The sequence below is a fragment of the Streptomyces venezuelae genome (assembly GCF_008642275.1).
In the GTDB taxonomy this organism is placed as follows: domain Bacteria; phylum Actinomycetota; class Actinomycetes; order Streptomycetales; family Streptomycetaceae; genus Streptomyces; species Streptomyces venezuelae_E.
In genome coordinates, this window is record NZ_CP029189.1 from 6075863 (window position 1) to 6306548 (window position 230686).

Here is a 230686-nt window from a genome sequence, read left to right on the forward strand (position 1 = left end):
CTACGGCCAGGTCCGGGAGGTCTCCCGGCTCGACCTCGCCACCCGCTCGGTCCGGCCCTGGACGACGCTGAGCGCACAGCAGATCGTCCCGTCCTTCGACGGACGGCACCTGATCACGGCCGACGCCGACGGCATCACGGTGCTGGACACCCTCGCGCCCCGGCCCACCGTGGTCTGGCGCGAACTCGGCGGCGGCGAGCGGCTCATCGGACGGCTCGCCCGAACGCCCGCCGGATGCACGGGCGTCGTGGCGTCGCCGCTCCCCGACGGCACCTCGGTCATCGAGCTCTGGCGCTGGGACCTGCCCGGCTGGGAGCTGCGCTCCCGCACCCGGCAGGAGGCCTTCCACCCCGGCCGCTTCGCCGTGCTCGCCTCCGGCAGCCTGCTCGCCGTCGACCCGCAACCGGCGGACGGGCCGGAAGACGGGCCCGGGGCCGGGCGCCCGGGCCGGACCGATCTGCACTGGATCACCGAGCGCCCGATCGCCCGGACCGGTGCTGCTCCGAGCGTCGAGGGTCTCGCGCCGGCGGGGCCGATCGCCGACGGCGACCACTGGGCGCTCGCGGTGCCCGGCCCGGACGGCACGGGAGTCCTCCTCCACACCGGCGCGGGCGCGGCCTCCGCGCCCACCGCCACCGTGTTCCACCCGCAGGCCGACGCACACCCCCCGGGCATCCGCCGGCACGCCGGCGCGGTCACCCACTGGCACCGCTCAGGCCGGATCCTGGCCACCACCCCCGACGGCGCCACCCTGCTGGCCAACCTGCGCGTCACGGTCGACTGAGGCCGGGGACACGGCGTTCCGTACGCCCGGGGCGCGTCACCCCGGGCGTACGGAACGCCGTGTCACGGCCCCGGCGTGGCCCGCAGGGCGGAAGGGCTGGCCAGGGCCTTCGCGGCCGCCAGGCTCGCGGGCCGGCCCAGCACCGCACGGGAGGTCTCCCGAAGGAGCACGGCCGCCCGGAACGCGGCGGTCGCCGCCGCCCCGTGCCGGCGCCCGTAGAGCCGGACCCGGTTGAGCGTCAGCAGGGTCCACAGCCGGGGCGACACCTGCGAGTCCCCGCCGAGATGGGTGGCCGTGGCCGCGGGCTCCAGGCGGGTGACGAAGCCGAGGTCCCGGGCCCGCAGGCAGTACTCGGTCTCCTCCGAGTACAGGAAGAAGGACTCGTCCCAGTCCCCGCACGCCTCCAGGCACTCCCCGGACAGGGCCATCAGCGCGCCCGTCGCCCAGTCCGCGACCGTGGCCCGCCCGTACGCGGACGGGTCGGTCACCAGTTCGCTCCAGCGCGGGAACCGCCCCGCCCGGCGGTTGCCCAGCACCGCCTCGCCGAGTGCCCGGGTCACCTGCGACTCCCGGCGCAGCGAGAGCAGCAGCGTACGGCCGTCCTCCTCGTACAGCAGCGGGACGCTGATCCCGACCCGGCCGCCGCCGGGCGCTGCGCTGCCCAGCGCGTCGACGAGCACCTTGGCGCAGCCCCGGCGCATCCGGACGTCCGGATTGCAGACCAGGGCCGCCCGGAAGCCGCCCTCCCCTGCGGCGGCGGCCGCCAGCGCGGCGTTCACCCCGGCCGCGTATCCGGCGTTGCGGCCGGTCTGGACGACCGTCGCGTCCGGCGCCAGGGACCGGACCAGCTCCACGGTGCCGTCGGCCGAGTCGTTGTCGGCGACGACCAGGCGCCAGTCGAGCCCCGCCATGCCCTCGGGCAGCGAGGCCAGGAACTCCGGGAGCACCCCGGCACTGTTCCAGGTGACGACGAGGACCGCTACAGGGCCGGCACCCGGCTCCGGTCGGCGGGCTGCGGGCTGGATGGACTGCATGGGGACTCCACGGTTGCGGGCTCCGGCGCCGTACGCCGGATGAACCCGAGGTAGCTGCCTCCGGCGGCGATCGTCAGGAAGAACACCCCGGCGAACATCGGGAAGCTGAGGGCGTCGAAGGTGGCGGCGATGACCAGGGAGACCAGCGCGGAGGCGAAGAAGGCCTGCCCCAGCTCCCGGTCGGACTCGGTACGGGCCAGCCGGCGGATGGCACCGCCCTGGTGGATCCCGGTGAAGAGCAGGACCAGCAGGGCGAGCAGCCCCACGAGGCCCATCTCCGCCAGGGTGAGCATGTACTGGTTGTCGGTGAAGAAGAACAGTTCGGGCAGGAAGGTTCCGAAGCCCCTTCCGAACAGGGGCCGTTCGCTGAGGTAGGGGACGATCGCGCTGTACTTGACAGTGCGGGCCTGGGTGCTGCTGTCGGAGTTCGACACGAAGGAGGCGAAGAGCGCCGTGATGGTGCCGATCAACCCCGGGATGACCACCTTGAAGCAGGCCACCGAGCCCATCAGCAGACCGATCGCGGCCCACCGGCGCTCCGGCTTCCAGCGCAGCACCATCACCAGGATCACGATGAGCGCCCCGATGATGGAGGTGCGCGACACCGTCAGCGGCAGCGCCCCGCCCATCAGCACCACCGGCCCCCAGCGGCGCCACGCGCGCAGGTGCCGGCGTACCGGATCGAAGGCCTGCTGCACGGCGAAGGGCAGCATGATGGCGAGCATTCCGCCGAACTCCAGTGGCTGCGCCGTCGTGGACCGCGGCCGGGTGAAGGAACCCCGGTCCAGGGTGGTGATCTGGGCGACGCTGGACTGCAGGCCGGGGATGGTGATGCTGTCGGCGACGTTCGTCGCGGTGAAGAAGTCGTAGAAGCCGATGGCGGCCACCACCGACCCCATCACCACGGCCCGGCGCAGCAGCACGTCCAGGCGCTCACGGTCCTGGATCCCCGCGGACACCAGCACCACGAGGGACACCCAGACGAGCAGCCCGATCAGCCCGCGGTCCGCCGCCAGCACCTCCTTGTGCGAGCTGCCGCGCATCGCGTTCGCGAGGTACGAGGCCAGCACCGAGAAGGCCAGCAGGCACATCACCACCCGCGGCAGCCGGGTGCCCGGGGCGGGCCGGATCCGCCCGGTGATCCACGCGGCCAGGTACCAGAACAGGCACAGCAGCGCGAACACGTTGGCCGGCGTGCCCACCCCGCCCATCCCCGGCAGGGTCAGGTTCGAGGGGATGAAGAAGGCCAGCGCCAGATAGCCGCTCAGCAGGGCGGTCGCGTCCAGCTGTCGCCCCCACGGCTTGCGGCGCCCGCGCCCCCGGGCCGGCGCGGCCCCGGCCGCGCGCCTGCGGCGGAGCGCCGCCAGCAGGCTGTCCGTCAGGAAGGACAGCACGAACGCGGAGGTGGTGCCCACGATGACGACGCCCAGCACCTGCTGGTAGCGGCTCTTCATCTGCGGCACCGGGGTCTGCGGCAGCACCACGGGAGCCGTCTGCACCATGTACGCGGGCTTCACCTTGGCCGCCGCCTGGAGCGCGTTGAGCGTCTCCCCGGCGAAGGCGGTCAGCTTGTTGGTCTCCTCCAGCACGTTCGCCCGGTCGGTCCCCGTGACGGTCAGCGTCAGCATCGGGCCCGAGGTGTTCGCGGCGAACCCGACCGTGTAGGGATCGGTCACCCCGATGCCCTGCAGGTCCCGCGCCGCGTCCGTCCCCGACAGCGTCCTGATCAGCACGTCCGCGGTGACCACCAGCGAACCGCCGGCGTTCGAGATGGGATTGCCGAAGGCCGGCGCCAGTTCCGCCACCGCCGTCGAGTCGAGCAGCGCCACCGAGCTCTGCGACTGGTAGGCCACCGGCACCGAACGGTACAGGTGCGCCCCCGCGAGCAGACTGATCAGCGTCAGCGGCACCATCACGTACCAGCGGCGCCGGAGCACCGCGAGGATCTCACCGATACTCACGAACACCCCCCGAGCAAGCGGCAATTGATGGCGGACCTACCCGTGTCCTGGAAAGATCGGTCACAACGGAAGGAATCCCTGTGTCGCCTGGTGAGTTGATCCGTGCGCTGCGTCGGCGCTGGTACGTCCTGATCGTGGCCGCGGTGCTCGCGGCCGCCGGAGCCGTGCAGGTGCTGCACCCCACGCAGACGTACCTGAGCACGGCGATCGTCGTGCTCAAGCCGCCGGTGACGGACAACCAGCCCAACCAGCTGGCCAATCTGCAGCCGCCGCTCGCCGCCGTCTCCTACGCCGCCGTGCAGCAGCTGGCCTCGCCCGAGGGGGCCGGGGAACTGCGCGCCGCGGGGGTGCGAGGCACCTACCGGCTGATCCCGCGGAACAGCGGCACCAGCGTCACCCCCCGCTTCCTGATCCCCTCGCTCCAGATCCAGGCGGAGCAGGCCGAACCGGGTGCCGCCGACGCGGCGGTCCGCAAGATCATCGAGATCTACACGAAGCACCTGACGGACATGCAGACACAGCAGGGCGTCCCGGACTCCGCGCGGATGAGCGTGACGCTCCTGGTGCCGCCCACCTCGGCGGTGCAGACCGGCAACAAGAGCCGGGGCCTCGCCGGGGCGGCCCTGCTGGGCGGGGTCGGCGGCGTGGTGGCGGCGCTGTGGACCGACCGGATCCTGACACGCCGGAGCCGGCGCCGGCAGCGGCACGAGGCCGCCCCCGGCGCCGGTCCGGTGGTCCGGGCCGAGGAGCCCGAGCGGGCCGCCCTCGCCGGGGCGACCCGCTGAACACGGCGTTCGCGCCATCAGATCCCTCGACGCTTCCAGGACCGCCACCACAGCCACTCGCGCCCCCGGTCGGCCACGGCCGAGAGCACGAGCGGCTGGAGGTACGGCATGGCGCGCGCCCCGATGCGGCGGCGCCGCATCAGCGCCCGGTACTCGCCCAGCCTCGTGTAGTCCCCGGGCAGGCACTCGGCCGCGAACTCCACGAGCTCGTCGACCGGTACCACCGCGGTGCGTCCCCGGTCGTACGCCCGGTAGGCGCGCCGCAGCGCGTACCGGGCGAGCCGGGTGCGCGCCGCCAGCGCCAGCCGGTCGGCCCCGGGCAGCAGCCCGGAGCACTTGTCGAGCACCGAGTCGAAGGCGACGAGGCGCTGGCGCAGGTCGTCGAGCTGGCCGCCGAAGTCCGTGGTGGACATGTTGTCGCCGTGGACCCGGTAGAAGGCCTGGTCGGCCCCCTGGACGTAGCCCACGTCGGCGTGCGCCGCGAGCCGCATCCACATCTCGATGTCGCCGGCGTGCGGCAGCTGCGGATCGTAGCCCCCGACCTTGCGCTGGAGGCTGGTGCGGACCACCACCTCGGGTGAGGTGATGCATCCGGTGCCCTCCCGGAACCGCCGGTCCAGCCACCACCGTCCGGGGTAGACGACCGACCCCGTGCTGTGGGTGCGGGCCGCGGGAAGCGGCCCGCCGTGCCGGAAGCGCAACGGCCTGCCGTAGGCGAAACCCGCCTCCGGATGCGCGTCGAGCAGGGCCGCCGCCCGCACCAGGGCCCCGGGCACCAGCCGGTCGTCGGCCGACAGCAGGGCCACGTAGTCCCCGTCGGCCCACTCCAGCAGGCCCTCGTTGTAGGTGGCGATGTGCCCCTTGTTGGTCTCGTGGACCCGTACCTCGATCCGCGGGTCGGCGGCCGCCAGCGCGCGGGCGACGTCCGCGGAGTCGTCGGGCGAGGCGTCGTCGATGATCAGTACCCGTACGTCGACGCCCTCCTGCTCGTCCAGCACGCTCTTGACGCAGTCCGCCAGGAAGTGGCCGTACTTGTAGCAGGGGATCACCACGCTGACCGTGCTCACTGCCCGCTCACCTCCGTGGACAGCCCCTCCTGCAGGGCGGGCGGCGCGGTGGTGGTGAAGATCGGCCCGACCCAGTAGTTCACCGAGCCGAAGGTGTTCGCCGGGAAGGCGGTGGCCGCCCCGTACTTGTAGAGCCCGTTGGCGCTGCCCGCCGTGTCGGCCGGGGCCACCAGCGGATACGAGCGGTGCGCGCCGGTGAAGTACCCGCCGTCCACCGAGTAGTTGCCGTTCGGCGCGTGGTAGGACGCCACGTACGTGGTGCCCGCCGTGATCGGCACCGGCGTGGCGAACTGCAGCTGCTGCCAGCCCGTCACCGTCTCGCTGCCGAAGGTGCCGGTGGCCAGCAGGGTGCCGGAGGCGGACCACAGGCTGCCGGTGTGCGTACCGGTGTTGCCGGGGCCCTTGTAGAAGGTGACACCGGTGATGTAGCCGTTCACCGCGGACTGGAAACGGGTGCCCAGCTCGACGGAGTTGGCGTCGTCACCCACGTTGGCGGTGCTCGGTGTCGTGGTGCCGTTCCACAGCGTGCACGGGCAGTTGACGGTCGGCGGGCTCGCGCTGGTGGTGAAGTTCCACGTGACCGGCGCGGCCATGGTGTTGCCCCACAGGTCGGAGGCCTGGACGGATGCCGTGTAGGTCGAGTTCAGGGCCAGTTCGGAGGACGGGGTGAAGGTCGCGCTGTTCGACGCGCTCAGCACCTTGGTGCCCGGGACGGTGGCGCCGCCGGAGTCCTTCACGGAGAACACCAGGGTGTCCGCGTCGACGGCGTTGCTGAAGGTGGCCGACACGGCGGCCGTGATCTGGGTGCCGGTCGCCGCGGACTGCGGCGAGGTCGCGGTGACGGTGGGCGGGGTCGTGCTCGCGGTGGAGGTGTCCAGGACCGCGTCCACCCAGTAGTTGCTGCCGGACGAGGCGGTGGACGGGAACCCGCCCGTGGCGCTGTAGCGGTAGACGCCGTTGCCGCCGTCGGTGCCGCTCTTGAGCGCGGTGAGCGGAGCCAGGCCCGCCTCGCCGGAGGCGAAGGTGGTGTCGAAGGAGTAGCCGCCGTGCGGGGCGAAGTAGGAGGCGACGTAGGTGGTGTTCGCCTTCACCGGGACCGGGGTGGCGAAGTTCAGCTGCTGCCAGCCCGAGGCCGTCTCGTTGGTGAAGGTGCCGGTGGCCAGACGCTGGCCGGTGCTGCTCCAGAGGCTGCCGGTGTGGGTGCCGGTGTTGGCGGGGGACTTGTAGAACCGGACACCGGTGATCGAACCGGCCGCCGAGGAGCGGATCTTCACACCGAGTTCGACGGCGCTGCCGTCACCGGCGTTGACGGTGCCCGGCACGGCCGCGGCGGGCCAGACGGTGCAGGGGCACTGCTGGGGCCCCACCGTCAGCGCCACCGTGGTGGTCGCGCCGATGTTGACGCTGTCGTCCACCGCGCGCACCTTGATCTGCGCGGCGCCCGGAGCGGTCGGGGTCCACTTGTAGCTCCAGGAGCCGAGGCCGGTGGTGGCCTTCCAGGTCGTACCGCCGTCGGTGGAGACCTCCGTACGGGCGACCACGCCGCCGCCGGTGTCGGTGGCCGTGCCCGTGATGGTCACGGGCCGCAGGGCCGGCACGGTGGCGTTGGCCGCCGGGCTGGTCACCGTCACGCCCGGGCCCACGGTGTCCGTGGAGGCGCTGGCGGCGACCAGGTCGCTCTGCAGGGACTTGGGCTGGACGCCCATGTCGGCGAAGACGTTCACCGTGGCCTGCTGCATCCGCTTGTCCGCGGTGACCACGGCGTCGTCCGGGTTGCCCGTGGGCATGTTGGTCAGGCCCCAGGACCACTGCACGGTGCCCGCGCCGAAGACCAGCGCGTGCGAGGTCTGGTCGCGGAAGGCCACCAGGCTGTGGGTCGCGGTGCCGTTCCCGTAGGTGTTGCCGTAGTCCTTGAGGAGCTTGCCGTCCTCGATGTCCACCGTGGTGGAGGACATGGTGATCTGCCCGGCCGGCCGGCTGGCGTTCTCCACGTCGCTGTCCCACTCGTAGCCGAGCGTGCCCTGCGGGAAGGTGGCCGTCTGCGAGGGGGTGAGGTTCGCGACCGAGGTGCCCCGCCACAGCCGCTGCTTGGCGAAGGTGCCGGGCACCGTGATCGCGTCGCTGCGGTAGCCGTTGACGCTGAACATCGAGCCCGTCAGCTGGTTCTGCGGCTGGAAGGGCCGTCCGTTCGTGGCGCTGGCCGGGTCCATGAAGGTGCCCGTCCAGATCCCGCTCGGGTCGGGGATGCCGTTCGGCTGGGGGAAGGACAGCTTGGTCTCCTTGTACGAGACCAGGGTCCGGTTGGCGGTGTTGGCGCCGTCGATGCTCGGCGCCAGCCGGGTCTTCCAGAAGACCTCGTTGCCGCTGAAGTACGTCTGGTGGACCCCGGCCCGGCGCGCGTTCAGCGCGTTGGTGAACTGGTCCTGGGTCCAGTACTCGTCGTGCCCGGAGGACATGAACACCTTGTGGTTCTGCAGCAGCGTCCCGCCGCGGAGCGACATGTCGATGCCGGACATGTAGCTCACGTCGTAGCCGTTGCGCTCCAGCCAGGAGACCATCTGGAACTCGGAACCGTAGATCCCGTTGTCCCCGCCGATGTCCATGGGCCGGTTGTAGCTGACCTCGTACGCCCGCCCGTCCGGGGCGGGGCCGCCGCCGTCGTACAGGTCCTGGCCGCCGTAGTTGTTGTACGCCTGCCAGGTCTGGTCACTGGTCTGCACGACGATGTCGGAGTGACTGGCGTCGTTGCGGACGACGAAGGGGTACGGCATCACACCGTTGCCGTCCGCCTGGTCGAAGTTGACCACGTAGAGCCCGGACACGGCGTCGGCCGGTACCGTCCAGGTCGCGGTGACGGGCCAGTTCCCGCAGTCGACCAGCCCGGTGGCGGCCTTCTTGGCGCAGGTCTGCGGGTTGCCGCCCGGCGCGAAGTTCGCCGGGTAGGTCTGGGCCGCCTGGGCCGCGGTCGACAGCAGGCGGGCCCCGGTGCCGCCGTAGTGGCCGAGGCGGTAGACCGAGACCTTGTACGGGGTCGGCGACTGGATCTTGAACTGCACGGTTTCGCCGGGCTGGACACTCGTCTGGGCCGGGAAGCCCTTGATGTCGCCGTACGCGCTGGGTGCGAACCAGTCCTCCATCGGCGTACCGGGCTTGGAGTTCTCGCACACGATGGCGTTCGTGGTGGGACCGCAGGGATCGGCCGCACCGGCCACCGTCGCCGGCGGCAGGACCGTGGCCGTCAAGGCCGCGATCACGGTGAAGAGACCGTAACGGAGCAACCTTGTCCGTCTGTTCATCTGGACCTCATTGTTTGCGTGAGCGCGGGGTCAGCGCAGGGCGTTGCGGAGCGTTTCCACGACCCGCTGCTGCTGGTCGGCGGTGATCTGCGGGAAGAGGGGCAGCGAAAGCATCCGGTCCGCGGCCCGTTCGGCGTGCGGGAAGTCGCCGCGGCCGTGGCCGAGATGACCGAAGGCCGGGGTCAGGTGGACCGGCGCCGGGTAGTGCACACCCGCGCCGATGCCCTCCGCGTTGAGCTTGCCGACGACGGCGTCGCGGTCGGCTCCGGCGACCCGCACGACGTACAGGTGCCAGACGTGGACGTCGCCCTCGGCGGTGACCGGCAGGGTGACCTGCCCGGCGGCGGCGAGGTCGCCCAGCAGCTCGTCGTAGCGGGCGGCGGCGGTCCGGCGGGCCGCGTTGCCCTCGGCCAGCCGGGCCAGCTTCGCCCGCAGCACCACGGCCTGCAGGCCGTCGAGCCGGCTGTTGAACCCGGCCACGTCGTGACGGTACTTGGCGATCCCGCCGTGGTTGGCCAGGGCCCGGACCAGCTCCGCGCGCTCCTCGTCGTCGGTCACCACCGCGCCCGCGTCGCCGTAGGCGCCCAGGTTCTTGCCCGGGTAGAAGCTGGTCGCGGCGATGCCCCCGCTGCCGGGGGAGCGGCCGTCCCGGGTCGCGCCCTGGCTCTGCGCGGCGTCCTCGACGATCTTCACGTGCGCCGGGAGCCCGGCCGCCAGCGCCGCGGTGTCCGCGCACTGCCCGTAGAGGTGTACGGGGACCACCGCGCGGGTGGCCCCGCCCACGGCCTCCAGGGCGGCCCGCGGATCCATCAGCAGCGTGTCGGGGAGGCAGTCGACCAGCACCGGCCGGGCGCCGATCCGGGCGACCGCGCCGGCCGTGGCGATGAAGGTGTTCGCGGGCAGCACCACCTCGTCGCCGACACCCACCCCGCTGGCCCGCAACGCGAGTTCGAGGGCGTCGGTGCCGTTGGCGACACCCACGCAGTGCTCCACTCCCGCGAAGTCGGCGTACTCACGCTCGAACGCGCTGACCTCCGCACCGCCGATGAAAGCGGTGTCGGCGAGCACACGGTCGAAGCCTGCCCGTAATTCCTCGGCGACCTCGGCGTGCGCCGCCTTCAGGTCGACGAGCGGTATCTGGTTCATACGACTGTGCTCCCCATCCGTGTCTCCGGCCAACGGCCGGCCGTCTCCTCGCCATCGGCCCGCAGCTCGTCGAGCGCCGGGCCCCCCGCCGCGCGCAGCCGGCGGGCGGGGCTCCCGGCCCACACCTCACCGGGCGGCACGTCGGCCAGGACCGTGCTTCCCATACCGGTCAGCGACCAGGCGCCGACCGACGTGCCCTCGCGCACCAGCGCTCCCGCGCCCACGTACGCGCCGCGCCCCAGCCGCACCCCGCCGCCGAGGCGGACGCCCGAGGCCAGCGTGGCGAAGTCCCCGACCCGGTCGTCGTGAGTGAGGACCACGTGCGGCATCACCGCCACGTGGGACCCGAGCCGGACCGCGGCCGTCAGCACGCAGTGCGCGAGCAGGACCGAGCCCGCGCCGAGCAGCGAGGACCCCGAGACCACCGCCGTGGGGTGGACCACCGTGGCGTAGCGGCTCCCGGGCAGCCCCAGGCGCCGCACCAGCCGGGCCCGTACGGCGTAGTCGCGCGGGCTGCCCACGCAGACCACCACCCGGGCCGCCGGCAGCTCGTGCACGAGGTGGCTGCCGCCCAGTACCGGGACCCCGTCGACCTCCCGGCCGTGCAGGCCCGGATCGTCGTCGAGGTGCCCGAGCAGCCGCCACCGCGGCGCGCGGCCGTACGCGGCCGCCGCGGCGGCCGCGTCCCGTACCGCCTGCGCGGTCTCGCGGGCGAACCCGCCCGCGCCGACGATCAGCAGGTCCTCGGTCCGTGGCGGCGGGCCGCTCATCCGCCGGCCTGTTCGCGCAGCACCGCCACCACCCGGTCCTGCTGCTCCCGCGTCATCGTGTGGAACAGCGGCAGGATCAGGGAGTCGCGGCTGATCCGCTCGGTCACGGGCAGCGGAGCCGCGCCGTGGTCCGCGTACGCGGGCTCCAGGTGCGAGGCCATGATCCCGCGCCGGGCCGAGATCCCGGCGTCGGAGAGCGCCGCGAGCAGTTCGTCCCGGCTCACGGGGAAGTCCTGCGCCGGCAGCACCCAGTACGACTGGAAGTTGCCCTGGCCGTGACCGGGGTCCCGGAGCGGCCGCAGGCCCGGGATCCCGCCCAGCAGCTCCGTGTACCGGGCCGCCAGCGAGCGCCTCCGGGCCACGATCTCGTCCAGCTTGCCGAGCTGCACCAGACCGACCGCGGCCTGGATGTCGGTCATCCGGTAGTTGTAGCCGACCTCCAGGTAGCTCTCGACGACCGGCTTGCTGCTCGCGTGGCGCTGCGCGGCGGACACGTTCATGCCGTGCTCGCGCAGCCGGCGCAGCCGCTCCGCCCACTGTGCCTCGTCCGTGGTGAGCATGCCGCCCTCACCGGTGGTGATCACCTTGCGGGGGTGGAAGGACCAGGCGGCGAGCAGGGCGCCGTGGCCCACCGACTTGCCGCCCACCGTCGCGCCGATGCCGCAGGCGGCGTCCTCCACCAGGGCCACGTCCCAGTCGGCGCACACCGCGCGCAGTGCGTGCACGTCCGCGGGAACCCCGCCCTGGTGGACGGCGATCACGGCCTTGGTCCTCGGTGTGCGGACGGCGTCCACGGTGGCCGGGGTGAGGTTGCCGGTGGCCTCCTCGACGTCCGCGAACACCGGCCGGGCGCCCACGTAGCGCACCGCGTTGGCCGTGGCGATGAAGGACAGCGAGGGGACGATCACCTCGTCGCCAGGACCGAGGTCCAGCGCGATCAGGGCCAGGTGCAGGGCGGTGGTGCAGGAGCTCACCGCGATGCCGTGCTCGGCGCCCACCCGCTCGGCGAAGGCCCGTTCGAACGCGGCGACCCGGGGCCCCTGGGCCACCCAGCCCGAAAGCACCGCGTCCGCGGCGGCCTTCGCCTCCTCCTCACCCAGCCAGGGCACCATCACGGGGATCCGGGCGGGAGCGGGGGCGGCGTCCGGGGCGGTGACCGCAGCGGCGTCCGGGGCGCTCATCGGCCCGCCTCCGCGGCCGCCGCGTCGGCGGCGCGCTCGGCCCGCCACCACTGCACCAGGTCCCGGAGGCCGGTGCGCAGGTCGATCCCGGCCGTGAAGCCGAGCCGCTCCGCGGCCTGCGAGGTGTCGGCGAGCCGGCGGGTGACGCCGTTCACGGCACGGGCCGGGCCGTGTTCGGGCACCAGGCCCTCGGCGCCCATCGCCTCCAGCAGGCCGTGCGCGAGCTGGAGCAGGCTGGTCTCCGTACCGCTCGCGACGTTGAACACCTCGTCGGTCAGGTCCGATTCGGCGGCCAGCAGGTTGGCGCGCGCGATGTCCCGGACGTCGACGAAGTCCATGGTCTGCAGGCCGTCTCCGAGGATCAGCGGCGGCTCGCCCGAGGCGATCCGCTCCATCCAGCGGATGAGCACCTCCGTGTAGAGGCCGTGGATGTCCATCCGGGGCCCGTACACGTTGAAGTAGCGCAGGGCCACGTAGTCCAGCCCGTACATGGCGTGGAAGCTGCGCAGCACCCCCTCGTTGAAGGCCTTCGCCGCACCGTAGAAGGTGTCGTTGTTGTACGCGTGGTGGCGCTCGGTGGTCGGGAACTGCTCGGCCAGGCCGTAGACCGAGGCCGAGGACGAGGCGATCACCTTGCCCACGCCGGCGGCCACGGCCGCCTCCAGCACGTTGAAGGTGCCGTCCACCATGACCTCGTTCGCCAGCCGCGGCTCCTCCGCGCACTGGGTGATCCGGATGGCCGCGAGATGGAACACCAGCTCGGCCCCCTCGGTCGCCTTGCGCACCGCGGCCACGTCGCGGATGTCGCCGTCGACGACCTCCACCACCCCGCTCGGCAGGGCGCGGGCCAGGTTGGCGGTGCGCCCCCGCACGAAGTTGTCGAGCACCACGACCTCGCGTGCCCCGTTGTCCACCAGCAGGTCCACCACGTGCGAGCCGATCGTGCCCGCCCCTCCGGTGACCAGAATCCTCTTGCCTCGTACGCTGCTCAACGCCCCTGCCCCCACTGAATGTTCGGTCGTGGTCTTGCGTGTGATCGGACTGCGGACGGTCAACGCCCGGTGCGCAGTCCGACGACCGCTCCGCGGAACTCCAGGCTCCGGGAGGCGGCTTCCAGGATGTCCAGCACCTTCAGTCCCGCCCGGCCGTCCGTCAGCGGCGGCCGTCCCGTGCTGATGGACGCGGCGAACTCCTCGACCATGCTGCGCAGGGCCTCCTTCTCACCGATCGCGGGCGCCACCATGTCGCCGGTCCGGTAGGAGACGAGCATGTCCCGGCGCTCGTCCGCGCCGATCTCCTGCGGGGCGCTCAGGTCCACCCCGCGGTCGAAGACCGCCACGCGCTGGGTGGGGTTGAGGTCGTCCCACACCAGGGTGCGCTTGGACCCGCCGACCATGGTGGTGCGCACCTTGGTCGGGGAGAGCCAGTTGACGTGCACGTGGGCGATGGCGCCGGTGTTCAGCTGGAGCGTCAGGTAGGCCACGCAGGACTGGCCGGCGCCGATGGGATCGGCCCCGTGCGCGGCGACGGCGACCGGCTTCACGTGGTCCGGGAGGATGAACTCCAGGACGGACAGGTCGTGGGGGGCCAGGTCCCACAGGACGTCGACGTCCTTCTGGACGAGCCCCAGGTTGATCCGTACCGAGTCCACGTAGTGGATCTCGCCGAGTTCGCCGGAGCGGACCAGCTCGCGGATCCGCGCCACCGCGGGCGTGTAGCAGTAGGTGTGGTCGCACATCAGCGTGAGACCGCGCTCCTCGGCCTCGTTCACCAGCCGCAGCCCGTCCTCGTACGTGGCGGCGAGGGGCTTCTCCACGAGGACGTGCTTGCCGGCGCGCAGCGCGGCCAGCGCGACGTCGAGATGCGTGCCTGCCGGGGTGGCCACCGCGACCGCGTGGACCTCCGGGTCGGCGAGGACCGCCTCGTAGTCGCCGGTCGCCTGGACCGTGGAGTACGCGCCGAGCACCTGCCGGGCCCGGTCCACGTTCAGATCGCAGAGCCAGCGCAACCGGAACCGGTCACTGGACTGGAAGTTGCGGACGAGATTGGGGCCCCAGTAGCCCGCACCGACCACGGCGACACCTAAGGGGGCGGTCCCCTTGCCGGTGGCCCCCGCGCCCTGTTCCGCGTCCTTCGCGGTGTCCTTCACGGCGTTTCCCTTCCTTCCGCGCACGCCGGACGGCGTGTCGCCAACTCATGGCCGGGACGCGTGTGATGGAGGGAAATGCCGTCGACGGCAGCACGGACGCCCACGCGTCCCGTGCGTGACCTGCTCAACGGTGATGGCCCCCCACAACCGATGCCCTACGTGATCCGCGTGCTTCGCCCCCCGGCCCGGCCGCCTGTTCCCCACAAGCAGCCGAACCCGTACCGCTCTACCCCTTTGCCCGGTGCCGGACACCGGCGTTCGCCGAAGCGTGCCGAATCCGGTCGGCGCCGCTCAATCTAGTCCACCGGGCGTACCCCCGGGCAGAGTTGACGTAATCGCCTGGTGCGGGTGTTCGACCGTGCATACTGCCCGGGTGACCAGCATCGTGATACCGGCCCACAACGAGAGCAGGGTCATCGGCCGGCTCCTCGACGCGCTCCTGGCCGACACCACCCCGGTGTCCGGGCCCGACATCGTCGTGGTGTGCAACGGCTGTACCGACGACACGGCCCGGGTGGCGGCCGGGCGCGGCGACCGCGTACGCGTGATCGAGATCCCGACGCCCTCCAAACACCTGGCGCTGCGGGCCGGAGACGAGCACGCGCGGGGCTTCCCCCGGCTGTACGTGGACGCCGACGTCGTCGTCGGGGCCGCCGACGTACGGGCCCTGGCGGGCGCCCTCGAACGGAGCCCGGAGCTGCTCGCCGCCGCTCCCGGCCGGGACATCCCGCTGGGCGGCTGCGCCTGGCCGGTGCGGGCCTACTACCGGGTGTGGCAGCGGCTGCCCGCCGTCCGAGAGGGGCTGTTCGGCCGGGGGGTCATCGCCGTCACCGAGACCGGGCACGCGCGGCTCGCCGCGCTGCCCCCGCTGATGGCCGACGACCTGGCCGCGTCGCTCGCCTTCGGGCCGGGGGAGCGGCGCGTGGTCGAGGAGGCCCGGGTGGTCGTCCGTCCGCCGCGCACCTGGTCCGATCTGATCAGGCGGCGGGTCCGCGCGGCCACCTCCTCCGCCGAGTACGAGCGCTTCCGGGCGGCACGGAAGGCCGAGGGGCCGCAGGAGGCACCGGCCGGGGCGCAGGAGCAGGTGCCGGAGCAGAGCGCGCGCACCGGCACGGCCGATCTGCGGGCCCTGCTGCGAGCCCAACCGGCGCTGCTGCCAGGGGTGGTGGTGTTCGTGGTGGCGGCGCTCGCCGCGCGCCGGGGCTCCCGGAAGGCCATTCGTGACCAGGACTTCTCCACCTGGCTGCGGGACGAGAGCAGCCGGCAGGGCTGATCGCCCGGCCGACGCCGGCCGAACCCGGCCGATCCCGGCCGAACAGGCGGCTTACGCCACATCTGTTCATACGCCGCACTGTTGGCCCGTACACCCATTAGGGTTCCACTCGCACGTTCGAGTGCGCTCACGTCCGTCGGCATCGGGAGCTCCAGAGCATGTACCTCGCGGACCGTTCCGCGCCCGCGTCCGGGGGTGCGAAGACCGCTCCGGACCGGGGACCCGTCCGGGCTCCCGCGGTCGCCTCTACCGTCCTCGCCCTGGGCACGGTCAGCATGATCACCGACATCTCCTCGGAGATGGTCACCGCCGTCCTGCCCCTGTACCTGATCGCCGGCCTGGGCCTGAGCCCCCTCGGCTTCGGGGCGCTGGACGGCGTCTACAACGGGGTCAGCGCCCTCGTGCAGCTGACCGGCGGCCACCTGGCCGACCGGGTCCGCAACCACAAGCTGATCGCCGGCATCGGATACGGCCTGTCGGCCGCGTGCAAACCGCTGCTGCTGCTGGCCCACAGCCTGGGTCCGATCAGCGTGATCCTCACGCTGGAACGCACCGGCAAGGGACTGCGCACCGCCCCGCGCGACGCGCTGATCTCGCTGTCCACACCGCCCGAGTTACAAGGGCGCGCCTTCGGCGTGCACCGGGCGATGGACACCACCGGGGCCCTGCTCGGCCCGCTCGCCGCCTTCCTCATCCTGAGCCTGACGGTCGACGGCTACGACGCCGTCTTCGGCGTCAGCGCCTGCGTCGCCGCACTCGGCGTCGTGGTGCTCATGCTGTTCGTCCCGTCCGGCGGAAGGACGGCGCAGGCCCCGCCGCAGGCGAAGGCCACGGCCACCGACGCCGCCACCACCGCCGCCGACGCCACGGCCACCGACGCCACCGCCGTGCCCGACGCGGGCCGGCCGGCCCCCGTACGGCTGCGCGACGCGCTCGGCCTGCTGCGCCTGCCCCGGCTGCGCAATCTGGCCGTCTGCGCCGTCCTGCTGGGCCTGACCACCGTCAGCGACGCCTTCGTCTACCTGCTCCTGCAACGCCGTACCGGCATCGGCGACCAGTGGTTCCCGCTCCTGCCGCTCGGCACCGCCGCCGTGTTCCTGCTGCTCGCGGTGCCCGCCGGAGCCCTCGCCGACCGGATCGGCCGGCGCACCGTCTTCCTCACCGGCCACGCCCTCCTGCTGGCCGGCTACGGGCTGCTGCTGTGGGCTCCCGACTGGCCCGCCCTGCCCTTCCTCGTCCTCGCCCTGCACGGCATGTTCTACGCCGCCACCGACGGCGTGCTGCCCGCGGCGGTCGCCGCCACCGTCCCCGGCGAACTCCGCGCCACCGGCATGGCCCTCGTCGGCACCGGCCAGGCGCTGGCCCGCTTCGGCTGCTCGCTGGCCTTCGGCGGGGCCTGGACGCTCTGGGGCACCGGCCCGGCCCTGGCCGGCGCCGCGGCCGGGCTGCTGTGCTGCGCCGCCGTCGCCGGGTTCGTCCTGCGCCCGTCAGCACCCCAGGACACCCGAACCACTGCCCCGAACCCGAAGCCCGTGAGGCCCCCCAGATGACGCTGTCGAAGTCACGCCGCCTGCTCGTCCTCGCGGTGGCGGTACTGCTGCTCGGCGGCCTCGCCGCCGCGCTGGTGCTGCGCTCCGCCTCCCGCGGCGAAAAGCCCCAGGCGGGCAGCCCCGCGGTCGCCGCCGGAACCGTCACCCTCACCCGGCCCGGCTCCCTGGCCTTCCTCAACGGCGGGCAGGGCCCGCACCGCGGGGCCCTCGCCTCCGTCCCCGCCGACGCACCCGAGTCCGAGCGCACCGCCTCAGAACTCACCTGCCAGCGCTTCCACGCCGCCGCGGGCACCGGCGTCTGCCTGCGCTCCACACCCGGCGCGCTCGCCCAGGACAACAAGGCCCTGATCGTCGACTCCGAGCTGCGGACCCTGCGCAGCTTCCCCCTCGCGGGCACCCCGAGCCGGGCCCGGGTCTCGCCCAGCGGCCGGTTCGCCGCCTGGACCGTCTTCGTCTCCGGCGAGTCCTACGGGGCCGCGTTCTTCTCCACCCGTACCGCGATCGTGGACACCCGCACCTGGAAACTGGAGGCGAACCTGGAGGAGTTCGCCATCGACATGGACGGCCGGCAGCACCGCGCCCAGGACGTCAACTTCTGGGGGGTCACCTTCTCGAAGGACGACGACACCTTCTACGCGACCGTCTCCACCGGCGGCGAGACCCACCTGGTCAAGGGCTCCATCTCGGGGCGCAGCGTCAAAACCCTGGCCAAGAACGTCGAATGCCCGTCCCTGTCCCCGGACGAGACGCGCATCGCGTACAAGAAGCGGGTCCGGGCCGGGGCGTCGCTGTGGCGCGAGCACGTGATGGACCTCGGCACGCTGCGCGAGCACGCGCTCGCCGAGAAGCGCAGCGTGGACGACCAGGCCGCCTGGCTCGACGACCGTACGCTCGCCTACGGCCTGCCCACCGACGGCGCCGCCGACAGTACCGACCTGTGGACCGTGCCCGCCGACGGCAGCGGCACACCGCGGCTGCTGGCCCCCGGAGCCTCCTCCCCGGCCCGCCTCGGCTGACGTCCGCGAGGGGTGGGTGTCAGACGCGGTCCACGAAGGCCCGTACCCGCTCGACGAGTGCGGCGTTGTCACGGATCCAGCGGTAGTGCGGGCCGCCGACCGTGCCCTCGCCGAGGGCGAGCTCCCAGTACGTCACCCGGGCGCTCGTGAGCTTGCCGCAGAGCCCCCGCACCCCGCCGGGCGGTGCCATGGGGTCGCCCTCGATGGCCACCGCCAGCACCGGGAGGTCCAGTCCGGCCAGCCACGGCTCGAAGTCCACCGGCGAGGAGGGCACGTCGTAGCGGCCCGTCCGGACCTGCGCGGCCATGTCCCGCAGCAGCTGCGCGGAGTCGTTCCCCAGCACCCCCAGGCGGCGGCCGGGGAAGTACCCGTACACCGAGGCGAGGGCGGCGGCGAACTGGAACCCCGCGAGCAGGCCCAGGCCTTGCGGGAAGGGCCAGCCGCGCCAGTGGCAGGAGGGGGCGCCGACCAGGATCGCGCCGGCGGCCATGTGCGGCTCCTGACTGAGGTAAAGCGCACCGAGCTGCCCGCCGAGGCTGTGTCCGAGCAGGTGGCGCGGCGCCAGCGGGAACGCGGCCGCGACCTCCCGGAACAGTGCGGGGTAGTCGTACGTCACCATCTCGTGGTAGCCGTAGCGCACTCCACGGCGCACCTGGACCGAGCTCGTGCCCTGCCCCCGCAACTCCCCGAGGACCACCTGGAACCCGGCCTGTACGAGGGACTCCGCCAGGGGCGTGTAGGACACGGCCCTGGTCCCCATGGCGGGCATGCACACCAGCACCGGGGCGGACGGGTCGTCGGGCCTGCGGTGGAACCGGACGTGGACCGTGGCCCCGTCCTCGGCACGCACCGTCTGCGTGGACACTTCGGCGGACTGCATGACGGACCTCCCTCGCTCGTGGCCATCCTGCGCATGCCGCGGACCATCTTCAACGGTTTCCGGCGGCGGCCTGTCGGCCGCCGGACCACGGCGTGCGACGTTGTCGGGAGAACGGAACGTGTGATGATCCATCCGTGAGGAGGAACGGGGCGGTCCGGGGCGGTATCCGGAAGCCCGGCCGGGTCGGGCGCGTTCCACCTCCTCGCGTGCGTGAACCGAGGAGAAATGACGCGGACGTTCAAGTACCGGTTCAGGAGCCCGCTCGGCGGACTGGCGGCGGACCTCTCGGCCCGGACCGTGCCACCGGGCGAAGCGGCGGGGCCCTCCGTGGGGATCTACCGAGGAGTCCGCCTGCTGCTCCCCGGCACCGGCATGTACTGGGAGGACCTGGCCTGGCTCTCCTTCACCGTCGCGCTCCGTGCCGAGGACCTGTGCACCAGGTATCCGGACGGCGTATGCATCGAGATCGTCTCCTTCGACTTTCCGCTGGCCGACTACCGGCCGGAGGTCGCCGCCCTCGCCATGGACGGATGGCTGAGAGAGGAACTCGGCCTGCCCGACACCGGAATCACCTGTGCGTACTCGGGCGGCGCGGACCCCTATGCCTTCGCATGGGGTGGCGCGGAGCCCCCGCTACGGAGCCCGCGGCTCTAGGCCGTGGCCGCAGGGCCGCAAGCCCCGGTCGACCCATGGGAGAACCGGCCGTGACCGGCATCGAATTGCTCGCCTCGTTCATCCGGACCGGCCGTCTGCACGGGATCGGCATCGGCTCCACCCTCGGCGCGGTCGACCGGGCCCGCCAGGAACTCGGGCGCATCTCCGGAGCACCGGAACTCACGGTCGGCGACCAGGGCGGCTTCCTGGAGTACCGGGCGGCGGCCTCCGGCGTCTCGGTGATCGTCGTGGACGACGAGGAGGAGGAACGGGGCTACCGCGTGGGGCACGGGGACGTGTGGAGCGTCAGTCTGTGGGCGCCCGTCCGGGCAAGGTGACCGTCCGGGGCCGGTAGGCGCCCCCGGCCCTGGGCCGCCCGGGTGCTTGACCGGCCCGGAGGGGATGGGGTGCGGCCCCACCGGGCACGTGCAGACCATGGCCCTCGAACATCCCGCGAAGAAGAACGGCCAGGGGCGACTCGGACGCTTCGAGAGGCTGGCCGAGCTGGCCTCGAACTTCACCAGCTCGCCCGCCTTCTCCCTGTTCTGCGTCCTGCTGGTGGCCGGTTTCCTCGTGGTCCACTTCGCCCACCTGGACACGAGCTGGCAGCACCTGTTCGGCGACGCGATGGGCGCGGTCGCCCTGCTGCTCCTGGCCCTGCTGAAGAACTCCGAACGCCGGGCCGAACACGCGATCCAGCGCAAGCTCGACGCCATCGCCGCCGCCCTCCTGGAGCAGTACGAGGGCGAGCCGGGCCGCGCGCACCGGGAACTGGCCAACGCCATCGCGATCGAGGAGGGTGACCAGGGCCGGGAGGGCGACGAGGACCGGGAGGGCGAGAAGGGCCGGGAGGGCGAGTAGCGCGGGCTCCTCGGGGCCCTGTCGCCTTGGGCCGAGCGGACCCCGGAACGGGCGCTTTCGGGTGACCCTCCGCGCGGGCCTCGGGCATGGCCGCCCGGATCTCCCCGACCATCTCAGGCGGCCGGTCATCTTCCGGCCACGGGCCGCCGACCAGGCCGGGCACCGCGCGCACGCGGCTCCGGGCCGCCGCTGGGAGACCACTTGTACGTCCTGCTCGTGGCGAGCGCGTTCAACAGCCTCACGCAGCGAGTCCACGCCGAACTGCGCGACCACGGCCACCGCGTCGCGGTCGAACTCGCCCTGCCCGGCGTCTCCCTGGCCGACGCCGTCCGCGGCCACCGCCCCGACCTCGTGCTCGCCCCGATGCTGCGCACCGCCCTCCCCGAGGAGGTCTGGGCCGCCCACACCTGCCTGGTCGTCCACCCGGGGCCGGTCGGCGACCGCGGTCCCTCCTCGCTGGACCGGGCCGTCCAGGACGGCGAGGTCCGGTGGGGGGTGACGGTCCTCCAGGCCAACGCGGAGATGGACGCCGGCGACGTCTGGGCGAGCGCCGAATGCCCCCTGCCGCCGCTCGGCAAGAGCGACCTCTACCGCGGTGAGATCGCCGACGCCGCGCTGGAGGCCGTCCTGCTCGCGGTGGAACGGTTCGCCTCCGGTACGTACGTCCCGCGGCCCCAGGAGAGCGGCCACGCCCGGCCGCTCCTGCGTCAGGAGGACCGCCGGATCGACTGGCAGCGCGACACCACCGACGACGTCCTGCGTACGCTGCGCGCCGCCGACTCGCAGCCCGGCGTGCGCGACGACCTGCTCGGCGGCGAGTGGTACCTGCACGGCGGGCACCGCGAGGAGCAGCTGCGCGGGCGTCCCGGCGAGCTGCTGGCCACCCGGGACGGGGCGCTCTGCCGGGCCACCGCCGACGGGGCCGTCTGGATCCCGGAGCTGCGCGCCCGCCGGCTGCCGGGCGGCCCGGCCGCTCCCAAGCTGCCCGCCACGCTCGCGCTCGCGGACCGGCTGCCGCCGCTTCCCGAGGTCCCCGCGCCGCCGCACAGCGGCCCGGACGGCGCCCACCACCGCACCTGGTCCGAGATCGGCTACCACGAGGAGGGCCAGGCCGGATTCCTGTCGTTCTCCTTCCCCGGCGGTGCGATGAGCACCGCCCACTGCCGCCGCCTGCTGGACGCCTACCGGACCGCACTCACCCGTCCCACCACCGTCCTGGTCCTGGGCGGCGGCCGCGACTTCTTCTCCAACGGCATCCACCTCGGCGTCATCGAGGCCGCGGCCGACCCGGCCGAGGAGTCCTGGGCCAACATCAACGCCATGAACGACCTGGCCGAGGCGGTGCTGACCACCACCGACCGGCTCGTGGTCAGTGCGCTGGGCGGCAACGCCGCCGCCGGAGGGGCCATGCTCGCCCTCGCCGCCGACGAGGTGTGGTGCCGCTCGGGCGTGGTCCTGAACCCGTCCTACCGTCTGATGGGCCTGCACGGCTCCGAGTACTGGACGTACACGCTGCCCCGCCGCGTCGGCCCCGCACTCGCGGACCGCCTCACCACCGAGGCCCTCCCGCTGAGTGCCACCGCCGCCCACGGACTCGGACTGGTCGACCGTACGGTCTCCTGCGCGCCCGGGGACTTCAGCCGCGAGACGCAGCGCCTCGCGGCCCGGCTCGCCGCCCTGCCGGCCACCGCCTCCCGCATCGCCGGAAAGAAGGCCGCGCGCGAGCGGGACGAGGCCGTCCGGCCGCTCGCCGCCCACCGCGAGGCCGAGCTCGCCCCGATGCGGCGGACCTTCTTCGACCCCGACGCCCCCTACCACGCGCTGCGCCGCGCCTTCGTCCGCAAGGAACGCCCGGTGGCCACCCCGCTCCACCTTCGCGCCTCGTCCGCCAGGCCGCCCGCCGTCACTGGACTGGCCGCATCAGACGCGGCGCCCGGCCCGGACTGCTGTTAGCAAGAAAGGTGTGGGTGAGGCCGGCCGCCTCCCCCCGCCCCTTCCCGATCACCTCCCCGAGGAGCCGTCCCATGGCCACTGCGACTAAGGATCCGGTCGAGGACCCGCTGATCCACATCCTCTGGATCAACGCGGGTCTGAGCTGCGACGGCGACTCCGTTTCCCTGACGGCGGCGATGCAGCCGAGCATCGAGGAGATCGTGACCGGCGTGCTGCCCGGTCTGCCGAAGATCGCCGTGCACTGGCCGCTGATCGACTTCGAGTGCGGCCCGGTCGGCGGCGCCGACACGTTCATCGAGTGGTTCTTCAAGGGCGAGCGGGGCGAGATCGATCCGTTCGTCCTGGTGGTCGAGGGATCGATCCCGAACGAGAAGATCAAGCCCGAGGGCTACTGGTGCGGTTTCGGCGACGACCCCGCGACCGGTCAGCCCATCACCACCAGCGAGTGGATCGACCGGCTGGCCCCCAAGGCCCTCGCCGTCGTCGCCATCGGCACCTGCGCCACCTACGGCGGCATCCACGCCATGGAGGGCAACCCGACGGGCGCCATGGGCGTGCCCGACTACCTGGGCTGGGACTGGACCTCGAAGGCCGGCATCCCGATCGTGTGCGTCCCGGGCTGTCCGATCCAGCCGGACAACTTCTCGGAGACCCTGACCTACCTGCTCTACCAGGCCGCCGGCTCCGCCCCGATGATCCCCCTCGACGACAAGCTCCGCCCGACCTGGCTCTTCGGGGCCACCGTCCACGAGGGCTGCGACCGGGCCGGCTACTACGAGCAGGGCCAGTTCGCCGAGACGTACGACTCCCCGCAGTGCCTGGTCAAACTCGGCTGCTGGGGCCCCGTCGTCAAGTGCAACGTGCCCAAGCGCGGCTGGATGAACGGCATCGGCGGCTGCCCGAACGTAGGCGGCATCTGCATCGCCTGCACGATGCCCGGCTTCCCCGACAAGTTCATGCCCTTCATGGACGAACCCCCCGGCGCCAAGGTCTCGACCAAGGCGAGCGGCGCGTACGGCGCACTGATCCGCCGGCTCCGGTCGGTCACCGCCCACACCGTGGACGAGGAACCGAGGTGGAGGCAGACCGGCCGCGCCCTGACCACGGGCTACCGCCCGCCCTGGTGACGGTCCCCGGGATCCCACGGAAGCACCCCCCCCAAACTCCAGCCCCGCACCGAAGAAGGGTCACGGCAGAAACGATGACACCGCAGACGAAGGCAGCCGCGGACGGCAGCGGCCTGGTGGAGATGGCCTGGGATCCGATCACCCGGATCGTGGGCAGCCTCGGCATCCACACGAAGATCGACTTCAAGCAGAAGCGGGTCGCGGAGTGCTACAGCACCTCGTCGGTCTTCCGCGGGTACAGCGTCTTCATGCGCGGCAAGGACCCCCGCGACGCGCACTTCATCACCAGCCGCATCTGCGGCATCTGCGGTGACAACCACGCCACCTGCTCGGTGTACGCGCAGAACATGGCCTACGGGGTGAAGCCGCCCCACCTGGCCGAGTGGATCATCAACCTGGGCGAGTCCGCGGAGTACATGTTCGACCACAACATCTTCCAGGAGAACCTGGTCGGGGTCGACTACTGCGAGAAGATGGTCCGCGAGACCAACCCGGGCGTCCTGGAGCTCGCCGAGCGCACCCCCGCCCCGCACGCCGGCGAGCACGGCTACAAGACCATCGCCGACATCATGCGCTCCCTCAACCCCATCGAGGGCGAGTTCTACCGCGAGGCGCTCCAGGTCTCCCGCTACACGCGCGAGATGTTCTGCCTGATGGAGGGCCGCCACGTGCACCCCTCCACCCTCTACCCGGGCGGCGTCGGCACCATCGCCTCGGTCCAGCTCTTCACGGACTACATGAGCCGCCTCATGCGGTACTGCGAGTTCATGAAGAAGGTCGTCCCGCTCCACGACGACCTGTTCGACTTCTTCTACGAGGCCCTGCCCGGCTACGAGGAGGTCGGCCGCCGGCGCGTCCTCCTCGGCTGCTGGGGCGCCCTCAACGACCCCGAGTACTGCGACTTCACGTACGCCAACATGACCGACTGGGGACGGAAGATGTTCGTCACCCCGGGCGTGGTGGTGGACGGCAAGCTGGTCACCAACGACCTCACCGAGATCAACCTCGGCATCCGCATCCTGCTCGGCAGTTCGTACTACGACGACTGGCAGGGCCAGGAGCAGTTCGTCACCCACGACCCGCTCGGCAACCCGGTCGACCCGCGCCACCCGTGGAACCAGCACACCATCCCGGCCCCGCAGAAGCGCAACTTCGACGACAAGTACAGCTGGGTCATGTCCCCGCGCTGGTTCGACGGCAAGGACCACCTGGCCCTGGACACCGGCGGCGGCCCCATCGCCCGCCTGTGGTCCACCGCCCTGTCGGGCCTGGTCCACACCGACTACGTGCAGGCCACCGGCAACAGCGTCGTGATCACCCTGCCGCGCACCATGACCAAGCCCGAGACCCGCTTCGAGTGGAAGATCCCGAAGTGGAGCAACGCGCTCGAACGCAACCGCGCGCGCACCTACTTCCAGGCCTACGCGGCCGCCATCGCCCTGCACTGCGCCGAGAAGGGCCTCGCCGAGGTCCGTGCCGGGCGCACCCAGACCTGGGAGAAGTTCGAGGTCCCGGACGAGGGCCTCGGGGTCGGCTTCACCGAGGCCGTGCGCGGCGTGCTCTCGCACCACATGGTGATCCGCGACGGGAAGATCGCCAACTACCACCCGTACCCGCCGACCCCGTGGAACGCCAGCACCCGCGACACCTTCGGCACCCCCGGCCCCTACGAGGACGCGGTGCAGAACACCCCGATCTTCGAGGAGAACACCCCGGAGAACTTCAAGGGCATCGACATCATGCGCGCGGTCCGCAGCTTCGACCCGTGTCTGCCCTGCGGCGTCCACATGTACGTCGGTGGCGGCAAGACGGTCAAGACCATGCACGTGCCCACCGGTCTGAGCGGACTGGGCGGATGAGGGCCGCGATCGACGGGCCCCAGGCGGGGCGCCGCGTCGAGGAGGTCCTCGACCGGCTCGCCGCCACCGGCGACCGGGCGGCGTGCGAGGCGGCGGAGGAACTGGTGCGCGTCCTCATGGACTTCTACGGCGCCGGGCTCGCCCGGATCGTCGAGAAGGTCGGGGACGGCCCGCTCGCGCCGGTCTACGGCGACGAACTCGTGGCGAGCCTGCTCTCCCTGCACGGCCTGCACCCCGAGGACGTGCCCACCCGCATCGCCCGCGCCCTGGCCGCCCACGGCGAACCGATGGAGGTACTCGGCTTCGACGCCGGCACCGGCGTCCTGCGGCTGCGCCCGGCCGCCGCCTCCACCGGCTGCGGCTGCGGGTCGGGTTCCGGCGGCCGCGCCGACGCCGGACGGACGCTGGAGGACACCCTGACCTGCTTCGCCCCCGAGGTGACGAGCGTGGAGCGGGAGCCGGCCGCGGCCCCCGCCCCCGCCCTGCTGCAGATCGGCACCCGGCCCCCGAGCCCGGCGCGGGTGCCGTGAGCGGGCCCGGTCTCCTCCACGACGGCCCGCGCGCCCCGCGCGGGCTGCGCCGGTTCGCGGGCCCGCGCCCGCCCCGCCCCGAGACCTGCGAGTTGTGCGGGGCCGCCGTGCGCCCCGACGGCCACCGCCACCTGGTGCAGACCGAACAGCGCGCCCTGCTCTGCGCCTGCACCGCCTGCGCCCTGCTGTTCGACCGGCCGGGCGCGGCCACCGGCCGGCTGCGGGCCGTACCGGACCGCTACCTCACCGACCCCGCCCACCGCCTCGACGACGGTGCCTGGGAACACCTCCAGATCCCGGTCGGCGTCGCGTTCTTCTTCCGCAACGCCGCCCTCGACCGGCTGGTCGCCCTCTACCCGAGCCCGGCCGGAGCCACCGAGAGCGAACTCGACCCCGAGACCTGGCAGACCGTACTCGGCGGCGGCCGGCTGGCCGCGCTCCTGGAACCCGACGTCGAAGCGCTGCTGCTGCGCCGCTCGGAGGGCCGAACCGACTGCCACCTGGTGCCGATCGACATCTGCTACGAACTGGTGGGGCGGATGCGGCTGCTGTGGCAGGGCTTCGACGGCGGTGCGGAGGCCCGGGCCGCCCTGGACGCCTTCTTCGCGCAGGTGGAACGACGGGCCAGGGCCCTGCCCGGCACGGCCGACGAGGACGGGATCCGATGACGGAATTCGCCTTCACCTGCACCGGGGTCCGCGCCGACCCGTACGCCGCCGGCCCCACCCTCGTCTTCCGGCTGCGGATCACCGCGGCCGGGGACGCCCGGGTGCACGCCATCGCCCTGCGCTGCCAGATCCGCATCGAACCGGCGCGGCGCGGCTACGGCCCCGCCGAGGCCGAGGGGCTCGTGGACCTGTTCGGCGAGCGCTCCCGCTGGGGCAACACCCTCCAGCCCGTGCAGTTCGCCCAGGTCTCCGTCATGATCCCGAGCTTCACCGGGGAAACCGAGACCGACCTCGTCGTGCCCTGCACCTACGACATGGACATCGCCGCCACCCGGTACTTCGAAGCCCTGGCGGAGGGCGAGGTGCCGCTGCTGATGCTGTTCTCCGGCACCGCCTTCACCGGTGACGCCGGCTTCCGCGTCGAACCGGTGCCCTGGGACCGCGAAGCCGCGTACCGGATGCCCGTGGCCGTGTGGCGCGAGATGATCGAGCAGCACTTCCCCGGCTGCGGCTGGCTGCGGCTGCCCCGCGACACCATGGACGAGCTGCTCGCCTTCCGCTCCCGCCACGCCCTCGCCTCGTGGGAGGCGACCGTACGGGCCCTGCTCGACGCCGCCGGCCCGCCGCGCCCGCAGGACCCCCCGGGTCCCGTCCGGCTGGGCGCGATCCTGCCGCGCCTCACCGAGGGGGCGGCCCCGTGACCACGACGACCACCACCCACTCCCGCTTCGAGACCGCCCGGCAGGTGGCCGACGCGGTCCTGCTGGAGGGGTACGTGCTCTACCCCTACCGGGCCTCCGCCGCGAAGAACCGGCTGCGCTGGCAGTTCGGCGTCCTCGTGCCCCCGGCCTGGGGCGCCGCCCACGAGGAGCACGTCTTCCAGCAGACCGAGATCCTGATGGAACCGCGGGGCACGGCGACCCTCGCCCTGGAACTGCGGTTCCTGCACGCACAGCGGCGCACGGTCCAACAGGCCTCGGACGACGGCGGTTTCACCGAGGTCCCGGAACTGCACCTGGCCGACCGGGTCCTCGTGCCCTGGGACGAGGGTGCCGAGGAACGGGTCGAGGTGACCGTCCCCGTCGCCGACCTGCTGGGCGAAGGCGGCGTCACCTTCCCCTTCCGGCGTCCAGCCCGCGTCGACCCCGAGCCCGTCCTCGACACGGACGGGCGTACGGTGGGCCGCCTGGTCCGCCGGACCGGGGAGATCGAGGGGGTGCTGCGGCTGCACGCCACCGAACTGCCCGGCGCCTACCGCGTGTTCAGGCTCCGGGCAGTGGTGGAGAACACCAGCCCGTGGACACCGCCGCCCGGGACCGGACCCGCCGGCCGCGAGGCCGCCCTGCCCCACTCGCTGGTCGCCGCCCACCTGCTGCTGGGCCTGGACAGCGGATCGTTCCTGTCCATGACCGACCCGCCCGAATGGGCCAGGCAGGCGGTGGCCGCCTGCGAGAACCGCCACACCTGGCCGGTGCTCGCGGGCGAACCCGGCCGCGCCGACGTCGTCCTGTCCTCCCCGATCATCCTGGAGGACCACCCGGCCATCGCCCCCGAGAGCGCGGGCGCCATGTACGACGCCCTGGAGATCGACGAGATCCTCGCCCTGCGCACGGCCGCCCTGACCGAACAGGAGAAGCGGGAGGCGCGCGGCACGGACCCCCGGGCCGCCGCCGTGATCGACCTCGCCGACTCCATGCCCCCCGAGGTGCTCGAACGGCTGCACGGCGCGGTACGCGCCCTGCGCGAGGTCACCGGCCCCGAGCAGCCGCCGCTCCTCGCCGAACTCCCTTCCGAGGAGGCGGTGTTCCGGCCCGACACTCCCTGGTGGGACCCGGCCCGCGCGGACACCGCCGACCCGGCCCGCGACCGGATCACCGTCGACGGCGCCCCGGTGGGCCCCGGCAGCCGCGTCCGGCTGCGCCCGGGACTGCGCCGCACCGACGCCCAGGACCTGTTCCTCCAGGGCCGCACCGCGCTGGTCGAGGCGGTGCTGCACGACGTCGACGGGGGAGTGCACCTCGCCGTCACCGTGGAGGACGACCCGGGCGCGGACATCCGGCGGGAACAGGGCAGGTTCCTCTACTTCCAGCCCGACGAGGTCACCCCCCTGGAGGACGCGTGAACGGCCGGGTCCTGGTCGCGGGCATCGGCAACGTCTTCCTCGGTGACGACGGCTTCGGCGTCGAGACCGTGCGGGCACTGGCCGAGCACCCCCTGCCCGACGGGGTCGAGGTGGTGGACTTCGGCGTACGCGGCGTCCACCTGGCCTACCAGCTGCTCGACGGCTACGACACGCTCGTGCTGGTCGACGCCACCGCACGCGGCGGCGCGCCGGGCACGCTGTACCTCATCGAGGTCGACGGCGGCGCGGGCACGGGCACGGGCGCGGGCCCGGCCGGCGCCGGGGAACCGCCGCCGCCCGCCCTCGACGGCCACCAGATGTCCCCCGACACCGTCCTCGCCCTGCTGGACACCCTGTGCGCCGGGACGGGTGCCACCCCGCCCCGGCGCACCCTCGTCCTCGGCTGCGAACCGGCCGCCGTCGAGGAGGGCATCGGACTGAGCGCACCCGTGACCGCCGCAGTACCCGAGGCCGTACGCACGGCCCTGGACCTGATCCACGGCCGGCCGCACGACGCAACCGACCGGCCTCGCCCGGAACCGTCCGGCCTCGCCGCGAACTGAGGAGAACCCCATGAAGAAGGCCGTCATCGGCGGGGCCGCGATCGCCGCCATCACCGCCGTCCTGCTGCAGTTCGTCCCCGACATCCGCCGCTACCTGCGCATGCGCCGGATGTGACACCGGCGCGGGCGCCGCCGTGGACGCGGGTGCGGACACGGGCGCCCGAATGGCGTACGGGGCGCGGCGCGCACCGGCGTGCCCGCCCGCACGGACCCCGTCCCGCCGGTTCAATGAGCCCCGGCAGGACGGAGTCCGATGCACGAGATGTCGATCGCCATGGCCGTCGTGGGCCAGGTGGAAGAGGCGGCCCGGGCGGGCGGCGCACAAGCCGTCACCTCCGTACGGCTGCGGGTCGGTGAGCTGGCCGGGGTGGTCCCCGACGCGCTGGCCTTCTGTTTCGGACTGGCCTGCGCCGGAACGGTCCTCGAAGGCGCGGAACTCGTCACGGAGTCCGTGCCGGGCCGCGCCCGCTGCGGCTCCTGCCCCGGCAGCTGGGCGGTGGGCATGCCCCCCGAACTGTGCTGCCCCGGATGCGGCAGGGCCACCGGAGTGGAACTGCTGTCGGGCCGTGAGCTGGAGATCCTCAGCGTGCGCTGGGAGGACGGCCCCGCCGGTGCCCGTACCCGCGAACCGATTCCCGAGGAGGCCTGAACCCATGTGCCGAGTGGTCGATCTGCGGCAGGCGGTGCTCGCCAAGAACGACGAAGCCGCCCAGGTCCTGCGCACCGAACTCACCGCCCGCGGAACGACCGTGGTCAACCTGCTCTCCAGCCCCGGCAGTGGCAAGACGGCGCTGCTGGAGCGCGAACTGCTCCTCGCGCGGCAGCGCGGCGTGCCCGTGGCCGCGCTGACGGCCGACCTGGCCACCGAGAACGACGCGCTGCGGCTGGCCCGTTCGGGCGTACCGGTCAAACAGGTCCTCACCGACGGGCTGTGCCACCTGGAGGCCGCGATGCTCGGCCGGCACCTGGACGGCTGGCTGCCCGGGGACACCCGGCTGCTCTTCGTGGAGAACGTGGGCAACCTGGTCTGCCCGGCCGGCTACGACCTGGGGGAGTCGCTGAGGGTGGTGCTCGCCTCCGTGACCGAGGGCGAGGACAAGCCGCTGAAGTACCCGACCGCCTTCGGGCTGGCCCAGCTGGTGGTGGTCACCAAGACCGACATCGCGGAAGCCGTCGAGTTCGACGAGGCCGCCTTCCGCGCCAACGTCGAGCAGGTCAATCCGGGTGTGGAGGTGGTGCTCACCTCGGCACGCGCGGGCGAGGGCCTGGGCGTCCTGCTCGACCGGGCGCTGGCCGCCGGGTCGGGGGAGGGCACGCACACACCGGTGATGGCCGGCCGGCAGCACGCGCACGGCCACGGCCACAGTCACGGTCATGACCACGACCACGACCACGACCACGAGCACGACCACGAGCACGAGCACGAGCACGCTCACGACCACGACCACGACCACGACGAGGACCACGACCACCAGCACCCGCACCTCCACACGGTCGCGCAGACCCGCTGATGGAAGCGGTGCAACGGCGCCGGGTCACCGTCCGGGGCGTGGTCCAGGGCGTCGGCTTCCGGCCCTACGTCTACACCCGCGCGACGGGGCTGGGCCTCGCCGGGCACGTCACCAACACCCCCGAGGGCGTCGTCGCGGAGGTCGAGGGCGCCCCGTCGGCGGTGTCGCGGTTCTGCGAACGGCTCGCGGCGGACGCACCCCCGCTGGCCGTCGTCGACGCCGTCGACCACTGGGAGGTCCCCGTCGCGGGCGGCACCGGATTCACCATCGTCGCCTCCCGGACCGGCGGCCCCGCCCGCACGCTCGTCTCCCCGGACGTGGCCACCTGCGCCGACTGCCTTGCCGAGCTGGCCGACCCGGCCGACCGGCGCCACCGGCACCCCTTCATCACCTGCACCCACTGCGGGCCGCGCTTCACCATCGTCACCGGGCTGCCGTACGACCGCGCCCACACCACCATGGCCGCCTTCCCCCTGTGCCCCGACTGCGCCCGGGAGTACGGCGACCCGGCCGACCGCCGCTTCCACGCCCAGCCGGTCGCCTGCCCGGCCTGTGGCCCCCGCCTCCGGCTGCTCACCGGACGGCCGCCCCGCGAGAGCACCGGCCCGGACCCGGTCGCCGAGGCCCGCCGGCTCCTGGCGGACGGCGCGATCCTCGCCGTCAAGGGCCTGGGCGGCTACCACCTGGCCTGCGACGCCACCCACCCGGGCGCCGTCGCCGAGCTGCGCCGGCGCAAGGCCCGCGGGGACAAGCCCTTCGCCCTGATGGCCCGGGACCTCGCCGAAGCCGAGCGGTTCGCGCACATCGGCCCCGAGGAACGGCGGCTGCTCACGGGCGGCGTGCGGCCCATCGTGCTGCTCCGCCGCCGACCGGGCGCGGACGGCCCGGACGGGGTCGCGCCCGGCTGTCCCGACCTCGGCGTGATGCTCCCGTACACCCCCGTCCACCACCTGCTGCTCGGCCTGCCCGGGGACCCGCCCGGACCCCGGCTGCTCGTCATGACCAGCGGGAACCTCGCGGGAGAGCCCATCGTCACCGACGACGCCGAGGCCCTGGACCGGCTCGCCGGCCTCGCCGACGCCTGGCTCACGCACGACCGCCCCATCCACGTGCCGTGCGACGACTCCGTGGTGCGGGTGTGCGACGGCGAGACACTGACCGTACGCCGCTCGCGCGGGTACGCCCCGCTCCCGCTGGCCCTGCCGGTGCCCGTGCCCGCGACCCTCGCCGCGGGCGGGGACCTGAAGAACACCTTCTGCCTCGGTGCAGGGCGCCAGGCCTGGCTGTCCGCGCACATCGGCGACATGGACGACCTCGCCACCCAGTACGCCCTCGAAGGCGCCGAGCGGCAGCTGGAGTCCATCACCGGCGTGACCCCCGTGCTGCTCGCCGCCGACCGGCACCCCGGCTACCGCTCCACCCGGTGGGCGGAGCGCGCCGCGGGCGCCCGGCCGCTCGTCCGCGTCCAGCACCACCACGCGCACATCGCCTCCACCCTGGCGGAGCACGGCCGGGGCGCCGGCCGCCCGGTGATCGGGGTCGCCTTCGACGGCACCGGCTACGGCGACGACGGCGCCGTGTGGGGCGGTGAGGTCCTCCTGGCCGACTACGCCGGGTTCACCCGCTTCGCCCACCTCGCCTACGTCCCGCTGCCGGGCGGCGACGCGGCCGTGCACCGCCCGTACCGCATGGCGCTGTCCCATCTGCGGGCCGCCGGCATCGACCGGACCCCCGAGCTGCCCTGCACGGCCGCCTGCCCGCCGGGAGAACTCGCGCTGCTGGAGCGCCAGCTGGAACGGGGACTGAACTGCGTCCCGACCTCCAGCATGGGCCGCCTCTTCGACGCCGTCTCCTCCCTGGCCGGCATCTGCCACCTGGCGGGCTACGAGGCGCAGGCCGCCATCGAACTGGAGGGCGCCGCCCTGGGCACGCCCGAAGCCGATCCCGGACCCGGCTACGCCTTCGGCCTCCGAGCGAGCACCGACCCCGACGGCGGTCCGGTCACCGCCGATCCGGCGCCCGTCCTGGCCGCCGTGGTGGCGGACGTCCGCGCCGGCACGGACCCGGCGCTGATCGCCGCCCGCTTCCACACCGCCGTCGCCGACCTTGTCGCCGCGCTCTGCGCGCTCGCGCGCGAGCGCCACGGCCTGGACACGGTCGCCCTGACCGGCGGGGTCTTCGCCAACACCCTGCTCTCCTCGGCGTGCGCCCGGCGCCTCGGCGCCGCCGGATTCACCGTCCTGCGGCACAGCCGGGTCCCCCCGAACGACGGCGGGCTCTCCCTCGGCCAGCTCCTGGTGGCCGCTGCGCAGCACACCCCCTGACACACCCACAGCAAGGAGAAACCCATGTGCCTGGCGGTGCCCGGCAGAGTGCTCGACATCGGGGAGAAGGACGGCACCCGCATGGCCACCGTCGACTTCGGCGGTGTGCAGAAGGAAGTGTGCCTGGAGTATCTGCCCGACCTCCAGGTGGGCGAGTACGCCATCGTCCACGTGGGCTTCGCCCTCCAGCGCCTCGACGAGGAGTCGGCCAGGCAGACCCTCGAACTCTTCGAGCAACTAGGCATGCTCCAGGAGGAGTTCGGCGATCCCTGGGAGCAGGCCGCCGCGGCCGGCGGCGAACCGTGGCCCTTCGCCGACGATCCCGCACCCGTTCCGGGTCCCGGCCCGGAACCCGCGCCCGCCCTCGCCGCACCGCAGGAGGAAGTCCAGCCGTGAAGTACATCGAGGAGTTCCAGGACCCCGCCCTCGCCCGCCGGCTTCTGGACGACATCCACGCCACCGTGACCCGCCCGTGGGCCCTGATGGAGGTCTGCGGCGGCCAGACCCACACCATCATCCGGCACGGGATCGACCAACTCCTGCCGTCACAGGTGGAGTTGATCCACGGGCCGGGCTGTCCGGTGTGCGTCACCCCGCTGGAGGTCATCGACAAGGCGCTGGAGATCGCCTCCCGGCCCGATGTGATCTTCTGCTCCTTCGGGGACATGCTCCGGGTGCCCGGGACCGGTCGCGACCTGTTCCAGGTGCGCAGCGAGGGCGGCGACGTACGCGTCGTCTACTCCCCGCTCGACGCCCTGCGGATCGCCCAGGAGAATCCGAAGCGCCAGGTGGTGTTCTTCGGCATCGGCTTCGAGACCACGGCGCCGCCCAACGCCATGACGGTCCACCAGGCGAAGAAGCTGGGCATCCCCAACTTCAGCCTGCTGGTCTCCCACGTCCGGGTTCCCCCGGCGATCGAGGCGATCATGCAGTCGCCGAGCTGCCGGGTCCAGGGGTTCCTCGCCGCCGGGCACGTGTGCAGCGTGATGGGCGTGCGCGAGTACCCCGAACTGGCGGCCCGCCACCGGGTGCCGATCGTGGTGACGGGTTTCGAGCCGCTCGACATCCTGGAGGGCGTGCGCCGGGCCGTGCGGCAGCTGGAACGCGGCGAACACACGGTCGACAACGCCTACGCCCGAGCCGTGCGTCCCGAGGGCAACCCGGCCGCCCTCGCCATGCTGGAGGACGTCTTCGAGGTCACCGACCGGGCCTGGCGGGGCATCGGCGTCATCCCCGACAGCGGCTGGCGGCTGTCCGAGCGCTACCGCGACTTCGACGCCGAGCACCGCTTCTCGGTCACCGGCATCAACACCCGCGAACCGGCCGAGTGCCGCAGCGGCGAGGTGCTCCAGGGACTGCTCAAACCGCACGAGTGCGAGGCCTTCGGCACCCTGTGCACCCCGCGCAGCCCGCTCGGCGCCACCATGGTCTCCAGCGAGGGCGCCTGCGCCGCGTACTACCTCTACCGGAGGCTGGAACTGGGCGCGGTGCCCGCCGCCGCGACCGCCCCGACCGCTGCGAGCGCCCCGCTGGAGGCGAGCCCCGTTGTCTGACACCGCACTCGACATCACGGGCTGGACCTGCCCGGCCCCGCTGCGCGACCGCCCCCGTGTGGTCATGGGGCACGGCGGCGGGGGCGCCCTCTCCGCCGAGCTCGTCCAGCACCTCTTCGCCCCCGCCTTCGGCGGTGACGTGCTCGCCCAGCTCGGGGACTCCGCTGCCGTCTCCCTGGGCGGGGTCCGGCTGGCCTTCTCCACCGACTCCTACGTCGTGCGGCCGCTGTTCTTCCCCGGCGGCTCCATCGGCGACCTCGCGGTCAACGGCACGGTCAACGACCTGGCCATGAGCGGCGCCGAAGCGGCGTACCTCTCCTGCGGGTTCATCCTGGAGGAGGGCGTCGAGCTGCCGGTGGTGGCGCGCGTGGCCGAGGCCATGGGCGCGGCCGCCCGCGCCGCGGGCGTGGAGATCGCGACCGGCGACACCAAGGTCGTGGAGGCGGGCCACGGGGACGGCATCTACGTCAACACCGCGGGCATCGGGATCATCCCCGACGGGGTGGACCTGCGCCCGCAGCGCGTCGTACCCGGTGACGTCGTCATCGTCAGCGGTGAGATCGGGCTCCACGGCGTGGCGATCATGAGCGTCCGCGAGGGGCTCGAATTCGGGGTCGACATCCAGAGCGACTGCGCGGCCCTGGGCGGCCTCGTACGGACCATGCTCGCGGTCACCCCGGACCTCCATGTCCTGCGCGACCCCACCCGGGGCGGCCTGGCCGCCGCCCTGAACGAGATCGCGGCCGCCTCGGGCACCGGTGTCGTCGTCGACGAGGGCCGCGTCCCGGTCCCGGCGCCCGTCGCGAACGCCTGCGCGATCCTCGGGCTCGACCCGCTCTACGTGGCCAACGAGGGCAAGCTGGTCGCCTTCGTGCCCCGCGAGCACGCAGACGCCGTCCTCGACGCCATGCGCGCCCATCCGCTGGGCCGTCACGCGGCGGTGATCGGTGAGGCGGTCGACGCCCATCCGGGCCTGGTCGTGGCCCGCACCGCCCTCGGCGGCACCCGCGTGGTCGACCTGCCGATCGGGGAGCAGCTGCCGCGCATCTGCTGACCGGCGCCCGAGATGGGTGCCGGCCCCGATGCGCGGCGGCGGCGGGCCGCGGGAAGCTGGAGGCGTCCGCGAAGTCCCCTCCCGGCCCCCGCCGGGAGGCCCCCCGGGGGCCACGGCGCAGGGCGCACGGCGCGCCACGCACTCCGCGGCGCCGGTGCCCGGACACGCCCCGGACGATGAACACCACCTGCGCTCCGCCGGCGTTGACGCGGAGCTGTTCGGGCCCTCGGCGACGGCCGGCCCCTTCGCCCGCGCCCGGCCGACGGAAAGGAGCGGGGCCATGCCGCGATCCGACGACGCGAGGACCACCCGTCCCGGAGACCCGGCCGGGAACGAGGGCCCGGTACCGGGCGCGCGCCCCGGCGAAGGGCGCCCGCACGGCTACCGGCACCGGCACCCGCACGGCCACCGACACCGGCACGGCCACCGGCACCGGCACGGCCACCGGCACCGGCACGGTCACCGGTCCGGTGCGTACCGCCGGGCCGGCGCGTGGCTGGCCGTGGCCCTGGGGGTCTGGGCCGCGGTGGCCGGGGCCACCCTGCCCAACGGGCTCGTCCTGGCGGCGGGCCTCGTCGTGGCCGCTCTCGCGGTGAACAGGCTGGGGGCGGAGCCCCGTACGCCTCGCCGGGCCAAGCCCATGGCCCCTCCCTGACCGCTACGGCCGCCCGGCGGGATCCTGGTCGGGAGCCGGCTCCGCGGCGGCCTCCGGCGACCTCGCGGGGGAGGGGACGGCCGCGAGCAGCGGGGTGTCCACGGCGCGCCGCGCCCGGAACCGGGCGGCCAGCGGCTCCGTGTAGCGGGCGGTGAGCGGGCCGATCACCACGAGGATGAGCACGTAGGCGGTGGCCAGCGGCCCGAGAGCCGGTTCGATGCCCGCGGTGACGGCGAGACCGGCGATCACGATGGAGAACTCGCCGCGGGCGACGAGGGTCCCGCCGGCCCGCCAGCGGCCCTTGACCCCGACCCCGGCGCGCTTGGCGGCCCAGTACCCGGTGGCGATCTTCGTGCCGGCGGTGACCAGGGCCAGCGCGAGCGCCGGCAGCAGCACGGGCGGGATGCTCGCCGGGTCGGTGTGCAGGCCGAAGAAGACGAAGAACACCGCGGCGAACAGGTCCCGGAGCGGGCTGAGCAGGGTGTGCGTGCCCTCGGCCACCTCACCCGACAGGGCGATGCCGACCAGGAACGCGCCGACCGCGGCGGACACCTGCAACTGCTGGGCGATGCCCGCGACCAGCAGCGTCAGGCCGAGGACGACCAGGAGCAGCTTCTCCGGGTCGTCGCTGGACACGAACCGGGAGATGAGCCGGCCGTAGCGGACGGCGACGAACAGCACCGCGCCCGCCACCCCGAGGGCGATCGCCAGGGTCAGGCTGCCCGCCGCCAGACCGACCCCGGCCAGCAGCGCGGTGACGATGGGCAGATAGACCGCCATCGCCAGGTCCTCCAGGACCAGGACGCTGAGGATCACCGGGGTCTCACGGTTGCCGAGCCGCCCCAGGTCGCCCATCACCTTGGCGATGACACCGGAGGAGGAGATCCAGGTGACCCCCGCCAGGACCACCGCGGCCACCGGCCCCCAGCCCATCAGCAGCGCGGCGACCGCACCGGGTACGGCGTTCAGGGTGAAGTCGACCAGCCCGGCCGGGTACTGGGTACGCAGGTTGGAGACCAGGTCCGTGGCCGTGTACTCCAGCCCCAGCATCAGCAGCAGCAGGATGACGCCGATCTCGGCGCCGATCGCCACGAACTCCTCGCTCGCGCCCATCGGCAGCAGTCCGCCCGTGCCGAAGGCCAGACCGGCCAGCAGGTACAGGGGGATCGGGGAGAAGCGGAAACGTCCGGCGAGCCTGCCCAGCAGGCCCAGGCCCAGGATGATCGCACCGAACTCGATCAGGAAGACGGCGGAGTGCACAGGCGATCACTCCCGTCCGAGTATGGAGGCGGCCGCGTCGACGCCCTCGCGGGTGCCGATCACGATGAGGGTGTCCCCGCCGGCCAGGCGGAAGTCGGGTGCGGGGGAGGGGCGGGCCTCGGCCCGGCGCAGCACCGCCACGATCGAGACCCCGGTCTCCGTCCGCATCCGGGTCTCGCCCAGCAGCCGGCCGTTCCAGTACGAGTGCGCGGACAGCTCGATGCGTTCGGCGACCAGCCCGAGGTCGGTGGTGTGCAGCAGGTTGGGGCTGTGGTGGGCGGGCATCAGGGCGTCGATCAGCGAGGTGGTCTCCGCCGCGGTCAGGTGCAGGGACTGGGCACACGCGTCGGGATCGTCGGCGCGGTAGATGTTCACCGTACGGGTCCCGTCGCGGTGGGCGATCACCGACAGGTGGCGGTGCTCGCGGGTGGTGAGGTCGTACTGGACCCCGATGCCGGGCAGTGGCGTGGTGCTCATCCGTGGAGCAGGCACAGCTCTGTCCCCCCTTGCTTCGTGTTCGGCGGTGGTGCGGCGCGGCGGCGGAAGGCGGCTCCCGGCCCCCGCGCGGGCTCATGGTGCCATCTCGCGCAGGGCGCGGGATATGGGTGTCGGCACGGATGGACAAGCGCCCCCGGCGGCCGACAGGCTGAAGCGGGGACACAGCTCCCACCGCAGGTCACCACAGGTGTGGGAGCGTATCGGCGGGGATAGTGGAAGTGAGCGGTCCGCCGGAGCGGCGGATCCCGGAACGAGCGGAGGGACGCCCGTGTCGCTGTACTGGCGGATCTTCCTGCTCAACGCGGCCGTCCTCGTCACCGCCGTCCTGCTGCTGTTCGGCCCGGTCACCGTCTCCACCCCGGTCCTCTTCGGCGAGGCCGTGGTGCTGCTCGCCGGGCTGGCCGCCATGCTGATCGCCAACGCCGCCCTGCTCCGCATCGGTCTGGCACCGCTCGGCCGGCTGACCCGCGCGATGAGCGCCGTGGACCTGCTGCGGCCCGGCGGCCGGGCCCGGGTGGAAGGCCCCGCCGAAGTGGCCGAGCTGACCACCTCCTTCAACGCCATGCTGGGCCGGCTGGAGGCCGAGCGGGCCGGCAGCAGCGCCCGCGCCCTCTCCGCGCAGGAGGCCGAACGACGGCGCATCGCCCAGGAACTCCACGACGAGGTCGGCCAGACCCTCACCGCGGTCCTGCTCCAGCTCAAGCACGCCGCCGACCGCGCCCCGGCCCCCTTGCGGGAGGAACTCCGCCAGGTGCAGGAGACGACCCGCACCAGCCTGGACGAGATCCGCCGCATCGCCCGCAGGCTGCGCCCGGGGGTCCTGGAGGAGCTCGGGCTGCACAGCGCCGTGCGCGCGCTGACGGCCGAGTTCACCAGCGGGTCGCTGACCGTACGGCACGTCATCGGCCCCCAGGTACCCCCGCTGGACGAAGCGGCGGAACTCGTCGTCTACCGGGTCGCCCAGGAGGCCCTGACCAACGCCGCCCGGCACGCGGGCGCGAGCGAGGTCGAGGTACACCTGTCGGCCCGGCCCGGCGGGGCGGTCCGGCTGCTGGTACGGGACGACGGCCGGGGCATCGGCTCCGCGGCCGAGGGCGCGGGGATCCAGGGCATGCGGGAACGGGCCCTGCTGATCGGCGCGGACCTCACCCTCGGGAGCGGCCCGCAGGGCGGCACCGACGTACGGCTGGACGTACCGGCCCCGACCACCGCCGCCATCGCGACCACGGAGGGCACGAGTTGACCACACCGCAAAGGCCGCCGACCCGTGTCCTGCTCGCCGACGACCATGCCCTCGTACGGCGCGGGGTCCGGCTCATCCTCGACGCCGAACCGGACCTCACGGTGGTCGCCGAGGCCGGGGACGGGGCGGAGGCCGTCGCCCTGGCCCGGTCCGGGGAGGTGGACCTCGCCGTCCTCGACGTCGCCATGCCCCGGATGACCGGCCTGCAGGCCGCACGGGAACTCTCGCGGCTGCGGCCGGAGCTGCGCATCCTCATCCTGACCATGTACGACAACGAGCAGTACTTCTTCGAGGCGCTCAAGGCGGGGGCCGCCGGCTACGTCCCCAAGTCGGTCGCCGACCGCGACCTGGTCGAGGCGTGCCGGGCGGCGATCCGGGACGAGCCGTTCATCTACCCGGGCGCCGAGACCACCCTCATCCGCAACTACCTGGACCGGGCGCGCCAGGGCGATCCGCTGCCCGCCCGGGCGATCACCGAGCGCGAGGAGGAGATCCTCAAGCTCGTCGCGGAAGGCCACTCCTCGAAGGAGATCGGCGACCTCCTCGTCATCAGCGCCAAGACGGTGGAGCGCCACCGCGCCAACCTGCTCCAGAAGCTGGGGATGCGCGACCGGCTGGAGCTGACGCGGTACGCGATCCGGGTCGGGCTCATCGAGCCGTAGCAGGCCGTGGCAGGCCGCAGCCAATAGCTCCCACCCCACCCTCGTAGCCACGAGGTGGTGCCGCCCGGGCCCGGGCCCCAGCATGGCGCGCAGGACCGCCCGTCCGGGGGCCGTCCACAGGGGTCGGGAGGGGAAGACGTGCTGCGATATCCGAGAAGGCTGCGGGCGGTGGTGCTGACGTGTCTGGCGGGACTGGTGCTGGCGGGTGCGCCCACGCCTGCCTCCGGCTCCGGCTCCGCCTCCACCCCCGTGTCCGTACCCGCCCCGGTCCCGGCCGCGGCGAAGCCGCTGTTCCAGCTGCCGTTCCCGTGCGGGACCACCTGGCAGCTGAACACCTGGGGCCACGATCCGGCGCTGGACATGGTGGTGGAGGGCAACACCGGATCCGACGGACTGCCGGTCCTGCCGTCCGCCGCGGGCACGGTGTCCGCCACGTACTGGACGGGTGGTTCAGGCAACACCATCCAGATCAGCCACGGCAACGGCTGGTTCACGGCGTACTACCACCTGAAGGACGACCCGGCGGCCTACGTCAAGAAGGGCGACGCCGTCCAGCCGTCCACCCGCATCGGCCGGATCGGCACCTCGGGCGCCTCCACCTGGTCCCACCTGCACTACGAACAGCGCTACCTGGCGTCGGGCGACTTCACCGACGAGAGCCACCGGGTCCCGGCCCACTTCGACGGGGCCGAGTACTCGGGAACGGCGAAGGAGTGGCCGAGCGTCACCAGCCGCAACTGCGCCGGAACCCCGCCCCCCGCCTGGCAGGACTGCCCGGCCGGCCACGTCTGCTTCTACTCCGGGGCCGACGGCACGGGCACCGTCTGCCGCTCAGCCTCCGACGAGCCCCGGAGCACGTGCGGGCTGCGCAGGTCCTTCTTCAACAACGGCACGCCGCAGCCGGGTTACGACCACGTGCAGGTGTACTTCCGGGAGGGAGGCAGCGCCTGCCTGCACCGGGGCTGGGACGAGGGGCGCGGGAACCTGCCCGCAGGGGGCCGGACCATCGAACGCTTCCAGTGGCGAGGAGAGTGCTGAAGACGGGCCATTGTTGCGGGAACGATTGATTCCGCTGGCTAACCTTCCCCTGCACCTTCGGGGAAGGAAGCGACGTGAACAGCATCATCGTGGTTCCGGGGCCCACCATGTCCCCGGCCGCACAGATCCGCCTGGCACCGGGGCAGACCCTCCGGTTCGGCCGCGAACCCCTCGGCCACTCCGGCACCGGTGGTCGTGGCAACGGCCCGCACTCCCTCCACGGCCCTCACGCCCTCCACGTCCCGCACGCCGGCGTCTCGCGTGCGGCGGGGGAGATCACCGCCACGGCCACGTACTGGTCGCTCAGCAACTTCTCCCGCTCGGCGACCTACGTCGTCGAGAACCCGGAAGGCGCGGGCGAGCACATCAAGATCGGCCCCGGCCGGCTGGACGCACCCGTCCCGTTCGAATTCGCGCGGCTCGTCCTGCCGGCCGGCTCCGAACTGCTCACCCTGGACGTCTGGGCGCCGCGCCACGACTACGCCGACCGGGACGATCCCGGCGAGCCCGACGGCGAGCCGACCGCACTCCCCTTCCCGCTCGACCGCTCCAGCCGGTACTTCCTGGTCCTCACCGCGCTCTGCGAACCGAGGCTGCGCGGCGCACCGCACGCCCCGCTGCCCACGGTCGAGCAGGTGGTCGAACGGCTGAAGCCGTCCTGGCCCGCCGCCAACCGCGCCGCCGTGCAGTGGAACATCGACTACCTCGCGGTCAAACTGCGCCTCAAGCCCGGCCCCGACACGGTGGACCCGGGACCACGGCTGGTCGGCAAGAAGGAGACCCTGGTCTCGCTGGCCCTGCGCTTCGACCTCGTCCGCGAGGCGGACCTGGCGGCCCTGCCGGCCGCCCCGACCGGTACCGCCCGCTGAGCGGGCGAGCCGGACACTCCGGCGCCCTCGACGTCCCGCCCGGCTACCGCGTCGGGCCCTGGGTCGTCGGGCACCTGCTGGGGGCCGGTGCCTTCGGCAGCGTGTACGCGGCCCTGCGCGCCGCACCCGAGCCGCGCCTGCCCGGCCGGGCCGCGCTCAAGTTCCTGCCGACCGGCACCCGTACCCCGCGCCGGTTACGGCACCTGGCCGAGCTCGCCGAGCGCGAGACCGAGTTGCTGCGCCGGGTGCGCACACCCCGGCTGATCAGGCTGTACGAGGTGCTCACGGTCGACGACCCCGACCGGCCCGAACTCGACGGCGCCACCGTCCTCGTCCTGGAGGAGGCGCGGGGCTCCCTGGACGCCCTGCTCGCCGACGGAGTGCCACCACCGACCGGGCCCGCCCTGCTCGCCCAGGTCTGCGAGGGGCTCGACCAACTGCACCGCGCGGGCTGGGTCCACGGCGACCTCAAGCCGGGCAACGTCCTGCTGATGGCCGACGGCACGGCGCGGCTGGGCGACTTCAACATGGCCGCGGAACTGGAGGGCACCCACGCCTACTCCCCGGCCTTCGCCACCCCCGACTACACCCCGCCGGACCTGCTCTGGTCGGAAGTCGGCGAACGCGGTACGAAGATCCGCCCGACGGCCGACATCTGGGCCTTCGGCGTTCTGGCCCACGTCGTCCTGACCGGGGCACTCCCGCTGCCCGGCGGCACCCCCGCCGCCCGCCGGGACGCCGCCCTGCGCTACGCCCGGGGCGAGGAGGAGCTGCGGCTGTCACCGGAACTCCCGGAGCACTGGCGGGACGTCGTCCGCGACTGCCTGGCCCGAAGACACGAGGACCGGGCCGCGCACACAGCGGCGTCGCTGCTGCGCCGGGTGGAGGCGGCGGCCGCTCCCGCACCCTCCCGACCGGCCCGGCGTGTCCCCGGACCGGGCCGCCGGCGCCGCCGGCTGATCGCGGCCGGTACGGCGGCGCTCGCCGCCGGCCTGGGCGCCGTATGGGCTTCGGGTCTGTTCCACCTCGGGGACTCCGCCGGGGTGCTGGGGTACGACCGATGCTGGCGCGGGGCGGTCTGCTTCTTCTCCGAGGAGGACGGCCGGGGAGAGATGTGCTCCTGGGTCGACGGCGGATCGGACTGGATCGACGGCCCGGCCCCCTGCCCCTGGACGGCCCGCAGCGCGCCCCGCTCCGTCTTCAACAACGGCTTCGACCTCACCCAGGGGGCGACCAAGGTCGACGTCCTCTACTACGGCCGGGCCGACCAGCAGGAGCCGCTGGGCTGCGTGAAGGTGCGTACGAGGACCAACCTGAGCGGCGCCGTCCGCCCGCGCTCCCACGCATGGGTGCCGAACTGCTGACCCCGGCCGGCCCGCGCGAGCCGATCGGGCCCGCACCAGGTCCGCCGCCGTCCAGCCGCACGCGGTCAGCTCACGCTCATCCCCCGCTCCGGCCACTCACCCCGCTCCGTGTACAGGGCGTTGAGCTTCCGCGACGCCTTCAGGAAGGTGTAGTCGACCTGTGCGTCCTGGACCGTCGAGGTGCAGGACGCCTTGTCCATGGTCAGCCGTCGCTCGAAACGCTCGGGGTCGTCACCGAACTCGTACTCCACCAGATCCTCGGTCTCCGAGATCTTCCGGAAATACACGATCGCGGCCATTTACCATTCCCCTTCGATGTCTTCGCGCTTGTCCAGCGGTCCGGATTCCTGCCAGTTGTGCGTCTCGTTCGCCACCCGGTGCGCCTCCTGGTAGGTGGACCCCGGGTTCTCGCGCAGGTACGTGAGCTCGGCCAGCTCGTGCTCCAGGAGCAGCCGGTCCTCCGGCAGCCCGTTTCCGGAGCGCAACCGGATCCAGGCGTCCGCGATCTCCGCGTCCGCGTCGAACTTCCGCATCACGACACCTCCCGTTTCGTAGTCCACGATGGGATGTTCCGTGTCGAACACGTGCTTCTTCACCGCGGCGATCTCCTCCGGGGTGAATCCTGTGGAGCCGTTGTCCCGGGCCAGCCCCTGCGTGTGACCGCTGATCGAGTCGACGTCCCGGTCGCTCTTCATGAAGTCCGCGTACGCGTCCTCCGCCCACTTGGTCTGGGCCGGGTCGTCGAGGAGCTGCCGGGGCCTCCTCCTGCCACCGGTCAGCCACTCGTCGGCCTGCCGCAGGCCCGTACCGGCGGCTCCCTCCAGCCCTTCTCGCAGGGCGAGTCTCGTTCCCGCCCGGGCTCCGCCGAAGCCCTTGGTGCCGAGGAGTTCGGGTACGAGGCGGCCCAGGCCTTCGGAGGGGTCGTTCTTGAAGCTGTCGATGAGCGCGCCCGGGATCCGTTCGGGGTGGGCGGCGGTGGAGACCAGGCCGGCCAGCGTCATGTTGAGGTTCTGCTGGTACTCGGCGGGATGGGTGAGGTTGTACGGGTCCATCGGGTTCAGACCGCGGGCGAAGTTGACCAGCCCGGCCGTGCCCTTGACCACACCGCCGACGAAGTGGTTGAGCTCGACGGCCTGACCACCGTAGTAGTCGGCGATCCCGGCCAGGGCCCGGTCCGTCGCCGACGGCTCTTTCGGAGCATGCTCCAGCGCCGCGTCCAGCGCCTTGGCCACGTTCGCCGCGGCCTCGTCACGCTGCCTGCGGGCCTCGTTCAGGATCTCGTGGGCCCGCGTCCCGTCGGCCTTGCCCACATCGACCGGCTTCTGCGGCTCCGGCCCCGGATCCCGGCCCGCCTTCGCCGCCGCGTTGTACGTCTCGACCTTCGCGGCATACCCCTCATGGGCCTCCTTCGCCGCCCTGACCGCCGCCTTGTACAAATCGATGGCCTGCTGCGCCTGCTTCTGCGCCCACTCCACCGTCTCCGCGTACCGCGTCAGCGCACCCGCCGCCGCCTCACACGCATCCGAAGCATGCAGCCAGTCCACCGGATGCATCGCAAACTTCTTGCGGAACGCATCGGCGGCCTGCCCCTTCCAGTGCCCCGAATCCAGCGCCCGCATCCCCTGACCGACCCGGTCGAACGCCCCCTGGAAATCACTCAGGTGCTTCGCCGACTCCCGGATCTTCACCGGCTTGCCGTGCACCAGCTCATCCGCCTGCTCACTCTGGCCCAGCTGCTGCTCACCGACCGAAGCACCCAGACCCGAAGCGACGTCGTCGCCCCAGTCCTCGACCTTGTCCGCCCAGTCGTCCGCCCCGACGTACTCCAGCCCCGCACCGATCCCGTCGGTGGCCTTGTCGACGCCCTGCCCGACGACCTTCTTCGTCTCCTCCCAGCCGTCGTCCAGCTTCTGCAGACCCTTGTCCAGCAGACCGCCCCAGTCCGTCATCAGCGCCCACCACCCGACACCGGCGGCTGCTGCTGCGGTGCGGGTCCGACCCAGCCCTCGACCGCCGCATCCACCTCGTCCCGCATCCCCACCGCGTCGACGATCTGATTGCTGAGGAGGACATCCGAGCTGTTGACGTCCCGCACCGCGCCCTTCCAGGCCTCCTCGCTGTTCTCCCGCGCCCGCTCGAAGGACTCGGGACTGTAGTCCGCGTCCCGGACCTGCGTGTACACGTTGTCCGACAGGACCGCGCCCCAGTCCTTACCGGTGATCTCCTGCTCCGACGCGTACGGATTGCCCATCGCCGAGTTCGTCAGCACCTTGAAACTGCCCTGGATGTACTGGTCCTGCTCGTGCATCACACCCGCCGACAGACCCACGTCGAACGCGAACTGGTTCCCCTGCTGCACCAGCGCCCGCACGCCCCACTCCCAGCGCTCGCAGAACGTCTTCATCGACGCCGTCAGGCCCTCGTTCCCGCTCTCCATCCCCGACAGCGCCAGATCCGAGAACCCCCGCCCCATGCTGGCCGAACCCACCATCCCGAGCTCCTTCAGCTCGCCCAGCGTGTCCGTGATCCCCTTCGCTATCTGCCCCAGCGCCTGCTTCGAAACATCAAGATCCGCCCCGTCCCCGCTCACACCCGCCCCTCCCGTCCGTCCCCGTCGAGCGCGGCACCATCCGGCACCAGCCCCCGCACCGGCGGAAACACGATCCCGCCCGGCCCCGCCGCATCCAGCGCTTCCTGCCGACACCGAGCCGCACTTCACGGCCCGTTGCAGTCGAACGTGATTCTGCCCGAGGCGCTGATGTGCACCAACTTCGCGCTCCGGAAGGCTCCGGACGAGAGGGGACCTCACGACTCCCCTGCGGCAGAGGGGTTCTCCCGGAACGGCTCGCCTGCCTGCCTGCCCGCTCGTTCCGGTGCTCGCGGTGGGGTTCGCCGCCGCGATGCGGCGAAGGCGCGTCAGCCCTGGGCCGTGTCGTCGTCCGCCTGTGCGGCGGCCTCGGCTGCGGCTGCCTTCTCGCGCATCTTGCGCACCAGCTCCGCCTTCCGGTCGGCGGCGCCCTGGCGGTCGAGGTTGCGGTGCGGCCCGTTGTTCTGGCGCTCGGAGCGGGACAGCTTCTTGCGCTGGCCGCCGCCCTGGCCCACGGGGTTGTTGATGTTCTTGCTGTCGGTCACGGGTTCTCCCGGTGCTGGTGTGAAGTGATCTACGGATGCGTCGGCTGGGGACGGGCGCGGCGACATCGAACGACGTCAGCGGGGGCCCGTCACGCTCTCACTCCGGAATCGGCGTCTGGAAGAACATGACGAAGACGTTACCCGGTTCCGCCGGCCCGGCCCGCCAGGCCCTCCGCCGGGGGCAGCGGGTGGGAGCAGGTCGAGCGTGCCACGAACGCGATGCCGTCGTAGTCCTCGGCCGGGACGAGCGGGGCCGTGTTCAGACGGTAGAAGAACCGTTGGACGTTCGCGCCGAAGCTGCGCTGCGCGTGGGGGGCGTGCAGCCAGGGCGCGGCGCCGGCGGGTGATCCCGCGGCGCGCAGGTCCGCGTAGTAGTCGCCGGGTACGGCGTCCGCGAGCCTGGCCTCCAGGGAGCGGAAGCCGGTGCCGATGTGGTGGCGCACCGGCGGGCCCTGCAGATCGTCGCCGCGGCGGGCCAGGAAGGAGCCCTTGCCGAAGAGGAGCGCCAGCGCGTAGTAGGCGTCGCCGTACCGGTCGCGCAGTCCGCTGCCGAGGGCCGGTACCTGGTCCCCGTACGTGCCCTTCGCGATGTGCCCGTTGTGCGCCCAGACCATGACGCGCGCCCCGGGGTCGTCGTCCACGAGCCGTGCGACGGCCTCGGCCATGTAGCGGTCACGCGCGGCGTACACCCCCTCTTCGCCGTCCGGGGCCGTGAACGTCCGGGACACCAGGTCGGCGGCGCGGACCAGGATCCGCGCGTGTTCCAGGGCATCAGCGGCGGCGTCGCCGGGACCCGACCGCTCGACGTGGTCGGCGACGACGCGGGCGATCTCCTCGGCGCGCCGCATCAGGGTCTTGTCCGGGTCCGGGAGCGAGGCCGGGCGGGCCCGGGCCAGTACGTCCAGGGCGCCGAGGTGCCGGACCTGATCGGGTGCGGTCCGGCGCAGGAAGGCGGCGACGGCCTCGACCGAGTCCGCGCACAGCTGTGGGTCCGTTCCCACGAAACGGGTGCGGCGCTCCTCGGGCAGGTCGCGGTTGTGGGCGCGCAGCCATGCGACGAGGTCGACCATCTCGCGGGTGCGCCAGGTCCAGAAGCCCAGCCGGGCGACGAGACGTCCGGGGTCGCCCGTACCGAACCGGACGTACGCGTCGAGCGCGCGGGCGGCGGACTGGCTGGCCTCCATGGCGAGGGTGGTGAACCCCTCCTCGCGGACCAGGAACTCCACGATGCGGTGCTTGAGCCGGAAGAACTCGCCCGTGCCGTGGGTGGATTCACCGAGACCGACGATCCGGGTCCCCCGCAGGGCCTCGCCCAGGGGTTTCAGGTCCTCCACGGGTGCACCGGGGGTCAGGGTGCTCAAGGGGTTGGCGTGCTCCTTCAGCCATCGGGCCATGTCGTCGGGCACCGTCTCGTCTCTCCTCCCCGCGTGCGGCACGGTCGGTCATGATCGGAACACTCCCGCGACGGTGACGACAACCGTGTTTCCCCCGTGCGACCGTATTCGGCCGGTCGTGCGGGTGCCGAGCGGGGGAGATTGCCGACCCACTGCGCCTGACAGCAGTGAAGGCTGCGGAAGACCGCGGAAGGTTGCGGACCGAAGCTGTCCGCAAGGGACGCTAGCTTGCTGCCATGGCTTCCAGGACGACACACCCCGTACTCGGCACCCGCGCTCTGAACCGTGCCACGCTCGCCCGCCAGTTGCTGCTCAGCCGCGCCGAGATGTCCGCGGGGGACGCCGTCGCGCACCTGCTCGGGCTGCAGGCGCAGAACGTGAAGCCGCCCTACTTCCAGCTGTACGCCCGGCTCGCCGGCTTCCGGCCCGCCGAGCTGGCCGGGCTCATGGAGTCCCGCGAGGTCGTCCGGATGGTCACCATGCGGTCGACGATCCATACGCACACCGCTCACGACGCCCTGACCCTGAGGCCCCTCGTCCAGCCCGCCCGTGACCGCGAGGTCAGCTACTTCCGCAAGGGGCTCACGGGGGTGGATCTGGACCGGCTCGCGCAGCGCGCCCGCGCCTTCGTCGAGAGCGAGCCGCGGACCATGGGCGAGATCCGTGAGGAACTGCTCCGGGACTGGCCCGACGCCGACCCGCAGTCCCTCTCCGTCGCCGCCCGCTGCCGGCTGCCGCTGGTCCAGGTCACCCCGCGGGGGGTGTGGGGGCGCAGCGGTCAGGTCCGGCTCACCACCGTCGAGCACTGGCTCGGGCGGCCGGCCGGCGCTGCGCAGCCCCTGGACGAGGTCGTGCTGCGCTACCTCACCGCCTTCGGGCCCGCCTCCGTCAAGGACATGCAGACGTGGGCCGGACTGACCCGGCTGCGCGAGGCCTTCGAGCGGCTGCGCCCGGACCTCCTCGTCTTCCAGGACGAGAACGGGGTGGAGCTCTTCGACCTTCCCGACGCCCCGCGCCCCGACGCGGGCACCCCGGCGCCGCCCCGCTTCCTGCCGGAGTTCGACAACCTCCTGCTCTCGCACGCCGACCGCACCCGCGTGGTGGCCCCGGAGATCAAGGGGCGTACGTGGACCGGGAACCAGGCCCACTGCACCCTGCTCGTGGACGGGTTCCTCGCCGGACTGTGGAAGCTGGACGGGCGGACGGTCACCGTCGAGCTGTTCGGCCCGGTCCCGAAGACGGCGAAGGAGGAGATCGTCGCCGAAGCGGAGCTGATGGTGCGGGCAATGGCGGAAGGGAAGCCGGAAGGGAAGGCGCAGGCGAGGGATGGGTCCGGGGGCGCCGGTGGTGCGTCGGTGCGGTTCGCACCGATCAACCCCTGACGGCCTGTTCGGGCGGTTCGGGCGGTGGGGGAAGCCCGGGGCGGGTCCGGGCGGGTCCGGGCGGGTCCGGGCGGGTCCGGCGCCCCCGCTGGTCAACTCACGGCTGACGCCGCACTGGTGGTCCGTACACCGGAGGCGGCACGATGCCCGTCATGACGACCGAGAGCACGCAGGACGACGCCACCGCCCGGTTCCTGGCAGCGCGGGACTTCCTGCTGGAACGCCGCGGCGACTACGAGGCCGCCCACGCCGGGTTCACCTGGCCCCGCCCCCACCGCTTCAACTGGGCCCTGGACTGGTTCGACCACATCGCCGCCGGGAACGGCGCCGACGCCCTGCGCATCGTCGAGGAGGACGGCACCAGCCAGAGCCTCAGCTTCGCGGAGCTCTCCGCACGGTCCGGCGCCGCCGCCAACTGGCTCCGCGAGCAGGGCGTCTCGCCCGGCGACCAGATCCTGGTCATGCTCGGCAACCAGCGCGAGCTGTGGGAGGTGATGCTCGGCGCGATGAAACTGCGCGCCGTGGTCATCCCCGCCACCCCGCTGCTCGGCCCGGCCGACCTGCGCGACCGGGTCGAGCGCGGCCAGGTGCGCCATGTCGTCGCCCGCGCCCTTGACACGGCCAAGTTCGACGAGGTGCCGGGCGGTTACACCCGGATCGCCGCCGGTGAGCAGGTCCCCGACGGCTGGCTGAGGCTGGCGGACATGGCGGCCGCCGACGGCGATTTCAGGCCAGACGGCGAGACCCTCGCCACCGACCCGCTGATGCTGTACTTCACCTCCGGCACCACCGACCGCCCCAAGCTCGTCGAGCACACGCACGCCTCGTACCCCATCGGCCACCTTTCCACGATGTACTGGCTCGGGCTGCGCCCCGGGGACGTGCACCTCAACATCGCCTCGCCCGGCTGGGCCAAGCACGCCTGGTCCAACCTCTTCGCCCCGTGGAACGCCGGGGCGACCGTCTTCGTCCACAACTACACCCGCTTCGACGCCGAGCGCCTGATGGCCGAGATGGACCGGCACGGCGTGACCACCTTCTGCGCCCCGCCCACCGTGTGGCGGATGCTGATCCAGTCCGACCTCACCCAGCTGGCCCGGCCCCCGCGCGAGGCCGTCGCCGCCGGGGAGCCGCTCAACCCGGAGGTCATCGAGCGGGTCCGCGCGGCCTGGGGCGTCACCATCCGGGACGGCTTCGGCCAGACCGAGACCACCCTCCAGGTCGGGAACTTCCCCGGGGTCCCCGTCAAGCCGGGCTCCATGGGCCGCCCGGCGCCCGGCTACGAGATCGTCCTGCTGGACCCGGTCACCGGCAAGGAGTCCCCCGACGAGGGCGAGCTCTGCGTGGACCTGCGCACCCGGCCCGCCGGGGTCACGACCGGCTACCGCGACGATCCGCAGCGTACGGCCGAGGCCATGGCGGACGGGCTCTACCGCACCGGTGACATCGCCGCGCGGGACGCCGACGGGTACCTCACCTACGTCGGGCGCTCCGACGACGTGTTCAAGGCCTCGGACTACAAGATCAGCCCGTTCGAGCTGGAGAGCGCCCTGCTGGAGCACGAGGCGGTGGCCGAAGCCGCCGTCGTTCCGGCCCCCGACCCGCTGCGGCTGGCGGTCCCGAAGGCGTACGTCACCCTCGCGGGCGGCTGGGAGCCCGGGCCGGAGACGGCCCGGGTGCTGTTCGCGCACTCCCGCGCGGTGCTGTCCCCGTACAAGCGGATCCGCCGCATCGAGTTCGCCGAGCTCCCGAAGACGGTGTCCGGCAAGATCCGCCGGGTGGAGCTGAGGGAGCTCACCGCGGCCGGGTCGGCGGGGGAGTACCACGAGGCCGACCTGGACTGAGCGGAGCGCACGCGGGCTGCTCCGCGCGCGCAGCGGAGCAGCCGGTGGATCAGTGGCCCGGTACGGGGCGCTACGCGGGCAGGAGCGCCTCGATCGCGGCGATGACCTCGGGGGCCTCGGGCTCGGTGCGCGGGCGGAAGCGCGCCACGACCTCGCCGGCGGGGGAGATCAGGAACTTCTCGAAGTTCCACTGGATGTCCCCGGCCGCGCCGTCCGCGTCCGGGGTCTTCACCAGCTCCTGGTACAGCGGGTGCCGGTTCTCGCCGTTGACCTCGGACTTCTCCAGCATCGGGAAGGTGACGCCGAAACCGGCCGCGCAGAAGGTCTGGATGTCCTCGGCGTTGCCGGGCTCCTGCTCACCGAACTGGTTGCAGGGCACGCCGATGACAGTGAAGCCCTTCGCCTCGTACGTGAACTGCAGACGGGCCAGTCCCGAGTACTGCGGGGTGAGACCGCACTGGGAGGCGGTGTTCACCACGAGGATCGCCTTGCCCTTGTGGGCGGCGAGGCTGGTGGGCTCGTCGGACAGGGTGGTCAGCGGGATGTCGTACAGGCTCATCGGGCTCTCCTGGGCGGGAAGTAGGCAATGCCCACGAGCTTAGGGGGTAGCTCGCCGGTCATGCCGGACGCGCGGGCCTGGTCGCCGCGGCACCCCCCTACGCGTCCGGGCCGACCAGCGTGTCCGCCGGATCGTTGACCGGTTGCGGCATTCCCGTCAGGTCCATGACGAAGAGCGGTATTCCGAGATCGTCCGCGCGGGCCCGGGCCTCCTCCGTGTAGCCCGCGAGAGAGAAGTAGACGCTGGTCGCGGAGGCCGTCAGGCCGTTCAGCCAGACGCACTCCACCGCCCGCAGCCCGGCCGGCGCCGTGGTCGGGTCCACCTGGGCGACCAGGCCCGGAGCCCGCAGGTCCACGGTCGCCGCCGGGATCGGGCGCCCGTCGGGCTGCCGCACGTCCCGGAAGCCGAGCCAGCGCAGGTACAGCGCGGCCGTGGCCACTGCGTCGCGGGCCGTACGGATGGTCACCGGCCGGAACGCGGGCCGCGGCACCGGTGCGGCCGGCGGTGGCGGGATGTGCGCCGGGTGCGCACCCGGCGGCCCGCCCGTGGCCGCGCCGCCCGCGGGTCCGCCCGCCGGTCCCCCTCCGGCGCCGACCGGATCCGTCCGCGCGCCCGCCGCGGTCGTGCCCACCGGACCCGCCGCGCCTGCCGGGGTCGCCGTGCCCTCCAGCGGGTGCACCGGGATCAGGACCACCGTCCCGCACGCACCGCAGCCCAGCTCCGGATGCGGCCACTCGCTCTCCCGCCCACAGGTCGTGCAGCGCACCGTCACCCAGGTGTCCGACCAGGTCCGGTGGGTCAGCGGAACCGGCGGCGCCGCCAGGTCCAGCGGGGGATGGACCGGGCTTCCGCAGGCGCAGGGGAAGACCGGGGCGGTGTAGCCGTTCTCGCGCAGGCACGCCGGGCAGCGCACCGGTACTGCTTCCGCCATGAGACCTGGACCCCCTCCGTCGCTGTGCGTAGGTCCATGCTCCACCACCGGCGACCGCCGGGGGGAGGCCGCGCGCCTTTTCCGGGGGATTCCCGCCGGCGGATCGGTGATTTGTACAAGTCGCCGACCGGAATGCGGCTTATAGGCGGTTCCGGGGTCCCGTACCGCCTTGACGTCGCAGGAGTCGCCGCTTAGCTTGTTCCGTATAGCAGAACAAAACTTCCGGATTACGGAAAAGCCTGACCGCCAGACCCGCAGGAGAACTCGATGCCTCGTATGACAGCCGCCGCCGCTGCAGTGGAGATCCTCAAGCTCGAGGGTGTCGAACAAGCGTTCGGTGTCCCCGGTGCTGCGATCAACCCGTTCTACCGCGAGCTCAAGAACGTGGGCGGCATCGCGCACACCCTCGCCCGCCACGTCGAGGGCGCTTCGCACATGGCCGAGGGCTACACGCGGGCCAAGGCGGGCAACATCGGTGTCTGCATCGGTACGTCGGGCCCGGCCGGCACCGACATGATCACCGGCCTGTACTCCGCGATCGCGGACTCGATCCCGATCCTGTGCATCACCGGTCAGGCCCCGGTCTCGAAGCTCCACAAGGAGGACTTCCAGGCCGTCGACATCGCCTCGATCGTGGGGGCCGTCACCAAGAAGGCCACGACCGTCCTGGAGGCCGCGCAGGTCCCGGGCGTGTTCCAGGAGGCCTTCCACCTGATGCGCTCCGGCCGTCCGGGCCCGGTCCTGATCGACCTCCCGATCGACGTCCAGCTGACCGAGATCGAGTTCGACCCGGCCACCTACGCGCCGCTGCCGGTCTACAAGCCGCAGGCCACCCGCGCCCAGGCCGCCAAGGCCCTGCAGTTCCTGCTGGAGTCGGAGCGCCCGCTGATCGTCGCCGGCGGCGGCATCATCAACGCCGACGCGTCCGACCTGCTGGTCGAGTTCGCCGAGCTGACGGGCGTCCCCGTCATCTCCACCCTGATGGGCTGGGGCACCATCCCGGACGACCACGAGCTGGCCGCCGGCATGGTCGGTGTCCAGACCGCCCACCGCTACGGCAACGCGACGTTCCTGGAGTCGGACTTCGTCCTCGGCATCGGCAACCGCTGGGCCAACCGCCACACCGGTTACAACCTGGACGCCTACACCAAGGGCCGCAAGTTCGTCCACGTCGACATCGAGCCCACGCAGCTCGGCAGGATCTTCGCCCCGGACTTCGGCATCGCCTCCGACGCCAAGGCCGCGCTGGAGCTCTTCATCGAGATCGCCAAGGAGCTCAAGGCCGAGGGCAAGCTGCCCGACTTCTCCGCCTGGGCCGCCTCGGCGCAGGAGCGCAAGGCGACCCTGCAGCGCCGTACGCACTTCGACAACATCCCCCTGAAGCCGCAGCGCGTCTACGAGGAGATGAACAAGGCGTTCGGTCCCGAGACCCGCTACGTCACCACCATCGGCCTGTCCCAGATCGCGGCGGCGCAGTTCCTGCACGTCTACCGCCCGCGTCACTGGGTCAACTGCGGCCAGGCCGGCCCGCTCGGCTGGACCATCCCGGCCGCCATCGGTGCCGCCACCGCGGAGCCCGAGACCCCGGTCGTCGCGCTCTCCGGCGACTACGACTTCCAGTTCATGATCGAGGAGCTGGCGGTCGCCGCCCAGCACAAGGTCCCCTACGTCCACGTCCTCGTGAACAACGCCTACCTGGGCCTGATCCGTCAGGCGCAGGGCAACCTGGGCATCAACTTCGAGGTCAACCTCGAATTCGAGAACATCAACACCCCCGAGCTGGGCGTCTACGGCGTCGACCACGTCAAGGTCGCCGAGGGCCTGGGCGTCAAGGCCATCCGCGTCACCGACCCGGACAAGCTGGGCGAGGCCTTCGAGCAGGCCAAGAAGCTGGCTCAGGAGTTCCAGGTCCCGGTCGTCGTCGAGGCCATCCTGGAGCGCGTCACCAACATCGCGATGAGCAAGACGGTCGACATGAGCGACGTCACCGAGTTCGAGGAGCTCGCGACCGAGCCGGGCCACGCCCCGACCGCGATCAAGGCCCTCCAGGTCTGATCCGCCCTCCCCGCACCGCAGAGCGGCCCCCGTCCCTCCACCAGGAGGGACGGGGGCCGCTCGCGTGGTCCCCGCCGACCCCCCCGGCCGGCCCTACGGGGAACGCGGCTCGGGCAGGGGGACGGGGACGGCGCTCAGCGTCAGGGGGCCGTCCGCCGCGCCGACGGCGAACTCCACCGGTGCCTGCGGCTCCGGCGCGTGCGTCGCCACCCCGATGACCTCGTACGCCGTCGCGAAAGCCGTGTGCCGCAGCTCGTCGGAGGTGAGGAGGGCGCCGCCGCCGTCCAGGAGCGCGCCGCCGACGTCCTGGGCGAGCTCGGCGAGCAGGCCCGCGCGGACCACCGCCGGGTCGGGCACGTACACGTAGCGGCCCGGGGGGCGTACGGGCGGCTCGGGCAGGCCGCGTGCGGTGAGCGAGGCGCCGACGGGCAGCAGCGTGGCCCTGCGTACGGTGACGGGCGCGGGCTCCCCGTGCGGGCCGAACCACAGGACCAGCTCCTGGACCTCCCCGTCGTACGAGATCCACTCGGCCTCGGCGGCCCGCCCGAGATCCGGTACGGCACCGGGTGCGAGGCCGGGTGCGAGCCGGATCCAGCCGAGGCCGGTCGTGCGGACGCGCTCCAGCGCCCAGGAGAGCGGCGGACTCCACGACTCGGGGTCGTGTGCCCCGTCGGGCCCGGGACGCCGCATCAGGTCGACGAAGACCGCCTCGCCCTGGCTGTCGAACGAGGCGGCGTCCTGGCGCTGGGGGAAGAGCATCGCCGCGTCCACGACCGGCGCGTTGGCCCCGGCGATCTCGACGGCCAGCGGATCGGGGTCGACGGCCGTGGTGTGGTGCGACCAGCTGAGCAGGTGGGCGTCCAGGCCGTTGCCCAGACCTATCGCATCGATCAGCACCACACCGAACTCGGCCAGGACACGGTCCAGCTTGTAGTCGGCCACGGCCAGGTGGGAGGAGAGCTCGACGAGGTCGGGGGTGAGGTACAGCCGCGGGGCGAACTCCCCGAACTTCGCCGCGGCCTGCTCTCGCAGCCGCACCTGCTCCTCGGCCGCCGCCACCAGGGCCGCGGGCCGGCCGTGCCGCAGCGCCGGGTCCCCGGCCCGTTCCGCGTCCCCGAGGGCCGCCAGCAGGCTCTGCCCCTCGTCCGACAGCAGGGCGCGGAACACCTGAAGATCCATTCGGCCAGTCAACCAGGCCCCCACCGGCACCGGAAGGCCCGGCCCGGCCGCGGCACGACCGGGCGCGTCCGTTCGGGGCCTCGCCCTGTGCGTCGGCCGCCACCCGCCGGGGCGGTGCGGCCCGGCGCAGCACACTGGCCGGGTCTTCGCAGCGGCTGCGAAGGGCCGTGGAGAGCGAGGTGGCCGGGTGACGCGGGCTTCGGCGGGCGGACAGGGCGGACAGGGCGGGCAGGACGGCGGCGGTTTCGCCGGGGCCGATGCCGGGGCGGATGCCAGTGCCGATGTCGAGCGCGGGGGATACCGGCAGGAGCTGAAGCGCACGCTCGGCCCCTTCCAGGTGTTCGCGATCTCGTTCGCCTTCATCTCGGTGGCGGTCGGTGTCTTCGGGACCTACGACGAAGTGCTGCGAACCGCGGGACCGGTGGGGATCTGGCTCTGGCTCATCGCCGCGGTGGGACAGACCCTGGTGGCACTGGTCGTCGCCCAGTTCGCAGCCCGCATCCCGCTCAGCGGCTCCTCCTACCAGTGGGCCTCACGGCTGGCCAACACGAGAATCGGCTGGTGGTTCGGCTGGCTGACCTTCTGCTACCTGGCGATCGCCGTCGTGGCGATCGACAACGCGCTGGCCAGCCAGTCGTTCATGCCGCTCGTCGGCATCGCGGCGGACGAGGACACCGCCCGCGTGATCACGCTCGTGGTGCTGGCCGTCCAGGCCGTCGTCGCCATCGCCTCGACGCGCCTGGTCGGCTGGATCAACTCGGCGGCGGTGGGGCTGGAGGTGGCCCTCGTCGTGGTGGTGGCGATCGCGCTCGTCATCGCCGTGCTGGTCACGGGCGACGGCTCGGCGGCCAACCTCACCTCGCGCGGGGTCACGGCGCACGCGCCCGACTACTTCGCCGTCGGCGGCGGGCTGATGCTGGCGATGATCATGGGTCTCGCCACCCTCGTGGGCTTCGACTCCGCCGCGAACCTGGCCGAGGAGGCCAAGGACCCCCACCGCAGCGTCCCGCGCGCGATCGTGGGGTCGGTCGTCGCCGCGGGAATCCTCGGCATGCTCTTCCTGATCGCGCTGACCGTCGCGATCCAGGACGTCCCCCGGATCAGTGCCGACGGGTCGCCGGTCGCGGCGATCATGCGCGAGAACCTCGGTCCGGCCGCGGAGAAGGTGCTGCTCGTCGCGATCTCGTTCGCGTTCTTCGGCGCCGGGATCGTGGTGATGGTCTCCTGCTCGCGCCTGGTCTACGCGATGTCGCGCGACGCACGCTTCCCCGCGCACCGGGTGATGCGGCGGGTGAACCCCCGTACGCGGACGCCGGTCCCGGCGACCCTGCTGATCCTCGCGCTCGGGTTCGTCCTGATGGTGGCGCTGCCCGGCGCCGCACTGCTGGAGCTGATCACGGCGTCGACGATCCTCCCGGCCGTCATCTACGGCGCGACGATCGTCCTCTACCTGGCCGTGCGCGGCCGCCTGGGCCGCCAGGAGGGCGCCTTCGACCTCGGACGCCTGGAACTGCCGGTAGCGCTCTGCGCGCTGGCCTGGACCCTGCTCGCGCTGTTCGTCCTCGTGACGCCGCGCGAGGCGCTGGTCCCCGTCGTGGTCGTGGCCGGCCTGCTCCTCCTGGGAGGGCTGTTCTTCCTCGGCATGCTGATGTACGACCGCGCGGCGCTGGACACCGAACCCGGCGAGGACACCGTTGGGAAGGGCCCCTGAGCAACGCTCAGGCCCCGGGCCCGGCAGGTGTGCGGACACGACGAAGCGCCGGGTCACGGGAGTGTCCCTGACCCGGCGCTTCGCCCGGGTGCCACCGCAGGGTGCGACCGCGGTCGTCGGAGGAGGTCAGAGCTCCTGGGACCAGTACTGATCCTTGAAATTGCCGCAGGGGTACTGGAACGGCACCGCGCCGTTGTCGCCGCCCTGGACGACGAGACTATGCGGCCGATAGGTGTGTTGCATACCGGTATGCCAGGAACGGCAAAGCGCCGAGTCACGGGACCGTCCGTGACTCGGCGCTCTGGTTTGTTACCGCCCGACGGTGCGAGGCTGGCGCGACAGGACGTTCGCACCGCCGGGCGGAGTGTGTGGGGGAGGAGTTCTCCCGTTCCTGCAGGGGACTCTGTGCGTAGCCCCTGGAGGAAGAGGAGTGGCTGGGACCGTGGCGGGCGGGCGACGAGAACTCCGGCGTCGTCTCCCTCAGGTCAAGAGACGGGCCTCGGAACCCATTACCACCGCACTGGCTCGCACGCTCGCCACGGTCCTCGTCCTGCCCTCACCGTGTACCACCCCTCATCCGGGTCCACGGGTCGGGCTGAGCACCCGGGGCCTGACCTCCCGCCAGGCCCCCGGTACATCTGTGTGGCTCAGGCGTCGCGCAGGGCGCGCACGGCCTCCTCGACGCGACGGCCGTAGTCGGCGTCGGCGGCGTGGAAGTGAGCCAGGTTCTTCTCGATGACGTCTTCGAGGGTGACCTGGGAGAGGCCGCCGGCGATGTTCGCCACCAGGCGCTGCTTCTCGGCCTCCGACATCAGGCGGTAGAGCTCACCGGCCTGGAAGAAGTCGTCGTCCTTGGTGTGGGCCGGGGCCTCGTGGGTGCCCGTGTAGCCGGAGACGGCCTTCGGGGCGCCCAGCGCCAGACCGGTCTCGGCCGGACCCTGGTACGAGTTGGGCTCGTAGTTCTTGTCGTGGCGCGAGCCGTTGCGCAGCGCCATGACACCGTCGCGGCCGTAGTTGTCGGCCTTCGTCGCCTTCGGGGCGTTGACCGGCAGCAGGGTGTGGTTCACACCGAGGCGGTAGCGCTGGGCGTCGGCGTACGCGAACAGACGGCCCTGGAGCATCTTGTCCGGCGAGGCGGTGATGCCCGGGACGAAGTTGTTCGGGGAGAAGGCGGACTGCTCGACCTCGGCGAAGACGTTGTCCGGGTTGCGGTCGAGGACCAGACGGCCCACGCGCTGCAGCGGGTAGTCGGCGTGCGGCCACACCTTGGTGAGGTCGAACGGGTTGAAGCGGTAGTCCGCGGCCTCGGCGGCCGGCATGATCTGCACGTACAGGGTCCACGAGGGGTTCACACCGCGCTCGATGGCCTGCAGCAGGTCGGTCTGGTGCGAGTTCGCGTCCTTGCCGACCAGCTCGGCGGCCTGCTCGCCCGAGAGGCTGCGGATGCCCTGGTTCGTCTTGAAGTGGTACTTGACGAAGAAGGCCTCGCCCTGCTCGTTCGTCCACTGGTACGTGTGGGAGCCATAGCCGTTCATGTGACGGTACGACGCCGGGATGCCGCGGTCACCCATGAGCCAGGTGATCTGGTGCGTCGCCTCGGGGGCGTGCGCCCAGAAGTCCCAGACGTTGTCCGGCTCCTGCTTGCCCGTGAAGGGGTCGCGCTTCTGGGAGTGGATGAAGTCGGGGAACTTGATCGGGTCCTTGATGAAGAACACCGGGGTGTTGTTGCCGACGAGGTCGTAGTTGCCCTCTTCGGTGTAGAACTTGAGGGCGAAGCCGCGGGGGTCGCGGACCGCGTCCGCGCCGCCGAGCGAGTCGGCGACGGTGGAGAAGCGCAGGAAGGTCTCGGTCTTCTTGCCGACCGTGTTCAGGAACGCGGCGCTGGTGTAGGCGGTGACGTCGTCGGTCACCTCGAAGTAGCCGTACGCGGCCGAGCCGCGGGCGTGCACCACGCGCTCCGGGATGCGCTCGCGGTTGAAGCGGGCGAGCTTCTCCAGAAGCTGCTGGTCCTGGACCAGCAGCGGGCCACCGACGCCGGCGGTGGCGGAGTTCTGATTGTCGGCGACCGGGGCGCCGGACTCGGTCGTCAGCGTGCGCTTCGACATGGTGACCTTCCGTACGGGGTAACTGCTGACGGAAAGCGTCTTCCGTCATGCGGAACAGCCTAAATTCGGCGAGAACTAAACGTCAACAGTTTGTTGAACGAAGTTGAAGGGTGAGTGGTGATCCGGACGGCGCCGGCGCTTGGGCGCGACAGGACAGGTGTCAGCACCGGCGCCATCCGGAAACTCAGGTCCCCTTTAGGGGGGGGCGGGCTCAGATCTGAGCGCCGGAGAGGCGCTCGACGGCACGGAGCAGGGCCGAGTGGTCCAGGCCGCCGTCGCCCTGGGCGCGCAGCGAGGCGACCAGCTGGGCGACGACCGCGCCGACCGGGAGGGCCGCACCGACGTTGCGGGCGGCGTCGGTGACGATGCCCATGTCCTTGTGGTGCAGGTCGATCCGGAAACCGGGCTTGAAGTCGCGGTTCAGGAAGTTGTCCTTCTTGCGGGTCAGGACCGTGGAGCCGGCCAGACCGCCGTTGAGGACGTCCAGGGCGGCGGTGAGGTTCACGCCGGACTTCTCCAGGAAGACCACGGCCTCGGCGCACGCCTGGATGTTCACCGCGACGATGAGCTGGTTGGCGGCCTTCACCGTCTGGCCGGAGCCGTGCGGACCGCACAGGACGATGACCTTGCCGAGGGCCTCCAGGACCGGCAGGGCCTCGTCGAAGTCGGCCTGCTCGCCACCCACCATGATCGACAGGACGGCCTCGATGGCGCCGGCCTCGCCACCGGACACCGGGGCGTCGATGACGCGGATGCCCTTGGCGGCGGCGTTCTTCGCGAGGTCGATCGAGGTCTGCGGGGTGATCGACGACATGTCGATGATCAGCGCACCGGACTTCGCGTTCTCCAGGATGCCGTTCTCACCGTAGGAGATGGCCTCGACCTGCGGGGAGGCGGGCACCATCGTGATGACGACGTCGGCGTCCTTGACGGCCTCGGCGATCGAGCCGGCCGCGGTGCCGCCGGCGGCGGCCAGACGGTCCAGCTTGTCCTGCTCCAGGGTGAAGCCGGTGACCGAGTAGCCGGCCTTCAGGAGGTTCTCGGCCATGGGGGAGCCCATGATTCCGAGACCGATCCAGGCAATCTTGGGGAGGGTGCTCATGATGAGGGTCCTTCTCTTAATGCTTCGTACGAAAAGTGCGTGAGGTGCCTGGCTGATCGCCCGGACTTGGTCCGCCTACTTCGCGGCGCGGGCCCCGGCCGGCAGCCACGCGAAGGAGGCGGCGGCGTCGGCGGCCTTGTACTCCAGGCCTACGTAGCCCTCGTATCCGGCCTTCTTCAGCTGGTCGAGCAGCTCTTCGAGGGGCAGCTCACCGGTGCCGGGGGCACCGCGGCCCGGCTTGTCCGCGATCTGGACGTGCCCGGTCTTGGCGGCGTACTTTTCGATGATTTCGGAGAGGTCCTCATCGTTCATCGCCAGGTGGTACAGGTCGAGCAGGAACTTGGCGTTGCCGAGGCCGGTGGCCTCGTTCACCTTGTCCACGACCTCGATGCCGGCCGGCGCGCTCACCAGCGGGTAGAGCGGCGACTCGGGCTTGTTGAGGGTCTCGATCAGGAGGATCGCGCCGACGCGGTCCGCGGCCCGGGCCGCCACGACCAGGTTCTTCAGCGCGAGCTCGTCCTGAACGGCCGGCTCCACGCCTTCGACGCGGTTGCCGTACAGGGCGTTCAGCGCCTTGCAGCCCACCGAGGCCGCGAAGTCCGCGGCCACGTTGATGTTGGCGTTGAAGCGCTCCGACTCCTCACCGGGTACCGAGACCGCGCCGCGGTCCGGGCCCGGCAGCTGGCCGGCGTAGAAGTTCAGTCCCACCAGCTGGGTGCCGGCGTCCTCAAGAGCCTTCTTGAGGGCGTCGAGCTCCGACTGTGCGGGGGTGGGGGTCTCGATCCAGGGCCACCACAGCTCGACCGCCGTGAAGCCCGCCGCGGCGGCGGCCGCGGGGCGCTCCAGGAGCGGGAGTTCCGTGAAGAGGATCGACAGGTTCACATCGAAGCGCTGGTCCGTGTATCCCATGAGGGGTGTGCGCTCCTTCCGTATTGCGGAAGTTATTTTCTGCTTGATGGAAGACTGCATGGGGTTCCGCGTGGATGTCAAGTGCGGACTCCCGGAAAATCCTGACCGCGGGGTAGCTTGACGACGTGCGATTGAGAGTGGAGTTCACGACCGAGCCCTTCGATCTGGAAGAGGCTCCTGCCCATGCCGTGGCGGCCCGCGAGGTCATCCAGAAGGCCCAGCTGGACGCGGTGGACGTCGGTCCGTTCGGCAACACCGCCGAGGGTGAGGCCGACCGGGTGCTGGCCGCGGTGGGGGCGCTGCTGCGCGACTCCCTGGAGGCCGGCGCCACGCGTGTCTCGCTCCAGGTCAACGTGATCGGGGAGGAGGTGTCATGACCGAGCCCCGCGACCATCCCTTCGTCACCGCGGTCAAGCCGCTGGTGGACGCCATGGGCGGCGAGCTGATGGATCCCGCCCTGGCGCAGCCCGACGACGTCGTCCTCGCCTGGGAGGGTCAGGACGTGCTGGCCGTGCGCCTGCCGCAGCTCTCGGACTCGCTGGATCACATCCTGGCCGCCCTGGAGCGCCGGTACGGCGTACCGTTGGCCCAGCTCGACCGGAAGACCAAGCAGGACGTCGTGCGGATACTGGAGGCGCGGGGCGCCTTCTCCGTGCGGCACGGCGTGGAAACGGTCGCGGGCGCCCTGGGCGTCAGCCGCTTCACCGTCTACAACTACCTGAACCGGGATGCGGGCGCCCCCAAGCGGACGGGCAGGGGCAGCCAGGAGTGAAGGCAGCCTGACCCACGGTGACGAGCCGCCGCCCAATTCACCCGGGCGGCGGCTTTTGTGTACGGGAAGTTTCAACAAAGTGTTGACGCCGTGTTGTCGAGGGCGTTAGCTATGCGCAGCCCGTCAAAGCAACAACAGGCCACGGAGGCCTACCGTGACTTCGAGTCCGACCCCGGGTCTCACCCGGTTCAACACCTTGGACGACAGCGCGGCCACGGCCGAGCTGCACGAGGTCTGCGCCAGTTCGGCGTGGGGGAGCAAGATGCTCGCCCAGCGCCCCTTCGCCACCGCAGAGTCCCTGTTCGCCGCGAACGAAGCCGCCATGGCGGAGCTCACCGCGGAGGACCTGGGCGAAGCGATGGGAGGCCACGCGCCGATCGGCCGGCCGAAGCCGGGAGACCCGACCTCCGCCCGCGAGCAGCGTGGCATGGCCGGCGCCTCGGAGGAGCTCAAGAACGAGCTCCTCGAACTGAACCTGGCCTACCAGGACAAGTTCGGCCACGTCTTCCTCATCTGCGCCACCGGTGCGACCGGTGAGTTCATGCGTGACGCGGTCAAGGTCCGGATCGACAACTCGCCGGAGCAGGAGCGGGAGATCGCCCGCGGCGAGCTCGTCAAGATCAACAAGATCCGTCTCACCCGCCTCGTCGAACTCGCAGAAGGAGCGTGACCATGAGCACCGAGACCACGGCGTCGGTGTCCACGCACATCCTGGACACCAGCATCGGCAAGCCCGCCGAGGGCGTCGCCATCTCCCTGTCGGCCCGTACGGGCCTCGACGGGCAGTGGACGGCCCTGGGCGGCTCCGCCACGGATGCGGACGGGCGCTGCAAGGATCTGCCGGCGCTGCCGGAAGGCACCACACACGTGCGTCTCGACTTCGAGACCGAGACGTACTTCTCCAAGAAGCAAGCCGCCGAGGCACAGCAGGACGCCCCCCGCGTAAGGGACAGCGGTCCGTTCTTCCCCGAGGTCACCATCACCTTCGCGGTGAACCCGGGCGAGCACTACCACGTACCGCTGCTGCTCAACCCGTTCGGCTACTCCGTTTACCGAGGGAGCTAGCATGGCCACCATTCTGGGCCAGAACCAGTACGGCAAAGCAGAGAACCGCGTAGTCAAGATCACGCGGGACGGCGACACCCACCACATCAAGGACCTGAACGTCTCGGTCGCCCTCTCCGGCGACATGGACGACGTCCACTACAACGGCTCGAACGCCAACTGCCTTCCGACGGACACCACCAAGAACACGGTGTACGCGTTCGCCAAGGAGTACGGCATCGAGTCCGCCGAGCAGTTCGGCATCCACCTGGCGCGCTGGTTCGTCACCAGCCAGGAGCCGATCAAGCGCGCGCGCATCCGGATCGAGGAGTACGCCTGGGACCGGATCGCCAGCTCGGACGCCAACTCCAAGTTCATCGGCTCCGACGAGGTGAACCACTCCTTCGTCCGCCAGGGCATGGAGACCCGCGTCACCCAGATCACGTACGACGGCACGAACTGGGAGGTCGTCTCCGGCCTCAAGGACCTCGTCGTCATGAACTCCACGAACTCCGAGTTCTGGGGTTACGTGAAGGACAAGTACACGACGCTGAAGGAGGCCTACGACCGCATCCTGGCCACCCAGGTGTCGGCCCGCTGGCGCTTCAACTGGTCGGACGACGAGCAGCGGATGCCCAACTGGGAGAAGTCCTACGCCGAGGTCCGCAAGCACATGCTCCAGGCCTTCGCGGAGACCTACTCCCTGTCGCTGCAGCAGACCCTGTACCAGATGGGTTCGCGCATCATCAACCACCGTTCCGAGATCGACGAGGTCCGCTTCTCGCTCCCGAACAAGCACCACTTCCTCGTCGACCTGGAGCCCTTCGGCCTCAAGAACGACAACGAGGTGTACTTCGCCGCGGACCGTCCCTACGGTCTGATCGAGGCCACCGTGCTCCGGGACGGCGTCGACGCCCGTATCCCCGTGGACATGACCAACCTCTGACGCGGTGCGCGCGTCCCGGGGCCCCGCAGTGGCCCCGGGACCGTGCGACACGCCTCAGCTTCCTGAATCGGCACCCGGACGTATCACACGGGGCGGCAGTACTGTCAGCTGTCAAGGCCCCCGGCTCCGGCACTCAATCCTCCAGGGTCTTGCCGTGCCCGCACCGCCACTGAAAGCACGAGGAAGTCCCATGGCAGCAACGGCAGCCCATGACGGTGCCCCCCAGCGCATCGTCATCGAGAACTGTGCGATCGCGACCGTCGATGCGAACGACACCGAGTACGCCTCGGGTCACCTCGTCATCGCCGGTAACCGGATCGAGTCCATCGGCGCGGGCAACGCCCCCGAGAACCTCGACAACGTGGTCCGCCGGATCGACGGCACCGGGCACCTCGTGACCCCCGGCCTGGTCAACACCCACCACCACTTCTACCAGTGGATCACGCGTGGCCTGGCCACCGACCACAACCTCTTCAACTGGCTGGTCGCGCTGTACCCGACGTGGGCGCGCATCGACGAGCAGATGACGTACACGGCCGCGCAGGGCTCCCTCGCCGCGATGGCCAAGGGCGGTGTGACCACCGCGATGGACCACCACTACGTCTTCCCCAAGGGCTCCGGCGACCTGTCCGGCTCGATCATCCGCGCCGCGTCCGAGATGGGCGTCCGCTTCACCCTCGCCCGCGGCTCCATGGACCGCAGCGAGAAGGACGGCGGCCTGCCCCCGGACCACGCCGTCGAGACCCTCGAAGGCGCGCTCGCCGACACCGAGGCGACCGTCAAGAAGTTCCACGACGCCTCCTTCGACTCGATGACCCAGGTCGCCGTCGCCCCCTGCTCCCCCTTCTCGGTCTCCACCGAGCTGCTCAAGCAGGGCGCCGAGCTGGCCCGCCGCCTCGGTGTGCGCATGCACACGCACGGCAGCGAGACGGTCGAGGAGGAGAAGTTCTGCCACGAGCTCTTCGGCATGGGCCCGACCGACTACTTCGAGTCGACCGGCTGGCTCGGCGAGGACGTGTGGATGGCGCACAGCGTCCACATGAACGACTCCGACATCGCCGCGTTCGCCCGCACCAGGACCGGTGTCGCGCACTGCCCGTCCTCCAACGCCCGTCTGGCCGCCGGCATCGCCCGCGTCCCGGACATGCTCGCCGCCGGTGTCCCGGTCGGCCTCGGCGTGGACGGCACCGCCTCCAACGAGTCCGGTGAGCTGCACACCGAGCTGCGCAACGCGCTGCTGATCAACCGTCTGAACCCGGTCCACCGCGAGCGCGCCCTGACCGCGCGCCAGGCCCTGCGCCTCGGTACGTACGGTGGCGCCCAGGTCCTCGGCCGTGCCGACAACATCGGTTCGCTGGAGGCCGGCAAGTGCGCCGACCTGGTGCTGTGGAACGTGAGCACCTTCCTGCACTCCTCGATCGCCGACCCGGTCACCGCGCTGGTCTTCGGCGCGGCCGCCCCGGTCACCGCGTCGTTCGTCAACGGCAAGCAGATCGTCGAGAACAACCGCCTCCTCTTCGCCGACGAGGACGCCATCGCCGTGTCCACGCGGGAAGAGGCCCAGCGCCTCGCGCGGATCTCCGCGCAGGCCTGAACCCACGGAGTCCGGCCGGGGGGGACGGCCCCCGGCCGGCGGCCGCGGACCCGAGCGGGGTCCGTGGGCAGCCGTTCCCGGGGAGCGCCTGAGGAAGACCGAAGGCGCCCCGGGAGCGGTGACTCGTGCAACCATGCCCCGCTGCGCGCGCGTCGCGCCCCGGGGCGTGTCGTTCGGACCACGAACCGGTCCGGCTCGCTCCTGCCGGTCCGAAACCGCACCACAGCGCGGAACCGATGATCGGGCGAATCGTTTCCGCACCCCTTGGGACAAGTATTCGCACCACCCACAACCGCATACCGGCTCGACTCGCACCGCTTTCGCACCACCTCCAAGACACCACGTCCCTGCCGGCGTGTTCAACCGAACGGAGGAAGCCGTGGCCCAGGCGCCCAGGTTTCGCAAAGATGCAGTCGCAGTACCGGAGGCAAAGCATCCGGTCGATGAGACCCTGCCTCCGCTGAAGATGTTCACGAGCGGCCTGCAGCACGTGGCCGCCATGTACGCGGGTGTCGTCGCCCCGCCCATGATCGTCGGCCCCGCCGTCGGACTCTCTGCCACCGAGACCGCCTTCCTGATGGGCGCCTCGCTCTTCACCGCGGGGCTCGCCACCCTCCTGCAGACCCTCGGGTTCTGGAAGATCGGCGCCAAGCTCCCCTTCGTCAACGGCGTCTCCTTCGCCGGCGTGACCCCGATGATCGCGATAGGCAAGGGGGAGGGGGAGAACGCCATCCCCGTCATCTTCGGCGCGATCATCGTCGCCGGGATCGTCGGCTTCTTCGCCGCCCCCTACTTCGGCAAACTCGTCCGCTTCTTCCCGCCGGTCGTGACGGGCACGGTCATCACCCTCATCGGCGTCTCGCTCCTGCCCGTCGCCTTCAACTGGTCGCAGGGCGGCAACCGTACCGCCACCGACTACGGCTCCATGCGCAACATCGGCATGGCAGCCGCAACCCTGGTGATCGTCCTGCTGATGCGCAAGTTCCTGCGGGGCTTCCTCCAGCAGATATCCATCCTGCTCGGCCTGGTCGCCGGCACGCTCATCGCCCTCCCCCTCGGCATGACCAGCTTCGACGCCGTCAGGAACGCGTCCGTGGTCGGCTTCCCGACCCCCTTCCACTTCGGCGCTCCGCAGTTCCAGGTCGCGGCCGTCGTCTCGATGTGCATCGTCATGCTGGTCTGCATGACCGAGTCCACCGCCGACATCCTGGCGCTCGGCAAGATCGTCGGCCGTCCGGCGGACGCGAGGACCATCGAGGGCGGCCTGCGCGCCGACACCCTGGGCAGCGCGATCAGCCCGCTGTTCAACGGGTTCATGTGCAGCGCCTTCGCCCAGAACATCGGGCTGGTCGCCATGACCAAGGTGCGCAGCCGCTTCGTCGTCGCCGCGGGCGGCGGGATCCTCATCCTGCTCGGCCTGTGCCCGATGGCGGCCTCCGTCATCGGCGTGGTCCCCCTGCCGGTCCTCGGCGGAGCCGGCATCGTCCTCTTCGGCTCGGTCGCGGCCAGCGGTATCCAGACCCTGGCCGGGGCGGCCATGGAGAAGGGCGAGAACGCCCTGATCGTCGCCGCCTCCGTGGGCATCGGCCTGATCCCGATCGCCGCGCCGGACTTCTACCACGCCTTCCCGAAGGACCTGCTGGTCGTCCTCGACTCCGGCATCAGCACCGGGTGCGTGGTGGCCATCCTGCTGAACCTGGCCTTCAACCACCTCGGCGCCAGGAAGGGCGCGGCCTCGGGGGCCGCGGCGGATCCGGTACCGGTGCACTGAGGCTCGGCCCTGGCGGGTCCCGCCGGGTACGGGCCCGCCCGGTTCCGTCCGGGCGGCACGGCGGCGCGCACGCCACCCACTGCGGGTGTGGCGTGCGCGCCGCCGTGTCCGTGTCTTGGTCCGGGCCGTTCAGCAGGTCGAGTGGAACAGACCGCCGACCCGGCCGTCCCGCGCCAGCCGGTTGTAGATCTCCACGGCCTCGGCCGTCTCCGCCACGTGTGCCTCGACCCCGGCCGCCCGCAGGGCCTCCAGCGTCTGCGGTACGACCCCGAGGCGCCCCTCCATGCCCCGGCTGAGCACCACCGCGGTCACCCCGCGGTCGAGGAGCTCGCGCACCTCCTGCGGTCCGATGCCGGGATCGTGCCGCGTACCGTGCTCGGACCAGTCCCAGGGCCGGCCCCCGCCCGGGTAGAGCCGGAAGTCCTTGCCGGGGGCGAGCCCTTCGGCCTCGATCCGGCCCCACGAGAGGTGTGTGATGCGCGGAGACCGGTCGGCGTCCAGAGCCGGCGCCTGCGGCTGCCACAGCATCAAGTTGCTCATCAGCTCGGCCTGTTCGATCGCGTCGTCAAGGGCGTGGTGCGTGTGGCGCCGCCGCGACAGCAGTTCGCGTGGCATCCGCCCCTTCACGGCGGCGCGCAGCGGCACCCTTGCCTTCGCCGCGTAGAGGGTCTTCATGTCCAGGCAGCCGGAGTGGCCGAAGGGGCTGTCCCCGCCGAACCTGATCAGGTACCAGTACAGGAACGTCCAGTCGAAGGGAGCCGGGTAGCCGCACATCACCGGCTGCGCCCCCGCCGACACCTCCCGGACCCAGGCGCGGAACTCGTCCATCGCCGCCGCCGGATCGGCGCCCTCGCGCACCAGGCGGTCGCGGTCCAGCCCGCTCACCGCCAGCGCCTCGGGTACGAACTCCTCGCTGACGGGCCGCAACTCCCGGTAGAAGGTCTGCTGTTCCGGATCGGCGGGTGTATACGAGGCGCCGTCCTGGCGGCCCGCGACCGAAGCCCCGAAGCTGATCATCGAATACGGTCCGGGAATCGGGCCGTCGGCCTCGATGTCGACGGAGATGTAGAGACTGGGACGTGTGCCACGGGCTGCCATGCGCCCGAGCATGCCAGCCGGCCGCCCGCCGATCACCCCCTTTTCCGCCGGGCCCCGGAGCGCGGAATCGACGCACGGCCGTCCCGGAGGGACCATGGGAAGCGGGGTGCCTCGGACCGAAGGAACAGCGATGTTCGAAAACAGCAGGGCATTCAGCGGATTCGCGGTCGACGACCTGGACCGGGCCAAGGAGTTCTACGGCACGACCCTCGGGCTGAGCGTCTCCGAGGACGCGGCGATGGGCCTGCTCCGCCTCGACCTCGCGGGCGGCACCACGGTCATGGTCTACCCCAAGGAGGACTACCGGCCCGCCACCTACACGATCTTGAACTTCCCCGTGGACGACGTCGAACGGGCCGTCGACGAGCTCACCGCGCGCGGTGTCGCGTTCGAGCGCTACGAGGGCTTCGAGGCGGACGCCAAGGGCATCGTGCACGGCGAGGAGGGCATGCCCACCATCGCCTGGTTCAAGGACCCCGCGGGCAACATCCTGTCGGTGCTGACGGCCCCCGCATCGTGACGGCGGCCCCCGGCCGCCCCCGGTCGGCCGGTCCCCCCGGACGCCCCGTCGGCCGGTCACCGGCGGGCCGCACCCGGGGGTGCCTGCGCACCGGCGTGCTCGCGAACCGCGATCCGGGCGAGCTTGGTCAGCATCATGCCGTTGCGGATGGCGACGAGGTAGTCCACGGGGAACCCGTGCATCCGGGTGCCGGGTCCCCGCAGGGGGTGCCAGTCGAGGGTGAACAGGGTGTTCTCGCCCCAGGGGGCCAGGTGCATGGCGATGCGCGCCGCACCGAAGGGTTCCGCCCGCGCTTCCAGTTCCAGACGGCGCTCCGGTTCGCACCGGCGGACGACGCACGTGTCGTCGAGGGTGAGAGGGCCGGAGCCGACCCGCACCCGGAGGCAGGCCCCCACCTGCGGCCAGTGCGGATCCGCGGCGAGGACCGCTTGGGTCCCGGTGACCCACTCGCCGTAGCGGTGGCCGTCGGACAGCAGGCGCCAGACCTCGGACGGCGTGCTCAAGATCAGGCGGCGGTTGCGGGCCACACCGATCACGCTCCCTCCGGATGCGGCGCGCCGCGTCGGGCCCGCGGTCCGTCACCCCGTCCGTCACTCCAGACTCGCGCCGCGAGGCCGCTCGCGCAGTCCCACTGACCCGAACGGGCCCCCGGACGGGCATCCCGACGGCCGCCGGACGGGCATCCCGACGGGCCCCGGACGGGCATCCGGATGGGCTCCACCGGGCGCCGCCTCGCCCGGTGGAGCCCGTACAGGGGCCTCCTAGGAGGCCGGGGTGAGGAACATGCCCGTGTGGTCCCCGCCCGCGGTGTTCTTGCAGCCGAAGCCGAAGCCGGAGCTCGCGGGCTGCGCGACCACCAGGGCCAGGCAGCGTCCCGCGGCCAGCTGGCCGTAGTAGTTCGGGTGCATGGACTCCTGGATCAGCCCCTGCGACTCGTTGTTGTCGATCCAGCGCGCCCACTCGCTCGTCTTCGCCGAGGCCGGCACGGTGGAACTCACCAGCTTGCTCGCCTTCGCGCACACCTCGCGGCCCTGCATCATGTCCCGCAGGTCCAGGAACTGCACGCCCTTGGCGGCCGCGACGCCCTTGATCCGGTTGGCTATCTGCGGCACGAGCGAGTCCCGCGCCCAGTCGGAGTCCCGGTTCCAGAAGGGGCAGCCGCCGGTGTTGAGGCGGCTCCAGTCGCTCTGCGTGTACCGGTTCTCCGCGCCGCGCGGGATCGGCGACGGGTAGGACTGGAGCACGATCCGGTACGAGGAGTCGGAGTACCCGGCCGCGCGCATCACGGCCCGGATCTCGTCCACGGACTTGCCGACCTTGCCCATGACCGCGTCGATCTTCTGGTCGACGCCGTACTGCTGGTCGTCGTAGCAGTACGAGTTCCAGAGGACGAAGTCGAGCGCGCAGTCCGTGATGATGTCGGCGAAACCGAGGTCGTTGCCGCCGATGGACAGGGCGATGACCTTGACGTTGTGGCTCGCCGCGACCGCCGCGAGCTGATCGGCCTGCGGGGCCTCGCCCTTGTAGGAGACACCGCCGTTCGACGCGCGGAACACGTTGTCCGAGACCGCCCCGGAACAGGCGAGGTTGACGGCGACGTCGGCGATCGCCCCGGCGCTGCGCACCTCGGCGGAGTCGGAGCGGTGGCATCCGCCGACGGTGGTCCCGTAGACCCTGGCGGGGTCGTAGGTGCTGCCGCTGACCCAGCCCCGGTCGGTGCCGTTGCGGCTGCCGCTGTTGGTCAGGCTGTTGCCCTTCCAGCGCCCGGCCTCGCCGGAGATGTAGCTGTCACCCATGGACACCACGGCGGTGGGTCCGGTGCCCGGGCTGGCGGCGGAGGTTCCGGCGCCGCCGGCCAGCAGCGCGCTGACGGCGAGCGGCACGACCATCGTGGCCCCGGCCAGCCGTCGCGCCCGGTTGCGGTTCCGGTCCTTGTTGACGTTGCGGAATCCGATCACTGCGGAACTCCTGCGTTCGGCCACGCCGAAGTCGGCGACGACTGTGTCGCGTGGCTGGGAAGTGGGGGTACCGCCGGCCGGTGGCATCGGAAAGGTGACACGGGCCCACTTGTTACCGCTAGGTACAGTCACGTTACGAACGAGTAACGACCGACCGGTCGTTCGGGAGCCGGTTCCTCCTGTTGTGGTACGCAAACGGCTCCGCCCCCGCGCCGTGAGGCGGCGGGGGCGGAGCCGGCGGGCTTCGGCCGCTGTGCGTTCCGGCCGGAGCCGGGTCTCAGCCGACCAGCTGGTCGTAGGCGGGGAGGGTCAGGAAGTCCGCGTAGTCCGCGTCCAGGGAGACCTGGAGCAGGAGGTCGTGGGCCTGCTTCCACTTGCCGGACGTGAAGGCCTCCTCGCCGACCTCGGCGCGGATGGCGGCCAGTTCCTCGGCCGCGATCTTGCGGGTCAGTTCGGCCGTGGCCGTCTCGCCGTTCTCGAACACGACGCCCGCGTTGATCCACTGCCAGATCTGCGAGCGCGAGATCTCGGCGGTGGCCGCGTCCTCCATCAGACCGAAGATGGCGACGGCGCCGAGGCCGCGCAGCCACGCCTCGATGTAGCGGATGCCGACCTGGACCGCGTTGCGCAGGCCCTCGTAAGTCGGCCTGGCGTCCAGGGAGTCGATCGCGATGAGCTCGCCGGGGGCCACCGAGACGTCCTCGCGCAGCCGGTCCTTCTGGTTCGGCTTCTCGCCGAGCACCGCGTCGAAGGAGGCCATCGCGATCGGGACCAGGTCGGGGTGGGCGACCCAGGAGCCGTCGAAGCCGTCTCCCGCCTCGCGGTCCTTGTCGGCCTTGACCTTCTCGAAGGCGACCTTGTTGACCTCGGCGTCCTTGCGGGACGGGATGAAGGCCGCCATGCCGCCGATGGCGTGCGCGCCGCGCTTGTGGCAGGTGCGGACCAGCAGTTCGGTGTAGGCGCGCATGAACGGAGCGGTCATCGTCACCGCGTTGCGGTCCGGCAGGACGAACTTCTCGCCGCCGTCACGGAAGTTCTTGACGATGGAGAAGAGGTAGTCCCAGCGGCCCGCGTTCAGGCCGGCCGCGTGGTCGCGCAGCTCGTAGAGGATCTCCTCCATCTCGTACGCGGCGGTGATCGTCTCGATGAGGACGGTCGCGCGGACGGTGCCCTGGGGGATGCCGACGTAGTCCTGGGCGAAGACGAAGATCTCGTTCCAGAGGCGGGCCTCCAGGTGCGACTCGGTCTTCGGCAGGTAGAAGTACGGGCCCTTGCCGAGGCCGATCAGCCGCTTGGCGTTGTGGAAGAAGTACAGGCCGAAGTCGACGAGCGAGCCGGAGGCCGGACCGCCCTCGAACTGCAGGTGACGCTCCTCCAGGTGCCAGCCGCGCGGCCGCATGACGACCGTGGCGAGCTCGTCGGCGGCCTTCAGCGCGTACGCCTTGCCGGTGCGCGGGTCGGTGAAGTCGATGCGGCGCTCGTAGGCGTCGATGAGGTTGAGCTGGCCGAGGACGACGTTCTCCCAGGTGGGAGCGGAGGCGTCCTCGAAGTCGGCGAGCCAGACCTTGGCGCCCGAGTTCAGGGCGTTGATGGTCATCTTGCGGTCCGTCGGACCGGTGATCTCCACGCGCCGGTCGTTCAGCGCGGCCGGGGCCGGCGCCACCTTCCAGTCGCCCTCGCGGACCTGTGCGGTGTCCGGGAGGAAGTCGAGGGTGGAGGTCCGGGCGATCTCGGCACGGCGCTCGGCGCGGCGGGCGAGGAGCTCGGCGCGGCGGGGGGCGAACCGCCGGTGGAGCTCGGCCACGAAGGCGAGGGCCGCTTCGGTGAGGACCTCGTCCTGCCGGGGCAGGGGCTCGGCGTCGACGATGGCCAGCGGGGACGGCGCTGGTGCGGACATATCTGTCACTCCTTCAGCGGCGGTGCCTGGCGGCCGCGGGGGAATGCTCGCGCGAGACGGCACGCAGTGCCGTCGGGTGTGGAGAGTTCCGGGATACGGTCGCGGGCGCCGTCTGGGGGTTCAGGGCGCTTCTGACCAGTGGATAGTAATTTCCTCATGGTGGAAGTTCAATGGTTTGTTGACGTCGAGATTCTCTGAGTCGACAGATTCCGCTTGCCCGTGGCCCTCAGTGCCATCACCGTTACACCGTGCTCAGAGGAGTCGTACCAGGTCGGGCGGGGTGTCGATGTCGAAGGCCTCCGCGATGTCGGAGCACTCCACCAGCATGAGCTCTCCGGCATGTCGCGCAAGATGCACCCGCGCGCCCTTGTCGCCGGTCGCCGTCGCGGCGATGTCGGCCCAGCGGTCCGCACCGAACAGCACCGGATGGCCGCGCTCCCCGCCGTACGCCGCCGCCACCAGGCTCGCCGGGGAGCGGTACGCCGCCAGGACCCGGGCCACCGCCGCCGCGCCGATGCCCGGCTGGTCCACCAGCGAGACCAGGGCCGCGCCCGCGCCCGTACCGGCGAGGGAGGCCAGGCCGGCCCGCAGCGAGGAGCCCATCCCCTGCGCCCAGTCCGGGTTGTCCACGACCACGCAGCCGGCCAGGTCCGCGCGCTCACGGACCTCGGCCGCCGACGCGCCGAGCACCACGTGCACCGGGCCGCAGCCCGCCTCGCGCAGCACCCGCACGGCGTTCTCGACCAGCGGGCGCCCGCGATAGGGGAGCAGGGCCTTGGGCCGGCCGCCGAGCCGGCGGCCGCCGCCCGCGGCCAGGAGCAGCCCCGCGATCAGGGGTGGACCGGAGTGTGTGGGGTGGTTGGCTGGCATGCCACCGATTCTCGCTCCTGCGCGCGGTCCTGCGACCGCCGTCCCAGGATGCGCCGTACGGAGGCCAGCCCGTCCCGGATCCGCAGCGGACGGGCGATCCGGTTCTCGGCGGCGGCCAGCCGCGCACGTTCGTCACGATCGGTCAGCATCGCGGGGATCTCCTTGCCAATCAGGGGCCAATACAGCGAGTCTGGTCCTCGATTGGCCTGGCCGTCAGAGCCAATCGGGGGAGGTTGGCATGGCAACAGGGCGAGTGGTCCGGACTGCGGACAGAACCATCGGCAGCCGTCAGCTCGCGGCCCTGCTGCCCGCCGACGTCCTGGCCCGCCCCGGCTACCGGGCGCTCGCCGACGCCGTCCGCACGCTGATCCTCGACGGACGCGTCGCCCTGCACGTCCGGCTGCCCGCCGAACGCGAACTCGCCGAGGCCGTCGGCGCCAGCCGGGCCACCGTCACCGGCGCCTACGACCTGCTGCGCGAGAGCGGCTACGTCCGCAGCCGGCGCGGCTCCGGCACCTGGACCGAGCTCCCCGACGGCCACCGCCCCGTCGGCGCCCACGCCCTCCTCGGCGCCGGCGGCTACAGCGCCGACGGCGAGCCCGGGGTCGACCTCGCCATCGCCGCCATGGGCGCACCGCAGGGCTGCCTCGCCGACGCCTTCGCGTGGGCCGCGCCCCGGCTGCCCCGGCTCGCCCGGGATCCCGGCTACCACCCCTTCGGCCTGCCCGACCTCCGCAGCGCCGTCGCCGACCGGTTCACCCGGCGCGGGCTCCCCACGCGCCCCGAGCAGATCCTGGTCACGGCCGGGGCCCAGCAGGCCTTCTCGCTGGTGGTCGGTCTGCTCTGCGGCCCGGGGGACCGGGTCGTGACCGAGAACCCGACCTACGCCAACGCACTCGACGCGCTGCGCCACGCACGGCTGCGCACCGGATCCATCGCCGTGTCCGACGCGGGCTGGGACATGGAGATAGCCGAGTCCACGCTCCGCCAGACCGTGCCCAGGCTGGCGTACGTGATCCCCGACTTCCACAACCCGACGGGCGTGCTGATGCCGCCGGAGCAGCGGCTGCGGCTGCTCGCGGCGACCCGCGCCACCGGAACCTGGCTGGTCGTCGACGAGACGATCGCCGACATCGCGCTGGACGTGCCCGCGCCAGCACCGCTGGCCTCCCTCGCCCCGCGCGGGGGCGCGGACCACGTGATCACCATCGGCTCGCTGAGCAAGACGCACTGGGGCGGGCTGCGGGTGGGGTGGATCCGGGCCACCGCGAAGATGATCACCGAGCTGACGGCCGTACGGGTCTCCGCCGACATGACCGGCTCGGTGCTCGACCAGCTGGTCGCGCTCCCGCTGCTGGACGGCCTCGACCGGGAGCTGCCCGCACGGCTGGCGCAGCTGCGGATCCAGCGGGAGGCCCTGGTGCAGGCCCTCCGGCGGCACACCCCGGAATGGTCCTGGCAGGTCCCGCCGGGCGGCCTCTCGCTCTGGGTCGACCTGGGCGAGCCGGTCAGCTCCGCCCTGGCCGAGCGGGCCGCCGCGGCCGGGGTGCACATCGGCCGCGGCGCGCGCTTCGGGGTGGACCCGGGCACCTTCGAACACCGGCTGCGGATCCCGTACACGCTCCCCGCCGACCGGCTCGACGAGGGGATCCACCGCCTCGCGACCGCCTTCCACGACGGGATCCCGCTGCCGTCGTCGGTGGACCGGCCGTACTGGGTGGCGTGAGGGGCGCTCCTGCGGGGCCCTTACGCGGCCGCGCGGAAGTACCGGTTCGCCGCCGGGCGGAACATCAGCACCACCGCCGTCAGCACGGCCGCCAGATGGACCGTCCGGCTGACGAGGAAGACCCGCTCCAGGGCGTCCGCGCGGGCGAGCGCGTCGGCGAGGGACCCGCCGTCGAGGAGGTACCCGAGCGGTTCGACCACCAGCGAGGCGGTGCCGAGGACCCCGAGGCCGATCGCCAGGGTGATCCGGGCCCAGCCGGCGCCGCGGCGCATGCGTACGGCGACCAGCAGGGCGGTGGTGAACACCACCAGCCGCACCGCCAGGCCCACGCCGAAGCCTTCGGCCGGATCCCGGCCCACCATCAGCGCGGTCTCGAAGGCGCCCGCGGCCACGGCGGTGACCCAGAGCGCGAAGGCGGCCCGCACGGCGGCGGGCGGGGGGCCGGCGGCGGGGCGCCGTGCCGCCCGGCGCGCGGGGGTGGAGGTGACAGGCATCATGGGCTCGCTCTCGCTGCGGGAACCGGACGATCGGACACCCCGATGTTCCCGCCGCCCCGCACCCCGGCACCCGCCTGCTGCCCGGCCTCTCCGCCCTGGGGCAGACCCCCGCTAGGGGGTGCGGATCAGCCGGCGTACGGCGGCCGTCGCGACCGCCGAGGTGCGGGAGTCGACGCCGAGCTTGGCGTAGATGTGCACCAGGTGGGATTTGACGGTGGCCTGGCTGAGGAAGAGCTCCTTGGAGATCTGCTGGTTCGACAGGCCGTCCGCCACCAGCTGCAGCACCTCCAGCTCACGCTTCGTCAGCGCCTCCGCCGGGGTCCGCATCCGGTCCATCAGGCGCAGCGCCACCGCCGGGGCCAGTGCCGACTGGCCCGCCGAGGCCGTCCGTACGGCCGCCGCGAGCTCCTCCGGCGGGGCGTCCTTGAGCAGGTAGCCGGAGGCACCCGCCTCCACGGCCGCCAGGATGTCCGCGTCCGTGTCGTACGTGGTCAGCACCAGCACCCGGGGCGCGCCCGGCCGGGCGGTGATCAGGGCCGTCGCCTCGGAGCCGTGCATCCCGGGACCGGGACCGAACTGGAGGTCCATCAGCACCACGTCCACCGGCTCACGGGCGGCCAGCTCCACCGCCCGCTCGGCGGTCGCCGCCTCGGCCACCACCGCGAAGTCCGGTTCGGTGTCCAGCACGGCGCGCAGCCCGGCCCGGACCACCGGGTGGTCGTCGGCGAGCAGGAGACGGATGGTCACAGTGCCTCCACGGCGTCCGGGCGCTGCGCGTGCACCGTGTTCTCGACCTGTCCGACGTGTGCGACGTGTGCGCCGTGTGCGACGTGTCCGAGGGTTTCGGCGTTTTCGAGGTTTTCGAGGGGCAGCGGCAGGGTGACGGCCACGGCGGTGCCCTGGCCCGGGTCGGACTCCACGGTGAACAGCCCGCCCAGGGTCTCGGCGCGCGAGCGCATCGCCGGCAGCCCGAAGCCGCCGTCGCCGGAGCCCGCCGGACCCGGTGACGCGGACGCCGGGTCGAAGCCGTGCCCGTCGTCGACGATGTCCAGGGTGACCGAGGCGTCCATGAACGTCAGGGTGATCTCGGCGCGCCCGGCCCGCGCGTGCCGCACCACATTGGCCAGCGCCGACTGCGCGATCCGCAGCAGGGCCACCTCGTAGGGGGTCGGCAGCACCCGCGGGCTGCCCACCAGCGAGAACCGCACGCGCGGTCCCGGAACCCCCGTGCACAGCCGCTCCAGCGCGGCCGCCAGCGACCCGCGCTCCAGGTCCGGCGGGGTGAGGGCCCGTACGAAACGACGCGCCTCGGCGAGGTTCTCCTGGGCCGCCTCCCGGGCCTGCCCGATGTGCGCGAGCGCCGGGGCACCCTCCGGCAGTGCCCGCTCGGCCGCCCGCAGCAGCAGCTGGATGGAGGACAGCCCCTGGGCGAGGGTGTCGTGGATCTCCCGGGCGAGGCGCTCCCGCTCGGCCAGGATCCCCGCGCCCCGCTCGGCCGCGGCCAGCTCCGCCCGGGTGGTGATCAGCTCCTCGATCAGCTCCCGGCGGCGCTCGCTCTCGCGGTAGAGCGCCTGGTAGCCCAGTACGGTCGCCACCGCCACCGCTCCGCCCAGCAACGGCCCGAGGAAGGCCCCGGGGGTCACCGCGCTGCTGTGCGCGAGGAATCCGGCGATGGCCGCGCACGCGGTGGCCGCGACGGCCGTGACCCCCCAGCGCAGCCGCAGCAGGTGCAGCTCCAGGAAGTACAGCGGGAACGCGATCCACAGCCCGTCGGGGCAGACCACGAGCAGCGCCGCCCATGCCGCGCCGAGCCCCGCCAGCCACAGCGCCCCGGCGCGCGGCGAGCTGTGCACGGCGGGGGCCCGTACGCCGCCCGCGTAGACGGCGGCGAGCACCGCGCAGGCCGCGATCACCCAGCCGGCCCGGGGCGCGGAGTCGGTGACGGCCCGCGTGGCGGCGAGCGCGAGCAGGCCGAAGAGCAGCGCGTGCAGGCACAGCCGCAGCACCTTGGACACGGGCGTCAGGGCACGGGTGGCGGGACGGGCCGGGGGAGCGGTCGGAGCGGGGGGAGCGGAGGAAACGGGAGCAGTCATGTCCGGACCAGCGTAAGTGGGGACGGACCGGACCCGGTCAACCGAAAGTTTGATGTCCGGACGCACCCTTCGATACGAGGATCACTACTGTGGCGCGATGCCTTGTGTCCACGCGGAACACCAAGGTGGGGGACATGTTCGTCGCATGGAGAGATCTACGGTTCGCGAAGGGCCGCTTCGCCCTCATGGGTTCGGTCGTGCTGCTCATCACCCTGCTGGTGGGCCTGCTGTCCGGGCTCACCTCAGGCCTGGCCCGGGAGAACATCTCGGCCGTCACCGGTCTGCCCGCCACCCATCTGGCCTTCGCCGCGCCCGCCGGGGACCAGAAGGTGTCCTTCACCAACTCCCAGGTGGCCGAGCCCGCCTGGCTGGCCTGGCGCGAACAGCCCGGGGTGAAGGCGGCCGAGCCGCTCGGCATCCGCACCACCAACGCCGTCTCGGGTGAGCGCACCGCCGCGGTCTCGGCCTTCGGGGTGGCCTCCGCCGGGGGGCTCGCACCGCGGAACGCAGGCCTCACCCAGGGCCAGGCGGTCCTGACCGAGAAGGCCGCGAAGGAGCTCGGCGGCCTGACCGCCGGGGCCAAGCTCAAGATCGGCCCGCTGGAGCTGACCGTGGCGGGCGTCTCCGGGACCGCCGCCTACAGCCACACCCCGGTCGTCTGGATGGACCTGAACGACTGGCAGCGCGTCGGCAACCCCGGCACCTCCCTCGACACCCTCGCCACCGTCGTCGCCGTCTCCGCCGGCGACGGCGTGGACCTCGGCGCGGCGGACAGGGCGGCCGCCACCAGGGCGCAGACCGTCGACGAGGCGCTGGGCGCCATAGGCTCGTACCAGGCCGAGAACGGCTCGCTGCAGCTGATGCGCGGCTTCCTGTTCGCCATCTCCGCCCTGGTCATAGGCGCGTTCTTCACCGTGTGGACGATCCAGCGCAGCGGGGACATCGCCGTCCTGAAGGCACTGGGTGCCTCCACCCCGTACCTCCTGAAGGACGCCCTCGGCCAGGCCGTCGTGATGCTCGCCCTCGGCACCGGGCTGGGCACCGCGCTCGCCGCCGGCTTCGGCGCGCTGATCAGCGGCGGCCCCGTCCCGTTCGTCCTGGACGCCGCCACCGTGCTCGTTCCCGCCGCGGTCATGATCCTGCTCGGCGCTCTGGGCGCTGCCCTGTCCATCCGGCGGATCACCGCCGTCGACCCGCTGACCGCCCTCGGGAGCGCCCGATGACCCTGCTCGTCCACGACGTCACGCTGACCTACCCCGACGGCGAGCACCGGCTCACCGCCCTCGACGGGGTGAGCCTGGAGGTGCCCGCCGGCACGCTGACGGCGGTCATCGGCCCCTCCGGCTCCGGCAAGTCCAGCCTGCTCGCGGTCGCCGCCACCCTCGTCACCCCGGATTCCGGCCGGGTGGTGGTCGCGGGCCGGGACACCACGGAGCTCGGCCCCGCCGAGAAGTCGGCCCTGCGCCGGGAGAAGATCGGCATCGTCTTCCAGCAGCCCAACCTCCTGGCCTCGCTGACCGCCGCCGAACAGCTCCAGGTCATGGCGCACCTCTCCGGCCGCCCCGCGCGTGCCGTGCGCGGGCGGGCGCTGGAGCTGCTGGACGCGGTGGGCCTGGCCGAGAAGGCCGACAAGCGCCCCCACCAGCTCTCCGGCGGCCAGCGGCAGCGGATCAACATCGCCCGCGCCCTGATGAACGAGCCCGCCGTGCTGCTGGTCGACGAGCCGACCAGCGCGCTCGACCACGAGCGCGGGGCGGCCGTGCTCGACCTGCTGGTCACCCTGACCCGGGAGCGCTCCACGGCCACGGTGCTGGTCACGCACGACCACGCGCACCTGGAACGGATGGACCGTACGGCGACGATGACGGACGGCAGGCTGACGCCGAGCCCGGCCACGGCGGCGGACCCGGCCGCGGTGCCGAGGGCCTGAGCGACACTGCGGCGAGCGGCACCGCGGCGTCGCGGCGTACTGGTGCAGCGGCCCACTGGCGTACGGAAAGGCCCCGGCCGCCCCTCCGAAGCGGGGTCGGCCGGGGCCTTCGTACGTCTGCGCGGACCTACGAGGGGCTCTGGTTGGCCAGGGCGACCGAGAGCTCGGCGGCCACGCCCTGCAGGATCGGCACGAAGGACTCGGCGACGGCCTCCGTGACCCGGCCCGCCGGACCGGAGATGGAGATCGCGGCGGCGGTCGGCGAGTTCGGCACCGACACGGCGAGGCAGCGGACTCCTATCTCCTGCTCGTTGTCGTCGACCGCGTAGCCCACCTTGCGGACCTGCTCCAGCGCGTCGAGGAAGCCCTCGGGCGTGGTGATGGTCTTCTCGGTCGCCGCCGGCATCCCGGTGCGGGCCAGCAGGGCGCGTACCTCGTCGGCCGGGGTGTGGGCGAGGAGCGCCTTGCCCACACCGGTGGAGTGCGGCAGCACCCGGCGGCCGACCTCGGTGAACATGCGCATGGAGTGCTTGGACGGCACCTGGGCGACGTAGACGATCTCGTCGCCGTCGAGGAGGGCCATGTTCGCCGTCTCCCCGGTCTCCTCGACCAGGCGGGCGAGGTAGGGGCGGGCCCAGGTACCGAGCAGGCGCGACGCGGACTCGCCGAGGCGGATCAGACGGGGGCCGAGGGAGTACCGTCGGTTGGGCTGCTGGCGTACGTAGCCGCACGCCACCAGCGTGCGCATCAGGCGGTGGATCGTGGGCAGAGGCAGACCGCTGGCGGCGGAGAGCTCGCTGAGGCCGACCTCGCCCCCGGCATCGGCCATGCGTTCGAGCAGGTCGAAGGCGCGCTCAAGAGACTGGACGCCACCGCTGGCGGCAGGGGTCTTCGAGGAAGCGTCGGTGGTGCTGGCGCTGGACGTCGGCACGGCGCGGTCCTTTCGGTGCTGGCAGGCAAGGGAGCAGCCTACCCGGCGGTCGGCGTCGGCCCCAGTGCCGGGGCCAAGGTCGTCTCCGCCGGTCAGAGAGGGTTTGTCCTGGTGGCGGACGTCCTCCGGAAGTTATCCGCCCGGTTCCCGGTGGTGGTAGCTACATTCTGTATAGCGAAATCTTAATTCCATCCTGTGGAAACATCCAATTGCGGTCCTGGTGTGTCAGTGCTCCGTCCGGACGCTCTTGACTGGGTACGGATCGCCGGGAAGACTCCGTCAACAGAACGTTGAATTTCGCTCTGTGGAAGTGGATGGGGAGGTTCGGTGGCCGACGTGGCTGTGGAACTGGTACTGCGCTCGACGCGCGTCATCACCCCCGAGGGGACGCGCGCCGCCTCGGTGGCCGTCGCCGGCGGGAAGATCGCGGCCGTGCTGCCGTACGAGGCCGAGGTCCCGGCCGGAGCCCGGCTGGAGGACTTCGGAGACGACGTCCTGCTGCCCGGCCTGGTCGACACCCACGTCCACGTGAACGACCCCGGCCGCACCGAGTGGGAGGGCTTCTGGACGGCCACCCGCGCCGCCGCGGCCGGCGGCATCACCACCATCCTCGACATGCCGCTCAACTCCCTCCCGCCGACCACCACGGTCGACAACCTGCGCGTCAAGCAGGAGGTCGCCCGCGCCAAGGCGCACGTGGACGTCGGCTTCTGGGGCGGCGCCCTGCCGGACAACGTCAAGGACCTGGCCCCGCTGCACGACGCCGGCGTCTACGGCTTCAAGTGCTTCCTGTCGCCCTCGGGCGTGGACGAGTTCCCCGAGCTCGACCAGGAGCAGCTGGCCACCTCCCTCGCCGAGATCACCGGCTTCGGCGGCCTGCTGATCGTGCACGCCGAGGACCCGCACCACCTGGACGCCGCCCCCGTCGTCCCGGGCCCCAAGTACGCCGACTTCCTCGCCTCCCGGCCGCGCGACGCCGAGAACACCGCGATCGGCAACCTGATCGCCCAGGCCAAGCGGCTGAACGCCCGCGTGCACGTGCTGCACCTGTCGTCCTCCGACGCGCTGCCGCTGATCGCCGCCGCCAAGGCCGAGGGCGTGCAGATCACCGTCGAGTCCTGCCCGCACTACCTCACCCTCACGGCCGAGGAAGTGCCGGACGGGGCCAGCGAGTTCAAGTGCTGCCCGCCCATCCGCGAGGCCGCCAACCAGGACCTCCTGTGGGACGCGCTCGCCGACGGCACCATCGACTGCATCGTCTCCGACCACTCGCCCTCCACCGCGGACCTGAAGACCAGCGACTTCTCCACCGCGTGGGGCGGCATCTCCTCCCTCCAGCTGGGCCTTCCCGCCATCTGGACCGAGGCGCGCCGCCGCGGCCGGACCCTGGAGGACGTCGTCCGCTGGATGTCCGCCGCCCCGGCCGCCCTCGCCGGGCTGGCGCAGAAGGGCGCGATCGAGGCCGGCCGCGACGCCGACTTCGCCGTGCTCGCCCCCGAAGAAACGTTCACTGTGGACCCGGCCGAGCTCCACCACCGCAACCAGGTCACGGCGTACGCGGGCAAGACCCTGCACGGCGTCGTCAAGTCCACCTGGCTGCGCGGCACGCAGATCGCCGACCACGGCACCCCGACCGAGCCCACGGGCCTCCTCCTCGAAAGGCAGAACTGACAGTGGCGATTCCTTCCTTCACCGGCAACGCGAACCCGTACGGAGGCGGCGACCCGTACGCGGACTACCGCACCGCGGACTTCCCGTTCACCCAGTACGCGAACCTCGCCGCCCGTGAGCTGGGCGCCGGTGTCATCGCCGCCAACGACGAGTTCTTCGCCCAGCGCGAGAACCTCCTGATCTCCGAGGCCGCGCACTTCGACCCCGAGGACTTCGGGCACAAGGGCAAGGTCATGGACGGCTGGGAGACCCGCCGCCGCCGCGGCGTCTCCGCCACGCAGCCCTGGCCGACCGCCGAGGACCACGACTGGGCGCTCGTACGCCTGGGCGCCCCCGGCGTCATCCGCGGCATCGTCGTCGACACCGCCCACTTCCGCGGCAACATGCCGCAGGCCGTCTCCGTCGAGGCCACCAACTGGGCGGGCGCCCTCGCGCCGACCCCGGAGGAGCTCCAGGGCGACGACGTGAAGTGGACGACGATCGTCGCCCGCACCCCGGTCGGCGGCCACGCGGCCAACGGTTTCGAGGTGGACGTGGAGCAGCGCTTCACCCACCTGCGCGTCAACCAGCACCCCGACGGCGGCATCGCCCGCCTGCGCGTCTACGGCGAGGTCCTGCCCGACCCGAAGTGGCTCGACGCGCTCGGCTCCTTCGACGTGGCGGCCCTGGAGAACGGCGGCTCCGTCCAGGACGCCTCCAACCGCTTCTACTCCCCGCCCACCAACACCATCAACCCGGGCCGCTCCCGCAAGATGGACGACGGCTGGGAGACCGCGCGCCGCCGCGACAACGGCAACGACTGGATCCGCTACCAGCTCGTCGCCGAGTCCGAGATCCGCGCCGTCGAGATCGACACCGCGTACCTCAAGGGCAACTCGGCCGGCTGGGCCTCCCTGTCGGTCAAGACCGGGGAGGAGGGCGAGTGGACGGAGTTCCTGCCGCGCACCCGCCTGCAGCCCGACACGAACCACCGCTTCGTCCTGGACGCCCCGGCGGTCGGCACGCACGTCCGGATCGACATCTTCCCGGACGGCGGCTTCTCCCGCCTGCGCCTGTTCGGTTCCCTGACGGAGTCCGGCGCCGCGGCCCTGACCGCCCGCCACCAGGAACTCGGCGGCTGACCGGCCGCTGCGTACAGCCCGCCCCGGGGGCCGACACCCCCGGGGCGGGCTGCTGCCCGTTCCAGCCCCTGGTCCGGGCCGAATCCAGCCTCACCGGCGTTTGAGACGCGGGGTCCAGGCCAAATCCAGCCTCGCCGACGGGTCCGGCTCCGGGTGCTCTGTTTCAGCCTCGCCGGCGTTTGAGGCGCGGGGTCCGGGGCGGAGCCCCGTGCAGGCGGGCCGCACCCGCCCGTCGACGGGCCCGGCCCCGGAACCCGCCCGCACGCCCGGCGAGGGCCCCGCACGCCCGGCGAGGGCCCCGCACGCCCGAGGAGGGCTACGCGGCGTGCCCCCCGTCCACCGCGAACTCCGCCCCCGTCACGTACGACGCCTCCGGACCCGCGAGGAAGGCCACCACGGCCGCCACCTCCCGCGCCGCACCGAACCGCCCGAGTGCCGTCAGGGCCGCCTGCGAAGCCGCGTAGGGTCCGTCCGCCGGGTTCATGTCCGTGTCCACCGGCCCCGGGTGCACGAGGTTCACGGTGATCCCGCGCTCGCCCAGCTCCCGGGCGAGCGCCCTGTTGAACCCGATCAGCGCCGACTTGCTCATGGCGTAGAGCGTCCCGCCCGGACCGGGCACCCGCTGGGTCATGCAGCTGCCGATGGTGATGATCCGCCCGCCGGATCCGAGGTGGGCGGCGGCGGCCTGCGTCGTGTGGAACACCCCGCGCACGTTGACCGCGAGTACGCGCTCCACGTCGGCCGGGGTCAGCTCCGCGAGCGGCCCGAGCAGACCCACACCGGCGTTGTTCACCAGCACGTCGAGCCGCCCGAACCGCCGAACGGTCTCCCCGACGGCGTTCGCGACCTCGGCGGCGTTCCCCGCATCGGCCCGCAGCGCGACGGCCCGCCGCCCGAGCGCCTCGACCTTCCCCACGACCTCGGCCGCCGCCTCCGCGTCGCTGACGTAGGTGATCGCGACGTCGGCCCCGTCCTCGGCGAGCCGCAGAGCGACGGCCGCCCCGATGCCCCGGCTTCCACCGGTCACCAGAACCACGGTGCCGTTGTTGCTGTCCATGAGCTTCCTCCCGCATCAATTGGTTGCGGGTTCAATGAAATCCGCCTCCACCCCCCACCGCTGGCAGGAATCCGACCTGGCGTTTCCCACGGATCCGCAGGAAAAGACGGGCGCCCTGCCGGGAGTGGTCTCCCGGCAGGGCGCCCGCGGTCACCGCTGTTCGTCCTGACTACCCGATGGTCAGGAAGGAGTTCCAGCCGTCCTCGTCACGGCCCATGGGGGCGCCGACGGTGCTGGTTCCGCCCTGGAAGATCCACTGGTTCTCGTTGTTCCCGACGGCCCAGATGTCGGGGATGCCGTCACCGTTGGCGTCGGGGGTGCCGAGGACCTTCGGGTAGGCGGCCCTGCCCCAGCCGGTGGTGGCGTAGGTGTAGTCCTCGCCGCCCTCGGCGTTCGCCTTCGACTCCAGGGACGCGAGGTCGGCCCCGCCGTTGACGCCGGGCTTGCCCTTGCGCAGGGCGAGGCCCCGGTTGGCGTTGGTGTTGTCCCGGAAGATCAGGTCCGGGACCTTGTCACCGGAGACGTCCCGGACGCCGACGATGTCGCGGCCGGCCCAGCCGGTGGCCATCTTCTTGTACGAGGCGAAGCTGGAGCCGGTGTATCCGGAGAAGGCCCAGAAGCCGTCGGCGTCCAGGGCGAACATGTCGCCCAGGCCGTCGCCGTCGACGTCCTCGGTGACGACGATCTGCCGGAAGACCGACGGGTCCGGCGCACTGAGGGGGAGTTGCATCTGCATGCGGCGGCCGACGTCGAACTGGCCGGTGCCCGTGCCGGGGTAGATGTAGAGCTTGCCGTCGGGCATCCGCGCGATCAGGTCGGTGATGCCGTCGCCCGGGTACCAGTCGGTGGCGTGCCCGATGAGCGCGGACTGGCCGGTGGCCGGGTCCTTCCAGTAGCCGGGTGCCACTGGCTTGCCGTTCTCGACCGCGCCGGGGATGTAGGCGTCGGTGTCACCGACGCTGTCGCCCGCGTAGGTGCGCAGGTTGCCGTCCTTGTCGATGGCCAGGAGGTCGGGGTTGCCGTCTCCGGTGACGTCGCCGGGCTTGTCCTGGCCGGGCCTGGGCCTGACGAGGAACCCGTAGGTGCTCTGGGCGGAGACGTTGCCGGACTTGCCGACGGTGCGGACGTAGAGGACGTTCGGACCGGAGGTGTCCACCTGGAGCGGTACGGAGGCCGTATCGCTGCCGGCAGCGGGCACGGCCTTCTGGTCGAAGGAGGGCCGGTTCAGGCTCCACTGGAACTCGCGGATGTCCTCCGCCTTGGCGCCGTTGCCCTTGATGGTGAAGCTCTGGCCCGGTGTGCTGGCGGGCTCGGTGCTCCAGTCGTTGAAGTCGTCGCCCTGCGGCGGGAAGGCGGCGGAGGAGACGGCCGGGTTCGGCGGGACGGTGTGGCTGACGGTGAAGGTGCACCAGGCCCCGCTGCCGGATTCGTGCGGTCCGCTGCCGGACCACGCGCCGTCCTTGTCGGTGGCGCGGGAGAGCCAGTAGTAGGTCTGGCCGTCGGTGAAGGTGTTCCAGGGCACCTCGGCGGTGACGACGCCGTCGCTGTTGGGCGGGAACCACTGGTCGAAGACCGGCGGGCCGCCGGCGGCGCTCCACACCTCGACCTGGACCCTGTCGAGGTTGCCGTCGCGGTCGGTGCCCTTGACCTGGAAGGTCACGTTCGTCTTGCCGATACCGGTCCCGGGCCAGCTCGTCAGGCACGGACCGCCGGGGAAGGTCTGCATGTTCGCCGCGATCGGGGTGTCCGGGCGCGAGTTGTACACGACCTCGATGTACGGGGCGGTCTCGCCGTTGGCGATGAACTTCTTCCAGAAGTACGAGTCCGACTCGTTCGGGGCGGCGAAACCGAGGGACAGCGCCCCCCAGCCGGCGGTGGCGGCTTCGGAGACGAGCCCCTTGATATCGGGCGCGATCCAGTTGTCGGGGCAGGAGCTGTTGTAGCCGTACCCCGCGTATTCCGAGGCGACCACCCGTCCCCAGTACGCCGCGTTGTCCGTGTTCCTCCAGGTACTCGACGACGTGATGTACGGGGTCGAGAAAATGAGCATCTGCTTGCTGTCACACGACCACGAATAGGTCTGCAGCGCCCGGACCCTCGCCGAGATTATCTCGGAGCCCTGGAGCTGACTCCCGAAGTCGAAGTTGAAAATGGAACGAGAAGTGCCGCCGCTCGACGACTCATACCCGACGCGGGCCTCGTTCGTGCCGCTCGCGTTGTAGTTCTGCCCGTTGTAGAAGCTGGAATCCTTCTCCGTCTTGTAAAGGAGGGTCCAGGCGTGCTTGTGCCCCTTGAAAGACGGGTCGATGAAGACCGGATAGACCGTTTCGGGAGCGTTGAGCAGCGCATTGTCCGGGGTGAGGGACAGCGCGTCGTCGGCGAGCGCCGCCGCGACGGGCTTCAGTCGCGCGCCTTCCGCACCGGCCAGTCCGGACAGGGCCAGCGTCGGGTGCTGCTTCGCGACACCGCCGGGCTTCCAGGCCGGCCTGTCGTCGGTGGTGGCGACCTTGCCGCTGGAGTCCCACATCATCGGCGTCGGCGAGCCCGCGATCTCCTCGCCCTTGGCGTCCCGGACACTCAGTGCGTCCGACGCGTCGTCCAGGTGGAACGTCATGTCGGGACTCTTCAGCCGGTACCTGAGCTGCCCCAGCAGCGGATCGGCCGCGGCCTGCTTGTCCTTGACGACCAGCAGGTGCGAGTAGCCGCCGTCCTGGGCGGTCATCACCAGGTCGATCCCGGGACGGACGTCCTCGTACAGGGCGCGCGGACCGTCGACGACGGGCTCGGGAAGGACGCCGGGCCAGCTGACGCTCATGTCGTGGCCGCCGGTGTTCAACCGGACCAGCTCGGTCCACACTTCACCGGGCGCATCCTGCCGTAACGCCACCCGGTTCGCGCCACGTGCGGCCCGCTCTCCGCCGCCCGCCTGCTCCTGCGACCCCCCGCTGAAGAAGACACGGCCGTTGACGGCCCTGGCCGCGAAGCCGCCCTCCACCCGCTCCAGAGAGGTGTCGATCGGCTTCCACCCGCCGCCTACCTGGGCACGGAAGGCCGCACTGAAGATCTGCTTGCGGAACGACCCGTCAGGCTGCGCCCAGGTCGTGGTGTTGGCGCTGCGCGCGGCCGTGACCTCGACCTCCTTGCCGGACTCCTCGGCCATCCGCCGCGCCTGCGGCTCGGCGATCGGAGTGTCCTCGCCCGACCGGCTCTGCGGCTTCCCGTCGCCGGTCACGTGCACACCGACCGGCACCGCGACGGCGGCGGCCAGCAGCACGGCCAGACCCCCGAGGGCACGCCGGCGCCCGTACCACCGACGCGCGGGTGCGGGGACCTCCGCCGACCCGGCCCCTGTTGGCGGACTTTCGCCCGCGGAATCACTGACAGACACGACGTACTTCTCCCCCCTCGGGCGCCTGAAAAGGCAGCCCTCGGCACTCACCAAATGATTTAGGACATTGGCTTGAATAACGTGAACGGTTGGTTCCGCCACCGCCTTTCAGGCGAAGGACATGCCAGCCGAGCATGAACCATCCCTCTGACATCTTCACCCGTAAATCCGCCTGCCGAGAGGGTCGTTAGGGGGTGATTTGCGTCGATTACCCCACGGTATACACCCGGCAAGGTGACAAAGCCCACACTGATTCCCGGAACTATGGCTTTTCATCTCCGCCGACCACAGAATCAGTCGCTAATTGTCAGTTTCCTGCCTGCCATGTGCCTTTGCCGTGGCGGCAGAGCGTGGGGGGGGTCCACATGTCGCCGTTCTCGGCGAACAATTTCCGCCTGCCCGGAAACAGAAAGGCGCGCGCCTGGCGCGCGCGCCTCGCCGGGCGTATCGGCGTCACGCTGTCCGTGACGGGTCGCAACTCTTCTGCCTGCCGATGCCTGGGCGGCACCACCGGGCGACCGCAGTGGCGTCGAGCTGCCGGGGCTCCAGAAGGACCTCAAGGCCAAGCCCGACCAGGCGGCCATGGACGCGCTCGGCCGATGGGCCGGTGATCCGCCGAGGCCGCTGGAGGAGTACACGCCGACCGCCGTGGCGCCACCCGCGGAGGCCTCCGCCACCATCCCGCTGGCGCCTGTCCCCACCGCCGACTTCGTCCAGGTCGGCTCCCTGCCGGTCAGCATCGGCAAGGTCCCCGGGACGGGCACCGCACCGACGGGCACCTGGTCGGCGGCCGTCGAAGGCCGCGCGAAGACCGAAGCCGCCGGTGTGGACGGCGCGATGATCAAAATCACGCCGCCGGTCGACGCCGTGAACCCGGTCGACGTCGCTCTGGACTACTCGAAGTTCCAGGACCTGTACGGCACCGAGTGGGCCTCGCGCCTGAAGCTGCGGCAGTACCCCGCGTGCTTCCTCGATCACCCCGAACTGCCCGAATGCTCGGTGTCCGTGGACGTTCCGAGCTCGAACGATGCCGGTGGCAAGAAGGTCATCGCGACCCTCGACCCGGCGGCGACCCCCGTTCAGGGCATGCAGACCATGAGCACCGGCGGCGCCGCGGGCGCCATGGCCGTCGTCGCCTCCGACGGAGCGGCGGGCGCGGGTGGCTCGTACAAGGCCACCTCCCTCTCGCCGTCGGGCTCATGGACCGCTGGTGGCAGTGGGGGTGGCTTCTCCTGGACCTACCCGCTGACGGTGCCCCGGGCTCCGGCGGGCCCCACCCCGTCCATCGCGTTCTCGTACTCCTCGCAGGCGGTGGACGGCCGGACGTCCGTGACGAACGGTCAGGCGTCCTGGATCGGCGACGGCTGGGACTACAACCCCGGTTTCGTGGAACGCCGCTACCGGTCCTGCTCCGACGACCTGAAGGCCACGTCGAGCGGCAAGCCGAACAACGACAACGCCACGGACAAGAAGAAGGGCGACCTGTGCTGGGCCGGGGACAACGTCGTGCTGTCCCTCAACGGGTCGACGACCGAGCTCGTCCACGACGCCGTGAGCGGTGCCTGGGTCCCCGCCACGGACGACGGTTCCAAGGTCGAGTTGAAGACCGGCAGCGGCAACGGCGCGAAGGACGGCGAGTACTGGGTCGTCACCACGCGTGACGGCATGCGCTACCACTACGGGCGCCACAGCGTCGGCACCCACGGGGACGGCTCGTCGCCGAAGACCGTGACCGACTCCGTCTTCACCGTCCCCGTCTTCGGCAACCACCCCGGCGAGCCCTGCTACCAGTCGGCCTACGCGAACTCCTCCTGCGCCCAGGCCTGGCGCTGGAACCTCGACTACGTCGAGGACATCCACGGCAATGCCATGATCATCGACTGGGTGAAGGAAGAGAACCGCTACGCCAGGAACGAGAAGGTCAACGAGAAGGACCGCGCCAAGGTCGGATACATCCGCGGTGGTTACCCCACTCGTATCCTCTACGGCCTCCGCGCCGACAACCTTGCCGGTGCCCCTGCCGGCCGGGTCGAATTCGGGGTGGAGCAGCGGTGCTTCGAGGAGAGGAACGTCTCCTGTGCCGACTCCCTGTTCGGTTCCAAGAACGGAATCGGCTGGTACGACACCCCCGCCTCGCTGAACTGCAAGATGGACGCGGCGGTCTGCGAGTCGTTCTCCCCGACGTTCTGGTCGCGCGTGCGTCTGGACCGGGTCACCACCTACGGTCAGCGTACCGAGGGCTCGACCGCACTGACCAAGGTCGACCAGTGGGCCCTGAAGCAGTCGCTGCCCAAGCACCGTACGGACACCAGCCCCCCGCTGTGGCTCGAATCCGTCACCCGGACCGCCTACGGCTCCAAGGACAGCACCATCGGCGTCTCGCTGCCCCCGGTCTCCTTCAAGGCCAACGCGGTCGACATGCCCAACCGTGTTCTCAAGGCCGACGCCAACGGGAAGCCCGACGCCGCACCGGACTTCGACAGGCTCCGGGTGGAGACCATCCTCACCGAGACCGGTGGCGAGATCGTGGTCGACTACTCCGCCCCGTGCGCGAAGGGGACGAGCGTTCCCGATCTGGCGAAGAACACCACGCGCTGCTTCCCCGTGTACTGGTCCGCGGACACGGGACTGGACCCGGACAAGGTCCCGCCGGTCGAGCTGTTCAACAAGTACGTCGTGGACGGCGTGGTCGAGAAGGACCGGGTGGCGCAGCGTCCTGACGTCAAGACCAGCTACACGTACGAGGACGCCGCCTGGGCCAAGGAGGACGACGAGTTCACCAAGCCCGATCGGCGCACGTACAGCCAGTGGCGCGGCTACGCCAGCGTCACCACCACCACGGGCGAGACCGCGAACGCCGGCAAGGCCACCGCGACGGAGCAGGGACAGACCCGCAAGCGGTACTTCCGCGGTCTGTCCACTGATACCGCCAAGGTCACCGTCAAGGATTCCTCGGGAACGGACGACCTGGGCGAAGACCTGCGCCAGTACCAGGGGCAGGTCGCCGAGACCATCACCTACACCAAGGCCGGCGGCAGCGTCGAAAGCCGCGAGCTGACCTGGCCGCGAAGCATGGAGACGGCCAGGCGCAAGAGGACCGACACCAGCGATCTGATCGCCTACCAGACGGGGGTCGCCCGGACCGACGACATCCAGTCCGTCAGCGGCGGCAAAGCCCGTATGGAGAGGACCCTCAACACCTACGAGGGCAAGGAGGCATACGGTCTCCCCAAAACCACGCAGACGGACGTACTGGAGAACAAGGGCACCGGCTGGACCACCGTCAAGCAGTCCTGCACCAAGCCCAAGTACGTCCACAACCCGGCGAACAACCTGATCGGCCTGCAGTCCGAGGTCATCACGACGACCGGTGACTGCGCAGGCGGCGGCGTCGAGGCCGGAACCCGCCTCAGCGCCACCCGTACCTCCTTCGACGCGGTGAACGCCTTCGGCGCCGCACCGACCAAGGGTCTCCCGTACCAGGTCGACAGCACCGACGCGGCCGGTACGGGCTGGACGACGTCCGGCCGCACCGAGTACGACGCGCTCGGCCGCGCCGTCAAGACGTACGACGCGGCGGGCAACCCGTCCAGCGTCACCTACAGCCCCGCGACCGGGCCCGCGTTCTCCACCACGGCGACCAACGCCCTCGGGCACACGGTGACGACCAAGGTGGACCCGGCCCGCGGCAGCGTCCTGGAGGCGACCGACGCGAACGGCCGCAAGGTCACCACGGTCTACGACGAGCTCGGCCGGAGCATCGAGGTCCGGACCCCTTCGCAGAAGGCCACCGACCCGGCGGCCTACACATTCGAATACCAGATCGCCGAACTCAGGACGCCCGCCGTCATCTCCCGGGCGCGCAGGGACAACGGCACCTACAGCACATCCATCGCGATCTACGACGGGATGCTGCGTCCTCGCCAGTCGAAGACCGAGGGTCCGGGCGGCGCCGTCCTGATCACCGACACGCTGCACAGCGCGAACGGCACCGTCAGCCAGGTCAACAACGGCTACCTCGCAGAAGACAGGCTGGACACGAAGCTCTACGTCCCCAAGTCGGTCACCGAGATCCCCAACTCCACCCAGACCGCATACGACGGCCTCGGCCGCGCCGTGCGCGTCACCAGCCTGGAGAAGGGCGAGGCCCGGCAGTCCGCCCTCACGCAGTACGGCGGCGACTGGACCCTGACCCGCAGCGGGATGTCACCCACCGGGTCGGCGCCGCTGCCCGGCAGCCGAGCCGCCAAGACCTGGACCGATGCCCTGGGCCGCACCTCCGAGATCGAGCACTACACCGCCACCGATCTCAGCACGTCGAGCAGGACCGGCTACACCTACGACGTGCGCGGCAAGCTCGTCAAGGTCACCGACACGGCCGGCAACAACTGGACCTACACCCACGACGCCCGCGGCCGGATGACCTCGTCCGAAGACCCCGACACGGGCAAGTCGACGTTCACCTACAACAACCTCGACCAGCAGGTCTCGGCGACCAACGTCGACAACGTCACCCAGTACACCTCCTACGACGTACTCGGCCGCAAGACCGCGCTGCGCGACGACTCCGAGACCGCCGACCCCATCGCCACCTGGACCTACGACACCCTCCCGGGCGGCAAGGGCCAGCCCGTCGCCTCCACCCGCAAGTGGGGCGCCGGCTCGTACAAGACCGAGGTCACCGGCTACGACAGCGAGTACCGGCCGACCGGTTCGAGGATCACCGTCCCGGACCTGCCCACCACGAAGGGCCTGGCCGGCAGCTACGCGTACAGCACCACCTACACCCCCACGGGCAAGGTCCAGTCGACGACCCTCCCGGCCACGATCGGCGGTCTCGCCGCCGAGAAGCTGATCACCCGCTACAACGCCGACGGCATGGTGCAGACCATGTCCGGCCTGTCCTGGTACACCGCCGAGACCGTCTACAGCCCCTACGGCGAGATCCTGCGCACCGCCTCCGGCGATGCGCCCAACCGCGTGTGGACGACGAACACCTACGACCCCCACACCGGACGGGTCGCCTCGGCGACCAGCCACAAGGAGACCCGCGACGCCACCTCGGGTTCGAATCTCCTCTCTTCCCTCAGCTACACGTACGACTCGGTCGGCAACCCGACCGCCATCACCGACACCTACCCCGGCACCACCCCGCAGTCCCCGGCCCTCGTCGACCGTCAGTGCTACACCTACGACGCCATGGGACAGCTCGTCCGAGCCTGGACGGGCAAGACGGAAGGCTGCCCCACCGGTCCCGCGGGCCCGGCGCGCACGGAGGTGGGATCGGGTACGCCGGGTGACGCCTACTGGCAGGACTACCAGTTCGACGCCCTGGGCAACCGCACCAAGCTGACCGATCGCGACCCCACCAACAGCGCCCTCGACGACGAGACGACGTACACGTACGGCGTGGAGATCACGGGCGGCGCCCTGCCGAACCCGAAGAAGCAGCCCCACGCCCTGACCAAGGTCAACAAGACCACCAGGACGCCTGGTTCCTCGGTCGACTCCCTGTCCACCTACACCTACAGCGCGGCGGGCAACACCAAGACCCGCACCATCGACGGTGACACCCAGACCCTGAACTGGGACCGCCGCAGCAAGCTCCTTTCGGCCACCAGTCCCGGCATCGGTTCCGTCGCGGTCACGGGCCTTTCCGGCAAGTGCCTCGACGTCCAGGACGGCAACACCACCGACGGCACCCCCGTCCAGCTGCTCTCCTGCAACGAGAGCAAGCCGCAGCAGTGGCGCATCACCGGCGACACCGTCCAGGCTCTCGGCAAATGCCTCACCTCCGAAAACGGCAAGGCCGTCCTGAAGGCCTGCAAGCCGGGCGAGGCGAGTCAGAAGTTCACCTACCGGGAAACGGACAAGGCCCTCGTCACCGGCACCAACCAGTGCCTCACCGTCCCCAACGGCAGTGACGCCGAGGGCAACGACCTGCACACCACCACGTGTGCCGGCCCGGCCGTCACGGCGGCGCAGCAGTGGAGCTTCGGCAACCTCACCGGCTACCTCTACGACGCGTCCGGCAACCGGGTCGTCAAGGAAACCGGAAGCGCCCGTACCCTCTACCTGGGTGAAACCGAGATCACCGTCGACAAGGCCGGCAAGGCCATGGACGCCGTCCGCTACTACAGCAGCCCCGGTGCCCCGACGACGGTCCGCCGTACCAACGGCAAGTCCACCGGCCACACCCTGTCGCACCTGCTGAGCGACCACCACAACACCGCGACCATCAGCGTCGACCAAAAGGCCGGCCAGCCGGTCACCCGCCGCAAATCCGACCCGTACGGCAACCCCCGCGGAGCCCAGCCCTCCAGCTGGCCCGGCGACCGCACTTTCCTCGGCACCGGCACGGACGACAACACCACGGGCCTGACCCACATCGGCGCCCGCGAATACGAGGCCAGCACCGGCCGCTTCATCACGGTCGACCCGGTCATCGACATCACCGACCCGCTCCAGATGAACGGGTACACGTACGCCAACGGCAACCCCATCAGCAACCTGGACCCGGACGGCCTGAAGTACTTCGAGGGCGACAGCGACGGCGGCTTCCAGGCCGAGGCCAGCAAGGTGGTGGAGGTAGCTCAGAGGCGCATTGACCAGCGCGCCGCACGAGAATCCAACTACCGCCTCTGCTCACGCGATCGCGAATGCCGGGGGAGCAGTAACAGGGGTGGTGTCACCACGCTGACGGCGAAGAAGAAGCCGTCGACCTGGACCAACATCTGGACGGGCGCGGTCCGAGGCTACGCCGGCATGGCGGACATCGCGGGGCTGGGGCCGCTGGCCCCGGTTGCTTCGTTCTTCGGTGTCTCTGTGCGCGACCAGGCCAACCGGACGTTCAAGCAGTTCGGTGTTGAATCCGACGAAAACGCCATTGAGTCCATACTCGCAGAGATTTTTGCTCCCCTGCCGCCGATGGCAACGGGTGCCACGGCGGTGCGAGCGGTGGGGCCCGCGGTGGCGCGAAGGGCGGAAGGATTCCTTGCGAGGCTGTTCGCCAAGTGCGACAGCTTTGTGGCGGGCACGAAGGTGCAGCTCGCAGACGGAACCAGCAAGCCGATCGAGCAACTGGCAACCGGCGATGAAGTGCGAGCCACCGACCCGGAAACCGGTGAATCAGGGGAAAGGCCTGTCACTGCCACCATCTTCACCGAGGATGACAAGAAGTACACGGACGTCAGTATCCAGACCGACGGTGGTGTGCAGAGCATCACCACAACGGACCATCACCCGTTCTGGTCTGAATCCGACCAGGTCTGGAAGAACGCTGGAGACCTCAAGCCGGGCGAGAACCTCCGGACCGACGATGGCGCATCTGTTGCTGTAGGTGCGATTCACACGTACGAGGCGTCCAACGAGACGTACAACCTCACCGTTGCAGGCCTCCACACGTACTATGTGCTGGCAGGGGCCACGCCGGTACTCGTCCACAACTGCAATGGCTCGATGGATTTTGTGCACGGGACGAGCTCGACTCATGCCGATAACATCGAGGTCAACGGGTTGAGTAGTGAGGCGGCTCGAAGTAATTCCTCTGGCGGAAGAGGAGGACGAAAGGGAAGCCTATTCACATACCAGGTGAAAGACGTGGATGACACGGATGCTTTGAGTGCTGCAGCAACGTTTGGCGGGACCCGCACACTTACCGGCGATCGCCCAGCTATCCTCATCTTCCGTATATGTGCATGTGAATATAACCGGCTACTTGCGGAGGGACACATAAAGACCCAGGTCACTGACCAAGCGAGCGGAAGGGTTGAGCACGTCTTTGGTTCAGACGCAATGCCATTCTTGAAGCAAGTATATCGCAGAAATTTTTAACCCTTGAAGGCTGAAGTCGGTGATTGGTGGTGACGTTCGAATGGTTGATCCTGCCGAGTACGACCGGAACATGCCGATCGTTCGAGAGCACCTGGAAAAATTTGAACGAGCCTGTGCGAATGTGCGTCGATCGCACGAAGGTAGACCCATGGATGAAATTCGTCGCGCCCTCGTGAAGGAATTTGAGTCGGAGGGCCTGGTCGTCTGGAGCGGGGTGACCGATGAGGCGGCACGTGTTATCTCCACAGGAATAAGCGAGACTTAGCTCGCCCTTCTCGCAATCGGTTGCTTTATTGGCTCCCAGCAGTAAGCCTGAGGCCCCGCCAGATTTGACTGGCGGGGCCTCAGTTTGGCCGCAATCACGGACAATCCATCCTCGAGAAGAACGGCCAGTTCAAGTGGGTGGGACCGAAGGGGAACCAAAAGGGTGCAGGTTACTTCTACGGTAAGCTCATGGACGTTCCAGGGTGCTGAAGGGTGAGGGTGTGACGGTGGTGGACGCTGAGATCCTGGAGCGGGCAATGGAGGATTGTGGTCTCAGGTTTCTGGGATTCAGGCATGGAACGGGAATCCCTCCTTACGTTGCGGGGATGGTTACGTCCTGCAGTGCCGACGAAGGTCGCCGGGATCGGACTGCCGCACTTGAGGACCCTGATCGAGTTTCCCGGGCGAATGTCGACTGGTTCGAACTGGCAACAGAATTCGGACTGCTCTCCGTCGACCGTCAGTTCCTGCTCTCCATCAGCGTGCCGCACCCAGATTCGGTTGACGATTCGGATGTTGAGGGAGTCTGGGGGCTGGTCGAACTCATGGATGACTGGGACATCATGGGTGCAGGTTGTGCGGTCGGCATCACAGGTAGCCCGTATGGTTGTCCTGCGTTCGTCATGTCGGCTCTCGACGGATCTGTCTTCGTGCAAGGCACGGTATGGCAGGACACTATCGGGACCGCCGTCCTTCCCAATCCTCATCGTGTTCAGTCCCTCCGGGATGTTGCCCGCCTCAACGTCGGGAAGTCCTACCGGTCATCCGCTGAAAATGAGGACACGTTGGCTTGGCTCGCCAGGTAGGGCGAGGCCGAAGTCTCGAGCCGGCCCAATAGGGTGAGCAGTCCCTGTGCCGGCGTTGCGGAGGGCTCCGCCCCGCTCCTCTTACCTCTGGGGCTCGTGAGGGCCACGCAAGTGCAATGTGCAGCCCCGTCAGACCGCTTCTGGCGGGGCTGCTGCGCGTCGTGGCGGCAATAGCGGAGGCCAAGGCCGACTTGCCGGGCTCCCGCCAGCGCTTCACGTTCGTTAGCCCCGCAGCGGGGGGTGGACCGCTGCTACCCCTCTGTCTCATGACGAGGATGTAGCACCTCAACGTCCGCTGGCACCCGACTCTTTAAACCTCAGCGGTCGCGATCGAAGGCAGTGCGGTGGGCGCTCGCGTGTCGTCGCGATGAGTTTCGGTGGGTCCGGGAGGCTGCATGCGTGCAGGGACGGACCATCGAGCGAGGAGCGCAGAGCCATGGGGAAGCTGACACTGACCACCTTCGTGACGCTGGACGGCGTGATGCAGGCGCCCGGGGGGCCCGAGGAGGATCCGAGTGGGGGGTTCGCGTACGGGGGGTGGGTCGCGCCGTTCGCCGATGAGGGGATGGGGGAGTTCATCACCGAGGTGTTCGGCCGGGCCGGGGCGTTTCTGCTCGGGCGGCGGACGTACGAGATCTTCGCCGCGTACTGGCCGGCGCACGACGACCCAGCCGACCCCGTCGCGGGCAAGCTGAACCGGCTGCACAAGTACGTGGCCTCGACCACGCTGGACGAGGCGGCCTGGGGGCCGGCCACCGTGCTCGACGGGGAGCACCTGCAGGGCGAGATCGTACGGGTCAAGGACGCGCTGGACGGGGAGCTGCAGGTGCACGGCAGCGGGCAGCTCGCGCAGTGGCTGCTGGCCCGGGACCTCGTGGACGAGATCAACCTGCTGGTGTTCCCGGTGGTTCTCGGCGCGGGGCAGAGGCTGTTCCCGACGGGCGGGCTGCCGACCGCCTATGAGCTGGTGAACTCCCGTACGACGTCTGCCGGGACGGCTCTCCAGACCTACCGGCCGACCGGACGGGCGTCGTTCGGTACCGTCGGCGCCTGAGTCGGCGCCTGAGCCCGGCGCTGCGCCCGCGCCGCGGCGCCGTTCCTCAGCGGGCCGGATGCCACCGGAACCAGTAGTCGAGTCCGTCGGCCCGGTAGCGGTCACCGTCGTCGAATCCCAGCTCGCCGATCAGGCGCCGTGCGTCGGCGGGCGGTTGCCGGTGCGGGGCGAGCAGCGGGGTCAGCTCGTCGTAGCGGGCGTCGACGCCTCCGTGCCCCGGATGGCTCTCCGGGCCGGCCTCCCCGGCCTCGCTGCGCTGGTTCCACCTGACGAAGATCGCCCACTGCTCGCGCTCCAGCACCACCGCGGCCTCGCTCGCCGGCCACACGAGGTACTCGTCGCACTCGTCGGCGTGGTCGTAGTCGTGGCCCTGGAAGTAGTGCGGCCTGCCGTCGACGTCGGCGAGGCCCGCGCGCGGGCCGTCGTACCACTCGAACTCGGCGTACACGCGCCGGAAGCCGCCCGCGATCAGCCGCTCCGTGTCCCACACCTCGGCCATGCCCCTACCGCCGGTCCAGCGCCAGCTGGACCACGCGGCCCTCGCGCAGGACCAGCAGGTCCGGGGACTCGTGCTCGTAGAAGCGGAGCCGGCCGACCGGGCCCGGCGGGCGGATGTGGGGGGCCAGGAGCAGCAGAAGGTCTTCCATCTCCGGGAGCTGTTCCTCGTGGACCTCCTGGCGGGCGGTCAGCGCCCAGCCGCCGCGTACCGCCGGAGCGAACTCGCCGACGAGCATGCCGCCGACGCGCCACGCCGGGCCCCGGGCCGAGAGGAGGCCGTCCGGCGATGTCAGCTCGCGCCGCACCTGCGCGAGCACGTCGTCGGGCGTGCTGTCGAGCAGGTCGAACGCCAGGTCCAGGGCGTAGAGATCAGCCATGCGCCGATGCTACGGGGCGGGCGCCGGGGGCCCGGAAAGAGGTCGCCCGGCATGATCGGCTCCGGTACGGTGGCCCCGCACCGTGCGAGCCGCCGACGTCTCCACCCCCGATGAGCCGTTGGAGAACCGCGTTGACCGTGATCTCGCCGTCCGCCCTGGAAGCACCCCGCCGGGCCTGGCTCGCCGATCTGCCCGTGCTGGCCGTCGCCGTCGTCTGGGGCGGCAGTTATCTCGCCGCCAAGGGCATCACCACCGCGCACACCGTCATCGCCGTGCTCGTGCTGCGGTTCGCCCTGGTCCTGCCCGTGCTGGTCGTCGCCGGGTGGGCGCGGCTTCGCGCGCTGCGTCCCGCCCAGCTGCGCGGCGCCGGGCTGCTGGGCCTCGTACTCGGCGGGATCTTCCTGCTGGAGACCTACGGGGTCGTCCACACCTCCGCCACCAACGCCGGGCTGATCATCAGCCTGACCATGATCTTCACCCCGCTCGCCGAAGCCGCCGTCAGGAAGCAGGCGCCGTCCGCCGGCTTCCTCGGCGCCGCCGCCGTCTCCGTGGCCGGGGTCGTGCTGCTCACCCAGGGCGCCGGGTTCTCCGCGCCCAGCGCCGGTGACCTGCTCATCCTCGGCGCCGCCCTCGCCCGGACCCTGCACGTCCTGCTGATGGCCCGCATCGAGGCCGTCCAGGACGCCGACTCGCTGTCCTTGACCACCGTGCAGCTCGGCGCCGCCGTGCTCGTCTTCGCCCTGCTGGCCGCCGTACCCGGCACCGGCGCGACCCCCTGGGCCGCCGCCGCGGACTTCGGACCGGCCCAGTGGGCCGGGCTCGCCTTCCTCTCCGTCTTCTGTACCCTCTTCGCCTTCTTCGTGCAGATGTGGGCCGTGCGCCGCACCTCGCCCTCCCGGGTCAGCCTGCTGCTGGGCACCGAACCCCTGTGGGCCGCCGTCGCCGGTATCGCCGTAGGAGGGGAGGAGCTGGGCGCCCCCGGCTACGCCGGAGCGCTCCTGGTGCTCGTCGGCACCGCCTGGGGCCGCAGCGCCGTGACGACCGGCTGAGCGTGTCCGGAAAGCGTCGCGGCCACGGGTGATCACCCGCCGTACTGTGGCCCCGTGCCCCCCTTACAGAGCCGGCAGGTCCGGGAGCTCCTCCAGCCGCACGCGGCGCCGCTCCCTGCGCGAGAGTTCGCAGGCCTCCGCGATCCGGAACGCCGCCAGCGCCTCCAGGCCGTCGCACGGGTTGGCGCCCTCGCCCCGCACCAGCTGGACGAAGGCCGCGAGCTCCGCCTCGTAGGCCGGGGCGAACCGTTCCAGGAAGCCCGTCCACGGCTTGCTCGCGGGGGGCGGGCCGTGCGGTTCGGTGGACGCGATCGGCGTCCGGTCGTCCAGCCCCACGGAGACCTGGTCCCGCTCCCCGGCCAGCTCCATCCGCACGTCGTACCCGGCGCCGTTGCACCGGGTGCCGGTCGCCGTGACCAGGGTCCCGTCGTCCAGCGTCAGCACGGCCGCCGCCGTGTCGATGTCGCCCGTCTCCCGGAACAGCGCCGGACCGGCGTCCGACCCGGCCGCGTACACCTCGGCCACCTCGCGCCCGGTCACCCAGCGGACCATGTCGAAGTCGTGCACCAGGCAGTCCCGGTACAGCCCGCCCGAGGTCGCCAGGTACGCGGCCTCCGGCGGCGCCGGATCGGCCGTCATCGTCCGGACGGTGTGCAGCCGCCCCAGGGTGCCCGAACGCACCAGCTCCCGGGCCGTGCCGTAGCCCGCGTCGAAGCGGCGCATGAAGCCCACCTGGAGCAGCCCGCCCGCGGCCCTGACCTCGCGCAGTGCCGCGAGGGTCCGGTTCAGGTCCGGGGCCAGCGGCTTCTCGCAGAACACCGGGAGCCCGCCGCGGACCGCCCGTACGACGAGGTCCGCGTGCGCCTCGGTCGCCGACGCGACCACCACCGCGTCCACGCCCCAGGTGAAGACCTGCTCCACGGACGGCGCGGCGGTGGCCCCGAGCCGGTCGGCGAGGCGTGCCGCCCGTGCGGGGTCGGCGTCCGCGAGCAGGAGCGAGCCCGCCGCCGGGTGGCGTGCCAGTACCGCCGCGTGGAAGGACCCGATCCGGCCCGTTCCGATCAGCCCGATGCGCATGCACTCAACCTGACCCTGTCGGCGGAACCTGTCAATCCGCCCGCGCATGTCAACCTGCGCGTGCGTGCCCCGATGACCCTTCATGGTCGACTGTGGCGGATACTGGGCGGCTGGATCGGAATGGAGCCGGAATGACCGGATTGGTGACCGGCTCGACGACGGACCGAATTGGTGACGAGGGAAGGGCGCGGCGACGTGGCTAGGGTTCGGACAGGAGTACGCGTCGTGGGCGCCGTGCTCGCGGCGGTACTGGGGGCCTCGCTCGCGGGCTGCAGCAGTACGGGCGGCAAGCGCGCCGAGGAGCGCGCGAAGGCCGCCGAGGCGGGCCGGCCGGCCGTCTCCACGCCGCGCTGGACCTTCGCGATGGTCACGCACGCGGGCGACGGCGACACCTTTTGGGACATCGTCCAGAAGGGCGCCAAGGAGGCCGCGGCGAAGGACAACATCAACTTCGTCTACGCCCACGACGACCAGGCCCAGCAGCAGGCGCAGTTCGTGCAGAACGCCATCGACCAGAAGGTCGACGGGATCGTCGTCAGCCTGGCCAAGCCCGAGGCCCTCAAGGACGTCCTCGCCAAGGCGGTCAAGGCCGGCATCCCGGTGATCACGGTCAACTCCGGATCGGCCCAGTCCGCCGAGTACGGGGCGCTGACCCACATCGGCCAGGACGAGGTGATCGCGGGCGAGGCCGTCGGCACCGAGCTGGACAAGCGCGGGAAGAAGCGGGCCGTCTGCGTCCTCCACGAGCAGGGCAACGTCGGGCACGAGCAGCGCTGCGCCGGCGCGAAGAAGACCTTCTCCGGAACCATGGAGAACCTGTACGTCGAGGGCACCAACATGCCCTCCGTGCAGGCGGCGATCCAGGCCCAGCTGCAGGCCGACCCCTCGATCGACGCGATCGTCACCCTCGGTGCGCCCTTCGCGCCCACCGCCGTCAAGGCGAAGGACGCGGCGGGCAGCAAGGCCGAGGTCGACACCTTCGACCTCAACGCCTCGGTCGCCCGCGACCTGAAGTCCGGCGCCCTCGGCTTCGCCGTCGACCAGCAGCCCTACCTGCAGGGCTACGAGGCCATCGACCTGCTCTGGCTCTACCGCTACAACGCGAACGTGCTCGGCGGCGGCCGCCCCGTGCTCACCGGACCGCAGATCGTCACCGCCGCCGAGGCGGCGAAGCTGGAGGAGTACATCAAGCGGGGCAGCCGATGAGCGCGGTCGCACCCGTCGGCGGGCGCGACGAGCGGCTCGCCCCCACGTCCACGCTGCGCAAGCTGCTCGCACGCCCGGAGCTGGGCTCGGTGGTCGGTGCCGTCGCCGTCTTCGTCTTCTTCTCGATCGCCGCCCCCAGCTTCCTGCAGGCCTCCAGCCTCAGCACGGTCCTGTACTCGGCCTCCACCATCGGGATCATGGCCGCCCCGGTCGCCCTGCTGATGATCGGCGGCGAGTTCGACCTCTCCGCGGGTGTCATGGTCACGACCTCGGCGCTGGTCAGCTCGATGTTCAGCTACCAGATGACCGCGAACGTCTGGGTCGGCGTCGGCGTGTCCCTGCTGGTCACCCTGGCCATCGGCTTCTTCAACGGGTTCATGCTGACCCGCACGAAGCTCCCCAGCTTCATCATCACGCTCGGCACCTTCCTGATGCTGACCGGCCTGAACCTCGGCTTCACCAAGCTGATCACCGGCACCGTCTCCACCAAGACCATCGCCGACATGGAGGGCTTCTCCTCGGCCCGCGCCCTGTTCGCCTCGCAGTGGAACATCGGCTCGGTCACCCTCAAGGTCACCATCCTGTGGTGGTTCGCCATCGTGGCCGTCGCCACCTGGATCCTGCTGCGCACCCGCGCCGGGAACTGGATCTTCGCCGTGGGCGGCGGCGCCGACGCGGCCCGCGCCACCGGCGTGCCCGTCGTGAAGACCCGTATCGGCCTCTACATGGGCGTCGCCCTGTGCGCCTGGATCTCCGGCCAGCACATCCTCTTCTCGTTCGACGTGGTCCAGTCGGGCGAGGGCGTGGGCAACGAGTTCCTCTACATCATCGCGGCCGTCATCGGCGGCTGTCTGATGACCGGCGGCTACGGCTCCGCCATCGGCTCGGCGGTCGGCGCCTTCATCTTCGGCATGACCAGCAACGGCATCGTGTACGCCCAGTGGAATCCGGACTGGTTCAAGTTCTTCCTCGGCGCGATGCTCCTGCTGGCCACGCTGCTCAACGCATGGGTCCGCAAGCGGGCGGAGGCGACCAAGTGAACACGACCGACAACAAGCCGCCCGCGCCCACCGGGGCCGCCGCGCTGGTGAAGCTGACCGACGTCAGCAAGTTCTACGGGAACATCCGTGCCCTCCAAGGGGTCTCCCTGGAGGTCTCGGCCGGCGAGATCACCTGCGTCCTCGGGGACAACGGCGCCGGCAAGTCCACCCTCATCAAGATCATCGCGGGGCTGCACCGGCACGACGCCGGCACCTTCGAGATCGAGGGCGAGCAGACCGTGCTCGCCAACCCCCGAGCGGCCCTCGACCACGGCATCGCCACCGTCTACCAGGACCTCGCCGTCGTCCCGCTCATGCCCGTCTGGCGGAACTTCTTCCTCGGCTCCGAGCCCACCAGGGGCCGCGGCCCCCTCCGCCGCCTCGACGTGGACCTCATGCGCGAGACCACCCGCACCGAGCTGCTGCGCATGGGCATCGACCTGCGGGACGTGGACCAGCCCATCGGCACCCTGTCCGGCGGTGAGCGCCAGTGCGTGGCCATCGCCCGCGCCGTGTACTTCGGGGCGAAGGTCCTCGTACTCGACGAGCCCACCGCGGCCCTCGGCGTCAAGCAGTCCGGAGTCGTCCTCAAGTACGTCGCCGCCGCCCGGGACGCGGGCCTCGGTGTGGTTCTGATCACCCACAACCCGCACCACGCGTACCTGGTCGGGGACCGTTTCGTCCTCCTCAAGCGCGGCACCATGGCAGGCAGCCACACCCGCGACTCGATCACGCTCGACGAGCTCACCCGGCAGATGGCAGGCGGCTCCGAGCTCGACGAACTGAGCCACGAACTGGAGCGAGTGGCAGAATCAGGGACAGGCGCCCCCCACGCCACGGCCGCGACGGACGCCGCAGCCGGTCGGAGCGGCCCGGCCGGCGAGGCCGACCGGACCCCCCGAAACACCGCATCCAAGAGGGACGACACGACTCGATGAGCACGTACCGGGACTTCACGCTCACCCACCGGGGGTCGGCGCGAGGCACCGTCCTGCGGACCATCGGGACCCGGGAGCGCCGGTCGCACCTGACGGCCCCGCGCGTCCCCACGGTCGGCATCGACATCGGCGGCACCAAGGTCATGGCCGGCGTCGTCGACGCCGACGGGATCATCCTGGAGAAGATCCGCACGGAGACCCCGGACAAGTCCAAGAGCCCCAAGGTCGTCGAGGACACCATCGTCGAACTGGTGCTGGACCTCTCCGACCGGCACGACGTGCACGCGGTCGGCATCGGGGCGGCCGGCTGGGTCGACGCCGACCGCTCCCGCGTGCTGTTCGCACCCCACCTGGCCTGGCGTGACGAGCCGCTGCGCGACGCGCTCCAGTCCCGCCTCGCGGTCCCGGTCATGGTCGACAACGATGCCAACACCGCCGCCTGGGCGGAATGGCGCTTCGGCGCCGGACGGGGCGAGGACCACCTCGTCATGATCACGCTCGGCACCGGCATCGGCGGGGCCATCCTCGAAGGCGGCCAGGTCAAGCGCGGCCGGTACGGGGTCGCGGGCGAATTCGGCCATATGCAGGTCGTCCCCGGCGGCCACCGCTGCCCCTGCGGCAACCGGGGCTGCTGGGAGCAGTACAGCTCCGGGAACGCCCTGGTCCGCGAGGCCCGCGAGCTGGCCGCCGCCGACTCGCCGGTCGCGCACAACATCATCGCCCGGGTCGGCGGCAACGTCGCCGAGATCACCGGACCGCTGATCACCGAGCTGGCCCGTGAGGGCGACGCCATGTGTGTCGAGCTGCTCCAGGACATCGGCCAGTGGCTCGGCGTCGGCATCGCCAACCTCGCCGCCGCCCTCGACCCCTCCTGCTTCGTCATCGGCGGCGGCGTCAGCGCCGCCGACGACCTGCTGATCGGCCCGGCCCGGGACGCCTTCCGCCGGCACCTCACCGGTCGCGGCTACCGCCCCGAAGCCCGTATCGCCAAGGCCCAGCTCGGACCCGAGGCGGGCATGGTCGGCGCCGCCGACCTCGCCCGGCTCGTCGCCCGCCGCTTCCGCCGCGCCACCCGCCGCCGGGTCGAGCGCTACGAACGGTACGAGCGCTACGCGCAGCAGCTGGGCCGACGCGACCCCGCCGCCGTCCCCGAGGACCAGGACGAGAAGTGAACCCGCCGAACCCGCCCACCCTGCCCCACCAGGCCTCCGCCCCCGACGCCGAAAGCACCCCGGCGCCCACCGCCGAGGACCGCAGGCACGTCGTCAAGCGCCGCTGGATCACCGCGATCATCATCCTGCTGCTGATCGGCGTACCTGCGGGCTACCTGGCGATCTCCACCCAGCAGAGCCGCGAGAGCGGCCGCGACAAGGCCGCCAAGGTCGGCGCGTCCAAGGTGCGCCCCGGCTGGCCCTCCAAGGTGCAGCGCAGCATCTACGAGGTCCCGGTACCGGACAAGGCCTGGCGCGTCGGGTTCCTGGAGACCAACAACTGGCGCACCAGCCGGCTGTACGTCCAGTTCGCGGTCACCCCGCCGGAACTGGACGGCTTCCTGACCTCCCTCGGCATCAGCCGGGCGGACCTGACCCCCGGCGTCTCGGTCTCGGCACACGACACCTCGATCGCCGGCTGGCACTGGAAGCCGCAGACCCGGTGGCTGGGCACCACCCTGGAACAGGACGACCCGCGCCCCACCCGGGACGTCACCGTCGACCTCACCGACCCCAAGGTCTCCAAGGTCTACGTGGTCTCCTCCACCACCCCGTGACCAGCCCTTAGCCTGGGATCATGAAGCTCACCAAGCGGCTGCACTCCTGCGTCCAGCTGGAGAAGGACGGGCGCACGCTCGTCATCGACCCGGGCGCCTTCAGCGAACCGGACGCGGGCCTGGGGGCGGACGCCCTGCTGGTCACGCACGAACACCCCGACCACTTCGAGGAGGGCCGGCTGCGGGCCGCCCTCGACGCCGATCCGGCGGTCGAGCTGTGGACCCTGCGCAGCGTCGCCGAGAAGCTCGCCCCCGCCTACCCGGGCCGCGTCCACACGGTCGGCCACGGAGACGCCTTCACCGCGGCCGGGTTCGAGGTCCAGGTCCACGGGGAGCTGCACGCGGTGATCCACCCGGACATCCCGCGCGTCACGAACGTCGGCTACCTGGTGGAAGGTTCCGTCTTCCACCCCGGGGACGCCCTGACCGTGCCCGGGGTGCCCGTCGAGACCCTGATGCTCCCGGTGCACGCCCCGTGGAACAAGGTCTCCGAGGTGATCGACTACCTCCGCGAGGTGAAGCCGCGCCGGGCCCTGGACATCCACGACGCCTACCTCTCCGACCTCGCCCGGCCGGTCTACGACGGGGCCCTGGGCGCCCTCGGGGGCACCGACCACGGGCGACTCACCGCGGGGGACTCCGCCGAACTGTGACTGTCGGTGCCGGGCGGTAGGTTGGCACGTATGCGTATCGCCACCTACAACGTCAACTCCATCACCGCCCGGCTGCCGCGCCTGCTGGCCTGGCTGGAGAGCTCCGGCACCGACGTCCTGTGCATCCAGGAGACCAAGTGCTCGGCGGAGCAGTTCCCGCACGACGAGCTGCGTGAGCTGGGCTACGAATCGGCGGTCAACGCCACCGGCCGCTGGAACGGCGTGGCCCTGCTCTCCAAGGTCGGCCTGGAGGACGTGACCCTCGGGCTGCCCGGCGGGCCCGACTACGAGGGCGTCCAGGAACCCCGCGCGATCTCCGCCACCTGCGGCGGGGTCCGGGTCTGGTCGGTGTACGTGCCCAACGGCCGCGAGGTCGAGCACGACCACTACGGCTACAAGCTGGACTGGTTCCGCGCCCTGGCCGGGGCCGTCGCCGCGGACGCGGCCGGTCCGCGGCCGTTCGCCGTGCTCGGCGACTTCAACGTGGCCCCGACCGACGAGGACGTCTACGACCCGGCCGTCTTCGCGGGCCTCACCCACGTCACCCCCGCCGAGCGCGCCGCCCTGGAGGCGCTGCGCGCCGTCGGGCTCTCGGACGTCTTCCCGCGCCCGCTGAAGTACGACCGTCCCTACACCTTCTGGGACTACCGCATGCTCGCCTTCCCCAAGAACAAGGGCATGCGCATCGACCTGGTCTACGGGAACGAGCCCTTCACCAAGGCCGTCACCGACTCCTACGTCGACCGCGAGGAGCGCAAGGGCAAGGGCGCGTCCGACCACGCACCCGTCGTCGTCGACCTGGACCTCGACCGGTAGGCCCCATCCGGGCCGACGGATCCAGGCGCGCCCTGTGGTCAGCGGCGGATCCTGGTGCGACGCTGGGCGGTATGAACATCCCCTTCCTGGACAACTGGCTGAACCGACGCGAAACGGAACAGGGTGCGGGACTCGCCGCCGCCCTCGCGGACGACCCCGAGGGCGTCGCCGAGTTGTTCTCGGAGTGCGAGATGCTGCGGGCCCAGGCACGGGCGGCCGGTCTTGAACTCGACGAGAGCCAGGCCTCGTTGGAGGCCCTGGACCAGCTGATGCCGCGCTGGAGGCGGGATCCCGAGGCGGTGCCCTGGCTCGGCAACGACGCCGGCTTCTACCTCGGGACCGTGATCATCCGGACCGTTCCGGGGGCGCTCTGGCGGGTGTGGCCCAACGGCCAGCCGGTGATCCGGCTGGCTTCGGGACGGGAGCTGAACGTGATCGAGTCGGGCCTGTCGTGGGCGATGACCGGATCCCCCGAGCTCAGCCAGGCGTACGCCGAGGCCTCCGAGGGCTGACGCGGCCGACACCCCGGCGTGTCGCGCCCCGTCCCGTGCGAAGTACCCCTCCGCGGCTGGATAGTTTGCGCTGGGGACCGGGAGACACCGGCACCGACGAGTGGGCAGGGCAGCACATGGCCGTCGAATCGTTGATCGAGCTGCGGGACGTCAACAAGCACTTCGGCGCGCTGCACGTGCTCCGGGACGTCAACCTCACCGTCGGCCGCGGGGAGGTCGTGGTGGTCATCGGCCCCTCCGGCTCCGGCAAGTCCACCCTGTGCCGGGCGATCAACCGGCTGGAGACCGTCGAGTCGGGCACGATCCTGATCGACGGGGAGGCGCTGCCCGCGGAGGGCAAGGAGCTGGCCCGGCTGCGGGCCGAGGTGGGGATGGTCTTCCAGTCCTTCAACCTGTTCGCGCACAAGACCGTCCTCGCCAACGTCTCGCTCGCGCAGGTCAAGGTCCGCGGCCGCAAGCGGGGCGAGGCGGACCGCCGCTCCCGGGAGCTCCTGGAGCGGGTCGGCCTGGCCGACCAGGCCGAGAAGTTCCCGGCCCAGCTCTCCGGCGGTCAGCAGCAGCGCGTGGCGATCGCTCGCGCCCTCGCCATGGACCCCAAGGCCCTGCTCTTCGACGAGCCCACCTCCGCACTCGACCCGGAGATGATCAACGAGGTGCTGGAGGTCATGCGGCAGCTCGCCCGCGAGGGCATGACCATGGTCGTGGTCACGCACGAGATGGGCTTCGCCCGCTCCGCCGCGAACCGTGTGGTGTTCATGGCCGACGGGCGGATCATCGAGGACCGCACCCCGGAGCAGTTCTTCACCGCCCCCGAGAGCGACCGGGCCAAGGACTTCCTCTCGAAGATCCTCAAGCACTGACACCGCCCGGCGGCCGCTGCCGGGGGAGGGCGGGGGCCCGTACCCGGCAGCAGCCGTGGCTCACCGCTCGCGCAGCGGCACCGACACGTAGCTGGGGTCGTTGCGCGGCGAGGAGAAGGTCAGCTGTGCGCCGACGGGGTTGTGCTCGATGTAGAGCGGGTCGACGGTGTCGACGACGAGGGCGAGCCGGTGGCCCGCGGGGACGTCGTAGGCGGTGGAGAACAGCTCCAGGTCCACACCGAACGCCTGGCCCGGAGTCCTTCCGTGGAAGGTGTACGGGGCGTTGCTGACGAGCTTGCCGATGCCGAGCGGGCCGACGTCGTAGAGGTACGCGACGAAGGTGCCGTCGCCCCTGGTGGGGGTGACGGTGGTGTGCAGCTTCGCGGTACCGCGGATCCGGCGCGCCTCGCCGTAGCGCTCCGACTGCCAGACGGCCGCGAAGGCCCGGGGGAGCAGGGGGATGGAGGCGATCGGAGGCGCCTTCGCGAACTGGTCGAGGGCGCTGGAGAGCAGGAGGATGCCGCCGTTGGCACCGGAGTCGACATTGGCGAAGAGGTGCTCGCTGTCGGAGAGCGCCAGCTTCTCGGTGCCCCCGGAGCCGACCGCCTTCCAGTCGGCGTAGCCCTCGTACCCTTCGTTGCTACGGGACTTGATCTGCACCGGGGCCTCGGTGTCGATGCCGTTGCGCTCGCCCTTGAGGTAGCGGTCGAACCAGCGGTGCGCGTTGGTCCAGGTGTCGTTGGGCAGGCCCAGCAGGCCGGTGCCCTCGGCGGTGGCATGGTCCCCGGGCCGGAACTCAAGACGCTTGGGGCCGGTCAGCCGCTCGTAGAACTTCGCATACTGGTTGGGCGGGAAGATCGTGTCCCCCCAGGCGTTGCCGAGCATGATCGCGGCACCGTTGGCGTTGATCCGGTCCACCTGCTCGGAGGCCGAACGCTTCCTGCCCCACTCGATCATCTGCTGCTCCTGGTCCAGCCGGGAGCCGAGGAAGTTGCCCAGGAGCGTCTGGAGTTCGGCTCCGGGGCGGCCGGTGAGGTATCCGGCGGCGCCGAGCATCGCGGCGGCCTGGAGGTGCTGGGTGCGGCCGGAGTAGATGGATTCGATGAGGTCGGCCCAGCCGCTCATCGCCACCACGGCCTTGACCCGGGGGTCGTGGGCGGAGGCCAGCAGGGTGATGCCGGCGGCGTACGAGACCCCGCCGAGGCCGATGCGGTCCGCGTCGGCGGGGGAGTTGGCGAGGGCCCAGTCGATGACGGCGCTGACGTCGGCGATGTCCGGCGGGCCGGCCACCTCGATGTTCCCGCCGGAGAGCCAGAAGCCCCGGGAGGTGTAACTGACCACGACGTAGCCGGAGTCGGCGAGCTTCTTGGCCTGGGCGATGTACTCGATCTGCGGCAGGCCCCAGCTCGTGGGCAGCACGATCAGCGGGTACTTCCGGCCGCTCTCGGCCCCGGCGGGGGTGAAGACGTTGCCCTTGAGGGTGATTCCGCCGGATCCCGGGATGTCGTGGAAGCGCAGCTGCGAGGAGGCGTCGGCGGCGGCTGCCGCGGTGGTGGCGGGAGCCGCCTGGGCCTGATGGGGGGCCAGGCCCAGGACGGCTGCCGCCAGAAGGGTCGCCACGGTCGCGGCGGTGGTGGTGCGTTGCATCAGTCGCTCCTCGCGCGTGCGCCGGGATTGTCAAAGTGACCCGACGGTAACGGGAGCGTGTTACCGAAAGTAACCCGTGAGTAAGTTACGCACTGGTAACGATTGGTTGATCGCGGCGGCCCACCCGCGCCCGGCCGTCAGCCGTTCTGCGGGGCGCCCGACAGCGCGCTCTTCGCCTTCCACTGGTCCCACGACAGGTTCCACTCGCCGTAGCCGTTGCCGATCTCCGCCTGGCCCTTCGAGCCCTCGCCGACCACCTCGAAGAGGTCGCCGACCTGGGACTGCCCGAAGAACTCCTTCGCGTCGGCGTCGCTCATCCCCACACAGCCGGAACTGCTGTTGGCGCGACCGAAGTTGCCGGAGTTCCACGGCGCGGCGTGCGCGTACATGCCGGACCAGGTCAGCCGCATCGAGTAATCGACCATCTTGTCGTAGGCGTTGTCCAGGCCCACCGTCTGGGAGTCCATCCGGATGGTGCCCTCCTTCGTCATGATCACCATCTTCCCGGACCACGACGCCTTCTTGCCGCCCGGAGTGCCGGCCGAGATCGGAACCGGCTTCTGCGCCTGGCCGTCCTGGGTCACCGTCATCTTCTTGCTGTCGAGGCTGACCTGGATCCGGCGGTCCTTGCCTATCTTGAACTCGGTGGTGTAGTCGCGGGCGAAGAGCCCGCCGCCCTTTCCGGAGTCCACGCCGTTCAGGTGCATCTCGACCTTCACGTCCGTGCCGGACTTCCAGTAGTCCTTGGGCCGCCAGTCGACGCGGTCCTTGCCGTCGTAGTCCTTGAGCCAGCCCCAGGAGCCCTCGGTGTTGTCCGAGGCGGTGACCTTGAGCTGCTTCTCGACCTCGGCCTTGTTCGTCACCGGGTTGTCGAAGACGAGGGACACGGGCATGGCCACGCCCACCGTGCTGCCCTTGGAGATGTTGATCGAGACCTTGTTCACCTTGTCGGCGGCGCTGGTCTTGAACTGGGCGGCGGCACTCTGGCTGTCGGTGTTCTGCGCCTCGACCTTGTACTCGGCTCCGGGCGGGGCGTTGCGCTCCGAGGTCCAGGTCTTCCCGTCGTCGGAGATCTTCCCCGGCAGCTCGGCGCCCTTGGCGTCGGTCACCTTCACCTGGGCGAGCTTGCCCTCGGCGACGGTCACCACCACCGGCTGGCCGGCCTTGACCTGATCACCCGTGAGGTTCACCGAGACCGCCATGGCCGTCTTCGGCTTCAGCTCGGCCTTGCCCTTGTCGTCGGCGCCACCACCGTCGCTCCCGCCCGAGCAGGCGGTCAGCGAGGCGGCCAGAAGTGCGGTGCCCGCCATGGCGGTGCGGCGTATACGGCTCAACGAAGGGGCCTTTCCAGGAGAGGCGGTGGTGAACGTCCGCAAAAGAGGATGCGAACGACTCGACTTTAGGTTCCGCAAACCGGAGAAAAAGTCAGCCTTTCTCTTGTGACGCCGACCGCAGCAAAACGGTCATCGTCCGGTCACAATCGCCGCGCAGTGCGGTCACGGTCGGCTGTGAAGGTCCTGTGAGAACCGTCAGGACGACAGGAAGGCCCTCTGCCGTGTGTGCACTGCTCGTGAACCCCGCCCAGCAGAACCATGACCAGGACGGGCAGCTCCGGGTGCGCGCCCTGTCCGTCACCGAATACCAGAGCTTCCTCCACTGGCACGGCGGTGCCAGCTTTCTCCAGTACCCCTCCTGGGCCCGGGTAAAGGACCTCTGGCGCTCGGAAAGGGTCGGATGGCACTATGCGGACGGCGAGATTCAGGGGGCCGGACTCGTCCTCTACCGGCAATTCCCCGGTACCCGTAAATACTTCGCCTATCTCCCCGAAGGGCCCGTCGTCGACTGGTCCGATCCGCAGATCGACCGCTGGCTGAACCCCCTCATGCGGCACCTGCGCGCCTCCGGCGCCTTCGCCGTCCGCATCGGACCCACCCCCGCCTACCGCCGCTGGGACGCGGCCACCGCCAAGGCCGCGACCGGGCCCGGACGGCAGATCTCCGACGTGCTCGCCACCGAGGTCGACCCGGTGGGCGCCGCCCTCGCCGACCGGCTGCGCACCCGCGGCTGGACGCGGTGCGGGGGCGAGGACGACGGCGACGCCCAGCCCCGCCACGTCTTCCGCGTGCCGCTGGCCGGCCGCACCCTCGACGAGGTGTGGTCGGGTCTCAACCAGGAATGGCGGCGCAACGTGCGCAAGGCCACGAAGTCCGGTGTGGAGACGGTCATCGGCTCCGCCGCCGACCTGCCGGAGTTCTACCGGCTGCTGCGCATCACCGAGGAGCGCGACGGCTTCCGGCTCGGCCGTTCGCTCGCCTACTACGAGCAGCAGTACCGGGTCCTGAACGAGGAGCAGCCCGGCCGCATGCGGCTCTACCTGGGTGTCTACGAGGGGGAGATCCTCGCCGCCCACACCATGATCTCCGCCGGCCGCCGGGTCTGGTACCAGACCGGCGCCTCCGCCGACCACCGGCGTGACGTACGGCCCAGCAACGCCCTGCAGTGGCGCATGATGCGCGATGCGCACGCCCTCGGCGCAGAGGAGTACGACATGCGCGGGGTACCCTCCACCCTCGACCCCGACGAACGTTCCTTCGGGCTGCTGCGCTGGAAGCTCGGCACCGGCGGACAGGTCGTCGAGACGCTGGGAGAGTGGGAGATACCGATGGACGGAGTCGCCAACGCGGCCCTCTACAAGGCGTTCCAGGCCTACCTGGCCCGCCGGTGACGGCGACCGGAACCGGGACCGGCACCGAAGCCATGGGCGCCGAAGTTGTGGGCGCCGAAGCCGTGGGCACCAAAACCGGCACCGAAGCCCCCGGAGCGGCCGCCGCCCCGGGCACGGCCGCCCCGGGAGCCGCCGACGCGCCCTCCGGGAAGACCTCCGTGCTGCGCAGCGGCGCCCTCATGGCGGCCGGCTCGATCGTCTCCCGCGCCACCGGCTTCATCCGCTCCGCCGTCGTCGCCGCGGCGCTCGGCGCCGCATTCCTCGGCGACAGCTACACCGTCGCCAACACGGTCCCGAACATCATCTACATGCTGCTCATCGGCGGCGCGCTCAACGCCGTCTTCGTACCCGAGCTCGTCCGGGCCGCCAAGGAGCACGCGGACGGCGGATCCGCCTACACCGACCGGCTGCTCACCGCCTGCACCGCCGCCCTCCTGGCGCTCACCACCGTCGCGGTCCTCGCGGCCCCGCTGATCGTCTCGGTGTACACCGACTACGACGGAGCCCAGGCGAGCACCACCGTCGCCCTGGCCCGGTACTGCCTGCCGCAGATCCTCTTCTACGGGCTCTTCACCCTGCTCGGCCAAGTGCTCAACGCCCGCGGCCGGTTCGGCGCGATGATGTGGACCCCGGTCCTCAACAACCTCGTCATCATCGGCGTCTTCGGGCTCTTCCTCTACGTGTCCCACGACGGGGCGGCCGGCCTCACGGCCGCCGAGACCCGGCTCCTGGGCCTCGGCACCACCGCCGGCATCGTCATCCAGGCCCTCGCCCTCGTCCCCTCGCTGCGCGCCGCCCGCTTCCGCTGGCGCCCGCGTTTCGACTGGCGCGGCAGCGGCCTCGGCCGCCCGCTGCGCAACGCCGGCTGGCTGGTCATGCTCGTCCTCACCAACCAGATCGCCTACTGGGTCGTCACCCGGCTCTCCACCACCAGCGGGCAGCACGCCGTGGACGCCGGACTCGCGGGCGGCGCCGGCTACATCGCCTACACCAACGCCTACCAGCTGTGGATCGTCCCGCAGGGCATCATCACCGTCTCCCTCGTGACCGCCCTGATGCCGCGGATGAGCGCGGCCGCCGCCGAGGGCGACCTCGGCGCCGTGCGCCGCGACATCTCCTACGCCCTGCGCTCCAGCGCCGCCCTCGTCGTGCCCGCCGCCACGCTCTTCGCCGCGCTCGCCCCCTGGGTGATGGGCAGCGTCTTCGAGTACGGCCGCACCGGCCCCGCCGACATCGAGGTCATGGCCGGCATCCTCGTCGCCTTCGCGCCCGGCCTGATCGCCTACTCCGCGCAGTACTGCCTCTCGCGCGGCTTCTACGCCCTCTCCGACACCCGGACCCCCTTCTTCCTCAACCTGGTCATCGCCGCGCTCACCGCCGGACTGTCCGCCGCCGCCTACTTCCTGCTGTCCCCGCGCTGGGCCGTCACCGGCATGGCCGCGGCCTCCTCCGTCGCCTTCCTCGCGGGCGCCGCCGTCACCGCCCGCACCCTCACCCGCCGGCTCGGCCCGCGCGCGGGCACCCGTACCGAGCGGCGCGCGACCGCCGTACGGACCCACCTGCGGCTGCTGCTCGCCTGCGCACCGGCGGGCGCCGCAGGGTACGCGGCCGCCCGCGCCGCCGACCGGTTCGGGAACTTCGCCGCGGTCGGGGCGGGAACCGTCGCACTGGCGCTCGTCGTCGTCATCCTTGCCGGGCCGCTGCGCCTGACGGAGATCAACGACATGCTGAACTCCCTGCGGCGCAGGTCCGGCCGCTGACGGGAGGCAAGGCCCCGTACGACCTTTGGGATACTGGCCGAATGCCACGCGTACTGCTGATCGAGGACGACCCTTCCATCCGCGAGGGGGTCGGCCTCGGCCTGCGCCGCCGGGGCCACGACGTGAGTTCCGCCGAGACCGGCGAGGAAGGACTGGCCCTGATGGGCGGATTCCGCCCCGAGCTCGTCCTGCTCGACCTGATGCTTCCCGGCATCAACGGCGTCCAGGTCTGCCGGCGCATCCGCGAGACCAGCCAGGTGCCGATCATCATGCTCACCGCGCGCGGCGACGACTTCGACATCGTCGTCGGCCTGGAGGCCGGCGCCGACGACTACATCGTCAAACCCGCCCGCACCGAGGTCATAGAGGCCCGCATCAAGGCCGTACTGCGCCGGCTCAGCGACCCCGTGGGCAGTCGTCCCGGGGTCGAGCACCACGGTGAGCTGACCATCGACCGCGCCGGACTGAGCGTCGCCAAGAACGGCGAGCGCGTACCCCTCGCCCCCAGCGAGATCAAGCTCCTGCTGCACCTGTCGGCCTCGCCCGAGCAGGTCTTCTCCCGCCAGCAACTCCTCGAATACGTCTGGGACCACAGCTACCACGCCGACGCCCGGCTCGTGGACGCCTGCGTCCGCCGGCTGCGCACGAAGGTCGAGAACCCCGACGCGAGCCCCCGCTACATACAGACCGTGCGCGGCTTCGGCTACCGCTTCGGTCCGCTGTAGGCAACCGTGCGACGCATAGCGCCACTGGGCCTGCGCACCCGGCTCATCGCGGCCTTCCTGCTGGTCGCCGCGATCAGCGCGGTGACCACGGCCGCCCTCACCTACCAGCAGGCGCGCAACGCGATCCTCAAGCAGACCCAGGACACCGCCATCAGCACCCTGCGGGACCAGGTCGAGCAGCAGGAGTTCCGGCTTCCGCTGGACCAGCAGGAGGTCCAGCGCATCGTCATCGAACTCGGCAAGCGCGGCAAACCGCACCCGTGGATCATCTTCGGCGAGTACGGCAGCGTGCGGGTCTCCACCAACCCCGGCACACCGACCTCCAGCGTCATCACCGACGACCTGCGCCAGAAGGTCCGCAGCCACGACTACACCGCCTTCCAACGGGTCGAGGACCAGCGCGGCAACCCGTGGCTCACCGTCGGGGTCCCCGCCTTCATCGAGCACAACGGCTCCGCCGAAGCCACCGGCGCCGTCTTCTACGCCAGCGTCCCGCTCTCCACCGAGAAGCAGACCGTCGAAGCCATGGTCGACGCCGCCAAGCAGGGCGCCGTTCCGGGGCTGGCCATCGCCATCGTGCCCGCGCTGCTGGCCGCCCGCAGCGTCCTGCGGCCGGTCCGCGACATGCGCCGGGCCGCCCAGAACCTCGGCCGCGGCCACCTCGACACCCGGATCGAGGTCAGGGGCGCCGACGAGCTCGCCGGACTCGCCCGCACCTTCAACGAGACCGCCCGCGCCCTGGAGCAGTCCGTACGCGAACTCCAGGACGCGGAGGTCCGCGCCCGCCGCTTCGCCTCCGACGTCTCCCACGAACTGCGCACCCCCCTCGCCGGGATGCTCGCCGTCACCGAGGTCCTCGACGAGGACGCCGAACGCCTCGACGCCGACACCGCCAAAGCCCTGCGCCTGGTCAGCGCCGAGACGGGCAAGCTCGCCGTCCTCGTCGAGGACCTGATGGAGATCTCCCGGTTCGACGCCCGGGCCGCCGAGCTCAACCTCGACGACGTGGACATCGCCGAGGCCGTGCGCAAGACCCTGGAGCGCCGCCACTGGGTCGACGACCGCGTCGTCACCGAACTCCCGGACCGGGTGCGCGCCCGCCTCGACCCCCGCCGCTTCGACGTGATCCTCGCCAACCTCGTCGGCAACGCCCTCCGCCACGGCGGCGCACCCGTCCGGGTCACCGTACGGACCGCACCGGGCGAGCACGGCGAACGGCTCCTGATCGACGTCGCCGACAGCGGACCCGGCATCGCCCCCGAGGTCCTGCCGCACATCTTCGACCGGTTCTTCAAGGCCGACGCGGCCCGGACCCGCTCCGCCGGCAGCGGTCTCGGCCTCGCCATCACCCTGGAGAACGTCCGCCTGCACGGCGGCACCCTCCTCGCGGCCAACGGGCCCACCGGGGGAGCGGTCTTCACCCTCGACATGCCGCTGGAGGCCCACGCGTGACCGGGCACGGAACGAGATCCCGGGCAGCGGTGGCCACGGCCACCCTGGTCGGCTGCGCCCTGCTGCTCACCGGATGCGGGATCAAACGCACCGATGTGATCGACAGCGGCCACTCCGCCACCGTCAAGGTCTCCGGAGGCAACAAGACCAACTTCCTCTACTTCGTGGCCAAGGACGGCGACCGGCTCGCCCCGAGCCCCTTCAGCCTGGCGGAGGGTTACCGGCTCAACCCCGCGGTGCTGTTGGGGCTGCTGCTGGACGGCCCCCGTGGCCGGGCCGCCGAGGTCGGGCTCACCACGGCCCTGCCCCGGCTGGCTGCCGGACAGGAGGAACAGCTCGCGGTGAGCCCGTACACGCACGAAGGAACGACGGTCCGGGTGCCGTTCGCCGTGGGCGGCCTGTCGGACCTGGCCCGCATGCAGATCGTGTGCACCATCGGCACCGCCGTCCTGACGGACGCCGTCAGCCCCGTCATCCTGCAAGGTTCCGACACCACCCTCCCGGCCGCCGACTGCGACCGGAAACGCTGACCGGCCCGGCGCACCCCCGGCCCCGGCGCCGCACCCTTGCGGCCGGGGGCGCCCACCCGTCACGGTGGCCCCATGGACCACGCCGCGGACGTACCCGACGTCTTCGACCCCCGCGTCTACGCCTCAGGCGTCCCGCACGAGCGCTACCGGCTGCTGCGCGAGCGGCACCCCGTGGCCTGGCAGCCGGAACCGGAGATCCAGGGCTGGCCCGCCGGCCCCGGCTTCTGGGCCGTCACCCGGCACGCCGACGTCGTACGGGTCCTGCGCGACCACCGGACGTACTCCTCCTGGGTGGGCGCCACCCAGATCCGCGACCCCGACCCGGCCGATCTGCCCTTCCTGCGCCGCACCATGCTCAACCAGGACCCGCCCGAGCACGGCCGGCTGCGGCGGCTGGTGTCCCGCGCCTTCACCCCCGCACGCGTCGACGCCTTCGCCGGTCGGGTACGGGAACGCGCCCGCACCCTGCTCGCGGCCGCCCGCCGGGACGCCGAGGACGGCACCGTCGACCTCGTGCGCGCCGTCACCGACGAGTACGCGCTGCTGAACCTCACCGACCTGCTGGGCGTCCCGGCCGCCGACCGGGACCTGCTGCTGGAGTGGACCGTACGGATCATCGGGTACCAGGACCCCGACGACGCCCCTGAACCGCTCCTCGGCCCCGACGGCACCCCGCTCAACCCGCGCTCCCCGGCCCTGCTCGGCGAGATGTTCGCCTACGCCCGCGAACTGGCCGGCCACAAGCGCGCCCACCCCGGCGACGACGTGATGACCGCCCTCGCCGAGGCCGGGCTCGACCCGGCCGAACTGGAGATGTTCTTCTTCCTGCTCACCGTCGCCGGCAACGACACCGTCCGCAGCGCCGCCCCCGGCGGCCTGCTCGCCCTGGCCGGGGACCCGGATGCCTACCGCCTGCTCGCGGACGGATCCGTCCCGTTCGACCGGGCCGTCGACGAGCTGCTGCGCGTCCACCCGCCGGTGCTCAGCTTCCGCCGCACGGCCGCCGTCGACACCGAACTGGCCGGGCGGCCGATCCGCGCCGGGGACAAGGTGGTGGTCTTCCACGCCTCCGCCAACCACGACGAACGCGTCTTCACCGACCCGGACCGCCTGGACCTGGCCCGCACGCCCAACCCGCACGTCTCCTTCGGGGACGGCCCGCACGTCTGCCTCGGCGCCCACTTCGCCCGGCTCCAGCTGCGCGTCCTCTACGAGGAGTGGTGCGCGGCCATGCCCGCGCCCGAACTGGCGGGACCTCCGCGCCGGCTGGTCTCCAACTTCATCAACGGGATCACGCGACTGCCGGTGCGGGTGTCCGGGCCGGCCCGGTGACGTCCCCCACCAGCTCCGTCACGTCCGGTCCGTAGGCATCGGAGTTGATGACCTTCAGCAGGATGCAGAACGACTCCCGGCGGTACTTCCGGGCGAGCTGCTCATGGTGCTTGGCCAGATAACGGGCCGCGGCCTGGTTGCTGTTGGCCGTCTGCCCCGAGAGCAGGAACACCGGCCGGGATCCCTGCCGGGTCGTCAGCCGGGCCAGCAGCACGTACTCGACCATGCCCTTCTCCCAGCGGTACCTCTCCTCGCCGATGCGGATGGCACCGCGATCGGGATGGTCCGAAGCGAGACCGACGTCGACCTGCACGCCGGGCAGCATGGAAGTCAGGTGCGCGGTGGTGCGTGCGTTGGAGGACGGGCCGCCGACGCAGAACTCGGCCCGTTCACCGAAGCCCTGACGCGCCTCGTCGTGCGTGACGATCTGGACGTTCGCCCCGCAGTCCTTGATCAGCGCTGAGATCTCCAACAGCGCGAATGCGTCGTTGCGGTGCACCGACGACTCCTTGCCGCCCATCTGGCGGTTGACCACGAACAGACAGTCGGAGCCGTCCGAGAGCCCGAGGAACGCCTGCTTGCGGCGGAGCGCGCGCCGCGAGAGGTAGGTCCGGGAGAACCAGCCGAACCCGCCGCTGACGGCGGTGGCTATCACCCCGAGCACGATGTTGCGCACGTCGTCGTTCATGCGGCGGATGGTAGCGGCCGGGTGGCCTTCCTGACGCGGGGGGTGCGGTGAAGTTACGCTGCGCCAACCAGATCTGACAGGCCGTCGACCGGAGGAACCGCATGCGTGCTCCCGCCGTACGTCAGTTGGCGCTCGTCGCCCTCGCCGGGGCGCTCGTCTCCACCGGGGCCGCCGCCCCGCCGACCACGACCACCCCGCCGGCCAAGGTGCCGGTCGCCGCCGGCTACGGCGGGGCCGTCGCCAGCGTCGACGCCGACGCCACCGCCGCGGGCATCGCCGTCCTGCGCTCCGGCGGCAACGCCGTGGACGCGGCGGTCGCCACCGCCGCCGCGCTCGGGGTGACCGAGCCCTATTCGGCGGGCATCGGCGGAGGCGGCTACCTCGTCTACTACGACGCCCGCTCGCACCGGGTGCACACCGTCGACGGCCGCGAGACCGCCCCCGCCACGGCGACCGAGACCCTCTTCCAGGAGAACGGCCTCCCCATCCCCTTCGCCGAGGGCCAGACCAGCGGGCTCGGCGTGGGCGTGCCCGGCACCCCCGCCACCTGGAAGAGCGCCCTCGACGCCTGGGGCACCCGCTCGCTCGGCACCCTGCTCAAGCCCGCCGAGAAGCTGGCCCGCGAGGGCTTCACGGTGGACAGCACCTTCCGGGCCCAGACCGAGCTCAACCAGGACCGCTTCAGGGACTTCCCCGCGACCTCGAAGCTCTTCCTGCCGGGCGGCGCCCTGCCGGTGGTCGGCTCCACCTTCAAGAACCCGGACCTCGCCGCCACCTACGCCGAACTCGCCCGCAAGGGGACCGGCGCCCTCTACCGCGGGCCCATCGCCGAGGACATCGTCCGGGCCGTGCGCACACCCCCGGTGGACCCGGCGGCCACCCGCAAGGTCCGGCCCGGCGACCTGACCACCGCCGACCTGCGCGCGTACGGGACCAAGCGGCAGGACCCGACCCGGGTGGGCTACCGCGGCCTGGACGTCTACGGCATGGCGCCCTCCTCCTCCGGCGGCACCACCGTCGGCGAGGCGCTGAACATCCTGGAGCGGACCGACCTTGCGCGGCTGTCCGAGACGCAGTACCTGCACCGCTTCATCGAGGCCTCGCGGATCTCCTTCGCCGACCGGGGCCGCTGGGTCGGCGACCCGGCGGCGGTGGACGTGCCCACACGTGAGCTGCTCTCGCAGCGGTTCGCGGACTCGCGCGGCTGCCTGATCGCGCCGGACCGTACGCTGACCAGCCCGCTGGCCCCCGGTGACCCGCGCCACCCGGCTCCCTGCGGCGGCTCCGGCCAGGCCGCCCCGACCACGTACGAAGGGGAGAACACCACGCACCTGACGGTCGCCGACCGGTGGGGCAACGTGGTCTCCTACACCCTGACCATCGAGTCCACCGGCGGCAGCGCGATCACCGTTCCCGGGCGCGGCTTCCTGCTCAACAACGAGCTGACCGACTTCTCCTTCGCCCCGGCCGCGCCCGGGGTCCCGGACCCGAACCTGCCCGGTCCCGGCAAGCGGCCGCGCTCCTCGATGTCGCCGACGATCGTGCTGGAGGACGGCCGCCCGGTACTCGCGGTGGGTTCCCCCGGCGGCGCCACCATCATCACCACCGTGCTGCAGACCCTGATCGGCCACCTGGACCGGGGGCTGCCGCTGGTCGACGCGATCGCCGCGCCACGCGCCAGCCAGCGCAACCAGACCACCACCGAGCTGGAACCGGGCCTGTGGAACAGCCCGCTGCGCGCGGAGCTGGAGGCGATCGGCCAGGGCTTCCGGCAGAACCCGGAGATCGGCGCGGCCACCGGCGTGCAGCGGCTGCCGGACGGCCGCTGGCTGGCGGCGGCCGAGACCACCCGCCGGGGCGGGGGCTCGGCGATGGTGGTGCACCCGCACGGCAGGCCGTAGCGGCCTCCGGCAGGTCACAGGGCGGTGAGGATCCGCGGACCGTCGGTGGTGATCGCGACCGTGTGTTCCGAGTGGGCGGCGCGGCTGCCGTCGACGGTGCGCAGGGTCCAGCCGTCCGCGTCGCAGGTGTAGTCGTCCGTGCCGCCGGCGATCAGCATCGGCTCGATGGCGAGGACCAGGCCGGGACGCAGCTTCATGCCGCGTCCCGGCGGGCCCTCGTTGGGCACGCCCGGGTCCTCGTGCATGGTGCGGCCGACGCCGTGGCCGCCGAAGCCGTCCGGCACCCCGTACCCGGCGGCCCGGCAGGTGGTGCCGATCGCGTGGGCGATGTCGCCGATCCGGTTGCCGGGCACGGCGGCGGCGATCCCGGCGGCGAGGGCCGCCTCGGAGGTCTCGATCAGCCGGAGGTCGGCGGGCCGGGCCGGGCCGACCGTGAAGCTGACCGCCGCGTCCCCGACCCAGCCGCCGAGCTCCGCCCCGCAGTCGACGCTGACCAGGTCGCCGCCGCGCAGCCGGTAGTCGTCCGGGATGCCGTGCACGATCGCGTCGTTCACCGAGACGCACACCACGGCGGGGAAGGGCACGGGCGCGAACCGCGGCCGGTAGCCCAGGAAGGGCGAGGTGGCACCGGCTCCCCGGAGCACCTCGCGGGCCACCCGGTCCAGGTCCCGCAGGGAAACCCCCACGTCGGCGGCCTGCCGTACGGCAGCCAGGGCGCGGGCGACCACCCGGCCCGCGGTCCGCATCTCGTCGATCTCTCGGTCCGTCTTCAGTTTCACCATGCCAATAACTATACCGGTATAAGAATAACGGGATAGTTATTGGCGTGCGGGGTAGGATGACGGCATGGTCCGTACCCCCCTCACTCCCGAAGAGCGCGAGCGCGGCGAGCGGCTCGGCGTCCTGCTGCGCGAAGCCCGCGGCGACCGGAGCATGGTCGAGGTCGCGGCCGGCGCCGGGCTCTCCGCCGAGACCCTGCGCAAGATCGAGACCGGCCGGGCGCCCACCCCCGCCTTCTTCACCGTCGCCGCCCTCGCCGCGGCCCTCGGCCTCTCCCTGGACGACCTGCTCCGCCGCTGCGCCGCCGTCCCGGTGTAGGTCGTCCCTGCCGGATCCCGCCGGGCGGGACGGCCCGGCCCTGCCGTTCGGGCGGGCCCGGCGGCCAGACGGCTCAATCGGCGGTGGGAGGGCCGGGGCGCGGGGCAAGCGTGAAGGCGTGTCAGCCATGAACGCATCCAAGCGAGTCGGTTTCGCGGTCGTCGGCGCCCTCCTCGCAGGCGGCCTGCTGCTCGCGGCGTGTGCCGTCCCCGACGGCCGCCCCGGTGCGGACGACGTGGTCTTCCGCCACCCCGGCGTCGTCGTCAGCCACGGCCAGCTCCGGCAGGCGAAGCGGATGGTCGCGGCCGGCAGGGAACCCTGGCTCTCCGCGTACCGGGCAGTGCTGGGCAGCCGCTACGCCTCGCTCGACTACACCCCGCACCCGGCCGACGTGGTGCCCTGCCCCTTCAACAGCGGACCGCAGTCCTGCCTCGACGAACGACAGGACGCGATCGCCGCCTACACCCACGCCCTGCTGTGGTCCGTGAACGGCGGGACCGCCCACGCGCGCAAGGCCGTACAGATCATGGACGCCTGGTCGGCCGTGATGAAACAGCACCGCGAGGACAACGCCGGCCTCCAGGCCGCCTGGTCCGGATCCAGCTGGGCGCGAGCCGCCGAGATCGTGCACGCCGGCTACCCGGACTGGGACGAGCCCCGGGTCACCCGGTTCAAGGAGATGCTGCGCAAGGCCTACCTGCCGGCCGTCCGCGCCCAGGTGCCCGCCTTCAACGGCAACTGGGAACTGGCCATGACCGACGCGGCCGTCTCCATCGCCGTCTTCCTGGAGGACCAGGCGGTCTTCCGGGAGTCACTGGAGCGCTTCCGGGCACGCGTGCCGGCGTACTTCTACCTCCGGACGGACGGCCCGCGCCCGACGGCCCCGCCCTCCGCCGCCATCGAGACGGCCGCCCAGGTCAAGGAGTACTGGTTCGGCCAGGGCACCTACGTCGACGGCGTCGCCCAGGAGACCTGCCGCAACCTGATGCACGTCGGCTACGCGCTCGCCGCGTCCGCGCACATCGCCGAGACCGCCTGGCACCAGGGCGTCGACCTCTACGGCGAGCAGTCCGCCCGGCTGCGCACCGCGCTGGAGTTCCACGCGAAGTACCAGCTCGGGGCGCCGCCCCCGCCGTGGCTGTGCGGGGGCAAGCTGGAGCGCACCATGGGGCCCGACCTGGAGGTGGCCCTGCACCACTACGAGACGCGGACGGGCGCGAAGCTCCCGTACACCCGGGCCCTGGTCGAGAAGACGCGGCCGGCCGGCACGGACGAGCTGTTCGTGGCCTGGGAAACGGTCAGCCACGGTGAGGTCCCGCCCGCCTGACAGCCTTTAGGGTGCGGTCATGGACCTGGAACAGCTCGGCAGGGCGCGGTACGTCAGTCTGACCACCTTCCGCAAGGACGGCACACCCGTGGCGACGCCGGTGTGGGCGGTCGCCGACGGGGGCGAACTCTACGTGTGGACCCGCAGCGACTCCTGGAAGGTCAAGCGGATCCGCAACAACGGACGGGTCACCGTCACCGCCTGCGACATGCGCGGGCGCGTCGAGGACGGGGCGCAGGCCCTGGAGGGCGAGGCCCGGCTGCTCGACGAGACGGGGCTGCGGCGGGTGCGGAAGCTGATGTCGCGCAAGTACACCTGGCAGTTCTGGGTGGTGGACGTGCCCGCGGCCCTGGCGCGCCGGGGCAAGCGTCCGCACACCGCGATCGCCGTCAAGCTTTGAGACTCCCGTAGCCCGCCCGTAACACAGCTGGGATCCAATGCGGTCATGGAGACCGCGACGTCACTGGCGATCAGTCAACTCTCGGGATATTTAAGGGGCTTGACGCAGAGACTGGACCCGGGGGCGGGCTGGTACGGGGAGTTCCTGCGCCGGGATCCGGAGGGGATGAGGGCCTGTCTCGACGGGGCGGCGATGCCCCCGTGGGACATGGTGGAATCGCTGCTGCGGGACCTCGCCGGGGCGCGCGGCGCGGAGTTCGCGGCGCGGGAGACCGTATACGCGGCCCAGCTGCGGGCGGCAGCCGTCACCGTGTGGGACCGGCTGCCGGGCGGCGAGGGGGAGCTGCGGACCCTGATCGCGGCGGCCGTGGCGCAGCGGGCCGCATCACAGACGACCCTGCGGAGCCTCACGGTACGGCTCGGCAGGGCCGCCGACCGGGCCGAGACGGAGGCACTCACCCGGGAACTCTCCTGGGCCCAGGACGACGTGGCCCGCGCCGTGGCCCGCCACGAGGACCTGGCCGCCCGCCTGCGGGCCCTGCGGGCCGGCCCCGACGGGCTGTGGCCGGCATGGCCGGAGGGCGCGGAGTGGCTGCCCGGGGTGCCGCGGCAGCGGAGGCCCCGCCCCGGACCGGCCGCCGGTCCGGCCACGGGCCCGGACGCAGAACCTGCGGCGGGTCCGGGCTCCGACCCCGCGGCGGGCCCGGACCCCGAACCGGCGGCGGGCCCCGGGCCGGACGCGGTACCGGGCTCGGTACCGGGCGCCGGGTCGCCCGTGGCGCCGGACGCCGGGCATGACGCCGCACCCGGTGCCGGGCCGGATGACCGGGCGGGTGCCGCGGCCGGAACGGACCCCGCCCCGGAGCCCTCCGCGCGGGCCGGGGCACCCGTCGGGCGGGCCGAGGGGCGGTGGCTGCGCGGGACCCGGCGCGCCGGGGGTGCGCGGTACGCGGGCTCGGCGGCCCCCGCCGCCCCGGTCTTCACCCCGCCGCCGGGACACCCCGACGGCGCGCCGGGCTCCGCTCCCGGCGCCGGGCTCCCCGCACCGCGCGGCGCCCGCTTCGGCACCACCGACGGCCCCGCGCCCGAGGCCCCCGGCGGCGCCGAAGCCACGCCGGGCCCCGTACCGAGTCCCGCGCCCCGGGCAGCCGGAGCGGGAGCCAGCGCCGGAGCGGGAGCCGGGGCCGTCGCCGCCGCGCTGCTCGCCCTGCGTGCCCAGGGCCGCAGCGGTGAGGCGCACGCCCTGCTGTGCGAGGCCGCGGCCCGGCCCGCCGGACACCTGCCCGCACTGGCCGCCGAGCTGAACCGGGCCGGACTCGCCGCCGACTGGACCACCCTGCTCTGGGAGGCGGCCTCCCTCCCGCCCGAGCGGCTCGCGGCGGCCGCGGCCGCCCTCGGCGCCGCCGGCCGGGAGGCCGACTGCGACGCCCTGCTGCGCCAGGGCGCGGCCCGCCCGGCCGCCGAGGTGGCGGAGGCGGCGCTCGCCCTCGGCGGAGCCGGCCGGACCCGCGAGGCCGACGCGCTGCTCGGCGCCTTCGTCCGGATGCGCACCGCCGAGGAGTCGGCGGGCCTGGCCCGGCACGACCCGGGGTGGTTCGCCCCGCGACTGCTGCGGGCCGCCCGGGCGCTGCCCGGATCCCGGCACCGCGACCTGGTCCACGCGCTGCGGGTGGCGGGCCTCACCGGTGCGTAGGGGGACGTAACCCGCCCGCCTGCTGACCGCATTCGACCGGGGAGCGACGTAACGTGATCGACTACTCCAACCGCGCACGGCGGTCTTGCCCCACGCTGTGACGAGGCCTACGTTCTACTCCCTACGCATGTCGTCTACGTGCGTAGAACCCGGCGTTCCCGTCGCGAGGAGCAGCTCATGGCCCAAGTCGTCCGCGCCGCGCTGGTCCAGGCCACCTGGACCGGAGACACCGATTCGATGATCGCCAAACACGAGGAGTACGCCCGCCGGGCAGCCGCCGAAGGCGCGCAGATCATCGGCTTCCAAGAGGTCTTCAACGCCCCCTACTTCTGCCAGGTCCAGGAGCCCGAGCACTACGCGTGGGCCGAGGCCGTCCCGGACGGCCCGACCGTACGCCGCATGCAGGACCTCGCCCGCGAGACCGGCATGGTGATCGTCGTACCGGTCTTCGAGCTGGAGAGCGAGGGCTTCTACTACAACACCGCCGCCGTCATCGACGCCGACGGCAGCTACCTGGGCAAGTACCGCAAGCACCACATCCCCCAGGTCAAAGGCTTCTGGGAGAAGTACTACTTCCGTCCGGGCAACCTCGGTTGGCCCGTCTTCGACACGGCCGTGGGCAAGATCGGCGTCTACATCTGCTACGACCGCCACTTCCCCGAGGGATGGCGCCAACTGGGCCTGGCCGGAGCCCAGCTGGTCTACAACCCCTCCGCCACCTCCCGGGGCCTGTCCGCGTACCTGTGGCAGCTGGAGCAGCCCGCCTCGGCCGTCGCCAACGAGTACTTCATCGCCGCGATCAACCGAGTCGGGCAGGAGGAGTACGGCGACAACGACTTCTACGGCACCAGCTACTTCGTCGACCCGCGCGGCCAGTTCGTCGGCGAGGTCGCCAGCGACAAGGACGAGGAACTCGTCGTCCGCGACCTCGACTTCGACCTGATCAAGGAGGTCCGCGACCAGTGGGCCTTCTACCGCGACCGCCGTCCCGACGCCTACGGAGGGCTCGTACAGCCGTGACCAACCCGACCCCGCTCCACAGCCGCCACCGCACCGTCCTGCCCGACTGGCTCGCGCTCTACTACAAGCACCCCATCGAGCTCACCCACGGCGAGGGCCGGCACGTCTGGGACGCCGACGGCAACCGCTACCTCGACTTCTTCGGCGGCATCCTCACCACGATGACCGCCCACGCCCTGCCCGAGGTCACCAAGGCCGTGTCCGAGCAGGCCGGGCGGATCATCCACTCCTCCACCCTGTACCTCAACCGGCCCATGATCGAGCTGGCCGAGCGGGTCGCCGCCCTCTCCGGCATCCCCGACGCCCGGGTCTTCTTCACCACCTCCGGCACCGAGGCCAACGACACCGCCCTGCTGCTCGCGACGACGTACCGCCGCTCCAACCAGATCCTGGCGATGCGCAACAGCTACCACGGCCGGTCCTTCTCCACCGTCTCGATCACCGGCAACCGCGGCTGGTCCCCGACCAGCCTCTCGCCGCTGCAGACGTACTACGTGCAGGGCGCGGTCCGCACCCGTGGCCCGCTCGCCCACCTGGACGACGCCGCCTTCACCGCCGCCGCCGTCGAGGACCTGGAGGACGTACTCGGCCAGGCCCGCGGGGGAGTGGCCGCGCTCATCGCCGAACCGATCCAGGGCGTCGGCGGCTTCACCTCCCCGCCCGACGGCCTCTACGGAGCCTTCCGCGAGGTACTGAACCGCCACGGCATCCTGTGGATCAGCGACGAGGTGCAGACCGGCTGGGGCCGCACCGGAGACAACTTCTGGGGCTGGCAGGCACACGCCCAGAACGGCCCGCCGGACATCCTCACCTTCGCCAAGGGCATCGGCAACGGCATGTCCATCGGCGGGGTCGTGGCCCGCGCCGAGGTGATGAACTGTCTGGACTCCAACTCCATCTCCACCTTCGGCGGCTCCCCGGTCACCATGGCGGCCGGTGTCGCCAACCTCGCCTACCTGCTGGAGCACGACCTCCAGGGCAACGCCCGCCGCGTCGGCGGCATGCTGCTGGAGCGGCTGCGCGGGATCGCCGCCACCGTGCCCGCCGTACGGGAGATCCGCGGCCGGGGCCTGATGGCCGGCCTCGAACTCACCAGGCCGGGCACCGACGAGGCCGACCCGGACGCGGCAGCCGCCGTCCTGGAAGCGGCCCGCGAAGGCGGCCTGCTGCTCGGCAAGGGCGGCGGGTACAACACCAGCGTGCTGCGCATCGCGCCGCCCCTCTCGCTCACCGTCGCCGAGGCGGAAGAGGGCGCCGAGATCCTCGAACAGGCACTTCACCAGGTGAGCGGCATCCAGTAGGGGGATCACATGAGCATCCGCACCCTGATCCGCGGCGGCCTCGTCGTCACCGCCTCGGACGAACTGCACGCGGACGTCCTGATCGAGGACGGCCGCGTGGCGGCGCTGGCCGCGCACGCCTCGGCGGCGGCCGAGGCCTGGACGGCCGACCGCACGATCGACGCGACCGGGAAGTACGTGATCCCCGGCGGGGTCGACGCGCACACCCACATGGAACTTCCCTTCGGAGGCACCTCGGCCTCCGACACCTTCGAGACCGGAACCAGAGCCGCCGCCTGGGGCGGCACCACCACCATCGTCGACTTCGCCGTCCAGAGCGTGGGCCACTCCCTGCGCGAGGGGCTCGACACCTGGTACGCCAAGGCCGACGGCAACTGCGCCGTCGACTACGCCTTCCACATGATCCTCTCGGACGTCAACGAGAGAACGCTCAAGGAGATGGACCACCTCGTCGGAGAGGGGGTCACCTCCTTCAAGCTGTTCATGGCCTACCCCGGCGTGTTCTACAGCGACGACGGGCAGATCCTGCGGGCCATGCAGCGCGGCGCCGCCAACGGCGGGCTGATCATGATGCACGCCGAGAACGGCATCGCGATCGACGTCCTCGTCGAACAGGCCCTGGCACGCGGGGAGACCGACCCCCGCCACCACGGCGAGGTCCGCAAGGTCCTCCTGGAGGCCGAGGCCACCCACCGCGCCATCCAGCTCGCGCGGGTGGCCGGCGCGCCCCTGTACGTCGTGCACGTCTCGGCGGAGGAGGCGGTGGCGGAGCTCGCCGCGGCCCGGGACAAGGGGCTCCCGGTCTTCGGGGAGACCTGTCCGCAGTACCTGTTCCTGTCCACCGACAACCTGGAGGAGCCCGACTTCCAGGGCGCCAAGTACGTCTGCTCCACCCCGCTCCGGCCGAAGGAGCACCAGGCGGCACTGTGGCGGGGCCTGCGGACCAACGACCTCCAGGTGGTCTCCACCGACCACTGCCCGTTCTGCTTCCGGGGCCAGAAGGAGCTGGGCCGCGGGGACTTCTCCAAGATCCCGAACGGACTGCCGGGAGTGGAGAACCGGATGGACCTCCTGCACCAGGCCGTCCTGGACGGGCACATCAGCCGCCGCCGCTGGATCGAGATCGCGTGTGCGACCCCGGCCCGGATGTTCGGCCTCTACCCGCAGAAGGGCACCATCGCGCCGGGTTCCGACGCCGACATCGTCCTCTACGATCCGCACGCCGAGCAGGTCATCTCCGCCGAGACGCACCACATGAACGTGGACTACTCGGCGTACGAGGGCAGGCGGATCACCGGACGCGTCGACACGGTCCTCTCGCGCGGAGAACTCGTCATCGACCAGCGCGAGTACACCGGCCGGGCCGGCCACGGGGCCTTCGTCCCGCGCTCCACCTGCCAGTACCTGTAAAGCGTCAAGGAGCCGCCCCATGGACTTCGGCCTCGTCCTGCAGACCGACCCGCCCGCCTCCCAGGTCATCAGCCTCATGAAGCGCGCCGAACGCAACGGCTTCCGCTACGGCTGGACCTTCGACTCCGCCGTGCTGTGGCAGGAGCCGTTCGTCATCTACAGCCAGATCCTCGCCAACACGCAGAAGATGCACGTCGGCCCGATGGTCACCAACCCGGGCACCCGCACCTGGGAGGTCACCGCCTCCACCTTCGCCACCCTCAACGACATGTACGGCAACCGCACCGTCTGCGGCATCGGCCGCGGCGACTCCGCGATGCGGGTCGCGGGCCGGGCGCCCAACACCCTGGCCCGGCTCGGCGAGGCCATCGAGGTCATCCGCGACCTCGCCGAGGGCCGGGAGGCCGACGTCGACGGCAAGCCCCTGCGGATCCCGTGGATCAAGGACGGGAAACTGCCCGTCTGGATGGCCGCGTACGGGCCGAAGGCCCTCGCCCTCACCGGACAGAAGGCCGACGGGTTCATCCTCCAGCTCGCCGACCTCTACCTCACCGAGTGGATGGTCAAGGCCGTACGGCAGGCCGCGACCGAGGCGGGCCGCGACCCCGCGTCCGTGACCATCTGCGTGGCGGCCCCCGCCTACGTCACGGCCGACGACTCGGCCGGGGCCCTCGCGCACGCCCGCGACCAGTGCCGCTGGTTCGGCGGGATGGTCGGCAACCACGTCGCGGACCTCGTCGGCCGCTACGGCGAGCACTCCTCGATGGTCCCCGACGAGCTCACCGAGTACATCAAGGCCCGCCAGGGCTACGACTACAGCCACCACGGCCGGGCCGGGAACCCGTCCACCGACTTCGTCCCCGACGAGATCGTCGACCGCTTCTGCCTGCTGGGCCCGGCCGGGGCCCACATCGAGAAGCTGCGGGCCCTGCGCGACCTCGGCGTCGACCAGTTCGCCGTCTACGACATGCACGACGCCCGGGAGGCCACCATCGACGCCTACGGCGCCGACATCATCCCCGCGGTCAACGCGTAGCCCGAAGACGCCGCGCCTTCTCCGCGAACGACGAAGCTCCTGGCGGACGGGTTCCCCACCGGGAACACCCGTGTCCGCCAGGAGCTTTCGTGTGCCCGTCCGAGCTCAGGGCCGTCCCAGGCGCCGGAGGAACAGGGCGATGGCCAGGGCCATCCGGGACACCTCGCTCGGATCCACGCTCTCGTTGGGCGCGTGGATCAGACTGGCCGGCTCCTCCACACCGAGCAGCATGATCTCCGCCTTGGGGAAGAGCTCGGCCAGGGCGTTGCACAGCGGGATGGAACCGCCGCCGCCGAGCAGGGCCAGTTCGTGTCCGTAGGACTCCTGCATGGCGTCCGCCAGCGCCGTGTAGGCCGGACCGCCGGTCGCCGCGAGGAAGGGGGAGTTCGCAGGCCCCCGCTCGATCTCCAGCCGCACACCCCAGGGAGCGACCTCCTCCAGGTGCCCGACCAGCGCGTCCTGCGCCCGGACGGGATCCGTTCCGGGCGGCACGCGCAGACTCAGCCGGGCCGCGGCCGCGGGCTGGACGGCCGCGGCGGAGCCGACCACAGGCGGGCAGTCCACACCGAGGACCGTGAGCGCGGGCCGCGCCCACAGCAGGTCGGCGACACCGGCGTCCCCGGCGCCCAGCAGGCCCACGCCCTCCAGCACCCGGGCGTCACGGCGGAACTGCTCGACCGGGTAGTCACGCCCGGGCCAGGTCCCCTCCTGGTCCAGCCCCCGGACCGCGGTCTGGCCCTTGTCGTCCCGCAAGGTGGCCAGCATGTGGATCAGCGCGGCCAGCGCGTCAGGGGCGGCCCCGCCGAACATCCCCGAGTGGGCGGCGGAGGCGAGGGTGTCCACCCGCACGACCACCTCGGTCACCCCGCGCAGCCCGATCGTGACGGACGGGACCCCGGCCGTCGCGTTGCCGGTGTCGCAGACCAGCACGACGTCGGCACGCAGCTCCTCCGGATGGTCGTGGAGATAGTCCTCCAGACCGCCGGTGCCCTGCTCCTCGGACCCTTCGCAGACCAGCTTCAGACTGACCGGGACGTCCTCGCCGAGGGCCCGGAGCGCGGTCAGCTGGGTGAGGATGTTGCCCTTGCAGTCGGCCGCGCCGCGACCGTACCAGCGGCCGTCGCGCTCGGTCAGCGTGAACGGGGGAGAGTCCCACGCCGCCGCGTCCATCGGCGGCTGGACGTCGTAGTGCGAATACAGCAGTACGGTGGGCGCCCCGGGCGGGCCGGGGCGTTCGCCGAGCACGGCGAGACTGCCGTCGCTGGTCTCGACGAGCCGCAGATCGCCGAAGCCCGCCTCGGCGAAGGCGTCCCGGACCCATTCGGCGGCCCGGCGGCAGTCCTCGGGAGGGTAGCTCCGGGGGTCGGCGATCGAGGGGATGGCGACCAGCTCCGCCAGGTCGCTCTGCGCCCGCGGCATCAGCTGCGCGATGCGCTCGGCCAGTTGGTCACGCATGGGTCCTCCGGTCCGTGCTACTGGTGACGTGGTGTGGGTGGGGCCGCCGGTACGCCCGCGCCCGTACACCCGCGAGCACGCGGGCCGGCGCCGGCGGCAACGGCCCGGTCCCTGCACCACCCGGGCGACCGGGTGGTGCAGGGACCGGGACGGGTCACGCGGGTGTCGCCGTGGTCTTCGCCTCCGGCTCCATGGCCGCGGGCGGCAGCTCGCGCAGCCTGCTGACCGGCGACTTGATCAGCGCCACCACCACGACGGCCGAGAAGGCGGCCGCGACGATGAGGGCGTTGCGGTTGCCGATCCCGCCCGAGAGCAGACCCGCCGTCAGGCCGCCGAGCGCGCCGCCGCCGAAGAGCAGCGTGCGGAAGCAGGCGGTCATCCGGCTCATCATCGACTGCGGGGTGGCGGTCTGCCGGACGCTGACGATGATGACGTTGGCGATGCCGAGGCCCAGGTAGGTGGTGAAGAAGGACAGCGTGACCATCCCGATCACCACCAGCTTCGGCCCGCCGGCCAGGACGATCACCAGGGGGCCGAGCAGCAGGGCGGTCTGGGCCACGAAATAGACCCGCCCGATCGGGAAGCGTCCCACCACCTTGCGCGAGACCATGGCGCCGATCAGGCCACCCACCGAGGCGGTCCCGAAGATCCCGCCCAGCTGCGAGGAGCTGAGGTCGAGGTCGTGGGTCCCGTACAGCAGGAACATGGTCCACACGGTGATCATCGAGAAGTTGCAGCAGAACCCGACGATCGCCAGCCAGCGCAGGATCGGCTTGCGGAAGACCCAGTCCAGGCCGTCCCGCAGCTCCCTCAGCACGTGCCGCTTCGCGGTCGGCTCCGGGATGGGCTCCCGGGTGCGTACGAGAAGCAGCATGAGCGTCGAGAACAGGTACGAACCCGCGTTGGCGATCAGCGCCACCGGAGCGGTCACCGCGGCCACCAGGACACCGGCCATACCGGGCCCGGCGACGTCCGAGACCGACTGGCTGACCCCCATCTTCGCGCTGGCCTCGACGTAGTGCCGGGTGTCCTTGACCAGCGTGGGCACGAACGGCATCCAGCTGACGTCGAACAGGCACGAGGCGGTGCCCAGCGCACAGGCGATCACCAGCAGCACCGGCATGTTGAGCACGTCCAGCCAGTGCAGCACCGGGATCAGCGCGATCAGCGCCGCCCGGAACAGGTTGGTCGCGAGCATGACGTTGCGCCGGCGGACCCGGTCCACCCAGACCCCGAAGAGCAGGGCGAACCCGATGTAGGGAACGAGCTGCAGGAACCGCAGGAAACCGACCTGTTCGTCACTGGCGTCGAAGGCGTAGATCGCCGTCAGCGGCAGCGCCAGATTGGTGACCTGGGTACCGAGCAGTGACACGGTCTCGCCGACCCAGAACTTCAGGAAGTCCCGGTTGTGCCAGAGACTCTGGACCGGTCCGTCGGCGTCGCCCCCGCTTTCGGATGTGACCGACATCGATGCTCCTAACCGTAGTTCTCGGAGTCGAGGGCGTCCTGGATGATCCGGGTCAGGACCGGCAGGCTGTCGCCCTGCCAGATGGAGTGGTGCGTCCCGGGGATCGTGTGCTCACGGAGTCCGGGCATCAGCCGCTTCCACTGCATGTCCTCCGCGACCGACCGGTCGGCCATGACGTGCACCGCGGGCCCGTCGTAGCCCCCCGTCACGTCGATGGAGTAGAAGCCCTCCAGATGGGCCCTGAAGACGTCGTACTGGCCCCCCAGCAGGTAGGCGTCGAACTCCTCCGGCAGCAGGCCGGACTCCTCGACGGCCTCGAAGACGACGTCGGGCGTCACGTCCTCGGGCCAGTCGGCGAACAGGCTCCTGAGCTCCGACGGCGCCTCTTCGAGGCCCATCATGTCGCGGATGAACCTGATCAGGATGTCCCGCTCCGGCGGGAGCGGCATCACCACGGGCAGACCGGAATCCACCATGATCAGGTTGGCGACCTTCTCGCCGGCCGCCGTCAGCCGCTTCGCGATCTCGTGTGCCAGCAGACCGCCCAGCGACCAGCCCATCAGCCGGTACTCGCCGCTGGGCTGGAACGCGCGCAGGATCTCGGTGTACTCGTCGGCCAGGGCCGGCAACGACCGCACCGGGGTGCGGTCGTTGTCGAACCCGGGCGCCTCGAACCCGTACACCGGCCGGCCCTCGTCGAGCAGCCGGGACAGGCCCGCGTACGAGTACGCCGAGCCGGAGACGGCGTGCACGCAGAACAGGGGCGTCAGGTCGCCCTCGGTCCGCAGGGGGACGATGCGGTCGAGGTCAGCCACGTGCCTTCGCCTCGATCAGCTCGTCGATGACGGAGGAGATCGCGCTGACGGTGGCGTTGCCGTACAGCAGACGCACGCTGATGCGGATCTTGAGGCTCTTGTTGATCCGGCTCACCACGCGCAGGGCCTGGAGCGAGTTGCCGCCGATGTCGAAGAAGCTGTCGTCGGCACCGACCTGCGACAGCGCGAGGACGTCGGCGAAGGCACCGGCGACCTGGACCTCGGTCTCGGTCCGGGGGGCGGTGAACTCGCGGTCGCCGTCCTCGTCCACCGGCTCCGGGAGCGCGTTCCGGTTGATCTTCCACCCGTCGTTGTTCATCGGGAACTTGTCGAGCGGCACCCACGCCGTCGGCACCATGTAGTCCGGCAGCGACTCGGCGAGGTGCTTGCGCAGCTCGTCGATCTCCGGCGCCTGGTCCACCGAGGTGAAGTAGCCCACGAGCCGGTTCTCACCGCGGCGGTCCGGACGCATCAGGACCACGGCGCGCAGGATCGCGGGGTGCGACTGCAGCGCGGTCTCGATCTCGCCCAGCTCGACGCGCAGGCCGCGCAGCTTGACCTGGTTGTCCATGCGGCCGAGGAACTCGATCTGGCCGCCCTCGGTCCAGCGCACCAGGTCACCGCTGCGGTAGACCTTGCTGTCGGAGTCGAAGGGGTCCTCGATGAACTTGGCCGCCGTCATCTCCGGCTGGTTCAGGTAGCCGCGGGCCAGCCCGCCCTCCTGGCCGCCGATCAGCAGCTCGCCGTAGACGCCCTTGGGCACCAGGTTGTTCTGCGGGTCGACGACGTAGACCTGCCGGTTCAGCTGGGGACGGCCGATCGGCGGCGGCGTCGTCCACTCGATCTGCTCGACGTGGTACTCGGTCTGCCCGATGGCGCACTCCGTCGGGCCGTACAGGTTGAGGTACTTACGGCCGGGCAGGTTCCACTTGTTGACCAGCTCGGGAGGGAGCACCTCGGCGCCGCCCATGACGTACTTCAGGTCCGGGTACGGCTCGGGGTCCATCACCGACTGCATCGCCGGCGGCAGGCCCGCGTAGGTCACCTTCTGGTCGCGCAGCAGTGCCGTCAGCGCCTCGGGGGACTGGGCGTCCTCCGGGGACACCGCCACCACCCGCGCACCGACCAGGAAGGCCGTCCAGATCTCACCCTGCGACATGTCGAAGTTCAGGGCGGGCAGCTGGAGCAGCCGGTCCTGGGGACCGAAGTCGAACGTGCGGCGGTACGCCTCGCAGAAGAACGAGACGGCGCGGTGGGCGATCATCACGCCCTTGGGCGTACCGGTGGAACCGGAGGTGTAGAGGATGTACGCGAGGGATTCCCGGGTCGCCCACTCCTCCAGCGGCTCGTCCGCCGGGACGGCCTCGATCTCCGGCCAGTCCGTGTCGATCAGGACGCGGGCCCAGCCCGAGGACTCCGGCAGCCGGTCGGCCAGCGTCGAGCGGGTCAGCACCACCGGCGCCGCGGTGTCGCGGATCATGTAGTCCAGGCGTGCGGCCGGCAGCTTCGGGTCCATCATCGCGAAGGCGCCACCCGCCTTCAGGATGCCCACCATCGCCACGTACGCGTCCACGTCGCGGTCGATCACGGTGGCGACGACCTGGCCGTGCTCCAGGCCGAGGCCGCGCAGGTGGCGGGCCAGGCGGTCGGCGCGCCGGTCGAGTTCGCCGTAGGTGATCTCGACGCCGCGGCAGACCACGGCCACCGCGTCCGGGGTGTCCTGCGCGATCTTCGCGAAGCCGACGTGCAGCGCGTCCTCGGAGTACTCGGCCGGCTCGCCCTTGCCGAGCGCGAAGACCTCGTCCCGCTCGGCGTCGGTCAGCAGCGGCAGCTGGGACAGGCGCTGCGAGGAGTCCTTCACCGCGGCCGTCAGCACGGTCTCGATGTGGCCGAGCAGGGCCCGGACCCGCCACTCGTCGAAGAGGTCCTTGGAGTACTCGACGACCGCCTTGAGGTTGTCACCGGACTCGACGAAGTCGATCGCCATGTCGAAGCGGGAGGCGGCTCCGGGCGGGCTGACGGCTTCGCTGGTCGTGCCGGCGAAGGCCACGCTGCCACCGGAGTTGGCGGCGCCCAGCAGCTGCATGGACACCTGGAACAGCGGGTTGCGGCCCGCGACCCGCTCCGGCTGCACGCGCTCGACGATCAGGTGGAAGGGGACCTCCTGGTGCTCGTAGAGGTCCAGGTTGGCGTCGAGCGTCCGCTCCAGCAGGTCGGCGAAGGTGGGGTCGCCCGACACGTCCGAGCGCAGCACCACCATGTTGACGAAGAGGCCGACGACGTCCTCGAGTTCGACCTCGGTGCGGCTGAGCATCGGCACGCCGATGGGGATGTCCTCCTGGCCGGTGTAACGGCTCAGGACCACGTTGAGTGCCGCCGCGAGCACCATGTACAGCGAGGCGCCGTGCTCCTTGGCGAGTACGCGCGCCTGCTCCAGCAGCTCCGTCGGGAACTGCCCGACCACGATGCCGCCGCCCCGGCTGGCCGTCGCGGGCCGGGGCCGGTCCGTCGGGAACTCCAGGGTGGGCAGGTCGGTCAGCTTCTCGGCCCAGAAGTCGAGCTCTTCCTTCAGGGTGTCGCCCTGCATGTACTCGCGCTGCGACCGGGCGACGTCCAGGTACTGGGAGCCGGTGCCCTCGAACTCGGGCTCGCGGCCGGCCAGCAGGGCGTCGTACGCCGTCGAGAGCTCCGCGTTGACCACGCCGGAGGACCAGCCGTCCGTCGCGATGTGGTGCAGGTTCTGGACGAAGACGTGGTCGTCGTCGGCCAGCTTCAGCAGGCTGTAGCGGTAGAGCGGGCCCTGCTGCAGGTCGAACGACTGGCCCGAGAGCTCGCGCAGGGCCTCCTCGATGGCGGCTTCCTGGGCCTGCGGGTCCAGTCCGGTCCGGTCGATGACGGGCAGTTCCACCTCGGAGGGGTCCGACGCCACCTGGAAGGGGGTGCCGCCCTCGTCGGCGTGGATCGTCACGCGCATGGCCTCGTGCCGTGCCACCACCAGCGTGAGGCTGCGGCGGAGCAGGTCGATCCGCAGTGGGCCGCGCAGTCGGGAGGCGAGAAGGATGTTGTAGGCCGTCACACCGGGAGTCAGCTGGTCGAGGAACCAGAGCTGCTCCTGGCCGAAGGAGAGCGGCGCCCGGCGGCGGGCTTCGATGGACGTGGTCATGAGTGTGACTCTCTGTTCGATGGGATAACAAACGACGGCAGCACTTGCGGGGCCGGGCCCCCGTCCGGGGGCGCGGCACCGCAAGTGCTCGTCGTGAACGGAGGGAGCGTCAGCTCTTCCGGCGGGTGACGAAGGTGTCGTTGATGACGTAGCCGTCGAGGCCGTGCTCCTCGCCGTACTGCAGGAGGTCGCTGGAGCGGTTGATGAATCCGCGGCCGTTGAAGTTCAGCGAGGTGTTGCACAGGACGCTGAACCCGGTGATGTCGCGGAAGGCCTCCAGCAGCGTGGCGATGCCGGGGTTCCGCTCGTGGGTGACGGTCTGGGTGCGGGCGGAACCGTCGATGTGCGTGACGGCCTTCAGCTCCTCGGTGGTCACCCGGTTGAAGAACAGCATGTACGGGTCGTGGACCGAGCCGACGAACCACTTGTCGGCGTCCGCCTCCAGGGCGATCGGCGCGATCGGGCGGTAGCCCTCACGTCCCTTGATGGTGTTCAGCCGTACGGTGGTCTCCTCCGTGAACGGCGCGGCGAGGATGGACCGGTTGCCGAGGGCGCGCGGACCCATCTCGTAGCGGCCGCGGGCCCAGCCGATGATGTTGCCCTGCTCCAGGAAGCGGGCGACCTCGGAGGCGACCAGCGGGCGGGTCTCGTACTTCGCGGGGTCGGGCTGGACGTCCTCGACGAACTCCTCGCCGGCGTAGACGTCCCAGTCGATGGTGGCCTGGCCGGTGTAGAACCGCTGGGCGTCGATGGCGGTGCCGAGTGCGGCGCCGCTGTCGTTCGGGCACGGCGGCACGAACACGGACTCGAAGAGGCCACTCTGACGGAACTGAGCGTTCCAGTTGCAGTTGAGGGCGCAGCCGCCGGAGATCTGCAGCGGCAGACCCTCGGTCATGTGCTTGGCGGCGTAGCTGTAGAAGCGGTCGAAGATCGCGTTCGAGTGCTTCGCCGCGGCGTTGCGGTACTCCTGGGACTCGACACCCGCGTTGTAGAGGTGCGACCAGGTCATCTCGTCCTTGGAGACACCGAGCACGATGCCGTCCTGCTTCAGGATGAAGTCGATCGTCTCCTGCTCGGCCTTGGTCATCGGCGTGTCTTCGGCGAAGGCCGTCAGCGCCATCTGCTTGCCCGCGTGGCTGTAGTTGAAGAAGCCCTTGCCCGCGGGGTGCTTGGGGTCGGCCAGCGAGAACAGGTAGGCGTACTTGTTGCCGGGGTCGGTCATCACGTGCTTGAGGTGGGTGACCTCACCCGACTCGTCGATGCGGTAGAAGTCGCCGATGCTGCCTTCCCACACCAGCGAGTAGTGCGCCTTGCCGTGGGCGGCCGGGGCCATGCCGTAGGCGGTCATGATGTGCGAGCGCTCGTGGGTCGAGGAGAATATCCGGACGTCCTTGCCGAACCACTTGCCGGCCTCGTCCGTGACGGAACCCTCGCCGACACCGAAGTAACCGGCGCGCAGCTTCGGCTCGACGGAGTGCTTGCCCTTGACCCAGCCGCTCAGGGAGATCACGTCGGGCTGGCGGTCCAGCATGCCGGCGGCCCGGGTGATCACCTCGGCGGTCAGCCGGTCGTACCGCGGGAAGCTGTCCTTCTCCGCCTCCAGCGCGAAGAGAAGCTTGCCGTCCTCGATGGCGACGACTCCGCCGTCATGGCCCTCTTTGAAACCCAGGATCAACATGTGCGGTAGAACCTTTCCTTAAAGGGATTACGAGTTACTGAGCCGACCGGTCGCCGTCGGGCGAACCGGTGGAACGTCCGGTGCCGAGCACGGGCCCGAGGACACGGTCGAGGTCGGTCAGAGCACGGGACCAGACGCCTGGTGACGGCACGTAGTGGTTGTAGTAGCTGGCCCCCTCGGCAGGGGGCCCGAACACGGCCACCGCCCGGTGGCCGTCGGAGTCCTGGGCCGGGGCGACGAAGCCGTCCCGGTCCAGGCGCAGCGCCCCTTCGGCGCCGGGGGCGGACCAGTCGCGCAGCGAGCAGGCGATCGGGTCCAGTTCGGGGTCGATGACCGGCCAGTCCATGTTGGCCTTGATCACCAGGTCGACCGTGATGCGGTGGGGCTCGTCCAGCGCCGTCGAGCTGAGCACCCAGCCGTCCCCGTCCGGGGAGAGCTCGGCCCTCGGCCCGGGGCCGGGCACGACCACCCCCGCGGCGATGAGCCGGAGCAGCTCGTGGATGCGCTCCTTCTGCGGGCCGATCACCGTCCGGTTGACCAGCGGGACGTACTCGCGCATGAAGTAGCGGTGCGACTCCTCCGTCAGACCCGGCGGGTCCACGGCCGCCCGCAGCCCGTCGCGGTGGTCGCGGAGGATCTCCAGACCCTCCTTCACCGCGCTCGTGCCGAGTCCGCGTTCCGCTTCCCGCAGGTCCGCCGAAGCCCGCTCCACCAGCTCCGCCACGTACTGCTCGTAGCTCGGCGACGTGTCCCGGGTCGGCTGGAGGATCCGCTTGACGGCGGCGGTCTCCTCGGCCGTGGCCGAACCCATCCGCCCGAGTGCCTCGCGCAGGATCAGCGGCTCGACGTCCCGACGGAAGTCCAGCCGGCCGTCCTCGCTGCGCTCGCGCAGCCCGGTGACGGCGGACTGGGTCAGGAACTCCGCCGGAGCGGCCCGACGCTCCCGCGTGGTGGCCGGCCGGGCGCAGGGCAGCCAGCCGGTCCGGTTCGCCAGGACGATGCGCGGCTCGCGGCCCGAGGGCCGGTACCCGTCCTCGGTGAACTCCCCGCCGCGGCCCACGGTCAGCGCGGCGATCACGTCCATGGCGGTCAGGCCGGTGCCGAGCAGGGCGACGGTGGCGTCCTCGGCGATCGCGTCCACCTGGTCGGGCAGCGGGTACGGCATCGCGATGAAGCCGTCCGCCGTGACCGGCGGGCCCGCCGCGATCCCGTGCCCCGTGGTGACCACGGCCAGGTCGACTCGGTGCTCCGCCCCGTCCGCGAGCGTCACCGTGGCGCCGTCGGAGTCCTGCCGTACGGAGGACGCGACGGCCCGCAGGTGGTGCACGGTCAGCCGGTCCGAGCCGGAGGCCCGGTCGAGCAGCTCGCCCGCAGCCCACTGGAGGTACTCGCCGAGCAGCCGGCGCGGCAGGAAGTCGTCGAACTCGACGGCGCCGTGCCGCTCCCCGCACCACTCGAAGAAGTCGGGCCCGGTGGTCACCGGCGCACCCGGGGTCATCCGCGTGTCCGAGAAGATGGTCAGCTGTGAGGCGATCGTGTTGAGCAGCAGGTAGTCCGGCTGCTTGGCCTCGTGGATCCCGACACCCAGCTCACCGGGTTCGATCAGCAGCAGTTCGACGGGGGGTCCGTCGAGCGCGGTGTGGCTGATGACCCGCTCCAGCGCCGACAGCCCGCGCGGGCCGACGCCGATCACCGCTATCCGTACGGGGTTCACCAGCGGCTCGTCTCTCCGAAGAAGTCCGGGATCTCCACCGTGAGGCCCTTCTCGCGGGCCGCGTCGAGGACGTACTGACCGACCGCGAGGTCCAGCACACCCAGGCCGAACGGGGAGAAGACGAGGCCGCGGTTGGCCTGCGGCTGGGTCCGGCCCCGGAGCACGTCCGCGAGCGTTCCGCTCACGAAGTCCCGGCCCCCGGAGACCTGTTCGGCCAGATGCGGGGAGGTGTTGGCCTTCATGCAGTGCTCGACGTCGTCGAAGTAGTTCGAGGCGGCGAGGATGACCTCGGGCTGGAAGTCGCGCAGGGAGATGTTGAGCGCCAGCTGGCCCGGGCGGAGCAGCTGCCCGATGTACGGGGTGCCGGCGGTCGTCGTGGTGATCACCGTCTGGGCGGTCAGCGCCTCGCTCAGGCTGCCGATCGGCTTCGCCTGGAGACCCAGTTCCTCGGTCGCGAAGCGGGCCAGGTTCTGCGCCGACTCGGCGTGCAGGTCGAAGACCTCGACGGACTCCAGCGGATAGCCGGTGGCCACCAGGTAGCGCAGGATCGTCCTGGCGATGACACCGGCGCCGATGAACGAGACCCGGCCGTCCGGGGTCACCCACCGGGCGAACGCCCGCGCCGCCACCGCGGCGGAGGCCGCGGTGCGGACCGCGCTGACGGTGGCCGCTTCCAGCAGCGCCTTCGGGTAGCCGGTGGCGTAGTCGTTCAGGATCAGGGCCGCCGAAGCCCGCGGGATGCCGTCGGCGACGTTCCCGGGGAAGCTGGAGATCCACTTGATCCCGACGGCGTGGTCCTCGGCCAGCTCGATCGAGGCGGGCAGGGCGATGATCCGCGCGTCCGGCTTCTCGGGGAAGCGCAGGAAGTAGCTGTCGGGGTTGACCGTCTGGCCCGCGTCGTGACGCAGATAGGCGTCCTCGACCAGGTCGACGACCTGGGCCGCGGAGGTGTCGAGGATGTCCTTGACGACCTTGCCGGGCACCACATCAAACGAGAACATCGAGTTCCTCCTCGGGTAGCTGCTGATCGGTGAGCGGGGCCTTGTCCAGGCCTCGCTCGGCCACCCACGTGTCGTCGTATACGGAGTTCAGGTAGCGCTCGCCCAGGTCCGGGGAGATCGCCACCACGGTCGCGTCGGGCGGGATCCCGGGGGCCAGCCGGCGGATGCCGGCCAGGACCGTGCCGGTCGAGCCGCCCGTGAGCAGCCCGGAGCTCCTGGCCAGCCAGCGGCATTCGCGCACCGTTTCCCACTCGGGGATCAGCAGGACCTCGTCGGGCGCCTGGTTGTCGAGGATCGGAGGACGCTGGCTGGTTCCGAGCCCTGGGATGTGCCGAGGGCCCGAGGTTGGCTGGAAGTTGACCGAACCGGCGGTGTCGACCGCGATGATCCGGGTCTGCGGGCTGCGGCGGCGGAAGTAGTCGATGCAGCCCATCAGCGTGCCGCCGGTGCCCACCCCCAGGAAGAGGTAGTCGACCTCCCCGAACTCCCTCAGCACCGAGGGCGCGGTGGCCTGCTCGTGCGCCGTGGGGTTCGTCGGATTCTCGTACTGGTTGAGCCAGTACACATGAGGATCGTCGGCCTGCAGCTGCTGGATGTAGGAAATCCTGGAGCCCAGATAACCACCGTTGTCGTCGCGCTCGGTGATCATCACGACCTCCGCCCCGAGGGCACGCATGATGGCCACGGCCGTCGCGTTGGAATTCGGGTCGGTCACCAGCGTCAGCCGGTAGTTCTTCGCCGCGCAGATGACGGCGAGGGAGATTCCCAGATTTCCGGAGGTGGACTCGATGAGCCGCATGTTCGCCAGATCCGCGCCCGAGTTCTCCGCGGAGTGGATCAGTCCCCGGGCGGTCTTCATCTTGACCGAACCGCCGGGGTTGAATCCCTCGACCTTCAAGTAGAGCCGGTTCAGGCCTTCGAGCCCCGAGACCCGGAGATATATGTCATCCAGGATAAGGTCATGGACATGCTCAGCAATCAACGTCATTCCCGAAGCGAGTAGGGATGGTGCCTCAGCGGTGCCCGCGGCCGCGCGCCTGTAGCTCCTGCAGTGAGCTCACCTCGAATTCGACCCGGTTTCTGGCCCGGACGGCCCTGACCATGGCCAGCAGCCCGGAAGGGGTCGTCACGTAGGGCACGGAGTACTGCGCCGCGGCCGTCCGCATCGCCCGGTCGACGGGGCGCTGCGCACCGTGCGCCGTGAGACTGATGACGAGGTCGGTCTCGTGGTCGCGCATCCATCCGGCGGCCAGGGGCACGGACTCGTCCCCGACCACCTCGTCCGGCACGAACCCGGTGCCCTTCAGCAGCTCCGCGGTCTGCGCCTCGGCGGCGATCTCGAAGCCGTAACCCCGCAGCGTCCGCAGCGAGGGGACGACCCGTGACAGGTGCCCGGCGCCGCAGGAGACGTACACCCGGCCCGAGATCGGCGGTGCGAAGCCGGCCGCCAGCTGCGCCTTCGCGAAGGCCACGTCGAAGCCCGAGCCGATGCCCATGACCTCACCGGTGGACTTCATCTCCGGCCCCAGCAGGCAGTCCATGCCCTCGTCGCCCTGCGTACGGAAGCGGTGGAACGGCAGGACCACGTCCTTGACCGCGACGTGGGAGCCGGCCCGCTGGGTCCCTCCGTCGCCGGTGGCCGGCAGGATCCCCTCCGTGCGGAGCGCGGCGACGGTCGCGCCGAGCATGATCCGCGCACCGGCCTTGGCCAGGGAGACCCCGGTCGCCTTGGAGACGAACGGCACCGTGCGGCTGGCTCTCGGATTGGCCTCCAGGACGTAGAAGGTGCCGTCCTTGAGCGCGAACTGGATGTTCAGCAGACCGCGCACACCCAGCCCGGCCGCGATCGCCTCGGTGTGGGCGCGCACCGTCTCGATGTCGGCCCGGCCCAGCGTGAGGGGCGGCAGCGCACAGGCGGAGTCGCCGGAGTGGACACCGGCCTCCTCTATGTGCTCCATCACGCCGCCGAGGAAGACCTCGTCCCCGTCGAACAGCGCGTCCACGTCGATCTCGATCGCGTCCACCAGGAACTCGTCGATCAGCAGCGGCCGTTCGGGCGAGACCTCGGTGGCGTTGCGGAGGTAGGAGGCCAGCGACTCCTCGTCGTGGACGACCTCCATCCCGCGCCCGCCGAGCACGTACGAGGGCCGCACCATCACGGGGTACCCGATCCGGTCCGCGACGCTCCTGGCCTCTTCGAAGGACACGGCGACGCCGTGCCGCGGAGCGGTCAGCCCGGCGGCGTCCAGCACCTCGGCGAAGGCGCCGCGGTCCTCGGCCAGGTGGATGGCCTCCGGCGAGGTGCCCGCGATGGGCAGTCCCGCCGCCGCCAGCCTCCGGGCGAGCTTGAGCGGCGTCTGGCCGCCCAGCTGCACGATGACCCCGGCCACCTCTCCGGTCTCGCACTCGGCCAGGTAGACCTCCAGGATGTCCTCGAAGGTCAGCGGCTCGAAGTAGAGCCGGTCGGAGGTGTCGTAGTCGGTGGAGACGGTCTCCGGGTTGCAGTTGACCATGACCGTCTCGAAGCCCACCGACCGCAGGCTCAGCGCCGCGTGGACGCAGGAGTAGTCGAACTCGATGCCCTGCCCGATCCGGTTCGGACCGGAGCCGATGATGAGCACCTTCGGGAGCCGCTCACCGCGCGGGAGCACCTCCGACTCCGCCGCCGGGTCGGACTCGTAGGCGGAGTAGTGGTACGGGGTGGTCGCGGGGAACTCGGCGGCACAGGTGTCGACGGTCTTGTAGACCGGCCGTACCCCCCATGCGTGGCGCAGCGCGCGAACGCCGTCCTCGCCGCCCAGTTCGGGCCGGAGCGCGGCGATCTGCACGTCCGAGAACCCCATCCGCTTGACCCGGCGCAGCGCGGCCGCGTCCACGGTCTCGGCGTTCCGCAGCTCCTCGCGCAGTTCGACCAGGGCCAGGACCTGGTCGACGAACCACGGGTCGATCCCCGAGGCCTCGTGCACCTGCCCGACCGTGGCACCGAGCCGCAGCGCCCGCTCGACGGTGTACAGCCGCCCGTCGTGCGGAACCCGCAGCGCCTCCAGGGCGGCGTCCCGCGCACCGGCCGGATCGGCACTGCCGTCGGCCGCGGGGTCCGGCGTCGTCCAGAAGCCGGACGCGGTGGACTCCATCGACCGGAGCGCCTTGCCCAGGGCCTCGCCGAAGTTGCGGCCGATCGCCATGCCCTCGCCGACGGACTTCATCGTCGTGGTCAGTGTCGCGTCGGCGGTGGGGAACTTCTCGAACGCGAACCGGGGGATCTTGACGACCACGTAGTCCAGGGTCGGCTCGAAACTGGCCGGGGTCTCCCCGGTGATGTCGTTGGTGATCTCGTCCAGCGTGTAGCCGATCGCCAGCTTCGCGGCGATCTTGGCGATCGGGAAGCCGGTCGCCTTCGAGGCGAGCGCGGAGGACCTCGACACCCGCGGGTTCATCTCGATGACCACGAGCCGGCCGGTTTCGGGGTGCACGGCGAACTGGATGTTGCAGCCGCCGGTGTCGACGCCGACCGCCCGCAGCACGTCGATGCCCACGTCGCGCATGTGCTGGTACTCGCGGTCGGTGAGGGTCATCGCCGGTGCCACCGTGACCGAGTCGCCGGTGTGCACGCCCATCGGGTCGATGTTCTCGATCGAGCAGACCACCACGACGTTGTCGTTGCGGTCCCGCATGAGTTCGAGCTCGTACTCCTTCCAGCCGAGCACGCTCTCCTCGATCAGCACCTCGCCCAGCGGGCTCTGGTCCAGTCCGGACCCGGCCAGGGACTCCAGTTCCCGCAGGGTGTGCGCCATCCCGGAGCCCAGGCCGCCCATGGTGTAGGACGGCCGGATCACCACGGGCAGACCGAGCTCCTCGACCGTGGCCCGCGCCTCGTCCATCGTCCGGCAGACGGCGCTGCGCGGGGTCTCGGCCCCGACCGAGGCGACGATGTCCTTGAACCGCTGCCGGTCCTCACCGCGGGCGATCGCCTCGATGTCCGCACCGATCAGCTCGACGCCGTACTTGTCCAGCACGTTCCGGTCGTGCAGCTCGACCACGCAGTTGAGCGCGGTCTGGCCGCCCAGGGTGGCGAGGATCGCGTCCGGGCGCTCCTGCGCGATGATCTTCTCGACGAACTCCGGCGTGATCGGCTCGATGTAGGTGGCGTCCGCGAACTCCGGGTCGGTCATGATGGTCGCCGGGTTGGAGTTCACCAGGCTGACCCTGATTCCCTCTTCGCGCAGCACCCGGCACGCCTGGGTACCCGAATAGTCGAACTCGCATGCCTGGCCGATCACGATCGGCCCTGAACCGATCACCAGTACGTGCCTGAGGTCCGTACGCCTGGGCATCAGCGGTCCCCGCTCATCAGTGTGGTGAACTCGTCGAAGAGGGCGGCCGCGTCGTGCGGACCGGCCGCTGCCTCCGGGTGGTACTGGACGGAGAAGGCGGGGACGTCCAGGCAGCGCAGACCTTCCACGGCACCGTCGTTGGGGCAGTGGTGGGACACCATCGCCCGGCCGAAGGGGGTGTCGAAGCGCTCTCCGGCCTCCCCCTCCACCGCGAAACCGTGGTTCTGCGAGGTGATCGACACCCGGCCGTCGACCGAGTCGATCACCGGGATGTTGATGCCGCGGTGCCCGTAGCGCATCTTGTACGTCTCGCGCCCCAGCGCCCGGCCGAGGATCTGGTTCCCGAAGCAGATGCCGAAGAGCGGGATGCGCCGCTCCAGCACCGCGCGGGTCAGGGCGACCGCCTCCGTCATCGCGGACGGGTCACCCGGGCCGTTGGACAGGAACACCCCGTCCGGCTCGGTCTCCAGGATCTGCTCCAGCGAGCTGGACGCGGGCAGGACGTGCGTCTCGATCCCGCGGTCGGCCAGCATGCGCAGGGTGTTCGTCTTCACCCCGAGGTCCAGCGCCGCCACGCGGAACCGACGGGTCCCGACGGCCGGCCGGACGTAGGGCTGTGCGGTGCTGACCTGGGCGGCCAGATTGGCGCCGGTCATCGGCGGAGCGGTCAGCACCTGCTCCGTCATGGCGTCCAGGTCGGTCAGCGCGTCTCCGGAGAACACCCCGGCGCGCATCACTCCGCTCTCACGGAGGTGACGGGTCAGGGCCCGGGTGTCGACCTCGGCGATGCCGACGACACCCTGCTGCACCAGCTCGTCCGAGAGTTCCCGCCGGGAGCGCCAGTTGGAGGCGGTCCGGGAGGGGTCGCGTACCACGTAGCCGGCCACCTGTATCCGGGCCGATTCGTCGTCCTCGTCGTTCCACCCCGTGTTCCCGATCTGCGGGGAGGTCTGCACCACGATCTGACCGCGATAAGAAGGATCGGTCAGCGTTTCCTGATATCCCGTCATTCCGGTCTGGAAGACGACTTCCCCGAGTGAACGTCCAAGGGCCCCGAATTCCCTGCCCCAGAATAACTTTCCATTCTCCAGAACCAGTGCGGCCCGTGATGCGGACACACTCATCCTTCCCCCTCCCAGCCGTCAACGGTATTCGCTCCAGCCATGCTGGAGGGGACTGCTAGTAAGTGCGGCCGGAGTCCGAGCCGACGATGTTCCAGCCGACGTCGAAGGCCGGCTGGCGGACGCCCGGAACAGGAGCGGCCGACGCGTGCGCGGCTGTCGTGCCGGCAGCCACCGCCGTGGCGGCGAAGGTTGCCGCCAGCAGGGCGAAAAGTGGCCGGGCAGCGGTGCCACCGCGGCGAGATCCGGAACTGTAGCGGCTCATGACAATCCTGCCTTCGTAAAAGGTCGGCCGACGAGGGCCGGAACCATGAGGTTATGAACGTCCTTGGTGGTGCGACGTGGAGATTTGTGGCGCCTTTCGGTGGCGCCTGCTCCCGTCGGGGTCGGCGGCACGGCCCGATCGGTCTCCCGGACGGCGGTCGTCCGCACGAGGGCCTGCCGGAGCCCCGTCGGGCGCCGCGGCGTCGTCGGCCCGTGGGGCCTTCCGGCCCCGGAGGGACCGCCGGCCCACGTCGTGAGGACCGTCCGCATGCGGGGCCTCGAACCTCGGGCAGGGCTAGGACCGACAGCCATGGGTGGCTCGGCCGCCGGCAGCAGCATCACATGGCGGCATATGGGTCATTTGGTCAGATCACCCAATTCAAGCCATGATCCCAATTCAAGCCACGGTCCAAAAAATCCATCAGAACTTTCCCCACAGATGTATCCGGCCAGTGCGTCGCCGTCCTTGGCTCCATCTGGTTACGAGTCTCCAGCACGTCATAGGCCGTGGGAAAGATCCACGACGGTTCAGGTAGTCGCATTGCTAGAATTGGAGGCATCTCGCTTGGCACACTTCAGGCGGCGATGAGCTGCCCTTGCGTTGCACGGACCCTGGGGGGGATGACCGTTGATGACGAGCAGGTCAGACAGTGTTGGTACGGGTGTTGGTACGGGTGCGCCCCGAGGCGGGTCCGCGCACGCCGCGCACGCCGCGGACGAAGGGTCGACGGAACGGGACAGCTTGCGGGGCATCGCGGAGACCCTCGCCGAACTGTCGCGCCGGGTCCAGAATCAGGCCAACCGCGACGACCGGGTCGTATACGAATTAGACCCACGGCCCGCCGTCGGCCTGGGGGTGGTGAACCTCCACGGGCTGCCGGCGATCAACGCGGCCATCCGCGCCAGCCTGGCCGGCGCCCGGTCGGAGATCCTGACGGCCCAGCCGGACGGACCACGTCCGAAGGAGGTCCTGGACGCGGCCCTGGAGTCGGTGCGCTTCCAGGTCGGCAACGGCATCAGCATGCGGACGATCTACCAGCACTCGGCCCGCTTCGACGAGGCGACCAAGTCCTACGTCCGCGCCGTGATGGGCTACGGCGCCAAGGTCCGGACCCTGACGGAGTTCTTCGACCGGCTGATCATCATCGACGGCTCCACCGCGTTCATCGCGGCCAACGCCGAGCGCACCGTCGCCGCCGTGATCACGGAACCCGCCGTGGTGCGCTTCCTCATCGACGTCTTCGAGCGCTCCTGGGACCGCGCCGCGCCCTTCCCCTTCGTCCCCAACTACGCAGCACAGGCGGCGTCCGAAGTGATCTCGCCGATCCGGGCCACCATCCGGCAGCTGCTGGCGGAGGGACACTCGGACAAGGTGATCGCACGCCGACTGGGCATCAGCGAGCGTTCGCTCCAAGCCCATATCGCCCACATCAAGGAGAACCTCGGGGCGAAGAACCGCACCCACCTCGGCTACCTGCTCGGCCACGCCGAGGCCTCTCCGACCTGCTGACGTGGCCGACGGGCCGGCGGGCCGGGGCGGCCGACGGTACGGAACGACGAAGCCGCCGGAGGCCGTGGGCCCCCGCAGTGCCGGCCGGCACTGCGGGGGCCCACGGCCGTCTCCCCGCGCACGGGGGAGAGGAGGAGTCCGGGCGGACGGACCTCAGGCCTTCCTGCGGAAGCCCAGGCCGAGGCCCACCAGGACCGCCGCCGCGAGGACGATCGCCGCGTCGACCGCCAGGACCGTGCGCACGCCGTCGAAGAGCGAGGCCCGGGTGGTGGCCAGGACACCCAGCAGCGGGATGCCGATCGTGATCCCGACCTGCTGGGTGGTGGTGACCAGCCCGGTCGCCAGACCCTGCTGCTCGTCGGGCACACCGCTCGTCACCACGACCCCGTACGAGATGATCGCGCCGAGGTGGCACATGCTGGCCAGGGAGACGGCCACCGTCGCGAGCAGGGCACCCGACTGCGTGCCCACGCCGAGCAGGGCGAGGCCCAGCAGGCCCTGGCCGAGCAGCGAGCCGACCAGCGTGCGGCGGGCGCCGAAGCGGCCGATGACCTTCGGCACGTACGACCCGGCGACGACGGAGGCGAGGCCCTGGACACCGAAGACCAGGCCCGTCCGGAAGGACGACAGCCCCAGCGTCTCCTGGAGGTACAGCGTCAGCACGAACACGACCGTCGACATCATCGAGAACGTCACCAGACCACCGGCGTTGCCCCAGGCGACCGTGCGCCGCTTCAGCATCGGCAGCGAGACCAGCGGGGCCGGGGACCTCGACTCCACCACCACGAACGCGGTGAGCAGCACCAGCCCGAGCACCAGCGTGCCCCAGACGTCCGCGTCACCGAAGCCGCGCCCGGCCGCCGTCGACAGGGCGTAGATCAGCGCGAGCAGACCGGCGGTGACGGTCACGGCCCCGGGCACGTCCAGCCGCGGCCGCTCCGCGTTGCGCGACTCCGGCAGCAGCCCCGGAGCCATGACCAGCACGACCACCGAGGCCACCGCGAGCAGACCCATCGTGGAACGCCAGCCCAGGGTGTCGGTCATGACACCGCCGAGCACCATGCCGACGGTGAAGCCGAGCGACAGCAGGGTGCCGGAGATACCGAGAGCCCTGTCGCGCAGCGGGCCCTCGGGGAAGGTCGTCGTCAGCAGGGACATGCCGGTGGGCACGATGACCGCCGCGCCCAGGCCCTGCAGGGCGCGCCCGGTCAGGAAGGAGGCCGGATCCCAGGCGAGGGTCGCGAGCAGGGAGGCGGTGCCGAAGAGGGCGAGGCCGGTGAGGAAGAGCTTCTTGCGGCCGTACAGGTCGGCGATCCGGCCGAAGAGGAGCAGGAAACCACCGGACGGCAGGGCGAAGGCGGTGATGGCCCACTGGAGGGCGGACCGGTCGAGACCCAGGTCCTCGCCGAGCACCGGCAGGGCCACGTTCAGTACGGAGAAGTCGAGCGCCACCATGAACTGGGCGGCGCAGAGCACGAAAAGAACCAGTCGGGCCCGGCCGGAGAGCCGGTCGTTCGCGGGGGCCGCCGTGTGCGGCCCGGAGGTCGTTGTCTGTGTGTCGATCGCCATGGCCACCACCCTCGTGGCCGGGGAATGCCCGTGCGGAGTGGGAACTTATCCTGTTGGCGGCACCACCAGGCAGCCGGACAGGGGGACTCAGTGGCCACACCGACCGCGGAACACAGGCGGCCCGAACTACGCGAGTTCCTGATGAGCAGACGGGCCAGGGTCACCCCGGCCGAGGCCGGACTGCCGGACGGGGGCGCCCGTCGGCGCACCCCGGGGCTGCGCCGCGAGGAGGTGGCCGTGCTCGCCGGGGTGGGGGTCTCCTGGTACCAGTGGCTGGAACAGGGCCGCGCCATCACGGTGTCCGGGCAGGTGCTGGACGCCGTGGGCCGGGTGCTGAAGCTGACCAGCGCCGAGCGCCGGCACCTGTACGTACTCGCCGGACTCAACCCGCCGGCCCTGGAGGTGGCCCCGGGGGAGCGGGGCAACTGCGACGGCCTCAGGCGGCTCATCGAGGCCTGGATGCCGTTTCCCGCGCACATCATGGACCGGTACTGGAACACCGTGATGTACAACGACGCAGCCTCGCTGGTCCTCGGGATGCGCCCCGAGATCGTGCAGAACTGCCTGATCGCCTTCTTCACCGACCCCATCTACCGTTCCCGCTCCCCGCACTGGCCGGAGACCGCCCGCATGGTGGTCGCCCAGTTCCGGGCGGCCTGCTCGGAGAGCCCGCACGACGAGGGCTTCCGGGCCGTGATCGAGGAGGCCCGGGAGCTCAGCCCGGAGTTCACCGAACTGTGGGAGCGGGGCGACGTACTGCCCGGGGGACAGCTGGAGAAACAGATCGAGCACCCGGTCACCGGGACGCTGTACGTGGAGACCACACAGCTGCGGGTGCCGGCCCGCCCCGATCTGGCGATCGTGCTCCACACGCCGCTGCCGGGCACCGGCACCGCCGAGAAGCTGGAGTGGCTGACCTCTGCGGAAGGCCGGCGCGGATCGATGATGCCGGTGGCCGGCTGAGTCCCGGACCCCGGGGAGTGCCCCCGGGCCCGGCGGCCCCGGGCCCGGTTCACCCGACGGACACCCGGTGTCCGGCTGCCGCTATGGGAACGGCGGTGGGGTTTGTCGGTCGGGCGTGCTTTGCTGGAGACATGATCGATGAGTTCCTGGCCCAAGGCCTGCCCGATGTGGAAGAGGCCGTCCGCAAGGCGGCGGCGATCGAGATCATGCCGAGATTCAGGCAGCTCGCCGAGCACGAGGTCGACGAGAAGAACGGCCCGCACGACCTGGTGACCGTGGCCGACCGCAAGGCCGAGGAACACCTCACGGCCGCCCTGACGCGGCTGCTGCCCGGCTCCGCCGTGGTCGGCGAGGAGGCCGTGCACGCCGACCCCACGGTGTACGCGGCGCTGCGCGCGGACGCCCCGGTGTGGATCGTCGACCCCGTCGACGGCACCCGTCAGTTCGTGAACGGGGACCCCGGCTTCTGCACCCTGGTCGCCCTGGCCGTGCGCGGGGAGATCCTCGCCTCCTGGACCTACGCCCCGGCGCTGGAGGAGCTGGCGACGGCCGTCCGCGGGCAGGGCGCGTACGTCAACGGCGAGCGGATCCGCAGCGGTTCGCCGGAGCCGGGCGCCGCGCTGCGGGTCGCCACCGCCCACCCGCTCTACACCAGTGACGAGGAGAAGCGGACGCTGGCCCGCCTGGACGTCCCCGGCGTCGCGCCCCGCCCCTGCGGCTCGGCCGGCCTGGAGTACCTGAAGGTGGCCCGCGGCGAGATGGACGGCCTGGCCTTCAGCTGGCCCTCGGCCTGGGACCACGCGGCCGGGCTGCTGCTGGTCGCCGAGGCCGGTGGCACCCAGAGCACGGTCGACGGGGTCCCCTTCCGGGTGGACCGGGACAACGCGCTGCCGTTCGCGGTCGGACGGGACGAGGCCACCACCGTGCGCATCCGGGAGCTGCTCCGGGGCGCCTGACCGGGCCGGTGCGGTGCGTGCGGGTCGGGGCCGGTCCGCACGGCGGAATATCCTGGGAGCGCAGGCGCCGCCGGAGACGAAGGAGTCGCAAGTGCCGTCGATTCTCGATGTGGTCGTGGTGGGGGCGGGGCCGAACGGGCTGACCGCTGCCGTCGAACTGGCCCGGCGCGGCTTCTCGGTGGCCGTTTTCGAAGCCGCCGGCACGGTCGGCGGCGGCGCCCGGACCGAGGAGCTCACCCTTCCCGGCTTCCGGCACGACCCCTGCTCGGCGGTGCACCCGCTCGGCGCCGGCTCGCCGGTCTTCGCCACGATGCCGCTGAAGCGGTACGGACTGGAGTGGCTGCACGCCCCGCTGCCCATGGCGCACCCCTTCGACGACGGCACGGCAGCGGTCCTGTCCCGCTCGGTCGCGGAGACGGCGGCGTCCTTCGGGCCGCGCGACGCGGGCGCCTACCGGCGCCTGGTCGGCCCGTTCCTCGGCAAATGGGACACCCTGGCCCGGGACTTCATGTCCCTGCCGAACACCGCGCTGCCCCGGGACCCGCTCACACTCGCCCGCTTCGGACTCGCCGGACTGCCTCCCTCCACCTGGCTCCTCAGCCGCTTCCGCGACGAACGGGCCCGCTCGCTCTTCGCGGGCCTCGTGGCCCACGTCATCGCACCGCTCGGCGGGATCGCCACCAGTGCCGTCGGCCTGGTCTTCGCCCTGGCCGCGCACGCGAACGGCTGGCCGATGCCGCGCGGCGGCTCGCAGTCCGTGTCCGACGCCCTCGCCGGATACCTGCGCGACCTGGGCGGGACCATCCACACCGGCTTCGAGGTCAAGCGGCTCGACGACCTCCCGCCCGCCCGCACCTACGTCTTCGACACCTCGCCGACCGCGCTGGCCCGGATCGCCCGCCTGGGGCGCGCGTACGACGGCTACCGGTACGGCGCCTCCGTGTTCAAGCTCGACTACGCGCTGGACGGACCGGTCCCGTGGACGGCCGAGGCGCCGCGCCGCGCCGGCACCGTCCAGATCGGCCCGCGCACCCGCGACATCGACGCCGCCCTGCAGCTCGCCTCCGGCGGCCGGGCCCCGCGCGTCCCCTTCCTCATCACCTCGCAGCCCAGCCTCGTCGACCCCGGCCGGGCGCCCGAGGGCAAGCACGTCTTCTGGGCGTACGGACACGTCCCCGCGGGCTGGGACGGCGATCTCACCGAGGCCGTCGAGTCCCAACTGGAGCGCTTCGCCCCGGGCTTCCGCGACCTGGTGCTGGCCCGCGCCACGGCCGGTCCGCCCCAGCTCGCCGCCCGCAACCCCAACTACGTCGGCGGGGACATCGCCTGCGGGGCCGCCTCCGGCCTGCAGCTCCTGCTGCGCCCCAAGCTCTCCCTCACCCCGTACACGACGGCCCACCCGGCTGTCTTCCTCTGCTCCTCGGCCACCCCGCCGGGCCCGGGTGTGCACGGCATGTCCGGGCACAACGCCGCGAAGGCGGTCTGGCGGCACCTGCGAAAGGGCTCCCGATGACCCGTATCACCCTGGTTCTCGGCGACATCACCGCGGAGAAGGCCGACGCCATCGTCAACGCGGCGAACTCCTCGCTGCTCGGCGGCGGCGGGGTCGACGGCGCCATCCACCGGCGCGGCGGGCCGGAGATCCTCGCGGCCTGCGAGGACCTGCGGCGCTCGCACTACGGCAAGGGGCTGGCGACGGGCCGGGCCGTGGCCACCACGGCCGGGCGGCTCGCCGCCGGGCACGTCATCCACACCGTGGGCCCGGTCTGGTCGCGTGAGGAGGACCGGTCGGAGCTGCTGGCCTCCTGCTACCGCGAGTCGTTGCGGATCGCCGACGAGCTCGGTGCCCGTACGGTCGCGTTCCCGGCCATCTCCACCGGCATCTACGGCTGGCCGATGGACGACGGGGCACGGATCGCGGTGGAGACGGTGCGCCGCGCCCGCACCGAGGTGCAGGAGGTGCGGTTCGTGCTCTTCGACGCGTCCGCCTACGAGGCCTTCGAGACGGCGGTGGCGGCCGCCTCCTGAGCAGCCGGGACCTGCCTGCCAGCCCGCGCCCGGCCGTCGTCAGCGCGGCGGGCGCCGCGAGGCGCCCGAGGCGGGCCGCGGGTAGGTCCGGGACTGCTTGACGCTGCCGAACGCGAAGCTCGATTCGATCGAGGCGATCCCGGGGATGGCGTGGATCCTGTGGCGCACCAGGGACTCGTAGGCTTCGAGGTCCTCGATGACGACCCGGAGCAGGTAGTCGCTGCTGCCCGCCATCAGGTAGCAGTCCTGGATGTGCTCGATGACCGCGACGTGCTCCTCGAACAGGCGCACCGCCTCCGCCGTGTGGCGTTCGAGGCGGATCCGGACGAAGACGGTGACCGGGAGTCCGAAGGCGACCTGGTCGACCATGGCCGTGTAGCCGCGGATCAGACCCGCCTCCTCCAGCCGCCGCACCCGGCGCAGGCAGGGCGACGGGGACAGCCGGACGCGGTCGGCGAGGTCCTGGTTGGACAGGCGCCCGTCGGCCTGCAATTCCCTGATGATCTGCAGATCCACTGCGTCCATGGTCACTCCTTGGCAGAATCTGCCCCAAACGTATGTCCGAGAGGCAGAACTGGCAATCGGCTGCCCCGCCCCAAGCCCTAGCGTTGCCCAGGCACGGACCGGATCGGTCCGGGTCTCAGAGGCTGGAGCAATTCCTTGGTCGCGACGAACACCACCCGGGCGACCCTGCCTCCCGATGCGGCGGGCCCGCGGGCCGGACACCCCGGCCGGCGCGGGCTCTCCCCACAGGCCGAGGGCATGCTGGCGCTGCTGGTCACCGTGTCGATCTGGGCGGCCTTCGCCCTGAGCGCGCGGGCCCTGAGCGGTTCCTCCCTGCTGCCCGCCGACGCGGCCCTGCTGCGCTTCGGCGTCCCCCTCGTCGTCCTGTTCCCCGCCCTGTGGCGGCGCCGGCGTGCCATCGCCGCGGTGCGGCCGGGCCCCGCCGTGAAGATCATCTGCGGTGCGGGGGTGCCGTTCTTCCTGGCCGCGATGCACGGCGGCGCGCTGACCTCCGCCGCCTTCGTCGGCTCCATCGTCCCCGGCATGGTCCCGCTGTTCGTCTCCGCGATCATGATCCGCCGTGGTCACGGCGCTCCCCGGGGGACACAGGCCGCCGGGCTCGCCCTGATCGCGGCCGGTGTGGCGGCCCTCGTCTGGCGCTACGTCGTCCCCGTCGACACCGACGTGCTCGCCGGCGCCGGCACGCTCCTGGTGGCCAGTGGTCTCTGGGCCCTCTACACCGTGGGGCTGCGCGAGGTGGACCTCGACCCGGTCGGGTCGATCGGACTGCTGTGCCTGCCCTCCTTCGCCGTGATCGGCGCCCTGGTGCTGACCGGCGTGCTCCCCACCGGCATCGCGCACGCCGCGGGCGGCGACATCGCCCTGTTCCTCGTCGTGCAGGGACTCGGCGTCGGCCTGTGCGCCGGCCTGCTGTACGCCCTCGCCATCCGCCGCCTCGGCGCCGAGCGCAGCTCCGTCGTCGGCAGCCTCAGCCCCGTCGCCGTCGTCCTGCTCGCCATCCCGCTGCTCGGCGAGACGCCGACCCCCGCCGTGCTCGTCGGCGTCCCCCTCATCACCGCCGGCGTCGTCCTCGCCAACCGCCGCCCACGACCCAAGGTTCCCGCAGATGCTTGAGCTCCTCCCCACCCCGCCCACCGACCCGCTGTGGGACCTGACCTACGAGTTCGGCAGTGACGAGCGGCCCGAACGCCTCAACCTCGTCCTCGGCGTCTACCGGGACCAGAGCGGCACCACACCCGTCATGGCCGCCGTGCGCGAGGCCGAGATCCGGCTGGCGGAGCGCTCCGACTCCAAGGAGTACCGCGGGCTCTCCGGCAACGCCGCCTTCAACCGCTCCCTGCTGGAGCTGGTCCTGGGCCCGGCCGGGCCGGCCGACCGGGCCGCGGCCGTCCAGACCGTCGCGGGCTCCGGCGCGCTGAGGCTGCTGGCCGACCTGATCTGCCGGACCCGCCCCGGCGCCACGGTCTGGATCAGTGACCCGGCCTACGTCAACCACCGGCCCATCCTGGAGGCCGCCGGGCTGCGCGTGCGCACGTACGGCTGGCGCGACGCCGACGGGGGCTTCGACACGGCCGGTGTGCTGCGGGAACTGCAGGACGCGCAGCGCGACGACGTGGTCCTGCTCCAGGGCTGCGCCCACAACCCCACCGGCGTCGACCCGATGCTGGACGACTGGGAGGCGCTCGCCGAGTCGGCCGCCCGCCGCGGCTGGGTGCCCTTCGTCGACCTCGCCTACCACGGGCTCGGCGACGGCCTGGAGGCCGACCTGCTGCCCACGCGGATGCTGGCGGCACGGGTCCCGGAGATGCTGATCGCCGTCAGCTGCTCGAAGAACTTCGGCCTCTACAGCGACCGCGTCGGCTGCGCCATCGTGCTCGGCGCCTCGGGCCAGGCCGTCCGGCACGCCGAGACCGCCCTGCAGAACGCCGCCCGGACGCTCTACTCGATGCCGCCCGAGCACGGCGCGGCCGTGGTGACCACGATCCTGGAGGACGAGGGGCTGCGGTCCGCCTGGCGGGCGGAGCTGGAGGTCATGCGCGGCCGGATCGAGGACAACCGGGCCGACCTGATCGCCCACCTGAGCGCGCTCGGCTGCGCGGACCAGGCGCGGACGCTCGCCCGCCAGAAGGGCATGTTCTCGATGCTGCCGCTGTCCGCCCAGCAGATGCTCCGGCTGCGCAGGCAGTACGCCGTCTACGGCACGACCTCGGGGCGGATCAACATCGCGGGCATCCCCGCGCACCGGATCCCGTGTCTCGCCCGGGGCATCGCGGGGGTCCTGGACACTCCGGGCGCACCCCGCACGACGGCGACGCTCCCGCGGCAGCAGTCCGGACCGGCCGCCGCCCTGCAGGCGTAAGGGGGCGCCCTCACCTGCCGCACGGCAGGCCACCGGGCACCGCTCCGGCGGTCACCGAGCCCGAACCGGACACGGCCGTGCGCCGGGGCCACGAGACCCTCGTCCGCGGCCGCCCCTGGTCCTGCCGGTGGACGCCGCGGCGGCCCGGACCGTACCGGCTGGTCTCCCGCGCCCGGCCGGGGCCGGCCGACACAGAGCCCCGGGCCCACGCCTCGGATAGGGTGAATCGGTACGAATCAGGCCCCCCGGGGTGAGGTCGGTGCGGTGGACACTTACCAGGCGACGAGCGAGGTACCGGACCCGCCGGCGGCGGCCGTCGGGTACGCGGGCGTACTCCGCGAGCTGCTGCCGATCGCCCTGTGGCGGGAGGACGCCGACGGACGCGTCGTGGAGTGGTCGCTCGCCGCCCAGGACCTGCTCGGGCACCGGCCCGAGGACATCATCGGCCTCCCCGGCAGCGCCGTGCTCGTCCCCGAGGCCAACCGCGAGCTCGCCGACCAGCTGACCCGGCGCGTCCAGTCCGGCGAGACCGTCGTCGGCACCCTCCCCGTGCGCCACCGCGACGGCCACCGCGTCCCGATGGAGATGTGGATCGTCCCCGCGGCCGACCCGCAGGGCCGGACGGGCGCCATGCTCATCGCCGTGGAGACCTCCGAGGTGCTCCACATGCGGGACTCCCTCGCCGCCCTCCAGAGCCTGTTCACCCAGTCGCCCATAGGCCTCGCCACCCTCGGCACCGACCTGCGGTTCCTGCGCGTCAACGACGCCCTCGCCCGGATGAACGGCGTCTCCGCCGCCGAGCACCTCGGCAAGCGGCTCACCGAGGTCGTCCCCGGGGTCAACGCCGCCGCGCTGGAGGCCACGATGCAGCAGGTCCTCGACCGGGGCACCGCAGTCGTCGACGTCCGCCGCACCGGGCGGACCCCCTCCGACCCGGAGCACGACCGGACCTGGTCCTGCTCCTACGCCCCGCTGCTGGACGGTTCCGGCCGCGCCCTCGGCGTCATCGCCTCGCTCATCGACATCACCGAGGGCCAGCAGGCCCAGGCCGACGCCGAACGGGCACGGCACCGGTTCGCCCTCCTGGCCGAGGCGGGCACCCGGATCGGCACCACGCTGGACCTCCACCAGACCGCCCAGGAGATCGTGGACGTACTGGTGCCGCAGCTCGCGGACTCGGCCGACGTACAGCTGCTCGAAGCGGTCCTGCTCCCCGACGAGGGCCCGGTGCACACGGCCTCCGCACGCGGTGTCCTGCGCCGCCTGGCCGCCCACTTCCCCGACCCGACCGCCCCCACCGCGAAACTCGCCCCCGGCCAGACCTTCCAGATCCCCATGGGCACCACCTACGAACAGGTCATCGCCGAGGGACGGCCCATGAACCTCTACCTCGCCGACATCCCCGCACTGATCACCTCCCCGCGCGCCGGGGCACTGCGCGGCTACCTCGCCACCCTGGGCTCGGCCCGCCTCGTCCCGCTGGTAGCCCGCGGCACCGTGCTCGGCGCGGTCGCGGTGACCCGCACGCGCGCACGCGAACCCTTCGACGAGCAGGACTGCGTCCTCGTCGACGAGCTGGTGGCCCGAGCGGCCCTCAACATCGACAACGCCCGCATGTACACCCTCCAGCGCCAGGCGGCCCTGACCCTCCAGCGCAGCCTCACCAACAACGCCCTGCCCGAGGTCCCGGGCCTCGAACTCACCGGGCGCTACCTGCCCGCCAGCGACCACGACGTCGGCGGGGACTGGTACGACGTCATCCCGCTGCCCGGCGGCCGGACCGGGCTGGTCATCGGGGACGTCATGGGCCACGGGATCCACGCGGCCGCCGTCATGGGACAGCTGCGCACGGCGGTACGCACCCTCGCGAGGCACGAGGTGTCCCCGGCGCAGCTGCTCCGCTCGCTCGACGCCGTCGTGGCCGACCTGGGCGAGGACGAGATGGCCACCTGCGTGTACGCCGTGCACGACGCGGAGTCCGGCGCCTGCGTGATCGCCCGGGCCGGCCACCCGCCGCCCGCCGTGGTCACCCCCGACGGGGCCGTCACCTTCCTCGACGGCCCGCCCGGGACCCCGCTGGGCACCGGCGGGCACGACTTCCGCACCGAGGAGGTACGGCTGCCGCCGGGGAGCCTGCTCGCCCTCTACACCGACGGCCTCATCGAGGCCCGGGACCGGGACCTCGACCAGGGCATGGCCGAGCTGGCCGGGGCCCTGCGCGGGGTGGAGCAGCCCCTGGAGGAACTGTGCGACGGGATCCTGCGGCTGCTGCTGCCGTGCGCCCAGCAGGACGACGTCGCGGTGCTGCTGGCCCGCACCCGGCCGGTGTGACCCACGGCCCCGGCCGCCGGCACCCTGCGCCGGGGCCCGGTGCCGGCCGCCCCGGCCGCCAGGGGGCCCGGCCCGGCCCCCGGCTCCCCGCTCACCAGGCCAGGTCCTCCAGCGCGTCCAGGTCCAGCGGGTCCGCCGCCTGCGGCTCCGGGCCCCCGGTCAGCGGCAGCTCGGCCCAGATGACCTTGCCGCGCTCCGTGTAACGGGTACCCCACCGATCGGCGTACTGGGCGACGAGGAACAGCCCGCGGCCACCCTCGTCGGTGGTCGCCGCGTACCGCAGGTGCGGTGAGGTGCTGCTGCCGTCGGAGACCTCGCAGACCAGGCTGCGGTCACGCAGCAGCCGCACCCGTACGGGCGCGCTCCCGTACCGGATGGCGTTGGTGATCAGCTCGCTGAGGATCAGTTCGGTCGTGAACGAGATCTCCTCCAGCCCCCACGCGGCGAGCTGCGCCGCGCCCGCGTTGCGCACGCGCGAGACGGCCGAGGCCTCACCCGGCACCTCCCACTCGGCGATCCGGTCGGCCTCCAGCATCCGGGTGTCGGCGACCAGCAGGGCGATGTCGTCACCCGGCACCGGGAACAGCATTGCGGCGAGCACGTCCGAGCAGGCCTGGTCGGGGCTGCGGCCGGGCCGCGCCAGCACCTCGCCCAGCAGATGCAGTCCGGCGTCGAAGTCCCGGGCCCGGTCCTCCACCAGGCCGTCCGTGAACAGCACCAGCCGGCTCCCCTCGGGGAGCATGAACTCCGCGGCCTCGAAGGGCATGCCGCCCACGCCCAGGGGCAGCCCGGCCGGCAGCTCCAGGAACTCGACGTGCCCTCCGGGACGGACCAGCGCGGGCCCGGGATGGCCGGCACTGGCCATCAGACACCGCCCGGAGACCGGGTCGTAGACCGCGTAGAGGCAGGTGGCACCGGTGACCGCGGCCGGCTCGGCGGTTCCGTCCGACGCGTTCCCGGCCGGCCCGTACCCGGCCGCCGCGTCGACGCCACCCCCGCCCGCGGGGACGGTCCCGGTCAGGTTCTGGTCGATCCGGTTGATCAGCTCGTCCAGGTGCCCGAGCAGCTCGTCGGGGGGCAGGTCCAGGGTGGAGAAGTTGTGCACCGCGGTCCGCAGCCGCCCCATGGTGGCCGCGGCGTGCACCCCGTGCCCCACGACGTCGCCGACGACCAGCGCCACCCGGCCGCCGGGCAGCGGGATCACGTCGAACCAGTCCCCGCCCACCCCCGCCTTCGCGGGCAGGTAGCGGAAGGCCACGTCCACGGCGTTCTGGGCGGGCAGCACCCGGGGCAGGAGGCTGCGCTGGAGCGTCACGGCCATCTCGTGCTCACGGGTGAAGCGGCGGGCGTTGTCGATGGAGACGGCCGCGCGCGCCCCCAGTTCGGCGGCGAAGGACCGGTCCTCCTCGTCGAAGGCCTCCGGGGTGTCGGCGGCCCGCCAGAAGTTGGCCATGCCCAGGACCACGCCCCGGGCCTGCAGCGGTACGGAGATCAGCGAGTGCAGCCCGTACTCAAGGGCCACCCGGGTGCCCTGGGAGTCCTGGGCCCGCCAGCCCATGGCCGCGTTCAGGTCGGCCGCGAGCACCGCGTGCCCGGCGTCCAGGGCCGCCGCCATCGGCGCCGTCGGCACGACGAACCGGATGATGTCGCCGACCGGCTGGAGCGGCGAGTCGGCCCGCACGCCGGTGATCGCGGCCCGGCGCATCTCGGTGTAGATCCCGGTGGCCAGGGAGGGCTCGTCGCCGTGCAGCACCGGCTCCAGAAGCTCCACCGTGACGAAGTCCGCGAACCGGGGGACGGCCACCTCCGACAGTTCCTCGGCGGTCCGCACCACGTCGAGGGTCGTACCGATCCGCACCCCGGCGTCGTAGAGGAGCTGGAGCCGGCCACGGGCCACCTCGGCCCGGCCCGAGAGCGCGGCGAGCTCGGTGGAGTCGCGCAGCGTCACGACGCTGCCCGTGGACATGCCCTTGTACTGCGCGGTGGGCCGTACGTTGACGGCCAGCAGCCGGTCGCCCGCCAGATGCACGTGGTCCGTCACGACCTCGCCGGAGGCGAGCAGTTCGGCGGTGCGCGGGTCCAGGCCGAGGTCGGTGACGTGACGGTTCTCGGGGTCGGGCGGCAGGCCGAGCAGACGGCGCGCCTCGTCGTTGGCGAGGACGAGCCGCTGGTCGGCGTCGACGATGACCACGCCCTCGCGGACGGCGTGCAGGACGGCCTCGTGGTGCTCGTTGATGCGGGTCATCTCGGCGGCGCCCAGGCCCCGGGTCTGGCGCCGCAGCCGGCCGCTGACCAGGGCGGCGCCGCCGGTGCCGAGCAGCAGGGCGCCGGCGGCCGCACCGAGCAGCAGCGGGAGCTGGCCCTCGACGACCTGCGAGACGTTCTCGACTTCTATGCCGGTGCCCACCAGACCGATGACGGCGCCCTCGGCGTTCCGTATCGGGACGATGGCCCGGACGGCGTCGCTCGGCTGGCCCCGGAACGTCTCCGTGAAGGCGTGCCCGGCGAGGGCGCGGCTGAGGTCGCCCGTGGCCCGCCGGCCGATCAGCTCGGGCCGCGAGTCGGTGTAGCGGATCCCGTCGGTGTTCATGACGGCGATGAAGTCCACACCCGAGCCCCGGCGGGCCTCCTCGGCCAGCGGCTGGAGCACGGCGGTCGGATCCGCCGCGACCAGCGCGGACGCGATGCCGGGGGCGTGCGCGAAGGCCTCGGCCGCCGCGAGCGAGCGGTGACGGGCGTCGCGCTCGCTGTCGTACCGGGCCTGGAACAGCAGGGCCGCCGCGGCGGCGGCGATCAGCAGCAGCACGATCATCGCCTGGAGGGCGAAGACCTGACCGGCGACGCTGTGCGCCCACCGGGCCAGGCGCGCGGACAGCCGCGAGCCCCACCCGGTCGGCTGGCGACCAAAACGTCCGGTCATGAGCCCTTTCTAACACTGTCCGGGGTGTTTGGTGCGACTGCCGGTGCGCGGGAGGCCGCACGGTACGCGCGGGGGCCCTGGCCGACGTACGCGGTGAAGTGCTGGCGGAAGGTGACCTCACTCGCGAAACCGGCCCGGCGGGCCACCTCCGGTACGGGATGGTCGGTGCGCTCCAGCAGCTTGCGGGCCGCGTCCAGCCGGTGGCCCAGCAGCCACCGGTGCGGGGTGGTGCCGGTCGCGGCGGCGAAATGCCGGGCGAAGGAACGCGGGGACATCCCGGCCCAGCCGGCCATCGTCGCCACGGACAGCGGCTCGTGCAGCGAACGCAGCGCACGCGCCCGTACGGCGGCCAGCGCCTCTGCCGTCCGGTCAGCGGCCGGAACGGGCCGGTCCAGGTACTGCGCGTGGTCACCCGTACGGAACGGGCCCGTCACCATGGAACGGGCGATCGCGGCTGCGGCCTCGGCGCCGTGCGCCTCCCGGACGAGGTGCAGGCAGAGGTCGATCCCGGAGGCCACCCCGGCGGAGGTCCACAAGCCGCCGTCCTCGACGTAGAGCGGGGCCTCCTCGACCACGATCCCCGGATAGCGGGCGGCGAGCTGCGGGGCCAGCCACCAGTGGGTGACCGCGCGCCGGCCCTCCAGCAGACCGGCCTCCGCCAGGATGAACGCCCCGGCGCACAGGGCGGCGACCGGAACGCCCCGGCCGTGCGCCTCGCGCAGCGCGGCGAGGACCGGCGCGGGCGTCGGATCGGCCGGCTCGGCCAGCGCCGGCACGACGACCAGGTCGGCGGTGGCCAGCCAGTCCAGACCCCGGTCGGGGGACAGGGTCAGCCCGCCGGGCAGGGGGATCGCACCGGGCTCCAGGGCGCACCGGCGCAGCTCGAAGCCCGGTACCCCGGCGTGGCTGCGGTCGGGGCCCCAGACCTCGGTGATGACGGCGAGGTCGAAGCTGCGGATACCGGGCTGGACGACGATCGCGACACGGCGCATGCGGCCAGTCTGCCAGGCTGGCAGGATCCCATCGGTACGGAGCCTCGCGGGCGCTGTCGGGCCCGTGGTCCGGCGGACAGCATGGAGCCATGACGACGCACGCGATCGAGATCGCCCACGACAGTGCCCTGCTGGTCATCGACGTACAGAAGGGCTTCGACGAGGAGTCCTTCTGGGGGCGCCGCAACAACCCGGCGGCCGAGGACAACATCGCGGCCCTGATGGACGCCTGGCGGGCGGCGGGCCGGCCGGTGGTCCTCGTCCGGCACGCGTCGGTGCAGCCCGGTTCCGTCCTCGCCGCCGACCACCCGGGCCACGCCTTCAAGGACCTGGTCGAGCAGCGGAGCGAAGGGGCCCTGGTGATCACCAAGACGGTGAACTCGGCCTTCTACGGGACTCCGGACCTGGCGGAATGGCTCAAGGCCCGCGGCATCGGCCAGCTGGTGCTGGTCGGCATCCAGACCAACATGTGCGTCGAGACGACGGCCCGGATGGCCGGGAACCTGGGCTACGACGTGCTCGTCCCGCTCGACGCCACGCACACCTTCGACCTCGCCGGGCCGGCGGGGCTCGCCCTGACGGCGGACGAGCTCGCCAGGGCCACCGCGGTGAACCTCCACGGCGGCGGCTTCGCCCGCGTGGTCACCACGGCGGACCTCCTCACGGCGTAGCCGTTCCCGGCCCCGCCGACGGCGCCATTGAGCCTCGCCGGGGGCCAGATCAGTCTCGTCGGCCTCAAACCCAGCCTCGCCGGCGTTTGAGGCGCCGGTCCGGGCGGAGCCCGGTGCCCGGCGGAGCCGGGTTTCCTGGGGCTCCGCCCCAGACCCCGCGCCTCAAACGCCGGCGAGGCTGAACGTGCTCGGCGAGGCCGGATTCGGCGGGGCCGGAAAGGGTGAGGGCCCGGACCCCTGGGACAGGGGTCCGGGCCCTCAGGGGCCAGACGGCCGCGTCAGAGGACGTCGGCGGCGATGTTGGCGGCGACCCGCTCCAGCAGGGGACCCGCGTTCGGGATGGACTTGGCCGGGTCGGGCTCCAGGTCCGTGAGCGGGTACGCCTTGCGGATACCGGCGCCCTCCAGGGCCTCCTGGGTCAGCAGCAGCCGGCCGCAGACGGCCACCACGGGCTTGCCCGCCGCGCGCGCCGCGGCCGCGACGCCCGCCGGGGCCTTGCCGTGCAGGGTCTGCTCGTCCAGGGAGCCCTCACCGGTGATGACCAGCGTGGCCCGCTCCAGCGCGGGGGCGAAGCCCAGCACCTCCAGCATCAGCTCGATGCCGGGCCGGAACGTCGCGCCGAGCAGCAGCGCCCCGTAGCCGATGCCGCCCGCGCCACCGGCGCCCGGGAGCACCGCGCACTCGGCGGCCTTCGCGCCGATCGACTTCTCCAGGACCACCGCGAAGTGCGCCAGCGCCGCGTCGAGCGTCGCCACGTCCTCGGGCGAGGCCCCCTTCTGCGGGCCGTAGACCGCCGCGCAGCCCTTCGGGCCGGTCAGCGGGTTGTCCACGTCACTCGCGAGGACGAACTCCACCTCCGCGAAGCGCGGGTCGACACCGGACAGGTCGGCCGAGGCGAGCTCGGCCAGCGCACCGCCGCCCGGACCCACCGGTTCGCCGTTCGCATCCAGGAACACGGCGCCCAGTGCGGCCAGCATCCCGGCGCCGCCGTCGGTGGTGGCACTGCCGCCCACGCCGAAGACGATCGTGCGCGCGCCCGCGTCGAGCGCGGCCTTGAGCAGCTCGCCCGAGCCGTACGTGGTGGCGGTCAGCGCGGCGAAGGTGCCCGCCGGCAGCAGCTGCAGTCCGGAGGCCTCCGCCATCTCGACCACCGCGGTGCCCCCGCGCAGCGCGTAGGCGGCCGTGACCTGGTCGCCGAGGGGTCCGGTGACCCGTACCTCCCGCCGTTCGAAGCCGGCCGCGACGGCTGCCGCGACCGTTCCGTCGCCGCCGTCCGCGACGGGGAGGGTCTCGATCTCCACGTCCGGTACGGCCCTGCGAAGGCCGGCCGTCACCCGCTCCGCGACCTGCACGGCCGTGAGCGAGCCCTTGAATTTGTCCGCGGCGATGAGCACGCGCGCGGCCTCGTTTACTGCTCCGTCCGTCACCTTGCTATTCCCTTGCTATCGAACAGTGCAGTCGCGCCGCCATGAGCTTATCCGGAGGATCCTCCTATGCCCATGAGTGGCCTGGGCCACACCCGGCGCGCCATGCCCCTAAATAGGGATATACGCCTGCATAGTGTGGCCGCATGAGCGCGGAATCACTGGAACAGCCACGTCCGGACACCCCACCAGGGGGATCCGGCGGGCCCGCGGACGGCGTGCCCGACCGTGCCGTCGTCCTCATCGGGGTGATCGCCGTGCTGGCCGTCGTCGCCTGGGCGGCCCTGGCCGGCGACTCCTTCGACACGGCCTCCGGAACCGCTCTCTCCTGGGTGCTCGGCAACTTCGCCTGGCTGTTCGTGATCGCCGCCGACGTCTTCCTGGTCATGTGCGTCGTCCTCGCGATCAGCCGGTTCGGCCGGATCCGCCTCGGCGCCGACGACTCCGAGCCCGAGTTCACCAACCTCGCGTGGATCGCGATGATGTTCAGCGCCGGCATGGGCATCGGCCTGATGTTCTACGGGGTGGGGGAGCCGCTCACCCACTACCTGGCCCCGCCCCCGGCCTCCGGGGCGGCCCCCGCCACCGGCGCCGCCGCCCTCGCGGCGATGGAGTACTCCTTCTTCCACTGGACGCTCACCCCCTGGGCGATCTACGGCATCGCCGGTCTCGCCCTGGCCTACGCGACCTTCCGCAAGGGGCGGGGCAACCGGCTCAGTTCCGCCTTCGTCCCCCTCATCGGCCGGGAGCGGGCCGACGGCGCGCCCGGCAAGGCCATCGACCTGCTGGCCGTGTTCGCCACCGTCTTCGGCACCGCCACCAGCCTCGGCCTCGGGGCGCTCCAGGTCTCCAAGGGGCTCGGTCTCACGACCGGCATCGACGACTCCGTCACCGTCCAGCTGGTCATCATCGCCTCCCTGTCGGCCGCCTTCGTCCTCTCCGCCTTCTCCGGCCTGCACAAGGGCGTGAAGTGGCTCAGCACCATCAACCTCGTGCTCGCCGCGACGCTGATGCTCTTCGTCTTCGTGCTCGGCCCCACCGTCTACATCCTCGACGTGATCCCCTCCAGCGTCGGCGGGTACCTGAGCGAGCTGGTGCCCATGGCCAGCCGCACCGGCGCCTTCACCGACTCCAAGTGGCTCGGCGCGTGGACGATCTTCTACTGGGCCTGGTGGCTCTCCTGGGCTCCTTTCGTCGGCACCTTCATCGCCCGCATCTCGCGCGGCCGCACCATCCGCGAGTTCCTCGTCGGCGTGCTGCTCGTCCCCAGCGGGGCCACCGCGATCTGGTTCTGCGTCATGGGCGGTACCGCGATCCGCCTGGACTCCACCGGCGCCGTCGACTTCGCCCTCAAGATCAAGGACGGTACGGAGGCCTCGCTCTTCGCGATGCTGGACGCCCTGCCGCTCTCCGCGGTCACCTCGTGGGTCGCCATGGTGCTGGTCATGACCTACTTCGTCACCAGCGCCGACTCGGCCTCCCTGGTGATGGGCTCGCTGACCAGCCGCGGCTCCCTCAACCCGCCCACCTGGCTCGTCGTCACCTGGGGCGTGCTCATGGCCGCCGTCGCCGCCGTGCTGCTCGTCGCGGGCGGTCTGAAGTCCCTGCAGACCGCCACCATCCTGGTCGCGCTGCCCTTCGTCGTCGTCATGATGCTGCTCTGCTGGGCCCTGGTGAAGGAACTCCGGGCGGACCCCGGGGCCGGACCCGCGCGCCACCACCCCCTGCACGGGATGCGGGACGCGGTCCGGGCCATGGTCGGCGACGCCATCACCGAGCAGCGGGCGGACCGCCGCCCGCTGCCCGTGGCCGGGCCAGGGAGCCGCGAGTACGGGGACGGCGAAGCCCCGGGGTCCCCACAGACATGACGCCTCGGGGCCCCGCACCCCGGGCCCGGACGCCTCGATAGGGTTGCCGCGTGACCACCGCAGATGACTACGCCACCTACATCGCGAGCCTGCCCCGGGTGCTGGCCGGCGCGGCCGCCCTCTACCGGGACGCCGAGGGCAGGGTCCTGCTCGTCGAGCCCAACTACCGCGAGGGCTGGGCCCTGCCGGGCGGAACCATCGAGTCGGACCAGGACGAGTCGCCGCGCACCGCGGCCCGGCGCGAGAGCGCCGAGGAGATCGGCCTCGACCTCCCCCTCGGCCGTCTTCTCGTCGTCGACTGGGTGCTGGGCCCCGGCCGCCCGCCGCTGGTCGCCTACGTCTACGACGGCGGGGTACTCGACGGGGCCCAGCTCGCCGCCGTCAGGCTGCAGGAGGAGGAGCTGATCTCCTGGCGGCTCGTCGAGCCCGCCGAACTCGCCGCCCACCTGCCCGAATCGCTCGCCCTGCGCGTCCAGGAGGCCTACCGGATCGCGCAGTCGGGCGAGGGCACCGCGGAGCTGGAGAACGGCCGGCGCCCGGCCGCCTCGTGACGGGGCGCGCCGTAACACCGGACTTACCTCGACCAGGACAGAATCAGCAGATGATCACGATGTACGCCTGGCCCAGCACCGCCGACGGGCCCGACGCCCTCCCCATGGTGCACTTCACCACCGACCAGCAGGCCGGTGGTGAAGTCACTCCGGAAGGGACCCCGGTCTGGCTCTTCGACACCGCGATACGCGAGGGCGGCTGGGCGCAGTTCACCGATTTCGAGAGCTGGTCCGTCCCGGCCGCCGGCTGGCAGGCCTTCTACCGCCGCGAGGACGACCTCCTCGCCGTCTCCGGACCCGGCTCCTGCGAGGGCTGGTACCAGGGCAACCTCGGCGCCGACCCCGACTGGGTGGCGGCCGCCGCCGCCCAGCAGAGCGTGGTCCTGCTCGCCGCCCCCGTCCAGCACCCCTCGCTGTACGGCTACGCCGTGGAGGCCGGAGCCGCCTTCGCACTGCTCGTCCCGCTCCTCGTCGTCTGACGGGCCCGGTCAGGCCAGGATCTTGGCCTTGGCGCGGTCGAACTCCTCCTGCGTGATGTCGCCCTTGTCCTTGAGGGCGGAGAGCTTGTGCAGCTCGTCCGCGCTGCCGCCGGAGGCCGCCGTCTTCTGGACGTAGGACCGGAAGGCGGCCTCGTTCTCCTGCACCTGCTTGATGTCCCGTTCGCCCATGCCCTTGCCCCTGGCGATGAGATAGACGAACACGCCCAGGAAGGGCAGGATGATCACGAAGATCAGCCAGCCCGTCTTCCCCCAGCCGCCCAGGCTGTGGTCACGGAAGATGTCCGTGATGATCTTGAAGAGCAGGAAGAACCACATGATCCACAGGAACAGGTACAGCATCGTCCAGAAGATGTTGAGAAGCGGATAGTCGTCCATGCCGGACTCCGATCATGTAGCGGTATTCCATTCATACAACCGCTGCAAAAACTCCGCATTTCAGGACAGAACTCAGACCCGTTCCCCGGACTCGAAAGCCAGCAGCCGCACCTTGCGGTCCAGCCCGCCGCCGTAGCCGGTCATCCCGCCCGACGCGCCGATCACCCGGTGGCAGGGCACGATGATGCCGACCGGGTTCTTCCCGTTCGCCAGGCCCACCGCGCGCGAGGCGTTCGGCTTGCCCAGCCGCGTCGCGAGCTCCCCGTACGACCACGTCTGGCCGTACGGGATGCGCACGAGCTGGTCCCAGACGCTGCGCTGGAACTCCGTGCCTTCCAGGCGCAGCGGCAGGTCGAACTCCGTGAGCTCGCCCGCGAAGTAGGCGGTCAGCTGGCGCGCCACCTCGGGGAACGGCTCCTCGGCCGCGGCCACCCGCTCCCCGAAGGACTCCTCGGCCGGGCGGTGGCGCTGCCCGGTCATGTAGAGACCGCTGAGGACCCCGTCCGTGGCGACCAGGGTCAGCGGGCCGTAAGGGCTGTCGACGACGGTGTGCGTCTTGGTGCTCATGGTGGATCGCATCTCTGGTGCTCCTCAGACGGGCAGGTGGTTGACGGGGTGGGTGTCGGTGGCCCACAGGTACTGGACGGCGTACGCGCGCCAGGGCCGCCATGCGGCCGCCCGCGCGGTCAGCGCCGAGGGAGTGGACGGCAGTCCCAGCCCCTGCGCCGCCCGCCGGATCCCCAGATCCGACGGCAGGAACGCGTCCGGGTCGCCGAGCGCCCGCATCGCGATCACCTCGGTGGTCCACGGGCCGAAGCCGGGCAGCGCCGAGAGCTGCGCCCGCGCCGCCTCCCAGTCACTGTCGAGGCCGAGGGCCAGCGAGCCGTCGGCCAGCGCCGAAACCAGGGTGGTCAGCGTGGCGCGCCGGCTGCGCGGCAGGGCCAGCGCCTCCGGGTCCAGCCCGGCGAGCGCCTGCGGGGAGGGGAAGAGGTGGGTCAGCCCGCCCAGCGGGTCCTCGACCGGCTCCCCGTGCGCACCGACCAGCCGGGCCGCGTGCGTGCGCGCCGCCGCGGTGGAGACCTGCTGGCCCAGCACCGCCCGTACCGCGAACTCCGGCGCGTCGACCGTACGGGGTACCCGGCGCCCGGGAGCCTTGTCCACGAGCGGGGCCAGGAGCGGATCGGAGCGCAGCTGCTCGTCGACCGCCTCGGGGTCGGCGTCCAGGTCGAGCATCCAGCGGCAGCGGCTGATCGCGATGGTGAGGTCGCGCAGGTCGGTCAGGGCGAGCCGGCAGCCGATGTGGTCGGGCTGCGGGGTCAGCGCGACGACCCCGGTGCCGTACGGCAGGCGCAGGGTGCGGCGGTAGGCGCCGTCGCGCCACTCCTCGACCCCGGGGACGGCGGTCGCGGCGAGGTGCCCGAAGAGGTTGTCGGGGTTGAGCGGGGCCCGGAACGGCAGCCGCAGACTGATCGTCCCCGGGATCCGGGGCGGGGCGTTCCTGCTGCGGCCGGCCTTGACGGCCCGATCCCGGAGCTCGCGCGGGGCCAGGGCGAAGACCTCGCGGACCGTGTCGTTGAAGGTCCGGATGGAAGAGAACCCGGCGGCGAAGGCCACGTCGCCCATCGGGAGCTCGGAGGTCTCGATGAGCAGCCGGGCGGTCTGGGCGCGCTGGGCCCGTGCCAGGGCCAGGGGACCGGCCCCGAGCTCGGCGTTCAGCTGCCGCTCGACCTGGCGGGTGGAGTACCCCAGCCGGGTGGCCAGACCCGGCACCCCCTCCCGGTCGACGACGCCGTCCTGGATCAGCCGCATCGCGCGCGCGACGGCGTCGGCCCGGGCGTTCCACTCGGGCGAACCGGGACTCGTGTCGGGCCGGCACCGCTTGCACGCCCGGAACCCGGCCTGCTGGCAGGCGGCGGCGCTGGGCAGGAAGGTCATGTTCTCGACCTTCGGCGGCACGGCGGGGCAGCTGGGGCGGCAGTAGATCCGGGTGGTCAGGACGGCGGTGAAGAACCAGCCGTCGAAGCGGGCGTCCTTCGACTGCACGGCCCTTACGCAGCGCTCGGTGTCGGTGTGCATGGCTCTAGGATCCGGTGTCGCGGGACCGCCGGCTGGCGGTTTTCCGACATCAAGCCTAGCCGGGCAGCGGCGGGGGTGGGGGCGGGGCCGGGTCCGGCGGTGGGGCGGGGGCCGTCCGGGGTAGGCATGATTTATGGCCCCTCGGGGAGCCGGAAAGTGCTCCGGGAGTGAGGGCCAACAAATCACGTTTTACACCCCGGACGACCCCCGCCCCACCACCGGCCCCGACCCCGTCCCGCGTCGGGTACGGGCTCCTGTCGGACCCGGGGTCGGGAACGAGGGCGGGAGGGGTCGGCGGCGGGGTGGGGAGTGTCCGGGGTGTAAAACGTGATTTGTTGGCCCTCGCTCCCGAATTCCTGGGCGACCCGGCTCAGGGGCCATAAATCATGCCTACCCCGGACACTCCCCACCCCGCCGCCGACCCCGGCCCCGACACCCCCGCCCCCGGCGTCACCGTGCTCCGCGGACCGGCCCCGCCCAGGGAACCGCCCCGCCCAGGAATCGGCAGAAGGCCCCGGATGCCAAGGGCATCCGGGGCCTTCTCACAGGTACAGCTAGCGCAGCGACCCCGCTCGGGCTTCGCGGCGGTTGTGCCGGAAGGTGTTGGCCCTCCGGGTCGTCGCGAAGAGCGGAATGGTCGCCGCCATCGCGATCTGCAGGGCGCAGCCGGTCTGCAGCAGCAGCTGGCCACCCGGGGCGTCGAACGCCCAGGCCGCCAGCAGTCCCATCGCGCTGATGATCCAGCAGAGCATCGCCACGGCGAGAACACCCCGCGGCTTGGGGTACTCGACCCGGCTCACCATCAGCCAGGCCACCCCGATGATCGCCAGCAGCGTCGGGACGAACGGCAGCTCCAGCAGCACGATCGAGACGACCGTCAGCGCGCCGAAGGGGCTCGGCATGCCCTGGAACATGCCGTCCTTCATCGTCACGCAGCTGAATCTCGCGAGTCTGAGCACCACGGCGAGCAGCACGACGATCGCGGCCAGCGCCGACATCTTCTGGTGCGCGTCGACGGCGACCATGCCGTAGACGAGCACGAAGTAGGCCGGCGCGAGGCCGAAGCTGATCAGGTCGGACAGGTTGTCCAGCTCGGCGCCCATCGGCGAGCTGCGCAGCTTGCGGGCCACGATGCCGTCGAACAGGTCGAAGACCGCGGCGAGCAGCATCAGTATCACTGCCGTCGCGGCGCTGTTGCGGGCCATGCCCGATTCGCCACTGCCGGTGAGGTGCGGGATGAGGATTCCGGTGGTGGTGAAGTACACCGCCATGAATCCGCACGTCGCGTTACCGAGCGTGAGGGTGTCCGCTATCGACAGCCGCAGCGAGAGCGGCATGTCGTCCTCGGCGGACTCCTCCTCGGCAGGTTCGGGAACCCAGCCGGCGGCCGGAGTCTCAGGGTCAGTCACGGTCAATTCGTGTCACCCCCGCGGTGGTGGCCTGACCGACCTCGACCGCGACCTCGACGCCCTCGGGGAGGTAGATGTCGACGCGGGAGCCGAAGCGGATCAGACCGATGCGTTCGCCCTGCTCCACCTTGGTTCCGGCCGGCAGGTACGGGACGATGCGACGGGCGACGGCGCCGGCGATCTGCACCATCTCGATGTCACCGAGTTCGGTGTCGAAGTGCCAGACGACGCGCTCGTTGTTCTCGCTCTCCTTGTTGAACGCCGGGACGAATCCGCCGGGGATGTGCTCCACGGACGTCACCGTGCCCGCGAGGGGCGCGCGGTTGACGTGGACGTTCAGCGGGCTCATGAAGATCGCGACCCGGGTCCGTCCGTCCTTCCACGGCATGATGCTCTGCACCACACCGTCGGCGGGCGAGATGACACGGCCCTGAGCGATCTCTCGCTCGGGGTCGCGGAAGAACCACAGCATGCCCGCGGCGAGCGCGGTGGCGGGCACGGCCGCCGCGGCCCAGCGTCCGGACTTGCGGGCCCGGGTGAGGCTGAGCGCCGCGGTGGCCACGGTCGGCAGGAGCCACGGCGATGCTCCGCGCGCGAGGCGTACGCCAAGGAGGCTGTCGCGAGGTGCAGAGGTTTGGCTGTGGGGCATGGATGACCTTCGTAGCGGGTGATTGCCGCGCCGTAAACGGGGGGACGGGACGGCGGCTTTACTGGAATGCTATCGGTTGCGCGCAACAACTGGGCAAGCCAGAAGCCGAGTCGATGACGGTCAGCCAGTTACTGCCAGTGATCCTTTCGCAACGAACCCATGGATGATTCGCTGCAAAAGGGACTTTCAGCCCTGAAGCCGGTACTCCTCGAGCAGGCGTCGCCCGATGATCATTTTCTGGATCTCGGCGGTACCTTCGCCGATCAGCAGCATCGGGGCCTCCCGGTAGAGACGCTCGATCTCGTACTCCTTCGAGAACCCGTATCCACCGTGGATACGGAAGGCGTCCTCGACGACCTCCTTGCAGTACTCGGAGGCGAGGTACTTCGCCATCCCTGCTTCGAGGTCGTTTCGTTCCCCGGAGTCCTTTTTGCGTGCTGCATTGACCATCATCGCATGGGCGGCTTCGACCTTGGTAGCCATCTCGGCGAGCTTGAACTGAATCGCCTGGTGTTCCGCGATCGCCTTGCCGAAAGTGTGGCGTTGCTGGGCATAAGAGACACCCAGTTCGAAAGCACGCTGAGCGACACCGCAGCCACGCGCCGCCACGTTGACGCGGCCGACCTCGACCCCGTCCATCATTTGGTAAAACCCTCGGCCCGTCTGCCCGCCGAGTACCCGATTGGCCGGAATGCGCAGTCCGTCCATGATGAGCTCGGTCGTGTCGACACCCTTGTAGCCCATCTTGTCGATCTTGCCGGGGATGGTCAGGCCGGGGCGGACCTCACCGAAGCCGGGCTCCTTCTCGACGAGGAAGGTCGTCATCGACTTGTGGGGCGCGGTGCCCTCGGGGTGTCCTTCGTCACTCCGGACGAGGACGGCCACGAGCGTGGAGCTGCCACCGTTGGTCAGCCACATCTTCTGGCCGTTCAGGACGTACTCGTCGCCGTCCTTCACCGCCTTGGACGAGATGGCCGACACGTCGGAGCCCAGCGCCGGCTCGGACATCGAGAACGCGCCGCGCACCTCGCCCAGCGCCATGCGCGGGAGGAAGTGGTCCTTCTGCTCCTGCGTGCCGTGCTGCTTGAGCATGTACGCCACGATGAAGTGGGTGTTGATGATGCCCGAGACGGACATCCAGCCACGGGCGATCTCCTCGACGCACAGGGCGTAGGTGAGGAGCGACTCACCCAGGCCGCCGTACTCCTCCGGGATCATCAGGCCGAAGAGGCCGAGTTCCTTGAGGCCGTCGACGATCTGCTGCGGGTACTCGTCGCGGTGTTCGAGCTCGGTCGCGACCGGGATGATCTCCTTGTCGACGAACTCGCGGACGGTCTTGAGGATCTCCCGCTGGACGTCGGTCAGCCCGGCGGTCTGGGCGAGTCGGGCCATGGCTACTTCCCCTGTTCCTTCAGCGTGGGGCGGCCGGGCTGCTCGCCGCCGCGCTCCTTGATGTACGTCTCGGTCGGGACCATCACCTTGCGCCGGAAGACGCAGACGAGGGTGCCGTCCTGCTTGTAGCCCTTGGTCTCGACGTAGACGATGCCGCGGTCGTTCTTCGACTTCGACGGGGTCTTGTCGAGGACCGTGGTCTCGCCGTAGATCGTGTCGCCGTGGAAGGTCGGCGCCACGTGCCGCAGGGACTCGATCTCCAGGTTGGCGATGGCCTTCCCGGAGACGTCCGGCACGGACATGCCGAGCAGCAGCGAGTAGATGTAGTTGCCCACGACCACGTTCTTGCCGAAGTCGGTGGTGTTCTCGGCGTAATTGCTGTCCATGTGGAGCGGGTGGTGGTTCATGGTCAGCAGACAGAAGAGGTGGTCGTCGTACTCGGTGACCGTCTTTCCGGGCCAGTGCTTGTAGACCGCCCCGACCTCGAACTCTTCGTACGTGCGTCCGAACTGCATGACGGTCAGGCCTCCGGGATCTCGAACTTGGTGGTGCGCTCCATGCCCGCGGCCCGGCCCTTGCCCGCGATGACCAGGGCCATCTTACGGCTGGCCTCGTCGATCATCTCGTCGCCGAGCATCGCGGAGCCCTTCTTGCCGCCGGCCTCGGAGGTGCACCAGTCGTACGCGTCGAGGATCAGCTCGGCGTGGTCGTAGTCCTCCTGGGAGGGGGAGAAGACCTCGTTGGCCGCGTCGACCTGGCCGGGGTGCAGCACCCACTTGCCGTCGAAGCCCAGCGCCGCCGCACGGCCGGCCACCTCGCGGTAGGCGTCCACGTCGCGGATCTGGAGGAAGGGGCCGTCGATCGCCTGGAGGTTGTGCATGCGGGCCGCCATCAGGATCCGCATGAGGATGTAGTGGTAGGCGTCCGCCGGGTAGCCGGGCGGCTGCATGCCCACGACCAGGGACTTCATGTTGATGGAGGCCATGAAGTCGGCCGGGCCGAAGATGATGGTCTCCAGCCGCGGCGAGGCGGCGGCGATCTCGTCGACGTTCACCAGGCCCTTGGCGTTCTCGATCTGCGCCTCGATGCCGATCTTGCCGACCTCGAAGCCCATGGTCTTCTCGATCTGGGTCAGGAGGAGGTCGAGGGCCACGACCTGCTGGGCGTCCTGGACCTTCGGCAGCATGATGCAGTCGAGGTTCTGGCCGGCGCCCTCGACGACGGTGACGACGTCGCGGTAGGTCCAGTGGGTGGTCCAGTCGTTGACGCGCACGACGCGGGTCTTGCCGGTCCAGTCACCGTTGTTCAGCGCGTCCACGATGGTGTGGCGGGCGCCTTCCTTGGCGAGCGGCGCGCAGGCGTCCTCCAGGTCCAGGAAGACCTGGTCGGCCGGCAGGCCCTGGGCCTTCTCCAGGAACCGCGGGTTCGAGCCGGGTACCGCGAGGCAGGAGCGACGCGGGCGAAGGCGGTTCACCGGGTGGACGGGCGTGGTCATGCGGGGACCTCCGTGCTTGCAACGAGTGCGTTGTCTGTGTCGAGGGGGGCGAGCTTGTTGGCCTTGCGGATCTCGTCGACGATACGGCCGATGATCTCCGTGATGCCGAAGTCCTTCGGCGTGAAGACCGCGGCGACACCGGCGGCCTTGAGCGTCACGGCGTCGGCGTTCGGAATGATGCCTCCGACGATGACGGGGATGTCACCCGCCCCCGCCTGTCGCAGCCGCTCCAGGACGTCCGGGACCAGAGCGCTGTGCGAACCGGACAGGATGGACAGTCCCACGCAGTGCACGTCCTCGGCCAGCGCCGCGGAGGAGATCTCCTCCGGCGTCAGCCTGATGCCCTGGTAGACCACCTCGAAGCCGGCGTCGCGGGCCCGGACGGCGATCTGCTCGGCGCCGTTGGAGTGCCCGTCCAGGCCGGGCTTGCCGACCAGCAGGCGCAGCCGGCCCGAGCCGAGCTCGTCGGCGGTGCGGGCGACCTTCTCGCGGACCTCGTGCATCGGCGTGCCCGGCTCGGCGGTCACGGCGACGGGGGCCGAGGAGACCCCGGTCGGTGCGCGGAACTCGCCGAACACCTCGCGCAGCGCGCCCGCCCACTCGCCGGTCGTGACACCGGCCCGGGCGCACTCCAGGGTGGCCTCCATCAGGTTCTCGGTGCCCGCCGCGGCCTCCTTCAGGCGCTCCAGCGCCTGCTGGGTGGTGGGGAAGACGAACGGGTCGCCGTTCCCCTGCCGGTCCGAGGACTCCTGGCGCTCGGCGCGCCAGCGGCCGATCCGCTCGACGGTGAAGGCCTCCGTCGCCGGGTCGACCGTCATGATCGCGCCGTCCAGGTCGGCCGTGAGCGGGTTCTCCTCGGTCTGCTCGAAGCAGTTGACACCGACGATCTTGTCCTCGCCGGCCTCGATCCGTGCCCGCCGTTCGGCGTGCGAGGAGACCAGCTCGCCCTTGAGGTACCCGGACTCCACGGCGGCCATGGCGCCGCCCATCTCCTGGATCCGGTCGATCTCGGCCAGGCAGTCGGCGACCAGGGAGTCGACTTTGGCCTCGATGACGTGGGATCCGGCGAAGATGTCGTCGTACTCCAGCAGGTCGCTCTCGTGGGCGAGGACCTGCTGGATGCGCAGCGACCACTGCTGGTCCCAGGGCCGGGGCAGGCCCAGCGCCTCGTTCCAGGCCGGCAGCTGCACCGCGCGGGCGCGGGCGTCCTTGGAGAGGGTGACCGCGAGCATCTCCAGCACGATGCGCTGGACGTTGTTCTCGGGCTGCGCCTCGGTCAGTCCCAGGGAGTTGACCTGGACGCCGTAACGGAAGCGGCGCTGCTTCGCGTTCTCGATGCCGTAGCGCTCCTTGGTGACCTGGTCCCAGATGCGGCCGAAGGCGCGCATCTTGCACATCTCCTCGATGAAGCGGACGCCCGCGTTCACGAAGAAGGAGATGCGGGCGACCACCTCGCCGAAGCGCTCCTCGGGCACCTGCCCCGAGTCGCGCACCGAGTCGAGGACGGCGATCGCCGTGGACATCGCGTAGGAGATCTCCTGGACCGGGGTGGCCCCGGCCTCCTGCAGGTGGTAGCTGCAGATGTTGATCGGGTTCCACTTCGGGATGTGGTTGACCGTGTACGCGATCATGTCGGTCGTCAGCCGCAGGGACGGCCCCGGCGGGAAGACGTGCGTCCCGCGCGAGAGGTATTCCTTGACGATGTCGTTCTGGGTGGTGCCCTGGAGTTGGGCGATGTCCGCGCCCTGCTCCTCGGCGGCCACCTGGTAGAGCGCCAGCAGCCACATGGCGGTGGCGTTGATCGTCATCGAGGTGTTCATCTGCTCCAGGGGTATGTCCTGGAACAGCCTCCGCATGTCGCCCAGATGGGAGACCGGGACCCCGACCCGGCCGACCTCGCCGCGGGCGAGGATGTGGTCGGGGTCGTAGCCGGTCTGCGTCGGCAGGTCGAACGCGACCGACAGGCCGGTCTGGCCCTTGGCGAGGTTGCGGCGGTACAGCTCGTTGGACGCCTCGGCCGTGGAGTGGCCGGCGTACGTCCGCATGAGCCACGGACGGTCCTTCTGGCGCTCTGTCATCTCAGGCTGTCCCTTAGGCCTTTGAACGGTCTCAGACGTTACGGAAGCGGTTGATCGCGTCGAGGTGCTCGGCGCGCATCTCGTGGTTGCGGACGCCGAGGCCCTCCTCGGGGGCGAGCGCGAGGACGCCGACCTTGCCCTGGTGGAGGTTGCGGTGCACGTCGTAGGCGGCCTGGCCGGTCTCCTCCAGGGAGTAGACCTTCGACAGGGTGGGGTGGATCTTGCCCTTGGCGATGAGGCGGTTGGCCTCCCACGCCTCGCGGTAGTTGGCGAAGTGCGAGCCGACGATCCGCTTCAGCGACATCCACAGGTAGCGGTTGTCGTACTGGTGCATGTAGCCCGAGGTCGAGGCGCAGGTGGTGATGGTGCCGCCCTTGCGGGTGACGTAGACCGAGGCGCCGAAGGTCTCGCGGCCCGGGTGCTCGAAGACGATGTCGATGTCCTCGCCGCCGGTCAGCTCGCGGATCTTGGAACCGAAGCGCTTCCACTCGCGCGGGTCCTGGGTGTGCTCGTCCTTCCAGAACTTGTAGCCCTCGGCGTTGCGGTCGATGACCGCGGTGGCGCCCATGGCCCGGCAGATGTCGGCCTTCTCCGGGGAGGAGACGACACAGATCGGGTTGGCGCCGCCGGCCAGCGCGAACTGGGTGGCGTAGGAGCCGAGGCCGCCGCTGGCGCCCCAGATCAGGACGTTGTCGCCCTGCTTCATGCCGGCGCCGTTCTGGGAGACCAGCTGACGGTAGGCCGTGGAGTTGACCAGGCCGGGGGAGGCGGCCTCCTCCCAGCTGAGGTGGTCGGGCTTGGGCATCAGCTGGTTGGACTTGACGAGCGCGATCTCGGCGAGGCCGCCGAAGTTGGTCTCGAAGCCCCAGATGCGCTGCTCGGGGTCGAGCATCGTGTCGTTGTGGCCGTCGGAGGACTCCAGCTCGACCGAGAGGCAGTGTGCGACGACCTCGTCGCCCGGGTTCCAGGCGTTGACACCGGGGCCGGTGCGCAGGACGACGCCCGCGAGGTCGGAGCCGATGATGTGGTAGGGCAGGTCGTGGCGCTTGGTCAGCTCCGACAGGCGCCCGTAGCGCTCCAGGAAGCTGAAGGTGGAGACGGGCTCGAAGATCGAGGTCCACACCGAGTTGTAGTTGACCGACGAGGCCATGACCGCGACCAGGGCCTCGCCCGGGCCCAGCTCGGGCAGCGGGACGTTGTCCAGGTGCAGGGACTTGCGGGGGTCCTTGTCGCGGGTGGTGAGCCCGGCGAACATCTCCGCCTCGTCCTTGTGCACGGTGATCGCGCGGTAGGACTCGGGCAGCGGCAGGGCCGCGAAGTCTGCGGCGGTGGCGGACTGCGACTGAATCGCGTCCAGGATGTCCTTCACGGTGAGCCTCCGGCTAGCGCTGATGAGGGTGCGCTGAGGTGAGCGGGTGCGTGGTGCGGGTGCGGTGTGCCGTCGGTCCGGCTGGTGCGGTGGTGCTGGGCGACGCCCGTGGTGAGGCGTGCGGTGCCTGGTGACGCAGGCGATCCGGGGCGCGTTCCATGCCGTGTGGGCGAGGGTCGCGGGGACATCCGGACGACTTCAACGTATGGCACCCCGTGTCACCCGGCAAGGCACCGCGTGCCAAAACTTTCTCTCATTTGCCGATTGACCTGCACCGATGAGCGATGATCGATCAGAGTTACCCGCGAGTAGGGGCAAGCCGGACATACAAAAGCGGCCGCTCCCGGATCGGGAGCGGCCGCTGTGACCGAGGGCACCCCGGCCGTGGCCGGGGTGCGACTACTTCGCGCGCAGTGCCTCTTCGATGGTCCGCATGACCTCGTCCAGCGGGGCATCGGTGCGGGCCACCGCCACCAGCACCTCGCCCTCCGTACGGACGGCCGCCGGCGCGGCCGGCGCCGAGCCCAGGGTGCGGCCCGCGCCGATGCCCGAACCGAAGGTCTTCCGGACGATCGAGAACGCGTGGTCCAGCTGCGCCTCCACGTCCCCCTGGCCGCCGGCGCGCAGCCAGCGCCGCAGCACGTGGTTGTGGGCGGTGACCACCGCCGAGGCGGCCACCTCGGCCAGCAGCGGGTCGTCGTTGCCGTCGTGGTGGTCGTGCTCGTCGAAATGGGCCAGCAGGTAGCGGGTGAACAGCCGCTCGTACCGGGCCACCGAGGCGATCTCCCGCTCCCGCAGCGCCGGCACCTCACGGGTCAGCCGGTAGCGCTCCACCGACACCGCCGGCGAGGCGGCGTACATCTTCATGACTTCCTTGATCCCGCGGCACACCGTGTCGAGCGGGTGCTCGTGCGCCGGGGCCACGTCCAGAACGGCCTCGGCGCGGGTCAGGGTGTCGTCGTGGTCCGGGAAGATCGCCTCTTCCTTGGACCGGAAGTGCCGGAAGAAGGTCCGCCGCGCCACCCCGGCCGTCGCGGCGATCTCGTCGACCGTCGTCGCCTCGTACCCCTTGGTCGCGAAGAGCTCCATGGCCGCGGCGGCGAGTTCACGGCGCATCCTGAGCCGCTGGGCGGCCGCCTTGGTGCCGGCCGGACTCTCCGGCGTGTCGGAGGCCGTGGCGGCGCGGGGCGAGGTCTTGGCGGGCTGGGACATAGAGCGAAAGTACTTCATTCGTGCAGGGGTGCGCGCCCGCGGGGGGTGGGAGAGGGGTGGATGCGGGGGAGAGCCCGCACTGGGCTCGTGAGGGTTGGCCCGCCGTGAGGGTCCGGCGGGCCCGAGCAGCCCTCCCCACGCATCCGGCTCGTGGCCCGACGGATTACCGGCGGGCGGCGTACTCACGGAATCCGCGGCCGGTCTTCCGGCCCAGGCAGCCCGCGGCGACCAGGTGCTCCAGCAGCGGGGACGGGGCCAGGCCCGGGTCCCGGAACTCCTTGTGCAGCACCTTCTCGATGGCCAGCGAGACGTCCAGGCCGACCACGTCCAGGAGCTCGAACGGGCCCATCGGGTAGCCGCCGCCCAGCTTCATCGCCGCGTCGATCTGGTCGATGTCGGCGTAGTGCTGCTCGACCATCTTGATCGCGTTGTTGAGGTACGGGAACAGCAGCGCGTTCACGATGAAACCGGCCCGGTCGCCGCAGTCCACCGGGTGCTTGCGCACCTTGAGGCAGATCTCGCGGACCGTGGCGTGCACGTCGTCGGCGGTCAGGACGGTCCGGACCACCTCGACCAGCTTCATCGCCGGGGCCGGGTTGAAGAAGTGCATGCCGATCACGTCCTGCGGACGCGAGGTCACGCGGGCGACCGCGATCACCGGCAGCGAGGAGGTGGTGGTGGCCAGCACCGCGCCGGGCTTGCAGACCTTGTCCAGGGCCGCGAACAGCTCCTGCTTGACCGCCAGGTCCTCGGCGACCGCCTCCACGGCCAGGTCCACCTCGGAGAAGGCGTCCAGCGACCCGGCCGGGGTGATCCGGTCCAGCGTCCGGGCCGCGCCCTCCTCGGTCAGGCGGCCCTTGGACACCGCACGGCCCAAGGACTTCCCGATCGCGGCCTTGGCGGCCTCGGCCTTCTCCTGGCTGCGGGCGGCGAGCACCACGTCGTAGCCGGCCTGCGCGAAGACCTGGGCGATCCCGCTCGCCATGGTCCCCGAGCCGGCCACGCCGACCGAGCTGACGGGACGGCCGCTGCCGACCAGGGACCCGTCGAGCGGGGTCTGCAGGTCACGGACGATCACCGAGCTGCCCGGCGCCTCGTACGTGTAGAAGCCGCGGCCGGACTTCTGCCCGGTCAGGCCCGCCTCGGCCAGTTGGCCCAGGATCGGGGCCGGGGCGTGCAGGCGGTCGCCGGAGGAGGCGTACATGGCCTCCAGGACGGTACGGGCGGTGTCCACGCCGATCAGGTCGAGCAGCGCGAGCGGGCCCATGGGCAGCCCGCAGCCCAGCCGCATCGCCGCGTCGATGTCCTCGCGGGAGGCGTACCGCGCCTCGTACATGGCGGCGGCCTGGTTGAGGTAGCCGAAGAGCAGGCCGTCGGCGACGAAACCGGGCCGGTCGCCGACCGGAACGGGCTCCTTGCCGAGCTCGCGGGCCAGCTCGGTGACCGCCTCGACGGCAGGCGGGGCGGTGAGGACGCAGGAGACGATCTCGACCAGCTTCATCGCCGGGGCCGGGTTGAAGAAGTGCAGGCCCAGCACGCGCTCGGGACGCAGCGACTCGGCGGCCAGGCGCGTCACCGACAGGGCGTTGGTGCCCGTGGCCAGGATGGCGTCGGGCCGCACGATCGCGTCGAGCTCGCGGAACACCTGCTGCTTGATCTCGTACGACTCGGGGACGACCTCGATGACCAGGTCGGCCTCGGCGGCGGCGCCCAGGTCGGTGAAGGTGCGGAAGCGGGCGAGCACGTCGGCCCGCTCCTGCTCGGAGAGCCGCTCCCGGGCGACGGCGCGCGCGGTGGCCGCGGCGAGGGCGGACGCGGCCCGGTGGGCGGCGGCCTCGCTGACGTCGATGCCGATGACCTCGCGGCCGGCCCGGGCGAGGACCTCGGCGATGCCGGTGCCCATCGTGCCGAGGCCGACGACGGCGATGGTCTGGAGGGTGGGCTGACTGGACTGACGGTCCATCGAGGGACTCCAGTGGAAGAGGGTGACGACTGAGGGGGCGCGCGGCGCACGTCGCGCGCGGATGCCGTACGGAAGAGCCGTGCGGTGAAGGACCCGTGGTGAGCGGGGCCGAGGGGGAGAAAGCCCACGGGGGAACGAGTCCCTGGGGCGGAAACGGCGGAACCCTGTCCCGGGGCCACACCGCGAAGAAACGAACCGACCGGCACGAGGCGGCTGCGTCACCAGGCCGCCCTCGTACGTGTTGAAACGACAGTAACTCGCCGGTAACTGGTCCGCCAGAGCGCGGAGATGTGACCTGTACCGCCCAAATGTACCGATCATCGATCATCGATCAACCGGCGGTCCCGATGTCCCGAAACCCGGCACGGCGACCTCCCCGTCCCCCTAGGGTGGCCGGGTGAACGACGTGCTGGAGCGCCTGCGGGCGGAGGCGGGACCGTCACCCGAGTACGAGGTGCTGCTCACGGCCGCCCCCGACGCTCTCGCCGCCTCCCTGACGTCGGCCGGACTGCCCCTGTGGGCCCGTGAACTCGCCGCGTACCGGCTGGGCCTCGCCGGAGACCGCCGCGCCTTCGAGTCCCTCGTCCTGCTCCTCAACCACCGGGACCCGGCCCGCTGCGCGGCCGCCGCCGAGGCGCTGGCCGTCCTGGACGACCCGCGCACCGCCCGCGCGGCGGCGGCCCTGGCCACCAACAGCCTGCGCACGGCCTACGCGATGCAGCCCGTACGGCTGCTCACCGCGCTGCGCGCCCCCGAGTCCGTACCGGCCCTGATGGTCACCCTGGCGCGGCTGCTGTCCCCGCACGACCCGTACTGGCGGGTGGCCCTGGCCTGCGTCGAGGGCCTCGGCGCCCTCGCCGACCCCCGTGCCCGCGAACTCCTCACCCGCGCCCAGGCCCACCCCCGGCTGGCGGTGGCGGCGACGGCCGCCCTGCGCGGGCTCCCGGCTTAGGCCGTCTCTTCCGGAACGACGGCGAAGGCCTCTACCTCGACCAGGAGTTCGGGCCCTGGCGTCCGGGCCGCCGGCCGGGCCGGGGTCGGCCCGCGCCGGTTCCCGGCCCGCGGTCCGGCCCCGGTGCCCGGCCCGGCAGGCGTCAGCCGCGGAAGCCGAGGAGGCCGTGCAGGGCCGCGCCGCCGGCGGAGGCCGGCACGGCGCGGGTCGCCGTCGTCGGCTTGGGAGCCGCCTGGGCCGGACAGGTGGCGTCCGACGCCCGGCCCGTCGTCAGATAGGCCGCGACCTTCTCGTCGAGGCACTTGTTGCCGCTCAGGGCGATGCCGTGGTTCCCGCCGCCCTCCTCCACCAGCAGGGCCGACCCCTTCAGCTTCTCCCGCATGCTGAGCGCGCCCTCGAAGGGGGTCGCCGCGTCCTCCGTCGCCTGGAGCAGGAGGGCGGGCGGGAGATCCGCGTTGGTCACGTCCGGGGCCTGGAGCGGCTCCGTCGGCCAGAACGCGCACGGCGCGTTGTACCAGGCGTTGTTCCAGGTCATGAACGGCGCCTCGGCGTGGGTGCGCCACATGTCCGCACGCCACTGGTTCCAGTCCCTCGGCCAGGCCGAGTCCCGGCACTGGACCGCGGTGTAGACGCTGTAGCCGTTGCCCGCGGAGGGCTCCACCGCACCGAACCGCTCGTAGGCGGCCACCAGCGGCTTCGGGTCCTTGGCCACCGCGTACGCGGCGAAGGCCTCGGCCAGGTTCGGCCAGTAGCCGTTGTAGTACCCGCCCGGCATGAAGGTGTCCTCCAGCTCCGCCGGGCCCACCTTGCCTCCCGCCGGACTCTCCCGCAGCGCGTCCCGCATCGCGTACCAGGCCCGCTCGACCGCCGCCGGGTCGGTGCCGAGCTTGTAGGTGGCGTCGTACTGGGCCACCCAGGCCAGGAAGGCCTTGTGGCGGGCGTCGAAGGCGTGGTCCTGGGCGAGGTTGTCCTCGTACCAGACCCCGCCGGGGTCGACCACGGAGTCCAGGACGAGCCGGTGCACGCGGCCCGGGTGGAGCTTGGCGTACACCGCGCCCAGGTAGGTCCCGTACGAGTAGCCGAAGTAGCTGATGCGCTCCGCGCCGAGGGCGGCGCGGAGCGCCTCGATGTCCCGGGCGGCCGAGACGGTGTCGATGTACGGCAGCACGTCCGCGTGCTTGGTCCCGCAGGACTCGGCGAAGGAACGCACCCGGTCCAGGTTGGCCCGCTCGGTGGCCTCGTCCATGGGGACGGAGTCGGGCCGGGCGGGCTTGAAGTGCCCGGCCGCGCAGTCCAGGGCGGGCTCGCTCTTGCCGACGCCCCGCGGGTCGAAGCCGATCACGTCGTACTGCGCGGCCACCTCCTTGGGCAGGGCGGAGGCGATGAAACCGGCCAGGCTGCGCCCGCTGCCGCCGGGGCCGCCGGGGTTGACCAGCAGCGGGCCCTGGGAGGTGGGGCCGGTGTGGGGGACCCGGGTCAGGGCGAGGGTGATCTGCCGGCCGTCGGGCCGGGCGTGGTCGAGAGGCACCTTGAGGGACGCGCACTGCAGGGTCGGGTAACGCGGGGTCTTGCAGCCGGTCCAGCGCAGCGCGGCCTGCGCCCGGGCGGCCGGATCGGCCGGGGCGGCGGGCGCCGCCGTGACCGGGCTCGCGAGGGCCGCGGCGACCGTGGCGGCGACGGTGGAGATCGACAGCAGGACAGCGGCGCGCTTCTTCAAGGGGTGGAGCATGGGGCCTCCCAGCCGAGGGTTCTGGGCGGAATCGTCCCGGAAACCACGCCCGGAAGACGGGATTGGGCCCCCGATTGGCCCGATGTGATGACCGTTCAGGCGGCGCCGGCCGTCACAGGAGGCTGAGCTGGGTGGCTCCGGCAGGTGCGGCACCGTCCGGACGCTCCGGTACGACGATCCTGCGGGCCTCGCCCCGCCGGGCCGGGCCGATGCCGAATTCGGCCGCCAGTTCGTGGACTTGGCGGGTGATCCGGCGCTGGTACCAGGTGGGCGCGTACGACCCGCCCGCGTACATCCGCTCGTACCGGGTGACCAGGTGGGGGTGGTGGGCGCCCAGCCACGCCGTGAACCACTCGCGCGCCCCGGGCCGCAGATGGAGTACCAGGGGTGTCACGGAGGTCGCGCCGGCCTCGGCCACGGCCCGTACGGTCGCCCGCAGCTGTTCCGGGGAGTCCCCGAGGAAGGGGATCACCGGGGCCATCAGCACCCCGCACTCGATCCCGGCGTCGGTGAGCGCCCGTACGGCGCCGAGCCGGGCGGCGGGGGAGGGGGTGCCCGGCTCCACGGTCCGCCAGAGCCCGGTGTCGGTGAAGCCGACCGAGACCGAGATGCCGACGTCGGTGACCTCGGCGGCCTCCCGCAGGAGGGGGAGGTCGCGCAGGATCAGGGTGCCCTTGGTCAGGATCGAGAAGGGGTTGGCGTGGTCGCGCAGGGCCTCGATGATCCCCGGCATCAGCCGGTAGCGCCCCTCGGCGCGCTGGTAGCAGTCGACGTTGGTGCCCATGGCGATGTGCGCGCCGGTCCAGCGGGGAGAGCCGAGCTCGCGGCGCAGCAGCTCGGGGGCGTTGGTCTTGACGACGATCTGCGAGTCGAAGCCGATGCCCGTGTCGAGGTCGAGGTAGCTGTGCGTCTTGCGGGCGAAGCAGTACACGCAGGCGTGGCTGCACCCCCGGTACGGGTTCACGGTCCATTCGAACGGCATGCGCGAGGCGCCGGGCACCCGGTTGACGATCGACCGGGCGCGTACCTCGTGGAAGGTGATCCCCCGGAACTCGGGGGTGTCGATGGTCCGGGTCACGACGGCGTCGGCCCCGAAGAGCGCGGCGGGACCCGTCGGGCCCCCGGTCAGGTTGTCCCAGCGCATGGTGCGCCTCCCTCGCTAGCTCGGCGAAAGAATAGAACAAACGTTCCCATGATCGTGCGGGATGGTGGTCGGCTGCGACAGGCTGTGCGGCGTGGTGGGGCACGAAGGGTGACGGTTCCGGGCGAGGTGCGCGAGCGGATGGTGGGAGCGGTCGGCGAGGAGACGGCGCCCTTCGGGGTCGGTCGGCACCGGCCCCACGCGGACGAACCCTGGACCTGGGACCAGTGGCGGATCGCCGGCGGTGCGGACGGCATCGGCTGCCCGGTCCGTCCCGGTCTCGAACCGGATCCCGAAACGGGTCCCCGGATCCTTGACGACCATCCGTTGTGCGGCGGCACCCGGAGGTCGAGCCGAGCGGGCTGGTGCAGATGTGGGGCCGGGCCGCACGGAGTGCTCGGCGGGGCGAGCCGCACAAGCGCCGCAGAAGCGAGCCGCCGAACTCGACGGCACCGTCTCGGACCGCCGGCGCGAGGTGACCCCGCAGCACCTGCCCGGCCCGTCGTGTGCCGGGAACGGCGCACGACAGCGGTGCCGGCACCGAAGCCGGGTGCGCGGACGGACGGGGAGAGGCGCCTCGCGGAGCCGCCCCCGCGCGCGTCCGCGAGTGGGCCGCCGGGCTGTCCGGCCGCCCGGATACGGGAGCTTCGGCGCCCTCCTCCGCAGCGAAGCCGCCCCTCGCAGGATCGACGGCGGGCGCAGCCGGGAGGAGTTCCTCGCCTTCGGCGCCGACCGGGCGGTCCGGCACCCCACGGTGCCTGGTGGGCGACCAGAACCCCTGTCCGCCCACCGTGCCGTGCGCGCGACGGCCGGCGGCGGGCGGGGCCTCCCCCGCCGGCCTCCCGTACGGCAGCCCGCTCGCGCGCGTCCGCCGCCACGTCTGACCCGGATTTGGGCCACCGCCCCGGAGGTGGTTGGCTTCGCCGTGACGAGCGGACACAACTGCTGGAGGAACAGCTATGGCGCAGGTCGAGGCCACCACGGAGCGGATCATCGCGGCTGACGCGGAGACCGTGTTCGACGCGCTGGCGGACTACACCGGGACCCGCAAGAAGCTGCTGCCCGAGCACTTCAGCGAGTACGAGGTGCGCGAGGGCGGCGACGGCGAGGGCACCCTGGTGCACTGGAAGCTCCAGGCCACCAGCAAGCGCGTGCGCGACTGCCTGCTGGAGGTCAGCGAGCCCACCGACGGTGAGCTGGTCGAGAAGGACCGCAACTCCTCCATGGTCACCACCTGGCGCGTCACCCCCGCCGGTGAGGGCAAGTCCAAGGCCGTGGTCACCACCGTCTGGAACGGCGCCGGCGGCATCGGCGGATTCTTCGAGCGCACCTTCGCGCCCAAGGGCCTCGGCCGGATCTACGACTCCGTGCTGGAGAACCTGGCCACCGAAGTGGAGCGCTGAGCAACGGTGTTGACGGTGGGGCCGGGCCGACGGCCTCACCGGATCGGGTGAACCCGACGCGCCGACGGTTCGTAGGCCGCGCGCGGGCGGGCGGCCGGCGCGAGGGCCGGCGGACGACGGGGCGCCGCCGGGCACGGAAGCGGCACGGATCGCCCCGCGCCGCGCCGCACGGTCCATGCGCCGCGCCGGACCGGACTGCGCCGGGCCGCCGGGTCCATGCGCCGGACCGGACCGGACTGCGCCGCGCGGGACCGCGCGCCGCGCCGGGGCGTGTGCCCCACGGCCTACGACGGCCCCGGCGGCTAGGGTGGCACCCTGAGCGCAACCGACCGCCCGGGGGCCCGATGAAGATCCTCATCTCCGCCGACATGGAAGGCGCCACCGGCGTCACCTGGCCCGCGGACGTGCTGCCCGGAACACCGCAGTGGGAACGCTGCCGCGCGATGTTCACCTCCGACGTCAACGCCGCCGTCCTCGGCTTCTACGACGGCGGAGCGGACCAGGTCCTCATCAACGAGGCGCACTGGACCATGCGCAACCTGCTCCTGGAGAAGCTCGACGCCCGCGCCGAGATGATCACCGGCCGCCACAAGACCCTCTCCATGGTCGAAGGAGTCCAGCACGGCGACGTCGACGGCGTCGCCTTCGTCGGCTACCACACCGGAGCCGGCTCCGAGGGGGTCCTCGCCCACACCTACCTCGCCAACTCCATCACCGGAGTCTGGGTCAACGGGACGCGCGCCAGCGAGGGCCTGCTCAACGCGCACGTCGTCGCCGAGTACGGGGTCCCCGTCATCCTGGTCACCGGTGACGACCTCACCTGCGTGGACGCCGCCGGATACGCCCCCCGGGCCGCGACCGTCGCCGTCAAGGACCACGTCTCGCGCTACGCCGCCGTGTGCCGCACCCCGGCCCGTACCGCGGCCGACATCCGGGCCGCCGCCAAGGAGGCCGCCGCCCTGGCCGTGCGCCACGATCCGGTCCGCGGCGGCCCCTTCGCCGTGGAGCTGGAGTTCGACGCCGCGCACCTGGCCATGTCCGCGACGGTGGTCCCCGGAGTGGAGCGGTCCGGCGAGCGCAAGGTCGCGTACACCAGCGAGACCATGTACGACGGGATCCGGGCCTTCAAAGCGGTCACGACGGTCGTCTCGGCGGCCGTGGAGGAGCAGTATGGCTGACATGTGCGCAATCAACGCCGAGATCCCCGCCGGAGCCGTCGACGCGGCGGATCCGGTGGAAGGGGCGGACCGGGCGGACGTGGTGGACACGGTGGCGCTCGACGAGGCCGTCGAGTTCACCTCGGGCCTCATCCGGATCGACACCACCAACCGGGGCGGCGGGGACTGCCGCGAGCGCCCCGCCGCCGAGTACGTCGCCGAGCGCCTCGCCGCCGCCGGCCTGGAGCCGCTCCTGCTGGAGCGCACGCCCGGCCGCACCAACGTGGTCGCCCGGATCGAGGGCGCCGACCCGTCCGCCGAGGCCCTCCTCGTCCACGGCCACCTCGACGTGGTCCCGGCCGAGGCCGCCGACTGGAGCGTGGACCCCTTCTCCGGTGAGGTCCGCGACGGCGTGGTCTGGGGGCGCGGCGCCGTCGACATGAAGAACATGGACGCGATGGTGCTGGCCGTCGTACGGGCCTGGGCCCGCGCGGGGGTGAAGCCGCGCCGGGACATCGTGATCGCCTACACCGCGGACGAGGAGGACAACGCGGTGGACGGTTCCGGCTTCCTCGCCGACCACCACCCGCACCTCTTCGAGGGCTGCACCGAGGGCATCAGCGAGTCCGGCGCCTTCACCGTGCACGACGGCCCCGGCGGCCGCGCCCTCTACCCGATCGCGGCGGGGGAGCGGGGCACGGCCTGGCTGAAGCTGACCGCGCACGGCACCGCCGGTCACGGCTCCAAGCCCAACCGGGCCAACGCGGTCAGCCGGCTCGCCGCCGCCGTCGCGCGGATCGGCGAGCACGCGTGGCCGGTCCGGCTCACCGACACCGTCACCGCCTGCATCACCGAACTCGCCGCCCTGCAGGGCCTGTCGGTGGACCCGCGCCGGCCCGGCGTCGACGTCGACGAGCTCCTCGACGCACTCGGTCCGGCCGGCGCCCTGGTCCGCGCCACCGTGCGCAACAGCGCCAACCCGACCATGCTCAGCGCCGGTTACAAGCTCAACGTGATCCCCGAGCACGCCACCGGCTACGTCGACGGCCGGACCGTGCCCGGCGGCGAGGCCGAGTTCGCCGCCACCCTCGACGCCCTCACCGGCCCCGACGTCCGGTGGGAGTTCCACCACCGCGAGGTCGCCCTCCAAGCCCCCGTGGACGGGCGGACGTTCGGGATCCTGCGGGATTCGGTCGAGCGGTTCGACCCGGCGGGCCACGTGATCCCCTTCTGCATGGCGGGCGGCACGGACGCCAAGCAGTTCTCCCGCCTCGGCATCACCGGCTACGGCTTCTCCCCGCTGAAGCTGCCGCCCGGCTTCGACTACTGGGCCCTCTTCCACGGCGTGGACGAGCGGGTGCCGGTCGAGGCCCTGCACTTCGGCGTCCGCGTCCTCGACCGCGCGCTGCGGACCCTGTGAACGGGGCCCGGTGATGACGGCGACGACCCGGCCCTACGGCAGCTGGCCCTCACCCATCGACGCCGGCCTCGCCGCCTCCCTCGACGGGCGCCCCGAGTACCTCGGCACGATCGGCCCCGAGGTGTGGTGGACCGAACCCCGGCCCGAGGAGGCCGGCCGCCGCACCCTGGTGCGCCGCCGCCTCGCCGACGGCGGGCCCGAGATCACCGAACTGCCCGCCCCGTGGAACGTACGCAGCCGTGTCACCGAGTACGGCGGCCTGCCCTGGGCCGGCGCCGAACGGCCCGACGGCGGACCCCTGCTGGTCTTCGTCCACTTCGCCGACCAGCGGCTGTACGCGTACGAGCCCGACGCCCCCGGCAGCCCGGAGCCACGGCCCCTCACCCCGGTCTCCCGGACCGGCGGAGGCCTGCGCTGGGCCGACCCGGTGCTGCGCGGCGGCGAGGTGTGGTGCGTGCTGGAGGAGTTCACCGGGCCCGGCCCGACCGATGTGCGCCGGGTCCTGGCCGCCGTACCGCTGGACGGCTCGGCGGCCGGGAACCGCGGCGCGGTGCGGGAGCTGACGCACGACCGGTACCGGTTCACCACCGGGCCCCGGCTCTCCCCGGACGGCCGCCGGGCGGCCTGGCTGGTCTGGGACCACCCGCTGATGCCGTGGGACGGTACCGAGCTGCGGGTCGCCGAGGTCACCGGGGAAGGGGAACTCTCCGACGCGCGGACGGTGCTGGGCGGGCCCGACGAGGCCGTCGCCCAGGTCGAATGGACGGCCGAGGGGACCCTCCTCGCGGTCAGCGACCGCGGCGGCTGGTGGAACCCGTACGGCGTGGACCCGCGGACCGGCTGGGCGATCAACCTCTGCCCGCGGGAGGAGGAGTTCGGCGGCCCGCTGTGGAAGCCGGGGCTGCGCTGGCTCGCACCGCTGCCCGGGGACACCCCGCACGCGGCGGGCTCGGGGGCCGGGCTCGTCGCAGTCCTGCACGGGCAGGGCTCCGAGGTGCTCGGCATCCTCGACCCCGAGAGCGGCGACCTGGTGGACGCCGCCGGGCCGTGGACCGCCTGGCAGCCGACCCTCGCCGTGCACGGCACCCGGGTCTACGGGGTCGCCGCCAGCCCGCGCAGCGCGTACGAGGTGGTCGAGCTGGACACCGCCACCGGACACGCCCGGGCGGTCGGCGGGCAGCGCCCGGACCCGGTGGATCCGGCCTACTACCCGGAGCCGCAGAGCCGCACCTTCCTCGGCCCCGACAACCGCCACATCCACGCGCACGTCTACCCGCCGCACCACCCGGCCTGCCGGGCCGCGGCCGACGAACTGCCCCCGTACGTGATCTGGGCGCACGGCGGCCCCACCGACCACGTGCCGCCCGTACTCGACCTGCACATCGCCTACTTCACCTCGCGCGGCATCGGTGTGGCCGAGGTGAACTACGGCGGCTCCACCGGCTACGGTCGCGCCTACCGGGAGCGGCTGCGCGAGCAGTGGGGCGTGGTGGACGTGGAGGACTGCGCGGCGGTCGCCCGTGCGCTGGCCGCCGAGGGCACCGCCGATCCCGCCCGGCTCGCCATCCGCGGCGGCAGCGCGGGCGGCTGGACCGCGGCGGCCTCACTGGCCGCCACCGACCTGTACGCGTGCGCCGCGATCATCTACCCGGTCCTGGACCTGCTGGGCTTCGCCGGGGAGACCCACGACCTGGAGTCCCGCTACGTCGAGAGCCTGGCGGGGCCGCCGCAGACCCTGGCCGTCATCAACCGCGAGCGCTCCCCGGTGGCCCGCGCCGACGGGATCACGGCGCCGTTCGTCCTCCTCCAGGGCCTGGAGGACCCGGTCTGCCCGCCGGCCCAGGCGGAGCGGCTGCTCGACGCCCTGCGGGACCGGCCGGTTCCGGTGCCGCACGCGTACGTGACCTTCGAGGGCGAAGGCCACGGCTTCCGCCGGGCGGACACCATGGTCCGCGCACTGGAGGCCGAACTGTCTTTGTACGCCCAGGTCTTCGGCATCGAACGCACCGACGTCCCGCGGCTGGAACTGGGGACGGCTTAAGGCGTGCGCAGGCTCCACCAGACGGAGCCGAGGAGCAGGACGCCGGGGGCGATGCCTGCGACGGTCGCGATGACGGCGAGCGAGGCGCCGCAGGCGGCCAGTGCGAGACCGGCGGCGCCGCAGGCGGTCATCGCCGCCGCCAGCCAGCGGAGCGACGGCATGCGCCAGACGGCGGCGAGACCGAAGAAGTGCAGCCCGACGACCAGGCTGAGCCAGGCCACCGAGGCCTGCGGGGTGTGCAGTACGCGGGTGATGACGAGGAAACCGGCCAGCGCGGCGGCCACTTCGGCGGCCACCACGAGGAGGTAGCCCCGCCCGAACCGCGTCGGCGCCGCACTGCCGGCGCGGGGCGCCGGTGCCCGCCGCAGCGCGATGAACAGCCAGACGAACGAGGCGATCGCGAGGAGGCGCAGGGGAACGGCGGCGGTCGTGGGCAGGGCGCCGGCATTCGCCGCGACGAAGACCAGCCCGAATATGGCGCCGATGAGCCGACTTGTCTGATGTGATGTCACGGCGGCAGTCTCACCCGAAGTTGATCACTGGGCGAAAAGCCAGACCCGCAGCGGACCGATGGGGGTGAACCCGGCCCGGACCGCCGCCTCCAGGTCCTCCCCGTGCTCGTAGCCGACCACGTCCAGCTCCGGCCAGCGGGCGGAGACCGCGCCGAGGACGCCCGCCCAGGCGGCGCCGAACAGGTTGGACACGCCGACCACGCCCCCGCCGGTGCTGGCCACGGCCCCGGCGACGATCCGGCCGCCCGTGCGCCCGGCCAGGAACACGATCCCCTCGCGGAGCAGGTCCGGCGTGAACAGCCGGTCGCCGCCGTCGTCGTCGAAGGCGGCCTCCCAGGCGGCCAGTTCCCCGGCGTCCGCCACCTCGGACCACTCCAGCCCGGCCGCTTCCTCCGCGGCTTCGGGGAGCGGCGCCCCGGCGGGCCGATGGATCCACTGCGCCTCGAACAGCACCTCGAAGCCGTCCCCGGCCAGGTCCAGGTCGGCGAAGCTGTCCTTCACCGAGCAGCCGGGGGAGACGACGTCGACACCCCGCACCACGCTCCCCGCCGGCACGGCCGGTTCGAGCGTCACGGCATCGGGATACATGGGCGGAGTCCGCCGGACCCCGGCCCAGAGGCTCTCGCCTTCGTACCGGGTCGCCACCCCGTGCGCCCGACAAACGGCGTCGCACCACTGCGCGTTGTTGAGCGCGGCCTTGCGGACCAGCGGCAACCGCGTCGATTCATCCGTGATCACGCGGGCGATGGTGTCAGCACCCGGCGGCAGTGTCGATCGAATTGTGCGATCAAGCTACTGTGCCCCCTTTGCGTGTATGCGGCAGATCTGATGAGGTAGCCGCCATGATGGAACTGGTGTTCGGCGATGGCTGGCGCGCTGCGGTGACTGACCGACCCGGTGCGCTACCTGACCAGCGGCTTCGCCGCCCCCGACCCGGCTCCTCCGGTCCCGGCCACCCGGCGTCTGTTCACCGAATGCCTGGACATCATGACCACCCCGGTGTTCGACGGCCTGCGGGACGGGGATCCGGTGGCCCTGGCCAGGCTCCGGGTGCTGCAGGACGACCTGACGCACCAGTCCGAGGACCGGCACCGCGTCGAGGCCCTGACCGCGTTGATCGCCGACAAGGTGGAGCAATACGGGAACTGGTGAAGCCAGCAAAGGGCGTCCAGGGAATTTAGAGAAGGCCGGATGCAACGATCCTGGGCTTTCGCCGAAACAAGGAAGGACCCCGCCGTTTCCGGTGAGGGATGGTCATGAAACGCAACGACAGGATGGCCCGGCTGCTGGCGGAGTTCCCTGCCGGGGAACTCACGGACGACGACGTCCCGCCCGTGTTCCGAGAGGTGGTGGCCGGGGGCTGGTCGTACACACCCAATGGCGCTCGGGTGCTGAACGGCCTCGTGCCCGAGTCCGCCGGTTCGTACTTCGACCTGCTCCAGGAGGAGACGTCGATCAACGGTCGAGGCATGATCGACTACGACCTTCCGGTGGCGGAGTCCGAACGGACCGGGCCCCTCCTCCGAAGGTGTCTCGCCTACGCCTTCGCCTGTCTCGTCGAGGCGGAACGGGAGTTCGGAGATCAGGACGTCCGGTCGTACCTCGTCCTTTCTCTCGGCGGGGCGGATGACGACCTCCTGACGGCCACCGTCACTTTCTGCACGCACCACCCGAATGTCGCGCCCTATATCCGGGACATCGAAAATGTCCGGGACGCGGCTGTCGCAGAAATTGCGCTGAGCGATCTCGGTGTGTGGTGCTGACACTTGGCTCACGGCCATGGAGGGACGGGGTGGACCGGATGGAGCGACTGTGACCATGAAGCTGACGTTCGACGGCGGCTGGACCACGACGGTGACGGACGAACCGCTGCGCATCACGCCCCGGTTCGAGGGAAACTCTGTGGGTCTCGTGTACTACACGGATGTGGTGGAGGGTGAGCGGTTCGTCGAGGGCACCTTCGGCAGCCAGCACTGGCTGTGGGACACACCCGACATCTTCCGCTTCGACAAGGACACTCGCGAACTGGTCGGCGCCGAGTTCCAGATGCCGTATGTCACCGCCTACCACGAGAGCTCCGGTCGTGTTCCCGCCACGCCCGCTATTCGGCCGGGCGGGCTGCGCGCCGATGAGGTGCGGGACTTCCGGCACGAGATGTGCACGGTGCTGTGTCGTGTTCCCGGGGACACCGTGCTGACCTGTGTGCGTGATCTCGACGTCTTGGACGAGCCGTTGGACGCCTGCGTCGGCATCGCGCCAGACACGGCACTCCTGGTCCAGCATGGAGTCGTCGTCGGTTGGCGCCTGACGGATCCCGCCCGGTATCTGACCACCGGGTACATCGACCCGGACCCGGCGCCGCCGTCCCCCGCCACCCGCCGCCTCCTCACCGAGTGCCTGGACCTGGTTACCGATCCGTTGGTCGACGACCTGGTGGACGGTGTGCCGGCCGCCCTGGCGCGGCTGCGGGCCGCCGACGAGGCCCTGCGGACGCAGGTGGAGGACCGGCGTCGGGCCGACGCCCTCCTCCAGCTGATCTCCACCTATGTGGAGGACTACGGGGACGGGAAACGACGACCGTGAGGGTCACCTTTGGCGGCGACTGGACGGCCGCGGTGGCGGGGGATCCCCTGGACATCGTCCCCCGGTTCGACTTCCGGAGCTTCTGCGTGCGCATCGCGACGTACGCGGACGTGACGGAGCGCGACCGGTTCCAGTCGGACACGTTCGGCACGAGGTCCGGGACTTCCGTCAGGAGGCGACCACCGAGCTGTGCCGCGCCCCCGGGGACGCCGTGCTGACCTGTCTGCGCGACCTCGACGTCCTCGACGAGCCGCTGGAGGCCCGTATCGGCATCGCTCCCGATGTGGCGTTGCTTGTCCAGGGCGGGACGGTGGTCGGCTGGAGCCTGACCGACCCGGTTCGGTATCTGACCACGGCCTTCGCGGCACCCGATCCGTGTGCTCCCGTGCCCGCCACCCGGCGCCTGTTCACCGAGTGCCTGGACCTGGTCACCGTGCCGCTGATCGACGAGGTGACGGACCGGGAGCCGGCCGCCCTGGCGCGGCTGCGGGCCGTCGATGCGGCCCTGCGGACGCAGCGCGAGGACCGACGCCGGGCCGAGGCCCTGTCCGCGCTGATCGGCGACCTGATGGAGGACTACGCCGACCGTTGAAACGGTGACACGACGAGCCGGGCCGGGCGTGCGCCAGGATGAAGTCATGCGAACCCTCGTGCTCCTCGACGCCCCCTCCAACCTCGGGCTGCGTCCGCCCGCGCCCGGCGTCGTGCCGGGTGTCTACAAGCTCGCCGGAGCCCTGCGCGAGCAAGGCCTGCTGGCGCGGCTCGGGGCCGTCGAGGGCGGGGTGGTGGTGCCGCCGCGTTACGACCGCGGGGACTGGCGGGAGGGCGACGGCGTGTTCCACGCCGAGGCCCTCGCCGCGTACACCGTCACCCTCGCCGACCGGATCGAACGGCACCTGCGGGCAGGGGAGTTCCCCGTCGTGCTCGGCGGCGACTGCTCCATCCAGCTCGGCGCCGCCCTCGCCATGCGCCGCCTCGGGCGCTACGGACTGGCCGCGATCGACGGCTCCGCCGACTTCCGCCACCCCGGCAACGAGGCCGTCAACGGGCCCGTCGGCGCCGCAGGCGGCGAGGAGCTGGCCCTCTCCACCGGTCGCGGCCAGGCGGATCTCGCCGACCTGGAGGGGCGCGGCCCCTACCTGCGCGACGAGGACGTACGGCTCTTCGGGCTGCGCGACGGCGACCCGGACCTCGCCGAGCTGCACGCGGCCCGGATCCCGGTGGCCACCGTCGGGGAGATCCGCGCCCGCGGCGCGGGGCCGGTGGCCCGGGCGGCGCTCGACGGGCTGCACCCGCCGGACACCGCCGGATTCTGGGTGCATCTGGACGCCGACGTGCTGGACCCGCGTGTCATGCCGGCCGTGGACAGCCCCGACCCCGGAGGTCTGCTCCCCGGCGAACTCGCCGAACTCCTCGCCGTCCTGGTGGGCTCGCCGCGCTGCGCCGGGCTCAACGTCACCATCTACGACCCGGACCTGGATCCGGACGGACGTGCGGGCGCCCTCCTCGCCGACCTGGTCGAAGGCGCCTTTGCGTAATCCTGACCGGTGGTGATCCGCGGAACCCCTGTGCACCGGCCGCCGTGGCGTGTTCCATTTCCTCATGGCCACCACCGTCCGACGCGCCGTACTGTCCCTCCCCGCAGCCCCGTTGGGCGCGGACAACCCGCTGCCCGCCCTGCGCGCGCCCGACGAGGCGCACACCCTGGACGAGCGTGCGCGCGACGGGATGCCGCGCGACATGGCGCGGCAGATCGGCTACGAGCCACTGCGTTCGCTGCTGCCCGTACGCATCCGCGACGGGTACGGGCGGGAGCGCGTGGAGCGGGAGTTCGAGTCGATCGTCATCGAGAACGAGCACCTGCGGGTCACCGTGCTCCCGGGCCTGGGCGGGCGCGTCCACTCGCTCGTGCACCTGCCGACCGGCCGCGAACTCCTCTACCGCAACCCGGTGTTCCAGCCCGCCAACTTCGCGCTCAACGGTGCCTGGTTCTCCGGAGGCATCGAGTGGAACACCGGCGCCACCGGGCACACCACCCTGTCCTGCGCCCCGGTGCACGCCGCGCTCGTCCCGGCCCCGGACGGGGGCGACATGGTCCGGCTGTGGGAGTGGGAACGCCTGCGCGACCTGCCCTTCCAGGTGGACCTGTGGCTGCCGGAGGACTCGGAGTTCCTCTACGTGGGCGTCCGCGTCCGCAACCCGCACGAGCGGCCCGCCCCCGTGTACTGGTGGTCCAACATCGCGGTCCCGGAGGACGAGGGCACCCGGGTGCTCGCCCCCGCCGACGAGGCGTGGCACTTCGGCTACGAGCGCGCGCTGCGCCGCGTCCCCGTGCCGGAATGGGAGGGCGCGGACCGTACGTACCCGCTGCGCGGCGAGTACCCGGCGGACTTCTTCTACGAGGTCCCGGACGGGGCCCGGCCCTGGATCGCCTCCCTGGACGCCGCCGGGCACGGGCTCGTGCAGACGTCCACGGCGCGGCTGCGCGGGCGCAAGCTGTTCGTGTGGGGCGCGGGCGGTGGCGGCCGGCGCTGGCAGGACTGGCTGACCGAACCGGGCACCGGCGGCTACGCGGAGATCCAGGCGGGTCTGGCCCGGACCCAGCTGGAGCACGTACGGCTGGAGGGCGGGGCGGAGTTCAGCTGGCTGGAGGCGTACGGGCCGCTGTCGGCGGATCCGGCGCGGGTGCACGGAGCGGACTGGGCGGCGGCCCGCGGCGCGGCCGAGGGCGCGCTGGACGCCGTACTGCCGCGGGAGCGGGTGGACGCGGCCTACGAGGCGTGGCGCGGCCGCGCCGACACCGAGCCGGGGGAGCGGCTGGCCCAGGGCTCGGGCTGGGGCGCGCTGGAACTGCTGTGCGGGCGCTTCGAGCTGCCGGGCACGCCCTTCGGCGAGGAGCTGCTCGGGGAGGAGCAGGAGCCGTGGCTCCAGCTCTGGCGCACGGGCGTCCTGCCGGCCCCGCGCCGGGTGGTCCCGCCGGGGCCGAGCCTGGTCGCCGCGCACTGGCGGGACATGCTGGAGACGGCCCCGGCGGACCCCCTGACGGAGTACCACCTGGGCGTGGCCCAGTGGCATGCGGGGGACGTGGCCCAGGCGGTACGCAGCTGGGAGCGCGGGCTGGCGCTGGCTCCGTCGCGGTGGCCGCTGCTGCGCTGCCTGGCGGTGGCGGACGCCTTGGCGGGCGACGCGGAGCGGGCGGCCGACGGCTTCGCGGCGGCCTTCGAGGACCTGGCCGTGGAGAGCCGGGGCAGCGAGCCGTGGACGGCCGCCGAGTCGGCGCTCGGCCAGGAGGCGATGGCCGCCCTCCTCGCGGTGGGCCGGCTGCCCGAGGCCCGGGCCGTCTGGGACCGGCTGCGGCCCGCCCTGCGGGAACAGGGCCGCTTCCGGCTCCTCGCGGCCCGGCTGCTCGCCGCCGAGGGCCATGTGCGGGCGGCCCGCCGGGTCTTCGAGGACGGCTTCGAACTCCCGGACCTGCGGGAGGGGGAGGAGACCCTCGCCGTGGTCTGGTCCACCCTCACCGACTGCCCGCTGCCCGCCCGCTACGACTTCAGCATGCGACCGCCTACTTCTTGATCTCGTCGATGCAGAGCACGAACTTCTTGCCCGAAGAGCGCCGGGTGCTTCTGGTCTGCTCCTGGTAGCCGGCGTCCGAGATGCCCTCGCACTTGGCGGTGTCCAGAGTGTCCTGGTGTACCTGGACCACCTTGAACTCGGCGGTGGCGCCGCCGCACTCGACCACCTGCAGGTCGGGCGAGATCTGGGTCCCGTTGTTCTTCAGGCAGTCGCCGGCCTCGGCGTGGTCGGCGTCGTCCTGGCTCAGGAGGTAGCCGATGCCGACGGCGATGAGGACGGCCACCGTGCCGATGATCTTGAGGATCTTCAGGACGCCCTTGCCACCGCGCCGGGACGGCGCCGGCGGCGGAGCCGACCACTGCTGAGGCTGCTGTCCCTGCGGCGGCTGCTGGCCGTACGGGCCGGGCTGACCGTACGGGCCAGGCTGACCGTAAGGACCGGGCTGTCCGTACGGGTTGGTGCCGGGCTGCGGCGGATGGGCCATGGGTGGGTCCCCCGATGTGCGTGACGTACTGATTGACGTGCGCACGCTATATGAAGGCACTGACATTGATGCTGATACTCAGGTTCCGGTGGTCGTGGCTCGGGCACTGACTGACGCCCTGCTGGGTTGTCCTCCGGTTGTTCTGTCCGGCCGCCGGGACCTGTTCTCACGGCTCCGGCCGGGCGGAACATGACCTGATAGGAGCTTGGTCAGAAGCCCCCTCAATGTCCTGTCTGCGCCACCCGGCCGGTGCCCACCTCCGGTTGGGAAGGCATCATCAGCATGACATCAGAGGCTGCGCAGGACATCGCGGACCAGGATGTGTTCGGCGGGGTCGACTCCCATGCCGACACCGTCCACGTCGCGGTCATCAGCGACAACGGCGGCCGCCTCGCAGACGCCGAGTTCACCACCACCGCTGCCGGATACGCCGCGGCCCTGGCGTTCCTGGATGCCCACGGCCAGGTGATCACGATCGGCGTGGAAGGCACCTCCTCATACGGCGCCGGCTTCACCCGCGCCGCACGCAAACACGGGCACGCGGTCGTCGAGGTCAACCGTCCCGACCGCGCCGAACGCCGTCGCATCGGCAAGTCCGACCCCATCGACGCCTACGCCGCCGCCCGCGCCGTCATGTCCGGACGGGCCTCCAGTGCGCCCAAGGACGACACCGTCGCCGGCATACGCGCCCTGCACAATGCCGCCCGCTCCGCAGTCAAGGCCCGCACCGCTGCCCTGAACCAGATCACCCACATCCTCTTCACCGCGCCCGAGAGCATCCGCGCCAAATACGGGCAGCTCAGCGGAACGGACCGCACCAATGCGCTGGCCCGGCTGCGACCGGCCGGGGACGCGGTCCACACCGCAGTCCTCGCCGCGCTCAAGATCCTCGCCCGGCGCGTCAAAGAGCTGACCGCCGAGCACGCGACCCTGACCAAAGCCCTGGACAGCGAGGCCACCGTCCAGAACCCGGGTCTGCGGGCCGCCTACGGAGTCGGCCCCGACACCGCGGCCCAACTGCTGATCACGGCGGGAGGCAACCCCGAACGCATGCGGACCGAGGCCTCCTTCGCCGCCCTTTGCGGAGCCGCACCGGTCCCCGCGTCCAGCGGCCGGACGAACCGGCACCGCCTCTCACGAGGAGGCGACCGGGCCGCCAACGCCGCCCTCTACCGCATCGCCCTGGTCCGCATGTCCAGCGATTCCCGCACCCGCGAGTACGTGGCACGCCAGACCGCCGCCGGCCGCACGAAGAGGGAGATCATCCGACTCCTGAAGCGAGCCATCGCCCGGGAGATATTCCGCTGCCTGACCACCACGGTCACCGTCCCCGCCATCGCCGATCTGAGACCTCTGCGGCAGTCCAAGAACATCACACTCACCGCCGCCGCACGCCACTTCGGCCTCTGGCCGGCCACCATCTCCACCCTCGAACGCGGAATCCGTCGAGACGACGGCCTCGCCCACGCCTACCGGGACTGGCTCACCGCTGCTTGACAGTCAATAGGAGCATCACCCACTCAGCCCAGCCGGCGGCCCGTCACGCCCGTCAGACCCGGCACAGGATCTCGGCGTTCAGGACCGAGAACCACGCGTCGGGGTCCGCGCCCCAGGCGTGCCAGGCTTCGGCGACGGCCGTCAGGTCCCCCGCCGTGGCGTGGCCGCCACCGGTGGCGACGGAGGCGTAGGCGGAGGCCTGCGTGCGGTCCGCCCACAGGGCCGACCACCAGGCGGTCTCCTCGGGAGTGGCGAAGCACCAGGCCGTCGCGGAGGAGGTCACGTCCGTGAAGCCGGCCTGCCGGGCCCAGGCCCGCAGGTGACGGCCGGCGTCCGGTTCGCCGCCGTTGGCGCGGGCCACCCGCCGGTACAGGTCCAGCCAGTCGTCCAGGCCCGGCACGGCCGGGTACCAGGTCATCGCGGCGTAGTCGGCGTCGCGGGCCGCCACGATCCCGCCCGGCCGGCACACCCGGCGCATCTCGCGCAGCGCCCTGACCGGGTCGCCCACGTGCTGCAGCACCTGGTGGGCGTGGACCACGTCGAAGGAGTCGTCCGGGAAGTCCAGCGCGTGGACGTCGGCGGTCGCGAAGGACACGGCGTCGCCCAGACCGCGTTCCTCCACGAACGTACGGGCCTGCTCCAGGACGTCCCCGGCGGCATCGACGGCGGTGACGTGCCCGCCCGGCGCGACCAGCCGCGCCAGGTCCGCGGTGATCGTGCCCGGGCCGCAGCCGACGTCCAGTACCCGCATTCCGGGGTGCAGCTCGCCGATCAGGTACGCGGCGGAGTTCTCGGCGGTGCGCCAGCGGTGTGAGCGCAGCACGGACTCGTGGTGGCCGTGCGTGTAGACGGCGGTCTCCCCGGCGGCGGTCTCCCCGGTTGCGGTCTCTCTGGCGGCGGCTTCCCGGGCGTCGGCTCCGCTGGTGGCGTTCATGCCGGACCCCTCCTCATCTCCTCGTCGAAGCGTCGTCCCCACCGTAGACGATCAGTTCGTCATCTGAGATCGGCGTTTTGACATGTGGACACACGTGTTGTGCGCCTAGGGGAACGGACGGGGCGGTGGCAGGCCCATGCGGGTGCGAGGAGAGTGGCTGCAGGGGGCACATCCCCATGGCGGAGGGCGGTGAGGGGCATGACGGACACGCTGCTCGAACGGCACGCCGAGGCGCTGAGGCTCTTCGGCGAGAGGGTGCGTGACGTACGCGGCGACCAGTGGGGAGAGCCGACCCCGTGCACGGAATGGAACGTGCGGGAGCTGGTCAACCACGTCACCGCGGAGCAGCTCTGGATCCCGCCGCTGGTCGCCGAAGGCCGCACCGTCGGGGAGCTGGGCGACAGCTTTTCAGGTGACGTGCTGGGTGACGACCCCGTCGCGGCCTGGGACCGGGCCTCGGCCGCCGCGCACGCCGCCTTCGCCGCGGCCGGCGCGATGGACCGGACCGTGCGCCTGTCGTACGGGCCCGCGCTCGGATCGGCGTACTGCTCGGAGCTGACCGCCGACTGCGTCGTGCACACCTGGGACCTCGCCCGGGGCATCGGCGCTCAGGACCGGCTGCCCGACGGCCTCGTCGAGTTCTCGATCAAGGAGATCATGCCGTACGCGGACGGACTCGCGGCCAGTGGCCAGTTCGCCGGTCCGGTGGAGGTGCCGGCGGGCGCGAACGCGCAGACCAGGCTCCTGGCGATGGTGGGGCGCACGGGCTGACGCGCCGGGGTCGGCAGCGCGCGGACGAGGGCGCGCACGGGCTGAGGTGCGCGGGCTGACGGCCCGGGGTTGACGGCCCGGGGCTGACGGCACGGGCCTGACACGCGGGTGGCGGGCATCCCGTGCACAACGGGCATCTAGCTCCAAATAGTCGTATAAAGGTCAGGTCTGGCGGGGATGCCGTGGGGTCCCGCGGTGCGTGGCGCTGCGCCGTGGGGCCCGGCGGGGCCCGGGCCGGCCCGGCAGGCGAGCGCGGAAGGCGGGAAGCGGTGGCGGGGATGCAGCGCACGGCGGCCGAGGGCCGCGGCCCGGTCCGGTACGGCCCGCCCGCCCCCCAGCCCGGCCTGCCCGTGCTCCCCGAACTGCTCACCGTTCTCGCCGCGGCCGCCGGACGCGCCGCCCCCGAGCCCCCGGGCGGCGGCCAGGCCGTACGGGAGGCCGCCTGCCGCCACTGGGGCAGGCGCGGGCTCGCCACCTCCCCCGAGAACGTGGCCGCGGGCCCCGGAGCCCCGGCGCTGCTCCTGGCCCTGCTCGGGGCGTACGGGGGAGACGTGATGCTGCCCCGGCCCTGTCCCGCCTGGTGGACCCCCCAGGTCCGGATGCTGGGCCGCCGGGCCTACCACGTCCCGACCCCGGCCGAGTGCGGCGGCGTACCCGACCCCTACGCCCTGCTGGAGACCGTCCGGCGGGTGCGCGCCGAGGGCGGCGACCCGCGCGTCCTGCTGCTGTCGGTCGCCGACGACCCCACCGCGACCGTGCCGCCGCCCGAGATGCTGCGCGAGGCCTGCGAGGCCGCCGAATCCGCCGGACTGTTCGTCGTCAGCGACGAAAGCTGGCGCGACACCGTCCACCGCCCCCACGAGACCCTGGTCCTGAGCCCCGCCGAGATGCTCCCCGAACAGGCAGCCGTCCTCGTCGACCTGTCCGGTGCGATGCTGCCTGCCGGGTGGCCCGCCGCCGTCGTCCGTTTCCCCGGCACCCCGCGTGGGACCTGGCTGCGCGCCCGTACCCTCGACGTCCTCACCGCCACCGGGGCGATGGTGGCCGGACCCGTCGCGGGGGCCGCCGCGCACGCCCTCGACGAACCCGACGCCGTCGCCGCGCGCGCGTACGCCGCCTCCGCCCTGCACGGGGTGGTGGCCGCCGCCGCGTACCGGCGGCTGCTGGAGGCCGGGGCGCTGGCCCGGCCCCCGCAGGCCGGCCGACACCTGTACGCCGACCTCACCCCCCTGCGCGCCGGACTCGCCCGGCACGGGGTCGGGGACGCGATGGAGCTGGAGGACTGGCTCGGCGGCCGGCTCGGCGCGCCCACCCCCGGCGGGCAGCGGTTCGCCGACGAACTGGGCGCGCTGCGCGTGCGGTTGTCCACCGGGCCGCTGCTGGGTGCCACCCCGCAGGAGCGGCTGGCCGCGCTCACCGCCCGCGATCCGCTCGCACTCCCGCACGTACGCGACTCCCTCGAACTCCTCGGATCAGTCCTGGCCGGGCTGGCCTGACCACCCGACCCCGGTGAACGGAGACTGCGTGATGAGGGACCGGACGGATGCCCCCGCCCCCGCGCCCGCCCCTGACGCCGCTGCCGGCCGCACCCCCGCGAGGCCGGGGCCGGGGCCGGACCGGGGGCCGGAGCAGGGGCCGGGGCCGGACCGGGGGCCGGAGCAGGGGCCGGAGCCGGCGTCGGTGCCGCGACCGCTCCGTGAACACCGCCACTGGCCCCGCTCGTTCGCGGACCGGCTGACCACCCCGCTCCCCGGGGTCCGGGGCTACGCCCGCCTCGCCCGCGAGGGTGCCTTCCGCCCCGGCACCGAAGGGCTGCGCGGCATTCCCGACCTGCCGTACGAGCCCGCTCCGCTGCCCCCCGTACACCCCGGCGGCGTCTGCGTCACCTGGGCCGGACACGCCAGCTGGGTCCTGCGGACCGGAGGGCTGACCGTGCTGACCGACCCGGTCTGGTCCCGGCGGATCCTCGGCACCCCGGCCCGGATGACCCCGGTCGGGGTGCGGTGGGAGGAGCTGCCACCGGTGGACGCGGTGGTGATCAGCCACAACCACTACGACCACCTCGACGCCCCCACCCTCAAGCGGCTGCCCCGGCACACGGACCTGTTCGTACCCGCGGGCCTGGCCGGCTGGTTCCGCCGCCGGGGCTTCACCCGGGTCACCGACCTCGACTGGTGGGAAGCGGCCGAACTGGGCGGCGTACGCTTCGAGTTCGTTCCCGCCCACCACTGGTCCAAGCGGTCGCTGCTCGACACCTGCCGGTCCCTGTGGGGCGGCTGGATCCTCACCGACACCCTGAGTGCGGCGCCGCGGAAGCTCTACTTCGCAGGGGACACCGGCTACGGGCACTGGTTCGGCGAGATCGGCCGCCGCCACCCCGGCATCGACCTCGCCCTCCTGCCCGTGGGCGCGTACGCCCCGCGCTGGTGGCTCGGCGACGTCCACGCCGACCCGGAGGAGGCCGTACAGGCCTGCCTCGACCTGGGAGCCCGCCGGATGGCTCCCATGCACTGGGCCGCCTTCGTCCTCTCCGCGGAGCCCGTCATGGAACCCCTGCACCGCACGCTGGCCGCCTGGCAGCGGGCCGGCCTGCCCCGCGAGGACCTCTGGGACCTGCCGATCGGCGCCTCCCGCGCACTGCCTGCGGAGGACGTCCGGACGACCGGGTGAGCGGCGCCGCCCGGACTCAGTCGTGCCGGGCCCGGCCACCCACGTTGTGGATGAACCGCTGGAGCACCCTGAGCGCGATCAGGTACTCCGCGTCGGAGATCCCCGCGTGCCGCTCGTCCCACAGGTCCTTCTGAAGGGCCGCGGCCCCGCCGAAGAACTCCCGCCCCTCAGGGCCCCAGCCCGGCGAGCGCGCCGCGGGTACGGCGCACGATCGCGTCGTAGGCGGCCCAGCTCCAGTAGCCGATGGGCTGGCGGATCAGTTCGGCGTCGTCGTGCGAGTACTCCATGGCGGATCGACTCCCCGTCGGTGGTGTGGTGCCGTGTGATGGACAGGACCCTACGAACTCAACCGCACTTGAGGTCCAGCCCGGCGGGCCCACCCACGCACCCGCGTGCGGCCCTCCGGCCCGCGGGCGGCACCCTTTCCACGGGATCACCGTCGCGCCGGGTCCGAGCCCGTTCCCCACGGCATCGGAGTGGCCGTCGGCCGCCGCGATGGCGTGGCTTCCGCTCCGGGGCCGCGCACTCCCTAGAGTCGGCGGGGGCGCGGCACCGGGCCGGCCGACCGTCCGGATCAGGTGGGTGAGTCGTGGAACGCATGACGGCCGAGTCACGAACGGGGACGTCCCCGGCCGCCCGGCGGTGGCCCCGGCGGCTGGCCGCCGCGGTGGCGCTGCTCATGCTCTGCGCGCTCCCCGCGGGCGCTGCGGGTGCCGCGCAGCCCGGCGGCGTACGGTCGCCCGCGGGCCCGCCGCTGTACGTGTCCGACTACGGCGGCAACCGGGTGGTGTCCCTGCCCCTGGACGGCGGCGAGCAGAGCACCGTCCCGTTCGACGGCCTGGTACGGCCGACCGGCATGGCCTGGGACGCCGCCGGCCGGCTCTACGTGTCCGACACGGGCAACAACCGGGTCCTCGTGCTGCCCCCGAACGGCGGGGAGCAGGCCGTCGTGCCCACCGCCGGCCTGTCGCGCCCGCTGGGACTCGCCGTCGACCCGGCCGGGAACCTCTACGTCGCCGACAGCTTCAACGACCGGATCGTGAAGGTCCCGGCCGGTGGCGGGGTCCAGACGACCGTCCCCACCACCGGGCTGCTGCATCCCTGGGGGCTGGCCTGGGCGCCCGGAGGGGAGCTGTACGTCTCCGACTTCGTCAACGACCGAGTCGTCAAGGTGGCCGTGGACGGCAGCGGCCAGACCACGGTGCCCACGACCGGGCTCTCCCAGCCGACCGGGCTGGCCCCGAACGCCGCCGGTGACCTGTACATCGCCGACAGCGGCAACAACCGGGTCGTGAAGGTGGCGGCGGGCAGCGGCGCGCAGAGCACGGTGCACACCACCGGCCTCAGCTCCCCGCTGGGCCTCGCGCTCGACGGCTCCGGCGGCCTGTACGTGGCCGACGGCTTCAACAACCGGGTGGTTCGGGTCCGCGAGACGGGCGGCGGGCAGGTCACGCTCGGCTTCACGGGCCTCAACACGCCGACCGGGCTCGCGTTCCCGCCGGCCGCCGCCCGCCCGGGACCCGACCGGGACCGGTAGGCGGTGCCACGGGCCGGCCGCGGCCGGTGCCGGGGCGCGGCCGGCTCATGGCCGCGGCCGCAGGCGGCGCCACAGCGAGGGCCCCGCGCTGAGTGCGAGGGCCAGGCCGACCGCGAGTGCCACCCCCTTCCAGGGCTCCGCGAAGAGGGTGCCGCCCAGGATGCCGATCAGAGCGTACGTCGCCGCCCAGGCCAGGCAGGCCGGGGCGTCGCCGCGGGCGAAGCGGCGCAACGGCAGCTGCGCCAGCAGGCAGGCCAGCATCACCGGGATCCGGCCCGCCGGGACCAGCCGGGACAGGACCAGGACCAGGACCCCGTGCTCGTCGAGCCTCGTCCGCGCCTGCTCCAGCCGCTCCGGTGTGGCCCGGCCGCGCAGCGCCTCCAGCCAGCGCGAGCCGCCCCGTGAGCGCACCCCGCGCTGCCCGAGCCAGTACAGCGTCATGTCCCCGGTGAACGCCGCCAGCGCCGACACCGCGAACACCAGCAGCACCCCGTAGGGCGGCGACTGGTGGTGGAAGGCCACCACGGCCGCCGAACTCACCAGCGCACCCGTCGGGATGACGGGCACCAGCGCGCCCAGGGCCACCAGCAGGAACAAGGCCGGGTACCCCACCGCCTGCTGGGTGCTCTCCGGCGGTACCTGCCCGGCGGCCGCCGCGAGCTCGCGCCATGTCACGGCAGCCGCACCCGCTCGCCGTGCTGCGGCACCCGTACGGCCACCTCGGGCGCCAGCTGCCGTGCGAGCCGCTCGAACTCCTCGCCGGGCGCGTGGAATTCGTGCGGCCGCACCGCGTCCAGCCCGACGGGCCAGTACGTCCCGTAGTGCACCGGGACCGCCGCCGCGGGTGCCAGCCGGGCCAGCGCCTGCGCCGCCCGCGCCGCGTCCAGGTGTCCGGGGCCGAGGTACGGACCCCAGCCGCCCACCGGCAGCAGGGCCACGTCCACCGGCCCGACCTCCTCGGCCATGGTGTCGAACAGCCCGGTGTCCCCGGCGAAGTAGGTCCGTGCCGCGCCGTGCACCACGTACCCGAGCGCCGGGCACAGGCGCGGCCCGAACGGCAGCCGCCGTCCGTCGTGCCGCGCGCCGACCGCCCGGACCCGTACCCCGTCCCGTACGGGGACCTCCTCGCCCGGTACCACCTCCGTCACGGCCAGCCCGCGCAGCCCGGCGACCCGCGCCAGCCCCGGCACGGCCCGGCGCGCGCCGCGCGGCACCAGCAGCCCGGTGCCGGGCGCGAGCCGCGCCAGCGACGGCAGGTGCAGGTGGTCGGCGTGCAGATGGGAGACCAGCACCACATCGGCCACCGCCGCCTGGGGCGGGGGCACCGCCCCGCGGCGCCGCCGCAGGTGCGCGAGCCGCCGCGCGAACAGCGGGTCCGTGAGCAGCCGGACCCCGGAGTCCTCGACGGTGCACGTGGCATGACCCCACCAGGTGATCTCCACCGGCACCCGGACCTCCCTCCCTCGTGCCTCGCTCACGAGCCTAGTGCTCTGACCGGAGCCTGCCCCGCGCGGCCGTGCGGAACCGGATCTCGGCCGCCCCCCTCCTCTACGGCGGAGTATCGGAGTAGGGTCCGGCGGCATGGAAGAGTTGCGCGTGGCCGCGATCACCAGCCTGGCCCCGCTCGAAGACCTCGACGCCGACCCCTTCGCCGTGGACACCCGCGGCCAGCACGCCATGTGCGCGCGCTGGGCCGCCGACCGCGGCTACGTCGTGACGAGGCAACTGCTGGTCTACGGCCTGCGCGCCGACCACTGCGGGCTCTGGTCCGACGTCGACACCGGGCAGGTCGACCTGTTCGTCGCCGCCAACGACCGGGTGCTGGCACGCGCGCTGCGCTCCGTCGAGGAGTTCACCGCGGAGTGCGAGCGGCGCGGCGTCCGGCTGGAGACCGCCGGGGGCGAGGAGCCCCGCTACACCTCCGCGATGAAGGCCGAGGTGCACCGCAGGCTGTCCATGCCGACCGCCGGCTACGACGGCACCTGACCGTCCCGCTCCGAACCGTCCTGCCCCGCCCCGTACCGCCCCGCCCTCAACCGGCCTGACCCGACCTCACGGGCCCGGCGCCGCCCGCCATACGCCCTTGTGCGCCGTCCGCTTCGCCCGACCGGGTGCGCCGGGCTGTGCGAGCCTGGAAGACGGAACGGGCGCGCGGGAGGTGGCGGCGTGGGGCGAGGACGGTGGCGGACCGCGGGCAGCGCCCTGGTGCGGGTGCTCCTCGTCTGGGCCGTGTCCACCCTCACGATGCTCGCCCTGGCCGGGATCCTGCCGGACTTCCGGCTCCAGTCGGACGACGGTGACAGCATCACGCAGATCGGGCTGACCGCCGCCTGGGCCGCTGGGGCCTTCGGCCTGCTGAGCGCGCTGGTCTGGCCGGTGCTCGTCCGGGCGCTGCTGCTGGTGCCCGCCCTGGTGCTCGGACTGCTCGTCTTCTTCCTCAACGGCTCGCTCCTGCTGATGGCGATCGCCCTGATCCCGGACGGCCGGAGCGAGGTGGCCCCCGATACCGCGGTGGTCGTCGCCGCCGTGATGTCCGCGGTGGCGTCGGCGACCTCCACCGCCCTGGCCGTGCGCGACGACGGTGCCTACCGGCGCAGGCTCTACCGGCTCGCCGACCGGCGCCGCCGCAGGCAGGGCAGGGCGGGCCCGACCCGGGCGGCCGAGGCACCGCCGGGCCTGCTCATGCTCCAGCTGGACGGGCTGGGGTACGAGGAGCTGCAGCACGCGTGCGGCAGCGGGCTGATGCCCACCGTCGCCCGCCTGCTGGAGGACGGCCACCGCGCCCGGTCCTGGCGTACGGACTGGTCGAGCCAGACGGGTGCCAGCCAGCTCGGGATCCTGCACGGCTCCAACTTCGACGTGCCGGCCTTCCGCTGGTACGAGAAGGAGACCGGCGAGGTGATGGTCTGCAACCGGCCGACCAGCGCGGCGGAGCTCCAGCGACGGGCCGTGGGGCGGACCGGGGACGGCGGACTGCTCACGCTGGACGGGGCGAGCCGGGGCAACCTGTTCAGCGGCGGCGCCGACCAGCTGGCCCTGGTGCTGTCGGTCTCGGCCCGGCGGGGGCGGGCCAACCGGTCCCGCGCGGGCTACTTCGCGTACTTCTCGGATCCGGCCAACGCCGTCCGCACGGCCGGGTCCTTCGTGGCCGAGGCGGCCCGGGAGATCGGCCAGTCGGTGCGGGCACGGATCCGCGGGGACCGGCCGCGGGTCCCGCGCGGCGGGCTGTACCCGCTGATCCGTGCCTTCGCGACCGTGGTCGAGCGGGACGTGGTCGTCGCGGCGGTGATCGGCGACATGCTCGCCGGGCGCTCCGCGGTCTACGCCGACCTGGTGGCCTACGACGAGGTCGCCCACCACTCGGGCCCGCGCGGCCGGGACACCGACCGGGTGCTGCAGCGCCTGGACCGCAGCCTCGCGCTGATCGCCCGGGTCGCCGAGCACGCGCCGCGCCGGTACCGGATCGTGCTGCTCTCCGATCACGGCCAGAGCCCGGGGGAGACCTTCCTCGGCCGGTACGGGCTGACCCTGGGGGACCTGGTCCGGGCGGGCTGCGGGCTTCCGGTCCCGCGGCGGGCCGGCCGCACCCGTAGCGGGGCCGAGGCCCGGGCCGCCGTGCTCGCGGCGCTGCACCGGCCGGTGGAGGAGGGCGAGGAGGCGAGCCCGGGGCCGGGCTCCGATCCGGTGGTGCTGGCCTCGGGCAACCTCGGACTGATCTCGTTCCCCGACATCCCCGGCCGGGCGTCGCGGGCACGCGTCGAGCGCGCGCACCCCGCCCTGCTGACCACGCTGGCGAACCATCCGGGGGTGGGATTCCTGCTGGTGGACGGGGTGGTGCTGGGCCGGGACGGACAGCAGGCCCGGCTGGACGTGCCGGGCGAGGCGGAGGAGCTGCTGGCTCCCTTCGGCCCGGGCGCGGCGCAGGCCGTCCGCCGGACCGACGCCTTCCCGCACGTGGCGGACGTCATGGTCAACTCGGCGTACGACCCGCGGACGGGCACGGTGCACGCCTTCGAGGAGCAGATCGGCTCGCACGGCGGGCTGGGCGGGGAGCAGGCGCGTCCGTTCCTGATGTGGCCCGCGGAGCTGTCGGACCCCGGCGAGGACCTGGCCGGCGCGGAGGCGGTGCACGCGGTGCTGCGGCGCTGGCTGCGGGAGGCGGACGGGCCGCAGGTGCCGGTGGCCGGGGCGGCGACCCGCACGGCGGGGTCCGGGTGGGCGCTGGCGGGGGATGCGGCGGAGCCGGCGTCGGTGGGCGAGCCCGTGGACCGGCCGGTGGAGGAAAGCCCGCCCGGGGGCGCAAATAGCGGAAGCCTTCCTTCCGTAGAGGCGCCCGCGCGGGACGAAATCCGTTGATTTTGTGGCGCTTTCCCCGGTGGTCAACCATGTGTGGACCTGCCCAGCATGTGAGACATCCCGAGGCGCACCACCGATGACCAGCACCGCAACCCTGCCCACCCCGGCCACCGCACCCGCCGGGGCCGCCGCACCCCCCGAGCAGGGCCGCGACCCCCACGCACGCCGCTTCGGCCTCCCCGTCGCGACCTGTCTGGTCATGGGCAACATCATCGGCGGCGGGATCTTCCTCCTCCCCGCCTCGGTGGCCCCCTTCGGCACCATCAGCCTCGTCGCCTTCGCCGTCCTCACCGCCGGCGCGATCGCCCTCGCCCTGGTCTTCGGCCGGCTCGCCGAACGCCACCCGCAGACCGGTGGCCCCTACGTCTACGCACGGGCCGCGTTCGGCGACTTCGCCGGCTTCCTCGCCGCCTGGAGCTACTGGATCACCGCCTGGGTCTCGAACGCGGCCCTGGCCGTCGCGGCCGTCGGCTACCTCACCGTGCTGTTCCCCGCGGCCGGCGAGCACAAGTGGTCCATGTGCCTGGCCGCCCTCGCCGTCCAGTGGCTCCCGGCGCTCGCCAACCTCGCGGGCACCCGCTACGTCGGCGCGGTGCAAGTCGTCGCGACCGTACTGAAGTTCGCCCCGCTGCTCCTGGTGGCCGTGGGCGGGCTGTTCTTCTTCGACCCCGCCAACCTCGGCCCCTTCCAGGCCACCGGCCAGAGCGCGGCCGGCGCCGTCTCCGCCTCCGCGGCGATCCTGCTCTTCAGCTACCTCGGAGTCGAGTCCGCCACCGTCAGCGCGGGCGAGGTCCGCGACCCGGCCCGCAACGTCGGCCGGGCCACGGTCCTGGGCACCGTGGGCGCCGCCACCGTCTACCTGCTCGGCACGGTCGCCGTCTTCGGCCTGGTCGCCCACGACCGGCTGGTCGCCTCCACCGCCCCCTTCACCGACGCGGTCAACGCCATGTTCGGCGGCACCTGGGGCGGCACCGTGGTCGCCTGCGCCGCCGTGATCTCGATGCTCGGCGCCCTCAACGGCTGGACCCTGCTCAGCGCGCAGACCCCGTACGCCGCGGCCAAGGACGGGCTCTTCCCGAAGGCCTTCGAGACGAAGAAGCGCGGCGTCCCCGTCGTCGGCGTGGTCGTCACCGTCGCGCTGGCCTCCGCCCTCACCGTCTACAACTACACGGCAGGCACCCAGGGCGTCTTCGAGAGTCTGGTCCTGATCACCACCTTCACGGCGACCGTCCCCTACCTGCTCGCGACCGCCGCGCAGATCTACTTCCTGCTCTCCGGGCAGCGCGAGCGCGTCCACCCCGGCCGCCTGGCCCGCGACGGCGTCCTCGCCGCCCTCGCCTTCGGCTTCTCCATGTGGCTGGTCGCCGGCTCCGGCTACGCGGCCGTCTACCAGGGCGTTCTCTTCCTCTTCGCGGGCGTCCTCGTCTACGCCGCCATGTCCGCGAGGAAGCACCGCGCCGCCGCGACACCCGCGGAGTAGCGTGGAAAGAAGGGGCCGCCCAGGGGGCGCCAAGGGGTCACCATGTCCGCATTCAGGAAGAGCATCGACATCGACCGCAGGCCCGAGGACGTCTACGCGTACCTGACGGATCCCACGCACCTGCCGGAGTGGCAGGACAGCGCCGTGTCCGCCGTCCCGGTCGGCAAACTGCCCGTGCACGTCGGTTCGCTGATCCTCGTCACCCGGCGGATCGGCCGCCGACGGGTCCCCACGACCATGGAGTTCGTGGAGCTCGACCCGCCGAGGAGCTGGCACGTGCACGGGGTCGACGGGCCGGTACGACCCGATGTGCGCGGCACCGTCGAACCCCTCGACGGCGGCGCCCGCTCCCGCGTCACCCTGGACGTCGACTTCGAGGGCCGCGGCCTGGGCCGGGCCCTCGTCCCCCTCGTGGTCCGGCCCATGGTCCGCAAGGAGATGCCCCGGGGCGAGGCGAAGCTCAAGCACCTCCTCGAAACCCCCTGAAGGCGCCCCACCGGGTAAAAACCGGATGCTCCGGGGTGTGTGGTGCGGCCACACTGGCCGCACCACACACCCGCCACACCCCCGAGGACATCCACGCCCGTGCAGGCCGCCGTCACCGTCACCCCCGCCCAGATCCCCGAACTGCTGCTCGGCCTCGCCACCGTCCGGCCGGTGTTCCTCTGGGGGGCTCCCGGCATCGGAAAGTCCTCGCTCGTCAGGAAGTTCGCCGACGCGCTGGGGCTGGAGTGCGTCAGCCTGCTCGGCACCCAGCTCGCCCCCGAGGACCTGATCGGCGTCCCGCAGATCCGGGGCGGCCGGTCCGTCTTCTGCCCGCCGGAGGCCATCGCCCGCGACGAGCCGTACTGCCTCTTCCTCGACGAGCTCAACGCCGCGAGCCCGGACGTCCAGAAGGCCTTCTACTCGCTGATCCTCGACCGCCGGATCGGCTCCTACGAGCTCCCGGCCGGCTCCATCGTCATCGGCGCGGGCAACCGGGCCACCGACAACGCGCTGGCCCGGCCGATCGCCTCCGCACTGGTCAACCGCCTCACCCACGTCCACCTCCAGGCGTCGGCGGGGGACTGGCTGGTCTGGGCCGGCGAGCACGGCATCCACCCCTGGGTCACGGACTACCTCACCGACCGCCCCGACCACCTCTGGTCGCAGCCGCCCAAGACGGAGGAGCCCTTCTCCACCCCGCGCTCCTGGCACATGCTCTCCGACGCCCTGCATTCCTTCGGGCCGGAACTGGACGAGCAGACCCTCAAGGTGGTCGCGCACGGCACCCTCACCCCCGCGCACGCCGTCTCCTTCTGCGGCTACGCCAAGATCGTGCGACACAGCTTCGGCATCGAGGCGATCATGAAGGGCGACGCCTCCTGGCCCACCCGCCCCGCCGACCGGGACCTGCTCTACTACCTCGCCGAGGCCTTCCGGGGCCGCCTGGTCAAGGAGCTGCCCGCGCAGCGCGAGCACGTCTCACCCGCCCTGCGCCAGACCGCCTACCGGGCCAAGGCACTGCTCGTCCAGCTCGCCGAGATCTCCGTGGAGGTGGCGCAGACCGTCATCGCCGACGACGCCGACGGCCTGCCCGTGCTGCCCTCCTGGTTCCTCGTGGAGGCCGCCCGCGACATGCCGCGCCTGGTCGAGGCCCGTCGGTGAGCATCTCGCGCCCCCGGCCCAAGAAGGCCGCCCCGCCCGATCCCGCCGCCCAGGCCTTCGCCGAGGGGCTCGCCCTGGTCAAGCGGAACCCGGCCCTCGCCGCCGTCGGCGGAAGCGTGTGCGAGCAGTCCAAATGCCCCGGGACCCCCGACGCGGGCCTGGTCGCCGTGGACTCCAACGGGGTCCTCCACGTCCGCTCCGGACTGCGCGTCGAGCCCCGGACCTGGGCCTGGGCCCTCGCCCACGCCCTGCTCCACCTCGGCTTCGGCCACGTCCCGGCCGCAGCGGCCGAGAAGCGCGTACAGCCCGACCGCTTCGACCTCGCCGCCCGCTGCGCCGTCGTCAACCGCTTCCTGCTGACCCAGCCGTCGCTGCGGCCCCCGGACGACCTCCCGGCCGAGTACCCCGGCGGTGACGAAGACCTGCTCGCGGCGCGCTGGCGCCGGGACGGCATCCCCGCCGCATACGAGCTCTGCGGCACCGCCGGCGACCACCCCGACCAGCTCCTGGTCACCTGGCGCGCATGGAACTCCACCCCGGTCCCCGACTGGGAGACCGCCTTCGCGCACGCCCTGACCCGCAGCGTCTCCGCCGCCATGGAGGTCGCCGGCGGGCGCCGCGACCGGGTCACGGGGGAGCGCGTGGCCCAGCGCCCGTGGGACCGGGCGCTGAACTGGTTCGTCTCCTCGTACCCGCTCCTCGGCGGCCTGGCCAGCGGCCTGAAGATCGTCGCCGACGCCGAGCTGGCCCGCGCCCAGGGCATCGACGTCGCCGCCGTCAGCTCCACCGCCGGGGAGATCTACGTCAACCCGCTGCGCACCTTCGAAGACGAGGAGTGGCGGTTCATCCTGGCCCACGAGATGCTGCACGCCGCCCTGCGCCACGGCGAGCGCCGCGGCGCCCGGGACCCGTACCTGCACAACGTGGCCGCCGACTACGTGGTCAACGGCTGGCTCGTCGAGATGGGCGTCGGTGACATGCCCGCCGGGCTGCTGTACGACGCGGAGCTGAAGGACCTCTCCGTCGAGGAGGTCTACGACCGGATCGCCACCGACCTGCGCCGTAAGCGCCGCCTCGCCACCCTGCGCGGCAAGGGCCGCGGGGACATCCTGGGCGACCCGCTGCCCCACCCGGGCAGCGCACCGTACACCGACCTGGACGAGTTCTACCGGCGCGGCCTGGTCCAGGGCTTCGACCTGCACACCCACGGGGAGCGCGGCCTGCTGCCCGCCGGGCTGATCCAGGAGATCAGGGCCCTGGCCCACCCGCCCGTGCCGTGGGACGCCCGGCTCGCCCGCTGGTTCGACGAGTACGTGCCGCGCCCCGAGCCCGTACGGAGCTTCGCGCGCCCGGCGCGCCGCCAGGCGTCGACCCCGGACATCCCGCGCGCGGGCCGCTGCTTCCCGCCCGAGGAGGTCGCCCGCTGCACCTTCGGCGTGGTGCTCGACACCTCGGGGTCGATGAACGCCGCCCTGCTCGGCAAGGCGCTGGGCGCGATCGCCTCGTACGCGGAGGCCCGCGACGTACCGGCGGCCCGCGTCGTCTTCTGCGACGCGGCGCCGTACGACGCGGGCTATCTGCACCCGACGGAGATCGCGGGCCGGGTACGGGTCCGCGGGCGCGGCGGGACGGAGCTGCAGCCGGGCATCGACCTGCTGCAGCGGGCGGAGGACTTCCCGCCCGGGGCCCCGGTCCTGGTGATCACGGACGGCTGGTGCGACACCCTGCGCATCCGGCGCGAGCACGCGTACCTGATCCCCCAGGGCGCGTCACTGCCGTTCACCCCCAGGGGTCCCGTCTTCCGCCTGACCTGACTGGCCCGACCTGACCCGACTTGACCTGACCTGACCTGACCTGACCTCGTCCGGTCCGGACCGGACGCAGAACGCCCCTGCCCCGCGGGTCCGCGGGGCAGGGGCGTTGCGGTGCAGACCGACTCAGTCGAGGTAGTCGCGCAGCACCTGCGAACGCGACGGGTGGCGCAGCTTCGACATGGTCTTGGACTCGATCTGGCGGATGCGCTCACGGGTCACCCCGTACACGCGGCCGATCTCGTCCAGCGTCTTCGGCTGGCCGTCGTTGAGGCCGTACCGCATGGAGACCACGCCCGCCTCGCGCTCCGAGAGCGTGCCCAGGATGGACTGGAGCTGCTCCTGGAGGAAGGTGAAGGAGACCGCGTCCGCCGGGACGACCGCCTCGGAGTCCTCGATGAGGTCACCGAACTCGCTGTCACCCTCCTCACCCAGGGGGGTGTGCAGGGAGATCGGCTCGCGGCCGTACTTCTGGACCTCGATGACCTTCTCGGGGGTCATGTCGAGTTCCTTGCCCAGCTCCTCCGGGGTGGGCTCGCGGCCCAGGTCCTGGAGCATCTGGCGCTGCACGCGGGCGAGCTTGTTGATGATCTCGACCATGTGCACCGGGATGCGGATGGTGCGGGACTGGTCGGCCATCGCGCGCGTGATCGCCTGGCGGATCCACCAGGTCGCGTACGTGGAGAACTTGAAGCCCTTGGTGTAGTCGAACTTCTCCACGGCGCGGATCAGGCCGACGTTGCCCTCCTGGATCAGGTCCAGGAAGAGCATGCCGCGGCCGGTGTAGCGCTTGGCGAGGGAGACCACGAGACGGAGGTTGGCCTCCAGCAGGTGGTTCTTCGCGCGGCGGCCGTCCTCGACCAGGATCTCCAGCTCGCGCTTGAAGGCGGGCTTGTGGTCCTCCTCCTCTTCGAGCTTGTACTCGGAGAACAGGCCCGCCTCGATGCGCTTGGCGAGCTCCACCTCCTGCTCGGCGTTGAGGAGCGGCACCTTGCCGATGAGCTTGAGGTAGTCCTTGACGGGGTCGGCGGTGGCGCCGGCCACCATGACCGTCTGCGCCGGGGCGTCGTCCTCGTCGTCGTCGGACAGGACGAAGCCCTGGGTGCCGCCGGCCTTGGGAGCCTCGTCCTCGGCCTCGTCCACGAGGTCCTCGGCAGCCCAGTCCTCGCCCTCGACGACGGGGGTCTCGCCCTCGTCGGCGTCCTTGGCGCTGGTCTTCTTCGCCGCGGTCTTCTTCACGGCGGTCTTCTTGGCGGCGGCGGTCTTCTTGACCGTGCGCTTCTTCGGTTCGGCGGCGGCCTCGGCCGACGTCTCGTCCCCGACGGCGGCGGCCGACGAAGCGGATATCGCCGTGGCGGTGGTGGTGACGGCCGTGGCCGCGGCGGTGGCCGCGGTCTTACGGGCGCCGATGGGGCGCGGCGCCGCGGTGGCCTTCTTGGTCACGGTGCGGGCCGGGGCGGCGGCAGCCTTGCGGGGCTTCTTGGCGGCAGCCTTGGTGGCGGGGGCCGCGCTGACGTGAAGGGCGACACCCTCCTCGTCCAGGACCTGGTTCAGGCTGCGCAGGACCCGCTTCCACTGGTCCACCGGGATGCGGCCGGCCTCGAAGGCCTGGCGCACGTCGTCACCGTTGATGTGACCCTGCTCGCGGCCGCGCTCGACGAGCGCGACGAGGGCCTCGGATTCGGCGATCTCCGGAGGGAACGTACGGGACGGGCTGAGCGACACAAGGAGCCTCTCGTTGCGAACAGATAAGGGTGGGCGGGACATCATCGCGCGAACTCGGGAAACAGACCCGAGGGGGGTCTGTATTCCGGGCCGCGCGAGGACACCTGTCGGTTCATCGCATGCCCGAGTCGATTCGTTACGCGCTGAATTGAGTGACCTGCGCCACGCTGTGGCCACGCAACCGATCCGGCGCAGATCCGTCCGCTCTTCGGATCAGCCCGTTTTGCGGGCTTCGATGAGGAAGCGGGCGGTGTGAGCGACGAACGGACCTTCGCGTTCGATCCGTTCGTGGAGCTCGCGCAGCCGGTCCCGGTACTGCCCGACCGTGAAGCCGGGCACCATCCAGATCACCTTCCGCAGAAAGTAGATCACGGCTCCGATGTCGTGGAACTCCGTGCGCAGACGTTCGGAGCGCAGATCGAGGACCTCGAGGCCGGCCGCGGTGGCGTCGGCGACCGCGTCGTCGGGGTGCCGGGCGCGCCGGACCTCCTCCGGCTGCGGGCCGAGGAAGTACTCGACGAGCTCGAAGACGCTCGCCGGACCGACCTGCTGCGAGAGGTAGCTGCCGCCGGGCGTCAGCACCCGCGCGATCTCCTCCCACCAGATGGTCACCGGGTGCCGGCTGGTCACCAGCTCGAAGGCCGCGTCACCGAAGGGCAGCGGCGGCTCGTCGGAGTCGGCGACCACCACCGCGCCCAGCGGGTGCAGCAGCCGCGTCGCCTTGTCGATGTTCGGCGGCCAGGACTCGGTGGCGACCGTCAGCGGCGGCAGCGGAGCGCACCCGGCCAGTACCTCACCGCCGCCGGTCTGGATGTCCAGCGCCGACCGGACCAGGGTCAGGCGCTCGGCCATCAGCTTCTGGTATCCCCAGGAGGGACGCTGCTCGGTGGCCCGGCCGTCGAGCCAGGAGAAGTCCCAGCCGTCCACGGAGACGGACTCGGCCTCGGCGACAAGATGGTCGAAAGTGCGCGTCATGCGTTGATCGTCCCAGGTCGGACGCCCGACGACCACCGGATATGTCGACTACAGTGGTCGGCGGGCCGTGACTGGCGTTCGGGTGGATCACCACCGGGGAGCGGCCCGGCGTACCCGTGGACCTCCGGTACGCCGACTGCCGCGCGCCTGGGCGAACCGCGATCCGCAGCGACGTTCAGGAGACCCCGTGACGACTGCCCAGACTGCCCCCGCCCCGGCCGCCGGCTCCGCCCGCCTGATGGACGGCACGGCCCTCGCCCGCCGCATCTCGGAGCAGACCGCCGCCTACGCGGCGAAGATCACCGAGCGCACCGGCACCGCGCCGTGCCTCGCAACCGTGCTGGTCGGCGAGGACCCGGCCTCCGTGACCTACGTCCGCATGAAGCAGAACCGCTGCGCCAAGGCGGGGATCACCTCCCGCCACGTCGAGCTGCCGGCCGAGACCACCACCGAGGAGCTGGTGGACACCCTCACCGCGCTGTCCGAGGACCCGGAGATCAGCGGCATCCTGCTCCAGCACCCCGTCCCGCACCACATCGACGAGCGCGCCGCCTTCGAGGCCATCGCCCCGGGCAAGGACGTCGACGGCGTCACGATGCACTCCTTCGCCGCCATGGGCTTCGGGCTGCCGGGCTTCGTCTCCTGCACCCCCGGCGGCATCATGCGCCTCCTCGCCGCCTACGACGTGGACCTGACCGGCAAGCACGCCGTCGTCGTCGGCCGCAGCGCGATCCTGGGCAAGCCGGCCGGGATGCTGCTGCTGGAGCAGAACGCCACGGTCACCTACTGCCACTCGCGCACCCAGGACCTGCCCTCGATCGTGCGCCAGGCGGACGTGCTGGTCGCCGCCGTCGGCAAGGCCGAGTTCATCCGGGGCGAGGACATCAAGCCGGGCGCGGTGGTCCTGGACGCCGGGTACAACGAGGGCAACGTCGGCGACGTGCACTTCGAGTCGGCCGCCGCCCGGGCCTCGCTGATCACCCCGGTGCCGGGTGGTGTCGGCCCGATGACCATCGCCGTACTGCTGGAGCAGACCGTGCAGGCGGCCGCCGCGCAGGCCGGGCTGGACCTCGCGGAGCTCTGACCCCGCCGCACGGGCCCCGCGCACGGCGCACGGGCTCGCGCACCCACGCCCCGGACCCCCGGTCCGGGGCGTCGCGCTTCCCCCTGAAGCCCCGCCGGACGCGCGGGACCCCCTCCCGGGCCTCCCGCCTCAGGCGCCGACCGGGTCGGGGTTCCGCTCCGCCGTGCCGGCGATGGCCGCGTCCCGGGCCGCGGCGACGATGTCCGAGGTGCGGAACGCGTGGGCCAGGGCGGTCAGGGGCCGCCGGCCCAGGCGGTAGGGCTCCGGGACCGCGGCCGGCTCCGGTACGGACCCGCGCGCGGCGGCGGCCTTGAGGCGGCACGCGGACGCCAGGACGGCCGCGTCCGCGATCGTCGCGGCCCGCGCCTCGCTCATGCCCCGGCCCCGGGCCGCCTCGTACGCGGCGCTGCGCACCCGGGGGTCGAACCAGCCCGCCAGCGCCAGGATGCCGTCGTCGATGACCGACTCGCGGTGGACGAGCCGGATCCCGAGCGGGGACCACCAGGCCAGCGGGACCGTCCGGCCCTGGGTCGCGGCGAACCCGCGCAGCGCCTTCCACAGCGGGCGCAGCCGCCGGTACTGGCCGAGGGCCACCCAGGTCGCCGACCCGCCGACCAGCGGTACGACGAACCCGGCACCGAGCAGCAGTCCGGCGGCCCCGGCCAGTGGCGGCGCCACGTCCGTGGACAGGTACACGAGGTCGTGGCCGGTCCAGCGGGCCACGACCGAGGCCCACTTGGCGGCCAGGTACGCCAGGTCCATCAGCCCGGCGACCACGATCAGGGCCAGCCCGGTGCGCAGCGGGCGCAGCGCGTGCTCCGCCCGCGTCAGCCACCTGGCGCACAGCCAGGTCAGCGCCGAGGTGCCCAGGGTGTGCGCCGCGAGGAAGCAGACGATCATCTCGCGGATCCAGGGCGTCGTCGCGTAGTACGTGTCCAGGTCCCGGAGCCGTTCGACCGGCGCGTCGCCGATCACGAACAGCACGACGATCGCCGCGGTCGCCGTGCCGAACAGCGCGGCGGTCAGCCGGGTGGCCCGGCGCACGGCCGCGGGCGGCCCGCCGCGCCACTGCAGGACCAGGACGACGCACAGCCCGGAGAACACCGTGCACAGGCCGAACACCAGGGGCGCGGAGAAGTTGACCACGCCGGTGCGGTGGTTGACCGCGGCGATGGTGGACGGTGTCGCCAGGAAGTTGATGGGAGCCCCGACGGCGAGCAGTCCGCACGCGGTCCGTTTCAGGGGCCGGCCCCGGTCCCGGCGCAGCGTCGGAACCTTGATCAGCAGCGCCAGGACCATCAGGGAGGCGGGCAGGAGCGGCAGCAGCCTGCCGCTCATCGGGCCTGTCCGACGGCGTCGGCGGGGCCGGCCGGGTCCGCCGTGCCGGGTGCCGGGTCGGGAGCCTGGTGGAGTCCGGCGACGGCCCGCTCGGCGGCGGTGAGCGGCGCCTCCTCCAGGGCGCCCCGGTCCGAGGCGCGCAGGACGTGCCAGACCACCGACGGGTGGAGCCAGTGGGTGGGCTCGGTGCTCATGGTCATGACCTTGAACAGGGCGGCCGTGAGCGCCTCGTCGGTGGTCGCCCCCGTCATCAGCCTGCCGACGTACCCGTTGAGCAGACCGGCGCCGGGGCGGGGCTTCATCCCGGTGGCTCCCGGGTAGAGGATGTCCTGCGACGTGGCGAGTTCCCAGGCGGTACTGACCTGCGGCGCGATGGCGCGCTGTGCCGCGCGGCCGATCCCGGGACCTTCCAGCCCCTTCGCCCGCAGCAGGGTGCGTACGGCCAGGAGACCCTGGGCCGCGACGGTCATGCCCTGCCCGTACAGCGGGTTGAAGGTGGCGACCGAGTCGCCGACGGCGAAGAAGCCGGCGGGCAGGTCGGCCTTCTCGAAGTAGACCCGGCGGTTGGCGGTGCCCTGGGTGACGGCGACGTCCGTCAGCGGCTTGCGGCCCTCCAGGAGTTCACCGACGATCGGGTCGCGCACGGACTTGGCGAACGGGACGAACGCGTCGGGATCACCGGTCGGCTGGCCGCCGCGGGTCCCGGAGAGGGTGGCCTGCCACTGGCCGTTCTCGATGGGCACGATCGTGGCCGTCCGGCCCGGGACGGGCTCCCGCGGGTCGGACTGGACGTTGACGATGGGGAAGCCCATCGCGTGGGCTCCGGCCGGGGCTTCGAAGATCCTCGTCGCGTAGACGAGGCCCGAGTCGACCTCGGCCTGCCGGATGCCGGTGACGCCGAGCGCCTGGAGCCAGGTCCGGGCGCGCGAGCCGCGGCCGCTCGCGTCGACCACCAGGTCGGCGGCCAGCCGCCGGCCGGCCTCCTCCGGGGTGTCGACGAGGACGCCGGTGACCCTGGAGGCGGTCCCCTCCAGGGCGCGTACCCGGCTCCGCTGGAGCGTGGAGACCCCCTTCAGGGCGGTCACCCTGGCGCGGACCACCGAGTCCAGGAGATCGCGGCTGCACGAGATGTTGAACTGCTTCTCCGCGCAGCGCGGAATCCATCCCTGGGCGGACATGGAGACCAGGTCGGTGGGCAGGCTGCGGCGGATGGCCCCCGCCTTCGTCCAGTCGTCGGTGATGCCGGGCAGGATCTGCTCGATGGCACGGGCACCGCCCGACCACAGGAGGTGGGTGTGCCGCGCCTGCGGAAGTCCACGGCGGGGGGCCGGACCCTCGGGCAGCGGGTCGGCGTCGACGACGGTGACCGTGGCGTGCTCGGCGAGGACAGCCGCCGCGAGGAGGCCGACCAGACTGCCGCCTATGACGACTGCGTGGCGGGGCGGAGTGGACTGGTTCATCGTGGCGAGCTCTCTGTCAGGGCCGTGCTGGGGGCATCGGCGTGAGGGATGCGGCGACCGGCTGGTGCGGGTCACGGCGCGGCACGGGGCTTCCCCAGCCGAGTGAGGACCGGATGCGCTCGATGTCTTCGGGGAGCTGCTGCTCCTCCCGGGGCGAGGGCAGGTAGGAGCGCAGGGCGGTGCCGAGGTGCAGGCCGAAGGTCTCGGCCCGGATCTCCGCCGGATCCCCGTGGTCGGCGCGTGCGGCGGCCTGCCGGACCACCGCGTCGAGCCCGGGGCCGGAGGTCAGCAGATCGGCGAGGCGGCCGGGGTGTCCCGCCAGCCGGGCGGCCACCAGCATGCCCGGACCGAGGGTGTCGCAGGTCCCCTCGTCCAGGTGCCACAACTCGTGGCAGGCGATGACGAGCTGGTGCTCGGGCCGGGTGTGCTGCTCGACGACGATCAGGTCGACGTCGTCCAGCTCCAGCCACAGCCCGCTCGCGGTGGCGGGCGGGAAGGAGGTGAAATGGACATCGACCTTCCGTTCCCCGCCGCGCCGCCTGGCGTAGGCGGCGCACAGCGATCCGATGATCTCCCCGGCGTCGGCCGCCGGCGAGAGGCGCGCGCCCTCCAGCAGCTCGGAGGCCAGCTTGCGCATGGCCCGTGTGGTCCTCATGGTGTTTCTCCCTCGGCGGCGGCGTCCTCGGCCGGCGCCCCGCTCCTCGTGCCCGGGACTCCGAGCTGCCCCTCGCGTGCGAGGAGGTCGTCCAAATGGTCGGCCAGTGACTTCCATCCCCGGGGCGACAGCCGGCCGGCCCGCGTGACGATGCTGCGTACGTCGTGCGCCCGCAGCACCGCCAGCATGGGGTTCTCCCGCTCCCGCACGACGGACTCCAACTCGGCCTCGATCAGGGCGAGGGCGCCGGCCAGCGCCTCGGTGTCGTCGGCCAGCAGGTAGCCCCCTTCGACGCCGTAGAAGCGCTGGATCCCGGCAGCCGCGGCGAGGTTCGGCAGGCCCTCTCCCCGGGCCAGCCGGGTCAGCGACTGCCCCGAGGCGTCGAAGGACCTGGCGATGGCGGTGAGCGAATGGGGCTGGCCGTCCTCCCGAACGCGGGTACGGCGCAGGTGCTCGAACCGCAGGTGCACCTGCTCCTTGAGCGGGAGCCGGGGCGGCCTTCCGTCGAGGGTGAGCCGGATGGCCCGCGGGGTCATACCGGTGAGGTACGAAAGGTGCTCCAGGTCGTCCCGGCCGTCCGGGACGGTGCCGGCGGACAGGGCGAGGGCCCGTTCCACGGCGCTCTTGCTGTCGGCCAGGAGGAATCCGGCATGGACGCCGAAGAACCGCTGCACACCGGCCGCGTGGCCCAGCCGGGGCAGCCCGGTACCGGCGTTGAGCGGCCCGAGGGAGGCGCCGGGGGCGTCGAAGTCCTCGGCGATGGCCGCCAGCGGCCACTCCCGGCCGTGCTTGTCGCGCCGGGTCGCGCGCAGCAGCAGGAACCGCTGGTGCACGCGCCGCTCCAGCGGCACCTCCACGGCGGTGCCCGCCACCACCTGGGGCACGCGCCCGGGTTCGACCCCGGACAGGCGGCTCAGCCGCTCCGCCGACAGCACCTCGGCCGGGTCCTGCCCGTGGTCCTGCGCCAGGGCCCGGATGCGCCGCCGGGCGGCGGCGAGATCGGGTCGGGCGGCGGCACGCACCGGCGGATTCTCCATATGTCGACAAGGCGTTCGAGTCATTCGGGCTCGGTGAAGCCTAGCCCCCGGCCCCCGGCCGAACCAGGGGACCCCCAACGTTTCCTGCCGTACGGCTCAAAAAGCGTTGGCATCCCCACCCCGCTCCCGAAACCGCACGCCAAGCTCCGCCCGGACGGCGGGCGTTGGACGGGAGCGCGGCCGTCGCAACGGACCGGTGCGGCGCGCAGCCGCTATCATCGGTCCATGACCTCACATCAGGCGGATGCCGCGTAGATCCCCGCGGACGCTGCGGGCCCCCGTGCCCGACCGGCGAAGCGACAGCAGGACGAGCACGCTGCTCATCGGCGCGTGCCCCGGGCCGCCCGTGTGCGCGGCCGTCCACACCTACCTCTTCGTCGACGGCCTCGACGTGGTGGCGCGCAGCGACAGCACGATGGCCGGACTCCACCCGCGGCAACTGCTCCGCCCGGGCGGGCCGCTCCATCCGACGGACACGCCGCGCAGCGCGGACGTGGCGGCGCGGGAGCCACCCGATCCGGGCCCGGACCGGCTGACCGTCCGGATCCGGCTCCGGGGCGACACGGTCATCTGGTCCGACCTCATGTACGCGGGCCGCGACGGCGCCGCCGTCGACGAGGTCCGCTTCCGTCTGGACCAGTACCTGGGCGAGATCGAGCGGGCCTGCGCGGCGCTGAACGACCGCTGCTGAGGCCGCCCGTTACCCCGGAGGTAATCGACCCTTCCGGCGGGCCCCGGCACAGTGGACGCGTCGGGTTCCGGGGCCGCGCACTCGGTTCCGGGATCCGGTCCCCCTGGCCGTTCGACCTCGATGGAGGCTGATTCCCATGTCCGCGACCCCGCTCGCCGGCTTCGCCCGCAACGGCGTCCCGCAGACCGCGCTGCGCCGGTTCCTCGCCCTCGACTCCGCCGTCACCACCGCCAACGGCCTGGCGTACGTGGCCTTCTCGGCCCCGCTCGGCCGGCTGCTCGGGGTCGGGCAGGGGCTGTTGCTCGGGCTCGGGATCCTCCTCGTCGCGTACGGGGGCGGTGTCGGATGGCTCGCCTCCCGGCGGCAGCCGCCCGTCCTTCCCGTGAAGCTCGTCATCGAGACGAACTACGCCTGGGCCGTCCTCAGCCTGGCGTCGATGGCCCTCTGGTTCGATCCCACCACGGCCGGACAGCTGTGGATCCCGGTGCAGGCGGCCACGGTGGCTGGCTTCGCCGTCCTCCAGCAGGTCGCCCTGCGCTCGGGCTCAGCCGCCCAGTGAGCGCAGGTACTTCACCGTCGCCGGGTCGGCCGGGAGCATCGTCTCGATGGCCAGTTCGGCGACGGTCACGTCCATCGGCGTGTTGAAGGTCGCGATGGACGAGACGAAGGACAGCAGGTGCCCGTCGTGCTCGATGACCAGCGGCAGCGCGATGTACGCGGTGGGCTCCTGCGGTTCGCCGTCGCCCGGGCGCCCGGCGACCGGGTAGGCCGCCACCTCCTCGTACAGGGCGCGCAGCGGCTCGGAGCGGGCCAGCGCGATCTGCCGTTCCATCTGCGCCAGCAGGTGCCCGCGCCACTCCCGGAGGTTGTGGATCCGCGGGGCCAGGCCCTCGGGGTGCAGGGTGATCCGCATGGCGTTCAGCGGCGGGGTCAGCAGGTGCTCCGGCAGTCCGTCCAGCAGCATGGCGATGCCCTGGTTGGCGGCGACGACGTTGTACGTGGCGTCCACGACCAGGGCGGGATAGGGCTCGTACCCCGTCAGCAGGCGGGCGATGCCCTCGCGCAGCGTCTCCATCGCCGGGTCGTCCAGTGCGGTGTGGGCGTAGCGCGGGGCGTAACCCGCCGCGAGGAGCAGTGCGTTGCGCTCCCGCATCGGTACGTCGAGACGGTCGGCGAGCCGCAGCACCATCTCCTCGCTGGGCCGGGACCGGCCGGTCTCGACGAAGCTGATGTGCCGGGACGAGGAGTCGGCGCGGCCCGCCAGCTCCAGCTGGCTGAAGCCGCGCCGTTCCCGCCAGGCGCGCAGCAGGGTGCCCACACTCGTCGTCGTCATGCGCACGACGTTAGCCGAGGAAGGGTCAGCCCAGGTCGAAGACGTTCCGCAGACCGAGACGGTAGCGCCACCGGTCGTGCCGTTTGGCGGGCTCCAGCTCGGGTGCCCGGTACATCGGATGGACCGTGCACCGCGGCGCGCCGGAACCGTCCCGGTCCAGCAGGGAGTTGACGGCCGCGCGCGCCGACGCGTTGGCCCCCTCCATCGTCGCGAGGTCGATGTCCACCGCCACGTAGTCCCCGCTGAGGAAGAAGTTCGGGATGCGGGTGCCTGCGCTCGGCCGGTCGTACAGGGTGCCGACCGGGTGGATCAGCAGCTCGTCCTGGTTGGTGGGGTGCGGGGTGCCGAGCCCGTCCACACCCGGGTCCAGGAACCACGAGTGCAGCGTGGAGTCCGTCAGCAGGGCCTTCCCGGTGTCGTTGAGGGAGGCCTTCAGCTGCGCCCACACCTCGCGCGCCACCTCCTCGCGCGTGCACTGCTTGGCCGTCTTCCCGTACAGGATCCCCGGCTTGTCCCACTCGGAGATGTCCACCGACAGGCAGTCGACCGCCCTCCCGTCTCCGTAGTCCGCCGGGAAGTCGCGGGACGGCCAGTGCTCGGCCTGCTGGATCGCCGTCAACGACCAGGGTGAGTCGATGCAGTTGAGATGGCCGTGCACCAGCTCAGCCCGCTCGGTCAGATAGAACTGGATGCCGGTCATCCAGTCCGTCTCCAGCTTGTCGCAGCGCCCCAGCATCGGATCGGCGGCCCGCAGCGCCGCGCTCCAGGTGCGGCGGGCGTGCTCGACGGGCAGCGCGCTCACGTAGTGGTCGGCGGTGACGGTCCGCGCGGTGCCGTCCGGCGCCTCGACGGCGACGCCGCTCACCCGGCCGCCCGCGTACCGCACCTCCCGTACGGTCCAGCCGATCCTGAACTCCACTCCCAGGGAGCGCAGATGGGCTTCCCAGGGGTCGATCCAGGCCTCGTTGGTCGGCAGGTTGAGGATCCGGTCGGGCGGGCCGTCCGCCCCGCGCCCCAGCAGGTTGAGGACGAAGGCCTCGCCGAGGGTGCCGACCGTACGGGTGGAGGCCTCCTCGGCCTTGGTCGCCACGATGTTGCGGGTGATGCCGACGGCGAGGATGCGCCGGTACTCGTTCGACATCCGCTCCGCCCGTACGAAGTCCCACCACGGCGTCCGCTCCCAGACCTCCTCGCGGCGTTCGTCGCAGCTGGTGAGGAAGACCAGCACGCGGTCGGCGAAGTACGCCGTCTCGTGTGGCGGGAGCCGGACCAGTGTCTGCAGGATGCCGGCGAGGGCGCGCCGGATCTCGTCGGGCGTCAGCTCGGCCGGTGAGTGCCCGGGCCAGGGGATCGGTCCGCGCAGGTCCTCGCGTCCGGCCGCCCGGGCGAACATCATCTCGCGCGGGGCGACGAGGTTGTCCCACACCCCGGCCGCGTTCCCGGGGAAGGGTATGCGCCGCATGGTGTCGGGCAGGTTGTGGTAGATGCCGGGTATGAAGCGGAAGCCGTGCTCGGCGGGCAGCGGCCGGCGCCCGCCCCGGGCGCTGCCGGGGACGTCCATGCTGCGCGCCTTGCCGCCGAGGGCCCGGCGCTCGTACACGGTCACGGCGTAGCCGCGCTCGGCGAGTTCGTGCGCCGCGGTCAGCCCCGCCACCCCGCCGCCGAGGACCGCGACGCTGCGGGCTCCGGGGGCCGGTGCTGCCCCGGCGGCCGTCGCGGGAGCGGCCGCGGCCCCGGCCCCGACCGTGCCGGCGGTGGCTGCCGCGCCCGCGCCCGCGATGAACGTACGCCGGGAACTTCCTGTGCCCGCCATGCCGGATACCCCCTCGTTACCGCCGGTAACAGCCTGTTCGGCGCAGGAGCATAGAGGGCGCCCGACGGACCCGGAAGGCGCAGGAGCACCCGGGCGCACTATGGCGGGAAAGGATTGGTCAGGCGTGCGCTGTGGGAACCTTGACTACACGTCACGGGGAAAAGGAGCCGGTGCATGCCGAGTGAGCCGCTGTCACAGAAGGAGATCGAGGACCGGTTGCGGGAACTCCCCGGCTGGGCCTTCGAGGACGACCGGATCTTCCGCACCTACCGGCTGGGCACGCACTTCGCCGCGAGCGCCCTCGTCGTGCACATCGCCACCGTCCAGGAGGAGTTGAACCACCACTCCGACCTGACCCTCGGCTACAACACGGTCCGGCTCTCCGTGAACAGCCACGACGCCGGCGGTGTGGTGACGGAGTCCGACTTCGCCCTCGCCGAACGCGTCGAAGCCCTCGCCCCGGCCCACGGCGCGAGCTGATGACCACGCACATACCGTCTGTGAGATTCCTGCTCGACTACGACGCCGAGGCCGAGGCCTACGACGCCACCCGCGGCGGCGTCCCGCGCGCCGAGGCGGCGGCCGCCGCGGTCCTCGGGCTGCTGCCCGCGGACGCGCGCACCCTCCTGGACCTCGGCTGCGGCACCGGCATCGTCACCAGCCGGCTCAGGCGCCCCGCCCTGCGTGTCCTGGGCGCGGACGCCTCCTACGGCATGGCCGCGATGGCGGCGCGGCGCGGCCTCCCCGTGACCCTCGCCGACGCGGCCCGGCTGCCGGTCCGGTCGCAGTCCCTGGACGCGGTCAGCGCGGTGTGGCTGCTGCACCTGCTGCGCGAGCCGGGACTGGTGCCGGCGGTGATCGCCGAGGCCGCCCGGGTGCTGCGGCCCGGCGGGGTGTTCCTCGCCACCGTGGACAAGGACTCGGCACACGACGTCGGCAGCGACATCGACGCCGTCTTCGCCGCGCACCTGACCCCGACGCCCTCGGACGCCTCCGGGGAGGTCGAGGCCTACGCGGCCCGGGCGGGGCTGCTCCCGGTCGGCGAGGCCCTCTTCACCGGCCACGGCCAGGGCCGCACCCCGCGCCGGTCCGCCGAGGACCTGCTCGCGGGCCGGTACGCCTCCCGGATCGTCCCGCGCGGTATCACCGCACAGGAGCTGGCGGCCCGGCTGGAACTGCTGCCCGACCAGGACGTGCCGCGCGCGGAGCCGACGTACCGCATACGGGGTTTCGTACGCGTCTGACCCGTACCCGTACCCGGGGCCGGGCCGGCTCCGCGCGGCCCGGTCACACGTCGAACTCGGCCGGGTCCGGCCCGATCCGGCGGCCCGCCGCGCCCGCGCCCAGGGCGTCCAGAGCGGCCATCTCGGCGGCGTCCAGCTCGAAGCCGAAGACGTCCAGGTTCTCCCGGATCCGGGCCGGGGTCACCGACTTGGG

General features: G+C 72.0%; 200 protein-coding genes, 1 pseudogene and 1 riboswitch (2 of these 202 cut by a window edge). Of the genes and pseudogenes, 113 read left to right on the forward strand and 88 right to left on the reverse strand.

The features are described 5' to 3' along the window. Nucleotides 1-784: the end of a bpX6 domain-containing protein gene (locus DEJ51_RS26905; RefSeq protein WP_150260169.1), read on the forward strand. It extends 2111 nt beyond the left edge of the window; 784 of the gene's 2895 nt are visible here — the last part of the coding sequence; its start codon lies off the left edge, out of view; it ends in the stop codon at nucleotides 782-784. A gap of 62 nt (nucleotides 785-846) precedes the next feature. Here DEJ51_RS26905 and DEJ51_RS26910 read toward each other — a convergent pair whose 3' ends face one another. Both DEJ51_RS26910 and DEJ51_RS26915 read right to left on the reverse strand, forming a co-directional pair. Beyond that, entirely contained in the window at nucleotides 847-1818 is a 972-nt protein-coding gene (locus DEJ51_RS26910; RefSeq protein ID WP_150260170.1) for a glycosyltransferase, read from the reverse strand. Continuing rightward, complete coding sequence (locus DEJ51_RS26915; RefSeq protein WP_150260171.1) at nucleotides 1764-3779, reverse strand: O-antigen ligase family protein; 2016 nt, start codon at nucleotides 3777-3779, stop codon at nucleotides 1764-1766. The genes DEJ51_RS26910 and DEJ51_RS26915 overlap by 55 nt, the downstream gene beginning before the upstream one ends. Before the next feature lie 80 nt (nucleotides 3780-3859). Here DEJ51_RS26915 and DEJ51_RS26920 point away from each other — a divergent pair, with 80 nt between their 5' ends. Next, the gene (locus tag DEJ51_RS26920) at nucleotides 3860-4564 is read left to right on the forward strand and encodes a hypothetical protein (RefSeq protein ID WP_150260172.1); all 705 of its coding nucleotides are present in this window, start codon (nucleotides 3860-3862) and stop codon (nucleotides 4562-4564) included. Between the two features lie 17 nt (nucleotides 4565-4581). Here DEJ51_RS26920 and DEJ51_RS26925 read toward each other — a convergent pair whose 3' ends face one another. Genes DEJ51_RS26925 through DEJ51_RS26955 form a run of 7 tightly spaced genes read right to left on the reverse strand, consistent with a single transcriptional unit; the run spans nucleotide 4582 to nucleotide 14173 of the window. Beyond that, nucleotides 4582-5631: a glycosyltransferase gene (locus tag DEJ51_RS26925; protein WP_150260173.1), complete on the reverse strand. Its 1050-nt coding sequence runs from the start codon at nucleotides 5629-5631 to the stop codon at nucleotides 4582-4584. Then, complete coding sequence (locus tag DEJ51_RS26930) at nucleotides 5628-8927, reverse strand: DUF4082 domain-containing protein (protein ID WP_150260174.1); 3300 nt, start codon at nucleotides 8925-8927, stop codon at nucleotides 5628-5630. The genes DEJ51_RS26925 and DEJ51_RS26930 overlap by 4 nt, the downstream gene beginning before the upstream one ends. A gap of 30 nt (nucleotides 8928-8957) precedes the next feature. Then, complete coding sequence (locus tag DEJ51_RS26935) at nucleotides 8958-10073, reverse strand: DegT/DnrJ/EryC1/StrS family aminotransferase (RefSeq protein ID WP_150260175.1); 1116 nt, start codon at nucleotides 10071-10073, stop codon at nucleotides 8958-8960. Then, nucleotides 10070-10843 (reverse strand): NeuD/PglB/VioB family sugar acetyltransferase, encoded by a 774-nt coding sequence (locus DEJ51_RS26940; protein ID WP_150260176.1) that lies wholly within the window; start codon nucleotides 10841-10843, stop codon nucleotides 10070-10072. Before DEJ51_RS26940 ends, DEJ51_RS26935 begins: the two co-directional genes overlap by 4 nt. Continuing rightward, nucleotides 10840-12024 carry a DegT/DnrJ/EryC1/StrS family aminotransferase gene (locus DEJ51_RS26945; RefSeq protein WP_223835978.1) on the reverse strand — a complete coding sequence of 395 codons (1185 nt, stop codon included), beginning with the start codon at nucleotides 12022-12024 and terminating at the stop codon, nucleotides 10840-10842. Before DEJ51_RS26945 ends, DEJ51_RS26940 begins: the two co-directional genes overlap by 4 nt. Next, nucleotides 12021-13016, reverse strand: coding sequence for an NAD-dependent epimerase/dehydratase family protein (locus tag DEJ51_RS26950; RefSeq protein ID WP_150260177.1), 996 nt, complete (start codon nucleotides 13014-13016; stop codon nucleotides 12021-12023). Before DEJ51_RS26950 ends, DEJ51_RS26945 begins: the two co-directional genes overlap by 4 nt. A gap of 59 nt (nucleotides 13017-13075) precedes the next feature. Then, complete coding sequence (locus tag DEJ51_RS26955; RefSeq protein WP_150260178.1) at nucleotides 13076-14173, reverse strand: Gfo/Idh/MocA family protein; 1098 nt, start codon at nucleotides 14171-14173, stop codon at nucleotides 13076-13078. A gap of 373 nt (nucleotides 14174-14546) precedes the next feature. Between DEJ51_RS26955 and DEJ51_RS26960 the strand changes: the two genes are divergently transcribed. The 3 genes from DEJ51_RS26960 (at nucleotide 14547) to DEJ51_RS26970 (ending at nucleotide 18012) form a co-directional block, all read left to right on the forward strand. Next, nucleotides 14547-15446 (forward strand): glycosyltransferase, encoded by a 900-nt coding sequence (locus tag DEJ51_RS26960; RefSeq protein ID WP_150260179.1) that lies wholly within the window; start codon nucleotides 14547-14549, stop codon nucleotides 15444-15446. A gap of 158 nt (nucleotides 15447-15604) precedes the next feature. Continuing rightward, nucleotides 15605-16996 (forward strand): MFS transporter, encoded by a 1392-nt coding sequence (locus tag DEJ51_RS26965; RefSeq protein ID WP_150260180.1) that lies wholly within the window; start codon nucleotides 15605-15607, stop codon nucleotides 16994-16996. 2 nt (nucleotides 16997-16998) lie between these two features. Then, a complete protein-coding gene (locus DEJ51_RS26970; RefSeq protein WP_150262177.1) occupies nucleotides 16999-18012 on the forward strand; it encodes a TolB family protein in 1014 nt (337 codons plus the stop codon). Nucleotides 18013-18031: 19 nt separating this feature from the next. Here the strand turns inward: DEJ51_RS26970 and DEJ51_RS26975 are convergent, their stop codons facing one another. After that, the gene (locus DEJ51_RS26975; protein WP_190620662.1) at nucleotides 18032-18892 is read right to left on the reverse strand and encodes an alpha/beta fold hydrolase; all 861 of its coding nucleotides are present in this window, start codon (nucleotides 18890-18892) and stop codon (nucleotides 18032-18034) included. 225 nt (nucleotides 18893-19117) lie between these two features. Here DEJ51_RS26975 and DEJ51_RS26980 point away from each other — a divergent pair, with 225 nt between their 5' ends. The 19 genes from DEJ51_RS26980 to DEJ51_RS27065 all read left to right on the forward strand — a co-directional run bounded on the left by DEJ51_RS26980 (nucleotide 19118) and on the right by DEJ51_RS27065 (nucleotide 36326). Next, nucleotides 19118-19546, forward strand: coding sequence for a hypothetical protein (locus DEJ51_RS26980; protein WP_150260182.1), 429 nt, complete (start codon nucleotides 19118-19120; stop codon nucleotides 19544-19546). Nucleotides 19547-19596: 50 nt separating this feature from the next. After that, nucleotides 19597-19884 (forward strand): hypothetical protein, encoded by a 288-nt coding sequence (locus tag DEJ51_RS26985; protein ID WP_150260183.1) that lies wholly within the window; start codon nucleotides 19597-19599, stop codon nucleotides 19882-19884. A gap of 97 nt (nucleotides 19885-19981) precedes the next feature. Further along, nucleotides 19982-20407, forward strand: a complete 426-nt coding sequence (locus DEJ51_RS26990; RefSeq protein ID WP_223835980.1) for a hypothetical protein — start codon at nucleotides 19982-19984, stop codon at nucleotides 20405-20407. A 201-nt stretch (nucleotides 20408-20608) separates the two neighbouring features. Then, a complete protein-coding gene (locus DEJ51_RS26995) occupies nucleotides 20609-22360 on the forward strand; it encodes an enoyl-CoA hydratase-related protein (protein WP_150260184.1) in 1752 nt (583 codons plus the stop codon). Nucleotides 22361-22431: 71 nt separating this feature from the next. After that, nucleotides 22432-23487, forward strand: a complete 1056-nt coding sequence (locus tag DEJ51_RS27000; RefSeq protein ID WP_150260185.1) for a hydrogenase expression protein HypE — start codon at nucleotides 22432-22434, stop codon at nucleotides 23485-23487. A gap of 74 nt (nucleotides 23488-23561) precedes the next feature. Then, complete coding sequence (locus DEJ51_RS27005) at nucleotides 23562-25346, forward strand: nickel-dependent hydrogenase large subunit (RefSeq protein ID WP_150260186.1); 1785 nt, start codon at nucleotides 23562-23564, stop codon at nucleotides 25344-25346. Next, nucleotides 25343-25876: a hypothetical protein gene (locus DEJ51_RS27010; protein ID WP_150260187.1), complete on the forward strand. Its 534-nt coding sequence runs from the start codon at nucleotides 25343-25345 to the stop codon at nucleotides 25874-25876. Before DEJ51_RS27005 ends, DEJ51_RS27010 begins: the two co-directional genes overlap by 4 nt. After that, nucleotides 25873-26544, forward strand: coding sequence for a DUF5947 family protein (locus DEJ51_RS27015; protein WP_150260188.1), 672 nt, complete (start codon nucleotides 25873-25875; stop codon nucleotides 26542-26544). The genes DEJ51_RS27010 and DEJ51_RS27015 overlap by 4 nt, the downstream gene beginning before the upstream one ends. Continuing rightward, complete coding sequence (locus tag DEJ51_RS27020; RefSeq protein ID WP_150260189.1) at nucleotides 26541-27245, forward strand: DUF6084 family protein; 705 nt, start codon at nucleotides 26541-26543, stop codon at nucleotides 27243-27245. Before DEJ51_RS27015 ends, DEJ51_RS27020 begins: the two co-directional genes overlap by 4 nt. Then, nucleotides 27242-28666 (forward strand): hypothetical protein, encoded by a 1425-nt coding sequence (locus tag DEJ51_RS27025; protein WP_150260190.1) that lies wholly within the window; start codon nucleotides 27242-27244, stop codon nucleotides 28664-28666. The genes DEJ51_RS27020 and DEJ51_RS27025 overlap by 4 nt, the downstream gene beginning before the upstream one ends. Further along, nucleotides 28663-29229: a hydrogenase maturation protease gene (locus DEJ51_RS27030; RefSeq protein WP_150260191.1), complete on the forward strand. Its 567-nt coding sequence runs from the start codon at nucleotides 28663-28665 to the stop codon at nucleotides 29227-29229. Before DEJ51_RS27025 ends, DEJ51_RS27030 begins: the two co-directional genes overlap by 4 nt. Nucleotides 29230-29239: 10 nt before the next feature. Continuing rightward, on the forward strand, nucleotides 29240-29344 hold the full coding sequence (locus tag DEJ51_RS35885) for a DUF6893 family small protein (RefSeq protein ID WP_411757357.1): 105 nt from the start codon (nucleotides 29240-29242) through the stop codon (nucleotides 29342-29344). Between the two features lie 138 nt (nucleotides 29345-29482). Beyond that, complete coding sequence (locus DEJ51_RS27035) at nucleotides 29483-29878, forward strand: hydrogenase maturation nickel metallochaperone HypA (RefSeq protein ID WP_150260192.1); 396 nt, start codon at nucleotides 29483-29485, stop codon at nucleotides 29876-29878. A gap of 4 nt (nucleotides 29879-29882) precedes the next feature. Next, a complete protein-coding gene (hypB, locus tag DEJ51_RS27040; protein ID WP_150260193.1) occupies nucleotides 29883-30740 on the forward strand; it encodes a hydrogenase nickel incorporation protein HypB in 858 nt (285 codons plus the stop codon). Continuing rightward, nucleotides 30740-33064, forward strand: coding sequence for a carbamoyltransferase HypF (gene hypF / locus DEJ51_RS27045; protein ID WP_150260194.1), 2325 nt, complete (start codon nucleotides 30740-30742; stop codon nucleotides 33062-33064). Before hypB ends, hypF begins: the two co-directional genes overlap by 1 nt. Nucleotides 33065-33088: 24 nt before the next feature. Continuing rightward, nucleotides 33089-33460, forward strand: coding sequence for a HypC/HybG/HupF family hydrogenase formation chaperone (locus tag DEJ51_RS27050; protein WP_223835981.1), 372 nt, complete (start codon nucleotides 33089-33091; stop codon nucleotides 33458-33460). Then, nucleotides 33457-34617 carry a hydrogenase formation protein HypD gene (hypD, locus tag DEJ51_RS27055; protein WP_150260195.1) on the forward strand — a complete coding sequence of 387 codons (1161 nt, stop codon included), beginning with the start codon at nucleotides 33457-33459 and terminating at the stop codon, nucleotides 34615-34617. Before DEJ51_RS27050 ends, hypD begins: the two co-directional genes overlap by 4 nt. After that, nucleotides 34610-35671 (forward strand): hydrogenase expression/formation protein HypE, encoded by a 1062-nt coding sequence (gene hypE / locus DEJ51_RS27060; protein ID WP_150260196.1) that lies wholly within the window; start codon nucleotides 34610-34612, stop codon nucleotides 35669-35671. The genes hypD and hypE overlap by 8 nt, the downstream gene beginning before the upstream one ends. A 280-nt stretch (nucleotides 35672-35951) precedes the next feature. Then, complete coding sequence (locus DEJ51_RS27065; protein WP_190620663.1) at nucleotides 35952-36326, forward strand: hypothetical protein; 375 nt, start codon at nucleotides 35952-35954, stop codon at nucleotides 36324-36326. Nucleotides 36327-36329: 3 nt separating this feature from the next. On the opposite strand, the gene DEJ51_RS27070 is transcribed toward DEJ51_RS27065, so the two are convergent. Continuing rightward, entirely contained in the window at nucleotides 36330-37586 is a 1257-nt protein-coding gene (locus DEJ51_RS27070; protein ID WP_150260198.1) for a cation:proton antiporter, read from the reverse strand. A 6-nt stretch (nucleotides 37587-37592) separates the two neighbouring features. Then, nucleotides 37593-38063: a cation:proton antiporter regulatory subunit gene (locus DEJ51_RS27075; RefSeq protein ID WP_150260199.1), complete on the reverse strand. Its 471-nt coding sequence runs from the start codon at nucleotides 38061-38063 to the stop codon at nucleotides 37593-37595. A 289-nt stretch (nucleotides 38064-38352) separates the two neighbouring features. Here DEJ51_RS27075 and DEJ51_RS27080 point away from each other — a divergent pair, with 289 nt between their 5' ends. The 5 genes from DEJ51_RS27080 (at nucleotide 38353) to DEJ51_RS27100 (ending at nucleotide 43260) form a co-directional block, all read left to right on the forward strand. Beyond that, a complete protein-coding gene (locus DEJ51_RS27080; RefSeq protein WP_150260200.1) occupies nucleotides 38353-39327 on the forward strand; it encodes a sensor histidine kinase in 975 nt (324 codons plus the stop codon). Further along, the gene (locus DEJ51_RS27085; protein WP_150260201.1) at nucleotides 39324-39989 is read left to right on the forward strand and encodes a response regulator; all 666 of its coding nucleotides are present in this window, start codon (nucleotides 39324-39326) and stop codon (nucleotides 39987-39989) included. The genes DEJ51_RS27080 and DEJ51_RS27085 overlap by 4 nt, the downstream gene beginning before the upstream one ends. 138 nt (nucleotides 39990-40127) lie before the next feature. Next, nucleotides 40128-41027 carry a peptidoglycan DD-metalloendopeptidase family protein gene (locus DEJ51_RS27090; RefSeq protein ID WP_150260202.1) on the forward strand — a complete coding sequence of 300 codons (900 nt, stop codon included), beginning with the start codon at nucleotides 40128-40130 and terminating at the stop codon, nucleotides 41025-41027. 74 nt (nucleotides 41028-41101) lie between these two features. Beyond that, nucleotides 41102-41896 carry an FHA domain-containing protein gene (locus tag DEJ51_RS27095; protein ID WP_190620665.1) on the forward strand — a complete coding sequence of 265 codons (795 nt, stop codon included), beginning with the start codon at nucleotides 41102-41104 and terminating at the stop codon, nucleotides 41894-41896. After that, the gene (locus DEJ51_RS27100; protein ID WP_150262178.1) at nucleotides 41893-43260 is read left to right on the forward strand and encodes a serine/threonine-protein kinase; all 1368 of its coding nucleotides are present in this window, start codon (nucleotides 41893-41895) and stop codon (nucleotides 43258-43260) included. Before DEJ51_RS27095 ends, DEJ51_RS27100 begins: the two co-directional genes overlap by 4 nt. 65 nt (nucleotides 43261-43325) lie before the next feature. Here DEJ51_RS27100 and DEJ51_RS27105 read toward each other — a convergent pair whose 3' ends face one another. From DEJ51_RS27105 to DEJ51_RS27125, 5 genes are all read right to left on the reverse strand, one after another. After that, entirely contained in the window at nucleotides 43326-43559 is a 234-nt protein-coding gene (locus tag DEJ51_RS27105) for a hypothetical protein (RefSeq protein ID WP_150260203.1), read from the reverse strand. Beyond that, nucleotides 43560-45209, reverse strand: a complete 1650-nt coding sequence (locus DEJ51_RS27110; RefSeq protein WP_150260204.1) for a putative T7SS-secreted protein — start codon at nucleotides 45207-45209, stop codon at nucleotides 43560-43562. It lies immediately after the preceding gene. Beyond that, a complete protein-coding gene (locus tag DEJ51_RS27115) occupies nucleotides 45209-45850 on the reverse strand; it encodes a hypothetical protein (RefSeq protein WP_150260205.1) in 642 nt (213 codons plus the stop codon). The genes DEJ51_RS27110 and DEJ51_RS27115 overlap by 1 nt, the downstream gene beginning before the upstream one ends. A gap of 326 nt (nucleotides 45851-46176) precedes the next feature. Further along, nucleotides 46177-46392 carry a DUF6243 family protein gene (locus tag DEJ51_RS27120; protein WP_150260206.1) on the reverse strand — a complete coding sequence of 72 codons (216 nt, stop codon included), beginning with the start codon at nucleotides 46390-46392 and terminating at the stop codon, nucleotides 46177-46179. A 137-nt stretch (nucleotides 46393-46529) separates the two neighbouring features. Beyond that, nucleotides 46530-47798 (reverse strand): erythromycin esterase family protein, encoded by a 1269-nt coding sequence (locus DEJ51_RS27125; RefSeq protein ID WP_150260207.1) that lies wholly within the window; start codon nucleotides 47796-47798, stop codon nucleotides 46530-46532. Between the two features lie 224 nt (nucleotides 47799-48022). Here DEJ51_RS27125 and DEJ51_RS27130 point away from each other — a divergent pair, with 224 nt between their 5' ends. Together DEJ51_RS27130 and DEJ51_RS27135 are read left to right on the forward strand one after the other, a co-directional pair. Beyond that, the gene (locus DEJ51_RS27130; protein WP_150260208.1) at nucleotides 48023-49168 is read left to right on the forward strand and encodes a winged helix DNA-binding domain-containing protein; all 1146 of its coding nucleotides are present in this window, start codon (nucleotides 48023-48025) and stop codon (nucleotides 49166-49168) included. A 152-nt stretch (nucleotides 49169-49320) separates the two neighbouring features. Next, the gene (locus tag DEJ51_RS27135; protein ID WP_223835982.1) at nucleotides 49321-51012 is read left to right on the forward strand and encodes an AMP-binding protein; all 1692 of its coding nucleotides are present in this window, start codon (nucleotides 49321-49323) and stop codon (nucleotides 51010-51012) included. A 70-nt stretch (nucleotides 51013-51082) separates the two neighbouring features. Here DEJ51_RS27135 and DEJ51_RS27140 read toward each other — a convergent pair whose 3' ends face one another. Together DEJ51_RS27140 and DEJ51_RS27145 are read right to left on the reverse strand one after the other, a co-directional pair. Further along, the gene (locus tag DEJ51_RS27140) at nucleotides 51083-51571 is read right to left on the reverse strand and encodes a glutathione peroxidase (RefSeq protein WP_150260210.1); all 489 of its coding nucleotides are present in this window, start codon (nucleotides 51569-51571) and stop codon (nucleotides 51083-51085) included. Nucleotides 51572-51668: 97 nt separating this feature from the next. Next, nucleotides 51669-52502: a hypothetical protein gene (locus DEJ51_RS27145; protein ID WP_150260211.1), complete on the reverse strand. Its 834-nt coding sequence runs from the start codon at nucleotides 52500-52502 to the stop codon at nucleotides 51669-51671. A 267-nt stretch (nucleotides 52503-52769) separates the two neighbouring features. Here DEJ51_RS27145 and gcl point away from each other — a divergent pair, with 267 nt between their 5' ends. Next, nucleotides 52770-54557: a glyoxylate carboligase gene (gcl, locus tag DEJ51_RS27150; RefSeq protein WP_150260212.1), complete on the forward strand. Its 1788-nt coding sequence runs from the start codon at nucleotides 52770-52772 to the stop codon at nucleotides 54555-54557. Nucleotides 54558-54650: 93 nt separating this feature from the next. On the opposite strand, the gene DEJ51_RS27155 is transcribed toward gcl, so the two are convergent. After that, complete coding sequence (locus tag DEJ51_RS27155; RefSeq protein ID WP_150260213.1) at nucleotides 54651-55736, reverse strand: SAM-dependent methyltransferase; 1086 nt, start codon at nucleotides 55734-55736, stop codon at nucleotides 54651-54653. 187 nt (nucleotides 55737-55923) lie between these two features. On the opposite strand from DEJ51_RS27155, the gene DEJ51_RS27160 reads away from it, so the two are divergent. Beyond that, a complete protein-coding gene (locus tag DEJ51_RS27160) occupies nucleotides 55924-57447 on the forward strand; it encodes an APC family permease (protein WP_150260214.1) in 1524 nt (507 codons plus the stop codon). A 647-nt stretch (nucleotides 57448-58094) separates the two neighbouring features. Here the strand turns inward: DEJ51_RS27160 and DEJ51_RS27165 are convergent. The 3 genes from DEJ51_RS27165 to DEJ51_RS27175 all read right to left on the reverse strand — a co-directional run bounded on the left by DEJ51_RS27165 (nucleotide 58095) and on the right by DEJ51_RS27175 (nucleotide 61563). Next, nucleotides 58095-59552, reverse strand: coding sequence for a catalase (locus DEJ51_RS27165; protein ID WP_150260215.1), 1458 nt, complete (start codon nucleotides 59550-59552; stop codon nucleotides 58095-58097). A gap of 211 nt (nucleotides 59553-59763) precedes the next feature. Then, complete coding sequence (locus DEJ51_RS27170) at nucleotides 59764-60654, reverse strand: 2-hydroxy-3-oxopropionate reductase (RefSeq protein WP_150260216.1); 891 nt, start codon at nucleotides 60652-60654, stop codon at nucleotides 59764-59766. 75 nt (nucleotides 60655-60729) lie between these two features. Continuing rightward, a complete protein-coding gene (locus DEJ51_RS27175) occupies nucleotides 60730-61563 on the reverse strand; it encodes a TIM barrel protein (protein WP_150260217.1) in 834 nt (277 codons plus the stop codon). A gap of 125 nt (nucleotides 61564-61688) precedes the next feature. Between DEJ51_RS27175 and DEJ51_RS27180 the strand changes: the two genes are divergently transcribed. The 7 genes from DEJ51_RS27180 to DEJ51_RS27210 all read left to right on the forward strand — a co-directional run bounded on the left by DEJ51_RS27180 (nucleotide 61689) and on the right by DEJ51_RS27210 (nucleotide 67690). Next, nucleotides 61689-61940, forward strand: coding sequence for a thiamine-binding protein (locus tag DEJ51_RS27180; protein WP_150260218.1), 252 nt, complete (start codon nucleotides 61689-61691; stop codon nucleotides 61938-61940). After that, a complete protein-coding gene (locus tag DEJ51_RS27185; RefSeq protein WP_150260219.1) occupies nucleotides 61937-62335 on the forward strand; it encodes a helix-turn-helix domain-containing protein in 399 nt (132 codons plus the stop codon). The genes DEJ51_RS27180 and DEJ51_RS27185 overlap by 4 nt, the downstream gene beginning before the upstream one ends. A gap of 154 nt (nucleotides 62336-62489) precedes the next feature. Then, on the forward strand, nucleotides 62490-63005 hold the full coding sequence (gene uraD / locus DEJ51_RS27190; RefSeq protein WP_150260220.1) for a 2-oxo-4-hydroxy-4-carboxy-5-ureidoimidazoline decarboxylase: 516 nt from the start codon (nucleotides 62490-62492) through the stop codon (nucleotides 63003-63005). Nucleotides 63006-63007: 2 nt separating this feature from the next. After that, nucleotides 63008-63400: a hydroxyisourate hydrolase gene (gene uraH, locus DEJ51_RS27195; RefSeq protein WP_150260221.1), complete on the forward strand. Its 393-nt coding sequence runs from the start codon at nucleotides 63008-63010 to the stop codon at nucleotides 63398-63400. A gap of 1 nt (nucleotide 63401) precedes the next feature. Next, complete coding sequence (gene pucL / locus DEJ51_RS27200; protein ID WP_150260222.1) at nucleotides 63402-64325, forward strand: factor-independent urate hydroxylase; 924 nt, start codon at nucleotides 63402-63404, stop codon at nucleotides 64323-64325. Between the two features lie 190 nt (nucleotides 64326-64515). After that, nucleotides 64516-65919 (forward strand): 8-oxoguanine deaminase, encoded by a 1404-nt coding sequence (locus tag DEJ51_RS27205; protein ID WP_150260223.1) that lies wholly within the window; start codon nucleotides 64516-64518, stop codon nucleotides 65917-65919. 379 nt (nucleotides 65920-66298) lie between these two features. Beyond that, a complete protein-coding gene (locus DEJ51_RS27210) occupies nucleotides 66299-67690 on the forward strand; it encodes a nucleobase:cation symporter-2 family protein (protein WP_150262180.1) in 1392 nt (463 codons plus the stop codon). Between the two features lie 129 nt (nucleotides 67691-67819). Here DEJ51_RS27210 and DEJ51_RS35765 read toward each other — a convergent pair whose 3' ends face one another. Next, the gene (locus DEJ51_RS35765; RefSeq protein ID WP_317852425.1) at nucleotides 67820-68788 is read right to left on the reverse strand and encodes an MTH938/NDUFAF3 family protein; all 969 of its coding nucleotides are present in this window, start codon (nucleotides 68786-68788) and stop codon (nucleotides 67820-67822) included. A 130-nt stretch (nucleotides 68789-68918) separates the two neighbouring features. Between DEJ51_RS35765 and DEJ51_RS27220 the strand changes: the two genes are divergently transcribed. Then, nucleotides 68919-69308 (forward strand): VOC family protein, encoded by a 390-nt coding sequence (locus DEJ51_RS27220; RefSeq protein WP_150260224.1) that lies wholly within the window; start codon nucleotides 68919-68921, stop codon nucleotides 69306-69308. A 56-nt stretch (nucleotides 69309-69364) separates the two neighbouring features. Here the strand turns inward: DEJ51_RS27220 and DEJ51_RS27225 are convergent, their stop codons facing one another. From DEJ51_RS27225 to DEJ51_RS34680, 5 genes are all read right to left on the reverse strand, one after another. Continuing rightward, entirely contained in the window at nucleotides 69365-69835 is a 471-nt protein-coding gene (locus DEJ51_RS27225) for an SRPBCC family protein (protein ID WP_150260225.1), read from the reverse strand. A gap of 234 nt (nucleotides 69836-70069) precedes the next feature. Next, the gene (locus DEJ51_RS27230; protein WP_411757403.1) at nucleotides 70070-71197 is read right to left on the reverse strand and encodes a GDSL-type esterase/lipase family protein; all 1128 of its coding nucleotides are present in this window, start codon (nucleotides 71195-71197) and stop codon (nucleotides 70070-70072) included. Nucleotides 71198-71543: 346 nt separating this feature from the next. Next, complete coding sequence (gene aceB / locus DEJ51_RS27235; protein WP_150260227.1) at nucleotides 71544-73163, reverse strand: malate synthase A; 1620 nt, start codon at nucleotides 73161-73163, stop codon at nucleotides 71544-71546. 252 nt (nucleotides 73164-73415) lie between these two features. Continuing rightward, nucleotides 73416-74033, reverse strand: a complete 618-nt coding sequence (locus DEJ51_RS27240) for an NTP transferase domain-containing protein (protein WP_150260228.1) — start codon at nucleotides 74031-74033, stop codon at nucleotides 73416-73418. Beyond that, a complete protein-coding gene (locus tag DEJ51_RS34680) occupies nucleotides 73994-74182 on the reverse strand; it encodes a hypothetical protein (protein ID WP_190620666.1) in 189 nt (62 codons plus the stop codon). The genes DEJ51_RS27240 and DEJ51_RS34680 overlap by 40 nt, the downstream gene beginning before the upstream one ends. A gap of 89 nt (nucleotides 74183-74271) precedes the next feature. Here DEJ51_RS34680 and DEJ51_RS27245 point away from each other — a divergent pair, with 89 nt between their 5' ends. Next, nucleotides 74272-75759, forward strand: coding sequence for a PLP-dependent aminotransferase family protein (locus DEJ51_RS27245; protein ID WP_150260229.1), 1488 nt, complete (start codon nucleotides 74272-74274; stop codon nucleotides 75757-75759). Between the two features lie 20 nt (nucleotides 75760-75779). On the opposite strand, the gene DEJ51_RS27250 is transcribed toward DEJ51_RS27245, so the two are convergent. The 3 genes from DEJ51_RS27250 to DEJ51_RS27260 all read right to left on the reverse strand — a co-directional run bounded on the left by DEJ51_RS27250 (nucleotide 75780) and on the right by DEJ51_RS27260 (nucleotide 78349). Further along, nucleotides 75780-76256, reverse strand: a complete 477-nt coding sequence (locus tag DEJ51_RS27250) for a hypothetical protein (RefSeq protein WP_150260230.1) — start codon at nucleotides 76254-76256, stop codon at nucleotides 75780-75782. Nucleotides 76257-76367: 111 nt separating this feature from the next. Next, nucleotides 76368-77003, reverse strand: a complete 636-nt coding sequence (locus DEJ51_RS27255) for a response regulator (protein ID WP_150260231.1) — start codon at nucleotides 77001-77003, stop codon at nucleotides 76368-76370. After that, nucleotides 77000-78349 carry a sensor histidine kinase gene (locus DEJ51_RS27260; RefSeq protein ID WP_150260232.1) on the reverse strand — a complete coding sequence of 450 codons (1350 nt, stop codon included), beginning with the start codon at nucleotides 78347-78349 and terminating at the stop codon, nucleotides 77000-77002. The genes DEJ51_RS27255 and DEJ51_RS27260 overlap by 4 nt, the downstream gene beginning before the upstream one ends. Before the next feature lie 134 nt (nucleotides 78350-78483). On the opposite strand from DEJ51_RS27260, the gene DEJ51_RS27265 reads away from it, so the two are divergent. Next, nucleotides 78484-79572 (forward strand): ABC transporter permease, encoded by a 1089-nt coding sequence (locus DEJ51_RS27265; protein ID WP_150260233.1) that lies wholly within the window; start codon nucleotides 78484-78486, stop codon nucleotides 79570-79572. Then, entirely contained in the window at nucleotides 79569-80279 is a 711-nt protein-coding gene (locus tag DEJ51_RS27270) for an ABC transporter ATP-binding protein (RefSeq protein ID WP_150260234.1), read from the forward strand. The genes DEJ51_RS27265 and DEJ51_RS27270 overlap by 4 nt, the downstream gene beginning before the upstream one ends. A 127-nt stretch (nucleotides 80280-80406) precedes the next feature. Here the strand turns inward: DEJ51_RS27270 and DEJ51_RS27275 are convergent, their stop codons facing one another. Next, entirely contained in the window at nucleotides 80407-81210 is an 804-nt protein-coding gene (locus tag DEJ51_RS27275; protein ID WP_150260235.1) for an IclR family transcriptional regulator, read from the reverse strand. A 336-nt stretch (nucleotides 81211-81546) separates the two neighbouring features. Here DEJ51_RS27275 and allB point away from each other — a divergent pair, with 336 nt between their 5' ends. After that, nucleotides 81547-82881 (forward strand): allantoinase AllB, encoded by a 1335-nt coding sequence (gene allB, locus DEJ51_RS27280; RefSeq protein ID WP_411757404.1) that lies wholly within the window; start codon nucleotides 81547-81549, stop codon nucleotides 82879-82881. 2 nt (nucleotides 82882-82883) lie between these two features. Next, nucleotides 82884-84002: an allantoicase gene (alc, locus tag DEJ51_RS27285; RefSeq protein WP_150260237.1), complete on the forward strand. Its 1119-nt coding sequence runs from the start codon at nucleotides 82884-82886 to the stop codon at nucleotides 84000-84002. A 316-nt stretch (nucleotides 84003-84318) separates the two neighbouring features. On the opposite strand, the gene DEJ51_RS27290 is transcribed toward alc, so the two are convergent. Both DEJ51_RS27290 and DEJ51_RS27295 read right to left on the reverse strand, forming a co-directional pair. Beyond that, entirely contained in the window at nucleotides 84319-85059 is a 741-nt protein-coding gene (locus DEJ51_RS27290) for an SDR family oxidoreductase (protein ID WP_150260238.1), read from the reverse strand. 169 nt (nucleotides 85060-85228) lie between these two features. Continuing rightward, nucleotides 85229-88333: a DNRLRE domain-containing protein gene (locus DEJ51_RS27295; protein WP_150260239.1), complete on the reverse strand. Its 3105-nt coding sequence runs from the start codon at nucleotides 88331-88333 to the stop codon at nucleotides 85229-85231. 696 nt (nucleotides 88334-89029) lie between these two features. Between DEJ51_RS27295 and DEJ51_RS27300 the strand changes: the two genes are divergently transcribed. From DEJ51_RS27300 to DEJ51_RS27310, 3 genes are all read left to right on the forward strand, one after another. After that, nucleotides 89030-96280: a polymorphic toxin-type HINT domain-containing protein gene (locus DEJ51_RS27300; protein ID WP_223835983.1), complete on the forward strand. Its 7251-nt coding sequence runs from the start codon at nucleotides 89030-89032 to the stop codon at nucleotides 96278-96280. A gap of 467 nt (nucleotides 96281-96747) precedes the next feature. After that, a complete protein-coding gene (locus DEJ51_RS27305; protein WP_150260241.1) occupies nucleotides 96748-97350 on the forward strand; it encodes a hypothetical protein in 603 nt (200 codons plus the stop codon). A gap of 436 nt (nucleotides 97351-97786) precedes the next feature. Then, nucleotides 97787-98404 (forward strand): dihydrofolate reductase family protein, encoded by a 618-nt coding sequence (locus DEJ51_RS27310; protein ID WP_150260242.1) that lies wholly within the window; start codon nucleotides 97787-97789, stop codon nucleotides 98402-98404. 46 nt (nucleotides 98405-98450) lie between these two features. Here DEJ51_RS27310 and DEJ51_RS27315 read toward each other — a convergent pair whose 3' ends face one another. Together DEJ51_RS27315 and DEJ51_RS27320 are read right to left on the reverse strand one after the other, a co-directional pair. Continuing rightward, nucleotides 98451-98903: a hypothetical protein gene (locus DEJ51_RS27315; protein ID WP_150260243.1), complete on the reverse strand. Its 453-nt coding sequence runs from the start codon at nucleotides 98901-98903 to the stop codon at nucleotides 98451-98453. Nucleotides 98904-98907: 4 nt separating this feature from the next. Next, a complete protein-coding gene (locus DEJ51_RS27320; protein WP_150260244.1) occupies nucleotides 98908-99279 on the reverse strand; it encodes a hypothetical protein in 372 nt (123 codons plus the stop codon). A gap of 110 nt (nucleotides 99280-99389) precedes the next feature. Between DEJ51_RS27320 and DEJ51_RS27325 the strand changes: the two genes are divergently transcribed. Then, on the forward strand, nucleotides 99390-100328 hold the full coding sequence (locus DEJ51_RS27325; protein ID WP_150260245.1) for a DMT family transporter: 939 nt from the start codon (nucleotides 99390-99392) through the stop codon (nucleotides 100326-100328). Between the two features lie 63 nt (nucleotides 100329-100391). On the opposite strand, the gene DEJ51_RS27330 is transcribed toward DEJ51_RS27325, so the two are convergent. Next, complete coding sequence (locus tag DEJ51_RS27330; RefSeq protein ID WP_150260246.1) at nucleotides 100392-101405, reverse strand: Gfo/Idh/MocA family oxidoreductase; 1014 nt, start codon at nucleotides 101403-101405, stop codon at nucleotides 100392-100394. A gap of 225 nt (nucleotides 101406-101630) precedes the next feature. Here DEJ51_RS27330 and DEJ51_RS27335 point away from each other — a divergent pair, with 225 nt between their 5' ends. From DEJ51_RS27335 to DEJ51_RS27375, 9 genes are all read left to right on the forward strand, one after another. Then, nucleotides 101631-102611, forward strand: coding sequence for a substrate-binding domain-containing protein (locus tag DEJ51_RS27335; RefSeq protein ID WP_190620669.1), 981 nt, complete (start codon nucleotides 101631-101633; stop codon nucleotides 102609-102611). Beyond that, nucleotides 102608-103651 carry an ABC transporter permease gene (locus DEJ51_RS27340; RefSeq protein ID WP_150260248.1) on the forward strand — a complete coding sequence of 348 codons (1044 nt, stop codon included), beginning with the start codon at nucleotides 102608-102610 and terminating at the stop codon, nucleotides 103649-103651. The genes DEJ51_RS27335 and DEJ51_RS27340 overlap by 4 nt, the downstream gene beginning before the upstream one ends. Next, nucleotides 103618-104589, forward strand: coding sequence for an ATP-binding cassette domain-containing protein (locus DEJ51_RS27345; RefSeq protein ID WP_223835985.1), 972 nt, complete (start codon nucleotides 103618-103620; stop codon nucleotides 104587-104589). The genes DEJ51_RS27340 and DEJ51_RS27345 overlap by 34 nt, the downstream gene beginning before the upstream one ends. Then, nucleotides 104586-105761, forward strand: a complete 1176-nt coding sequence (locus DEJ51_RS27350) for an ROK family glucokinase (RefSeq protein WP_150260249.1) — start codon at nucleotides 104586-104588, stop codon at nucleotides 105759-105761. The genes DEJ51_RS27345 and DEJ51_RS27350 overlap by 4 nt, the downstream gene beginning before the upstream one ends. Beyond that, complete coding sequence (locus DEJ51_RS27355) at nucleotides 105758-106357, forward strand: hypothetical protein (RefSeq protein ID WP_150260250.1); 600 nt, start codon at nucleotides 105758-105760, stop codon at nucleotides 106355-106357. Before DEJ51_RS27350 ends, DEJ51_RS27355 begins: the two co-directional genes overlap by 4 nt. Before the next feature lie 20 nt (nucleotides 106358-106377). Then, nucleotides 106378-107010, forward strand: a complete 633-nt coding sequence (locus DEJ51_RS27360; protein ID WP_150260251.1) for an MBL fold metallo-hydrolase — start codon at nucleotides 106378-106380, stop codon at nucleotides 107008-107010. A 30-nt stretch (nucleotides 107011-107040) separates the two neighbouring features. Further along, complete coding sequence (locus DEJ51_RS27365) at nucleotides 107041-107826, forward strand: exodeoxyribonuclease III (protein ID WP_150260252.1); 786 nt, start codon at nucleotides 107041-107043, stop codon at nucleotides 107824-107826. 71 nt (nucleotides 107827-107897) lie between these two features. Continuing rightward, on the forward strand, nucleotides 107898-108338 hold the full coding sequence (locus DEJ51_RS27370; protein ID WP_150260253.1) for a DUF6278 family protein: 441 nt from the start codon (nucleotides 107898-107900) through the stop codon (nucleotides 108336-108338). A 116-nt stretch (nucleotides 108339-108454) separates the two neighbouring features. Further along, the gene (locus tag DEJ51_RS27375; RefSeq protein ID WP_150260254.1) at nucleotides 108455-109198 is read left to right on the forward strand and encodes an amino acid ABC transporter ATP-binding protein; all 744 of its coding nucleotides are present in this window, start codon (nucleotides 108455-108457) and stop codon (nucleotides 109196-109198) included. 60 nt (nucleotides 109199-109258) lie between these two features. Here DEJ51_RS27375 and DEJ51_RS27380 read toward each other — a convergent pair whose 3' ends face one another. Then, nucleotides 109259-110845, reverse strand: a complete 1587-nt coding sequence (locus DEJ51_RS27380; RefSeq protein WP_150260255.1) for a CocE/NonD family hydrolase — start codon at nucleotides 110843-110845, stop codon at nucleotides 109259-109261. Nucleotides 110846-110982: 137 nt separating this feature from the next. Further along, nucleotides 110983-112155 (reverse strand): Ig-like domain-containing protein, encoded by a 1173-nt coding sequence (locus DEJ51_RS27385; RefSeq protein WP_150262181.1) that lies wholly within the window; start codon nucleotides 112153-112155, stop codon nucleotides 110983-110985. 305 nt (nucleotides 112156-112460) lie between these two features. Here DEJ51_RS27385 and DEJ51_RS27390 point away from each other — a divergent pair, with 305 nt between their 5' ends. From DEJ51_RS27390 to DEJ51_RS27415, 6 genes are all read left to right on the forward strand, one after another. Beyond that, entirely contained in the window at nucleotides 112461-113570 is a 1110-nt protein-coding gene (locus tag DEJ51_RS27390; protein ID WP_223836223.1) for a lipid II:glycine glycyltransferase FemX, read from the forward strand. Nucleotides 113571-113602: 32 nt separating this feature from the next. Further along, nucleotides 113603-115330, forward strand: coding sequence for a murein biosynthesis integral membrane protein MurJ (murJ, locus tag DEJ51_RS27395; RefSeq protein ID WP_150262182.1), 1728 nt, complete (start codon nucleotides 113603-113605; stop codon nucleotides 115328-115330). A gap of 41 nt (nucleotides 115331-115371) precedes the next feature. Next, complete coding sequence (locus DEJ51_RS27400; RefSeq protein WP_150260257.1) at nucleotides 115372-116055, forward strand: response regulator transcription factor; 684 nt, start codon at nucleotides 115372-115374, stop codon at nucleotides 116053-116055. 6 nt (nucleotides 116056-116061) lie between these two features. After that, nucleotides 116062-117507, forward strand: a complete 1446-nt coding sequence (locus tag DEJ51_RS27405; protein WP_150260258.1) for a sensor histidine kinase — start codon at nucleotides 116062-116064, stop codon at nucleotides 117505-117507. Continuing rightward, on the forward strand, nucleotides 117504-118037 hold the full coding sequence (locus DEJ51_RS27410) for a hypothetical protein (protein WP_150260259.1): 534 nt from the start codon (nucleotides 117504-117506) through the stop codon (nucleotides 118035-118037). The genes DEJ51_RS27405 and DEJ51_RS27410 overlap by 4 nt, the downstream gene beginning before the upstream one ends. 72 nt (nucleotides 118038-118109) lie before the next feature. Continuing rightward, entirely contained in the window at nucleotides 118110-119369 is a 1260-nt protein-coding gene (locus DEJ51_RS27415) for a cytochrome P450 (protein WP_150260260.1), read from the forward strand. On the opposite strand, the gene DEJ51_RS27420 is transcribed toward DEJ51_RS27415, so the two are convergent. Then, nucleotides 119329-120057 (reverse strand): hypothetical protein, encoded by a 729-nt coding sequence (locus tag DEJ51_RS27420; RefSeq protein ID WP_150260261.1) that lies wholly within the window; start codon nucleotides 120055-120057, stop codon nucleotides 119329-119331. The genes DEJ51_RS27415 and DEJ51_RS27420 overlap by 41 nt on opposite strands. 101 nt (nucleotides 120058-120158) lie before the next feature. On the opposite strand from DEJ51_RS27420, the gene ggt reads away from it, so the two are divergent. Beyond that, nucleotides 120159-121958 carry a gamma-glutamyltransferase gene (gene ggt / locus DEJ51_RS27425; RefSeq protein ID WP_150260262.1) on the forward strand — a complete coding sequence of 600 codons (1800 nt, stop codon included), beginning with the start codon at nucleotides 120159-120161 and terminating at the stop codon, nucleotides 121956-121958. Nucleotides 121959-121972: 14 nt separating this feature from the next. On the opposite strand, the gene map is transcribed toward ggt, so the two are convergent. Continuing rightward, on the reverse strand, nucleotides 121973-122740 hold the full coding sequence (gene map, locus DEJ51_RS27430; RefSeq protein ID WP_150260263.1) for a type I methionyl aminopeptidase: 768 nt from the start codon (nucleotides 122738-122740) through the stop codon (nucleotides 121973-121975). A 64-nt stretch (nucleotides 122741-122804) separates the two neighbouring features. On the opposite strand from map, the gene DEJ51_RS27435 reads away from it, so the two are divergent. From DEJ51_RS27435 to DEJ51_RS27470, 8 genes are all read left to right on the forward strand, one after another. Continuing rightward, nucleotides 122805-123056 (forward strand): helix-turn-helix domain-containing protein, encoded by a 252-nt coding sequence (locus tag DEJ51_RS27435; protein ID WP_033218190.1) that lies wholly within the window; start codon nucleotides 122805-122807, stop codon nucleotides 123054-123056. 127 nt (nucleotides 123057-123183) lie between these two features. Continuing rightward, complete coding sequence (locus DEJ51_RS27440) at nucleotides 123184-124383, forward strand: alginate lyase family protein (protein ID WP_150260264.1); 1200 nt, start codon at nucleotides 123184-123186, stop codon at nucleotides 124381-124383. 19 nt (nucleotides 124384-124402) lie between these two features. Next, nucleotides 124403-124783: a PPOX class F420-dependent oxidoreductase gene (locus DEJ51_RS27445; RefSeq protein ID WP_150260265.1), complete on the forward strand. Its 381-nt coding sequence runs from the start codon at nucleotides 124403-124405 to the stop codon at nucleotides 124781-124783. A gap of 99 nt (nucleotides 124784-124882) precedes the next feature. After that, complete coding sequence (locus DEJ51_RS27450) at nucleotides 124883-126475, forward strand: hypothetical protein (RefSeq protein WP_150260266.1); 1593 nt, start codon at nucleotides 124883-124885, stop codon at nucleotides 126473-126475. Between the two features lie 177 nt (nucleotides 126476-126652). Next, complete coding sequence (locus DEJ51_RS27455) at nucleotides 126653-127495, forward strand: nitrilase-related carbon-nitrogen hydrolase (protein WP_109777492.1); 843 nt, start codon at nucleotides 126653-126655, stop codon at nucleotides 127493-127495. Further along, the gene (locus tag DEJ51_RS27460) at nucleotides 127492-128796 is read left to right on the forward strand and encodes an aspartate aminotransferase family protein (protein WP_190620673.1); all 1305 of its coding nucleotides are present in this window, start codon (nucleotides 127492-127494) and stop codon (nucleotides 128794-128796) included. The genes DEJ51_RS27455 and DEJ51_RS27460 overlap by 4 nt, the downstream gene beginning before the upstream one ends. 9 nt (nucleotides 128797-128805) lie before the next feature. Then, nucleotides 128806-130206 carry a dihydropyrimidinase gene (gene hydA / locus DEJ51_RS27465; RefSeq protein WP_150260267.1) on the forward strand — a complete coding sequence of 467 codons (1401 nt, stop codon included), beginning with the start codon at nucleotides 128806-128808 and terminating at the stop codon, nucleotides 130204-130206. A gap of 19 nt (nucleotides 130207-130225) precedes the next feature. Then, nucleotides 130226-131242, forward strand: a complete 1017-nt coding sequence (locus DEJ51_RS27470; protein ID WP_150260268.1) for a TIGR03842 family LLM class F420-dependent oxidoreductase — start codon at nucleotides 130226-130228, stop codon at nucleotides 131240-131242. 105 nt (nucleotides 131243-131347) lie between these two features. Here DEJ51_RS27470 and DEJ51_RS27475 read toward each other — a convergent pair whose 3' ends face one another. The 11 genes from DEJ51_RS27475 to DEJ51_RS27530 form a co-directional block, all read right to left on the reverse strand. Continuing rightward, nucleotides 131348-132697: a dipeptidase gene (locus DEJ51_RS27475; protein WP_150260269.1), complete on the reverse strand. Its 1350-nt coding sequence runs from the start codon at nucleotides 132695-132697 to the stop codon at nucleotides 131348-131350. Nucleotides 132698-132851: 154 nt separating this feature from the next. Beyond that, nucleotides 132852-134165 (reverse strand): MFS transporter, encoded by a 1314-nt coding sequence (locus tag DEJ51_RS27480; RefSeq protein WP_150260270.1) that lies wholly within the window; start codon nucleotides 134163-134165, stop codon nucleotides 132852-132854. A gap of 8 nt (nucleotides 134166-134173) precedes the next feature. Further along, nucleotides 134174-134980, reverse strand: a complete 807-nt coding sequence (locus tag DEJ51_RS27485; protein WP_150260271.1) for an alpha/beta fold hydrolase — start codon at nucleotides 134978-134980, stop codon at nucleotides 134174-134176. After that, nucleotides 134973-138143 (reverse strand): non-ribosomal peptide synthetase, encoded by a 3171-nt coding sequence (locus DEJ51_RS27490; protein ID WP_150260272.1) that lies wholly within the window; start codon nucleotides 138141-138143, stop codon nucleotides 134973-134975. Before DEJ51_RS27490 ends, DEJ51_RS27485 begins: the two co-directional genes overlap by 8 nt. A 109-nt stretch (nucleotides 138144-138252) precedes the next feature. Next, nucleotides 138253-139821, reverse strand: coding sequence for a carbamoyltransferase C-terminal domain-containing protein (locus DEJ51_RS27495; protein WP_150260273.1), 1569 nt, complete (start codon nucleotides 139819-139821; stop codon nucleotides 138253-138255). A 34-nt stretch (nucleotides 139822-139855) separates the two neighbouring features. Then, nucleotides 139856-141535 (reverse strand): FAD/NAD(P)-binding protein, encoded by a 1680-nt coding sequence (locus DEJ51_RS34685; protein WP_190620675.1) that lies wholly within the window; start codon nucleotides 141533-141535, stop codon nucleotides 139856-139858. Next, entirely contained in the window at nucleotides 141532-142536 is a 1005-nt protein-coding gene (gene sbnB / locus DEJ51_RS27510; RefSeq protein WP_150260275.1) for a 2,3-diaminopropionate biosynthesis protein SbnB, read from the reverse strand. The genes DEJ51_RS34685 and sbnB overlap by 4 nt, the downstream gene beginning before the upstream one ends. Next, nucleotides 142523-143524: a 2,3-diaminopropionate biosynthesis protein SbnA gene (sbnA, locus tag DEJ51_RS27515; RefSeq protein WP_150260276.1), complete on the reverse strand. Its 1002-nt coding sequence runs from the start codon at nucleotides 143522-143524 to the stop codon at nucleotides 142523-142525. The genes sbnB and sbnA overlap by 14 nt, the downstream gene beginning before the upstream one ends. Nucleotides 143525-143549: 25 nt before the next feature. Continuing rightward, the gene (gene carB / locus DEJ51_RS27520; RefSeq protein ID WP_150260277.1) at nucleotides 143550-146870 is read right to left on the reverse strand and encodes a carbamoyl-phosphate synthase large subunit; all 3321 of its coding nucleotides are present in this window, start codon (nucleotides 146868-146870) and stop codon (nucleotides 143550-143552) included. Next, nucleotides 146870-147994: a glutamine-hydrolyzing carbamoyl-phosphate synthase small subunit gene (gene carA, locus DEJ51_RS27525; protein ID WP_150260278.1), complete on the reverse strand. Its 1125-nt coding sequence runs from the start codon at nucleotides 147992-147994 to the stop codon at nucleotides 146870-146872. Before carA ends, carB begins: the two co-directional genes overlap by 1 nt. Nucleotides 147995-148049: 55 nt before the next feature. Further along, on the reverse strand, nucleotides 148050-148256 hold the full coding sequence (locus DEJ51_RS27530; RefSeq protein WP_150260279.1) for a hypothetical protein: 207 nt from the start codon (nucleotides 148254-148256) through the stop codon (nucleotides 148050-148052). A gap of 741 nt (nucleotides 148257-148997) precedes the next feature. Here DEJ51_RS27530 and DEJ51_RS27535 point away from each other — a divergent pair. Further along, nucleotides 148998-149765: a helix-turn-helix transcriptional regulator gene (locus tag DEJ51_RS27535; RefSeq protein ID WP_190620677.1), complete on the forward strand. Its 768-nt coding sequence runs from the start codon at nucleotides 148998-149000 to the stop codon at nucleotides 149763-149765. A gap of 153 nt (nucleotides 149766-149918) precedes the next feature. Here the strand turns inward: DEJ51_RS27535 and DEJ51_RS27540 are convergent, their stop codons facing one another. Then, on the reverse strand, nucleotides 149919-151334 hold the full coding sequence (locus DEJ51_RS27540; protein ID WP_150260281.1) for an MFS transporter: 1416 nt from the start codon (nucleotides 151332-151334) through the stop codon (nucleotides 149919-149921). 141 nt (nucleotides 151335-151475) lie between these two features. On the opposite strand from DEJ51_RS27540, the gene DEJ51_RS27545 reads away from it, so the two are divergent. The 4 genes from DEJ51_RS27545 to DEJ51_RS27560 all read left to right on the forward strand — a co-directional run bounded on the left by DEJ51_RS27545 (nucleotide 151476) and on the right by DEJ51_RS27560 (nucleotide 155281). Continuing rightward, nucleotides 151476-152297: a helix-turn-helix transcriptional regulator gene (locus DEJ51_RS27545; protein ID WP_223836224.1), complete on the forward strand. Its 822-nt coding sequence runs from the start codon at nucleotides 151476-151478 to the stop codon at nucleotides 152295-152297. 131 nt (nucleotides 152298-152428) lie between these two features. Then, nucleotides 152429-153253, forward strand: a complete 825-nt coding sequence (locus DEJ51_RS27550) for an inositol monophosphatase family protein (RefSeq protein WP_150260283.1) — start codon at nucleotides 152429-152431, stop codon at nucleotides 153251-153253. Nucleotides 153254-153344: 91 nt separating this feature from the next. After that, nucleotides 153345-154766: a phytoene desaturase family protein gene (locus DEJ51_RS27555; RefSeq protein ID WP_150260284.1), complete on the forward strand. Its 1422-nt coding sequence runs from the start codon at nucleotides 153345-153347 to the stop codon at nucleotides 154764-154766. Next, entirely contained in the window at nucleotides 154763-155281 is a 519-nt protein-coding gene (locus DEJ51_RS27560; RefSeq protein WP_150260285.1) for an O-acetyl-ADP-ribose deacetylase, read from the forward strand. Before DEJ51_RS27555 ends, DEJ51_RS27560 begins: the two co-directional genes overlap by 4 nt. 39 nt (nucleotides 155282-155320) lie before the next feature. On the opposite strand, the gene DEJ51_RS27565 is transcribed toward DEJ51_RS27560, so the two are convergent. Next, nucleotides 155321-155806, reverse strand: coding sequence for an Lrp/AsnC family transcriptional regulator (locus DEJ51_RS27565; RefSeq protein ID WP_150260286.1), 486 nt, complete (start codon nucleotides 155804-155806; stop codon nucleotides 155321-155323). A 135-nt stretch (nucleotides 155807-155941) separates the two neighbouring features. On the opposite strand from DEJ51_RS27565, the gene DEJ51_RS27570 reads away from it, so the two are divergent. The 3 genes from DEJ51_RS27570 (at nucleotide 155942) to DEJ51_RS27580 (ending at nucleotide 160496) form a co-directional block, all read left to right on the forward strand. Next, a complete protein-coding gene (locus DEJ51_RS27570) occupies nucleotides 155942-156919 on the forward strand; it encodes a DMT family transporter (protein ID WP_223835987.1) in 978 nt (325 codons plus the stop codon). Beyond that, nucleotides 156912-158165, forward strand: a complete 1254-nt coding sequence (locus DEJ51_RS27575) for an aromatic amino acid transaminase (protein WP_150260287.1) — start codon at nucleotides 156912-156914, stop codon at nucleotides 158163-158165. Before DEJ51_RS27570 ends, DEJ51_RS27575 begins: the two co-directional genes overlap by 8 nt. Before the next feature lie 264 nt (nucleotides 158166-158429). After that, a complete protein-coding gene (locus DEJ51_RS27580; RefSeq protein WP_150260288.1) occupies nucleotides 158430-160496 on the forward strand; it encodes a SpoIIE family protein phosphatase in 2067 nt (688 codons plus the stop codon). A 91-nt stretch (nucleotides 160497-160587) separates the two neighbouring features. Here DEJ51_RS27580 and DEJ51_RS27585 read toward each other — a convergent pair whose 3' ends face one another. Further along, entirely contained in the window at nucleotides 160588-163416 is a 2829-nt protein-coding gene (locus DEJ51_RS27585; protein WP_150260289.1) for a SpoIIE family protein phosphatase, read from the reverse strand. Beyond that, nucleotides 163413-164408 (reverse strand): GlxA family transcriptional regulator, encoded by a 996-nt coding sequence (locus DEJ51_RS27590; RefSeq protein WP_150260290.1) that lies wholly within the window; start codon nucleotides 164406-164408, stop codon nucleotides 163413-163415. The genes DEJ51_RS27585 and DEJ51_RS27590 overlap by 4 nt, the downstream gene beginning before the upstream one ends. Before the next feature lie 89 nt (nucleotides 164409-164497). Here DEJ51_RS27590 and DEJ51_RS27595 point away from each other — a divergent pair, with 89 nt between their 5' ends. Further along, a complete protein-coding gene (locus tag DEJ51_RS27595) occupies nucleotides 164498-165079 on the forward strand; it encodes a cysteine hydrolase family protein (protein WP_150260291.1) in 582 nt (193 codons plus the stop codon). Nucleotides 165080-165357: 278 nt separating this feature from the next. Here the strand turns inward: DEJ51_RS27595 and DEJ51_RS27600 are convergent, their stop codons facing one another. Beyond that, a complete protein-coding gene (locus DEJ51_RS27600; protein ID WP_150260292.1) occupies nucleotides 165358-166506 on the reverse strand; it encodes a glycerate kinase in 1149 nt (382 codons plus the stop codon). Nucleotides 166507-166649: 143 nt separating this feature from the next. Between DEJ51_RS27600 and DEJ51_RS27605 the strand changes: the two genes are divergently transcribed. Genes DEJ51_RS27605 through DEJ51_RS27615 form a run of 3 tightly spaced genes read left to right on the forward strand, consistent with a single transcriptional unit; the run spans nucleotide 166650 to nucleotide 169401 of the window. Then, nucleotides 166650-168371: a BCCT family transporter gene (locus DEJ51_RS27605; protein ID WP_150260293.1), complete on the forward strand. Its 1722-nt coding sequence runs from the start codon at nucleotides 166650-166652 to the stop codon at nucleotides 168369-168371. 50 nt (nucleotides 168372-168421) lie between these two features. Continuing rightward, on the forward strand, nucleotides 168422-168922 hold the full coding sequence (locus DEJ51_RS27610) for an NUDIX domain-containing protein (RefSeq protein WP_150260294.1): 501 nt from the start codon (nucleotides 168422-168424) through the stop codon (nucleotides 168920-168922). A 50-nt stretch (nucleotides 168923-168972) separates the two neighbouring features. Continuing rightward, the gene (locus DEJ51_RS27615; protein WP_150260295.1) at nucleotides 168973-169401 is read left to right on the forward strand and encodes a hypothetical protein; all 429 of its coding nucleotides are present in this window, start codon (nucleotides 168973-168975) and stop codon (nucleotides 169399-169401) included. Nucleotides 169402-169410: 9 nt separating this feature from the next. Here DEJ51_RS27615 and DEJ51_RS27620 read toward each other — a convergent pair whose 3' ends face one another. From DEJ51_RS27620 to DEJ51_RS27675, 12 genes are all read right to left on the reverse strand, one after another. Beyond that, a complete protein-coding gene (locus tag DEJ51_RS27620) occupies nucleotides 169411-169797 on the reverse strand; it encodes an SHOCT domain-containing protein (protein WP_150260296.1) in 387 nt (128 codons plus the stop codon). 72 nt (nucleotides 169798-169869) lie between these two features. Then, nucleotides 169870-170376 carry a methylated-DNA--[protein]-cysteine S-methyltransferase gene (locus DEJ51_RS27625; protein WP_150260297.1) on the reverse strand — a complete coding sequence of 169 codons (507 nt, stop codon included), beginning with the start codon at nucleotides 170374-170376 and terminating at the stop codon, nucleotides 169870-169872. Between the two features lie 12 nt (nucleotides 170377-170388). Further along, nucleotides 170389-171873 carry an AlkA N-terminal domain-containing protein gene (locus tag DEJ51_RS27630; RefSeq protein ID WP_150260298.1) on the reverse strand — a complete coding sequence of 495 codons (1485 nt, stop codon included), beginning with the start codon at nucleotides 171871-171873 and terminating at the stop codon, nucleotides 170389-170391. 554 nt (nucleotides 171874-172427) lie between these two features. Continuing rightward, nucleotides 172428-173288 carry a CDP-diacylglycerol--serine O-phosphatidyltransferase gene (pssA, locus tag DEJ51_RS27635; RefSeq protein ID WP_190620678.1) on the reverse strand — a complete coding sequence of 287 codons (861 nt, stop codon included), beginning with the start codon at nucleotides 173286-173288 and terminating at the stop codon, nucleotides 172428-172430. Further along, nucleotides 173275-173931 (reverse strand): phosphatidylserine decarboxylase, encoded by a 657-nt coding sequence (locus tag DEJ51_RS27640; protein WP_030010161.1) that lies wholly within the window; start codon nucleotides 173929-173931, stop codon nucleotides 173275-173277. The genes pssA and DEJ51_RS27640 overlap by 14 nt, the downstream gene beginning before the upstream one ends. A gap of 186 nt (nucleotides 173932-174117) precedes the next feature. Beyond that, nucleotides 174118-175323 carry an acyl-CoA dehydrogenase family protein gene (locus DEJ51_RS27645; protein ID WP_030027413.1) on the reverse strand — a complete coding sequence of 402 codons (1206 nt, stop codon included), beginning with the start codon at nucleotides 175321-175323 and terminating at the stop codon, nucleotides 174118-174120. Nucleotides 175324-175325: 2 nt separating this feature from the next. Next, nucleotides 175326-175838, reverse strand: a complete 513-nt coding sequence (locus DEJ51_RS27650; protein ID WP_030010163.1) for a MaoC family dehydratase — start codon at nucleotides 175836-175838, stop codon at nucleotides 175326-175328. 5 nt (nucleotides 175839-175843) lie between these two features. After that, nucleotides 175844-176818, reverse strand: coding sequence for an HpcH/HpaI aldolase/citrate lyase family protein (locus DEJ51_RS27655; protein WP_030010164.1), 975 nt, complete (start codon nucleotides 176816-176818; stop codon nucleotides 175844-175846). Next, nucleotides 176815-178896 (reverse strand): protein meaA, encoded by a 2082-nt coding sequence (locus DEJ51_RS27660; protein WP_150260300.1) that lies wholly within the window; start codon nucleotides 178894-178896, stop codon nucleotides 176815-176817. The genes DEJ51_RS27655 and DEJ51_RS27660 overlap by 4 nt, the downstream gene beginning before the upstream one ends. Nucleotides 178897-178927: 31 nt before the next feature. Next, complete coding sequence (gene ccrA / locus DEJ51_RS27665) at nucleotides 178928-180265, reverse strand: crotonyl-CoA carboxylase/reductase (RefSeq protein ID WP_150260301.1); 1338 nt, start codon at nucleotides 180263-180265, stop codon at nucleotides 178928-178930. A gap of 399 nt (nucleotides 180266-180664) precedes the next feature. Next, the gene (locus DEJ51_RS27670) at nucleotides 180665-181477 is read right to left on the reverse strand and encodes a TetR family transcriptional regulator (protein ID WP_190620680.1); all 813 of its coding nucleotides are present in this window, start codon (nucleotides 181475-181477) and stop codon (nucleotides 180665-180667) included. 163 nt (nucleotides 181478-181640) lie between these two features. Beyond that, entirely contained in the window at nucleotides 181641-183440 is a 1800-nt protein-coding gene (locus DEJ51_RS27675; protein WP_150260303.1) for a 3-hydroxyacyl-CoA dehydrogenase family protein, read from the reverse strand. A 397-nt stretch (nucleotides 183441-183837) separates the two neighbouring features. Here DEJ51_RS27675 and DEJ51_RS27680 point away from each other — a divergent pair, with 397 nt between their 5' ends. Next, complete coding sequence (locus DEJ51_RS27680; protein ID WP_150260304.1) at nucleotides 183838-184392, forward strand: adenylosuccinate lyase; 555 nt, start codon at nucleotides 183838-183840, stop codon at nucleotides 184390-184392. 142 nt (nucleotides 184393-184534) lie between these two features. Here DEJ51_RS27680 and DEJ51_RS27685 read toward each other — a convergent pair whose 3' ends face one another. Both DEJ51_RS27685 and DEJ51_RS27690 read right to left on the reverse strand, forming a co-directional pair. Then, a complete protein-coding gene (locus tag DEJ51_RS27685; RefSeq protein WP_150260305.1) occupies nucleotides 184535-186121 on the reverse strand; it encodes an alpha/beta hydrolase in 1587 nt (528 codons plus the stop codon). Between the two features lie 112 nt (nucleotides 186122-186233). Beyond that, entirely contained in the window at nucleotides 186234-187265 is a 1032-nt protein-coding gene (locus DEJ51_RS27690) for an Rv2578c family radical SAM protein (RefSeq protein ID WP_150260306.1), read from the reverse strand. A gap of 956 nt (nucleotides 187266-188221) precedes the next feature. On the opposite strand from DEJ51_RS27690, the gene DEJ51_RS27695 reads away from it, so the two are divergent. The 4 genes from DEJ51_RS27695 to DEJ51_RS27710 all read left to right on the forward strand — a co-directional run bounded on the left by DEJ51_RS27695 (nucleotide 188222) and on the right by DEJ51_RS27710 (nucleotide 193283). Then, nucleotides 188222-188665 (forward strand): SRPBCC family protein, encoded by a 444-nt coding sequence (locus DEJ51_RS27695; RefSeq protein ID WP_033220130.1) that lies wholly within the window; start codon nucleotides 188222-188224, stop codon nucleotides 188663-188665. Nucleotides 188666-189009: 344 nt separating this feature from the next. Beyond that, on the forward strand, nucleotides 189010-189843 hold the full coding sequence (locus DEJ51_RS27700) for a M55 family metallopeptidase (RefSeq protein WP_150260307.1): 834 nt from the start codon (nucleotides 189010-189012) through the stop codon (nucleotides 189841-189843). Between the two features lies 1 nt (nucleotide 189844). Then, nucleotides 189845-191242 carry a M20/M25/M40 family metallo-hydrolase gene (locus DEJ51_RS27705; RefSeq protein ID WP_150260308.1) on the forward strand — a complete coding sequence of 466 codons (1398 nt, stop codon included), beginning with the start codon at nucleotides 189845-189847 and terminating at the stop codon, nucleotides 191240-191242. Between the two features lie 13 nt (nucleotides 191243-191255). Continuing rightward, nucleotides 191256-193283, forward strand: a complete 2028-nt coding sequence (locus DEJ51_RS27710) for a prolyl oligopeptidase family serine peptidase (protein WP_150260309.1) — start codon at nucleotides 191256-191258, stop codon at nucleotides 193281-193283. On the opposite strand, the gene DEJ51_RS27715 is transcribed toward DEJ51_RS27710, so the two are convergent. Further along, a complete protein-coding gene (locus DEJ51_RS27715; RefSeq protein WP_150260310.1) occupies nucleotides 193280-193795 on the reverse strand; it encodes a hypothetical protein in 516 nt (171 codons plus the stop codon). The genes DEJ51_RS27710 and DEJ51_RS27715 overlap by 4 nt on opposite strands. A 24-nt stretch (nucleotides 193796-193819) precedes the next feature. Further along, nucleotides 193820-194533: a hypothetical protein gene (locus DEJ51_RS27720; protein ID WP_223835988.1), complete on the reverse strand. Its 714-nt coding sequence runs from the start codon at nucleotides 194531-194533 to the stop codon at nucleotides 193820-193822. A gap of 159 nt (nucleotides 194534-194692) precedes the next feature. Here DEJ51_RS27720 and DEJ51_RS27725 point away from each other — a divergent pair, with 159 nt between their 5' ends. From DEJ51_RS27725 to DEJ51_RS27750, 6 genes are all read left to right on the forward strand, one after another. Beyond that, nucleotides 194693-194947, forward strand: coding sequence for a hypothetical protein (locus tag DEJ51_RS27725; RefSeq protein ID WP_150260311.1), 255 nt, complete (start codon nucleotides 194693-194695; stop codon nucleotides 194945-194947). A 104-nt stretch (nucleotides 194948-195051) separates the two neighbouring features. Beyond that, nucleotides 195052-195558 carry a hypothetical protein gene (locus tag DEJ51_RS27730; protein ID WP_150260312.1) on the forward strand — a complete coding sequence of 169 codons (507 nt, stop codon included), beginning with the start codon at nucleotides 195052-195054 and terminating at the stop codon, nucleotides 195556-195558. Between the two features lie 55 nt (nucleotides 195559-195613). After that, nucleotides 195614-196378 (forward strand): hypothetical protein, encoded by a 765-nt coding sequence (locus tag DEJ51_RS27735; RefSeq protein ID WP_150262186.1) that lies wholly within the window; start codon nucleotides 195614-195616, stop codon nucleotides 196376-196378. 211 nt (nucleotides 196379-196589) lie between these two features. Next, nucleotides 196590-196970 carry a hypothetical protein gene (locus tag DEJ51_RS35235; RefSeq protein ID WP_223835989.1) on the forward strand — a complete coding sequence of 127 codons (381 nt, stop codon included), beginning with the start codon at nucleotides 196590-196592 and terminating at the stop codon, nucleotides 196968-196970. Between the two features lie 46 nt (nucleotides 196971-197016). Further along, entirely contained in the window at nucleotides 197017-197916 is a 900-nt protein-coding gene (locus DEJ51_RS27745; RefSeq protein WP_150260313.1) for an arginase family protein, read from the forward strand. A gap of 64 nt (nucleotides 197917-197980) precedes the next feature. Further along, complete coding sequence (locus tag DEJ51_RS27750) at nucleotides 197981-199951, forward strand: DUF5107 domain-containing protein (protein WP_150260314.1); 1971 nt, start codon at nucleotides 197981-197983, stop codon at nucleotides 199949-199951. Here the strand turns inward: DEJ51_RS27750 and DEJ51_RS27755 are convergent. After that, on the reverse strand, nucleotides 199941-200435 hold the full coding sequence (locus tag DEJ51_RS27755) for a hypothetical protein (protein ID WP_150260315.1): 495 nt from the start codon (nucleotides 200433-200435) through the stop codon (nucleotides 199941-199943). The genes DEJ51_RS27750 and DEJ51_RS27755 overlap by 11 nt on opposite strands. A 282-nt stretch (nucleotides 200436-200717) precedes the next feature. On the opposite strand from DEJ51_RS27755, the gene DEJ51_RS27760 reads away from it, so the two are divergent. Beyond that, the gene (locus DEJ51_RS27760; RefSeq protein ID WP_150260316.1) at nucleotides 200718-201932 is read left to right on the forward strand and encodes an IS110 family transposase; all 1215 of its coding nucleotides are present in this window, start codon (nucleotides 200718-200720) and stop codon (nucleotides 201930-201932) included. Nucleotides 201933-201984: 52 nt separating this feature from the next. On the opposite strand, the gene DEJ51_RS27765 is transcribed toward DEJ51_RS27760, so the two are convergent. Further along, nucleotides 201985-202866 carry a class I SAM-dependent methyltransferase gene (locus tag DEJ51_RS27765; protein WP_150260317.1) on the reverse strand — a complete coding sequence of 294 codons (882 nt, stop codon included), beginning with the start codon at nucleotides 202864-202866 and terminating at the stop codon, nucleotides 201985-201987. Between the two features lie 198 nt (nucleotides 202867-203064). Between DEJ51_RS27765 and DEJ51_RS27770 the strand changes: the two genes are divergently transcribed. The 3 genes from DEJ51_RS27770 to DEJ51_RS27780 all read left to right on the forward strand — a co-directional run bounded on the left by DEJ51_RS27770 (nucleotide 203065) and on the right by DEJ51_RS27780 (nucleotide 206307). Then, nucleotides 203065-203637 carry a TIGR03086 family metal-binding protein gene (locus tag DEJ51_RS27770; protein WP_150260318.1) on the forward strand — a complete coding sequence of 191 codons (573 nt, stop codon included), beginning with the start codon at nucleotides 203065-203067 and terminating at the stop codon, nucleotides 203635-203637. A 278-nt stretch (nucleotides 203638-203915) separates the two neighbouring features. Continuing rightward, nucleotides 203916-205133, forward strand: a complete 1218-nt coding sequence (locus tag DEJ51_RS27775) for an aminotransferase class I/II-fold pyridoxal phosphate-dependent enzyme (protein ID WP_150260319.1) — start codon at nucleotides 203916-203918, stop codon at nucleotides 205131-205133. Between the two features lie 31 nt (nucleotides 205134-205164). Then, on the forward strand, nucleotides 205165-206307 hold the full coding sequence (locus tag DEJ51_RS27780) for an MBL fold metallo-hydrolase (protein ID WP_150260320.1): 1143 nt from the start codon (nucleotides 205165-205167) through the stop codon (nucleotides 206305-206307). A 16-nt stretch (nucleotides 206308-206323) separates the two neighbouring features. On the opposite strand, the pseudogene DEJ51_RS27785 reads toward DEJ51_RS27780, so the two are convergent. Beyond that, nucleotides 206324-206594 (reverse strand): annotated as a pseudogene (locus DEJ51_RS27785) (hypothetical protein). A gap of 311 nt (nucleotides 206595-206905) precedes the next feature. Here DEJ51_RS27785 and DEJ51_RS27790 point away from each other — a divergent pair. Beyond that, nucleotides 206906-207844: an SMP-30/gluconolactonase/LRE family protein gene (locus DEJ51_RS27790; RefSeq protein ID WP_190621017.1), complete on the forward strand. Its 939-nt coding sequence runs from the start codon at nucleotides 206906-206908 to the stop codon at nucleotides 207842-207844. A 45-nt stretch (nucleotides 207845-207889) separates the two neighbouring features. On the opposite strand, the gene DEJ51_RS27795 is transcribed toward DEJ51_RS27790, so the two are convergent. Both DEJ51_RS27795 and DEJ51_RS27800 read right to left on the reverse strand, forming a co-directional pair. Further along, the gene (locus tag DEJ51_RS27795; protein ID WP_150260322.1) at nucleotides 207890-208519 is read right to left on the reverse strand and encodes a DedA family protein; all 630 of its coding nucleotides are present in this window, start codon (nucleotides 208517-208519) and stop codon (nucleotides 207890-207892) included. Beyond that, nucleotides 208516-209292 (reverse strand): MBL fold metallo-hydrolase, encoded by a 777-nt coding sequence (locus DEJ51_RS27800; protein ID WP_150262187.1) that lies wholly within the window; start codon nucleotides 209290-209292, stop codon nucleotides 208516-208518. The genes DEJ51_RS27795 and DEJ51_RS27800 overlap by 4 nt, the downstream gene beginning before the upstream one ends. 133 nt (nucleotides 209293-209425) lie before the next feature. Between DEJ51_RS27800 and DEJ51_RS27805 the strand changes: the two genes are divergently transcribed. The 6 genes from DEJ51_RS27805 (at nucleotide 209426) to DEJ51_RS27830 (ending at nucleotide 217141) form a co-directional block, all read left to right on the forward strand. Beyond that, nucleotides 209426-209830: a hypothetical protein gene (locus DEJ51_RS27805; protein ID WP_150260323.1), complete on the forward strand. Its 405-nt coding sequence runs from the start codon at nucleotides 209426-209428 to the stop codon at nucleotides 209828-209830. Between the two features lie 180 nt (nucleotides 209831-210010). Beyond that, nucleotides 210011-212200 (forward strand): phage holin family protein, encoded by a 2190-nt coding sequence (locus DEJ51_RS27810; protein WP_150260324.1) that lies wholly within the window; start codon nucleotides 210011-210013, stop codon nucleotides 212198-212200. Nucleotides 212201-212276: 76 nt separating this feature from the next. After that, a complete protein-coding gene (locus DEJ51_RS27815) occupies nucleotides 212277-213680 on the forward strand; it encodes an amino acid permease (RefSeq protein ID WP_150260325.1) in 1404 nt (467 codons plus the stop codon). 42 nt (nucleotides 213681-213722) lie between these two features. Continuing rightward, nucleotides 213723-214166: an SRPBCC family protein gene (locus DEJ51_RS27820; protein WP_150260326.1), complete on the forward strand. Its 444-nt coding sequence runs from the start codon at nucleotides 213723-213725 to the stop codon at nucleotides 214164-214166. Nucleotides 214167-214265: 99 nt separating this feature from the next. Beyond that, nucleotides 214266-215327, forward strand: coding sequence for an ATP-binding protein (locus tag DEJ51_RS27825; RefSeq protein ID WP_150260327.1), 1062 nt, complete (start codon nucleotides 214266-214268; stop codon nucleotides 215325-215327). Nucleotides 215328-215329: 2 nt separating this feature from the next. Beyond that, nucleotides 215330-217141, forward strand: a complete 1812-nt coding sequence (locus DEJ51_RS27830) for a DUF2201 family putative metallopeptidase (RefSeq protein WP_150262188.1) — start codon at nucleotides 215330-215332, stop codon at nucleotides 217139-217141. Nucleotides 217142-217264: 123 nt separating this feature from the next. On the opposite strand, the gene DEJ51_RS27835 is transcribed toward DEJ51_RS27830, so the two are convergent. Beyond that, nucleotides 217265-218863, reverse strand: a complete 1599-nt coding sequence (locus DEJ51_RS27835) for an RNA polymerase sigma factor (RefSeq protein ID WP_150260328.1) — start codon at nucleotides 218861-218863, stop codon at nucleotides 217265-217267. A gap of 213 nt (nucleotides 218864-219076) precedes the next feature. Further along, nucleotides 219077-219838 (reverse strand): methyltransferase domain-containing protein, encoded by a 762-nt coding sequence (locus tag DEJ51_RS27840; protein WP_150260329.1) that lies wholly within the window; start codon nucleotides 219836-219838, stop codon nucleotides 219077-219079. Nucleotides 219839-219895: 57 nt separating this feature from the next. Next, a riboswitch (ZMP/ZTP riboswitch) is annotated at nucleotides 219896-219998 on the forward strand. Nucleotides 219999-220076: 78 nt separating this feature from the next. On the opposite strand from DEJ51_RS27840, the gene DEJ51_RS27845 reads away from it, so the two are divergent. Next, on the forward strand, nucleotides 220077-220922 hold the full coding sequence (locus tag DEJ51_RS27845) for a bifunctional 5,10-methylenetetrahydrofolate dehydrogenase/5,10-methenyltetrahydrofolate cyclohydrolase (protein WP_150262189.1): 846 nt from the start codon (nucleotides 220077-220079) through the stop codon (nucleotides 220920-220922). A 129-nt stretch (nucleotides 220923-221051) separates the two neighbouring features. Here DEJ51_RS27845 and DEJ51_RS27850 read toward each other — a convergent pair whose 3' ends face one another. The 4 genes from DEJ51_RS27850 to DEJ51_RS27865 are packed head-to-tail and all read right to left on the reverse strand — an operon-like array spanning nucleotide 221052 to nucleotide 225397. Further along, complete coding sequence (locus DEJ51_RS27850; RefSeq protein WP_150260330.1) at nucleotides 221052-222260, reverse strand: DUF6545 domain-containing protein; 1209 nt, start codon at nucleotides 222258-222260, stop codon at nucleotides 221052-221054. Continuing rightward, a complete protein-coding gene (locus DEJ51_RS27855; protein ID WP_150260331.1) occupies nucleotides 222257-223720 on the reverse strand; it encodes an FAD-dependent oxidoreductase in 1464 nt (487 codons plus the stop codon). Before DEJ51_RS27855 ends, DEJ51_RS27850 begins: the two co-directional genes overlap by 4 nt. Before the next feature lie 16 nt (nucleotides 223721-223736). Next, nucleotides 223737-224375: a toxin-antitoxin system, toxin component gene (locus DEJ51_RS27860; protein ID WP_150260332.1), complete on the reverse strand. Its 639-nt coding sequence runs from the start codon at nucleotides 224373-224375 to the stop codon at nucleotides 223737-223739. Further along, nucleotides 224372-225397, reverse strand: coding sequence for a hypothetical protein (locus DEJ51_RS27865; RefSeq protein WP_150260333.1), 1026 nt, complete (start codon nucleotides 225395-225397; stop codon nucleotides 224372-224374). Before DEJ51_RS27865 ends, DEJ51_RS27860 begins: the two co-directional genes overlap by 4 nt. Before the next feature lie 295 nt (nucleotides 225398-225692). On the opposite strand from DEJ51_RS27865, the gene DEJ51_RS27870 reads away from it, so the two are divergent. Both DEJ51_RS27870 and DEJ51_RS27875 read left to right on the forward strand, forming a co-directional pair. Beyond that, nucleotides 225693-226103 (forward strand): hypothetical protein, encoded by a 411-nt coding sequence (locus DEJ51_RS27870; RefSeq protein ID WP_223835990.1) that lies wholly within the window; start codon nucleotides 225693-225695, stop codon nucleotides 226101-226103. 136 nt (nucleotides 226104-226239) lie between these two features. Then, nucleotides 226240-226662 carry a hypothetical protein gene (locus DEJ51_RS27875; RefSeq protein ID WP_150260334.1) on the forward strand — a complete coding sequence of 141 codons (423 nt, stop codon included), beginning with the start codon at nucleotides 226240-226242 and terminating at the stop codon, nucleotides 226660-226662. Here DEJ51_RS27875 and DEJ51_RS27880 read toward each other — a convergent pair. Then, entirely contained in the window at nucleotides 226648-227436 is a 789-nt protein-coding gene (locus DEJ51_RS27880) for a helix-turn-helix domain-containing protein (protein ID WP_150260335.1), read from the reverse strand. The genes DEJ51_RS27875 and DEJ51_RS27880 overlap by 15 nt on opposite strands. A gap of 25 nt (nucleotides 227437-227461) precedes the next feature. Next, complete coding sequence (locus DEJ51_RS27885) at nucleotides 227462-229249, reverse strand: FAD-dependent oxidoreductase (protein ID WP_150260336.1); 1788 nt, start codon at nucleotides 229247-229249, stop codon at nucleotides 227462-227464. A 174-nt stretch (nucleotides 229250-229423) separates the two neighbouring features. Here DEJ51_RS27885 and DEJ51_RS27890 point away from each other — a divergent pair, with 174 nt between their 5' ends. Together DEJ51_RS27890 and DEJ51_RS27895 are read left to right on the forward strand one after the other, a co-directional pair. Next, nucleotides 229424-229729 carry a 4a-hydroxytetrahydrobiopterin dehydratase gene (locus DEJ51_RS27890; protein ID WP_150260337.1) on the forward strand — a complete coding sequence of 102 codons (306 nt, stop codon included), beginning with the start codon at nucleotides 229424-229426 and terminating at the stop codon, nucleotides 229727-229729. A gap of 29 nt (nucleotides 229730-229758) precedes the next feature. Continuing rightward, entirely contained in the window at nucleotides 229759-230493 is a 735-nt protein-coding gene (locus tag DEJ51_RS27895; protein WP_150262191.1) for a class I SAM-dependent methyltransferase, read from the forward strand. A 43-nt stretch (nucleotides 230494-230536) separates the two neighbouring features. Here the strand turns inward: DEJ51_RS27895 and DEJ51_RS27900 are convergent, their stop codons facing one another. Beyond that, a protein-coding gene (locus tag DEJ51_RS27900) for an aldo/keto reductase (RefSeq protein ID WP_150260338.1) crosses the window boundary here: on the reverse strand, nucleotides 230537-230686 show its final stretch. The gene runs 699 nt beyond the window's last position; 150 of the gene's 849 nt are visible here — the last part of the coding sequence; its start codon lies off the right edge, out of view; its stop codon occupies nucleotides 230537-230539.

Coding starts and splice junctions, on each gene's coding strand:
- DEJ51_RS27575 (WP_150260287.1), top strand. CDS start 156,912: ATGCTTGAGCTCCTCCCCACCCCGCCCACCGACCCGCTGTGGGACCTG.
- DEJ51_RS27400 (WP_150260257.1), top strand. CDS start 115,372: ATGCCACGCGTACTGCTGATCGAGGACGACCCTTCCATCCGCGAGGGG.
- DEJ51_RS27745 (WP_150260313.1), top strand. CDS start 197,017: ATGCGAACCCTCGTGCTCCTCGACGCCCCCTCCAACCTCGGGCTGCGT.
- DEJ51_RS27530 (WP_150260279.1), bottom strand. CDS start 148,256: ATGAGCCGCTACAGTTCCGGATCTCGCCGCGGTGGCACCGCTGCCCGG.
- DEJ51_RS27340 (WP_150260248.1), top strand. CDS start 102,608: ATGAGCGCGGTCGCACCCGTCGGCGGGCGCGACGAGCGGCTCGCCCCC.
- DEJ51_RS27700 (WP_150260307.1), top strand. CDS start 189,010: ATGAAGATCCTCATCTCCGCCGACATGGAAGGCGCCACCGGCGTCACC.
- DEJ51_RS27050 (WP_223835981.1), top strand. CDS start 33,089: ATGTGCCTGGCGGTGCCCGGCAGAGTGCTCGACATCGGGGAGAAGGAC.
- carA (WP_150260278.1), bottom strand. CDS start 147,994: ATGAGTGTGTCCGCATCACGGGCCGCACTGGTTCTGGAGAATGGAAAG.
- DEJ51_RS27490 (WP_150260272.1), bottom strand. CDS start 138,143: ATGACCACGTCCATCGAAGCCCGCCGCCGGGCGCCGCTCTCCTTCGGC.
- sbnA (WP_150260276.1), bottom strand. CDS start 143,524: ATGACGTTGATTGCTGAGCATGTCCATGACCTTATCCTGGATGACATA.
- DEJ51_RS27820 (WP_150260326.1), top strand. CDS start 213,723: ATGTCCGCATTCAGGAAGAGCATCGACATCGACCGCAGGCCCGAGGAC.
- DEJ51_RS27105 (WP_150260203.1), bottom strand. CDS start 43,559: ATGGCCGCGATCGTGTATTTCCGGAAGATCTCGGAGACCGAGGATCTG.
- DEJ51_RS27330 (WP_150260246.1), bottom strand. CDS start 101,405: ATGCGCATCGGGCTGATCGGAACGGGCCGGATCGGGTCCTTCCACGCG.
- DEJ51_RS27420 (WP_150260261.1), bottom strand. CDS start 120,057: ATGAACGACGACGTGCGCAACATCGTGCTCGGGGTGATAGCCACCGCC.
- DEJ51_RS26975 (WP_190620662.1), bottom strand. CDS start 18,892: ATGCAGTCCGCCGAAGTGTCCACGCAGACGGTGCGTGCCGAGGACGGG.
- DEJ51_RS27250 (WP_150260230.1), bottom strand. CDS start 76,256: ATGATGCCTGTCACCTCCACCCCCGCGCGCCGGGCGGCACGGCGCCCC.
- DEJ51_RS27620 (WP_150260296.1), bottom strand. CDS start 169,797: ATGGACGACTATCCGCTTCTCAACATCTTCTGGACGATGCTGTACCTG.
- DEJ51_RS27875 (WP_150260334.1), top strand. CDS start 226,240: ATGTCCGCGACCCCGCTCGCCGGCTTCGCCCGCAACGGCGTCCCGCAG.
- DEJ51_RS27290 (WP_150260238.1), bottom strand. CDS start 85,059: ATGGACAGCAACAACGGCACCGTGGTTCTGGTGACCGGTGGAAGCCGG.
- DEJ51_RS27545 (WP_223836224.1), top strand. CDS start 151,476: ATGAGCAGACGGGCCAGGGTCACCCCGGCCGAGGCCGGACTGCCGGAC.
- DEJ51_RS27475 (WP_150260269.1), bottom strand. CDS start 132,697: ATGCGTGACCAACTGGCCGAGCGCATCGCGCAGCTGATGCCGCGGGCG.
- DEJ51_RS27155 (WP_150260213.1), bottom strand. CDS start 55,736: ATGGATCTTCAGGTGTTCCGCGCCCTGCTGTCGGACGAGGGGCAGAGC.
- DEJ51_RS27205 (WP_150260223.1), top strand. CDS start 64,516: ATGGCAGCAACGGCAGCCCATGACGGTGCCCCCCAGCGCATCGTCATC.
- DEJ51_RS27240 (WP_150260228.1), bottom strand. CDS start 74,033: ATGCCAGCCAACCACCCCACACACTCCGGTCCACCCCTGATCGCGGGG.
- DEJ51_RS27020 (WP_150260189.1), top strand. CDS start 26,541: ATGACGGAATTCGCCTTCACCTGCACCGGGGTCCGCGCCGACCCGTAC.
- hypF (WP_150260194.1), top strand. CDS start 30,740: ATGGAAGCGGTGCAACGGCGCCGGGTCACCGTCCGGGGCGTGGTCCAG.
- DEJ51_RS27325 (WP_150260245.1), top strand. CDS start 99,390: ATGAGCCGTTGGAGAACCGCGTTGACCGTGATCTCGCCGTCCGCCCTG.
- DEJ51_RS27350 (WP_150260249.1), top strand. CDS start 104,586: ATGAGCACGTACCGGGACTTCACGCTCACCCACCGGGGGTCGGCGCGA.
- DEJ51_RS27675 (WP_150260303.1), bottom strand. CDS start 183,440: ATGGACCGTCAGTCCAGTCAGCCCACCCTCCAGACCATCGCCGTCGTC.
- DEJ51_RS27685 (WP_150260305.1), bottom strand. CDS start 186,121: ATGCTCCACCCCTTGAAGAAGCGCGCCGCTGTCCTGCTGTCGATCTCC.
- DEJ51_RS27145 (WP_150260211.1), bottom strand. CDS start 52,502: ATGGCGGAAGCAGTACCGGTGCGCTGCCCGGCGTGCCTGCGCGAGAAC.
- DEJ51_RS27890 (WP_150260337.1), top strand. CDS start 229,424: ATGCCGAGTGAGCCGCTGTCACAGAAGGAGATCGAGGACCGGTTGCGG.
- DEJ51_RS27265 (WP_150260233.1), top strand. CDS start 78,484: ATGTTCGTCGCATGGAGAGATCTACGGTTCGCGAAGGGCCGCTTCGCC.
- DEJ51_RS27185 (WP_150260219.1), top strand. CDS start 61,937: ATGACCGAGCCCCGCGACCATCCCTTCGTCACCGCGGTCAAGCCGCTG.
- DEJ51_RS27385 (WP_150262181.1), bottom strand. CDS start 112,155: ATGGCGGGCACCGCACTTCTGGCCGCCTCGCTGACCGCCTGCTCGGGC.
- DEJ51_RS34680 (WP_190620666.1), bottom strand. CDS start 74,182: ATGCTGACCGATCGTGACGAACGTGCGCGGCTGGCCGCCGCCGAGAAC.
- DEJ51_RS27415 (WP_150260260.1), top strand. CDS start 118,110: ATGGACCACGCCGCGGACGTACCCGACGTCTTCGACCCCCGCGTCTAC.
- DEJ51_RS27170 (WP_150260216.1), bottom strand. CDS start 60,654: ATGAGCACCCTCCCCAAGATTGCCTGGATCGGTCTCGGAATCATGGGC.
- DEJ51_RS27540 (WP_150260281.1), bottom strand. CDS start 151,334: ATGGCGATCGACACACAGACAACGACCTCCGGGCCGCACACGGCGGCC.
- DEJ51_RS26945 (WP_223835978.1), bottom strand. CDS start 12,024: ATGAGCGCCCCGGACGCCGCTGCGGTCACCGCCCCGGACGCCGCCCCC.
- DEJ51_RS27775 (WP_150260319.1), top strand. CDS start 203,916: ATGCAGCGCACGGCGGCCGAGGGCCGCGGCCCGGTCCGGTACGGCCCG.
- aceB (WP_150260227.1), bottom strand. CDS start 73,163: ATGTCCGCACCAGCGCCGTCCCCGCTGGCCATCGTCGACGCCGAGCCC.
- DEJ51_RS35765 (WP_317852425.1), bottom strand. CDS start 68,788: ATGGCAGCCCGTGGCACACGTCCCAGTCTCTACATCTCCGTCGACATC.
- murJ (WP_150262182.1), top strand. CDS start 113,603: ATGGGCGCCGAAGTTGTGGGCGCCGAAGCCGTGGGCACCAAAACCGGC.
- DEJ51_RS27840 (WP_150260329.1), bottom strand. CDS start 219,838: ATGACGCGCACTTTCGACCATCTTGTCGCCGAGGCCGAGTCCGTCTCC.
- DEJ51_RS26990 (WP_223835980.1), top strand. CDS start 19,982: ATGGCCCTCGAACATCCCGCGAAGAAGAACGGCCAGGGGCGACTCGGA.
- DEJ51_RS27695 (WP_033220130.1), top strand. CDS start 188,222: ATGGCGCAGGTCGAGGCCACCACGGAGCGGATCATCGCGGCTGACGCG.
- DEJ51_RS27345 (WP_223835985.1), top strand. CDS start 103,618: ATGGGTCCGCAAGCGGGCGGAGGCGACCAAGTGAACACGACCGACAAC.
- DEJ51_RS27705 (WP_150260308.1), top strand. CDS start 189,845: ATGTGCGCAATCAACGCCGAGATCCCCGCCGGAGCCGTCGACGCGGCG.
- DEJ51_RS27140 (WP_150260210.1), bottom strand. CDS start 51,571: ATGAGCCTGTACGACATCCCGCTGACCACCCTGTCCGACGAGCCCACC.
- DEJ51_RS27035 (WP_150260192.1), top strand. CDS start 29,483: ATGCACGAGATGTCGATCGCCATGGCCGTCGTGGGCCAGGTGGAAGAG.
- DEJ51_RS27755 (WP_150260315.1), bottom strand. CDS start 200,435: ATGGCCCATCCGCCGCAGCCCGGCACCAACCCGTACGGACAGCCCGGT.
- DEJ51_RS27315 (WP_150260243.1), bottom strand. CDS start 98,903: ATGGCCGAGGTGTGGGACACGGAGCGGCTGATCGCGGGCGGCTTCCGG.
- DEJ51_RS27175 (WP_150260217.1), bottom strand. CDS start 61,563: ATGGGATACACGGACCAGCGCTTCGATGTGAACCTGTCGATCCTCTTC.
- DEJ51_RS27310 (WP_150260242.1), top strand. CDS start 97,787: ATGGGGAAGCTGACACTGACCACCTTCGTGACGCTGGACGGCGTGATG.
- DEJ51_RS27230 (WP_411757403.1), bottom strand. CDS start 71,197: ATGGTCGTGCCGCTCGCCGTCAGCGCGCTGCTGGCCGGCGGCGCCGGA.
- DEJ51_RS27605 (WP_150260293.1), top strand. CDS start 166,650: ATGAGCGCGGAATCACTGGAACAGCCACGTCCGGACACCCCACCAGGG.
- DEJ51_RS27595 (WP_150260291.1), top strand. CDS start 164,498: ATGACGACGCACGCGATCGAGATCGCCCACGACAGTGCCCTGCTGGTC.
- DEJ51_RS27760 (WP_150260316.1), top strand. CDS start 200,718: ATGACATCAGAGGCTGCGCAGGACATCGCGGACCAGGATGTGTTCGGC.
- DEJ51_RS27270 (WP_150260234.1), top strand. CDS start 79,569: ATGACCCTGCTCGTCCACGACGTCACGCTGACCTACCCCGACGGCGAG.
- DEJ51_RS27650 (WP_030010163.1), bottom strand. CDS start 175,838: ATGCAGTTCGGACGCACGTACGAAGAGTTCGAGGTCGGGGCGGTCTAC.
- DEJ51_RS27135 (WP_223835982.1), top strand. CDS start 49,321: ATGACGACCGAGAGCACGCAGGACGACGCCACCGCCCGGTTCCTGGCA.
- DEJ51_RS27765 (WP_150260317.1), bottom strand. CDS start 202,866: ATGAACGCCACCAGCGGAGCCGACGCCCGGGAAGCCGCCGCCAGAGAG.
- DEJ51_RS27630 (WP_150260298.1), bottom strand. CDS start 171,873: ATGCACACCGACACCGAGCGCTGCGTAAGGGCCGTGCAGTCGAAGGAC.
- DEJ51_RS27445 (WP_150260265.1), top strand. CDS start 124,403: ATGGACCTGGAACAGCTCGGCAGGGCGCGGTACGTCAGTCTGACCACC.
- DEJ51_RS27495 (WP_150260273.1), bottom strand. CDS start 139,821: ATGTTGATCCTGGGTTTCAAAGAGGGCCATGACGGCGGAGTCGTCGCC.
- DEJ51_RS27660 (WP_150260300.1), bottom strand. CDS start 178,896: ATGACAGAGCGCCAGAAGGACCGTCCGTGGCTCATGCGGACGTACGCC.
- hydA (WP_150260267.1), top strand. CDS start 128,806: ATGAGCATCCGCACCCTGATCCGCGGCGGCCTCGTCGTCACCGCCTCG.
- DEJ51_RS27845 (WP_150262189.1), top strand. CDS start 220,077: ATGGACGGCACGGCCCTCGCCCGCCGCATCTCGGAGCAGACCGCCGCC.
- DEJ51_RS27000 (WP_150260185.1), top strand. CDS start 22,432: ATGGCCACTGCGACTAAGGATCCGGTCGAGGACCCGCTGATCCACATC.
- DEJ51_RS27075 (WP_150260199.1), bottom strand. CDS start 38,063: ATGAGCACCACGCCACTGCCCGGCATCGGGGTCCAGTACGACCTCACC.
- DEJ51_RS27435 (WP_033218190.1), top strand. CDS start 122,805: ATGGTCCGTACCCCCCTCACTCCCGAAGAGCGCGAGCGCGGCGAGCGG.
- DEJ51_RS27645 (WP_030027413.1), bottom strand. CDS start 175,323: ATGGCCCGACTCGCCCAGACCGCCGGGCTGACCGACGTCCAGCGGGAG.
- DEJ51_RS26930 (WP_150260174.1), bottom strand. CDS start 8,927: ATGAACAGACGGACAAGGTTGCTCCGTTACGGTCTCTTCACCGTGATC.
- DEJ51_RS27380 (WP_150260255.1), bottom strand. CDS start 110,845: ATGCAACGCACCACCACCGCCGCGACCGTGGCGACCCTTCTGGCGGCA.
- DEJ51_RS26910 (WP_150260170.1), bottom strand. CDS start 1,818: ATGCAGTCCATCCAGCCCGCAGCCCGCCGACCGGAGCCGGGTGCCGGC.
- DEJ51_RS27815 (WP_150260325.1), top strand. CDS start 212,277: ATGACCAGCACCGCAACCCTGCCCACCCCGGCCACCGCACCCGCCGGG.
- DEJ51_RS27260 (WP_150260232.1), bottom strand. CDS start 78,349: ATGACTGCTCCCGTTTCCTCCGCTCCCCCCGCTCCGACCGCTCCCCCG.
- carB (WP_150260277.1), bottom strand. CDS start 146,870: ATGCCCAGGCGTACGGACCTCAGGCACGTACTGGTGATCGGTTCAGGG.
- DEJ51_RS27300 (WP_223835983.1), top strand. CDS start 89,030: ATGGACGCGCTCGGCCGATGGGCCGGTGATCCGCCGAGGCCGCTGGAG.
- gcl (WP_150260212.1), top strand. CDS start 52,770: ATGCCTCGTATGACAGCCGCCGCCGCTGCAGTGGAGATCCTCAAGCTC.
- DEJ51_RS27615 (WP_150260295.1), top strand. CDS start 168,973: ATGATCACGATGTACGCCTGGCCCAGCACCGCCGACGGGCCCGACGCC.
- DEJ51_RS27805 (WP_150260323.1), top strand. CDS start 209,426: ATGGAAGAGTTGCGCGTGGCCGCGATCACCAGCCTGGCCCCGCTCGAA.
- DEJ51_RS26980 (WP_150260182.1), top strand. CDS start 19,118: ATGACGCGGACGTTCAAGTACCGGTTCAGGAGCCCGCTCGGCGGACTG.
- DEJ51_RS27855 (WP_150260331.1), bottom strand. CDS start 223,720: ATGAACCAGTCCACTCCGCCCCGCCACGCAGTCGTCATAGGCGGCAGT.
- hypB (WP_150260193.1), top strand. CDS start 29,883: ATGTGCCGAGTGGTCGATCTGCGGCAGGCGGTGCTCGCCAAGAACGAC.
- DEJ51_RS27005 (WP_150260186.1), top strand. CDS start 23,562: ATGACACCGCAGACGAAGGCAGCCGCGGACGGCAGCGGCCTGGTGGAG.
- pucL (WP_150260222.1), top strand. CDS start 63,402: ATGGCCACCATTCTGGGCCAGAACCAGTACGGCAAAGCAGAGAACCGC.
- DEJ51_RS27750 (WP_150260314.1), top strand. CDS start 197,981: ATGGCCACCACCGTCCGACGCGCCGTACTGTCCCTCCCCGCAGCCCCG.
- uraH (WP_150260221.1), top strand. CDS start 63,008: ATGAGCACCGAGACCACGGCGTCGGTGTCCACGCACATCCTGGACACC.
- DEJ51_RS27165 (WP_150260215.1), bottom strand. CDS start 59,552: ATGTCGAAGCGCACGCTGACGACCGAGTCCGGCGCCCCGGTCGCCGAC.
- DEJ51_RS27860 (WP_150260332.1), bottom strand. CDS start 224,375: ATGAGGACCACACGGGCCATGCGCAAGCTGGCCTCCGAGCTGCTGGAG.
- DEJ51_RS27550 (WP_150260283.1), top strand. CDS start 152,429: ATGATCGATGAGTTCCTGGCCCAAGGCCTGCCCGATGTGGAAGAGGCC.
- map (WP_150260263.1), bottom strand. CDS start 122,740: ATGGTGAAACTGAAGACGGACCGAGAGATCGACGAGATGCGGACCGCG.
- DEJ51_RS27770 (WP_150260318.1), top strand. CDS start 203,065: ATGACGGACACGCTGCTCGAACGGCACGCCGAGGCGCTGAGGCTCTTC.
- DEJ51_RS27220 (WP_150260224.1), top strand. CDS start 68,919: ATGTTCGAAAACAGCAGGGCATTCAGCGGATTCGCGGTCGACGACCTG.
- DEJ51_RS27110 (WP_150260204.1), bottom strand. CDS start 45,209: ATGACGGACTGGGGCGGTCTGCTGGACAAGGGTCTGCAGAAGCTGGAC.
- sbnB (WP_150260275.1), bottom strand. CDS start 142,536: ATGTTCTCGTTTGATGTGGTGCCCGGCAAGGTCGTCAAGGACATCCTC.
- DEJ51_RS27440 (WP_150260264.1), top strand. CDS start 123,184: ATGAACGCATCCAAGCGAGTCGGTTTCGCGGTCGTCGGCGCCCTCCTC.
- DEJ51_RS27320 (WP_150260244.1), bottom strand. CDS start 99,279: ATGGCTGATCTCTACGCCCTGGACCTGGCGTTCGACCTGCTCGACAGC.
- ggt (WP_150260262.1), top strand. CDS start 120,159: ATGCGTGCTCCCGCCGTACGTCAGTTGGCGCTCGTCGCCCTCGCCGGG.
- DEJ51_RS27365 (WP_150260252.1), top strand. CDS start 107,041: ATGCGTATCGCCACCTACAACGTCAACTCCATCACCGCCCGGCTGCCG.
- DEJ51_RS27455 (WP_109777492.1), top strand. CDS start 126,653: ATGGCCCAAGTCGTCCGCGCCGCGCTGGTCCAGGCCACCTGGACCGGA.
- DEJ51_RS27560 (WP_150260285.1), top strand. CDS start 154,763: ATGACCCGTATCACCCTGGTTCTCGGCGACATCACCGCGGAGAAGGCC.
- DEJ51_RS27010 (WP_150260187.1), top strand. CDS start 25,343: ATGAGGGCCGCGATCGACGGGCCCCAGGCGGGGCGCCGCGTCGAGGAG.
- DEJ51_RS27690 (WP_150260306.1), bottom strand. CDS start 187,265: ATGCGCTGGGACAACCTGACCGGGGGCCCGACGGGTCCCGCCGCGCTC.
- DEJ51_RS27585 (WP_150260289.1), bottom strand. CDS start 163,416: ATGACCGGACGTTTTGGTCGCCAGCCGACCGGGTGGGGCTCGCGGCTG.
- DEJ51_RS27625 (WP_150260297.1), bottom strand. CDS start 170,376: ATGCGATCCACCATGAGCACCAAGACGCACACCGTCGTCGACAGCCCT.
- DEJ51_RS26935 (WP_150260175.1), bottom strand. CDS start 10,073: ATGAACCAGATACCGCTCGTCGACCTGAAGGCGGCGCACGCCGAGGTC.
- DEJ51_RS27880 (WP_150260335.1), bottom strand. CDS start 227,436: ATGACGACGACGAGTGTGGGCACCCTGCTGCGCGCCTGGCGGGAACGG.
- DEJ51_RS27780 (WP_150260320.1), top strand. CDS start 205,165: ATGAGGGACCGGACGGATGCCCCCGCCCCCGCGCCCGCCCCTGACGCC.
- DEJ51_RS27375 (WP_150260254.1), top strand. CDS start 108,455: ATGGCCGTCGAATCGTTGATCGAGCTGCGGGACGTCAACAAGCACTTC.
- DEJ51_RS27710 (WP_150260309.1), top strand. CDS start 191,256: ATGACGGCGACGACCCGGCCCTACGGCAGCTGGCCCTCACCCATCGAC.
- DEJ51_RS27480 (WP_150260270.1), bottom strand. CDS start 134,165: ATGTCGGTCACATCCGAAAGCGGGGGCGACGCCGACGGACCGGTCCAG.
- DEJ51_RS27790 (WP_190621017.1), top strand. CDS start 206,906: ATGACGGCCGAGTCACGAACGGGGACGTCCCCGGCCGCCCGGCGGTGG.
- DEJ51_RS27470 (WP_150260268.1), top strand. CDS start 130,226: ATGGACTTCGGCCTCGTCCTGCAGACCGACCCGCCCGCCTCCCAGGTC.
- DEJ51_RS27245 (WP_150260229.1), top strand. CDS start 74,272: ATGGCAACAGGGCGAGTGGTCCGGACTGCGGACAGAACCATCGGCAGC.
- DEJ51_RS27065 (WP_190620663.1), top strand. CDS start 35,952: ATGCCGCGATCCGACGACGCGAGGACCACCCGTCCCGGAGACCCGGCC.
- DEJ51_RS26965 (WP_150260180.1), top strand. CDS start 15,605: ATGTACCTCGCGGACCGTTCCGCGCCCGCGTCCGGGGGTGCGAAGACC.
- DEJ51_RS27640 (WP_030010161.1), bottom strand. CDS start 173,931: ATGCCCCACAGCCAAACCTCTGCACCTCGCGACAGCCTCCTTGGCGTA.
- DEJ51_RS27670 (WP_190620680.1), bottom strand. CDS start 181,477: ATGTCCCAGCCCGCCAAGACCTCGCCCCGCGCCGCCACGGCCTCCGAC.
- DEJ51_RS27360 (WP_150260251.1), top strand. CDS start 106,378: ATGAAGCTCACCAAGCGGCTGCACTCCTGCGTCCAGCTGGAGAAGGAC.
- DEJ51_RS27565 (WP_150260286.1), bottom strand. CDS start 155,806: ATGGACGCAGTGGATCTGCAGATCATCAGGGAATTGCAGGCCGACGGG.
- DEJ51_RS27735 (WP_150262186.1), top strand. CDS start 195,614: ATGAAGCTGACGTTCGACGGCGGCTGGACCACGACGGTGACGGACGAA.
- DEJ51_RS35885 (WP_411757357.1), top strand. CDS start 29,240: ATGAAGAAGGCCGTCATCGGCGGGGCCGCGATCGCCGCCATCACCGCC.
- DEJ51_RS27590 (WP_150260290.1), bottom strand. CDS start 164,408: ATGCGCCGTGTCGCGATCGTCGTCCAGCCCGGTATCCGCAGCTTCGAC.
- DEJ51_RS27730 (WP_150260312.1), top strand. CDS start 195,052: ATGAAACGCAACGACAGGATGGCCCGGCTGCTGGCGGAGTTCCCTGCC.
- DEJ51_RS26940 (WP_150260176.1), bottom strand. CDS start 10,843: ATGAGCGGCCCGCCGCCACGGACCGAGGACCTGCTGATCGTCGGCGCG.
- DEJ51_RS27885 (WP_150260336.1), bottom strand. CDS start 229,249: ATGGCGGGCACAGGAAGTTCCCGGCGTACGTTCATCGCGGGCGCGGGC.
- DEJ51_RS27130 (WP_150260208.1), top strand. CDS start 48,023: ATGGCTTCCAGGACGACACACCCCGTACTCGGCACCCGCGCTCTGAAC.
- DEJ51_RS27370 (WP_150260253.1), top strand. CDS start 107,898: ATGAACATCCCCTTCCTGGACAACTGGCTGAACCGACGCGAAACGGAA.
- DEJ51_RS27655 (WP_030010164.1), bottom strand. CDS start 176,818: ATGACCACGCCCGTCCACCCGGTGAACCGCCTTCGCCCGCGTCGCTCC.
- DEJ51_RS27850 (WP_150260330.1), bottom strand. CDS start 222,260: ATGAGCGGCAGGCTGCTGCCGCTCCTGCCCGCCTCCCTGATGGTCCTG.